Below are 169,400 nucleotides of genomic sequence, written 5' to 3'. Positions count from 1 at the left end.
GTATTACATGCCAGTGCAGGCTGCGCATGACCGATATCAGGCCGGTAAACTGCATCTGCCCCAACGGCAGCAAAAAGGCCACGGCATTGGCCGCCACCACGACTTCGAGCAGGCGACTGCTGAAATGCGCACGAAAAATATCGGCCAGCGTTATGCTGCCCGTCCTGCGCCCCAACTGCCACAACAGCGGCGCAAGCACGAACCCCACAGGGTAGGACAGCAGGATATACCCCATGAACCACCCGGCAAACGCCGCGCCATGCAGGTACACGCCGGTGGAAAAGCCCAGCACGCTGCCGATGCTATAGGTCTCGCCAATGGTCAGAAAAAAGACCAGCAGCCCCCCGAGCTGCCCGGACGCGACAAAGAAATCACGCGCATTGCCGCTGCCGCACCGCACCCGCGCATACACCGCAAGGGCAATGGAGGCGGCAATGACCATGCCAAAGCTGAGAAATTCCATTTAGCGCACCCGGCCCAGCCACCATGCCACTGCCATGCAACAGGGCACCAGCACCATGCAGGCAAACAGCCACGCCACCGCCAGCGGAAAGCCAAAGACCACGCCATCAACATGCTCAAACAGCAGGAAACCGACAATAACTAACGCATAGGGCAGGCCCATACCCACAACGAGCGTAAGTGGCGTGGTGGCAGGTAGCGACTCACGGGCGTTATCAGGGATGTCTGGCACGCGTATCAGGCCCTGTGGTCAGGGGGAAAGGGGGCAAGCAGGCGAAGCGCCGCTTTCAGCCATTGCCGCGCGGCTTTGTCTTCCTGCGGCCCACAACGGAGAGGCGGGTAGTGACAAGGTCATACCCCATCTCGCGCACGATATTGTCCAGCAGGGCATCGAGCTCGGGGTTTTCGAATTCGATCACCTTGCCGCTATCGGCGTCGATCAGGTGGTAATGATCGCCATGATCGCCATCGGCCACTTCATAACGCGCCCGACCGCCACCGAAGTCACGGCGCTGGAGAATGCCGTTTTCCTCGAACAGGCGCACGGTACGATACACCGTGGCGATGGAAATGCGCGGATCGACTTCCACCGCGCGGCGGTACAGTTCCTCCACATCCGGGTGGTCATCACTGTCCGACAGGACGAAGGCAATCGTCCTGCGCTGGCCCGTCAGTTTCAGGCCGCGTTCACGGCACAGGTCGGCCAGGGGGGAATCGGGAAAAGTCGGCTCTTTCATCACCTCATAGCATAATGCATACAGACCGGCCCGGTCCAGTAGGGATAAGCGGTTCAGGCTGTCGATTTTAATTGCAAATGATAATCTTTCTCATTAATAAGGTCTCACGAACACATTCAGGGAGCGGGTCACGCCATGGCCCGAGCGGATGATGACCAACACCACAGTTTTCATGAATGATCTTTCATCAAGCGAACGCCTGCTGGTCTGGTGCGTGCGCCGCCTGAGCGGGCAGGGTGATGCCACGCGCGCCGCGCCCGGGCTGGCGCTACCGTGCTTCCGGGCTGATTTTGCCGTCGTGATCGAGGCGTTCCACATGGCCATGAACCGCCTGCGTGCCTACCAGCGCGCGCCGGTGGATGTAGCGATCTGCTCGGCCACGCACCTGACCGGCACGGAAAACCGCTTTCTGCTCGCCGCCACCGCCGCACAGGAAGGGCGCGAGGGCGAGGTGCGGCGCATGCTCCGGCCCGTCTTCGTTCACCATCATGTGCTTTCGCCCTTTGCCGCCGCCATTACGCAACTCGGCGCGTGCCTTGCAGGGGCGGGGTACTGGCTGCCCCGGCGGGGCAACATGCTGGCGGCCTCCAACCGGGTGCCCGTAGCAACCCCGCGCCAGATGAAGGCCGTTACGGCGCAACCCACACCCCAGCCCCATGCAGCCCAGGCCCAGCCCGTGGGCGCGGGCTGCCTTGCGGCCATGCGCTGGCACCACGGTGACATGGGGCGCGCACAGGTCATGTGGCCCAGCCCTGCCGCGAGCGTGCAGACGGGCGGGCTATAAAAACACCAAAGGGGCCACACGATCGTGCGGCCCCGGCAGGGCAGGATGACAGGAATGCCACCCATCGTATCGATCCGACAGGCGCGCCGGTTCATGGAAAATGCTTTCCTCGACCTGCTCGACATCCTTGCCTGGCAGGAAGGCGCGCCGCCCGCCACCGGCCATGAGCAGCCGGTGGACCCGCATCGTGGCGGGATTATTCCTGATCGGGGGCAGGGGCGGAGTTGAGCTTGATGTATTGCGGCAGGCCAAGCTGCCTGATGAGGTCGAACTGGCGGTCGAGGAAGTCCTCGTGCTCTTCCTCGTTCACCAGGATGCGCAGCAGCAGGTCGCGCGATACGTAGTCACGCACGCTCTCGCAATAGGCGATGCCTTCACGCAGGTCGCCAATCGCCTTTTCTTCCAGCTTCAGGTCGCATTTGAGGATTTCCTCAACGTCCTGGCCCACGAGAATGGTATTGTAGCGCTGCACGTTGGGCAGGCCACCGAGATAGAGGATACGCTCGATCAGCCAGTCGGCGTGCTTCATCTCCTCGATGGATTCCTCGTATTCCTTCTTGCCCAGCAGGGTCACGCCCCAGTGGCGCAGCGTGCGGGCATGCAGGTAATACTGGTTGATTGCCGTCAGTTCGTTGGTCAGCTGCGTGTTCAGGTGCTCGATAACCTTGGGGTCTTTGATGGGCATGTCCGTCTTCCTGTTCTGCACTATATAATACCCCTCACGGGTTACTGCGTGACAGGCCGCAACGCAATTACAAAAAAGCGTTGCATAACCCCGCCCTGCGCGCGACCCTGCGGCCGGGCCACATACAGGGCACGACCATTACGCAGGGCAGGGGCAAGTCATATGGACCAGACCAGCTACCGCACACTTGATGCAGGCGGCATCCGCGCATTCCTTGCCGGTCTGCCCGCCATTGCCACCCGCCTTGGCGGCCTGGCCGAACAGTGGCAGGTGCGTGAGGTCAGTGACGGCAACCTCAACAACGTGTTTCTCATCACCGGGCCTGCGGGCGAGGTGTGCCTCAAGCAGTCGCTACCCCATGTGCGCGTGGACCCGAGCTGGAAGATGCCGCTCGACCGCACGCATTTCGAGGCTGCATGGCTTTGTGCCATCGGTCCGCTGGTGGGGGGGCTGACCACCGAATACCTGCATTTCGACCCGGTACTTTACGTGCTGGTGGTCGAGAGCCTGTCCGGCCACACCGTGCTGCGCACGGCGCTGATGCAGGGCGCGGACTGGCCGGAGGTGGCGCCGCGCATTGGCATGTTCGTGGCCCGGGCCTGTTTTGGCACCTCGCTGCTCGCCCGCCCGTTCGAGGATGTGTTTGACGCCCGCCGCCTTTTTGCCGCCAACCAGGCCCTGACCCGCATCACGCTCGACTTGGTGTTTGACGACCCGTACCGCGACCACCCGCGCAATCATTGGCATGACTCGGCCCTGAGCCCCATCGTGCTCGACATCCGCACCAGTGCCGCAACGCTCCTGGCGGTTGAAAACCTGCGGCGGCGCTTCCTGTCGCAACCACAGGCGCTGCTGCATGGCGACCTGCATACAGGCTCGATCATGAGCACGGCGGATGATACGCGGGTAATCGATGGCGAGTTCGCGCTATATGGTCCCATCGGGTTTGACTGCGGCATGTTCGTGGGCAACCTCGTGCTGCATTTCTTTGCAACACCCGACCTTGCGGCCCGGCAGGCGGTGCTGCGCGATATTGACGGCTTCTGGCGCAGCTTTCACGCGCAGTTCACGGCGCTGTGGAACGCCGATGACGCCCCGCCGCCCGGCACCCTGCGCCCGCTAGCCTATGGTCCGGCGGCCCATGTGGCGCAGCAGGCTTTCATGGATGAGGTGATGGGCGACACCATCGGCTTTGCCGCCATCGAGATTATCCGCCGCCTCATAGGCTACGCCCATACGGCGGATTTCGACAGCATTACCGATCCCCGCCTGCGCGCCACCTGCCGCGCAGGCGCGCTGGCCTTCGCCTATTACGTGCTCGACCATCTGGCGGACATGCGCACGATTGCGGATTTCCTGTCCTGCCTGGAGGAGAATGAGCGCAAGGGCCTGTCAATCAGGGCATGAGGGCCGCCAGCCGGGCCATGGCGGCGCGCAGATCGGCCTCGATTTCAGGCAGGGCGCGACAGGGCACGGATGTGTCGAAATACCGGGCAAATGAAATGGCGCAGCCAATGGCCGCCCGCGTCGCGTCCAGCCGGGCGGTGGGGTCATGGGGGGCGATCAGGCGGTCAAACCAGTCCTGCGGGTCGGTTTCCATGCTGGTGGTGAACGCCGTGCGGGTGGGTGCGCCCGCGTGATCCGCACAGGTCACGCTCAGGCTGCGATATAAAAATTCCCGCGCCGGTAACTGGCGTGAAAAACCGGCGCGTCGCCCCTGCGGCACGTCCGCTTCGGGGGGCGTAAGACGCCATGAAGCAGGCGCGCCATCCGGGCCGTCGCGCACCTCGAGGTCCAGCACCGCGCCATCAAGGGCTGCCTGCACGACAGCAGCCACTTGGGCCTGCGTCATCTCGCGCCGTTTCTCGCCATGGCTGCGGCTGCATCGCCGCCATAGCGGCACCGCATTGATCAGGCTGACCAGACCGCGGCGGCCAGCAGGCTTGCTGTTATCCAGCACCCACACATAAGTGCCGATGCCGGTATTGATGAACATATCCTGCGGCAGGGCAATGACCGTATCGATCAGGTCATGCTCGACAAGGTAGCGGCGAATGGCGGACTCGCCGCTCTCCACCCCGCCACCATTCAGGGCGGCGCCATGCGTCACCACGCCAATCCGGCTGCCGCCGTGGCGGGGCGCGCGCATCTTGGCCAGCAGGTGTAGCATGAACAGCATCGATCCATCCGACACGCGCGGCAGGCCCGGCCCGAAGCGCCCCCGCGCGCCCAGCGCATGCTCCGCCTGTATGGACGCGCGAATGCCACGCCAGTCCAGCCCGAAGGGCGGATTGGCCAGCATGCGGCCAAAACGCTGCCGGGCATGGCCATCGGCCAGCAGCGTATCGCCCTGCACCACCTGCCGGGGCCTGAACCCGCGCAGCAGCAGGTCGGCACGCGCCAGGGCGCAGGACTGCCGGTTAAGCTCCTGCCCGTACAGATCCGCCATGACCCCGCGTGCGTGCAGCCGGTCAGCCGCGCGACCGAGCAGGGCGCCGGTACCGGCGGCCGGGTCATAAAGCGCGAGAGGAGGGCCAGGCCGATCCGCGGCGCAGACGAGATCGACCATCAGGTCCGTAACCTCCGGCGGCGTGTAATGCGTGCCGGTACCCTGCGTGGTGGTGAAATGGCTCACCAGTACCTCAAACAGCCGGGCCATGGCTTCGCTGCCATACAGGGCAGGCGAGAGGTCTAGGGCTGCGAAATGCGCGGCCAGCGGGCCGAGCATGTCAACCGCCGCCAGCTTGCGCGCCAGCCGCTCGACCTCAAGCTGCGCCATGATGTCGCGCATGGCGGCTGGCAGGCGCGCAAGCTGCCCCGCCAGCACCCTGAGCGGGTCGGCCGCGCAGGCAATGGCCGCAAGGTCGCCCCGCGCGGGCGACCGCGCCTGCTCAAGCCGCCGCAACACGGTAAAGGCCAGTATGGCTGGCCCATATTCAACCGGTTGCAACACGCGACGCAACTGGCCTGCGATGCGCCATATGGCCGTGGCTGACAGCAGGGGCGCGGTCATGGGCCGGTTAACGGGCGCGTTCTTCCGCCGCCGCCGTGCGCCACAGCGACAGGGCAACGGCAATGACCGCAGGCCCGATGAACAGCCCGAGCAGGCCAAACACATGCAGCCCCCCTAAAATGGCCGTCAGCACCGCAAGGAAGGGAATGCTGGTGCTGCCGCTGATCAGCTTGGGGCGCACGAAGTGGTCGCCCGCACCATAGGCAATGGTGCCGATCACACCCACAATCACCGCCTGCATCACGCCATTGGCGGCAAAGGTCATGAGCGTGGTCACGCAGAGCAGGATCGGACCACAGAACGGGATGACACTGACCACTGCCGTCACCAGCGTGAGCAGGGCGGGGTGGGGGGTGCCTGCAATGAAGTAGCCAATGCCCACCAGCACGCCCTGGCCCAGCCCCACCAGCACCAGCCCCGCCACCGTGCCGCGCACCGCGCCCACGGTGTTGCGGATCACGTCACGCGCGCGCTCGCCCAGAAAATGCTGCCCGACCGCGCGGATATCGGCAATGAGCGTCCGTGAGGCATGGAGGTAGAAATAGACCGACAGCGTGGCGATGACGAAGGTTTCGGTCATTTCCATCAGGCGGTGCGGCAGTTCGCGGCCATCGCCGGTCGCCACCATGCGCGACACAACCCCGGTCCAGTGCCGCAGTTCATCAGGGTCGGACAGGTACCGTTGCCACAGCCCGGCCAGCCTCGGGCCAATGCGCGGGATTTCATTGACCTGCGGCGAGACGGGAATGCCATCATGCAATGCGCTGCGCCCCCACGCCATGAGCGAGGGAAGCTCCAGCCCCGCCCGCACGGCCATGGCGATCATGGGCACGGCCAGCAGCGCGAAGATGGCCGTAGCAATCAGCCCTGCCGCCACCCCACAGCCCATGCCACGCCCCACAAGCCGGGTATAGAGCGGAAAGGTGGTGATGGTGAGGATGCCCCCCCACACGAAGGCAAACAGGAATGACTGTTCGATCCATGCGGAAAACAGCAGGACCGCACAGACGAATATGAAGGTGCCGATATACTGGGTCCGGCTCCGGTTTTCTTCCATATGGTGTGCTCTATCCTGCTGGGGTTCATGAAAAGCTGCAATAAAACGCAATGACAGACAAGCCACGCGTCGTGGCAGAGGGCCTGCACCCTTTTGGTCATGGCAGCACAGGGTAAAGGTGTGGTTTACAAAAAGACACCATCCATCTTGCCCACGCAGGCGCAGGCTGGTCCATGACCCGCCCGTTTCCCTTTCCAGCCCGGACGCAGCATGCCCGGGCTACCCGTGGGGCAAGGGGCGGTTCTTGGGTGCCTTCATGCAGGGGAGCGGGAGCCTGCCCCCATCGCCGCCTGCCGAACGGCGATGCGGTATTCATGCAGCAGGCCCCTCAGTCGCACCCGTTCATCAGCCTGTGCCGTAACCTGCTCCAGTTGTGCCCACACCGCCTGCGCCACCCTGCGCTGGCTTGCCAGCGGCGGCAGGACCAGTTCCAGCGAGGCCAGCGTGAGCGTATCCACCTCGGGGAAGACGCTGCCCCCCGCGCGGCGGCGCAGTTCCGGCCCGGCCGCCCATAACGCCAGCGCCGCGTAGCGCTGGTCCACCGCATGCCCGCGCGGCACCAGAGCCTTGCACCCCTGGCTGACGGCAAGCGGACCACACCCCAGCCCCACCCGGCCCACAGGGGCGCGGGTTGACACCACAAGCGCCCCCGAAGGCACCATGATGGCCCGGCATGCCGCCAGTCCCGCCGCCGAGAGGCCGCGCTGCCCGCGCGTGACCCGGTCAGGCGCACCGGAGGGCAGGTCCGCTGGCGTCAGCCACGTTACATCATCGCCCCAGTAGGCAGGCTGGGTCGTGGCGGGCGTGCCACCGCCAATAATGTCAAACACATGCCCTACCAGCCGCCGCGTGCCATATGCTGCCGTGGCCTGCGTGATGATGGCCCGGACCTGCTCGCGCGCCAGTTCATCAAGCCCGTCGAGCACACGCAATTGCCCGTCAATGCGACGCACGCACTCTTCCAGCCGGTTGGCCACAAGGCGCTGGCAGGCAAGGGAAGGGCAGGGAACAGGCAGGCTGTTCATGCGCGCGCGCGTCAGCTTGGCACGGGTGGCGCCTTCCACATGCGGGCCGTAGGACAGGGTATTGAGGGCATGCGCCACGAAGCGGCCATCCACGCCCGCGCGCGGGCGCAGCACATGCACATGGTTGCCCGCCCATAGCGGCCCTTCATGAAAGAACGCGACATCACGCGTGGGGTCGGCAAACGGCGCGCCGTCCTCGCCCAGCAGCACGAGCGCGCCATCAAACAGCGCCTGATCGACATGCCCGGTCACGCCACTGGCCCCATGATAGGGCACCCGCCCCGGACGTTGTGCGCGCTGCGCGCGGTTAAGGGGCACGCGGCGTGCATCAAGGCATTCAACCAGCGCGCCTAGCGGCACCACGGGCCATGACTGAGGCAGGCTGTCATCGCACTTCATGCCCCCTCCTTACTGTTGGCCGTGGCGGGGCCGCCATATAAAAAATACATTACGACAGGCATTTGCGCCTCATGGCTGCTGGCCGTGCGCTATCGGCTCGTATAAACCCCACCCCAAGCACCATACCGCGTGCCGCACACGATCATGCTCTGGCGGGGCCATGGGTGAAGCAGGGGGTTCATGACGCGTCCAACCACATCCTTCGGGGCGGAATTCCGTTCCATCCTTGCCATTGCCGGACCAATGGGCCTGTCACAGTTCGCCCAGATGCTGATGGGGCTGACCGATGACGTGCTGCTCGGCAGCCTTGGGGCGGCAGCCCTGGCCATTGGCGGGCTGGCCACGGGCACGTTCTTCACGCTCAATGCCATCCTTGCCGCCATGATCGAGGCGGGCGGCATCCTGCTCTCGCAGGCGCGCGGGCGGCAGGACCATGCAAGCCTTGGCACCACCATCACCTCCATGCTCGTGGTGGCCATCGCGCTGTGCGGGCCGGAATTGTTCTGCCTGTACCATATCGACCGGCTTCTGGCATGGCTGCACGAGCCCGAGGCCATCCGCGCGCCGGTAACCGGTTTCGTGCATATCCTGATGTGGGCGGTGCCGCCTGCGCTGCTCGGGCAGGGCGTGCTGACCACGGCGCTGCCGGTCATGGGCGCGCAGGGCATTCTCATGCGGGTGATGCCGTGCATTACGGTAGTGAACGGCGTGCTGAACGCAGCGCTCATTCATGGCTGGCTTGGCCTGCCCGCGCTGGGGCTGCATGGCTCGGCAATAGCGACCGTCATCACCCTGTGGTGCATGCCCCTCATCATGCTGGCCTTCATGGCGCGCAGGCCCGAACTGCGCACGGCGCTGCGCCCGCGCATGCATGACTGGAAGCATACGGGCGCCCTGCTGCGCACCGGCCTGCCCATGCTGGCCGCCGCGATGGCGGAGGTCACGCTGTTCCAGGCCAACAGCTTCGAGGCCGCCCGACTGGGCAATGCGGGGCTTGCGGCATTCCAGATCATGCTTGGCATCGGCATGCAGTGCTTCGTGCTGTACCTGGCCATGGCTCAGGCCAGCAACATACGCGTGGGCTACTGGACAGGCCGCAACGACCCCACCATGGTCCGCCGTGCCGCCGGTGCGGGCATGGTACTGGGCATGGGGGTGGCCTGCGTGACCACGCTCATCCTGGCGCTGGGGCGGCAGACCATCATCGGCTTCTATCTGGATGCGGCCCTGCCGGAAAATGCGCAGGCGGTGCATCTGGCACTCACGCTCCTGCTGATCGGCGCGGCCTTTCAGGTGCCTGACGCCCTGCAGGCCATCGCCACGGGCATCCTGCGCGGGCAGGGTGATACCACCATCCCCATGGTGCTGGCCGTTATCGGCTACTGGGGGCTTGGCTTTCCCGCTGGCATATTCCTTGCCTTTGACCAGGGCATGGGCGTGCAGGGCCTGTGGTACGGCATTGGCATCGGACTGGTAGCGGTCTTCGTGCTCCACGGCAGCCGCATCGCGTGGCGCATGAAGCGAGGGGCGCAGACAGGGTAGGAAAAGCGCCATCATGCTCTTACAGGCGCTTGTGCATCTCCTCACGGATGGAATTGCATTTCTTGGTAAACACACCCGCCTGAGAGGCAGTCATGAAGTTGATCAGGAACGCGCCAAGCAGCGAACAGAAGGACAGGATGATCAGCACCTGCCCCATAAGCGAGATCACCCCGCTATAATGCACCGCCGAATACCATAACAGGCCGAGGCTCAGCACGGCGCCGAACACGCCGAGCACGCCGGTGGAGCGGATGAGGGATTCCTCCTCGCGAATGAAGGTGGAGGATTCCTGCCATAACATGAACAGCTTGCGGTCCATTTCCTGCACGGCGGCGGCATAGTCCTCCGCATCATCGGGATGCTGGTGGTCGGTGCCGCTGCGGTGCAGTTCGAGCTCCTGCCGGGCCTTGGCGAAGACGCGCCTGCGTTCCTTTATGGCGGGCAGGCTGATATCGACAAAGCTGAGAATGGCCACGTTCAGCCCAGCCGATAGCTGGATGACCGCTTGGAAATCACCCCAGATCACAGGTTACCCCCTGCGGGTCCACATAACCGTGCACTGTAGCAAACCCTGACAAATACAAAGCCATTCAGCATACAAGGGCTGCATGCCAGTTTCCAACGTGCCATGCAATATGGCGGCACGCCTGCCTTTAGGGTTAGCATGAAGCGTGATGAATATCCATGTTCCCTCCACCTATGAGGTCTACCGTGGCTGGCAGTCCATACAGGGCACCGGGCTGGAGATCGGCTCGACCCTGCTTGTCGGCGCCGTGCTGGTGCTGGCCTGCGGCACGGTGCTGTTCCTGCTGCCCACCTTCATCGCATGCCGCCGCAGGGTGCATAACGCGGCGGTGGTGGCGGTGGTGAACTGCACCCTGGGCATGACCGGAATAGGGTAGGTGATCGCGCTGCTCATGGCCTGCCTGCTCGAGACCGATACCAGCCGCCAGGCGCGCCTGCGCCGGAGCGAACCGGCCACGTTCCTGACCGTGCCATAAGGTTGCCGGGGGAAGAGGCCTGTCCTTGCCTGCCACCATATTGTTCAATGCTGTATATATTCATTTGAACACGGGGCAGGATAATACGATGTCTTCCAACACGCAGGCCGTCATTATTACGCTGAGCAATAATGACCTGCCGCCGGAGGTCTATGAAGAATATGACCTCAGCACCCTTGAAGACGAAATAGAGGACGTGCTTGGCGACGCAGGCGTACTCGACGGCCATGAATTCGGCCCTGAAGCCGCACAGATCTTTCTTTACGGACCCGATGCCGAGGCCATCTTCCGCCTGATCGAGCCGGTGGTGAAGGCTTACCCGCTCTGCGCAAAAGGCAGCGTTGAAATCAGGCCCGGCGATGAGGAAACCAAGAGCCGCCTCGTCCAGCTTCCCTGATCTCATGCCGCCCTTATGAAAAAAGGGAGCCTGCCGTCTGGCATGCTCCCTTCAACCTGCAATTATCAGGGCGTTTCTGGCGGCGCTTTTTTCACAAAGGCGGCACCCGGAAACTTTTATTTTTTGTTTATTTCAAACGCTCTCTTACTGCTGCTTGTACAGCAGGCGGGCGCGCAGCGTGCCCTTGAGTTCGCGCAGGCGGTCAAGGATGCGGTTGTCCTTTTCCACATCGCGCCCGGTATCGGCCTCGACCACCACGTAGCCCAGTTCGCCCGCCGTCTGCAGGTACTGCGCGGTAACGTTGCAGGACTCACGGGAGAAAATCTCGTTGATCTGCAGCATGATGCCCGGCACGTTGCGGTGCACATGCATGAAGCGCGTGCCGTGCGGGTTTTCGGGCAACTGCACGGTAGGGAAGTTCACAGCACCCAGCGTGGAGCCGATATCGGAGTATTCCACCAGCTTACGGGCCACTTCCACGCCAATGCGCTCCTGCGCTTCCGCCGTGGAACCACCGATATGCGGCGTCAGGATCACGTTATCCAGCCCGCGCAGCGGGGTTTCAAGCGGCTCGCCCGCCTGCTTGGGCTCCTTGGGGAACACGTCGATGGCCGCACCAAGCAGGTGGCCATCCTTCAGGGCTGCCGCCAGTGCATCGAGGTCCACCACGTTGCCGCGCGCGTTGTTGATGAGGAAGGAGCCCTTCTTCATCGCGCGGATCTGCGCCTCGCCCATCATGCCAGCGGTCTCGGGGGTCTGGGGCACATGCAGGCTGACCACGTCGCTCTGGGCCAGCAGGGTTTCGAGCGTATCGACCGGCGTTGCGTTGCCATGCACCAGCTTGTCGATCACGTCATAATAGAACACGCGCATGCCAAATGCTTCAGCCAGCACGGAAAGCTGCGAGCCAATCGAGCCATAGCCCACGATGCCCAGCGTCTTGCCGCGCACTTCCCAGCTATTGGTGGCGGACTTTTTCCAGATGCCCGCATTGCATTCCTGCGACTTGGGGAAGATGCGGCGCATCAGCATCACGATCTCGCCCATGACCAGTTCGGCCACCGAGCGGGTGTTGCTGTAAGGCGCGTTGAATACGGGAATGCCAGCCTCACGCGCGGCGTCGAGATCGACCTGGTTGGTGCCGATGCAGAAGCAGCCGATGGCGATCAGGCGGTCGGCCTTCTCGATCACCTCGCGCGTGAGCTGCGTGCGCGAGCGGATGCCCACGATATGCACGCCTTCCAGCGCCTTCTGCAGGGCCTCGCCTTCCAGCGCCGTCTTGAGGCGAGTGACGTTCTCGTATCCGTTTTCCTTCAGCAGGTTGACGGCACTGTCATGAATGCCCTCAAGCAGCAGGATGCGGATCTTGTCCTTGGGAAGGGAAAGGTGGCCGGTGGATGGGCTGGTCATGTCGCGTGCTCCCGCTCTGATACGGTCAAGAAGGTAGGTCGTCCCTATCCGATTGGCCGCGCCATCGCTAGGGGGAAAGATGAATTCGTGCCCTCAGCCCGCATGCGCCCCCGGCACGAGCAGGCCGCTCACATGCGGCAGGAGGCCAGCATCACCCAGTGCAAGCACCGTGCCATCGCCATCGGCGCGCAGGGGCTGGCCCGCCCAGTCGGTCATGGAGCCGCCAGCACCTTGCACAACCGGCACGAGGGCGGCCCAGTCCCATATCTTCATGGTGCATTCGGCAATGATGTCGATCTGCCCGAGTGCGAGCAGGCCGTAGGCGTAGCAGTCGCCGCCCCAGCTTGTGCGCCGGGCTGCCGCCGCCAGTGCGTGAAAACCGGGACGGTGCGGGGCATCAAGGATTTCAGGCGCCGTGCAGGACAGTTCGGCCTGCCTTACATCGGCGCAGGCCCGCGTGCGCGGCGTGCCGGGCAGGGTGGACAGGAAGCGCGTCGCCTCGCCCCGCAGGCCAATCCAGCACTCGCCCGTAACCGGCTGGTCGATGATGCCAAGCACAGGCACATCGTTGTGCAGCAGCGCGATGAGCGTGCCGAAGGTGGGCCGGCCGGTCAGGAAGGCACGGGTACCATCGATCGGGTCGATGACCCAGCGATACGGGCTCTCACCCCCTTCAAGGCCGAATTCCTCGCCCATGATGCCAAAACCGGGCAGGCGCTCGGACAGGACCGCCCGAATCGCGCGCTCCGCCGTGCGGTCGGCAATGGTGACGGGGCTGGCATCGGCCTTGTCATCCGCCATGACCCCACGGCGGAAGAAGGGCAGCACCACGCTGCGGGCCACATCGGCGGCGGCAAGGGCGGCTTCAAGCACCGCATCACGCGGGAACCCGGCGGGCAGGGCGCTCATCAGGGTGTCTCCGGCCTGAGCGAGCGCAGATAGGCGATCACATCCGCGCGGTCGGTTTCCGAGGCGATGCCGGGGAAGGACATCTTGGTGCCTGGTGCGTAATCGGCAGGGCCCTTGAGCCAGGCGGAAAGGGTGGCGTTGGTCCAGGTCTCGTCCTTGTGCGCCTTGAGCGCGTCCGAGAAGTCATAGCCGGGAATATCGCCCACATGCGTGCCGAACACGCCAAACAGGCCCGGCCCGATGATGGAGGGACCATTTGGCGCCATGCTGTGGCACATGGCGCACTGCCTGTCGGCCAGGGCATGGCCCTTTTCCACGCTGGCTTTGGCAACCAGATCATCAATGGAAGTGCCCGGCGCAGGAGCCGCCGGGTGCGGTATGGCCACGCCAGCCTTCACGGGCAGGGGTTCGGGCACGGCCGTGTGGGCAATGCCCCAGCTTGCGCCGAGCACTCCCACGGCAATGAGGCAGGCAACCCCGATCTGGTTAAGGCGTGTACTATCCATGAAGTCGGGCGTCCTTCCCACGGTTGCATGTAAACCGCTCCTTACCTAGACTGCCGCGCGCCCTGTGTGAAGCATGCACGGGCGGCGGGCGGCCCATGCCGCCGCGACAGATTACGGATGGCCCAGACCCAGACCCCATGAACCCTATTGTCCTGATTCCGGCCCGGATGGCCTCGACCCGTCTGCCGGGCAAACCGCTTGCCGATATCGCGGGCCGCCCCATGATCGTGCATGTGCTCAAGCGCGCGCAGGCTGCCTGCATCGGCCCGGTTGCCGTCGCCACCGCCGACCGCGCGATTGCCGATGTGGTGGAACACGCGGGCGGCACCGCCATCCTGACCGACCCGGACCTGCCTTCCGGCTCGGACCGCATCTGGCAGGCGCTCGGCGCGCTTGACCCCACGGGCAGGCATGACACGATCATCAACCTGCAGGGCGACCTGCCGGGCATCGACCCTGACTGCCTGCGCGCCGTGCTGCGCCCGCTAGCTGACAGCGCGGTCGATATCGCAACCCTCGTGGCCCCCGTGCGCGATGAGGCGGAAGCAAAAGCGGCCTCGGTGGTGAAAGTGGCCTGCGCCTTTGGCAGCGACAGGCCGGATGCCGTGGCGCGCGCGCTGTATTTTTCACGCATGCCCATACCATGGGGGCAGGGGCCGCTATGGCACCATGTGGGGCTGTATGCCTATCGTCGCGCGGCACTCGCCCGTTTTGTCAGCCTGCCCGAAAGCGCGCTGGAACAGCGCGAAAAGCTTGAACAGCTCCGCGCGCTCGAGGCTGGCATGACCATTGGCTGCACCCGCGTGCCCGCAGCACCCTTTGGCGTTGACACCCCCGCCGATCTTGAACGCGCGCGCCTAATGCCGGGAGCCGTCACATGAGTGCAGAACGCATCATTGCCTTTCAGGGCCGACCCGGCGCCTATTCCGACCTGGCCTGCCGCACCGCCCGGCCCGGCTGGGCCACGCTGCCGTGCCAGACCTTTGCCCAGACCATTGCCGCCGTACATGACGGGCAGGCCGAACTGGCCATGCTGGCCTGCGAGAACAGCCTTGCGGGCCGCGTGCCCGACATTCACGCCCTGCTGCCGCAGGCGGGGCTGTTCATCGTGGGCGAACATTTCCAGCGCGTGGAGCATTGCCTGCTGGGCATTCCCGGCACGAAGCTGGGCGATGCAAGGCGGCTGCACACCCACCCGGTCGCCATGGCGCAGGTGCGTGGCGTGATAACCGAGCTGGGGCTGGAGCCGGTTGTGGAGTTCGATACCGCCGGTGCGGCCGAGATGGTGCGCGACTGGGGCCGCAGGGAAGACGTGGCCGTGGCATCCGAACTGGCAGCCGAACTCAACGGGCTTGAAATCCTGCGCCGCAACGTGGAGGACGCCGCCCACAACACCACGCGCTTCTACATCGCATCCCGCAGGCCCGAAACGCTGCCGCCACCAGGCCCCGACTTCATGACCACGCTGCTGTTCAGGATCACCAACCAGCCCGGCGCGCTGTACAAGGCGCTGGGCGGGCTGGCCACGACGGGCGTGAACCTGACCCGGCTGGAAAGCTACATGCTGGAGGGCTCGTTCTCGGCCACGCAGTTCCTGATGGATGTGGAGGGCCACCCCGAAGCGCCCCCGCTGGCGGAAGCGCTGCGCGAGCTTTCATTCTTTTCGGAACGCCAGGAAATTCTGGGCGTCTATCCCGCATCTCCCTTCCGGCGGGGAGCGTAAAGGGCAGGGCGGGCATGTTTTGCCCCCCATGCCGCATTGCCTGTATGATACCCCGCCTGCCCGCGCCGGGGCAGGCCGCACGAAAACGATGGTGCCGGACAACCAACCGGCGCACGCATAGCCAAGACACAGGATCCAGGTGGAAACAACCATGTTCAAGGGTTCCATGACCGCCCTTATTACCCCCATGAATACGGATGGGTCGCTTGACCTGCCGTCCATGGGCCGCTTCATCGACTGGCAGATCCAGCAGGGCGCTGCCGCACTCATACCCGTCGGCACCACGGGCGAAAGCCCGACCCTGACGCATGATGAACATGCTGCAGTCGTTGAATTCACCATAAAATCCGCAGCCGGGCGCGTGCCGGTCATTGCAGGCGCCGGCTCCAACAGCACGGCCGAAGCAGTGGAGATGGCCCAGCAGGCGCAAAAGGCCGGGGCCTCGGCCGTGCTGGTGGTCACCCCCTATTACAACAAGCCCACGCAGGAAGGGGTGTACCGCCACTTCATGGCCGTGGCCGATGCCATCAGCATCCCCGTCATCCTGTACAATATTCCGGGCCGCTCGGTCATCGACATCTCGGTCGAGACCATGGCGCGGCTGGCGCTGCACCCCAACATCATCGGGGTCAAGGATTCCACGGGCGACCTGCTACGCCCGCTGCTCGTGCGCCGCGCGGTAAAAAAGCCGTTCAACCAGATCTCGGGTGAGGACGGCACCGCGGTCTCGTTCCTCGCCGCTGGTGGCGATGGCTGCATCAGCGTTACCGCCAATGTCGCCCCGGCACTCTGCGCGCAGGTGCAGCAGAGCTGGAATGATGGCAACGTGATGGATGCAATGGAACTGCAGGACCGGCTGCTGCCGCTGCATGACTCCCTGTTCTGTGAAAGCAACCCCGTGCCGGTCAAGTTCGCCGCAAGCGTATTGGGGCTGATGGGCGAGACCTGCCGCCTGCCTCTGGCGCCGCTGGCCGATGCCAGCCGGGCGAAAGTGAAGGCGGCGCTCGATGCCGTCGGGCTGCTGGACTGAATCATGGCCAGCAAAAACAAGGGCAGCGGCATGATCTCGACCGGGATCGCCGCACAGAACCGCAAGGGCCGCTTCAACTACTCCATCCTTGAAACGGTGGAGGCGGGTCTGGTGCTCAAGGGGCCGGAAGTCAAAAGCCTGCGCATGGGGCGCGCCACCATCAACGAGGCCTATGCCGGTGAGCGCAACGGGGAATTGTGGCTGATCAACAGCTACATTCCAGAATATCAGGGTGGCGTGCTGTCACGTTTCGAGCCACGCGCCCCGCGCAAGCTGCTCCTGCACAAGAAACAGGTGGACAAGCTGCTCGGTGAGACCGCGCGTAACGGCGTGACCCTGGTGCCGCTGGACATTCACTTCAACAGCCGCGGCCTTGCCAAGCTGACGCTGGGCGTGGGCGAGGGCCGCAAGAAGGAAGACAAGCGCCACGCCATAGCCGATCGCGACTGGGCCCGCGACAAGGCCCGCCTGCTGCGCAACAAGGGCCGTGAAGACTAAAAAACGGACTGACAGAAAAATCAGAAGTTTTTGATATGCCCCGCATTGCGCACTGCCTCATCGGCACCAAGGCTGAACACGCCTGACAATGATACAAAAAAACAGGGCCGCCCCTTACGGGATGGCCCTGTTTTTTATTCATTCACCCAACCACGCCAGCCTTAAGCTGGCGTGGGGCAGGGGAAAGTATTCAGTCGACCGACAGGGCCGCGGCTTCGGGGCCTTTCTGGCCTTCAACAACCTGCACGTTTGCCGTCTGGCCTTCCGTCAGGCCGGACAGGCCCGAACGCTCAAGGGCGGAAGCATGGACAAAAATGTCCTTGCCGCCGTTCTCGGGCGTGATGAAGCCGAAGCCCTTGGTCGCGTTGTACCACTTGACCGTGCCGCGCATGTCCTGCGCGTGCGACAGGTCAGGGGCGGGGCGGCCAGAGCGCGAGAAGCCGGCGCGCGCGCCGGGTGCCGCGCCAAAGCCACCGCCACGGGGGCGCTCGGGCTGTGCCGTGCTTTCATCAACGGAAAGGACGCTGGCGACCTGGCGGCCCTTGGGGCCCTGACCGATCTGTACAACCAGCGTGGTGCCCGGCGAAACCGTGGCATGCCCGGTGGGGTTCAGGGCATTGGCGTGCAGAAACACGTCACCCGAACCATCGGACAGCTCAACGAAGCCGAAGCCCTTTTCGCTATTGAACCACTTTACGGTGGCGCTGATCTCTGGCCCGGATGCGACGATCTGGGGACCACCACCTCCACCACCAAAGGAGCGGCGCGGCGGCGGCGCGGGCGCGCGATCACCAAATGAAGGCGACGACATGAAATCATCGTCAAACCCGCCGCGGCGCGGGGAGCGGGAGCTGCGGTCGGTCCTGTTACTTCTCAACGGTCGTAATCCCGAGGTCTAGGTGGCGGATGTTCCGTTGTGGAACACCACCGAATGAAAGCACGTTTGCAGGATGGAGACTGGTCTGCTCTGGCCTTGGGCCGGGGTTTAGGCGGCGGCGGCACAGGAAAACTTTTTCCATCCTACGGTGACCCTAGCATAAATCGCATCGGCATCAACAACACCAAAGCATATTCCCGGCTTTGGTTGCCACACGAATTTTCATCCTGACCCGTTTGTGAGGGGCAGGAATGCAAAAAGGGGGGAACGCAAAGATATAAATTAAATGCACAATTATACTTGATTTCTAGACGCAGTCGCACATTATCGAAGCAGATCAATGATTCACCAGCCCCCCTTGCCGAGATAAGAAAAAACGCCATGCCCGATACATCCCCCCCCCGGCGCGGTCGGGGCCGACCGCCAAAAACCGCCCGCGCACCCGAGGGCACGCGCGCCATGCTGGTCCGCGCAGGCGTTGAATTACTGACGGAAAAAGGCTTTTCCGCCACCTGCGTGGATGACGTGCTGCACGCCACGGGCATCTCGAAGGGGTCTTTCTATTACTGCTTCAGCAGCAAGGAGGATTTCGGGCAGATCCTGATCGAGGACTATGCCAGATCTTTCAACGCCAGGCTGGACCTGTGGCTGCAGGAGCCGGATACGGCCCCGCTGCAGCGCCTGCTCAACTTCGTGCATGACGTGCGCGCGAACATGCATCATCACGGTTTTCGCCGGGGCTGCCTGATCGGCAATCTCGGGCAGGAAATCGACATGCTGCCCGATTCGTTCCACGGCCTCCTGCTCACCATCATGCATGGATGGGAAAAGCGCGTGAACGCCTGCCTGCTCACAGGCTTTGGCACGCGCGCCACCTCCGCGCAGAAGCGCGCCTGCATGCAACTCGCCCGCTATTTCTGGATCGGGTGGGAAGGCGCGGTGCTGCGGGCCCGCATGGAGCATGAGCCCGAACCGCTGGACCTGTTCACCACGTTCTACATGGCGCAGGCGGCAGCGGTCCTGGGCGTCAAGCCACCTGCGTGCCAGCCCCCCGCTATCCCGCGCGTATCGCCCGCACAGCCTGCGCCCGCGCAAACAGCTCAAGCAGCAAACTGACCGCCTGCCTGCGCCCGCGCAGGCCGGGGGACGCCTTATCGGGCGGGGTATCGACCAGCCTGCGGGCATCCTGCGCGGCAAGCCTGAGCAGCATGTCAACATGCAGCGGGCTGGCCAGCCGCAGGTCGGGCAGGCCGGACTGGCGCCTGCCGGTCAGGTCGCCGCCGCCACGCAGGCGGAAATCCTCATCGGCAATCAGAAAGCCATCTTCCGTCTCGCGCAATAGCGCCAGCCTGCGCCGCGCGGTCTGGCCGAGCGCGCTGTCATGCAGCAGAAGGCAGTAGGATTCCGCCTGCCCACGCCCCACGCGCCCACGCAACTGGTGCAGTTGCGCCAGGCCAAAGCGCTCGGCATGCTCGATCACCATCACCGTGGCATCGGGAATATCCACCCCGACCTCGATCACGGTGGTGGCGACGAGGATGCGCGTGTGCCCGGCGGCAAAATCGGCAATGGCCTGCTCGCGCAGCGTAATATCCTGCTGCCCGTGCGCCAGCCCCACGGCATCAGGCCCAAAATGGGCGGCCAGGGCATGGTGGCGGGCCTCGGCTGCGGCAATGTCAACGGTTTCGCTCTCGCTCACCAGCGGGCACACCCAGAAGATTCGCGCCCCGCGCCCCAGCGCCCGTTCCAGCCCCGCCAGCAGGTCATCCATGGCGGAGAGGGCATGCAGCGAGGTGCGCACCGGCTTGCGGCCCGCGGGCTTTACATCCAGCCGGCTGACCAGCATGTCGCCCCACTGGGTCAGCAGCAGCGAGCGGGGGATGGGGGTGGCGGTCATGACCAGCACGTCGGTCTGGCGGCCTTTCTCGCCCAGCATGGCGCGCTGCTCCACGCCAAAACGATGCTGCTCGTCAATCACCGCCAGGGCAAGATCCTCGAACACCACGCTTTCCTGAAACAGGGCATGCGTGCCGATCACCAGCCGGGCCGTGCCATCGGCAATGCTGGCCAGTGCCTCGCGCCGGGCCTTGCCTTTTACGCTGCCGCTGAGGAACGCCACCGGCACGGGTGAAAGTCTGGTGAAGGTGGCCAGATGCTGGCGGGCCAGAATTTCGGTCGGTGCCATAAGGGCCGCCTGATGGCCTGCCTCCACCGCGCCGAGCATGGCCAGCAGCGCCACCAGCGTCTTGCCCGCCCCCACATCGCCCTGCAACAGGCGCGTCATCTGCCGGGGGGCGGCAAGATCGGCATCGATCTCGGCCAGGGTGCGGGTCTGGGCCGTGGTGGGCTCATGGCCAAAGCGCGACAGCGCCACCGCGCGCAGGCTGCCATCACTCACGATGCTGCGCCCCGGCCGCAGGCGGTTGAGCCTGCGCGCCTGCGCCATGGAAACCTGCTGGGCCAGCAGGTCATCACATGCAAGCCGCGCCCGCGCCCGCTCGGATGCCCCGATCAGCGCCTCGCCCTCCATCAGGTCGGGGAAGTCAGATGGCCGGTGCAGCGTGCGCAGCGCCTGCTCGAAGCCGGGCCATTTGCGCTGCGCCAGCACGCTGGCATCCTGCCATTCCGGCAGGGCGGGAAACACATCGAACGCCGCCCGCATGGCGCTGCGCACCTGACTTGGAAACAGCCCCGCCGTCAGCGGCCAGACCGGGTCGAGCAGCGGAATTTCAGCAAGCCTGGCCTGCGGCACCAGATAATCGGGATGCGCCATGCTCAGCCGCTCCCCAAAGCGCTCCAGCGTGCCCGACACGGCAATATCCTGCCCGGCCTCAAGCCTGCGCACCTGATGGGGGGAGAAGAACACCAGTTCCGCCTCCGCCGTGCCATCGCTCACCACCACGCGCCACGGCCGCCTGCCACGCCCGCCGCCCGGCGCTGGCGGCACCACGCGCGTGATCGTGACCAGCAGCGTGCACACCCGCCCGGTTTCCACTTCGCGCAGGGTCGGGCGGTAGCGCCGGTCCACCACCGATTCCGGCAGGTGGAACAGCAGGTCGATCACCCGTCTGCCCCCGGCCACCCGTGCCAGAAGCTTCGCCGTTGCCGGTTTCATGCCCTTCAGGCTTTCAATCCCCGCAAGCAGCGGGGCAAGAAGGGAACTGGCGGGGAGGGCGGTGATATCGGACACGCGGCGGTTCATCCTGCGGGGTGGCATGCTTGTCATGCGGGCTGACATATGCCCGCATGAGGGCTATAGGACACCTGCGTTACGGAACAAAACACAACCATACAGGGGTGGAACGCAATGGAAGCCAGAACGCCTGATCTCTCCCGTCTCGATACACGGCGGCGCAAGATCTATTACCGTGCAACACATCGCGGCACGCATGAAACCGACGTGCTGATTGGCGGGTTCGTCGCCCCCCGGCTCGAGGGCATGACCGAGGCCGAACTCGACGCACTCGAGACGGTAATGGACCTGCCCGACGCCGACCTGGCCGACTGGCTGAGCGGCCGCCGCCCGGTGCCACCCGAACTCAACACGCCCATGATGCAGCAGATCATGGCCGATGCCACCGATCCCGCCCGCCTTGCTGCGATCCGGGGCGGAAAATGAACGATACGGCAGGTTTCTCGCTCGCACCCGGCGCCCCCGTTCCCGTATGGGGCGTGCCGGATGGGTATGACGCCTTTCTGCTCGCCCGCCGCCTGGGCGAGAACAAAGGCCCCGTGCTGCATGTGTGCCGTGATGATGCCTCCATGGCGCGCATTGCAGACCAGTTGGCCTTTGTCGCACCCAAGGCGGAAATCCTCCGCTTTCCGGGCTGGGACTGCCTGCCGTATGACCGCGTATCGCCCAATCCCGCCATCATCGCGGAGCGGGTGGCGACCCTGACCCGCCTGCTGGAAAAGGCGATCACATCCCGCATCGTGCTGACCACGGTGATGGGCGCCATCCAGCGCGTGGCCCCGCGCACGGCCTTTGCCGGGCAGTCGATCACCATAAAGACCGGTGAAAGCCTTGATGCGCCTTTCCTGATGGAACTGCTCATCGCCCATGGCTACAACCGTACCGACACGGTGATGGAGCAGGGCGAGTTCGCAACCCGTGGCGGCATTTTCGATATTTTTCCCGCAGGCGAGGCCGAGCCCGTGCGCCTCGACCTGTTTGGCGACGAGGTGGAAAACATCCGCCGCTTCGACCCCGGCACCCAGCGCTCGACGGCGAAGATCGACAGCCTGACCATGCGCCCGGTGGCTGATTTCAGCCTCGATCCCGCCTCCATTTCGCGTTTTCGCACAAGCTGGCGCGATCTGTTTGGCCCGGCTGCCGCCAATGACCCGCTCTACCAGCACATATCGGATGGCAGGCGGCATGCGGGCATGGAGCACTGGCTGCCCCTGTTCCATGAACAGATGGAAACGCTGGTTGACTACCTGCCCGGCGTCACCATCTCGCTCGCCAACCAGGCCGAGGAGGTGCTGGCCACCCGGCTGGAAATGATTGCCGACCACTACGACGCCCGCAAGCAGCCCACGCGGGAAGGCGAGGTGCCCTACCGCCCGCTACCGCCGCACCTGATGTATCTCGACCGCAAGGGCTGGGATGCGATGATTGCGGGCAAAAAGGCCGTGGTGTTCATGCCCTTCGCCCAGCCCGATGGCGCGCCGGGCATGGATGCAGGCGGCAGGCCGGGCCAGATGTTTGCCAAGACCGTGACCGAGGGGCGCGAGAACGTCTTCCCCATGCTCCATGCGCGGGTTGAGGAATGGGCGCAGACCGGCAGGCGGGCCTATGTCACGGCCTGGACGCGCGGCTCGTGCGAGCGCATTGGCGTGCTGCTGCGCGAATACCGCCTGCCGGTGCAGACCTTTGCCACATGGAAAGAGGCGCAGAAGCTCAAGCCCGGCACGGTGGGGCTGCTGACGCTGGGGCTGGAGCGCGGGTTCGTTGCCGACAACTTCGCCTTCATTTCCGAGCAGGACCTGCTGGGCGAGCGGATCTCGCGCCCGCCCCGGCGGCGCAAGAAGGCGGACCAGTTCATCTCCGAAGCCTCCGAGATCGCGGAAGGCGACCTGATCGTCCATCAGGATTATGGCATTGGCCGCTATGACGGGCTGGAAACCATCGGCGTGGGCACCGCGCCACATGACTGCCTGCGCCTGATCTATGACGGCAACGAGAAGCTGTTCCTGCCGGTCGAGAACATCGAACTGCTCAGCCGCTTCGGCTCCGACCAGGCGCATGTGGCGCTCGACAGGCTTGGTGGCGTGTCGTGGCAGTCGCGCAAGGCGAAGATGAAGCAGCGCATCCGCGACATGGCGGGCGAACTCATCCGCACTGCCGCCGCGCGCGCCCTGCGTGAAGCCCCGGCCCTGACGCCCGAAGAGGGGTTGTGGGATGAATTCTGCGCCCGCTTCCCCTTCATCGAGACCGAGGACCAGTCCCGCGCCATCGCCGACGTGCTCGATGACATGGCATCGGGCAAGCCGATGGACCGGCTGGTGTGTGGCGATGTGGGCTTTGGCAAGACCGAAGTGGCGCTGCGCGCCGCCTTCGTTGCCGCCATGTCAGGCGCGCAGGTGGCCGTGGTGGTGCCGACCACGCTGCTGGCCCGCCAGCACTACCGCACGTTTTCGGCCCGCTTTGCCGGGCTGCCGGTCAATGTGGCGCAGCTTTCGCGCATGGTTACGGCCAAGGAGGCCACTGCCGTGCGCAAGGGCCTGACCGATGGCACGGTCAATATCGTCATCGGCACCCACGCCCTGCTGGCCAAGACGGTGAAATTCGCCGATCTTGGCCTGCTGATCGTGGATGAAGAGCAACATTTTGGCGTGGCCCACAAGGAAAAGCTCAAGGCCCTGCGCGAGGACGTGCATGTGCTCACGCTGTCGGCCACGCCGCTGCCACGCACGCTGCAACTCGCCCTGACCGGCGTGCGCGAGATGAGCCTGATCGCAACCCCGCCAACCGACCGGCTGGCGGTGCGCACCTTCATCATGCCGTTCGACAGCGTGGTGATCCGCGAGGCGATCCAGCGCGAGCGCTTCCGCGGCGGGCAGGTGTTCTGCGTGGTGCCGCGCATCGAGGATCTCGACCGCATGGCCGCCCGCCTGCACGAGATCGTGCCCGACGCCAGGCTGGTGCAGGCCCATGGGCGCCTGACACCAACCGAGCTGGAACGGGTAATGACCGAGTTCAGCGATGGCAAATACGACATCCTGCTCTCCACCAATATCGTGGAAAGCGGGCTGGACATGCCTGCGGTCAACACGCTCATCATCCACCGCGCCGACATGTTTGGCCTGGGCCAGCTCTACCAGCTGCGCGGGCGCGTGGGTCGTGGCAAGCAGCGCGGCTATGCCTACCTGACCTGGCCGCAGACGCATGTGCTCTCGGCCGCCGCCCAGAAGCGGCTGGAAGTCATGCAGACGCTCGATACGCTGGGCGCGGGCTTCACGCTGGCCTCGCACGACCTTGACCTGCGCGGGGCGGGCAACCTGCTGGGCGATGAACAGTCAGGCCATATCCGTGAAGTGGGCATCGAGCTTTACCAGCAGATGCTCGAGGATGCCGTGGCCGACCTGCGCACCGAAAAGGGGCGGCGCAAGCTGCAGGACCGGGACTGGACGCCCAACATCATCCTTGGCCTGCCGGTGCTCATACCCGACAGCTACGTGACCGACCTGCCGGTGCGCCTTGGCCTGTACCGTCGCATCGCCGCCCTGGCCAATGATGCCGAGGTCGAGGCGATGGAAGCCGAACTGGTCGACCGCTTCGGCACGCTGCCCGATGAGGTGCGCAACCTGCTCGACGTGGTGACACTCAAGCGCCTGTGCCGCGAGGCCGGGGTGGAACGGCTCGAAGCAGGCCCCAAGGGCATGGTCATCCAGTTCCGGGGCAACACCTTCGCCAACCCGGCAGGGCTGGTGGCATGGATTGCCCGGCAGAAGGAAGCCAATGTGCGCCTGCGGCCCGACCACAAGCTTGCAATCATACGCGAGATGACCAACGCCCAGCGCATCACACAGGCCCGCAAGGTGCTCGGCGCGCTGGTACGGATGGTGCATGAGGAGGCGGGCGTTTCGGCCTGAGGGCGGGTCTGGATGCTGCCTTTCTTTAAAAAGGCGGCGCGACCAGACTCTTCTTTCAGTCGGTGCCCGTCGTGTTTGTTCACAAAAAAACCTGACAGGCCAATACGGCCTGTCAGGTTGCTGATCCATAGGCCCTTCAGCGAATGGGCAGCGGAATGTGATTGACGGTCATGACGCCACCCTCCCAACTGACATCCCACCCCGTTCCCCCCGAGACCGATTTATGGCCAAACAGCTTGGCTAGGACCAGGGCTGCACTGGCACGGGTCTGGCCCGCGTTGCGCAGGGTATCGATCACGGCATCAAGGTTCTGTACCTGAATATGGCCATTGGCGGATGACGCATCGGTATTGCCCGTCAGGCTGGCGTCGCCATTGCCGGTAATCTGCATGGCGCCGCGCTGGGCGGTGAGTGATGAGACATGCAGCGGCACCATGACAGTCTCGGTCGGGTGGCCGGTAATGGCAGCGGCGAGCGATACGAGCGATGCGCTGGGCACGGAAGCATTGGCCGTGGCCTGCTGCGGCAGGGCATTGACCAGAAGCGTGTTGTGCGAGCCGGTTATGCCAAGGCCCTGCGTATCAAGCGTGATGGTGGCGGGGGCGGTGTCGCCTTTGGCGCCGGCAAGGTGCAGATGCGCGCGGTGGAAGGAGAGCTTCGTCTCCCCGCTGCTCAGCAGCCCGTCCTGCCAGATCAGGTCATAGCTGCGGCCCGCGCGCAGCCCGTCCATGATGGGCGTTGCGGCGGAGACGAAATAATCCTGCGCGCAACCCTGCGAGTGGTGGCCCGTCAGGGTGGCGAGCAGCACGAGGGAGGCCACGTCCTCCATGTCGCGCAGGGCCTGCGGCTCCAGCCCCGTGCCGCTGGCTGCGATATCGCCCGCGTGAAAGGTCTGGCGCACGTTTCCCGCCAGAGCCAGGTCGTAGTTATGGCCTGCAAGCGTATTGCTGCCATGCGGCTGGCTACTGGCAAGCTGTGCGCTGGCGCAGGTGCCGGGCAGGGCTGTCGCCTGCGCCGCACCCATGCACGACAGGGCGGCCAGGACCGTAGTGAGGAATATTTTTTTCATTTGCAGCACAAGGTGGCGTGAATAGGCAGCGGATGCAATCCGGTATAATCTCCGCATCATTCCCATAGCATCAGGCTACCGCCTTCACCATGCTTCGCAGACTTGATTCCTTTCTTGTATGCCTGCTGGCTACCGTTGGCATGGCCAGCGTGCTGCCCTGCCGGGGGATAGGGGTGAGGGTGTTCAATATCCTCGCCATCATCATGATCGCGAACATGTTTTTCCTCCAGGGGGCGCGCCTGTCGCGCCGGGCGGTGGTGGAGGGGGTGACCGGGTGGCGCATCCATCTCGCCATCCTGCTCTGCACGTTCGTCATGTTTCCGCTGCTGGGCATGGGCCTGCATGCGGCCTTTCCACGCCTGCTTGATGGCCCGATGTGGACGGGCATGCTGTTCCTGTGCTGCCTGCCCTCCACCGTGCAGTCCTCCATCGCGTTTACCTCGATTGCGCGCGGCAACGTGGCGGCGGCCATCTGTTCGGCAACGCTGTCCAACATACTGGGCATTTTCATAACACCCGTGCTGGTGGGCATCGTGTTCAGCCGCCATGCCAGCGGGGGCGGCGGGGGGATCATGCCCATCGTGGGGCAACTGCTCGTGCCCTTCATTGCGGGGCAGGGGCTTCAGCCCTGGATCGGGGGCTGGGCGCACCGGCACAAAAAACTGCTTTCCTTCTCCGATCGGGGGTCGATTCTGGTGGTGGTCTATACCGCCTTCAGCGAGGCGGTGACCCAGGGGCTGTGGCACCGCCTGCCAGCAAGCCAGCTTGGCCGCGTGGCGCTGGCCGATGCGGGATTGCTGGCGCTGGTGCTGGGGCTGACCCTGCTGGTGGGGCGCATGGGCGGCTTTGCACGGGCGGACCGGATTGCCATCGTGTTCTGTGGTTCCAAGAAGTCGCTGGCATCAGGCGTGCCGATTGCCAGCGTGCTGTTTGCGCCCACCGAGGTCGGGCTGATCGTGCTGCCGCTCATGATCTACCACCAGATCCAGCTTTTTGCCTGCGCCACGCTGGCGCGGCGTTTTGGCGCGGAGAAGGCGGACTGACCCCATCTTCCCCCTCGCGCATGGCGGCCCGGCCCGGTATGTAGGCAGGCCGACAATGCCCGCCGGGCATGACAACCGCACGAAATGGTGGAGAGAGATGACAGGACTGGACCCGGATAACTGGGATGCGCTGCGGGCCTTGGGCCACCAGATGGTCGATGACATGATGGACCGCCTCTCCACCCTGCGCGAGCGCCCGGTGTGGCAGCCCATGCCGACCGCCCTGCGCGCGCAGTTGCGCACCGGCCTGCCACACGCGCCCACCCCACCGGAAGAACTGTACGCCCGCTTTCGCGAACTGGTTGAACCCTATTCCACCGGCAACGTGCATCCCGGCTTCATGGGCTGGGTGCATGGCGGCGGCACGGCGGTGGGCATGCTGTCGGAACTGCTGGTGGGGGGGCTGAACGCCAATTGCGGCGGCCGCGACCATGCGCCCATCGAGGTCGAGCGCGAGGTGATCCGCTGGGGCGCCGAGATGTGCGGCTTCCCGGCCGAAACCACGGGGCTGCTGGTCACCGGCTCATCAATGGCCAACATGATTGCTGTCATCACCGCCAGTCGCGCCGTGCCCGATGGGCTGAAGATGCGGACCGAGGGCGTGCGCAGCCGCAAACTGGTGGGCTACGCCGCCGCCACCGCGCATGGCTGCATTTCGCGCGCATTCGACCTGACCGGACTGGGCACGGACAGCCTGCGCGTGATCCCGGTGGATGAACACAACCGCATGGTCCTACCCGCACTCGAGCAGGCCATCGCGCGCGACCGCGCGGCGGGGCTTGAGCCGTTTATCGTGATCGGCACGGCTGGCACGGTCGATACCGGCGCGATTGATGACCTGAACACGCTGGCCGACATCGCCGCGCGTGAGGACATCTGGTTTCATGTCGATGGCGCATTCGGCGCGCTGGCCATGCTGTCCGACACGCTGCGGCCAGGGCTGCGCGGGCTGGAGCGCGCCGATAGCGTGGCGTTTGATTTCCATAAATGGGCGCAGGTGCAGTACGATGCAGGCTGCATCCTCGTCCGCCGCCCCGGCGCGCAGGTTGATGCCTTTGCCCAGTCCCGCGCCTATCTGGCGCGTGAGGACCGGGGCCTCGCCACCAATGGCCCGTGGTACTGCGATCTCGGCCCCGACCTGTCACGCGGGTTCAGGGCGCTGAAGGTATGGATGACGCTGGGCACCTATGGCGCCGATGGCATGGGCGACATGATCGCCAACTGCTGCGCCATCGCCCGCCACCTTGCCGCCCGGGTGGAGGCCAACCCCCGGCTGGAACTGCTCGCTCCCGTGACCCTGAACATCGTGTGCTTCCGCATCATCGCCCCCGTGGAGGATCTGGACCACTTCAATGGCGAGGTGGTGAAAGACCTGCATGAAAGCGGGATTGCCGCGCCGTCCACCACCATCATCAACGGCCACAAGGCCGTGCGGGCGGCCATCGTCAACCACCGCACCACCAATGCGGATGTTGACCGCATGCTCGACGCGCTGCTTGAACTCGCCGACCGCAGGCTGGTCGCAGTCTAAAAAAAAGCCCCGCGCCAATGACATGGCGCGGGGCAGGGGAGCGGGAAGCCTTCAGCGGCTGCGTCGCGGCCCCCGCGCTGATTCCTCGCCAAACAGTTCGGACAGCTTTTTCATCATCGTGCCACCAAGTTCCTCGGGGTCGGTAATGGTCACGGCGCGACGGTAATAGCGCGTCACGTCATGCCCGATGCCAATGGCCAGCAGTTCGGTCGTGGTCCGCGTCTCGATATGGGCGATCACCTCGCGCAGGTGGTTCTCGAGGTAGGAACCGGGATTGGCCGACAGCGTGCTGTCATCCACCGGCGCGCCATCGGAGATCACCATCAGGATACGCCTGCCTTCAGGCCGGGCGGCAAGGCGGCGCTGGGCCCAGAGCAGGGCCTCGCCATCAATGTTTTCCTTGAGCAGCCCCTCGCGCAGCATCAGGCCAAGGTTGCGCCGCGCACGCCGCCACGGCATGTCGGCCGCCTTGTAGATGATATGGCGCAGGTCATTCAGCCGACCCGGATTTTCAGGCTTGCCCGCCTGCACCCATTCCTCGCGGCTGCGGCCACCTTTCCAGGCACGGGTGGTAAAGCCGAGCACTTCAACCTTCACCGCGCAGCGTTCGAGCGTACGAGCCAGGATATCGCCGCACATGGCGGCCACCGAGATGGGGCGGCCACGCATGGAGCCCGAATTGTCGATCAGGAGCGTTACCACCGTATCGCGGAAATCCGTATCACGCTCGCGCTTGTAGGACAGCGAGAGCATGGGATTGACCACAATGCGCGAAAGCCGCCCGGCATCGAGCATGCCTTCCTCAAGGTCGAACTCCCACGCACGCGTCTGCTGCGCCATGAGCTTGCGCTGCAGGCGGTTGGCCAGCTTGGACACCACGCCCTGCATGCTGACAAGCTGCTGGTCGAGCGTCTGGCGCAGGCGGAACAGTTCTTCCGCGTCGCACAGGTCCTCGGCCGCAATTTCCTCATCAAAAACGGTGGTGAAGGCATGGTAGCCGCGCTGCGGCTCCGCTTCCTCCGCGTCACCCTCGGCGGGTCCACCGGCTTCTTCCGACCCGCTGGCCGAGCCACCCTGTTCGCCATCATCGGGTTCGTCATCGCTGGCGCCGGTACCCTGCGACATCTGCATGGGCTGGTTGCTGTCATCCTCTTCCGGGCCGTCCTCCTGGGCATCAGGGGTGGTGTCGTCAGAGGGTTCCTCGTCGTCGCTGCTGGCAGCCTCGGCATCGTTCGTGCCGTCATCCGCCTCTTCCTCGGGCGTGGTTTCCTGCTCGAGCAGATCACACGCCATGAGCAGCCTGCGCGCGGCCTGGGCGAATTCCTGCTGGCTGTCCTGCCGTGCCGCCATCTCATCAAGGGCGCGGCGGGCGGCGGGCGGCAGGTCATCGGCCCAGCGCGCCATGAGTGCGCGCATGGATTGCGGCACCGGATGGCCAGACATGTTCTCGCGCGCCAGCAGGCCCAGCGCGAAGGGCGTAGGCAGCTTTGTGTGGCTGGGCAGGCGGTCAAGGCCCATATCGGCGCATTCCTGCGCCAGGCGGGCATCAAGATTTGCGGCCACCCCGGCCATGTGCCGCGCACCCAAGCTTTCCACCCGGGCCTGCTCGAGCATGTCATACACTTCACGCGCCTCACCCGCGGGCGGGCGGGCACTTTCATGCAGGGGCGCGTTGTGGTGGCGCAGGCGCAGGGCGGCGGCATCGGCTGCACCGCGCATGCGGGTCATTTCCGCCTCGGTCATGCGGCGCGAGGGGTGGGGCAGGCGCACATGGGTACCGGTAACCGACACGCCGGAAGGCACGGGACCATTGAGGAACGAGACCTCGGTCTGCGCCTGCCCGCCCACGGCCCGCACGGCGCCAACCGTGGCGCGCTTGAAGCTCTCGGCGCTGCGGGCTTCGTCCTCGGCCTGCGGGGGGGGAGTCTTTTTCCGGTTCTCTTGCATGCGTGCCTGCCCTGTCATCAGCCCCGTGGCGCCAGCGGGCTGGCGTTGAAGCAACGCTGGTAATACTCCGCCACCGTGGGGCGCTCCGCCTCATCGCACTTGTTGAGGAACGTAACGCGGAAGGCGAAGGCAAGATCGTTGAAAATACGGAAGTTTTCTGCCCAGCTTATGACCGTGCGCGGCGACATGACGGTGGAAATGTCACCCGCGATGAAGCCCGAGCGCGTAAGGTCCGCCAGCGCCACCATGCTTTCCACCCGCTTGCGGCTGGCTTCGTCCTTTTGGGGGTCGATGCCCATCTTGGCCAGCACGATGGCGGTTTCCTGCGCGTGGGGCAGGTAATTGAGGGTGGTTACGATGTTCCAGCGGTCCATCTGGCCCTGGTTGATCTGCTGCGTGCCATGATACAGGCCGGTCGTATCGCCCAGGCCCACCGTGTTGGCCGTGGCGAACAGGCGGAAGAAGGGGTGCGGGCGGATCACGCGGTTCTGGTCGAGCAGCGTCAGGTGACCTTCCACCTCCAGCACGCGCTGGATCACGAACATCACGTCGGGCCGACCGGCATCATATTCATCAAACACCAGCGCACAGGGGTGCTGCAGGCCCCACGGCAGCAGCCCCTCGCGGAATTCGGTGATCTGCTGGCCATCCTTCAGCACGATCGCGTCCTTGCCGATCAGGTCGATGCGCGAGATGTGACTGTCGAGGTTGATGCGCACGCTCGGCCAGTTGAGGCGGGCGGCGACCTGCTCGATATGCGATGACTTGCCGGTGCCATGATAGCCCTGCACCATGACGCGGCGGTTGAAGGCAAACCCGGCCAGGATGGCCAGCGTGGTGTCATGGTCGAATTTGTACGACGGGTCGATATCGGGCACATGATCCGTGCGCACCGAGAAGGCGGGCACCTTCATGTCGCTATCGATGCCGAACACATCACGTGCCGAAACCTGCAGGTCAGGCGCATTGACGGCCGAAATGGCGGGGAGTGGCGTGCCGTTGGCATCCACGGCGGCAGTTGTCAGGTCTGCTGGTTCGTTCATCTGCTTTATCTCGTCCGTCACTTCGTCTGTTAAGGCCCACCATGACAGCGCAGGGCGGCATATCGGGCCTCGAGTATAAACATATCTGTAACAGATCGGCCATAAGATGGCGCGGCCCGTTTCAGGCGCTCCGGGCGACATCCTCGCGCCCGCTGGTGGCCACCAGATGGGCGCGCACGGTGGTGTAGGCGATATTGATGCCCTTGAAGCGCTCTTCCGCCTTGCGGTCGCCGCCATTCGCATCTGGGTGATGCTGGCGGGCGAGCAGCTTGTAGCGGGTCTTGAGTTCTTCCATCGACACGGGCCAGCCCAGGTCGAGCACGCCAAGCGGGTAGCGCAGCGCAGGCGGCGCGTCGGCCCGGCGGTCCTCGTCCTGCTGGCGGCGGGTGCGGCTGCGCGCGCGCGCCTTGGCGGCCCCCTTGAGCAGGTCGAGCGGGTCGATCACGTCGTCCTCGCTGAACGCGCGGGCGGCACTGCCCTGGCCCAGCTTCCATGAAGGACGGTCCCATGAGGCATCGGCGCGGATATGCGCCTCGATCTGGCCCGGTGACATGCCGCGATAATAGTCCCACCGTGAATTGTATTCACGCACATGTTCAAGGCAGAACCAGAAATACTTGTTCAGCGCATCACGCGAGCGCGGGGCCCGGTAGCCTGCGGGCTGGTCGCAGCCATGCATGTCGCAGCAGCGGTCCGGCGCATCGGGATCGGGGTCAAAGGCGCGGTGCCGGGTGTTCCTTCTCTTCATCATTCCCGTTATGTGCGCCTGTCCATGCTTCGTGCAAGAGCGAAGCTGTGCAATGAATGATCCCGCTATCATGGAGCCGCCAATGGAACAGCACGCAACCGGCCGGGCCGGACGGATCGACCACATCATACGCCAACACCTCGCCCCGGTGGAACTCACCATCCACGATGACAGTGCACGCCATGCCCACCACGTGCATGTGCGCGACAACGGCGTGCAGGCTGGCGAAAGTCACTATAACGTGCTGATCGTAAGCCCTGCCTTCGAGGGCGTGGGCCGCGTGCAGCGCTCGCGCCTGGTGCATGACCTGCTGGCGGGTGAATTCGCGGGTGGCATGCATGCGCTCTCGCTCGTGCTGCGCACGCCCGCCGAGCAGGCGCGGATGGCCACGGCATGAAACCCGCCTTTCCCTTCGCCACGCGGCGGCTGATGATGGGGGGGCTGCTCACGCTGCTCGCCGCCTGCGCGGGCACGCCTGCCACCACATCGCCCAACCAGGCCGATGATATCGCCCGCGTCGAGACCTATCTCAACACCTCACGCGGGCTACAGGCCAATTTCGTGCAGACATGGCCCGATGGCGGCAAGGGGCAGGGCATCATGCATTACGACCCCGGCCGCCTGCGGCTGGATTATGCAACGCCGGGCTCGATGAAGCTGGTGGCCGCGAACGGGCACCTGCTGTTTGTCGATCACCGGCGCGAATCGGTCACCCGCATGTCGCTTGGCCGCCAGCCGCTCGGCCTGCTGCTCGACCAGCCGGTGCACCTGTCTGGCCAGATTGCGGTGACAGCGGTGCAGCACGGGCAGAACAGCCTGCAGGTCTCGCTGGGGCGGCGCGACAGCGAATCGCAGGGCATCCTGACCCTCGGATTCGCGGATATCGGAGGCAGGCTGTCGCTGCTGGTCATTGAAATGACCGATGTGGAGCGCCAGCACATCCGCCTCGACCTGACCGATACCACGGTCAGCGGCCAGTCCTGGCCTGACACAATGTTTACCCTCAGCGCCAGCAACTGACCGCAGGGCGGCGCGCGGATTTACTCCTGCGCGCCGCGAATCGGGCCGAGACAGGCGGCCCATGTCTCGGCCAGCGCGGCATCCACATCCTCCATGCGCACCTGCCTGCCCAGCTTCGCCAGGCTGGTCACGCCGTATTCGCTGATGCCACAGGGCACGATTCCGCCAAAATCGCTCAGGTCGGGATCAACATTGATCGCAATGCCATGCCAGCTCACCCAGCGTGAGACCCGCACGCCAATCGCCGCGATCTTTTCCTCGCGCCCCGTGGCGGGATCGACCACCCACACGCCAATACGCTCCGCGCGCCGCTCGCCCGTCACCCCAAAGCGGGCAAGGGTGCGGATGATCCATTCCTCCAGCGCATGAACATAGGCCCGCAGGTCGCGCGGGGGCACCATGGCGCGCGGGCGGGTCAGGTCGAGCATGGCATAGGCCACGCGCTGCCCTGGACCATGATAGGTCCACTGCCCGCCACGCCCGGCCGGGTAGGTGGGGTAGCCGCGCGGGTTGAACAGGTCCGAATCCTTCGCCGAGGTTCCGGCGGTGTAGGTGGGGGGATGTTCGAGCAGCCACACGCGCTCGGGGGCGGTACCCGCCCGAATTCCGCGGGCCTGAGCCTCCATCTGAGCCAATGCGGTGGGATAGGGCACCTGTTGTGGCGCTTTATCCCATAAAAATTCATTTTCGGTCATTGCCCGTTCGTCTTTCATCAGCTATACGCCCATTCATCGTCATGACGGTATCGCTCACCCGATGCTCGTTGTCACGTTGCGGCCATGGCGGAATGGTAGACGCGCAAGCTTGAGGTGCTTGTGGGGGCAACCCCGTGGAAGTTCGAGTCTTCTTGGCCGCACCACTGATTTTCTCCTGAAAATTGATGCAAAACAGACACATCACCCCTCCGGGGCAGGTGTGTCTCCGCATGTGCGGAATTTAAATTGCCTGTTCCCTGCAACTCCCTGACGGGAAGGGCGTTCGGGATCATGTCATAAAAAAGTCATGATTATTCCTCATTGAATGCTTCACTCTACCGCAGGATGACACACCCCGCAGAGCAGCAACCCGGACTGGCCAGCATGTTACAAATGATGTCGATTACGCCATCATTGGCGATGAGGCGTGGCCATAGTGATTTAAATCATGTTTGGTCCTGATGAAGCACGCTATATCCTTACTCATCTGGCAACACCCTGATCCCTGTCATCATTATAAAATGGGTGGTCAGCCGGGATTGCCTGTTTCTGCTATGCATCTTGAGGTAAATATTAGTGATTAAGCCCCTTAAAAAAGCCGTATTGCCGGTGGCCGGCCTTGGCACCCGTTTCCTGCCCGCAACCAAGTGCGTGCCCAAGGAAATGCTCACCGTCGTCGATCGCCCGCTGATCCAGTATGCCATCGACGAAGCGCGTGAAGCCGGGATCGAGGAATTCTGCCTCGTGTCCAGCCGGGGCAAGGATTCCCTGATCGACTATTTCGATATTTCCTATGAACTTGAAGACACGCTGAAGGCCCGCAAGAAGACTTCCGCGCTGAAGGCGCTTGAAGCCACGCGCGTGACGCCGGGGTCCATGCTGTCCGTGCGCCAGCAGGAGCCGCTCGGCCTTGGCCATGCCATCTGGTGTGCCCGTGAGTTCATTGGCAACGACCCGTTCGCCATCCTGCTGCCCGATGACGTGGTGCAGAGCGAAAAGTCCTGCATCGGCCAGTTGGTTGAAGTCTACAACAAGACCGGCGGCAACGTGCTGGCCGTGACCGAAGTGCCGCGCGAGCAGACCGGCAGCTACGGCATCCTCGACGTCGGCGCGGATGATGGCAAGACGGTTGAAGTCAAGGGCCTGGTTGAAAAGCCCGACCCCAAGGATGCGCCCTCGACCCTGTCGGTCATTGGTCGCTACGTGCTGACGGCGGACGTGCTCAAGCACCTTGCCAAGCTCGAAAAGGGTGCCGGCGGCGAAGTGCAGCTGACCGACGCCATGGCCAAGACCATTGGCCACGTGCCGTTCCACGGTTACCGCTACGAAGGCAAGCGCTTCGATTGCGGCAGCAAGCCCGGCTTCCTTGAGGCGCAGATCGCCTTCGCCCTCGCACGCGAGGACCTGGCGGGCGACGTGCGGGAATTCCTCAAAAAGTATAAATGAGCTTCAGGCACCATTTCGACCCCACAAGCCTGCGGGAATACGACATCCGCGGGGTTGTGGGCGAAAGCCTGACGCAGGACGACGCCTATGCCATCGGCCGCACCTTCGGCTCCATGGTGGCACGGGCTGGCGGCTCGACCGTCGTTATCGGTTATGACGGACGCCTGTCATCCCCCGCTCTCGAGCATGCGCTCGGGGCGGGGGCCTTGGCATCTGGCATGACTGTACTGCGCATCGGGCGTGGCCCCACGCCGATGCTCTATTTTGCCGCGACCACGCTGGGGGCCGACGGCGCGATTATGGTAACAGGCAGCCATAACCCGCCCGACCATAACGGCTTCAAGATGGTGCTCGGCAACAGGCCATTTTTTGGCGAGCAGATTCGCGAACTCGGGCAACTGGCCGCAAACGGCGATGTCGTGGCCGAGGCTACCGGCACAATGCGCGACGTGAACGTGATCCCTGCCTATGTAGAGCGCCTGCTGCGCGACTGGGACGGCACGGACCGCCCCCTCAATGTGGTGTGGGACAGCGGCAATGGCGCCGCAGGCGAAATCCTGTCGCTACTGGTGAAAAAACTGCCGGGCCGGCACCGCATTCTCAACGCTGAAATTGACGGCACGTTTCCCGCCCATCACCCTGACCCGACCGTTCTGGCCAACCTTGAGCAGCTTATTGCTGCCGTGAGGGAAGAGGGGGCTGATCTGGGCCTGGCCTTTGATGGCGATGCCGACCGCCTTGGCCTGGTGGACAATACCGGCACCGTGCTGTGGGCGGACCAGCTTCTGGTTGTGCTGGCGCGTGACATCCTGCGCGACCATGCGGGAGCCACGGTCATTGCCGATGTCAAGGCAAGCCAGGTGCTGTTTGACGAGATCGATCGCGCTGGCGGCACGCCACTGATGTGGAAGAGCGGACATTCCCCCATCAAGATGAAAATGGCCGAGACCGGCGCGCCGCTGGCAGGCGAAATGTCAGGTCATTTCTTTTTTGCCGATCGCTGGTACGGATTTGATGACGGGCTATACGCAGCACTGCGCCTGCTGGGCATTGTCTCGCGCCTCAGGGGGCCGCTTTCAGATGTGCGGCTGAGCCTGCCCACTGCCGTTTCCACGCCTGAACTGCGTTTTGCCTGCGCCGATACCCGCAAATTCACGGTGATTGTCGAAGTCGCCGCCCGGCTTGAACGCAGTGGGGCATGTGTCTCCACCATTGATGGCGTACGCGTCACCACGCCGGATGGCTGGTGGCTGCTCCGCGCCTCCAACACCCAGGCGGTTCTTGTCGCCCGGGCGGAAGGCACGAGTGCTGCCGGGCTGGAACGGCTGAAGGCCGCGATCACGGCGCAACTGGAAGCATCCGGCCTTCGCGCGCCCGACTTTTCCGGCACGCCCGGGCTACATTAATCAACGCTGCCAGGCGAATTGCTTAAAGACTATTTAAAAAGATAGCCCCGCTAAAACCCTTAAATTATATAAGTTTTTGGTGAAGCTTTTTTCAAAAAGCTTCGAAAGACGTCGCCTTTTTTCAAAAAGGCGACACCTAAAAACTTTTCTTATTTTTTATCAACGATCTGTTTTCAAACAGTCTCTTATTTGCCCAGAAAACGGCGCAGACCCAGACCCTGCGCGCGCTCATGCAGCACGGAAGGCTGGTAGGCGATGGAAATGATGTCATGCGCCTGCTGCCATACCGCCACGTCTTCCGCCCGGTCGGTCTGCACGCTGGTCACGCCACAGCGGAGCAGGAACTCATACTGGTCGGGCAGCGGCGTGCCGGTGGCCCGGATCTCGCCGGTAAAGGACAGATGCTCGCGCAGCGCGCGCGCCTGCGTAAATGCCCGCCCATCGCGAAACGTGGGGAAGTTCACTGCCACCAGCGCCAGCCGGGGCAGGGCAGGGCGCAGCACGGCCACGTCCACATCCGGCCCGATGGCAACGCCAAGCAGCGCATCCTTCGGGCGGGCCAGCCCTTCCTCCAGCCGGTCAAGCGGCACGATCACGGCACCAGCAGGCAGGGCTTCGCCTGCGATGGCCTGCGCCCAGCGGTCTTCGGTCACATGACCATTTTCAAGCAGGGGCATAGACGGCATCCTTGAAGCTGGCGGCGCCAAGGCGCCGGTAGGTATCGATAAACGCCTCGCCTTCGTTGCGAAGCACAAGGTAGGTGTCGATCAACCGGGCTATGGCGTCGACCGTTTCATCCTCCGGCAGGGCCGGACCGATGATCTGGCCAATGGCCACGTCATTTTCCGCCGAGCCGCCCAGGGTAAGCTGGAAGAACTCCTCGCCGCGCTTGTCCACGCCCAGAATGCCGATATGGCCTGCATGGTGATGGCCACAAGCATTGATGCAGCCCGAGATGTTGATGCGCAGGGTGCCGATGTTTTCCTGCAGTTCGGGGTTGGCGAAGCGTGCGCTCAGCTTCTGGGCAATGGGGATGGAGCGCGCATTGGCCAGTGCGCAGTAGTCCAGGCCGGGGCAGGCGATGATATCACCAACCAGACCGATATTGGGCGTGCCCAGCCCGGCACCCTCGAGCCTGAGCCACAGGTCGCGCAGTTGGTCCTTGCGCACATGGCCAAGCACCACATTCTGCATGTGGGTCACGCGGATCTCGCCAAACGAAAAATCATCGGCCAGCGCCGCGATCAGGTCCATCTGGTCGGCGGTTACGTCGCCGGGAATGCCGCCATCAGGCTTGATGGAGACAACTGCGCTGATGAAGCCTTCATGCCGGTGCGCATGGGTGTTGGTGCGCACCCAGCGATCAAAGCGGGCATCGGCCTTGCGGTCGGAATCGAGCCTGTCTGCCGCATTGGCAGGCGCATCCAGAGCAGGGATGCCGAAGCGGGCGCGAATGCCTTCCACAATGGCGGGGTCCAGCCGGTAATCCGCGCGGTTCATCTGGGCGAATTCGGCATCGACCTTTTCACGGAACTGGTCCACGCCCAGCGCCTGCACAAGGATCTTGATCCGCGCCTTGTACATGTTGTCGCGCCGCCCATAGGCGTTGTACACGCGCACCACGGCCTCAAGGTAGGCCAGCAGGTCTTCCTCGGGCAGGTTGTCGCGCAGTTTAACGCCAATGATGGGCGTGCGGCCAAGCCCGCCGCCTACGAACACATCGAACACTGCCCGCCCGTCCGGGCCGGGATGGGCAACCAGCCCGATATCATGAAAACGCGCGGCTACGCGGTCATGCGGACTGCCACTGATGGCGATCTTGAACTTGCGCGGCAGGAAGGAGAATTCCGGGTGCAGCGTTGACCACTGGCGCAAAATCTCGGCGTGGATGCGCGGGTCAAGCAGTTCATCGGCTGCGGCACCGGCAAACTCGTCACACGTCACGTTGCGGATGCAGTTGCCGCTGGTCTGGATGGCATGCATGTTCACGCCCGCCAGCCGCTCGAGGATGTCGGGCGTATCTTCCAGCCGGATCCAGTTGAACTGGATGTTCTGGCGCGTGGTGAAGTGACCGTAATCGCGGTCATAGGTGCGGGCGATATGGGCGAGTTCGCGCATCTGGTCCGAACCCATCATGCCATAAGGCACGGCCACGCGCAGCATGTAGGCATGCAGTTGCAGGTACAGGCCGTTCATCAGGCGCAGGGGCTTGAATTCGTCCTCGGTCAGTTCGCCCGCCACGCGGCGGCCCACCTGCTCGCGAAACTGGGCCACGCGCTGCGACAGGAAGGTGCGATCCACCTCATCATAGGCGTACCGGCCAACCGGCAGGGTTGCGGTGTCAGTGGACATGGGGCGTCTCCACGGGGGCGAAATCGGGGTGCACCGTCGGCCCGAAGGCACGGATGCGCTCGCGCACGGTCAGGGGGGTGATCTGCGTGGCATCAGGGTCAAGCTGCACGCCATAGATGCCCACCACGGTGTTGGCATCTGCCGCGGCCTTCGCCTGCTTTATGGCGTCTTCCACCGCTGCATTGTCAAACACGCGGGCCTGGCCGATCGCCTCCGACCAGCCCTGCGGGGCAAGCCACACGATACGGCCATCAAGCAGCCGGTTGGCGGTAATGACGCTGGCGCCGGTCATGTCCCGGCGGTTGTTCCTGACATCCACTTCTGAACCGATCCCTTTCAGGCAACGGGCATGTAACTGCCTTAAACTGCTGTAAATGGGTGCGCGGGCCAGGCCCGCGCACCCATTTTTTTCACTCCGGTACTGCAATACCGGCATGCCTGCAACAGGGCATGCCGGTTGCAGCATTCAGGATGTCTGGCGCCGTGATGCAGCATCGAGACGGATGGCATCCGTGATGTAAGTCGCAAGCCGGGCGGCTGTCTCATCACGCGTTGCATCGGTGGTACCGACCCGCAGGTCGGGCTTCGCCGGGGCTTCGTAAGGCGCATCCACGCCGGTAAAGCCCTCGATCTTGCCCGCGCGGGCGGCAGCATACAGCCCCTTGGGGTCGCGCTGCTCGCAGGTGGCCTGCGGCGTGTCGATGAAGATTTCATGGAAACCTTCGCCCACGATCTGCCGCGCCAGTTCACGATCCGCCACGGTGGGCGAGATCAGGGCCACGATCACCACCTGCCCGCTCTCGGCCAGGATGCGGGCGACGGCAGCGGCACGGCGCACGTTCTCGCGCCGGTCGGCTTCCGAGAAGCCAAGGTCCGCGCACAGCCCGGCCCGCAGCGTATCACCATCAAGCACCGAGACGTCGATGCCACGGGCAAACAGGCGGTTTTCCGCCTCGCGCGCCAGCGTGCTCTTGCCCGCACCCGGCAGGCCGGTCATCCAGAACACACCACCACGATGCCCCTTGGCCTGCGCGCGGTCCCACAGCGATACGGCGCTGCCGGTGGGGTGGATGGCATTGCGGCCTGCAACGCTCTCGGCCACCCCGATCAGCGGCGCGCCGCCCACGATCTGCTGGTTGCGGTCCACCAGCACGCCACGCCCGTCAGCCGTGCCGGGCACGAACGGGTCGAACAGCATGGTTTCTGACACGGCCAGCGTAATCTCGGCAAAGCCTTCGGGCGGCACTTCCTCGGCGGGGTGCTCGGTCAGGTCTTCAAGCCGCACGACCGAATCAATGGCGGCTACGGTGACCTGATGCTCGGCCGTGGCCAGGCGCAGCTTGAAGCTCTCGCCCACGCGCAGCGGCTCCTGGCGCAGCCAGAACAGGCGCGTGCGGATACGCGCTGCCCGCTGCGGCGCGTGATCGGCAGGGAACAGGAAATCGCCCCGGTCGGGGATCACGTCCGGCTCAAGCGTTACGGCCACGGACTGGCCAGCAACGGCGGCAACCTGCGGGGCGGTGTGCCAGCTTTCAATGCTGGCGATGCGCGCTTTTGCGCCATGCACCCCAATCACCACCTCATCGCCCACGCGGATGCGCCCGCGCTCGATGCGGCCCACTACGATGCGCTTGGTGTCAAAGCGGTAGACATCCTGCACCGGCAGGCGCAGCGGCAGGTCGGCGCGTGACGAGGGGGCCGGGACGGCGGCCAGCGCCTCGGTCAGGGTCGGGCCCTTGTACCATGGCATCTTGTCCGAGCGCGAGGCCATGTTGTCGCCCTCACGCGCGGATGCGGGCACGAACACGGTCGGCTCGATTTCAAGCTGGAGCAGCAGCTTGGTGATGTCGCGCTCGGCGGCCTCGATCTTCTTCTGGTCGTAGTTGAAGATATCGACCTTGTTCATGAACACGATCACATGCCGGATGCCGATCAGGCGCAGCAGCATGGCATGGCGGCGGGTCTGCTCCTGCGCGCCCTCATTGGCGTCAACCACCAGCACGGCGGCCTCGGCATCGGCGGCGCCCGTAATCATGTTGCGCAGGAACTGGCGGTGGCCCGGCGCATCCACGATCACGAACTGGCGGCTGCCCAGCCTGAAGGGAATGCGCGTGGAATCAACCGTCACGCCCTGGTCGCGCTCGATCTGCAGGCTGTCGAGCAAAAAGCTCCATTCAACCGTCAGCCCGCGCTTCTTGCTGGACTCGATGATCTGCGCCACGCGCCCTTCGGGCAGGCTGTCGGTATCATACAGCAGGCGACCGATAAGCGTGGACTTGCCATGATCGACATGGCCCACGATCACGATGGGGGTGGCGGCATCCTGCGGGGCAGGGGTCGGGATTGTATTCATTGTCTGTAACTCCGTCCTGTCCGCTCAGAGATAGCCGGCCACGCGCAGGCGCTCGAAGGCGTCCTCGGATTCATGATCCATCGCACGGCCCGCGCGCTCGGATGTGCGCGAGGTTTCGAGCTCGGCAATCACCTCGGCCACGGTCGAGGCATTGCTCTCGATCGGGCTGGTAATGTCCTGGTCGCCCAGCGAGCGGTAGCGCTTGCCCTCTTTCGAAAAATAGAGGTCGACCAGCGGAATGCCCTCACGCTCGATATAACGCCAGATGTCGATCTCGCGCCATGACAGCAGGGGGTGAACACGCACATGCACGCCCGCCTCGTGCGGGGTGGCGTACTGATCCCAGAATTCGGGGGGCTGGTTACGCACATCCCATTTATGGCCCGAGCCGCGCGGGCTGAACACGCGTTCCTTGGCGCGGGTGGCCTGTTCATCGCGCCGGATGCCCGCGATCACGCCTGCCAGCTTGTATTTGTCGATCATCGCGGCAAGCCCGGCCGTCTTGCGCGCGGCGGAACGGGCAGCGGGCGGCAGGGTGGGATCGATTTCCTCGACCGGCGGGCAATCGCCCAGCAGCAGCTCGAGGTTCCACTTCTTGGTGTATTCATCGCGGAATTTGTACATTTCCGGGAATTTCTTGCCGGTATCGACATGCATGACCGGAAACGGCACGCGCCCGAGGAAGGCCTTGCGCGCCAGCCAGAGCATGACGTTTGAGTCCTTGCCCAGCGACCACAGCATCGCCAGCGGCTTCAGCTTGCGATAGGCTTCACGCAGAATGAAGATGCTCTGGGCCTCGAGTTGGTCGAGATCGTCCATGGAATTACAGACCTTCCGTAACAGGAAAGAAAACGGGAGAAACCGCGCGCCCCGGCGCGGGGGAGGCGGAAAAGGAAATCATGCGCCCTGCCTTGCCGGCTTGCGCATATGTATGCCGCATTCGGTCTTGGCCTTGCCTGCCCAGCGCCCCTCGCGCGGGTCGGCGCCCTCGGCCACGGGGCGCGTGCATGGCGCGCACCCGATGGAAGGATAACCGCGCAGCGTAAGCGGGTGGCGCGGCAGGTTGCGGCGCGTCATCTCGGCATCGAGTTCGCGCGGCGTCCAGGCAATGAGGGGATTCAGCTTGATCTTGCCGCCCGGCGCATCCTCGATCACGGGCAGGCCCTGCCGTGTGGCCGCTTGCGTGCGCTTGCGCCCCGTAATCCACGCATCGAACGGGATCATGGCCTCATCCAGCGGCTCGACCTTGCGCAGGGCACAGCAGGCATCGGGGTCAAAGGCCCAGAGTTCCGCCGTGGGGTCGCGCTTTTCAAGCTGTACGGGGTTGGGGTGCAGGTCGCGCACATCACGCAGGCCCAGCACGCGGGCGAGTTCGTGGCGGTAGGCCAGTGTCTCGGGGAAGTGCTGCCCCGTTTCAAGGAACAGGACCGGAACGGCAGGATCAATTTCAGCCGCAAGGGCCAGCATGACAGCAGATTCCGCCCCGAAGGACGATACCAGCGCGATCCGGCCGCGCAGCCGCGCCAGGGCGACACGCAGCACGTCGGATGCGTTTTCACCCGCCTGCTTCAGTTCAGCCACAACATCCGCATCGATACGCATAATGTTCCCCGCACCCGATTTACACTAGGCCATAGCGTTCTTTTCACGCCACACCTACTCTTGGCGGAGTGTAAAATCAAGGGAAAGGCATAATTTATACGTATCCTGATGCGTATTTCATATATGTCCCTGCGGCATGGCAGCGCCGGGGTGCGAAACCACGGCTAACGGCTCATGAGCACCACGATATCGCTGTTTTCAAGCATATGACGCGTCACCCCGCCCAGGATCATCTGGCGCAGGCGGGAGTGCGAGTATGCCCCCATGACCAGCATGTCGGCATTGAAATCATGAGCGGCGGCGAGCATTTCCTCACCGACGGGACGTGTATCACTCCCGAATTCGTGAATATTGGCCTCAATGCCATGCAGCGAGAGGAAAGAGCGCACATGCCGCGCCTCCGGCCCGGGCCGCTGGTAGGCGGGGCTGTAGAGGATGCATACCGCTTCCGCCCGGCGCAGCAGGGGCAGGGCGTGATGGATGGCCGATGCCGCCTCCGACGTGCCATTCCAGCCGATGCAGATGCGCCGGCCGATGGTGGGGGGCGCTACGGGCGGGGCAATAATGACCCCGCGCCCGCTTTCAAACAGGATGGCGTGCAGGGTCTCGGATGATGAGACATCGCTTTCCGGGTTGGGCTGGCGCAGCACCACGATATCGGACAGCCGCGCCTGAAACGACACCACGCTGCGCGTATGCCCGCTATGGGCGATGAAACTGGCCGAAAGCGCATGCATGTTGCCCGGCGAAAGGGGAGAATCCACCGCCACGACCGGAATGTTCTCACGGCGCGCAAAGGCATCGAACAGGCCGCGCACCTCATGCAGGCGCTCGGAACTTTCCTTCAGCGCGGTGGAGATCATGTCCTGCACCATCACGCCGGACATGCCTTCGCCCACCAGCGGGCCAACTTCCTGCATGTCGGTTCCGACATGCAGCACGGCAAGATGCGCATCGAACATACGCGCAATCGCGCCACCTACATGCAGCGCACTCTGCGCGTGGCTTGCGCCACCGAGCGGCAGCAATATCCTACGCACACACATCTGATGAGCCTCCTGATCCGTTCATTGGGCATCTGCCTGGGTGGCGTTGCAGGCACCCGTTACCGGGCAAAACGGATCAGGCGCCGTTAAGTTCTGCCATCAGGGATAAAGGCGCTCGGTCTGCCACCCGTCGGGCACACGATCCCATACCGCGCGGTCATGCAGGCGGTAGGGGCGATCCTGCCAGAACTCGAAGTGCCGGGGCACGAGGCGGAAGCCGCTCCAGTTGGCGGGGCGGGGAATGATCGCCTCCGGGTCGGGGTAGCGGGCCTCGAGATCCGCCACCGCTTTTTCAAATACGGCACGCTCAGCGAGCGGGTGCGACTGGTTCGAGGCAATCGCGCCAAGCCGCGAGATGCGGCTGCGGCTGGCAAAATAGGCATCGGCCTCGGCAGGGGTAACGGGTTCGACAGGCCCCTCGATGCGGATCTGGCGGCGGATGCTCTTCCAGTGAAACAGCAGGGCGGCGTGCGGGTTGGCCTTCAGTTCGCCCGCCTTGCGGCTGTTGAGATTGGTGTAGAACACGAAGCCCCGCCGGTCGGCGCCCTTGAGCAGGATCATCCGCACCGAGGGTCGCCCTTCGGCTGTGGCGGTGGCCAGCGCCATGGCGTTGGGGTCGTTGGGTTCATGGGCCGTGGCATCCGCCATCCAGGCCGTGAACAGGTCGAACGGGTCGGCGGCGAGGTCGATCAGGGGTGAGGTCATGGGCTCCGGGTTCCGCAGGGCGTTTCGCGCGCGCCGCCCCGGCTGGGCGACGGCATGCGAAACATATGGAAACATAAGGTAAGTTACCGTGTGACAAATATTAGCTACAATTACAGCACTCGGCATCTTGTCCGAAACGGCAGCTTGTGCAACCACGAGGCCGAAAATTTCATCTGTCATTTACCAGTTTAAGGATAGCAGCATGTCAGACGGCGCGCCCAAAATCGCCATCAAGGGTTCATTGATGAAAGGCAAGCGGGGCCTTGTCATGGGTGTTGCGAATGACCGCTCCATTGCCTGGGGCATCGCGCGCGCCGTGGCCGAGCAGGGAGGCGAGCTGGCCTTTACCTATCAGGGCGAGGCGCTGGGCAAGCGCGTGCGCCCGCTGGCCGAGACCGTTGGCTCGACGCTGGTGCTGCCATGCGACGTGACCGATGATGCCGCGATGGACGAAACCTTTGCCGCCATCGAGAAAGAATGGGGCAAGATCGACTTCCTGGTCCACGCCATTGGCTGGGCGGACAAGCAGTTCCTGCGCGGGCGTTATGTCGATACCCCGCGTGACGCCTTCCTCAAGGCGATGGACATTTCGTGCTATTCCTTCACCGCCGTCGCCCGCAGGGCTGCCGCCATCATGAACCCGAACGGCTCGCTGCTTACGCTCACCTATCTGGGCGCCGAGCGCGTGATGCCGCATTACAACGTGATGGGGGTTGCCAAGGCGGCACTCGAGGCTTCGGTGCGCTACATGGCGGTTGACCTTGGCGGCGATGGCATCCGCGTCAACGGCATCTCGGCAGGCCCCGTCATGACGCTGGCCGCCAACGGCATCGGCGATTTCCGCTATATCCTGAAGTGGAACCAGTACAACTCCCCGCTCGAGCGCAATGTGTCGCTTGAGGAAGTGGGCGGTGCGGGGCTTTACATGCTGTCCGACCTGTCGGGCGGTGTTACGGGCGAGATCCATCATGTTGATTCCGGCTACCACATTGTCGGCATGAAGAACCCCACCGCGCCGGACATTACGGTCGCGGGTAACTGATCGCGGGAAGTCTGCCCTCATGTCGTACAACACCTTCGGCCACATGTTTCGCGTCACCACCTGGGGGGAAAGCCATGGCCCCGCCATTGGTTGCGTGATTGATGGCTGCCCGCCGCGCATCCCGCTGGATGTGAGCGACATCCAGCCCTGGCTGGACCGTCGCAGGCCGGGACAGTCAAAATTCACCACCCAGCGCCAGGAGGCCGATCAGGTCGAGATCCTGTCCGGCGTGTTCGAGGGGCAGACAACCGGCACGCCCATCTCGCTGCTGATCCGCAATACCGACCAGCGCTCGCGTGATTATGGCGACATCGCCACCCGCTACCGCCCCGGCCATGCCGATGTGGCGTATGACACCAAATACGGCATCCGTGACTATCGTGGCGGCGGCCGCTCCTCGGCCCGCGAGACGGCCATGCGGGTGGCTGCCGGTGCCGTGGCCCGCAAGGTGCTCGGCGCGGGCGTGCGCATTCGGGGCGCCATGGTGCAGGTTGGCCCGCACGGCATCGACCGCGCGCAGCTGGACTGGGATCTGGTCAATGCCAACCCGCTCTTCTGCCCCGATGCGCAGGCGCTGCCCGTTTGGGAGGATTACCTGGCCGATATCCGCAAAAAGGGGTCTTCCATCGGTGCCGTGATCGAGGTGGTGGCCGAGGGCGTGCCCCCGGGGCTGGGCGCGCCGATCTATGGCAAGCTTGATTCGGACCTTGCCATGGCGCTCATGAGCATCAATGCCGTCAAGGGCGTTGAAATTGGCGAAGGCTTTGCCGCTGCCAGCCTGACGGGCGAGGAAAATGCCGACCCCATGCGCATGGAAGATGGCAGGCTCCGTTTTGCCTCCAATCATGCAGGCGGCGTACTCGGCGGCATTTCAACCGGGCAGCCGCTGGTGGCACGCTTTGCGGTCAAGCCCACAAGTTCAATTCTGACACCCGTGCCGTCCGTCACGCGGGAAGGGGAGAATGTGGACGTGATGACAAAGGGGCGGCATGACCCGTGCGTGGGCATCCGCGCCGTGCCGGTGGGCGAGGCGATGATTGCCTGCGTGCTGGCCGATCACCTGCTGCGCCACCGGGGGCAGGTGGGAAGCTAGGCTCCCCACCACAGGCTGCTCAGCCCTTCAGCTTCGCGTCCAGCGTAATGGTCGCGTTGAACAGCTTGGACACCGGGCAGCCTGCCTTTGCCTTCTCGGCCAGTTCCTTGAACTGGGCTTCGCTCGCACCCGGAATCTCGGCTTCCAGCGTCAGTTTCGCATGGGTGATGGCAAAGCCTTCGCCCTGCTTGTCGAGCACGATCTCGGATTTTGCATCGAGCGACTTCGCCGTAAGGCCTGCGCCGCCAAGAATACCGGACAGCGCCATGGCGAAGCACGCCGCGTGGGCCGCGCCAAGCAGTTCCTCGGGGTTGGTGCCGGGCTTGTCCTCGAAGCGGGTGTTGAAGCCGTAGGGCTGGCTTTTCAGCACGCCGCTCTGGGTCGAGATTTCGCCCTTGCCGTCCTTCAGGCCGCCTGACCAGTGAGCCGTCGCAAATTTCGTAATCGCCATTGTGGTTCAAGTCCTTCATGCAGTTGCATCATGGGCACATCCGGCACCCGGGGGTGACGGTTATCCCTAGCACTGGGCAACCGGCCCGTGACCCCAAAGTTGCATCACGATGCATTCGCCACCGGTTGGGTCTTGCATTATGCGCCCAAAACGGCCATATCCCGCCACGGTCCCGCGTTGGGGCCAATTCGCACGTGAAGCCGAGACCTCTGGTGTCCTTGCAATACAGGGCGTGCTTCACGGAGGATAAACCAGACACAAGGATTTAGCCGACATGGCGATGCCTGAATTCACAATGCGCCAGCTGCTTGAAGCCGGCGTGCATTTCGGTCACCACACCCGCCGCTGGAACCCGCGCATGGCGCCGTACCTGTTTGGCGTGCGCAACCAGGTCCACATCATCGACCTGCAGCAGACCGTTCCCATGCTGGACCGTGCGCTCAAGGCGATCCGTGACACCGTGGCCGGTGGTGGCCGCGTGCTGTTCGTGGGCACCAAGCGCGCCGCTGCCGACCAGGTGGCCGAAGCCGCCAAGCGCTGCGGCCAGTATTACGTCAACCACCGCTGGCTTGGCGGCATGCTGACGAACTGGAAGACCATCACCGGTTCGATCAAGCGCCTGCGCGGCATTGACGAGATGCTGGAAAACGGCACCCAGGGCCTGACCAAGAAGGAAGTCCTGGACATCACCCGCGACCGCGAGAAGCTTGAGCGTTCGCTCGGCGGCATCAAGGAAATGGGCGGCCTGCCCGACATCCTGTTCGTGATCGACACGAACAAGGAAAAGCTGGCGGTCGAGGAAGCCAACAAGCTGGGTATCCCGGTCGTGGCCGTGCTGGACAGCAACTCCGACCCGCGTGGCGTGACCTTCCCGATTCCGGGCAATGACGACGCCATCCGCGCCATCGCACTGTATTGCGAGCTGGTTTCGTCCGCCGTGCTCGATGGCATCTCCGCCGAGCTGGGCGCATCTGGCGAGGACTTCGGTGCATCCGAGGAACTGCCGGTCGACCCCGCCGTGGAAACGGCCGTGACGGAAGCCGCCGCAAGCGCGGAATGAAAACGGGCGCCAGCGTGGCCTAGGCCTGCTGGCACAACTGACACAGCAAGGACACGCCCCGCCCGCTTGCGGGGCGTGCGCCTGTCGTGATGGAGTATCAGTATAATGGCGCAAATTACCGCAGCGCTCGTCAAGGAACTTCGCGAGAAGACCGGCGCGGGCATGATGGACTGCAAGAAGGCCCTTAACGAAGCCGAAGGCGACATCGAGGGCGCGATCGACTGGCTGCGCAAGAAGGGCCTGTCGGCTGCTGCCAAGAAGTCCGGCCGTGTTACCGCCGAGGGCCTGGTTGGCGTGGCGCAGACCGACCTGAAGGCCGCCATGGTCGAGATCAACGCCGAGACCGACTTCGTTGCCCGCAACGAGCATTTCCAGAACTTCGTGTCCGAAGTGGCGCATGCCGCACTGACCGTGGGCGATGATCTGGAAAAGCTCAAGGGCGCCGTGCTGAAAAGCGGTCGCACCGTGGCCGATGAACTGACGCACCTGATCGCCACCATTGGCGAGAACATGTCCATCCGCCGCGCGCGCGTGCTGAGCGTGCCCTCGGGCGTGGTCGCCACCTACGTGCATGGCGCGGTCAGCCCCGGCCTGGGCAAGATTGGCGTTCTGGCCGCTGTTGAAGCGCCGAGCGCCAGCGAAGCGCTCGAAGACCTCGGCCGTCGCATCGGCATGCATGTCGCAGCCACCCGCCCGGCAGCACTCGATGTTGACAGCGTTGACCCGCAGGCGCTCGAGCGTGAGCGCGCGGTGCTGGTGGAGCAGGCCAAGGCTTCGGGCAAGCCCGATGCCATCATCGAGAAGATGGTCGATGGCCGCATCCGCAAGTTCTATGAGGAAGTCGTGCTGCTCGAGCAGATCTGGGTTCATGATGGCGAAAGCCGCGTGCGCAAGATCGTGGAGAAGGCAGGCGCCAAGCTGAAGGGCTTCGAGCGCTTCCATCTTGGCGAAGGCATCGAGAAGGAAGACAACGACTTTGCCGCTGAAGTGGCGAAGGCCGCCGGCAACTGATCAGTTGCCGGTTTCCGGTTTTCTTTTGACGAGGGCGGGGGCTTCCTGATGGAATGGGAGGCACCCGCCCTTGTGCTTTCTGCCGCGCCTTACGGCGAGGGCAGCGCCATCGTGCATGTGCTGACCGGTGAGCATGGCCTCTATCACGGCCTTGCCCGTGGCGGCTCGGCAAGCCGGGGGCGTGCGGTATGGCAGACCGGCAATCTGGTGCGCGCGCGCTGGGTGGCGCGGCTGTCCGAGCAGTTGGGTAATATCTCGGCCGAGGTGGTGCATGCCTCGGCTGCACGCATCCTCGATGACCCGCTGCCACTGGCCATGCTGGCCTCGCTCTGCGCGCTGGCCGATGGCTGCCTGCCCGAGCGCGAGCCACACCCTGCCATTTTTCAGGGGCTGGCCAGCCTGCTGGCGCGGATCAGCCTCGACCCGCACTGGGCGGTGGCCGAGGCCATGCCTGAAATCGTACGCTGGGAACTGATGCTGCTCTCCGATCTGGGCTTTGGCCTCGATCTGGGCTGCTGCGCCCTTGGTGGCCCTGCTGATGATCTGCGCTGGGTCTCGCCCCGCACGGGGCGCGCGGTATCGGATGCACGGGCAGGGGAATGGCGCCAGCGCCTTCTGCCGCTGCCCGGTTTCGTGCTGCACCCCGATGAGACCGGCACCCCGCAGGACTGGTATGATGGCCTGCGCCTGACCGGGCATTTCCTGCAACGCGATGCGTTTGGCCAGCGTCACCGCCCGGTGCCTGAAGCACGCTTCAGGCTGCTCGACCTGATCGCGCGCGAGGCTGATATCACGCCGCCCGGAGCCCCGGCGGAGACGACACCCACCCCGCCGGGCTGATACACCATTGGACAAACCGTAAAGTTTCGCTATCTGTTCACCTGCGGGAGGAAGATTGCATGTCTGTGGACCCAACAGTCGGCCATATTGAAGATACCAAGCTGGCCGATGCGCTGAGCCAGCGCTACCTGGCCTATGCCATGTCGACCATCATGTCGCGCTCGCTGCCCGATGTGCGCGACGGGCTGAAGCCTGTGCACCGGCGCATGATCTATGCCATGCAGCAGCTCAAGCTTGACCCCACGTCGGGGTTCAAGAAATGCGCCCGCGTGGTGGGTGACGTGATCGGTAAATACCACCCGCATGGCGATGCCTCGGTCTATGAGGCGCTGGTGCGGCTGGCGCAGGATTTTGCCGTGCGCTACCCGCTGGTGGAAGGGCAGGGCAATTTCGGCTCGATCGACGGCGATAACGCCGCCGCCATGCGCTACACCGAATCCCGCCTCACCGCCGTGGCCAAGGCCCTGCTTGAAGGCATTGACGAGGACAGCGTCGATTTTCGCCCCACCTATGATGGCGAGGAGCAGGAGCCGGTCGTGCTGCCTGCCGCTTTCCCCAACCTGCTGGCCAACGGGGCGGCTGGCATTGCCGTGGGCATGGCAACCTCCATCCCGCCACATAACGTGGGCGAGATCTGTTCGGCAGCCCTTGCGCTGATCCGCAAGCCCGCCACCACCACGCTTGAGCTGCTCGAACACATGCCGGGCCCGGATTTTCCCACCGGCGGGTCCATTGTGGAGGATCGCGACGCTATTGCCCGCGCGTATGAGACCGGGCGCGGCTCCTTCCGCATCCGCTCGAAGTGGGAAGTGGAACAGGGCCGGTTCGGCACATGGCAGATCGTTGTGACCGAAATCCCGTACCAGGTGCAGAAATCACGCCTGATCGAGCAGGTAGCCGATCTGATGGAGCTTAAAAAGCTCCCGCTTCTGGCCGATATCCGCGATGAAAGCACGACCGATATCCGCCTGGTGCTTGAGCCCAAGTCACGCGGCATCGAACCCGCCGTGCTGATGGAAACGCTGTTCCGCGCCACCCAGTTGGAAAGCCGCTTCGGCCTGAACATGAACGTGCTCGGCGCCGATCAGGTGCCCGGCGTGCGCAGCCTGAAGGACGTGCTGCAGGCATGGCTCGACCACCGCCATGACGTGCTGCTGCGCCGCAGCACCAACCGGCTGCAGGCGGTCAACCGGCGGCTGGAAATTCTTGATGGCTTCCTTGCCGTCTACCTCAACCTTGATGAGGTCATCCGCATCGTGCGCGAGGAGGATGATGCGAAGGCAGCGCTGATGGCCACCTTCAGCCTGACCGAACTGCAGGCTGACTCCGTGCTCAACATGCGCCTGCGCAGCCTGCGCCGGCTGGAAGAAATGGAAATCCGCGCCGAGCACGCCAAGCTGAGCGCGGAAAAGCAGTCCCTGCAGGACCTGCTGGGCCAGGAAGGGCTGCGATGGAAGCGCATTGCGGCTGAAATCAGGGACATCCAGAAGAACTTTGGCAGTGGCGCGCTTGGGGCCCGGCGCAGCACGCTGGCCGAGCCGCCGCCCGAGATCGATGTGGAAGCGGCCCTGCCGGTCGAGCGGGATCCGCTGACGGTCATCCTGTCGCAAAAGGGCTGGATCCGCACCGTACGCGGCCATGGGCAGGATCCGCAGGGCCTCAAGTTCAAGGAAGGCGACGGGCCGGGCATGGCAGTGGAATGCCACAGCAACGACCGGCTGTGCGTCTTCGCCACCGATGGCCGCGCCTTTACGCTGCGCGTGGCCGAACTGCCGCGTGGCCGGGGCGATGGCCAGCCGCTGCGCCTGCTGATCGACCTGTCGAATGATGAAGACATCATCACGATGTTCCCGGTTGATGACAGCGCCAGGCGCCTGCTGGCCTCAAGTGCCGGGCGTGGCCTTGTCGTGGCGGAATCAGCCATGACGGCGGAAAAACGCACCGGCAAGCAGATCCTGAACCTCAAGGAAAACGAAAGCGCGCTGATCTGCGCACCGGCAGACGGCGATCATGTGCTGGTGCTGGGGCAGAACAGGCGCATGCTGGTCTTCCCGCTCGCGCAGTTGCCGGAAATGACCCGTGGCCTTGGCGTAATCTTGCAGAAATACAAGGAAGGCGGCCTGCGTGATGCCATGGTGTTCACCGCGGCAACCGGCCTGGCCTGGCCTGATCCCAACCGCACCCGCCCCTTTGCCGATGTGAAGGAGTATGTGGGCAAGCGTGCCGATACCGGCAAACCGGCCCCCACCTGGGCCACCCGCAAGCCAAAGGGCTGAAACGGGAAAAGTTTTTGGTGAAGCTTTTTTCAAAAAGCTTCAAAGAACGCCGCCTTTGTGAAAACAGGCGGCGTTTTACTTTTTATCCATACCCGGTTGCGGCGGATGGAACAGGTCATCGGGCAGGAAGGCGCTGTCCTGCGGCTGCGCGGCATCGGGCTGGCTCAGGTCAAGGTCATGCCATACGCCGCGCATCATGATCTGGGCGGGGCGGAAGCGGGCCTTGTAGGCCATCTTGTGGCTCTCGCTGATCCAGTAGCCCAGATACAGATAGGGCAGGCCGAGCGTGCGGGTATATTCGATCAGGTGCAGCACCGCGAACGTGCCCAATGAGCGTGAGGGCATGTGGGGGTCAAAAAAATCATAAACGGCGGACAGTCCGTCATCAAGCTGGTCCACCAGCGCCACGCAGACCAGGCGGCCCGCCGTGTCGCGGAACTCGATCATGAAGGTCTCGACCGTCGTATCCTCGATCATGGCGCGGTAATCGGGGAAGGTCATGGAGGCCATGTCGCCCCCGTCATGCCGGGTGGCCTGATAGGCGCTGAACAGGTTGAACTGCTCGGGTGTGGCATGGGGCGGCACGCGCGTGCCCGACAGCGCGTTATTGCGTGCAAGCACGCGGCGCTGCGTGCGGCTGGGCGCAAAGCGGGCCACCGGCACGCGTATGGGCGTGCAGGCGGTGCAGTTGGCGCAGACAGGGGCATAGGCAATGGTGTGGCTGCGCCTGAACCCCGCGCGTGACAGGCGGTTATGGAACGGCACGGCCTCGGGGCCGCCAATTTCGGTCACGACCTTGCGCTCCATGCGGCCCGGCAGGTAGGGGCAGGGCATGGGGGCGGTGGTATAGAACAGCTGTGGATGCCGTGGCGATGTGTAGGTCATGCGCTCTTCACCAGCCGGAAAACGGAAAAGGACAGCCCCGCAAGCCGGAAAGACAGACTGCCCGTATGCTTATACGGTTATCATATCTTCCCGGTTGCAGGCATCAACTATCCGGCGATGACGGATGGGCGCTTTCCGGCCGGATCAGGCGCGCAGCAGGCGGGCTGCGTCGAGCGCGAAATAGGTCAGCACGCCATTGGCGCCCGCGCGGCGAAAGGCCATCAGGCTTTCCAGTATCACGCGGTCACGGTCGAGCCAGCCATTCTGTATGGCGGCCATCAGCATCGCGTATTCACCTGATACCTGATAGGCGAAGGTCGGCACCGCGAATTCCTGCCGCACGCGCGCGATCACGTCCAGATACGGCATGCCAGGCTTGACCATGACCATATCGGCCCCTTCGCGCAGGTCCTGGGCTACTTCACGCAGGGCTTCATCGCTGTTGGCGGGGTCCATCTGGTAGGTTTTCTTGTCACCTGTCAGCAGCCCGCCCGAGCCGAGTGCATCACGGAAGGGACCGTAGAAGGCGCTGGCATACTTGGCGGCGTAGGACATGATGCGGGTATTGACCAGCCCGCTGCCGTCAAGGGCGGCGCGGATGGCGCCGATACGCCCGTCCATCATGTCGGACGGGGCGATGATGTCGATGCCCGCCGCCGCCTGGTTGACCGCCTGGGTTACCAGGATCTCCACCGAGGGGTCATTGACCACGTAGCCATCCTCGATCAGCCCGTCATGGCCGTGGCTGGTATAGGGATCGAGCGCCACATCGCCGATCAGCCCGATTTCTGGGAATTCCTTTTTCAGCAGGCGGGAGGCGCGACACATCAGGTTGTCGGGATTGGTGGCCTCGCTCCCGGCCTCGTCACGCACGTTGGCGGGGGTTATGGGGAACAGGGCGAGGGCAGGGATGTCGAGCTTCGCTGCCGGTTCGACGTGGGCTGCCAGCCTGTCAAGGCTGACACGCTGCACGCCGGGCATGGAGGCCACGTCGGTTACCGCGTTGGTGCCCTCGGTCACGAAGATCGGCCAGATCAGGTTATCGGTCGAGAGCGTGTTTTCAGTAACAAGCCGCCGGGTGAACCGGTCATGCCGGTTACGCCGCAGCCTTACATTGGGAAACTGACCGATGCTCATCCAATCCAACTCCAGTGAGGTAAAGGGAACCCGACTATGATCCGCTGGCCGCGCCCTGCCAAATGATGATGCGGTAACACTTACTCCCGGCCCTGCATGGCAGGCATGTTCTGCCCCAGCCTGCTGTGCCGCATGCCATACAGGCCGTACACCACCAGCCCGATGGCCAGCCACACCACCAGCCGCAGCCATGTCAGTCCATCAAGCGAGACCATGACCGCAAGGCAGCAGACAATGCCGGCAACGGGTACGACCATGCCACCGGGCACGCGGAACACGCGCGGGCGGTCGGCCTCGCGCACGCGCAGCACCATAACCCCCACGCATACGATGACAAAAGCCAGCAGCGTGCCGATCGAGGTCATGTTGGCCAGTTGCGTGATGGGCAGGAAGGCGGCCATGAGTCCGGTCACCACCATAAAGAACAGATGGCAGGCCACAGGCGTGCCCCAGCGTTTATGGGTGCGGCCAAACATGGGGGGCAACAGCCCGTCGCGCGACATGGCGAAGAACACCCGGCTCTGCCCCAGCAGCATGAGCAGCATGACCGACAGGAACCCGCAGATCACCCCCACCTTGACGGCAGCCTTGAGCCAGACAAAGGGGGTCTGGTCGATGGCGGTGGCCACGGGGGCGGCGTCGCCTGCAAGGTCGCGGTAATTGACCAGCCCCGTCAGCACGAACGAGAAACTGATATAGACCAGCGTGCAGATGGCCAGCGTGCCCATCAGCCCAATGGGCATGGCACGGCCGGGGTTGCGTGTTTCCTGCGCTACGGTGGAGATCGCGTCAAACCCCAGATAGGCGAAGAACACCAGCCCCGCCGCCCGCATGATGCCTGACAGCCCGTAATGCCCGAACTCACCGGTGTTGGGGGGGATGAAGGGCGTGTAGTTCGCGGTCTTGATGTAGGGCAGGCCAAAGCCGATCACGGCCGCAATGATGACCAGCTTGACCACCACGATCACGCCATTGAGCCGCGCGGATTCGGAAATGCCGCGCATGAGCAGCACGGAAAGCGCGAAAATGACGAATACGGCAGGCAGGTTGGCCAGACCATGCACGGGCTGGCCATTCGCCATGCCCACCACCTCGAATGGCGAGGCCATGAAGCGGGGATCGATATGAATGCCCCATTCCTCAAGCAGCGAGCGCATGTATCGTGCCCAACTGACCGACACGGCAGACGCGCCGACCGTATATTCGAGCACCAGATCCCAGCCGATGATCCAGCCCGCCAGTTCGCCCAGCGCCGCATAGGCATAGACATAGGCACTGCCTGCCGAGGGGATCATGCCCGCAAGCTCGCCGTAGCACAGCCCGGCAAACGCGCAGGCGATGGCGGCCACGGCAAATGACACGATCACCGCAGGCCCGGCATTGCTGCCCGCAGCGATGCCGGTCAGCGAGAACAGGCCCGCGCCGATGGTGCCCCCCACGCCCAGGGTCAGAAGGCTGCCGATCCCCAATACGCGTTTCAGCCCCGCGTCAGGGGCCGGGGCGCCAACGGGCAGCCTGCGCAGCAGCGCGCGCCTGATGTCCGTGCTCATGAGGCCACGCCTGGCATGCCGTGGCGGAGTGCATGGGGGGGAACAACAGTCAAATCAGCCTCTCTCAGTCATTTTGGCGTTGTCTAAACGCCACGATATGGCGCACATAGCAGGCCTGTCCCCATAGGTGTCATGTCCGTTTGCCCAGCCGGAAATGACAGACGATTAATTGATGGAGAACCATACCGGTGTCGGACCCTATCAGCCAGAGTGACCTCAAGCAGTTTTTCCGCGCCCCCCTGACCGAAGCCGACCCTGATGTCGCCGCCATGATCGATGCGGAACTCGTGCGCCAGCGCGACGGGATCGAACTGATCGCCAGCGAGAACATGGTCTCGGCCGCCGTCATGGCCGCCCAGGGCAGCGTCCTGACCAACAAATACGCCGAAGGCTATCCCGGCCGCCGCTATTATGGCGGTTGCGTGGAAGTGGACAAGGTCGAGACCCTGGCCATCGAACGCGTGAAGAAGATGTTCGGCGCCGAATTCGCCAACGTGCAGCCCCATTCGGGCGCCAACGCCAACCAGGCGGCGTTCATGGCCATGGTCAAGCCGGGCGATACCGTGATGGGCATGAGCCTTGCCGCCGGTGGCCACCTGACGCATGGCGCGGCCCCCAACTACTCGGGCAAGTGGTTCAACGCCGTGCAGTACGGCGTGCGCAAGCAGGACGGCCTGCTCGACTATGAGGAAATGGAACGCCTTGCGCGCGCCGAGAAGCCGAAGCTGATCGTGGCCGGTGGCTCGGCCTATCCGCGCATCATCGACTTCGCCCGCTTCCGCGCCATTGCCGATGAGGTGGGTGCCTACCTGATGGTGGACATGGCGCATTTTGCGGGCCTTGTCGCCGCCGGGCTGTATCCCTCGCCGGTGCCGCATGCGCATGTCGTGACATCGACCACGCACAAGACCCTGCGCGGCCCGCGTGGCGGCCTGATCCTGACCAACGATGCCGACCTGGCCAAGAAGATCAACTCTGCCGTATTCCCCGGCCTGCAGGGCGGCCCGCTCATGCATGTCATCGCGGGCAAGGCCGTGGCGTTTGGCGAGGCGCTGCGCCCCGACTTCAAGACCTATCAGGAAGCCGTGGCCACCAATGCCCGCATCCTGGCCGAGACGCTGGTCAAGGCTGGCTTTGACATCGTGACCGGCGGCACCGACTGCCACCTGATCCTTGTTGACCTGCGCCCCAAGGGCGTTACGGGCCGTGCCGCCGAGCGTGCGCTTGAGCGCGCGGGCATTACCGCCAACAAGAACGCCATTCCCTTCGACCCCGAGAAGCCGGCCATCACCTCGGGCATCCGCCTGGGCAGCCCGGCGGCCACCGCGCGTGGCTTTGGCGCAGCCGAGTTCCATGAAATCGGCCTGATGATCGACGAAGTGCTGACCGCCCTCGCCAAGACACCCGGCGAGGAAGGCTGCGAGAAGACGGAGCAGGCCGTGCATGAGCGCGTCAAGGCGCTGTGTGCCCGCTTCCCCATCTACGCCTGAACATGAGGCACGCCCGCCCCGGTTGATAACGGGGCGGGCCTTTACGCCGGGCTGCTGACGGCCCGGGCAAAGCGCACCGCCGTATGCCCGCGCGCGGGGCGCAGGTTAGGCATGACCAGCATGCACCGGTCATAGGGCGTGCGAATCTCGTCACGTCCGTCATGCGCGACAAGCGTGCCCCGCGCGGGCAGAACCTGCCCGCCACGAAACGGGGCCACGAAACGGAACGCGCCGGTACGCGCCGTCACCACATTCGTCACCACCATATCGCGTTGCGGCACGGGCGCGGCGGTGGCGGGTACAGGCAGGCCGCAGCACGGCCCGATCAGGGACATGACAGCCTGCATGGCGCGGTTTACCGTGCTTTCATGCCAGTGCTGGCCTGCCTCGAGCAGGCAGGCGGCGGCGGGGCCTCCATCGCTGAAGCGGGGATGGTCGATCAGCCTGCATCCGCTCCGGTGCCCCTGATCGGCCACGGCTGTCGTAATACCGCCAATACGCTGCGCCATCTGTCGCCCTGCTGCTGCAAGTCCTGACAGGACCAGCGGATCGCCCGGCCACAGCATGGAATGCAGGTCAAGCAGCCTGTCCGCCGTCAGGATAACGGGCAGCAGCACCCGCGCGCGATCGAGTTCATGCGCGCTGCGGGCACTGTCCAGCGTGGCGGGCGACCAGACGCGGTTCATGTCCTCATCCACGCAGCGTGCCCTTACGGGGTCGCGCGGGTCGAAGAGGTCCATGGCCTCGGGGTTGGCGAATATGAAGGACAGACGGCCCGAGCGCGGGCGGATGCGCGCACGCAGCAGGCGGTCGAGCACGATGGCGCCCGAGAATTCATTGCCGTGAATGAGGCTGACACACACGATATGCGGCCCCGGCCTGCGCCCCTCGTAATGCATGACGCCGGGTATGCCGCAATTCCCCGCCCGCCATGGCGTGATGTCGGGAGGGGTGAGGTCAATACGCCATCGGGGCAGGGGCTGGGCTGGCGGCGGCAGGCGGTCAAGAAACGGCGTGGGTCGCGTCACGCGCACCGGCAGTGGCGTTTCATCCGGCCCGCATGTCATGCCACGGGCTGCCCGCCGGGGCGCAGGCCTGACCCATCACGGTGCAGGCCGGGTGCGTGCATGACATCGTGCTTCATCATGCCAGCAGTTTATCCGGCCCGCCTGCCACGGCAAGGCCACCATGGCACCCGGAACATGACAAATGCATGACGGCGTGCAGGCTTACTCCGGCAGTGTTGCGATACGGATACGCTGGCCGGTCAGGCGTTCAATATCCTTCAGCGCCTGCCGCTCCTCGGGCGCGCACAGGGCCACGGCCATGCCGCGCCGACCCGCGCGCGCCGTGCGGCCGATGCGGTGCACATAGGCTTCGGCGGGGGAGGGAATATCGTGGTTGATGACCAGGGCGATGTCATCAATATCGATTCCACGCGCCATCACGTCGGTCGCCACCAGCACGCCCACGCGCCCCTGCCGGAAATCACGCAGCATGCGCTCGCGCTTGGCCTGCGAATGATCGCCATGGATGGCAACGGCAGGCGTCAGCGCCGAGACCGCGCGGGCAACGGCATCCGCCTCCTGGCGCGTGCGCACGAAAATCATCACGCGCTGCATGCCATACTGCCGCAGGCAGGCCAGCGTGGCCTCCGCCTTGTGGCGCATCGGCACGAAAATGGCATATTGCGCGATGCGGGGCGTGGGGGCCTGTTCGGCTTCCATGCTCACGCGCACGGGCTTGTGCAGCAGGCGGGCGGCGAGTTCGGCCATGGCGGGCGGCATGGTGGCCGAGAACAGCAGGGTCTGGTGGCGTGGCGGCAGGGCGGCTGCCAGGGCCAGCATGTCCTCGGCAAAATTGGGGTCGAGCATGCGGTCCGCCTCATCAAGCACGAACTGCGTGATGGCTGACAGGTCGAGTTCGCCGCCCCGCGCGAGGTCGATCACGCGCCCCGGCGTGCCGACCACGATGGCGATTCCCTCGGCCAGCGTTTTCGCCTGTGCCACGCGCGCCGTGCCGCCGGTGGCCTGCAACGCACGCAGGCCGCTGCCACGGGCGAGACCACGCAGCACGCCCGCCGTCTGGCCTGCAAGCTCGCGGGTGGGCGAGAGCACAAGGCAGCGCACGCGGCTGTTATCGGCGCTGTCATCCGCACCTTCGCCCTGCATCAGCGCGGACAGCAGCGGGGCCGCGAAGGCGATGGTCTTGCCGCTGCCGGTGCTGGCAAGGGCCTCCACGTCCCGGCCCGCCATGATGGGGGGGATGACCGCGTTCTGGATCGCGGAAGGTTGGTGCAGGCCCATGCGGGCCAGTGCTGCCACCACGCGGCCATCAAGCCCCATGCCGGAAAATGTCGGTTCTGTCTCGCTCATTGCTGCCCCATAGCGCGGCTAAGCCCGCGACAAAAGGGGCAGGGCATTGACGGCCCGCCCCATGTCCCGCCAGATGGAGGCATGCAAGCCTCCTTACGCCCCGCAACCGTTATCGCGCCAGACCTTGCGGGCATGCGTTCGCAAACCTTTGGCCTGGCACAGCGCGCGGGCCTTGAGCCCGAACTGCATGCCCTGGCGCCCCGCGGCCTGTGGAGGCACATGCCCGCCGCGTGGTGGCCTGCGCCGCTGCGTGCGATAAAGCCGCTAAACCTGCCTGATACGTATCGCGACAACCCGGTCATCACCATAGGCGGCAGCGGCGGCGCGGTAGGGGCGGCGCTGAAGCGCGAAGGGGCCTGCGTGATACAGGTGCAGAACCCCCGCCTTTCACCCACGCATTTCGATCTGGTCATTGCCAACCACCATGACCGGCTGCGCGGCCCCAATGTCGTGCTCACGCGCACGGCGCTCCATGGCATGACCCCCGCGCTGCTGGCGCAGGCGCGCCAAGAATGGATGCCCCGGCTGGCACATCTGCCACGCCCGCTGGTCGCGGTGCTGGTGGGCGGCGGCAACGGGCGCTTTCGTCTTGGCCCGGCAGAGGGTGCCGCTCTAGCAGGCGAACTGGTGGCCATGATGCGACGCGACCATGTGGGCATTGCGCTCACGCCCTCGCGCCGTACCGATCCTGCCGTGTGCCGTGAACTGCAAAGCGCTCTTGCAGGCCCCGATGCTTGGGTGTGGGACCAAACCGGCCCCAACCCCTATCCCGGCCTGCTGGCCTGTGCCGATGCGATCGTGGTGACGATGGACAGCGTTTCCATGGTATCGGAGGCGGTGGCGACATCGGTGCCCGTGATGGTGGCAACACTGCCGGGCCGCTCGCGCCGCATCGGGCATTTTTTGCGTGAACTCGAACAGGCTGGCCGTATCCGCCCCTTTGCCGGGCGGCTGGAAACATGGGGGGTCAGCCCCCTTGATGATACCGAAGTGGCAGCGCAGGCCGTGCGGCATTACTGTGGCCTGCCACCCCTGGCCTGAATACTCTCCCGCCCGCACCGAAGTGGAACAAGACGGCACCCATGCTTGGCATTCGCACCTTTGACCCGCGCACCGGCGGCAACATGGCCTACCGAGCCCTGACCCATCCGCTGACCGCTGAAAAACTGGCCCTGCTGAACCGCAAACTCGTCGCAGCAGGTCCTGTCGCGATCTATGACCCGCACGGCATGATTGACACCATCCTGCCGCTGCTGCCCGTGCCGCTACAGGTTGCGGGGCTGTACACCCATGATTCGCTCAGGGTGGGGCAGCCCTGCCGCGGGCAGGTCCTGCGCGCGCTGGCCGACCTGCCCGCAAGCACGGCCACGACCGTGTGGGCACTGGATTTTTCATCCGCTGTCATCGAAAACCGTCTGGCGAGCCTCATGCCTGCGGGCGGCACGCTGCATACGCTGGCGTCAATACGCCTGCCGCAGGATATGCTCTCGGTGGGGCATCACTATCTTGACCGGCTCAATTTCGGCACCAATTTCGCTTTCTTTCGTGAAACGGACGCGTTCTCCACCCGTCTGGTCACGGCCAATTACTGGGCCCGCTATGGCGCGCGCAATGTCAGGCTGTGGCTGCGGCTGTTTGATGAAGACGGCTGCGTGCTGCACACGTGGGAGCAACCCGTGCCAAAGGGGGAGCAGGCCATCGTGCTGGATAGCGCCGAGATCCACCAGCGCTTTGGCCTGCCCGCGTTTACCGGCCAGCTTTTCATCCACGCCATCGGCATCGCGGGCCATGATGTGGTGAAATACGCGCTCGAGACGCGGGGCAAGGGAGCCAATGCCAGCCTGTCGGTCACGCACGACGCCAATGCCTGGCCTGCCAACCGCTACGCCAACCTGCCAGCCCCCGCACTGGGCGAGGACGTGGTGCTGTGGGTGCAGAACAGCCACGACCTGACCATTCCCGCTGGCACCATGACGCTAAACCGCATGGGGCGTGACGAACAGGTGCCCATCAGCCAGACGCTGGCCCCATACCAGACTCTGGCGGTGCATCTGCGCGATATGCTGCCCGATCTGGCCTGGCCCGCGCAGGTTGAATTCCGCGCGGGCGGGTATGTCGTGCGCCCGCGTTATGAGGTGATGCGGGGCGCGCGCACCCGCATCGCGCACCTCAACGTGCAGCGCGCCGACCTGCAGCCCGATCCCGGCATTGCGGAACTGGACCCGCGTTTTTTCGGGCGCGGCTATCTGCTGCCATTCCCCGTGCCCGACCCCGCGCGTTACCGCACGCTGGTCGTGCCCGCCCCCATGGCCGAAAGCCTGACAAGCCTGCCCGTGCGCGTGGACAGCTTCGACCGCTCCGGGCAGGCCGGGGCCACGCAGTTCATGGGCAATCTGGGGCGCGACCATGCCAGCGTGCTTGATGCGGGCGCGCTTGCAGGCAGCGCAGGGCATGCCGAACTTGTCTATGACTTCCGCGAAGGCGGGCAGGCCGATGGCTGGCTGCATGCCCTGATCCGCTATGAGGACCGCGTCAGCGGCCATGTAGCCGAGACCAGCTTTGGCGCGCATATCTTCAACACCGCCATGACCTATCGCGGGGAGCCGCAATCCTATGCCGGGCCGCCGCCCGGGCTTTCCACCAGGCTGTTCCTGACGGCAGCACCGCATGAACCCTACAGTTTCTGCATGCTGATCTATCCGGTCTCGGGGCCGTGGCATGCAGTATCCGATACGGGGCTGTCGCTCCATACGGCCGACGGCGCGGTCATGGCGGAGGAACGCCTCGCCATTCCCCAATCCGGCTCGCGCGAAATATGGCCGCATGAAGTATTCGGGCGGTCTGCGCTGGAAATTGCGGGGGAGGGGGCTTATGTCATCATCCGTGACACGACCTGCCGCCTGTTTGGCTATCATGGCCGCAGGAGCGGCGATGGACGGTTTTCAATCGACCATATGTTCGGCTTCTGAACGCACCGTCATGGCGGGTGGCGACGGACGGACAGGCGTGCGGCTGGCGCGCATGGGTGCCCCTGCCTGACCGCTCCGCAGGCAATGAACCGGCCCATGACCGGCATGGAGGAAGACCGACCACACCATGATCGTACAGGACACCAATTTCTTCTGTGACATGCCCGACGACATGAAATACCTGCGCGACCGCAACCCGCCGCAGAATTTTCTTGAGCAGAACATGATCTTTGTCCTGCCCGAGCGGCTGCGCAAATTCCGCCGCAACCTGTTTCATGTCCGGCGCACCCAAGCCGACGCCACCGTCTATGCGCCGCTGTTTCGGGTGCGCTGCATAACCGAACATGAACCGGTGCCCGAAGGCTATGACGGCCCGTTTGATGTCTTTCCGTTCTACACAAACCCCACCCGCAAGCGCCGCCGCACGCTTGATTACTACGTGCTGTTCCTGTTTCAGGACAAATTATCTTACGTGAGATGCCGGGATGCGTTGGGGCAGGTGCCGTAAAGGCTGCGTTTTCAAAGCTTTTAAAAAAAGCCTTACCAAAAACTTTTATTTTCCGGGGCAGGCGGCAAGCCTGTCTGTATGGCAATGCGCTGCGTGTGCCATACCTCATCAGGTGAGGCGTGCAACGCAGTGTTTTATGCTTACATTTTAAGGGATAAGGCCGGATGGTGGGTGCGACAGGGATTGAACCTGTGACCCCCGCCGTGTGAAGGCGATGCTCTACCGCTGAGCTACGCACCCATCCGCTTCGGTGGGGCTTATTTAGTCCAGGCAGGCAGGGCGCGCAAGAGGGAAAAATCGCTTTCAGGTCATTTTCCGCCCGCGCGGCGGAAGCGGTAGGCCAGGGCCTCGGCAATATGGCCACGCTCCACATCGGGCTGCGCGCCCAGATCGGCGATGGTGCGGCCCACGCGGAGCAGGCGGGTGAAACCACGGGCGGAAAGGCGCATTTTTTCAGCGGCCTGCACGGCAAAGTCACGCGCAGGCGTGGTAATGCGGAAATCATCGGTCGAGGCCTCGGCATTGCGGGCCGCACCCTGACGGGCCTGCTGGCGACCCACGGCCGCACGCACACGGGCCGCCACGATGGCACTGGCCTCGCCGCCCCTGAGTTCGGCAATGCGGCTGAGGGGCATCGGTTCGACATTAACGGTCATGTCCAGCCGGTCGAGCAGCGGGCCGGACAGGCGGGCCTGATAATCCTCGCCACAGCGTGGCGCCTTGCGGCATTCCTGCGCAGCACCACCCAGATAGCCGCATTTGCACGGATTCATGGCGGCAATGAGCTGGAAGCGGGCAGGGTAGGTGACATGGGCCGCGGCCCGGGCGATGGAAATGCTGCCGGTTTCCATCGGCTGGCGCAGCACTTCGAGCGCCGAACGCCCGAATTCGGGCATTTCATCCAAAAACAGCACGCCACGATGCGCCAGGCTGACCTCGCCGGGCCGCGCCCGCGCGCCGCCACCGCTCAGGGCAGCAGGGCTGGAGGAATGATGCGGATCGCGGAACGGCGGCCGGCGCACGGGCTGGCCATCCCTGAGCAGGCCGCCAATGCTGTGGATGCGGCTGATCTCCAGCATTTCAACGGGTGTCAGGTCAGGCATGATGCCGGGCAGGCGGGCGGCGAGCATGGATTTGCCAGCACCCGGCGGCCCGACCATGAGCAGCGAATGACGGCCCGCGGCAGCAATCTCCAGCGCGCGGCGCGCGGTTTCCATGCCACGGATGTCAGCGAGGTCGGGCAGGGCGGTCAGGTCTTCTGGCGCGATGGGGGGCAGTTCGACCGGCTCGATCACCTGCTGGCCGCGAAAATGGTTGAGCAGTTCGGGCAGGGAACGGATGGCGAGGATGTCCATGTCCTCACTGGCCCAGCGGGCCTCCACGCCCTGAACTGCGGGGCAGATCAGCCCGAGCGACAGGCTGGCCGCGGTCATGGCGGCAGGCAGCACGCCACAGACCGGGTTGACGCCGCCATCAAGCGACAGTTCGCCCAGGGCCGCGTAACGCTGCGCCATATCGCCCGACAGCAGGCCCATGACCACAAGCAGGGCAAGGGCGATGGGCAGGTCGAAATGCGATCCTTCCTTCATCAGGCTGGCGGGCACCATGTTGACCACGATGCGTTTGGCAGGCAGCGCAAGCCCCATGGCCGACAGGGCCGCGCGCACGCGCTCACGCGATTCATTGATGGCCTTGTCCGGCAGGCCCACGATCAGGAAGGATGGCAGGCCGACGGAAAGCTGGACCTCGACTTTGACAGGAACGGCCTCAATGCCGGAAAATGCAAAACCGCAGATCGATGCGAGCGCCGTATCAGTCATGCATGGATGATGCCGGATTGCGCGCAGCTTGGCCATTATGGAACATGACGGAAAGCAGCATGGCGAAACTGGCCGGATCATGCGCCCCAGCTTCTTTCACTCCTAATTTGTTGGCATAATATTTCTTATAAAACTTCTGGATGCGTGGAGAAGAGGGTGCCTGTGCCTGACCGGCCAACTTTCATCATCCCATTCTGGCTGTGCGGTTTTGTGCACACCCGTGTGCCGCCCAGCCGTGCCGTGCAGTTTGTGGCCCCCATGCCACAGTGATGCGCCGCCCGGACACGACGCATCACTTTCGCCCTTCCCTTAAGCGTCGTGGAACATGTCGAGGTCGCCAAAGCGCGTGAACTCGCCTTCGAAGAACAGGTTCACCGTCCCTGTAGGGCCATGACGCTGCTTTTCCAGAATCAGCTCGGCGCGGTTATGGGCCAGATCCATCTTGCGCTGCCACTCCTCCATCGCGGTCTGGTACTTGTCCATGGAATCGTAGGAGGTTTCCTTGGGCTGGCGCTGCTGGAGGTAGTACTGGTCACGATAGACGAACATCACCGCATCCGCGTCCTGCTCGATCGAGCCGGATTCACGCAGGTCCGACAGCATGGGCCGCTTGTCTTCCCTGCTCTCCACCTGGCGCGAGAGCTGCGACAGCGCAATGACCGGCACCGAGAGTTCCTTGGCCAGCGCCTTGAGCCCCTGCGTGATCATGGAGATTTCAAGCACGCGGTTATCGGCCTTGGTGCCGACCGAGGGCCGCATGAGCTGCAGGTAATCAACCACCACAAGGCTCAGCCCCTTGGTGCGCGCCAGCCTGCGGCAGCGCGTGCGCATGGCCGAGAGCGTGATGGCCGGCGTATCGTCAATATGCAGTGGCAACTGGGCCAGTTCGCGGCTGACCTGCACAAAACGGTCGAATTCCTTCTGCACCAGTTCGCCACGGCGGATTTTCTCGCCCGACACGCTGGACTGCTCGGACAGGATACGGGTGGCCAGCTGCTCGGCCGACATTTCAAGCGAGAAAATGGCCACCGAGCCCTTGGGCTTGGCATCATCCTCGGCATTGCGCGCGGCCAGCATGAGCGAGCGCGCGGCGGAGAACGCAATCTTGGTGGCGAGTGCTGTCTTGCCCATGGCGGGGCGCCCGGCAAGGATCAGCAGATCGGATGGATGCAGGCCGCCGGTTTTCTTGTCTAGGTCGCGCAGGCCCGTGGTCAGGCCCACCACATCGCCGTCGCGGTCAAAGGCATGCTGGGCAATCTTGACCGCATCGGCCAGGGCGCGGTCAAAGGACAGGAAGCCACCATCCTGCCCCTTCTCGGTGGCCAGGCGGAACAGCGCCTCCTCGCTGGCGGCAATCTGGTTGGGGCCATCAAGGTCGGGGCGCGCGCCAAAGGCGTTGTTCACCACATCCTGCCCGATATCGATCAACTGGCGGCGGATCCAGGCATCATGGATCACGCGCCCATAGTCAGCAGCATTGATGATGCCGACCATCGATGTGAGCAGCTTGGCCAGATAGGACGTGCCACCTACGGGATCGAGCACGCCGGTATTCTGGAAATAGATGCGCAGCGTAACCGGGTCGGCCAGCTTGCCTTCCTCGATATGCTGCGAAATCGCATCATAGACCTTCCCGTTGATCTCATCGGCAAAATGCACGCCGGTCAGGAAGTCGGAAACGCGATCATAGGCCTTGTTATTGGTCAGCAACGCGCCGAGCAGCGCCTGCTCGGCCTGCAGGTTGGCAGGCGGCAGGCGCTGCGACACGCCAAGGAGCGAGTCCGGCTGGCGGGACTCAGCGGAGGGAGGATTCTGGATGGTATTCACGCCTTCCTTCTATCCGATCAGGCGGCCGTGCCGGAAGAGATGATTACGCATGGCCGCGCCGGCGGCTGCCCTGTCCTGCGTGGCACGATAAAAAACATGTTTTCCGCCCGGCTCCGGGCCAACGCGCGGGGTAGCGCGATTTTTGCCCATGCCTGGCGCGCCCACAGGTGCCGGGCGCGCAGGGGGGCGGGTTGCCGCATGGGTCTTTTTCTGATTAGGCGTCGAAAAATCCTTTCCGTGGAAATATGGTCATGACCCCACTTAACAAGACATCCCTGCCCCACCTGCCGCCCGAGATCGTGGTGCCTGCCTATGACCGCAGCAAGGTAACGCCCGGCATCGCGCATATCAGCGTTGGCAATTTTCATCGCGCCCACCAGGCGGTCTATATCGACCGCGTTCTGGCGCGCGCGGGCCAGGAAGGCTGGGGCCTGCTGGGCGTGGGCCTGATGGAAACCCCGCACGAGGCGCTCAAGGCGCAGGACATGGCGGCGCAGGACTGCCTGTATTCCCTGACCGAATGCGCGCCCGATGCGCCGAACCTGGTGCGCGTGATCGGCTCCATTACGGAATATATGTACGCCCCCGCCGACCGGGCCGCCACCATTGCCCGCCTGGCCGATCCCACCATTCGCATTGTCAGCCTGACCGTGACCGAGGGCGGCTATTACGTTGATGAAAATGGCGTCTTCCCCCTCGACCACCCCGTCATTGCCGAAGACCTGAAGCGCGATGTGCCGCACACGGTGTTCGGCCTGCTGACCGAGGCACTCCGCCAGCGGCGCGAGAGCGGTGCTGGCCCGTTCACCATCCTGTCATGCGACAACCTGCCCCAGAACGGCCATGTGGCCCGCGCCGCCTTCCTCGGCTGGGCGCGGGCGCGCGACGCGGGGCTGGCACAATGGATGGAGGAGAACGTCACCTTCCCCTGCACCATGGTGGACCGCATCACCCCCGCCGTGCACCCCGAGGACGTCAAACGCCTCGATGCCGAAAGCGGGCTGGATGACCGTATTCCCGTTTTCTGCGAGGATTTCATCCAGTGGGTCGTCGAGGACAAATTCTGCGCGGGCCGCCCGGAACTCGATGCCGTGGGCGTTCAGTTTACCGATAATGTCGAGCCCTATGAGGCGGTGAAGCTGCATATGCTCAATGCCTCCCACTCGCTGCTCGGGCTTTCGGGCGTGCTGTCGGGCTACCGGTTTGTCAGCGAGATCATGCTTGACCTCAACGAGGTGGCCCTCGTCGAGCAGTATCTGGCCTTTGATGCCGAACCCCTGCTGCATGCGCCCCCGGGCATGGCGCTGCGGGAGTATGGCAGGCGCCTGCTGCATCGTTTTCGCAACAAGGCGATCAGCGACCAGTTGCTGCGCATTGCCTTTGACAGCACTTCCAAGCTGTCCATGTTCATCAGGAGCACCGCCATGGGCGTGATCGCCCATGGCCGCCCGGTGGAGCGCATTGCCTTCGTGGTGGCCTGCTATGCGGAATATCTGCGCGGGCGTGATGATAAAGGCACAATCTATGATGTGGTCGAGCCACACCTGACCGATGAAGACCGGCTCAAGGCCGCTTCGGCACACCTTGAAGATGCACTGGACATGACCGCTTTTGCGGGCTGGGACCTGCGGGAAAGTGCGATTTTCGTGCAGCGCTACCTCGCGTTGCGCCAGTCCGTTCGTGACCGGGGAACCCGCGCCACGCTGGCGGAGGTTGTATCCACCGGGGAATAGACGCTCAGGGGGAGATGTAATCCCCTGAAATATTACGACACACGTTTTATTCATAAAGTTGGGCTTGACCTGATGGCGTGTCCTACGTTTTCTCATTGAAAATGTTCGGACTGTATCACGGTAATCAGGAAAACTTATGAATAGCCTCATGCGCTCGGCTCCCCTTCTCGCTGCGGCCATTGCCGTCTGCGCCCTGACGGGTCTCTACCTGCTGGGAGGCGGGCTATGGCTGTGTCTCATCGGCGGCTCCTTTTATTATGTTGTCGCCGGTGTGCTGCTGCTGGTCACGGCCGTGCTGCTGGCGCGGCGGCAGGCCATGGCGCTTACGGTCTATGCCGTGCTCCTGCTCGGCACGATGGTGTGGGCCGTGCAGGAAGCCGGGTTTGATTTCTGGGCGCTCGCACCGCGGGGCGATATTCTGGTGCCCATCGGCATCGTGCTCGCCCTGCCGTGGGTCACACGTCACCTGCAGCCTGCCAGCCCCGCCACCCACCTGCCCCTGTTCGGCGCAATTGGCGCCGCCGTGGTCGTCGTTGGCGCGGCCCTGACGCAGGACCCGCAGGATATCGCGGGCAGCCTGCCCCCAGTCGCGCAGAATGCCCCCGAGCCGGGCGATGCCCACCAGATGCCTGATGAGGACTGGCAGGCCTATGGCCGCACCCAGTTCGGTGACCGGTTCTCCCCGCTCAAGCAGGTCAATGCCAGTAATGTCGGCAAACTGAAGGTGGCCTGGACCTTCCGCACCGGCGACCTGCGCGGCCCCAATGACCCCGGTGAAATCACCGATGAGGTCACCCCCATCAAGATCCGTGATACGCTCTATCTGTGCACCCCCCACCAGATCCTGTTCGCGCTCGATGCGAAGACCGGCCAGCAGCGGTGGAAGTTTGACCCCAAGCTGGCCTACAACCCCACCTTCCAGCACCTGACCTGCCGTGGCGTGTCCTATCATGAGGACAGGGCGGATGACGCGCAGGCAGCCGATGGTGCCGCAGCCCCGGCCGAGTGCGCGCGCCGCATCTTCCTGCCCACCAATGATGGCCAGCTTTTCGCGCTCGATGCCGCAACCGGCGCGCGCTGCGCAAGCTTTGGCAATAATGGCGTGGTGAACCTGCAGGACGGCATGCCGGTCAAGACGCTGGGCTTTTATGAACCGACCTCCCCCCCGGTCGTGACCGATACCACCGTGATCGTGTCCGGCGCCGTGACCGACAACTATTCCACGCATGAGCCTTCGGGGGTTACGCGCGGCTTCGACGTGCATACCGGCGCGCTGAAATGGGCGTTCGACCCCGGCAATCCCGATCCGAACGAGATGCCGTCCGAGCACCACACCTTCGTGCCGAACTCACCCAATTCGTGGATCACGTCGTCCTATGATGCCAAGCTGGACCTGATCTACATCCCCATGGGCGTGCAGACGCCCGATATCTGGGGCGGCAACCGCGGCGCCGATGCCGAGCGCTATGCAAGCTCCATCGTGGCGCTGAACGCCACCACCGGCAGGCTGGTCTGGTCCTACCAGACCGTGCACCACGACCTGTGGGACATGGACATCCCCGCCCAGCCCAGCCTGGTCGATATCCGCAACGAACAGGGCGAGGTCATCCCCACCCTGTATGCCCCGGCCAAGACCGGCAACATCTTCGTGCTTGACCGGCGCAACGGCCAGCCCGTGGTGCCCGCCCCCGAGCACCCGGTGCCGCAGGGCGCAGCCCCTGGCGATCACGTTTCGCCCACGCAGCCTTTCTCGGAGCTGAGCTTCCGCCCCAAGAAGCTGCTGACCGATGCCGATATGTGGGGCGGCACGATGTATGACCAGCTGGTCTGCCGCATCATGTTCCACCGCCTGCGCTACGAAGGCACATTCACGCCGCCTTCGCTGCAGGGCACGCTGGTCTTCCCCGGCAATCTCGGCATGTTCGAATGGGGCGGCCTTGCGGTCGACCCCGTGCGCCAGATCGCGATTGCCAACCCCATCGCCATTCCGTTCGTCTCCAAACTGATCCCGCGCGGCCCGAACAACCCGGCAACGCCTGACAAGTCCCTGCCCTCGGGCTCGGAGAGTGGCGTGCAGCCGCAGTTTGGCGTGCCTTACGGCGTGGACCTGCATCCGTTCCTCTCGCCGTTTGGCCTGCCGTGCAAGCAGCCCGCCTGGGGCTACATGTCGGGCATCGACCTGCGCACCAACAAGATCGTGTGGAAGCACCGCAACGGCACGATCCGTGACAGCGCACCGCTGCCCCTGCCCATCAAGATGGGCGTGCCCAGCCTTGGCGGCCCGCTCACCACGGCGGGTGGCGTGGCCTTCCTCACTTCCACGCTCGATTACTACATCCGCGCCTATGACGTGACGAACGGCCAGGTGCTGTGGCAGGACCGCCTGCCTGCCGGTGGCCAGTCCACGCCCATGACCTATGCGGTCGATGGCAAGCAGTACATCGTCACGGCCGATGGCGGCCACGGGTCGTTCGGCACCAAACTCGGCGACTACATCGTCGCCTACAGCCTGCCTGACGGGAACTGAGGCCCCGCGCCGGGGAAGGATTTTTTCCTTCCCCGGCTTGACATTGCCCGTCACATCTATATTCAACTGTATATAGATGCTGCTCATACAGGCCACCTTGCAAACCATTATCCACGGTTTTGCAGGGATTTTGTGCATTAAGCAGAAAATCAAATAAGTCTTATCATCGCTTTGATCTTACGCGCGCCCGAATGGCTTGATTAGGAAACGGTAATACTAAAGTTTCCGCCGTGGCGCCGATGTTCCCGCACATCCGGCAGTTCCGGTGCTTCGGAGGGGGTGCAATGTTGCGCCGCCTCCTGTGTTTCGCGCCATGACGGCACTGGAACCGGGCGGATGATACGGGGTGATATGATGACTTTCACAACCGCGAGAACATCGTGATTAAACGTATTGCAGCAGCGATTGTGGGGATCGGTGTCGCCGGTGGCGTCGGGTTCCTGGCCTATGCATGGTATCCGGCCATTGCGCCGGTTGCACCGCCTCCTCCCTCCACCTTCACCGCCGCCCAGATCGAGCACGGGCGCGTGCTGGCCGCTGGCGGCTACTGCGCTGAGTGCCATACCCGCACCGATGGCGTGCGTGGCGTCGAGCTTGCAGGTGACTACAAGATGGACACGCCCTTTGGCGCCATCTTCTCCTCCAACATCACGCCCGACCCCGAGACGGGCATCGGCCACTGGTCGGAGGCTGCCTTCAAGCGCGCCATGCGCAAGGGCATCTCGCGTGACGGCACGCAGCTCTTCCCCGCCTTCCCGTTCGATCACTTCACCCACATGACGGATGAGGACATCGATGCGGTCTACGCCTTCCTCATGACACGTGCGCCGGTGCATTCGGTCAAGCGTGACAATACGGTGGGCTTCCCCTTCAACATCCGCCTCGAGCAGGCGGGCTGGAAACTCCTGTTCCTGCATGAAGGGCCGCTCAAGAACAATCCGAAGCAGGATGCCGAGTGGAACCGTGGCGCGTACTTCGCCGAAGGTCTGAGCCACTGCTCGGCGTGCCACACGCCGCGTAACCTGATGGGGGCCGAGAAGGCTGGCTCACCCTATGATGGCGCCCCGGTCGATAACTGGATCGCCCCCCCGCTTAACGAGCATAACCCGACCCCGGTTGTGTGGACCGAGGACGAGTATTTCAAATACCTGCGCTTTGGTTCCGCGCCGCTGCACGGCAGTGCTGCTGGCCCGATGTCGCCGGTGGTGCATGGCGGCCTGAGCGAAATGCCGGAATCGGACGTGCATGCCATCGCGCATTACCTCGCCGAGATCGATCATGCCTCGACCCGCGTCAGCCAGGACCCGAAGGCCCTTGCATGGGCCATGAAGGCGTCGATGAAGGATCTGGTCGGCCCGCAGGTCAACCCGAACGCCAAGCTCTATGCCGGCGCCTGCGCCGCGTGCCATGCCAATGCAGGCCCGCAGCCGGTTGAAGGCCGCCCCGACCTCGCGCTGAACAACGCGCTGTGGCTGGATGAGCCGACCAACCTGTTCCAGGTCATCCTGCGCGGGATTGGCACGACGGAAGGCATTTCCACGGTGTCCATGCCCAGTTTCTACCATTCCCTCTCGGATGCGGATCTGGCCCGACTGGCGACCTACCTGCGCGCAACCCGCACGACCCTGCCGCCGTGGACCGATCTTGAAAAGAAGGCCGCCGACGTGCGCAAGACCCTGCCCACGCCGCCTGTCGCGTCGTCCCATTGAGCTGAAAGACGGAGCTAGAACATGACGACCTTTCGCCTCAATGGACGAGACGTAACCGTTGACGTGCCGGATGATACCCCCCTGCTGTGGGTCATCCGCGACGAAGTTGGCCTGACCGGAACAAAATTCGGTTGTGGCATCGGCATGTGTGGTGCGTGCACCATCCATATCGGTGGCCGGGCCACCCGCTCGTGCGTGACGCCAGTCAGCGCGGCAGAAGGTGCCGACATCACCACGATCGAAGGCATCGACCCCGAGGGTAACCACCCCGTGCAGCAGGCCTGGCGCGAGATCCAGGTGCCGCAATGCGGCTACTGCCAGTCCGGGCAGATCATGCAGGCCGTGAGCCTGCTGAAGGATTACCCCTCTCCCACGGATGAGGAAATCGATGCCGTCATGGCAGGCAGCCTGTGCCGGTGCATGACCTATATTCGCATTCGTGAGGCCATCAAGAAGGCCGCGGCCAACGCACGCGGAGATGCATCAAATGGGTAGATTAAACCGCTTCCGCCTTGGCAAGGACGGACGCCGCGAACAGACCAGCCTGTCGCGTCGTGGCTTTCTTGTCACATCGCTGGGTGCCGGGGTCATGTTCGGCTTCGCGCGCCCGGCCTCGGCCAACCAGATTTTCCCGCTCGACAAGGCGCTGCCCGGCGATGGCGCGTTCGAGCCGACCATCTGGTGCTCGATTGCGCCCGATGGCGAGATCACGGTCAACATCATCCGCGCGGAAATGGGCCAGCATATCGGCACGGCGCTTGCCCGCATCATCGCGGACGAGATGGAAGCCGACTGGAGCAAGGTCCGCATCAACTACGTCGATACCGACCCCAAATGGGGCCTGATGGTGACCGGCGGCAGCTGGTCGGTATGGATGACGTGGGATGTGTTCCGCCAGGCCGGTGCCGCGACCCGCACCGCGCTGGTCGAGGAAGCCGCCCGCCTGCTAGGCACGACGCCCGACAGGTGCACGGTTGCCAATGGCATCGTGACCGCAGGCACCAAGCAGATCAGCTTTGGCGATATCGTGGCCAAGGGCCATCCGTCGCATTCCTTTACGCCTGAGGAAATGGCCAAGCTGCCGCTCAAGCCCGCGAGCGAACGCCGCCTGATCGGCAATGCCGAGATCAAGGCGCTGGACATTCCGGCCAAGACCAACGGCACCGCCATCTACGGCATTGATGTCAAGGTCGAGGGCATGGTCTATGCCCGCCCCAAGATGCCGCCGACCCGCTATGGCTCGAAAGTGCGCTCCGTTGACGATACGGACGCCAGGAAGATCAAGGGCTACGAGCGCTACCTGATCATCGAGGATCCGTCCGAGGTGGTGCAGGGCTGGGTTGTGGTGCTGGCCAAGACGTACAGCGCCGCCATCCGCGCAGCCGATGCGCTGAAGGTGGACTGGACGCCGGGCGAGACCATCCACACATCCGAGGCGGACATCCAGGACCGTGGCCGCGAGCTGATCAAGAACAGGGATGGCGGCGTCTACATCTTCAATGATGATGGCGTGGACCAGGCCTTCAGTGGCGCGCATACGGTCATGGAGCAGGAATATACCTGCGCATCCGTGCTGCACTACCAGCTTGAGCCGACCAATGCCGTCGCCTTCGAGAAGGATGGCGTGTACGAGATCCATGCCGGCAACCAGTGGCAGAGCCTGATCCTGCCCACGCTGGCCAAGGCGCTGCAGGTGCCCGAGAGCAAGGTGATCCTGCGCAGCTACCTGCTTGGTGGCGGCTTTGGCCGCCGCCTCAACGGTGACTACATGATCCCCGCTGCCCTTGCCTCCAAGGCGCTCGGTGGCAAGCCGGTCAAGCTGATCCTGACCCGCTCGGATGACATGCAGTTCGATTCCTTCCGCTCGCCTTCGGTCCAGCGCGTGCGCATGGCGTTTGATGGCAGCGACAAGATTACGGGCATGGACTACCAGGCAGCCGCGGGCTGGCCCACGGGCGTGATGGCGCAGGCCTTCATGGAAAAGGGCGTGGACGGCAAGCCTTATGACCAGTTCGCCATCGCCGGTGGCGATCACTGGTATGAGGTTGGCGCCTTCCGCGTGCGTGCGCTGCGCAATGACCTGGCGGAAAAGACCTTCCGCCCCGGCTGGCTGCGTTCGGTCAGCCCCGGCTGGACCAGCTGGGGTATCGAGTGCTTCCTCGATGAGGTCGCGCATCGCCAGAAAAAAGACCCTGCCCAGTTCCGCCTTGACCTGCTGACCGCACAGGGCCGCAACAAGGGTGAAGCGCCGGATTCCGTGGGTGGCGCACTGCGCCAGGCCGCTGTCGTCCGTCGCCTGATGGAAAAGTCGAACTGGGGCAAGACCACCCTGCCCAAGGATACCGCACTCGGCCTTGCCACCACGGCGGGGCAGGAACGCGGCATGCCGACCTGGATCGGCTGTGTGGCACAGGTGCATGTTGACCGCAGCACCGGCGTTGTCACCTGCCAGAAGCTGAGCATCGTGGTTGATGCAGGCACCGTGGTTGACCCCGATGGCGCCAAGGCCCAGACCGAGGGTGCTGCGCTATGGGGCCTGAGCATGGTCCTGTTCGAGAACACGGAAATCGTGAACGGCATGCCCGTGGACCGGAACCTCAACACCTATACGCCGCTGCGTATTGCCGATACGCCGGAGATGGACATCGAGTTCCTGCCCAGCACCGAGAAGCCTATGGGCCTTGGTGAGCCGGGCACGACGGTGGTGGGGCCAGCCATTGGCAACGCCATCTTCAATGCCGTGGGCGTGCGCCTGCGCCACATGCCGGTGCGCCCGGCCGATGTGCTGCGCGGATTGCAGGGAAGCTGATCTCCAGCAGCCAGATGCACTGAAAAAGCCCGGCATGCGCGTTGCATGCCGGGCTTTTTTCATGGCCTGCGCACGACCCTTCAGCTACCGGGGCGCATGCCCATGCAGGCTGCCAGAATCGCCACGAAGCACAGTTCCGCCACGCAGATGACAAACCACTGCACCGTCATGTAGCCCCGCGGCATGGCGCCTTGCCGCCAGGCCATGCGCTCCACCACGGCTGTTGCAGCAAAGCCCGCAATCAGCGTCATGAGCCCGGCGAGTTCCTGCACGGTGGCGACGCATAGCCCGATCCAGCCAATGAAGGCAGGCAGGCCGCCCAGTGCAAGGCGCAGGTTGGTCAGCCGCTGCGTGCCGCCTGCGGGTATGATGTCAGGCTGCTCCAGCGCCAGGCCCCAATGCACCGCCCCGAGGAACGACAGCATGACCGCGCCATAGCCCACGGCGGCGGTCAGCAGGCGTGGGGTGTGGTCGGGTGAGAGGAACAGGATCGCGCAGGTGCAGCCAATGAGTGGCAGCAGGCTGGCCAGGGCGGTGACGATGGCGAGCAGCGGCAGGCGTTTCACGGCGGGGGTCTCCTAATATCTTATGCTGAGTGCATAGCCTACTCTGGCATGATGCGTTGCATCTGTTATCGTGGGGAAGGATATGCGTGCCGGTGGCATGCGGTATCCCCATAATGTCAAATCTGAGGAAACAGATACCATGAGCGCCATTATCGATATCATCGCCCGTGAAATCCTTGACAGCCGGGGCAATCCCACCATCGAGGTGGATGTTGAACTGGCATCGGGCGCCAAAGGCCGCGCTGCCGTGCCGTCAGGCGCGTCCACCGGCGCGCACGAAGCCGTGGAACTGCGTGATGGCGACCCCAAGCGCTATGGCGGCAAGGGCGTTCTCAAGGCCGCGGCCAATGTCGAAGGTGAAATCCTTGAAGCATTGCAGGGCGTGGAATCGACCGATCAGGTGGCCATTGACGAGGCGATGATCGACCTTGATGGCACCCCCAACAAGGCCCGGCTGGGTGCGAACGCCATTCTCGGCGTGTCGCTCGCGGTCGCCAAGGCCTCGGCGGAAGAACTGCAGGTACCCCTCTACCGCTATGTGGGCGGCGTCTATGCCCGCACCCTGCCCGTGCCGATGATGAACATCATCAATGGCGGCCAGCATGCCGATAACCCGATCGACATCCAGGAGTTCATGATCCAGCCCGTGGGCGCTCCCACGGTCACCGATGCCATCCGCATGGGGTCCGAAATCTTTGCCCAGCTCAAGAAGAGCCTGTCAGGCGCTGGCTACAATACCAACGTCGGTGATGAAGGCGGGTTTGCCCCAGCGCTGAAATCGGCGGATGAAGCCCTTGGCTTCATGATGCGCGCGGTCGAGGCGGCGGGCTACAAGCCGGGTGATGACGTGACGTTCGCCCTCGATTGCGCGGCCACGGAATTCTATAAAAATGGCCGTTACGAACTGGCGGGCGAGGACAGGAGCCTTGATGCGGCTGGCATGATTGCGTATCTGGCCGATCTTTCCGCCCGCTACCCCATCATCTCCATCGAGGATGGCCTTGCGGAAGACGACTGGGAAGGCTGGGCCGAGCTGACCGCCAATCTGGGCCACAAGCTGCAACTGGTGGGCGACGACCTGTTCGTAACCAACCCCGACCGCCTGCGCCGGGGCATCAAGGATGGCGTGGCCAATTCCCTGCTGGTCAAGGTCAACCAGATCGGCACGCTGAGCGAGACGCTGGAAGCCGTGCAGATGGCCCAGCATGCAGGCTATACGGCCGTGATGAGCCACCGCTCGGGCGAGACGGAAGACAGCACCATCGCCGATCTGGCCGTGGCAACGAATTGCGGGCAGATCAAGACCGGCTCGCTGTCACGCTCAGACCGCACGGCAAAATACAACCAACTGATCCGTATCGAGAACGAACTGGCCACGGCGGCACGCTATGCCGGGCGCACGATTCTCAAGAACGGGTGACATGCTGGCCCGGACGGGTTAAGCCCGTCCGGCCTGAAGGAATGCGAAAAAAAGGGGGAAATGGGATGCAGGTAGTCAAGATCGCGAAGCGTGTGATGCGGGCGACCATTCCCCCTGCCCTGTTCATCGCGCTGACAGGCTATTTTGGCTGGAACGTCATGCGCGGCGAGCATGGGCTACATAGCTACGCCACGCAGTTGCACCTGCTTGATGAGGCGCGTTCGGCCCAGCAGGACGCCACCGCCGAGCAGGAAGTGTGGCTGCGCCGCGTGCGTGGCCTCAAGGAAGGCGCGCTCGACACCGACCTGCTCGATGAACGCGCCCGCTCCATGCAGAACCTCGCGCGCCAGGACGAGATTGTCGTGCCTTACGCGGAGCATGACCATCTGTACTGAAGGGGTCCGGCGCTACGGCATGCGGCAGATATAAAAAAACCCCGGCGGAAAACCTGCCGGGGTTTTTTTCATCTCCACAGATCGGGAGATTATTTGATCTTCGCTTCGCGGAAGGCCACGTGCTTGCGCGCGACGGGGTCGTATTTCCGCAGTTCCATCTTGCCGGTCTGGGCGCGGGCATTCTTCTTGGTCACATAGAAGTAGCCCGTGTCCGCCGTGGAGACGAGTTTGATCTGAATGGTGTTGCTCTTGGCCATGATATCCTCAGCACTGCTCCGCCGCTGCTGGAACACTCAGGTGCAGCAGTGGTTCAAGTGGGCGGAAAATGCGCATACACAAGGCTCAGGTCAAGCGCCTTGACCAATATTTCTGCTGGAATCGACCCAGAATGGCAAAAAAAATGGAGTGCCGTGCCCGATGTTGAGTGTAGCGCAAGCCCGTGAGCGGATTCTGGAAGGGGTTTCCCCCCTACCCGCCGAGATCGTGGCCCTGACCGATGCCTGCGGGCGCGTAAGTAGCGCCCCCATCATGGCGGGGCTGTTCAACCCGCCAGCCGATGTCTCGTCCATGGATGGCTACGCCGTGCGCGCTGCTGATCTTTCGGCTGGCGGGGTAACGCTCGCCTGCATGGCCGAGGCCCCTGCGGGCCATCCCTTTACCGGCGCGGTTGGCCCGGGGCAGTGCGTGCGGATCTTTACCGGCAGCCTCATGCCCGCAGGCGCCGACGCCGTGCTGATACAGGAAAATGCGCAGCGTGAGGGCAGCCGCGTGCACACAACGCACACGCTGGCTCCCGGCACCTATGTGCGCCGCAAGGGGCAGGATTTTGCAGCGGGGCAAATGCTTGTGCCCGCAGGCCACAGGCTGTCAGCACGGGATGTGGGGCTGGCGGCGGCGGCCAACAATGCATGGGTGCAGGTCACCCGCCGCCCGCGCGTGGCCATTGCCGCCACTGGCGATGAACTGCTGCTGCCCGGCAGCGCCATTGGCGCGGGCCAGATCGCCAACGCCAATACGCCCATGCTGGCTGCCCTGCTGCGCGCCGTGGGCGCCGAGCCGGTCATGCTGCCGGTGCTGCGTGACGACATGGCCGATGTGGCGATGCTCGAGCGCATGGTCGATGGCGTGGACATGCTGCTGACCGCAGGCGGCGCCAGCGTGGGCAGCCATGACCTGGTGCGGGCTGGACTGGAACAGGTGGGGCTTAAAACCGATTTCTGGAAGATTGCCATGCGACCGGGCCGCCCGCTGATGTCAGGCCATCTGGGCCGCCTGCCCTTTATCGGCCTGCCGGGCAATCCGGTTGCGGCCTTCGTGTGTTCCATCGTGTTCGTGCTGCCTGCCCTGCGGCGCATGGCCGGGCTGGCGCAGGCCATCGAGCCGCCGGCACGGGCCATTCTGGGCTGCGACGTGCCTCAAAACGACCAGCGCATGGACCATCTGCGCGCAACCCTTGCACATGACGGACAGGGCCGCCTAGTGGCAACACCCTTCCCCGTGCAGGATTCGGCCATGCTGCACGTGCTGGCGCAAAGCCAGGCCCTGGTGCTGCGCGCGCCCCATGCGCCTGCCGCGCAGGCAGGCGATGAATGCGCGGTCATCCGTATCGATCATGTCTTTGCATAGGCTGCAATGCCGGTTGACGCGCAAGGGGGAACCAATATAGAACATGGAACAGGTTTTTGATTTGTTCCATGGCGTTCGCGCATTGGCGGCGCTGCTCACGGCAAAAGGACATGTGGCATGCTCACCAGGAAACAACATGAGCTTTTGCTGTTTATCGATGGTCATCTGCGCCGCACCGGCTTTTCACCTTCCTTCGATGAAATGAAGGACGCGCTCGGCCTGCGCTCCAAATCCGGCATTCATCGCCTCATTTCAGCGCTGGAAGAGCGTGGGTTCCTGCATCGCAGGCATCATCGGGCCCGCGCGCTCGAGATCCTGCGCCTGCCCGATATCGATCCGCCGCCGCCCCGCCCCGCCGATTCGCGCCGGCCCATGCCTGATGTGCCCGCCCCTGAACAGATCGCCGCGGTGATGGACGTGCCCTTCGTGGGGCGCATTGCCGCGGGCAATCCCATCGAGGCCATCACCCCCGAGACCACCCGCATCACCGTGCCCGCCGACATGCTGGGCAAGGCCAGCCATTACGCGCTGGAAGTGACAGGCAACTCGATGGAGGAAGCCGGTATTCTTGATGGTGACATGGTCATCATCCGTGAGCAGAACCATGCGAGCGATGGGGAAATCGTGGTGGCGCTGATTGATGGGGATGAAGTCACCCTCAAGCGCATCCGCCATCAGGGCAGCGAAATTGCGCTGATCCCGGCCAATAGCGCGTATGATACCCGGGTTTTTCCGGCAGGGCGTGTGTACATACAGGGCACGCTGGCTGGCCTGATCCGGCGCTATTGAAGAATACGGCTCGCTGCCAGCCCCAAAGTTTCTGAGGGCCGCCTTTCTTTTAAAAAGGCGGCATTCTCATGACTGCATGATGTCACGCCACGGCGGCAGCAGGGTGGCCAGTTGCGCTACCGCTTCCGGCCCCATGGGCGTCATGGGCGGGAACTGCGCCAGAATACGGACCTGCCCGTGGCGCATGATGGCATCGCGCCCCACGGATTCGGGCGGGCCGTTCAGGATCACGCCTGCCACATGCAGGCCGCGCGCACGCAGGGCGGCAAGACTGAGCAGCGTATGGTTGATCGTGCCCAGCGTGCTGCGCGCAACCAGCACCACCGGCAGCGCCAGCCGCGCCATCAGGTCGATCATCAGGTAATCGGGCGCGATTGGCACAAACACGCCCCCTGCCCCTTCAACCACCACCGGGCCTGCGGAAGGGTCGTGATGTGGCAGGGCAATACGGGCCGGGTCGATGCGGGCATGGGCTTGGCGCGCTGCATCCTCGGGCGAGAGCGAGGCCCCGAAACTCGCCGCGGGCGGATAGAGCCGCGTGGCATCAAGACCGGTCAGGTGGCGCAGGCTCGTGCTGTCGGATGGCGCATCATCCGTGCCGCTTTGCAGCGGCTTCCAGTAGGCGGCATTCCACGCCCGCACCAGTGCAGCGGAGGCGACGGTCTTGCCCACATCCGTATCCGTGCCGGTCACGAACACGCCGGGCCATGGCGCACGGTGAAACTGCCCGTACGCCACATGATACGATACGGCAAAAGGCGCATCCCCCGCACCTGCCGCAGCCATTACGCGCCGCAGGCCAGCCGTGTGGGGGCTATCCGTATGAGTTGCGCCGATCGCCCGGAGTTCACGCACGAAGGCCAGTGGCGAAGCAGGCGTATCAATGAGTTCAGCCTCATCCCACAGCCCTGCGCCACAATCGGGCCATTCGGCCTGCAACGTGGCGCAGGGTGGGTAATCGGCCATCGGGCATGTCCTGTCCACGGCCCTGTAGGCCGCCCGCCACTGGCGAAAGCTGCCCGCGCACAGGGTTGCCAGTGCCATGTGCCCCCCCGGCGCCAGCAGGCCGGCCAGCGCGGCAAGGGCTGCCTTGCGGTCGGCAAACCACTGCATGGCCAGGCTGGAGCAGATCAGGTCGAACGGGCCGGTCAGGTCTGGCGCTTCGCCATCCATGCGGCGGAGCACGAGTTGCCCGTCATCGGGCATGCGGTGGGCCAGGCGTTGCAGCATGCCCGGCGCGATATCGGTGGCGGTGATGTGGGCATGCGGGAACAGGCGGCGCAGCTCACGGGTCAGGAATCCGGTGCCACAGCCAATTTCCAGAATGCGGCGCGGGGCATGAAGGCGCATGCCAGCCGCAATGCGCCGGGCCAGCTCGGTGGCGGCAATGCGCTGGATCCGGGCCGCCTGCTCATAATTCCGCGCTGAGTCGAAACCGGCGGCAATGCTGTCCTTGCGCGTCATGATGGCGTTATCCGTCTGGCCATGGTGGTGATGGCATCCGCGCAGGCCGTGGCATGCGTGAGCGGAAGCAGGTGGCCGCCTTCCAGCCATTGAAGGGAGCGGGCAGGAAAACACGCCTCGGTCAGCGCGGGGGGCGCAATGGCATCCTGCGTGCCCGCCATGACATGAATGGGGCATGTCGTACGGTGCAGGTCGTCCCGGCAATCCATGTCCATCAGGGTCTCTAGCCCGGTTTCGAGCCGGTCGCGCGCAATCGGTTCAGGCACTGGCGAATCAATGCCCGCGCGCAGGCGGAAGCTGTGCAGCAATCCCTGTGGTGCGCGCAGCAATCCCTGCCGCATGCGTTCGATCACGCGCCGGGCGATACCAGCCGTAAAATCCGGCCCGGCCCCGAACCGGCTGAAGCCGTTGATCAGGATCAGGCCCCGGCATAGCGGACCGTGGTGACGCAGAAGCCATAACGTGCCCAGTGAGTGCCCGACGCCGATATAGGGCTCCTGCGGCAGTTCCATATGGGCGCGCGGGGCGAAGAAGCCAAAGTCGAGGCAACGCGTGCGCGTCTTGCCAAGGGCCGCACGGGTCGTGGCCCAGAAGGTAGGATCGAAGGCCCAGCCATGCACGAAGGCCAGCGGCAGGGTGGCGCTCATGCTGTGCTCTGTTGCAGGGCCAGCGGAATGGCTGTGGCAAGTTGGTCGATCATGGCATCGGTATGGGCCGCACTCAGCGCCAGACGGATGCGGCTGCCATTGGGCGGCACCGTGGGCGGGCGTATGGCGGCGGCAAGCAGGCCCTGCGCCTCAAGGCTTGCGGCAAAGCGCAGGGCGCGCGCGGCATCACCGAGCATGATGGGCACGATCTGCGTGGTCGAGGGCTCGGGCGACAGGCCGCAACCGCGCACCACGTCGCGGATATGGGCTGCGTTGCGGGCCAGCCGGGCGCGTTCTTCATCCAGTTGGGGCAGGCATTCAATAGCGGCATCCATCGCACCAAGCATGGCAGGTGGCGGGGCGGTGGTGAACACGAAGCCCGAGCAGGCATTGACCAGCCAGTCACACAACGCACGCGAGCCGGTTACGAACGCGCCAAACCCGCCCAGCGCCTTGCTGAACGTGCCCATCACCAGATCGATCTTATGCCCCGCGCACAGGCCGCGCCCCTGCGGACCGAGCACGCCGGTGGCGTGGGCTTCATCCACGTAGGTGAAAGCGCCGTGTTGCCGCGCCAGCGCGCTAAGGCGGGCGATGTCGGTGCGGTCACCGTCCATGCTGAACACGCTTTCCGTCACGATGATCCGCAGGCCCGGATCATCGGCATGGCGCAGCAGCAGGCTTTCCAGATGATCAAGGTCGTTGTGCCGGAAGCGGATCTGCCGCACGCCTGCCGCCATGCAGCCATGGTGCAGGCTGGCATGGTTCAGCCGGTCGGCAAAGACCAGCGGGGGCGCGCCCTGATCGGCCGCCAGCCGCAATATGGCCGCCAGAACCGATGCATTGGCCTGCCACCCGCTGGCCAGCAGTAGTGCTGCTTCCGCCCCCTTGAAGGCCGCAAGGCGCGCTTCCACCGCCATATGCTTCGCACTCGTGCCGGTCACGAGCCGCGAGGCGCCCGCACCTGTTCCGTCCTCATGCAGCCACTGCGCCGCGCGGGCGGCAAGGGCGGGGTGATGTGACAGGCCGAGGTAATCATTGGATGAGAAATTGACCAGCGCGCGCCCGTCGCGGATAACGGTCACCGGCCCGCTATGGCGCACGGGGCGCAGCACGCGGCAGATATGGCGCTGCGCCATGTGGTCGAGCGCGGTCTGGAAAAGGGTGTCGAAACTGGCCATGAAGCGCATTCTCCTGCCGGAGCCTGCCGCCCCGGTCAATCCCGCCAATGCAATATCACGGAGACAGCGCATGAGTGGACCTGAATGGCTGGAGCGAGGCATGCAGCATGTCTGGCTACCCTACGCGCAGATGCAGACCACCCTGCCCCCACTGCCCGCCACCCGCACGCAGGGCTGCACCATCACGCTGGCCGATGGCAGGGAACTGCTGGATGGCATCGCCTCATGGTGGACCGCCTGCCACGGCTACAACCACCCCCATATCCGCGCCGCGATAATGGCCCAGCTCGAGCGCATGCCGCATGTCATGTTTGGTGGCCTGGTCAATGAACCGGCCCTGACGCTGGCAAGCCGGCTTGCCAGCCTGCTGCCCGGTGATCTGGAGCGGGTATTCTTTACGGATTCAGGCTCGGTCGCGGTCGAGGTGGCCATGAAGATGGCCATCCAGTACTGGCTCAACCAGGGCCAGACCGGGCGGACAAAGCTGCTGGCCTTCCGCGGCGGCTATCATGGCGATACAATCGCCACCATGGCCGTGTGCGACCCGGAGGAAGGCATGCACGGCCTCTATAACGGCGCGCTGCCCGAGCATTTCATTGCTGACCTGCCGGTCGATGCCGCCAGCACCGCAGCCCTTGATGCCCTGCTGGCGCAGCACGCAGGCAGCATTGCCGCCATCATCACCGAACCATTGGTTCAGGGCGCGGGCGGCATGCTGTTTCATGCGCCTGAAGTGCTGCGCACCCTGCGCACCCTGGCCGACTGCCACGGCGTGCTGCTGATCCTTGATGAAATCTTTACCGGCTTTGGCCGCACCGGCACGATGTTCGCCTGCGAGCAGGCCGGGATCGTGCCGGACATCATCACGCTTTCAAAGGCATTGACCGGGGGCACGATGGCGCTGGCCGCCACCGTTGCGCGCAGGCATGTATTCGAGGCTTTTTTGTCCGATGATCCGCTGCATGCGCTCATGCATGGGCCGACCTTCATGGCCAATGCCCTGGCCTGCGCCTGCGCCAATGCCTCGCTCGACCTGTTTGCAACCGAACCGCGCCTGCAACAGGTGGCCCGTATTGAAGCACGGATGCGCGCCGAACTCGAACCCTGCCGCACCCTGCCCCATGTGGTTGACGTGCGTGTCATGGGGGCCATTGGCGTGGTGGAACTGGACCGCATACGTGACATGAATGCGCTCAAGACCGCCCTGATTGCACAGGGTGCATGGGTGCGGCCGTTCCGTAATATCGTTTACCTGACGCCTGCATTCACCATCACGCCAGCCGAACTCAGCCGCCTTTGCGCTGCAATCCACACGGTTCTGGCGGGGCTGCGGCCGGATCAGCGCTAGGCCATCAGAGACTGATCTGGTATGGAAGCATATGACTTTTTTTCAGCATAGATCCTGGCGCATGACAAATCATGACAGCAAGCGGCAGATCGTACTGAAGATCCTGTCGGATGGTCAGGCGCGTTCCGTCAAGGAAATTGGCGACCTGTTTCCCGAACTCGGCACCTACCATGCCCGCCTGGCCCTGCAGGCCCTGCGCAATCAGGGGCTGGTTACGGTGGAAGATGCACCGGGCGCAAGCGATGGCCGCAAGCGCAAGGTCTGGCGACTGGTCAAGCCAGCCGCCTGAATGAAATAACCCCCGCAGCAGCGCTGGCGGGGGTCAGTCCGTCTGTCAGGACGGGGTGGATTCCAGTTCTTCCTTCTTGCCCGCGGCGGGCTTGGCGCGGCTGCTGCGGCGCGGGGCGCGGGGTGCACGCGGCGCGGGGGCCGGTGCGGCTTCAGGGGCTGCGTCGATCGTGGGCTGGGGGGCGGTTTCCGCAGGCTCGATCACGGCGGGCTGCTCGGCTGTCGGCTCGGCGGATTCATCCGCAGCATTATCGCTGGGCTGGCGGTTCTCGACAGGGCGCGGCTGCCGGCTGGACATGCGCTCCTGACGTTCCTGCTGGCTTTGCTGGGCCGCCTGCGTCATGGCGTTGAGAATACGGAAATAATGTTCGGCATGCTGGAAATAGGCTTCCGCCATGACGCGGTCGCCACTGCCGCTGGCGTCGCGGCCAAGCTGCAGGTATTTTTCAAACAGTTGCTGTGCCGTGCCCCGCACGCGCAGGTCCGGACCACTGCTGTCGAATACATGGTTGCGGTTCAACGGGATCTGGCCATTATTATGGCGTACGGTTCCACCACTGCTGCCGCCCGAACGATGGTGACGGCTCCGCATGCGTTTCATGTTCATAAGCTGTCGCAGCACTTTCCTGTTGCCGGTCGCTGGCGCTGCCCTGGACCGTGGGGCGGTCTCTGCCCGTCCCGTCTGTTGCCATATTGGTTGTCCGGTACGACACCGGACACGGATCCCTGCGCGTGGCGGAACCTGTCAAGGGTTCGGGTCGCCTGTATTTGTGTTTTGCAATCGGGATCGCCCGCGGGGAATGGAACAGCAATCAACCCGCTTTTCGTTTTCCCTGCGTTCTGGCAATATAACCTGCGCTTTTCTTTCTGCCAAATTATTTTTTCACCACCAGCGCCCGCCCTATTCCGCCAAGATCGGGGCGTATTTCCACAACGCACAGCCCTGCCGCGCGCATGAGCGCGGACACGCTCCGGTCCTGCCCGATGCCCAGTTCCAGCACGCCCAGGCCGCCGGGGGCCAGCAGGTGCGGCAGGATCCGGGCCAGGGCGCGATAGGCGATCAGCCCGTCCGGTCCGCCATCAAGCGCGCGCGCGGGTTCATGCGCCACCACATCGGGCATGAGGGTGGCCAGGTCGCCGTGCGGAATATAGGGCGGATTGCTCAGCACGAGGTCAAACGGCCCCTTCACCCCATCAGCCCAGTTACAGCACAGCATGGTGCCGCGCGTGGCTAGTCCGGTGCGCGTGGCGTTAAGGCGGGCCAGAGCCGCTGCCTGCGGGTTGAGGTCCGTGCCAATGCCATGGGCATGCGGGTATTCCGCAAGGATGGCCAGAAGCAGGCAGCCCGTGCCGGTGCCGATATCAAGCACGCGCAGCAGCGCATTACGGTCAGGCAGATGGTCGAGCACGGCCTCGACAAGGGTTTCGGTATCGGCGCGGGGAATGAGGGTTGCAGGTGACACCGCAAGGTCAAGCGACCAGAACCCGACCTGCCCGGTAATATAGGCCATGGGCTCGTAATGCAGGCGCCGGGACAGCACATGGGCGAACCGAGCCTGGGCGGCGTCATCCAGCGTATCGATGCGCAGCAGCCCGGCAAGATCCGTCCGGGCCGCGTGGGCGGCGAGCAGGCGGGCCTCGCGCAAGGGGGCCTCGATGTTGGCTGCACGCAACTGTTGCGTTGCCTCATGCAACATCTGGCGCAAATTTGTGGGCGCTGGTGTCATGGCATCTTTCATCGCCGCTGCTTTCCGTCATACTGAGGCATTATGTCCCTGCCCGCCCCTTTATCACGCCTTGCGCGCGTGTTCCTGACCGCCCTGCTATGCGCTGGTGCGTCCCCTGCCCTTGCCGGATCGTTCGATGTGAGAGACGACTATGGCAGTGGGGAGATTTCGGAAGCCGAGCGCTTTTATGTTGATGAGCAGCTTGTCGCCACCTTTCGCCTCGACGCGGACCATACCAGCCAGACGGTGCATGTCGATACAGCGATGGGGCGCCTCAACCACAGCTACGCCCTGTGTGGGGAAATTTACATTCGCCGCCCCAGTGGCAAGGTCGAGATCCATCAGGTCAGCGGCGAAGGCGTGCTGTATCATCCCGATGGCCATCATTTTGAAGCCATTGCCTCGCGCAATTTCACCGAATTCTACCTTGTCGATGAAGATGAGCCCGAAAGCGTCGAGCGCCACCCCGGCCATAGCAGCCTGTGTGCCGCGCCCACTTCCTGAACCGGTGCTCCCTCAGCCCTCATCCGCCGCAAGCAGGGCGGCCTGTTCTTCCTGTGTCAGGGCATCGACAAACTCATCGAGTTCGCCCGCCATTACGCGGTCGATCTTGTAGAGCGTGAGGCCGATGCGGTGTTCGGTCACGCGGCCCTGGGGGAAGTTGTAGGTGCGGATGCGCTCGGAGCGGTCGCCCGTGCCCACCTGGGCGCGCCGGTCGGCGGCGCGGGTTTCGTGGGCGGCGGCGCGGTTGCGCTCATACAGGCGCGCACGCAGGATCTTCATGGCCTTGGCACGGTTCTTGTGCTGGCTTTTTTCCTCCTGCATCGCCACCACGATATTGGTGGGCAGATGGGTGATGCGCACGGCGCTCTCGGTCTTGTTGACGTGCTGCCCCCCCGCGCCGGATGCCCGGTAGACATCAATGCGCAGGTCGCCCTCATTGACCTCGACATCCACTTCTTCCGCCTCGGGCAGCACGGCCACGGTAACGGTGGACGTATGGATGCGCCCCTGGCTCTCGGTCGCGGGCACGCGCTGCACGCGGTGCACGCCCGATTCATATTTCAGCCGCGCAAACACACCGCGCCCCGTAACGCTGGCAATACCCTCGCGCAGGCCACCGAGTTCTGACTGGTCATATTCCAGAATTTCGAAGCGCCAGCCGCGCAGGTCGGCATAGCGCTGATAGGCGCCAAACAGTTCGGCGGCGAACAGTCCGGCCTCGTCACCGCCTGCGGCAGGGCGGATTTCAAGGATGGCGCTGCGTTCATCCGCCTCGTCACGCGGCAGCATGGCCAGGCGGATATCATGACGCAGGGTCGGGATCTGCGTGCGCAGTTCGTCGAGTTCGGCCTGGGCGAGTTCGCGCATTTCGGGGTCGGCGAGCATCTGGCTGGCATCGCGCTCGGCTTCTTCCGCCCCGCGCAATGCGTTCACGCGCGTGACAATCGGCTCAAGCTCGGCATACTCGCGCGAGGCCTGCGCGAAGTCGCTGCCCGACAGACCTTCAGCCAGCAGGGCCTGCAATTCCGCGCACCGGCCAACGATCCGGTCCAGGCGTTCGTCGAATTTTGACACGCTCAGCCCCCTGCGGCGCTTCCGGCCTGAAGGGCTGCGGCCACGCCATCAAAGGGTATCTCGGCCTGCTGCCCGCTATCGAGGTTCTTGAGCTGGACCACGCCGCGTGCAATTTCGTCGCTGCCAATCACCACGACATGCGACGCCTTCATGCGGTTGGCGCGTTCCATGCGGCGCTTCATGTTGCCGCGATAGGATGTTTCCGCCCGGATGCCAGCAGCCCGCAGGCCCTGCAACACGGTCAGGGAAGCAGCCTGTGCATCCGCGCCCATCGGCACGACGGCAACCGGGCGCGGCTCGGCCGGAACATCCTCAAGCAGCATGGATAGGCGTTCGATCCCGCCCGCCCAGCCAATGGCGGGCGTGGCGGGGCCACCCATTTCGGCCACGAGGCCATCGTAGCGCCCACCAGCCAGCACGGTACCCTGCGCGCCAAGGCGCTCGGTCACGAACTCAAAGGCGGTATGGCCGTAATAATCCAGCCCCCGCACAATGCGCGGATTTTCCCGAAAGCGCACGCCCATCGTGTCCAGCGTGCTGCGCAGGCCATCCCAGAATGCCTGGGCCTCGGGTGTGAGGAACTGGGCGATGGTGGGCGAATCCGCAACCAGCGCACGATCCTGCGGGGCCTTGCTGTCGAGGATGCGCAGCGGGTTACGCTCCAGCCGGGCCTGGCTGTCAGCGGAGAGTTCGGCGCGTCGTTCGCTGAAATAGGCGATCAGCGCCGTGCGCCAGGCATCACGGCTTGCGCTGTCGCCCAGGGTGTTGAGTTCCAGCACCACTTCATCGCCAATGCCAAGCGCGTGCAGCACGTCGCGGCCCATGGCAATGACCTCAGCATCGGCCAGCGGCTCGGCTGAACCCAGCAGTTCGGCACCGATCTGGTGGAACTGGCGGTAGCGCCCCTTCTGCGGGCGCTCGTAGCGGAACATCGGCCCGGCGTAGAACACCTTCTGCGGCAGGGACTGGGTCAGGCCGTTGGTGACCAGCGCGCGGCAGATGGCTGCCGTGCCCTCGGGCCGCAGGGTCAGGGATTCACCGCCACGGTCCTCGAATGTGTACATCTCTTTCGAGACAACATCCGACGTATCGCCCAGCGAGCGCGAAAAGACCCGCGTATCCTCGAACACGGGGGTCGACCACTCATCAAACCCGTACAGGCCGACAATGCGGCGCGCGGTTTCCACTACATGGTTGAACCGCCTGCGTTCCTCACCAATCAGGTCATGGGTGCCACGAACGGGCTGTAAGCTGCTCACTACGCGATATTCCTGTCTTCACGCCAATGGCCCGCGTGCAGGCCACCGGCCGGGCCGCGCACCCCTTGGCCGGACACGCGGCGTTTGATTCAGTCCGTGGTGGACATGGTGGCCTCGCGGGCCATTTCCTCGGCGGGGGTGTTGTCGGCATCCGCCTTTTCCAGCACGGCCACCTTCTTTTCCACCAGGTCCACGATATGCTCGATCATGTCACCGGCGGGCATGGTGTGATCCTGCTTGCCGGCGGAATAGACCATATGTCGGCCTGAGCCACCACCGGTCACGCCGATATCGGTCATCAGCGCCTCACCGGGGCCATTGACCACGCAACCGATGATCGACAGCGTCATGGGCGTCTTGATATGGGCCAGGCGATCTTCCAGCGTCTGCACGGTCTCGATCACGTTGAAGCCCTGCCGCGCGCAGGACGGGCAGGAAATGATCTTCACGCCACGGTGGCGCAGCCCGAGCGACTTGAGGATATCCCAGCCAACCAGCACTTCCTCTTCCGGCTCCGCCGAGAGCGAGACGCGCATCGTGTCACCCACGCCCGCCCAGAGCAGGTTGCCCAGCCCGATGGAGGACTTGACCGTGCCCGCGCGCTTGCTGCCCGCCTCGGTAATGCCGATATGCAGCGGGTGGTCGCATACATCGGCAAGCTGCTGGTAGGCCGCGACCGCCATGAACACGTCCGATGCCTTCACGCTGATCTTGAACTCATGAAAGTCATGATCTTCAAGAATCCTGGCGTGTTCGAGCGCGCTTTCCACCAGGGCTTCGGGGTTGGGCTCGCCGTATTTTTCCAGAAGGTGCTTCTCCAGCGAACCGGCATTGACGCCGATGCGGATGGAGCAGTTGTGGTCCTTCGCAGCCTTCACCACCTCGCGCACGCGCTCGGCGCTGCCGATGTTGCCGGGGTTGATGCGCAGGCACGCGGCCCCGGCCCGGGCGGCCTCGATGGCACGCTTGTAGTGGAAGTGGATGTCGGCCACGATCGGCACGTTCACTTCGCGCACGATCTCGGCGAGCGCCTTCGTGCTCTCCTCATCGGGGCAGGACACGCGCACGATATCGACGCCTGCAAGCTCGGCGCGGCGGATCTGCGCGATCGTGGCCTCGGCATCGGTGGTCAGCGTGTTGGTCATGGTCTGCACCGAAACCGGGGCATCACCACCGACCGGCACGTTGCCGACATGGATCTGCCGCGACTTGCGGCGTTCGATGTGCTGATAGGGACGATAGCTGCTCATTTCTGTGCCCTCCACATTAAGGCGGCGGTGTGTGCTCCGGCCCGCCGTGGCGGGGCGTGGCACGGCCCGTTGGTCTGTTACATGCCGGTTCCCGGCATGGTGACCACAGTGTGGACCATGCCGTAGGAGACCCTTTTACTCTGGATTGATGTGCTGTGGGAGGGGCGGAGAGAGATTATTGCCGCCCCCTGTGGCGGTTGTGCCGCCTGGCTGCATGGATGAAGGCATTGGCGGGTGGATATTTTCCGCCGGTGCGGCTTGCAGCACCGACCCATCAGCCACGCCCGCCGGGCTGAGCGGAATATTGTGCCGCACTTCGCCATTACGGCCGAGCGGCTGGGTCGTGATCCCGCCTGCCGCAAGTGTCAGCCCGCCAGCGTTGCCCACGGTCAGTTCCAGGCCGGACTGGCCGGGCGGCGTCTGCCATGTATCGCCAGCATGAAGTACGTGCTCATACAGCACCGGGCCGCCGTGCTTGCGCACCTCCACCCAGGTCGTGCCCGATGCGTTCAGGGTTACGCTGTCGGTCGCGGTGGCAGAGGGTACGGATGCTGGCGCGGGCGAAGCCTGCTGGGCCAGCACGTTACGGTCCTCGCCCATTTTCTCGAGCGGCTGCGGGGGAGCGGCAGGTGCTGGCATGGGCGGGAGCACTGCTGCCGGTGGCAGCGTGTCGGGCACCCCGGTCAGCGCATCGCGCTCCTGCGGTGGCAGGGGCTGTGGCGCGGGCCGTTCATCTGTAGGCGGCAGCACGGAGGCCACCTGCGGCGACGCGGTCGTGCCCGATGACAGGCCCGGCAGGGTCAGCTTGGCCGGAAGGTCGTGAATGCCCTGCGAGCCGGTCAGCTTGTACCATCCCGCATAGGCACCCACCAGAATAACGAGGCCGCACAGCAGGAGCACGCCGGTTGGCAGCCCTCGGTCAGGCAGCGGCACGGGAAAGGACAGTTCAGCCCTGCGGGTAAAGGCCCCGCGGCTTTCTATCTTGAAGCGTTCGACAAGCTGTTCGCCTTCCAGCCCCAGCGCATTGGCGTAGCTGCGCAAAAAGCCGATGGCATAGGCCGAGCCGGGAAGTTCGCCGGGGCGTCCCTCCTCAAGGGCCTGCAGGTAAGGCAGGCGGATGCGCAGCCATGCCGCGACATCAGGCAGGTTCCAGCCCAGTTCCTCGCGGCGCGCGCGCAGCATGTCGCCGACCGAGGCTATGGGAGTGGCACCAGGTGCTGACGCGGGCGTGCCCGGCGTTGCCTTGCCGCGGAAAATGCGCTTGCCATCGGTCATCCGTAGCGGGCCCTCTCTTCCTGACGGATCAGGGCATCGATGGCCTGATCGACCAGCTGATTGATAATTTCGCTGACCGGCTGCTCTGCGGTGATCATGCCCACTGACTGCCCGGCCATGACCGATCCGTTCTCCACATCGCCATCAATCACGGCGCGGCGCAGGGCACCCGCCCAGAAATGCTCGATGTCGAGCTGGGCGGCTTCCTTGGTCAGTTCACCATCCTGAAAGCGGCGCAGCGTTTCCGCCTGGTGCTGCATGAAGCACCGTGTGCCGGCATTGTTCAGCCCCCGCACCGGAATGACAGGAAAACGCTCGTCAAGCTGCACCGATGTCACGGCATCACGCGCGTTGGCGCGGATGAAGGCCTTCTTGAAGTTTTCATGCGCGATGCTCTCGCGTGAGGCGGCAAAGCGCGTGCCAAGCTGCGCGCCCGATGCGCCCTGCTCAAGGTAGGACAGGATCGCATCCCCCCGCCCCAGCCCGCCTGCCACGAACACCGGCACGTCATGGATATGGGGCAGGATTTCCTGCGCCAGCACCGTCAGCGACACGGGGCCGACATGACCGCCCGCTTCCGATCCCTCGATCACCAGCGCATCCACGCCCAGGCGCACCAGCCGCTTGGCCAGCACGAAGGCGGGCGCGAACGCGATGACCTTGGCACCCCCATCCTTGATGGCGCGGATGACCGGGCCGGACGGGATGCCCCCTGCCAGCACGACATGGGTAATGCCTGCCCTGATGCAGACCTGCACCAGATCATCAAGCCGGGGATGCATGGTGATCAGGTTCACGCCGAACGGGCGGGTGGTCAGGGCCTGTGTCGCGGCAATTTCCTCGGCCAGGCGGTCGGGTTCCATCGCGCCGCAGGCCAGCACGCCAAAGCCGCCCGCATTGGAAATGGCCGAGACAAGGTTGCGCTCGCTCACCCACGACATGGCCCCGGCCAGCAGCGCGTATTCGCTACCCAGAAAGCGCGTGCCACGCCCCCACAGGTGGTCGAGCCGGGCGCGGGCCTCGGTACGGCGCGCGGGGTCGGTCAGGGCGGACGGGGCATCAGGAATGGCGGACATGGTCGTGCTCACGCCGCATCCAGCCCATAGGCGGTATGGAGCGCGCGCACGGCCAGCTCGGTATATTCGGCGGCGATCAGCACCGAGACCTTGATCTCGCTTGTCGAGATGACCTGCACGTTGATGTTGCGCTCGGCCAGGGTGCGGAACATGGTGCTGGCCACACCGGCATGCGAGCGCATGCCCACGCCCACGACGCTGATCTTGACTACGCTGTCATCGGTCTGCAGTTCGGCGTAGCGGGTGGTGGCGCGCGTGTCTTCCAGCACCGCAATGGCGCGCGCGAGGTCGGTCTTGCCAATGGTGAAGGTCATGTTGGTCATGCCGTCATCGCCGGTGCTCTGCACGATCATGTCCACGTTCACGTTGGCATCGGCCAGCGGGCCGAACACGGCGGCGGCAATACCCGGCCGATCGGGAAGCTGGCGGACGGAAACCTTCGCCTCGTCCCGGGAGTAGGCAATTCCGGCGACCTGTTCCTGTTCCACGATTTCGTCCTCATCCACGACTAATGAACCGGGCAGATGCCCTTCCGATGGTGCTGGCCCGTCATTGAAACTGGAGAGCACCTGCACCCGCACGCGCTTCTTCATGGCCAGTTCCACGCTCCGGGTCTGGAGTACCTTGGCGCCAACCGACGCCAGCTCCAGCATTTCCTCATAGGTGATGCGGTCCAGCTTGCGTGCCTTGGTAACAATACGCGGATCGGTTGTATAGATTCCGTCCACATCCGTGTAGATGTCGCAGCGATCCGCCTTCAGTGCCGCGGCCAGCGCCACGGCCGAGGTGTCGGAGCCGCCACGGCCCAGCGTGGTGATGCGCCCGTCTTCCCCAATGCCCTGAAAACCTGCCACGACCGGCACCTGGCCCGCGCTCATGCTTTCGATCAGGGCCGTGCCGTCGATTGATTCGATGCGGGCCTTGCCGTGGGCGTTATCGGTGCGCAGCGGAATCTGCCAGCCCAGCCAGGAGCGGGCGTTGATGCCCAGCTTCTGCAGCGCGATGGCAAGCAGCCCGCTGGTCACCTGCTCGCCGGTGGAAACGACGGCATCGTATTCGCGTTCATCATGCGTTGCGGAAAGATCGCGGCAGTAACCGACGAGGCGGTTGGTCACACCAGACATGGCGGAAACCACAACGGCAACCTCGCATCCGGCCTCGACCTGTTTCCGGACTTTTTCCGCCACGGCCCGAATCCGGTCAAGATCAGCGACAGAAGTGCCGCCGAATTTCATCACGATCCGCGGTACGGTAGGGGACATCGGAATAATGGCTCCATTATGGCTCGGGCTTCAGCATATCCGGAACGGGGGCCTGTTGGCCAATCCGGGGCATTGCGTTATGCGCAAGCCGCGTCACATACATCTCCCCAGCTTCCGCGTCCAGCGGGAGAAAGCCAATTGAAAGGCGGTGCACCCATGCAACATCACGATTCGACCGTTGTGTCAGCGGATTCCGTCGCCCCGGATGAAATCGCCCATTTCAGCGATCTCGCTGCCCGGTGGTGGGATCCCGCGGGTCCCATGCGCCCGCTCCACGCCATGAACGACCTGCGCACGGGCTGGGCCATGCGCCACCTGCCCGCTCCCGTGGCGGAGGATGGCACCCGGCGCACGCTGCTCGATATCGGCTGCGGCGCGGGGCTGGCCAGCGAGGCCTTTGCCCGCGCGGGCTTTGACGTGACCGGGCTTGATGCCTCCCAGGCGGCGATCACGGCGGGGCGGCTGCACCTGCGCCACCACCCCCTGCCCGCATCCGCAGGCCCGCTGGCTTATCGTTGCGGCAGCGCCGAGGAACTTGTGGCCCATCATGCGCGGTTTGACGCGATTTCCGCCCTCGAGGTCATCGAGCATGTGACCGACCCGGCCGCTTTCCTGTGCATGCTGGGCAGCCTGCTCAAGCCGGGCGGGGTCATGGTCGTCTCGACCATGAACCGCACATGGCGCTCGATGGCCATGGCCAAGATCGGGGCGGAATACGTGCTGCGCCTGCTGCCCGTGGGCACGCATGACTGGAAGAAGTTCATCACGCCCGCCGAGCTGGGCCAGTACGCCGCCCGCGCAGGCCTGCGCGTGACCGATGTGGCGGGCATGGTGCCCGGCCTGGGTGGCTGGCGCGAGAGCCGCGACATGGCGGTAAACTACATCGCGGCCCTCGTGCGCGACTGAGGAAGCTGCGCGCCCGTTGTGGTCAGGCCACTCAGATCGTGTTCATGAACGCGAAGGTGGTCGGGCTGCCCACGGGGGTGAAGTTCCATGTAAAATCGAGCACGCCGGTCTGGGCATTGGCCTTGAACGACGTGACCGAATCACTGCGCTGGTTGGCGCAGAACAGAAAGGTGCCGCTGGGGTCGAACATCATGGCGCGACCATAATCGGCATGCATCCATATTTCTTCCACCAGGTTGAGCGTGCCGTCATCGTTCACGTGGAAACTGGCCAGCGAATCGCCCAGCCGGTTTGACACGTACAGATATCTGCCGTTGGGCGAGAGCAGGATGCCCGCTGCCAGCGTGCTGCCGCGAAAATGCGGGGTCACGGTGCTGACGGTCTGCTGCGGCACGATCTCGCCGGTCTGCGGGTTGAAAGTGGCGGCGACCACTTTCGAATCCTGCTCGCCCAGGATGTAGATCATCGTCCCCTTCTCGTTGAAGGAGAAATGGCGCGGGGCGGAACCCGGCGTCATGGCGATGAAGGGTGTCTTGGCGGGCACGAGGCGGCCGGTATGCAGGTCGAGCGTCCAGACATAGACCCGGTCCAGCCCGGCATCACAGGCCAGAACGTAGCGGCCCGAGGGGTCGGAGGCCACCATGTGCACATGCGACATGGAATGATCGCTGATGGCGAAGTTGCCCGGCGGGTTGTCCGCCGCGCGGTCGGGCATGCGCGGGCCGGTGTTGTGCACGACATCGGTCGGATCGCCAAGGCTGCCATCGGGGTGGATGGGCAGCACGCCAACCGTGCCGCCCATGTAATTGGCCACCAGCACGTATCTGCCCGAGGCATGGATGCTCAGATGCGCGGGCACGGCGCCGCCTGAACGCATGACGTTGAGCTTGGTCAGTTCCCCGCTTGAACGGTTGACCGAGAACGCGGTGACGCAGCCTTCCTTGTTGGCATTGAAATCATCGATCTCGCTCAGGGCGTAGAGATGCCTGAAATCGCCGGACATGGCCATGAAGGACGGGCTGGCGATATCCACATAGGTCATGAGCGGGGAAAGGCTGCTGGTATCGGGGTTCATCTCGAACACCGATATGCCCTGCCCGTTGCCGGCCCCGCCCGGCGGGGCATGCTGGGTGTAGCCACCGATGTAGCAGATGGTGCGCGGCTTGCTCGGCGCGGTCTGGGCCTGCGCCATGGCGCGCCGGGAGAGTGCGGGCACAGTGGCGGCCAGGGCGGTGGCGAAGGTGCGGCGTGAGAGGGTTGTGCTCATGACAGAAGGGGCGATCCTGGTCAGTTGGAACTGTTTTTATTGCTTGCTACGGCAGTTTGCACGCAGGGCCGATATCTCCGGTATAGCGGGTCCATGTTTCGGTTTCACCAAATAAAGGCACCGCCACGAAGCCACGCAGCTTCAGGTCGCCCGATTGCGAGACCCACAGCTTGGCATGGTACACATGCCCCGTATCCGGATCGGTAACGTGGCCATTCCAGTGCCCCTTCGTTTCGGGGTCAGGTGTAAACCCGTTGAGCATGGGCAGGTTGCATTCAGGCTCGCCCCGCTTGTCGCGCGGCATGTCAGTGGTGTAGCGCAGCCCCGCCAGCCTGCCGCACACTTCCTGCCCGCACTGGCTGATCTCGAACACGCCATCATGGTCCTTGGTCATCCACCGGCCAATAATCTCCGCCCCGTCGGCATGGGCGGCGACGGGGGAAGCCAGCCCGACCGCCATGGCACATAACGCGGCCATGCCCGGCAGGGCGAACGCCCGGAGGATGCGGCCACCCTTCTGGCGCAGGGTCGTGTTCCGTTTTGTGTCGTGCATCTTGAATCGTTCCCCCGACATGGCGCGCATTCCGGTCAGTGCCCCGAAGCGCGCTTGCGTCTACCCTCTAGCTGTCAGCGCGCCGGACCCATGGAATGGCGTGGATCTCCACGCCCGCCTCATCAAGTTCGGCATGCTCCTCTTCCGTCATGCTACCATAAATGCCCCGGGCTTCACGCTCGCCACGGTGCATGCCCAGGGCTTCCTCGGCAAAGCCGTCGCCTACGTCGTCGCAATGCGTCTCAACCGTTTCGCGTATTTTCTGTAACAGGGCGAGCATGGTATCAGGCATGGCCTGTGGCGCATGGCCGGGTGGCGTGGGCGCAGGCATGGGCGTGGCGGGCGTTGCGGTTGCTTCGGCCTGCCGCGCGGGCATGCCCGTATGGACGGCGGGCGCCATGAGGGCGCGCGTTACGTCGGGCGCGCCGCAATGCGGGCAGGACAGCAGCCCACCTGCGGCCTGCCGCTCGAACGCGGCGCTGCCGGGAAACCACCCTTCAAACTCATGCCCCGCGCCACAGCGCAACTGATACCGGATCATGCCGTTATGTCAGCCCCTGCCCAGCAGGCCATCGAGCCTGCCCGCGCGTTCAAGCGCCATCAGCTCATCGCAGCCGCCAATGGGCGTGTTGTCGATGAAGATCTGCGGCACGGTGGTGCGCCCGCCCGAGCGGCTGATGGATTCCGCGCGTTCGGGCGTGCCGTAGGGGGCATCGATTTCGTTGAAGGAGACACCCTTCTGCTTCAGCAGCCGCACGGCGCGGATGCAGTAGGGGCAGCCGGGTTGGGTGTAGATATCGATTGCGGGCATTGAACCTTCACTTGGCTTGCGGGTTGATCCGCCACCCATAATCCGGGGCGAATGCGTCTGTCTCGGGTCATCCTATCCTATTGCGGCGCATGCTGGCCACTGGCACGCGCGGCCGCAAGCACATCAACCCGCGTAGCACCCGCCGCAAGCAGCGGAACAGCGCAGGCCGCCAGCGTGGCGCCGGTGGTCATCACATCATCCACCACGATGACATGCCGCCCCGATAGCGCGGGAATCCGCTCCGGCCGCACCGTAATCGCCCCATGCATGAGGTGCTGGCGCTGGCTGCGGCCCAGCCCTTCAAGCGGGCGGGTGGCGTGGATGCGCTCAAGCCCGTCGCAAAGGACCGTAGCCCCCGCAAGGCGCGCCAGCGCGCGGGCCAGAAGCGCTGCCTGGTTGTAGCGGCGGCCAAACAGCCGCAGGCGATGCAGCGGAACCGGCATGAACAGGCTCTCCCCCGTCATGATGTCCCTGCCCGCCTTGGCCATGTAACGTGCCAGCAGCGATACGTTTTCCGTGCTGTCGGCATATTTCAGCGGCAGAATGAGGCTGCGCGCGGTCTCATCATACATCATGGCGGCACGGGCTTCGCGCCACGGCGGCGGGTTCTGCTGGCATGTGGTGCAGGTCATGTCCGGCCCCGCGGCCGCGCGGGAGGAAAACGGCAGGGCGCAGCGCCGGCAGAAAGGCGGCGTAATCAGGTGCATCTGCCCCACGCACGCCCCGCACAGATGCCCGGCCTGCGCCACCTCCGCCCCACAGGCAAGGCAGCGGGGCGGAAACAGCAGGTCAAGCACCGGCGTTGCGGCCTTGCGCCACCATGGGGCGGAACGGGTCATCGGCTCACACGATCGTGGGCTTGGCAGGGTGCGGGCATGGGTTCACACCAAGGGGCATGAGCCCGGATGTGCCGCAGATATTCGACCGCCATGCCGTGAGGCTGCACCGTGACCGCGCGGCACCCGACGTGGCGGCGGTGCGCCCCGTTATGGAGGAAGCCGCCACCCGCCTGCTCGACCGCCTTGATGATGTCACGCGCCCGTTCGCCACGGCGCTGGATATTGGCGGGCGTGGCGTGGTGGCTCCGCGCCTGCGCGCGCGCGGCATCCATACCGTTGCCGCCGATCTCTCGCCCCGCATGGCGGCCCTTGATGCCGGGCCTGCCGTGGCCATGGATGGGGAATGGCTGCCCTTCGCCCCACACAGTTTCAACCTGGTGGTGGCATGTCTTTCGCTGCACTGGATCAATGACCTGCCGGGACTGCTGGCGCAGGTGCGCAATGTTCTGGCGCCGGATGGGCTGTTTCTGGCCTGCATGCCGGTGCTGCCCACGCTGGGCGGCCTGCGCACGGCGCTGATGGAAGCCGAGATGGCGCAGCGCGGCGGTGTCTCGCCACGCGTCTCGCCCTTTCCCGGCCTGCGTGACTGCGCGGCCCTGCTGCAACGCGCGGGGTTTGCCCTGCCGGTGGCCGATGCCGATGTGATCGAACTGAGTTACGCAACGCCCATGGGCCTTCTGGCCGATCTGCGCCACGCAGGCGAGACCAATGCCCTGTGCCAGCGCGCGCGTGGCCTGACATCCCCTGCCCTGCTGGCCGAGGTCCTGGGCCGCCTGCCGCGTGATGCCGATGGCAGTATCGCGCAGTCGCTGCACATCGCGGTCATGACCGGCTGGGCCCCTGCCCCCACGCAACCCCGGCCGCTGCGGCCCGGCCAGTTCAGCGTGAGCCTGGAGGAGGCGCTTCGCGGGCCACCGTAACATTCAGCCGCCCGTAACACTCATGTGGCGCCGCACGCGGGCGGGATCATCCGCATCGCGCCCGATCAGGAAATCATGCCCCTTCGGCTTGCGCAGGATGGCGGCGCGGACATGGTCCATCATCGCCACGTCATCCTCGCCCGCGCGCAGGGGGGCGCGCAGGTCAGTCGAGCCTTCATGGCCAAGGCAGGTGTAAAGCCTGCCGGTGCATGACAGGCGCACGCGATTGCAGCTTTCACAAAAATTATGGGTCATGGGCGTGATGAAGCCGATGCGCTGGCCCGTCTGGCCAATGCGGGCATAACGCGCCGGGCCGCCGGTGCGATAGGCCAGCGGCTGCAACGTCCAGTTCTGCTCAAGCCTGCGGCGCACGGTCGAGAGTGGCAGGTAATGATCGGTGCGGTCCTCGCCCGTCTCGCCCATGGGCATGGTCTCGATCAGGCACAGATCGGCGCCGATCTCGCCGCACCAGGCAATCAGCGTGTCGAATTCATCTTCATTCACGCCCGCCATGGCCACGGTGTTGATGCGCACCGCAAGCCCTGCCTCCCTTGCCGCGCGGATGCCATCAAGCGTGCGGGCAAGGTTGCCGCGCCGGGTGATGCGGGCAAAGCGGGCGGGATCAAGCGAATCAAGGCTGACATTGACGCGGCGCACGCCACAGGCATGCAGGCCATCGGCAAATTCGGCCAGCCTGCTGGCATTGGTGGTGAGCGTGAGTTCATCCAGCCCCGGCTGGCCGGTATCACGGTGCAGCCATTTGCCCATTTCGTGGAAGAAGGACATGACATCGCGCCGCACCAGCGGCTCGCCCCCGGTCACCCGCAGCCTGCGCACACCGTGGCCGATGAAGGCCGCGCACAGGCGCTCGAGTTCGGGCAGCGACAGGATTTCCGCCTTGGGCAGGAAGGTCATGTCCTCGGCCATGCAGTAGATGCAGCGCATGTCGCACCTGTCGGTGACTGACACGCGCAGGTAGGTCAGCAGGCGGCCGTAGGAATCGGGTAGCGGGGCATGGTTCATGCAGTCACAAACCCTGGGAGAGCACGGTCAGCTGCACGACCATGGCATTGACCATCACCTTGCCTGCATGGGGAAACATGACCGTAACGCGTTCGCCAATGGCCGACTGCACCGCGCCATCGCCCCATTCCGGGTGCTCGGGGTGGCGGACTATCTGCCCCGGAACGAGAAAGGACCGGAAAGGTGGAGGGGCCATGATGCTGCGCGGTTCCTGCATGGGGGTCATGACCGGCATATCGGACCGGTGCGGGCCTTATTAAACCCCATTGGCGGGTATTCAACAAAAAAACAGCCTGCCTGCCGCTGCTGCCCCGCCTTTTCCCCCATCACAAGGCATGTTACCGCAAGGACATGCGCACACCCTTTTCCCGGCCGGTACAGGCATGACCCAACGCCCCGCCACAAGGGGTCGCCTGTGCGGAGCCTTGCTCGGGGCGGGATGGCATGGCCTGTCTGCCCTGCTGGCCCCTGTTTTGCGCCTCAACCTGCGCCGCAGGCTGGCGCGCGGCAAGGAAACCCGGGACAGCCTGCCCCAGCGTCGCGGCCTGGCCACCCGGCCCCGCCCCCCGGGATTGCTGGTGTGGCTGCATGCGGCCAGCGTGGGCGAGACGGTTGCCCTCCTCCCGGTCATTGAGCAGTTACTTGATGCTGCCTCCGCGCCGCACGTTCTGGTCACGACCGGCACGGTCACGGGAAATGCCATCCTGCATGACCGCCTGCCTGCCATGGCCGGACAGGAGTGGGTCATTGCGCAGTTCGCGCCGCTGGACGTGCCACGGTGGGGGGCGCGGTTTCTTGATTACTGGCGGCCTGACGTGGGTGCGCTGGTGGAAAGCGAACTCTGGCCCAACCTGATTGCGGCCTGCCACGCGCGTCATATGCCGTTGGCCCTGCTCAACGGCCGCATGTCCGACCGTTCGCTGGCTCACTGGCGCCGGGCCGCCTGCCTGCTGGCCCGCATGCTCTCGGCCTTTACGTGGGTCATGGCCCGCAGCGCGGAAGATGCAGCCCGCCTGCAACAGGGCGGCGCAACCCGGATCGACCTGATTGCCGACCTCAAGGATGCGGCCCCCCCCCTGCCACATGACCCCACGGCGCTGGCCGAACTGCAAGCCATGCTGGCCGGTCGGCCGGTCTGGGTCGCGGCCTCCACCCATGAGGGAGAAGACGCCGCCATCATCGCCGCCAGCGCCCTTGTGCGGCAGATGGTGCCCGATGCCCTGACCATCCTCATCCCCCGCCACCCCGAACGCGGCGCGGATATTGCCGCACATGCCCCCTCCAGCCCTCCGCGCCGCGCATTGGGGCAGGCCCCTACCGCGCAGGACGGACTATGGATCTGTGATACGCTGGGCGAGATGGGCCTGTTCCTTGCCCTTGGCGCACCGGTGCTGATGGGCAACAGCCTGCCGGGCTGCGCGGGCGGTGGCCATAACCCGCTGGAACCCGCGCGGGCCGGTTGCCCTGTGGCCAGCGGCCCACTGATCGGCAATTTCCGCCAGGCTTATGGCCGGATGGCAGATAGCGTGCGGTTTGTCGAAACCCCGGCCGATATTACCCAGTGGCTTATCCCGCTACTCCAGAACCCTGATGCCTGCCACAAGGCAGGCGCATACGCCAAGCAGCACGCCCTACCCGATTCCGCGCTGGTCAGGCGCATAGCCCACGCCCTTCTTGCACTGGACCCGCGCTGATGCAGCCACCCGCCTTCTGGTGGCGGCCAGCCACCAATGCTGGCCTTCCGGCGGCGCTACTTGCCCCCCTTGCCCATATTTATGCTGCCGCAACCGCACGCCGCCTGCGCCGTGCATCATGGCAGGCACCCGTGCCGGTGCTGTGCTGTGGCAATATTGGCGTGGGTGGCGCGGGCAAGACGCCGCTGGTGATGGATCTGGCACAGCGCGCCATAAGCCGCGGACGCAGGCCCGCTTTTCTTTCACGCGGATATGGTGGCCGGGCGCGGGCAGGCACACGGGTTGACCCGAACCGTCACACCGCGCGCGACGTGGGCGACGAACCCCTGCTGCTGGCCTGCATCGCACCATGTTATGTGGGCGCTGACCGCGCTGTATCGGCACGCCGCGCCGTGGCGGATGGCGCGGATTGCCTGCTGATGGATGACGGGTTCCAGAACCCCACCCTGCATCAGGACCTGGCGCTGGTGGTAGTTGATGGCGCGGTCGGTTTTGGCAATGGCCGCGTGCTGCCTGCTGGCCCCCTGCGCGAGCCGGTGGCCACGGCACTCGCCCGCGCCGGTGGCGTCGTCATCATGGGCGGTGACCAGCAGGGCATTGCAACCCGCCTGCCTGATGGACTGCCCCGTTTTGCAGCAACCCTGCAACCCGACACGCAATCGGTACCGCGTAACCGGCCCATCATCGCCTTTGCGGGCATCGGGCGGCCCGCCAAGTTTTTCGAGGGGCTGGCGCAGCGCGGCATTCACCCCGCCCGCTGCCTCGCCTTTCCCGATCATCACGCCTATACCGCAACCGAGCAGGCCCGGCTGCACAGACTTGCGGCACAGGCCGGGGGCTGCCTTGTTACAACACAGAAGGATGCCGTGCGCCTCAATGCCGCCCTGCGGGCGGAGGTGCATACGGTGGGCCTGCAACTGGCATGGACCAACCCCGCCATGCCCGAACGGATACTGGATCTATGGCTGGGCACGACACAGAGATGAAAGCAGAACAGCCCCAGGCACAACACCCCACACGGCAGATGCACCTTGAAGCGGCCCTGGTGCGCGCGCTTGCGGCCCTCTTCCGTCGCCTTGGCCCGGTGCGGGCCTCCAACCTTGGCGGGTGGCTGTGCCGCACGGTGGGGCCGCGCCTGCCCATCTCGAAAATAGCCGATGCCAATCTGCGCATGGCCATGCCCGAACTTGATGGCGGAATGCGCCGCGCCGTCATCCGCGCCATGTGGGACAATATCGGCCGCAACGCTGGCGAGTTCCCCCACCTTGCCACCCTGCCCCGCAACCCGGCGGATGGCGGCCCCGGCTGGGATGTGGTGGGCGAGGAACACCTCGTCGCGCAGGCGGCGAAGGGCGGGCCGACCATTTTCGTATCCGGCCATATTGGCAACTGGGAGATGCTGCCCCCCGCCGTGGCGCGGTACGGACTGCCATTCTCCTCGTTTTACCGCGCGCCGAACAACCCGCTTGTCGATCGTATCCTGCGCGACCTGCGCAATGATGCGATGGGCGCGCCCGTGCCGCTGTTTGCCAAGGGGGCACGTGGCGCGCGCAATGCGCTGGCCCACATACTCAAGGGCGGTCATCTGGGCATGCTGGTGGACCAGAAGATGAATGATGGAGTCGCCGCCCGCTTTTTCGGCCAGCCTGCCATGACGGCGGGCGCCATGGCGGCCATGGCGCTCAGGCTGCGCTGCCCCGTCATACCCGGCTATATCGAGCGCATCGGCCCGGCACGGCTGCGCATGCATGTCTATCCCCCCATCAACCTGCCTGATAGCGGCAACCGTGCTGCGGACCAGATGACTCTGACGCAACAGGTGAATGACTGGATTGAAGGCACGATCCGGCAGCAGCCGGGCAGTTGGCTCTGGATTCATCGCCGATGGAATGGGCAAATGCCTACTGAAGAGCCTAAATAATAGCCATGTATGCTACAAAATATTGCTTTTTTGCCACAGGGTGTTGTTTCTGCCTGTTTGTGCGGCTTTCTGCCTGAAATTCAGTTTGGCAAAGCTGCCATGCAGGAATAGCGTTGTTCCTATCTTGTCACGCCAAGACAGTCAGAGGGCCAACGGAATGCACATGATGACCAGGCAGGCTTCCGCCACCAATGTTGTTTCCCTGCGGCAGGGCTTCCTGCCCCGCCACCGCGAATACCTGATGCGCTGGCTTGAAGCCGGTGCGTGCATGGGCCTGTGTGATGCGGACATCTCCGATCACAACGATGAAAACGAGCCCGATATCGAGCATGTGCTGGTCTGGGTGCGCGAAAATGCCCGGCCTGCCTACATGGTCCGCCCCGAGGGCATGGGCTGGGTACTTGTTGACCAGATCCGCGACCGCCAGCTTGCCACCTACAGCAGCTTTGAAGCCGCCCTTCACGCCATCCGCCCGGTGCTGGCGCATGGGGCAACCGCCGCCGCCTGAAACAGGTCAGCGACGGTTACACCATCCTCCTGCGCTGCCCCTAGTTGGCGCTGCGCCGCAGCCTGCCCGCAGGGGGAATGACGATCCTGCCGCCACCGTTGGGCAGGATCTGGAACACGGCCAGATCACGCCGCGTCCTGCCATTCTCCAGAAAACCAAATGCGCCATCCACCCCGCCAAACCCGTCGGGGCGGGTCAGCGCCTGCACGGAGTAGCCATTGGCGCTTCCGGCGGGGCGGTTCTGGTCCAGCGCCTTCACCAGGGCCGCCGCATCATAGGTCAGGTCGGCCAGAGGGGTCGGCATATGGTGGTAGTTGGCCATGAACTGCTGCACGAATGCCTGCCGGGTGGCTGGATCGGGCGCTGCGTACCACGCCCCCTGCAGCGCGCCGAGCTTGGTGGCGAATGCCGACCACAGCCCCGGCCCCATGATCTGCACATGCGTATTGTCCACATGCGCCAGCGCCAGCGCGTTGATGATCATGCCCAGTTGCAGCCCGGTATCGCCCAGGAGCAGCGCATCAAACGGCGGGGCAGGAAAATCGGGCGTGGCAGCGGGTGCCGTGGCGGTTTCTGGCGCTGGCGTGGGGGCCTGCGGCGCGCCATCGGGATTGGCGGGGTCGATGGTCGCTGAATCGGGCACGGCCTCGGGCGTGGGCGCAACCGGCGACTGGACCACGGGGTCGGGCTGCGGCACGGCGGCGGCGCGACTGTCATAGGCCGACAGGGTTTTCAGGTTGGCGGTAATCGCCTCCTGCGTGCTGTCATGGAACATGATCTGCGGCGATTGCAGGCCATTTTCCGTGCACACCTGCTGCAGCGCCTGCCCAAGCGCATGACCCAGCCGGTTATCGGGCAGGAAAGCCGCGAAATGCTGCCGCCCCTGCTGCCGGGCAGCGAGCACCATGCGGCGCACCTGCTGCTCGGGCGCGATGCCAAGGGTCCAGACACCGGGCTGGGCGACCGACGTATCACTGGTAAAGGCCAGCACAGGCACCCCGGCGGCGGTGGCGACCGGTGCCGTCTGCGCTGTTTCATCCATGGTGAGCGGGCCGAGGATCAGCCCGTCGCCTGCCTTGATGGCCGCCTGTGCCGCAGTAGCGGCGTTGCCACCGGGGGCGGCGGTATCATGCACGTCAAGCGGCGGAGCCGTGGGTGTGTTCATGGCCATGCGCGTGGCGGTCAGCATTTCCTGGCCCAGGCGGGCGTTCGCCCCGCTCAGCGGCAGCAGCACGCCCACGTTGCGCCCGGCATGGGGCGCATGATGGCCACCACCCTCACCGCCGGCACAGGCGGTCAGCACCGACAGCGCCAGCCCTGCCAGCAATAAGCGCTTGCATGCAGGGCGCACAGAGGCAGTATCAGCATCCTGTCCTTGCATCTGGGTTCCGAATGTCTGACGCCTCATCTTCCTCGCCTTCAAAATCTCAACATGCCCCGGAACATCCGGCGGATATAAACCGTGATAATATTCATAGCGGAGAATCCGCCCCCCGTCATGCCGGGAACGCCGATGAAACCGTTCCGGTTGTGCATCAGGGTGGAGAAGTTGTGCTTGTTTCCACACCAATAGGCAACCTTGGCGACATGAGCCGCCGCGCGGTCGAGACGCTGGAGGCCTGCGACCTGATCCTGTGCGAGGACACGCGCACCAGCGCGCGACTGCTGCGCGAATATGGCATCCGCACCCGGACCCGCCCCCTGCATGACCACAACGAAGACAGGCAGATCCCCGCTCTCCTTGAAGCCCTTGCGGCGGGCCAGCGTATTGCCGTGATCTCGGATGCGGGCACGCCGCTGATGTCGGACCCCGGCTACCGGCTGGTGCGCGCCGTCGTGGCGGAGGGCGGCCACGTTACGGCGGTGCCAGGGCCGAATGCCGCAGTGATGGCGCTCACGCTATCGGGCCTGCCGCCACACCCGTTCATGTTCTCGGGCTTCCTGCCGCCACGCGAGGCGGCGCGGCGCGAGGTGCTGGCGCAACTGCACGCCGCCGAATGCGCGGGCCTGTCCGCTACCCTGATCTGGCATGAAGCCCCCCATCGGCTGGCGGAAATGCTGGCTAGCCTTGCCGATGTCATGGGGGGGGACCGCCCCGCCGCAGTCGCACGCGAACTGACCAAGCGGTTTGAGGAAGTGCGCCGTGGCACGGTAGCCGCACTTGCCGCCCATTACAGCGAGCACCCGGCACGGGGCGAGATTACCGTGGTGCTTGGGCCGCCACTGCAGGAAGACAGCACGGCAACTGATCTCGACACCCAGTTGCACGAGGCGCTGCGCACGCTCTCGGTCAAGGATGCGGCAGCACTGGTCGCCGGCATTACCAGCCTGCCCCGCCGCACCGTTTATACCCGCGCGCTGGAACTGGCGCGGGAGAAAAAATAAACCCGCAGGCCCTTACTGCCCCCCGATATCGGTATTGAACAGCGAATCCGCGGGCATGGGGCCGCCGGTGCTGGCATCGAGCAGGTCAACACGGGTGGTTTCCTGCTGGGCATCCTGAATGATCCAGCCGCGCAGCCGCAGCGGGTTGTCATGGAACAAGAGGGTCATGCTGCCATCGCCCGGCGTGTCGGTGCGCACCACGGTAATGTCGAGCGCATTGCTGTCATGCGACAGGCCGGTCACCGTCACATCACCCGAAAGTTGCAGATGGGGGCGCAGCAGCAGGCCAAGCGGGGTCTTTTCCATCGGCATGGTGGTGGTCTGGTCAAGCTGGCTGTCGTTGAACACCACCTGGTCATGGTTGGCCACGAGCAGCAGCGGGCTGGGCGGGTCATACTGAAAGCGCATGCGGCGATTCGTGCGGTCGATCCATGCCGTGCCGGTGCTGACCTTGCCATCAGGCGCGGTCTGGCGGAAACGCGCCTTGAGCAGGCTGATCGCATCAAGGTGGCGCTCGACCCGCTCAAGCAGCGCGTGATCCTGGTCCGAAGCCCCCACGGCCATCTGCTCCTGCGCATGGGCAACAGGCGCAAGGGAACCGCCCAGCAGGCAGGCAACGCCACAGGCGGCAATGACGGGAAGAAATCTCATGATGCGGCGCAATCCGTGCAGATACTCGGTGCACAGTCGTGCCCCATCATGCCCGCAATATCAAGCCAGCCCCTCCGGTGCATCTTCCTACGAACTGCCAATCAGCACGCCCGCCACGAATACCAGCAGCCCGCCAATGACAATCTGCACGATGGCCGAGCCAAACGGCGTGTCCTGATAGCGCCAGCGTATCCATGAAATGGCGAACAGTTCGATCACCACCACGATGATTGCGGCAATCATGGCGGCCGAAAAATCATCGATCAGGAACGGCAGGGTATGCCCGATGCCACCCGCCGTGGTCATGAGCCCGCATACCAGCCCGCGCAGCAGCGGCGCGCCACGCCCCGAAAGCTTGCCATCATCGGACAGGGCCTCGGCAAACCCCATGGAAATCCCCGCCCCCACCGAGGCCGCCATGCCAACGAGAAAGGCGTTCCATGGCTGATGCGTGGCGAAGGCCGCGGCAAAGACCGGCGCGAGTGTCGAGACCGAGCCATCCATCAACCCCACCAGCCCGGGCTGGATGATCTGGAGCACGAAGCGGCGGCGGGCATCCTCATCCTCGCTTTCGCGCTTGCTGGTGGGCAGGCGGTCGAGGGTAATGGCATTGGCGGCCTGCTCGTGCTGGTCCTCGGCATGGGCAAGGTCGCCAAGCAGCCTGCGGGTGGCGGCATCGGTGGTGCGCAGGGCGGCCTGGCGGTAGAAGCGCGCCGCATCCATTTCCATCTGCCGCGCATGGGCGCGCACGGCCTCGATACCCTGTGTCTGCACCTGCCAGGCGGGCTTGCGCACCATGAAGTCAGCAATATCGGTCCTGCGGATCAGCGGGATATGCGGGCCGAAACGGCTGACATACAGGTCGATCAGGTCGCGGCGGTGCTCGTCCTCCTCCATCGACATATCGGTGAATATCCTGGACGTGTCGGGGTATTTCTCGCGCAGGGTATAGGCAAAATCGGAGTAGATACGCCCGTCCTCCTCCTCGTTGGAGATGGCAAGCGCGAGGATTTCCTGATCGGACAGGGAAGAGAATTTACGCATTTCCCAGTCTATGCATAAATTCTCTTAATAGCTCAAGAATATTGTAAAGTTACAAATAATTCTCAATTGAAATGCCAAAGTAAAACGATCGAAAATGATTATGCTTCTCGATTACGTTTCTTGGTAAAAATATCCACGAGCTGCGGCTCACACCACGGACGCCTCGGCAAGGACATGGGTCACGTCGCCCTGCCACCGGCCATGATAGGCGGCAAGAAAGGCTTCGGCCTGCGTGGGGCCGCCCGCGGCGATTTCATGCAGGGGGGCAAGGTAACGGGTCTCATCATGCCCATTGCCATCACGCAGGGCGCGGGCGCGCAGGCCATCGGTGGCAAGGGCGATCATGCGGGCGGCAAGCGGACGCAGCGTGCCCTGCCCCCACGGTGCATCCAGCCCCTGGCGCGGCACGGCGGTGCGCAGGGTGCGGTAATCATCCCACCCATGTTCGCGCACCAGCTTTTCGGCGGCAAGCAGGGTCGCGTCATCATAGAGCAGACCGGTCCAGAGTGCGGACTGGGCCAGCATCATGGCGGGCGAGCCCGCATCGGCGCCGCGCATTTCAAGGAACTGCTTGAGCCGCACATCGGGGAAGGCCGTGGTCAGGTGGTCCTCGAAATCACCGATGGTGGGGCGTTCGCCCTCCAGCCCCGGCGGGCAGCGCCCATCAAGCCAGTCGCGGAAGGAATGCCCCGCCACATTGATCATGCGCTCGCCCCGTGTGACGAAATACATCGGCACATCGAGCAGCCACTGCACATAGACCGCGAAACTGAAGCCATCTTCAAGGAACTGGCGCGGCATGCCCGCGCGCGCGTTGTCGGTATCGGTCCAGACACGCGCACGGTTGGACAGGAAGCCGTTGGGGTGGCCTTCATAGAACGGGGAACTGGCGAACAAAGCGGTCGCCACCGGCTGCAATGCCAGCGAGACCCGCATCTTGCGCGCCATGTCGGCTTCCGAGCCGAAATCGAGGTTCACCTGCACGGTGCAGGTGCGCAGCATCATGTCCAGCCCCAGCGTACCCACGCGCGGCATGTAGTCGCGCATGATGGCGTAGCGGCTCTTGGGCATCCACGGAATGTCGGCGCGCCTGGCCGTGGGGTGAAAGCCCAGCGGGGCGAAGCCCAGGCCAAGCTCGGCACAGGCGGGGCGAATGGCCTCGAAGTGATGCGCCATCTCGGCCGCCGTATCATGCAGCGAGATAAGCGGCGCGCCGGAGAGTTCAAACTGCCCGCCCGGCTCGAGCGAGATGGAACCGCCTTTGGCTGCCCCCTGCCCCTTGAGGCCGATCAGCGCGCCCTGATCGATGATATCCTGCCACTGCGTGCCACCGCCTTCGGCTGAAAGGGCGCGCAGCAGGGCCTCGATTCCGCGCGGGGCATATGGGGGGGCTGACCATGCCGCACGACCAGGGCCTGCGGCATCGGGTTTTACAAACCCGAATTTCTCGTGTTCGGTGCCGATCCGCCACTGTGCGCGTGGACGCGCGCCCGCCGCCAGCACGGCGACCAACTGGTCAGGGGATTCGATTACGTGTGCGTTAAGCGCGCCGGGATTCGACATGGCGGGGGCAATATCCTCATGACAGTCAGGGCAAGGCTGGCAACAGGCCGAAAAAAAGCGGGATGGGTTATTACGAAGTCTTATCACATAAGACGTTGAGGCCCGACCCGACAAGAGCCAGTGCCGCCGCTGCCGCCGTATCCGCCCGCAGCACCAGCGCGCCAAGCCAGAGCGGCCGCACGAAAGCCTGCCTGCACAGCATCTCATGCTCACGGGGCGAAAATCCGCCCTCCGGGCCAATCAGCACACCATCGCCCACATGGGGCGTGGGCGCGGCAACCCCCTGCGGCCTGCGCTCGAGGGCTGCGAAAAGGGCCGTATCATCAGGCCATTGCGACAGCACCGTGGTCAGCGGCGCCAGCGGGTCGATGGCGGGCACGTCAAGGCGCTCGCACTGCTCGGCAGCCTCGATGGCGATGGCGTTCAGGCGGTCGGCATTGATGCGGTGGGTATTGGTGCGCTCGGTCACGACAGGGCGGAAATGGGTGACCCCGAGTTCCGTGCCCATGCGGATGACCGTCTCGGTCGCATCGCGCTTGAGGGGCGCGAAGACGAGGCACAACCCCGGCGTGGCAGCAGGTGCGCGGGTCTGCTCCACCACGCGGATGCGGCAGCGGTCGCGGCGCAGGTGCTCGATCACGCCCTGCCATGCGCCATCACGCGCGTTGAAGACCTCAACCACTGCCCCGGCCTGCTGACGCATGACCGTGCCGAGGTAATGGGCCTGCCCCGGTTCCAGATCAAACAGGGCATCAACCGCCATCGGGGGAAGGCTGGCGGGCGGTATGAACAGGCGCGGACAATCCCTCATGCCGGATGGTCACCTTTCAGTATCAGGACAGCATACAGGGGGCCGGTCTTGACCCCACGGGGCCTTCCGGCCCATCTGTGTGGCCATTAGCAGCCATGGGGCGCGCCGTCATCGGCAAACACGGCCCCACGGTCAGCAGGCAAGCGGCAAGGAGTTGTAGCGTGGACCAGCCCATACCCCATACGGACATCAGGGTGGATGGCTGGATCGGCCGCCTGCCGCCCCGCCTGCGCCCTTATGCCCTGCTGATGCGGCTCGACCGCCCGATTGGCACATGGCTCCTGTTCCTGCCCGGCGTCTGGGGCATCATGCTGCCGGACCATGTACCAACAAGACAGCGGCTTTTCCTGATCGCGCTGTTTGGCATTGGCAGCGTGGTCATGCGCGGCGCGGGCTGCGTGGTCAATGACATGTGGGACCGTGACATCGACCGCCAGGTGGCACGCACGGCAGGCAGGCCGCTGGCCTCGGGCGCGCTGTCCATGCGCGAGGCGGCCCTGTTTCTCGCAGCCCTCCTGCTCATCGGCTTCAACATCCTGACGAACCTCAACGGGCTTTCGCAGATTCTGGGCGCATCCTCGCTCATTCTGGTGGGGCTGTACCCGCTGGCCAAGCGGGTTACGTGGTGGCCGCAGCTTGTCATGGGCTTTACCTTCGGCTTTGGCGCGCCACTGGGCTATGCGGCGGCAGCGGATCATGTCGATGCCGCACTCGCCACGCTCTATGCCGCCACCATCGTGTGGCAGCTTGGCTTCGATACGATCTATGGTTTTCAGGACATGGAGGACGATGCCCGCATTGGCGTGCGCTCCACCTCCCGCCTCATGGCCGGGCATGCGCGGCTGTTCGTGGGCGCGTGCTATGGGCTGACGCTGGCAGGGCTGGCGGGCGCGGGCTACCTGGCCCATGTGGGGCTTGGCTTCTGGCCTGCGCTGGCGCTGCCCGCGGCCCTGCTGGGCTGGCAGGTGTGGCGGCTGGACGAACGTAGCCCCGCCACCTGCCTGCGCCTGTTCCGCTTCAACCGCGAAACCGGGCTTGCCATCGCCCTGGCCGTGCTGGCGGGAACGCTTACGCGCTGAGGTGCAGCGTGCGGGCCAGGAAATCACGCGCCATGCCCATGCACTGAAGGAACAGGGCGGCATCAAAACGGTGTCCCTCATCGCGCAGGAAGGCATGCTGGGCATTGAACTCATGCCACTCGTAGCATGAGCCCGCCTTTTCCATCGCGGCACGGATCATCTGTCGCCCTTCAAAGGGCACATGCGGGTCCTGCCGCCCCCATACCATCAGCGCCTCGCCACGCATCTCGCCCACGCGGGCCAGCGTATCATCGCACCTGCCCTGCCCCTGCGTGGCGGAATGGATATCGGTGGCATAGAAACACACCGCCGCCCGCACCCGCGGGTCAAGGGCGGCACGAAACGCCAGGTGCCCGCCAAGGCACACGCCCATGGTGGCAAGGCTTTGAGTGCAGTGGGGGTTGGCTGCCAGCCAGTCGAGTGCCGCGCGGGCATCATGGTCGTAGCCTGCGACCGGCTTTTCGAATTTGAGGAAATTGCCGCGATCCGTGCCCGGTTTGTCATAGGCCAGCACGGTGCCCGCCGGTTCGTATTCATGATAGACCTCGGGCACGGCCACGACGTAACCCTGCCCCGCCATCATGGCGGCCAGCCTGCGGATGGGGGCCGTAACCTGATAGATTTCGGAAAACAGCACGATTCCGGGAAAGCGCCCTGCAATGGCGGGGCGGAAAACATGCATCCGCATCATGCCCGAAGGCGTTGGGATATCTGCCGTCTCGTCGGAATGGATGATCATGATGAAATTCCTGCCAGTGATGCAAAAGGGCACGATAGCAGCATGCGGGCGGCCAACCGAGAGGGGACGAGCCGATCATGCCTGCAATATCAATTCTTAAAATGTTTTTTGTTCATATATTGCGCAGAACGTGCTTCAAACATTGACTTTCCTTCCCCGCCCCGGCCTGTATGGGGCATGAATCGGTTACAGAAATCATGATGTCATCCCTGTTTGCCCTCTCGCTCGCCATCTGCGCCATCGTGTCCGTCGTGGTGCTGATCGCACGTTTCCGGATCAATCCGTTCATCGTGCTGTTCTCGGTCTCGCTGGCGCTGGCGCTGTGCGCGGGCATGCCGCCACAAAAGGCCATCGCCTCGTTCGAGGCCGGTGCGGGGCGGGTACTGGGGCATGTGGCCACCGTGATCGCGCTGGGCACCATGCTGGGCAAGATGCTGGCGGAATCAGGCGGGGCAGACCGCATTGCCCTGACCATTACCCGCCTTGCGGGGGAAAAGCGCGTCAGTTGGGCGATGATGGTGATCGGGCTGCTGGTGGGGCTGCCGGTTTTCTTTGAAGTCGGATTCGTGCTGCTGATCCCGCTGGCATTTACGCTGGCGCGACGCACCAATACGCCGCTTTTGCGCGTGGCCCTGCCTATGGGAGCGGCCCTTTCGGTCACGCACGCCATGATCCCGCCGCATCCGGCCACACTGCTCGCCCTTTCGGCCTATCATGCCGATATCGGGCGCACGATCCTGTGGGGCATCGTAATCGGAACGCCTGCCGCGGCTTTGGCCGGGCCGGTCTATGCCCGCTTCATTGCCGGGCGCATCGGCCCCGTGCTGCCTTCGGCGCTGGAGGCGCAGTTCGTCAACCACGAAGTGCCTGCCAGCATGCCCGGCTTTGGCATTACGGTCCTGACCATTCTCTCGCCCGTTGTGCTGATGCTGGTGGGTTCGATGGCGGATGCGGTGGCCCCTGCCCACACCACGCTCAACAATGCGCTGCACTTCATTGGCAATACGGATATTGCGCTGGCGCTGGCCACGCTGCTGTCCTTTCAGGTCTTTGGCACGGCGCGTGGCTTCAGCCGCGAGACGATTCTAAAGTTCACCAATGACTGCCTGGCCCCTACCGCGCTGATCATGCTGCTGGTGGGCGCGGGCGGCGGGTTCGGGCAGGAACTGGTCGATAGCGGCGTTTCAACCGCCATTACCGACCTTGCGGTGGGTGCCCATGTGCCGCTGCTGGTGCTGGCCTGGCTGCTGGCGGTGGTGGTGCGGGTGGCCACGGGTTCGGCCACCGTGGCCATGAGCACGGCGGCGGGCATCGTGGGGCCGATCCTTGTGCACACGCATGGGGCCTCGCCTGAACTGATGGTGATCGTGACCGGCGCGGGCTCGGTGGCGCTGGGGCCGCTGAATGATGCAGGCTTCTGGCAGATCAAGGAATATCTTGGCCTGTCGGTGGGCCAGACCATAAAGACCTGGTCGGTGATCGAGACCCTGATTGCCGTGCTGGGGCTGGTCTTTGCGCTGCTGCTGTCGCTGGTGGTGGGGTAGAAGTTATCAGACAGATCTGATCCGGTCGATGATGGCGCGGATGGCATCCCGGTCCAGTTCGAATTCCGGCCCGGCATCCATCACGGCGAGTTCCATCAGGGCATCCGATAATATACTGGATCGGGGGCGGTAATGGCTGTTGTCCATCTCCAGCGCCTTGCCAGCAATGGCCTGCACATATGATTTCCGGGCAAGAAGGGATTCCAGCACGCTGGCGATCTTCCGGGGTGTCAGGCCCCTGTCCATCAGGGCCAGTACATCCACCGCGCGGGTGGTCTCGATCCCCTCACTGACGAGTGCCGCCTCCATAGCAGCGACAGACTCCGCCACGCCGCGGCAGGCATCGGTTAGGACCACGGTGGCAAAACCTGCCCGAACGGCATCGCGCGCGGTCGCTGCCACGCAGTAATCCAGCGCCACCCCCACCACGAATACGCGCTTGATCCCCCTGCCCCGAAGCAGCCCGTCAAGCCCGGTGCGGCTGGCACGCGCATTATCTTCAAAGGCGGAATAGCTGTCAGTATCAGGGTGCATGCCCTTGCGCAGCACCACGCCGATATGAGCCTGCGCCAGATCGGGCGCGAGTTCCGCCCCTTTCGTGCCAGCCACGCAATGCACCGGCCACGGGCCGCCCTGCATGTCAAAGGACACATGAGCCGCCGGGTGCCAGTCCTGCGTTGCGGCAATCAGGCCAAAGGGCAGTTCGCCCAGCCGGTTGATGAGCGGCACGATGCCATCGGCCCCCGCCACGCCCAGCGTGCCGCCGGGCATGAAATCGACCTGCATGTCGATGATCAGCAACGCATCGGCGGGCGTGATGAACAGGCTAACTTCACGCCCGCCAGAACCGGAATGCCCGTTCGCCGTCATGCGGCTCCCTGCCGAGATAATTTAAAAATAAAAGGATAGAAGTCTGTGAGTGCTGCCTTTTTCAAACAGGCAGCACTCTTCGAAGCTTTTTTGAAAAGAGCCTCACCAGAAACTTTTATCTGATACCCTGACCCTTGGCATACGGATTGCTCGAGGCCCGCAGCAGCAGCCTGATGGGCGTGCCGGGCAGGTCGAAGGTCTCGCGCATGCCGTTGACCAGATAGCGCTGATAGTCCTCTGGCAACTGGTCGGTGCGGGTGCCGAACAGGATGAAGGTGGGCGGGCGCGCCTTGGCCTGTGTGATGTAGCGCAGCTTGAGCCTGCGGCCATCAACGAGCGGTGGCGGATGGCGCTCGACCATCATCTCGAACCAGCGGTTGAGCGCGCCGGTGGGCACGCGGCGGTTCCACACTTCATAGGCGCGGCGCACGGTGGGCAGCAGGCGGTTGATGCCGGCCCCGGTCATGGCCGAGAACGACACGACTGGAATGCCGCGCATCTGCGCAAGCGAGGTCTCGATCCGGTCCTTGATGGCCTGACGGGTCACCGCCCGGTCCTCCACCGCATCCCACTTGTTCAGCGCCAGCACGCAGCACCGGCCCTCACGCTCGATCAGGCGGGCGATCTGCAGGTCCTGCTCATGCACGCCCAGCGTTGCATCGAGCACGAGGATCACGACCTCCGCCATCTTCAGCGCCTCGATGGAGGCGGAGACCGACATCTTCTCCAGCGTCTCGTCAATGCGGGCCTTGCGGCGCAGGCCCGCCGTATCGACAAGCTGGATCGGGCCTTCATCGTCATGCAGCATGACGGCAATGGAATCGCGCGTCAGTCCCGGCTCGGGGCCGGTAATCATGCGCTCCTCGCCCAGCAGGCGGTTGAGCAGCGTGGACTTGCCAGCATTCGGGCGGCCCACGATGGCAAGGCGCAGCGGGCCGGGCGGGCGCACATCCTCTTCCTCGCCCTCGGCCAGCGCATCCTCGCGCCGGGAGCGGCGGGTGACTTTTTTCACCGGCGGCAGGTCGGTGGGCGGCAGGCGGTCCACGATCTCGCTCATGAGATCGGCCACGCCCTCGCCATGTTCGGCCGACATGGCCAGCGGCGTGCCCAGCCCCAGCGAGAACGCCTCCATGGCGGCGGCGGCACCCTGCCGCCCCTCCGCCTTGTTGGCGACCAGCAGCACCGGGCGGCCCTGGCGGCGCAGCCAGTTGGCAAAATGCTCATCGGCGGGCGTGATGCCGCTACGTGCATCAATGCAGAACAGCACGAGATCGGCCTCGGCCACGGCGGATTCGGATGAAGCCCGCATGCGGCCGTACAGCGTATCGGGTGCCGCTTCCTCCAGCCCGGCCGTGTCGATGATGCGGATGGCCCGGCCCCGCACGGTGGCCTGACCCTCCTTGCGGTCGCGGGTGACGCCGGGGGTATCGGCCACGAGCGCCTGCCTGCGGCCAACCAGCCGGTTGAAAATGGTCGACTTGCCGACATTCGGCCTGCCTGCGATCACGACAACCGGCAGCGCATCCACTGGCGCGGATGGAAAAGATGAACTCACTGCGGCAACTTTCTTTTTAGGTATAGGCCATAAGGTAGCCGTTATTATCCATGAGCAACAGCGTATTATCGACCACGATGGGCGCTGTCGTCACCTCGGCTGGCAGTTCGTGCAGGGAGTCGATATGCCCCTGCGCGGGATCGATGATGACAACACCGTTCTGCTTGAAGTTCGATATGAACACCAGCTTGCCGCCTGCCAGAATCGGGCCGTTCCACACGATGCCACGCTTCTGCTTGTCGGAATTCTCATACTGCCGCAACTGCGTGATCCAGCGCACATGACCTGAAAGCCGGTCAAGGCAGGCCACCTGCTGGTCCATGGAGATGAGGAAGATCCAGTCCCCAATCACCAGCGGCGTGTTCTGCCCCGAAATGCCGCGCTCCCACAGCCTGCGGCCCGAGCGCATGTCGATGGCGACCAGAACGGCGCCGGTGCTGATGGCATAGGCCGTGCCATCGGCAATGACCGGCATGCCATGCACGCACGAGAAATCGATCAGCGCCTGCTGGCCGTTGGTGCTGCCCAGGGTGTCGGCCCACACCACTTCGCCGCCTTCGGCACGCAGCGCCACCAGATCGCCCGAGCCAAAGCCCGCGAGCACCACGCCATCGGCCACGGCGGGCGCGGGCTGGCCATAAATGATGGTATCGGCTGCTGTTGCGGCATAGGTCCACACCACGTTGCCGTTTTCCGCATCAAGGCAGTACAGGTGTTCGTCAATCGTGCCAAAGAACAACCGTCCATCGGCGATGGTGGGTGCGGAACGGCCCGGTGTCTGGATGTTGACGCGCCATTTCAGCTTGCCGGTGGCCGCATCGACCGCAAGCGCCTGCCCGATGCCATCGACGATGTACAGCGTGCCCTTGTCCACGCTGATGCCACCGCCGAGATTGTTCGACATCATCTTGCGCGGCTTGGGGTTGTATTCCCACAGCTTGTGCATGCCGGGCCAGCGATAGGCGCGGATCACGCCCTGCGCGTCAGCAACGAAGATCCGGCCATCCTGCACGACGGGCGTGGCCTGGATGATACCGCGCCCGCTATCACCAAGCGCCACGTAGGACAGCCATTCCGGCTCGGAATTGCCTGCGCCGATATCATGCGTCCATTCATGGCGCATCTGGCTGGTCCAGGCGATATCGCGGCTCCCATGATCGGGCGTGATGCCCGATTGTGGCCATGCGTTCAGCGCCGTGGGGGCGGGAACGGTCACGGCCTGCGTTTCCTCGGGGTCGACGGTAAGCCCGGCGGCGGTGTGCAGCACATCCGAACGGTGACCGATCAGCAGCGGGGCTTTTTTCTGCTCGCCGGAACAGGCGGCCAGCAGGGCTGCCCCCGTGCCCAGCAACACATGGCGGCGGCTCAGGGCTGATTTCATGGTCTTCCTGTTGGTCGGCGTGGGGGATGCGGGGTCAGGACTAGCCACCAGCGTCATCTCCAAGCGTCTGGAGCATGGCTTCGGCGCGGCTGCGCACGCCATCTGCAATGGTCATGTCCATCGCCAGTCGTTCGAATTTGGCGCGTGCATCTGCGTCCTTGCCTGTTTTCAGGTCAAGCAGGGCTTCCGCCTCGATGGCCTGGCCGCGCCACGGCTGGCCCGCGCCATCAATGACCGCAAGGCGCGAACGCAGGGTGGCGGGGTCGCCGCCATCAATCTGGTGCTGCACCCATAGCAGGCTGGCAAGCGCTGCAATGGTGGGGTCAACCGCGTGTTCCTGGCTCACGCCATCCCACAGGGCCAGGGCCGCGGGCAGGCTGCCACTTTGGGCCAGCAGGGCCGCGCGCTCCATGCGCTCGAGCGCGCGCAGCGGCGGGCGGGCCCGTGCATCCAGTGCTTCAAGCGCCTGCAGGCCCTTTTTCTGCCGTGTGGTCAGGCTGGCATCGACACCCGTGGCATCGGGCGGGCGGGCGACATCCTGCATGGCGGCGAAATAGGCGGCCGAGACGGCGGCATCCGCCTTGTGGGCGCGCGAGACGGAATACTGCCACCCGCCCGCGCCAATGCACACGGCCGCCACCACGACACCGGCCACGACAAGATAGCGCCGCGCCAGTGCCCGGATGCGTTCGGCACGGATTTCCTCATCGACTTCCATGAAGATGTCGTCAGCCACGTTCGTGTCGTTCCCTGCTCGCTTGCGTGGCGCATGGCGCCTTCCGCGTCGTGATCCCTGAGCCAGCATATCCGGCCCGGCGCGGCACGGCAAACCACCCGGCCAGTGCCGCAGCCCATTTCCGCCTGTTCGATCACATAGACCGGCCTGTTTTGCACCGCCAGCGATAAGCGGGCGGAAAATGCAAAAAATCGGCTTTTTTCACCGTTTCGCATGCGCCCGGTCGCGCATGAGCATCTGCGCGGTCTGGACCACCTGCTTCACGTTCAGCCCCTCCATCGGCGCATTGCCCACCGGGCCTGGCGCCATGGCCACCCGCCCCCACGGGCCAGCCGGCGCGTATTCCATCGCCTTGCTACGGCCAAACAGGCCCAGCGTGGGGATCTGGCTGGCAGCAGCCAGATGCATGAGCCCCGAATCATTGCCAATGAACAGCGTGCACCGCGCGAGCAGGGCGGCAACCTGCGTGACTGACAGGCTCCCCCCGGTATCCAGCGCATCGGGCAGGCATTCGATCACCGGCAGGGCGCGGGCGCGCTCCGCCTCGCCGGGGCCATACAGGATGACTGGCCGCAGGCGCGGATCATCGGCCTGCAGGGCCTTGAAGGCCGCGACAAACCGCTCGGGCGGCCAGATCTTGCCATCCCAGTTGGCGGTGGGGCCAAGGGCAATCCAGCGCGTGCCATCATCGGGCAGCATGCGCGCGGCCTCCGTGCGCTCGGCGGCACTTGTCCACGTAACCGGCAGCGGCGCGGGATCGAGTTCGAGCAGGTTGCCGATATGCGTGATCCGCGGCCCCCTGCGGCGCCCGCCCTGCATGACGTGGCGCTCGCCCACGCGCAGGAAATAGCTCACGATCGAACTGCGCAGGTCCACGCACAGATCCCATTTGCGCCCCCTACACTGCCGCCACAGATCGACCCAGTGCATGTTGCGCGGGCGCTTGACCATCTCGATCGTGCGCACGCGGCGCGGCATGTGCGCAAACAGCCCCGCTGCCACCGGCCCGCACGCAATGGTGAAATCGGCCTCGGGGTAGCGCCTGAGCAGCGTATCAAGCAGCCCGGTGGAGAGAATGGCATCACCCAGCCGGGTGGATGTGATGAACAGGATGTGCATTTTTCGGTGCTAGTCAGGTTTTGCGTGCGTGCCAACCTCTCTTTGCCCTTGCCTGCGGGCGCGGGCGTGGCCAGATTGCACCCATGGCCAGAATTGCTCACCTTTCCGACCGCAGCGTGCTCGGCATATCAGGCGCTGATCGCGTCTCCTTCCTGCAGGGTCTTGTGTCCAACGACATGACCACGGTTGCGCCCGGCCGGGCGGCCTGGACCGCGTTCCTGTCGGCCCAGGGCAAATGGCTGGCGGATTTCTTCGTTTTTGCCGACCCCGAAGGCGAACGCCTGCTGCTTGACTGCACGGCCAGCCAGGCCGACATGCTGCGCCAGCGCCTGTCGCGCTACCGCCTGCGCGCGCAGGTTGAACTGGGCGAGACCGGCTACGCCGTGCACGCGGCCTGGGGCGAAGGCTTCACCCCGCCCGAAGGCTACCCCGCCGCCCCCGACCCGCGCGTGGCGCAGGCGGGCTGGCGCTTCCTGCTGGGTCATCCCACGCCTCACCCCACGGCTGATGAAGCGGATTATGACCGCCACCGCCTTGCCCTTGGCCTGCCCGATGGGCCGCGTGACTGCGAAAGCGACAAAACCCTGCTGCTCGAAGCCAATTTCGACCAGCTCAATGGCATTTCATGGACCAAGGGCTGCTACATGGGTCAGGAACTGACCGCGCGCACGCGCTACCGGGGGCTGGTGCGCCGCCATCTCGTGCCCGTATCCGCCCCTGCCGACCTGCCCGTGCCGGGCACGCCCGTCATGGCTGGAGAAAAGACGGTGGGCGAGATGCGCTCCTCCCGCGATGGCGCGGGGCTGGCCATGATCCGCAGCGAGCATCTGCACGATACGGGTCTTGTGGCGGCGGGCCATGGGGTGCAGGTGCATCTGCCGCAGTGGTTCAGCCTGCCGGCAAAGCCGCAATAGGGCGCTGCACCCACCCCTTTATTTCACGTTTCAAGGTCAAGACCCATGCCTTACACGCCACCTGAACCGAGCACGCGCGCCGCCATGATCGAGCGCGTCAAATTCAATGCCGATGGCCTGATTGCCGCCATTGCCCAGCAGCATGACAGCGGCGAGGTGCTGATGCTGGCCTGGATGAATGCCGAGGCACTCGACGAAACCCTGCGCACGGGCCGCGTATGCTACTATTCGCGCAGCCGTAAGGGCCTGTGGCGCAAGGGCGAGACATCAGGCCAGGTGCAGACGCTGGTGGATGCGCGGCTCGATTGCGACCGCGATGCCGTGCTGGTGCTTGTCGACCAGAAAGGCGTTGCCTGCCACACCGGGCGGCGCAGCTGCTTCTATAACGCGCTGCGCCCCGAAGGAATTGTGGAGATTACGCAGCCCGAAATTGCGGCTGAAACACTTTATGGCAAGGGCTGAACGGATCATGCAGGAAAACGAGGAAGAAAGACGCGAACAGATCAGCAAGCTGGTCTGGATCGGCATTACCGTGGTGGGCACGGTTCTCATGGGCTTTTTCATGCTGCGCAACGAAATGCATGCCCTGATCTCGGAAAACGAACCCGCCTCCCCGCCTGCCGCAGCAAGCGCGCCTGCTACGCCGGGCCAGCCTGCGCCGCCTGCCCCGCCTCAAGCAGGTCAATAATTTCGCGGGCCGCCGCATGGGCCGGGTTTTCGCCCGGGCCGTGCAGGACCGTGCGGATATGGGCAAACCCGGTGCGTTGCAGGTCGCGGCTGGCCGGGTCCGCCAGCAGGCGCTCGACGGTGGCGGCCAGCAGTTCGGGCGTGCAGCGCTCCTGCAGCAGTTCGGGCACCAGCCTGTGGCCCGCCAGCAGGTTGACCATGGCCACGTAGGGCACGCGGATCAGCCGCCGCGCGATGGCCGCCGTCAGCGGATTAACGCGGTAGGTCACGGCCATGGGCACGTTGGCCATGGCCAGTTCCAGCGTGGAGGTGCCTGACTTGGTCAGTGCTGCGGAGGCCGCGGCAAACGCATCATGCTTGTCATGCACATCGGTCACGATCAGGGGCCGCACCGGCCACCGGGCCACGCCCGCTCGCACAATATCGGCAATAACGGGCGCGACCGGCACCACGGCCACGATATCGGGCCTGTTACGCTGCACGAGGGCCAGCATACGGCCAAAAGCTGGCAGCAGGCGTGGCGCCTCCGAGCGGCGGCTGCCGGGCATGAGCACGAGAATGGGCGCATCCGGCGCAATTTTGTAACGCGCCCTGAAGGCCGCAGCCGAACCTTCATCAGCCCCCGACTGCACCACCGGATGACCCACAAACCGCGCTTCGATGCCGTGGCGGGCAAAGAATTCCGGCTCGAAGGGCAGCAGGCACAGCATGCGCTCCCACAGGCCGGGGAATTCGCGCACCCTGTGCTCGCGCCACGCCCAGACCTGCGGGGCCACGTAATGCAGGCGGGGAATGGAGAGCGGCGCGATCCGGCGCAGCAGGCGCAGGGTAAAGCCGGGGCTGTCGATGGTAATGACCAGCGCGGGCCTGCGCGCGGTAATATCCGCCACGGCCTGATCGAGCCTGCGCGAGAGGTGGCGGATGCGCGGCAGCACCTCAAGCAGGCCCATCACCGCAAGGTCACGCAGCGGGAAAAGCGATTGCAGTCCCTGTGCGTGCATGCGCTCCCCCCCGATACCCGCAAAATGCAGGTCAGGCCGCAACTGGCGCAGCGCGATCATGAGGCGGCTGCCCAGCACGTCGCCACTGGCTTCCCCCGCCATGATCCATATGGTCGGGCCGGAGGGGGAAACGCCCGCAGGCGCAGGGGGGAATGAAGGCTTGGTCATGCCAGACCGGCTTATCGTGTCGGGACAAAAGGCGCAAATGGCAGTGGCAAAAATATCTGCCGCCCCATGCGTGATCCCTGCCCTGTTTCAGGTCTGAAGCTTTTTGAAAAAAGCTTCACCAAAAACTTCTTTACAGTTTTTTGGCCGCTTACCGGGCCTTGAGCAGGCTCGTTATGCTGGCGCGGATATCATCGGGCAGCGGCACGTAGTTCAGCGTCACCGCCGCCTCGCTGCCATGCGCCATGCTCCAGGTAAAGAATTCCCGCACCGCCCGGCCCTGTGGCGTATCAGCGCGGTCGGTCGGGATCAGCACATAGGTCGCAGCCATGATGGGCCATGCCCCGGTGCCATCGCCATCGAGCACATCGGCGGAATGACTGGCATCGGTTGACCAGTGGGCCGTGGTCACAGCCTGGCGGAAGCTTGCATCATCCGCCGCCACCACCTCACCATGATGATTGCGCAGTTGGGCTATGGGCATGTGATTGCCTGCCGCATAGGCATATTCAAGGTAGCCGATGCTGCCTTCGGTGTTACGCACGGCGGCGGCGATGCCGTCATTGCCCCGCGCGCCCTCGCCCACCGGCCATTCAATCGAGGTGCCACTGCCCTGCTCGTGCGCCCAGTGCTCCGAAACGCGGGCAAGGTAGGACGTGAACACGAAGGTCGTGCCCGACCCGTCCGCCCGGCGCACGGGGGCCACGGGCATGGCGGGCAGGGTCAGGCCGGGGTTTTCCGCCGCAATGCGCGGGTCGTTCCACATGCTGATTTCGCCGCCATAGATATCGGCCAGCAGGGGGCCGGTCAGCCGCAACTGGCTGGCATCAATACCGGGCAGGTTCACCACCGGCACGATGGCGCCGAGCACGGTGGGAAACTGGACCAGCCCGTTCTGCTGAAGCTGGGCTGCGCTCATGGGCGCGTCAGAGGCCCCGAAATCCACCGTGCGGGCCTTGACCTGATTCTGCCCTGCCCCTGAGCCGATGGTCTGGTAATTGAGGCGGATATCGGTGGCCTTTGCGGCCCCAGCCCCCCACGCGCCATAGATCGGCGCGCCAAAGCTGGAGCCTGCGCCGGTTATGTCGGTGGCAAGGGCGGGCGTGCTGGCCACGGCCAGCATTGCTGCCAGCCCCAGCCCCCAGCCGCGCCGCTCAGCCCCGCAGGACGGCATTGCAGCTTTTATGCGCGGCGGCCACCACCCGGTCACACACAGCCTCGATCTCCGCATCGGTCAGGGTTCCGTCCATTGGCTGCAGGGTTATCTCGATGCCAAGCGACTTGTGGCCCGCAGGCACCTTGTCGCCCTCATACACATCAAACAGGCTGACGGCCACGATCAGGTTGCGTTCCGCGCCCTTTACGGCCCTGAGCAGTTTTTCCGCCGACACATCCGCACTCACCACAAACGCAAAATCACGCTTGAGCGGCTGGAAGGATGAGAGCGCGGGCGGCCCCTTGCGCCTGCGCTTGGGCTCGGGCACCGCATCGGGGTACAGCGTGAACGCACAGACCGGCACATCAATGCCGCGCGCGGCCAGCAGGGCGGGATGCAACTGCCCGAAATGGCCCAGCACCAGCTTAGGCCCCTGCCGGATCACGCCCGAGCGGCCCGGATGGTAGTAAGCGGGCGCATCGGCGCTCAGGCTCAGCCCTTCCATCGCAGCCCCCATCACCGAGAGGGCAGCCAGCGCATCGGCCTTGACCTGCCACAGGTCAACCGGCCGGGCGGGCTGGCCGGGCTGGCGGGCCGAATGGCCACTGCGGATACCGGCGGCAACCTGCTTCTGGCCATCGGCATCAAAGCCGGGACCAACCTCGAACAGGCTGATATCAGGGTAGCCCCGTGCTGCATTCGCCTTGATGGCGGCCAGCAGGTTGACCAGCGGAGTGGGGCGCATCTGGTCAAGGTCAGCGGCAATGGGGTTGAGCAGGTGCAGATCAGCAGGCGTTTCACCAAACTGGGCGGCCTGTTCCTGCGCCACGAAGGAGAAACCCACCGTCTCGAGCAATCCGCGCGCGGCAAGCGTGCGGCGCAGGCTGGCAGTGCGGGCCTGCCGCGGCGTCAGGGCTGGCAATGGCACGGCGCTGTGCACCGGCAGCGACACGGCGGGCACGCTATCCAGCCCGCGCAGGCGCAGCACTTCCTCGATCAGGTCCACTTCGGGGTTGATCGCCACAGCCCCTTCCGCCGCGGCCCTGGCGCGGGCCTCGGGCAGGCCGGGCTGCTGGTCAAGCAGCATGGGCGTTGCAATGTCGTTGCGCCATGAGGGCACATCCACCACCACGTGACGGGCATCGCATTCGCGCACTTCGAAGCCCAGCCCCTCAAGCAGGTGCACGGCGTGATCCGGCTCTTCCACCAGGCCGCCAAGGGTTTCAAGACGGGCGAACTCCAGATGCGCCTGCCGCTGCCATGCAGGCTCGCCCCCGGCGGAGACCACGTTATCGGCCACGCCACCACACAGTTCGATGATCATGCGCGTCGCGGCCTCGAGGGCTGCGGGCGGCAGGGCCTGGTCCACGCCACGTTCAAAACGCTGGCGGGCATCGGAGTGCAGGTTGTGCCGCCGCCCGGACAGGGCAATGGCCACGGGGTCGAACAGCGCGCATTCGACGAACACGGTGGTCGTCTCCGCGCTCACGCCACTCTCCGCCCCGCCCATGATACCTGCCAGCGACAGCACGCCGCTGCTATCGGCAATCACGCAGTCATCGGGGGTCATGACGTGTTCGCTGCCATCAAGGGCGGTAAAGGTCTCGCCTGCACCACGGCAGAGGGTCAGTTCACCGCCACGAACCTTGTCCGCATCAAACACATGCAGCGGGCGGCCAAGGTCATGGGTGAAGAAATTGGTGATATCGACCAGCGCCGAGATCGGGCGCAGGCCGATCGATTCCAGCCTGCGGCGCAGCCATGCCGGGCTGGGACCGTTTTTTACGCCACGGATGGTGCGCCCGAGCACCCACGGGCAGGCCTCGGGGTAGGTGATGCGCCAGTTGATGGTGCTCTCGCCCTGCCCTTCCACGGTCTCGACCAGCCAGGGCTTCAGCCTGCCAAGGCCCGCTGCCGCCAGATCACGCGCAACACCACGCACGGCCAGCGCATCGCCCCGGTTGGGGGTGATGGCGATATCGATCACGGGATCATCAAGTTTGGCAAAGAGCGGGTAGGACTGGCCCGGCGCCGTGCCCTCGGGCAGTTCGGCAATGCCGTCATGGTCCTCGCCCAGGCCGAGTTCACGCAGCGAGCACAGCATGCCGCCACTGGCCTCGCCGCGCAGCTTGCCCGCCTTGATGGTGATGCCGGAAGCCGGAATATGCGTGCCCGGAGGCGCGAAGATGACATGCAGCCCCGCCCGGGCATTGGGTGCGCCGCACACGACCTGCACGCGCTCGAAGCCTTCGCCCGCATCAACCTGGCACACGCGCAGGCGGTCGGCGTTGGGGTGCTGCACGGCCTCGATGATGCGGGCGGTGCGGAATGATGCCAGCGCCGCACCGGGGTCTTCCACGCCTTCCACCTCAAGGCCGATGGTGTTCAGGGTAGCGGTGATCTCTTCCAGCGTCGCGGTGGTCTCAAGGTGTTCGCGCAGCCAGGACAGGGAGAACTTCATCGATCACAGACCTTCGTGCAGCAGGGCGGGAGACAGGGGACTGGTGCCGTAATGGCGCAGCCAGCGGACATCACTTTCATAGAACGAGCGCAGATCGGGAATGCCGTGGCGCAGCATGGTCAGCCGCTCGATGCCCATGCCAAAGGCGAAGCCCTGCCACTCCCGCGCATCCAGCCCGCAATTGGCCAGTACGCGGGGGTGGACCATGCCCGCGCCCAGCACTTCCAGCCAGTCATCGCCCGCGCCGATCTGGCCGGTCCTGCGTGACCAGCCGATGTCGATTTCCATCGAGGGTTCGGTGAACGGAAAGTAGGAGGCACGGAAGCGCACCGGCAGGTCCGGCATCTGGAAGAACGCGCGCAGGAAGTCCGACAGGCAGCCCTTGAGGTGGCCGAGCGTGATCCCCTTCTCGATCACCAGCCCCTCGCACTGGTGGAACATGGGCGAATGCGTGGCATCATGGTCAGCGCGGTAGGTGCGGCCGGGGGCAATGATGCGGATGGGCGGCTCCTGGCCCAGCATGGTGCGGATCTGCACGCCCGATGTCTGGGTGCGCAGCACGCGCTCGGGCTGGCCCTCGGCCTCGGGCGGCAGGTAGAACGTATCCTGATCGGTCCGGGCAGGGTGATGGGCGGGGGTGTTGAGCGCCGAGAAGTTGTGCCAGTCGCTTTCGATATCCGGGCCTTCGGCAACCTGGAAACCCATCGCGCCGAAAATGGCGGCCATTTCCTCGATGGTGCGGGTGATGGGGTGCAGCAGGCCGCAGGCTTCTGGCGCGCCGGGCAGCGTTACGTCCACGCGCTCGGCGGCAAGGCGGGCGTTGAGGGCGGCTGCCTCGAGTTCCTGGCCACGCGCCTCGATCAGGCGGGTCAGTTCATCGCGCAGGCGGTTGAGCGCCGCGCCGCGCACGCGCCGCTCATCCGGCGTCATGCGCCCGAGTTCCTTGAGCAGCGCGGTCAGCCTGCCCGACTTGCCCAGCGTGCCCACGCGCACGGCGTCCCACGCGCGCTGGTCGGTCGCGGCAGCGAGTGCCTGAACTGTCTGTTCCCTCAGGGTTTCGAGATCGTCACTCATAGCACCTCGCACAGGCTCTCATATCGGGCGGGCTGGCAGGAGCATCAGTCTGGCCACCAGACCCGGCGCGTGTCTGCGCCCGCAACCGCAAGGGCGCGCGGGCATCGTATAAAACAAAACGGGCCGCCCCTGCGGACGACCCGTTTCGTGGACCTGTCGCCACACGGGCGGGAACAGGAATCAGGCCAGAGCGGCCTGCGCCTTCTTCACGATCTCGGCAAAGGTTGCCGCGTCGTCATAGGCGATGGCGGCGAGAACCTTGCGGTCGATCTCGATGCCAGCCTTGTCCAGGCCGTTGATGAAGCGGCTGTAGGTCAGGCCATGCTCGCGCACGGCCGCGTTGATGCGCTGGATCCACAGGGCGCGGAACTCACGCTTCTTGTTGCGGCGATCGCGGTAGGCGTACTGGAGTGACTTTTCCAGACGTTCCAGCGCGATGCGGTAATTGGTGGAGGAACGACCCCGGAAGCCCTTGGAAGCTGCCAGAACCTTCTTGTGACGGGCGAGCGTTGTTACGCCGCGTTTCACACGTGCCATATCTCAGGTGCTCCTTATGCCAGGCCGTAGGGGGCCCACTGCTTTACAGTGCGGCCATCCATTTCCGTCAGCACCTGCGAACCACGGTTCGTGCGCTTCATTTTCTGCGAGCGGTTGATCAGGCCGTGGCGCTTGTTGCCGGGTCCTGCCAGCACCTTGCCGGTGGCGGTGATCTTGAACCGCTTCTTGACCGATGACTTGGTCTTCATCTTGGGCATTTGCTTCTCCTTAAGGTTAAAGGCTGCGCCCTGCCCTGTTACAGGCAGGAACGCCATTGCGGCCGGGCATGCCCTACAGGCCCGGACGCGCGAACAGGCAGGCTATAGACAACCTGGCATTCCCGATCAACCCCCTTGATGGCCTGCGCCGTCCTTTCCCCTGCCCGCCCCATGCTGTAGGAGGAAAAAGAACCATAATAACCGGGAGGAAAACACAATGACCCAACGCGTAGCCTACATAACCGGCGGCAGCCGCGGCATTGGCGCGGGCATTGCCAAGGCGCTGGCCAAGGACGGGTATGACATTGCCATCTCCTACGCCCGCAACGAGAAGGCCGCCGAGGAAACCGTGGCCGAAATCCGCGCCATGGGCCGCCGCGCCATGGCCATCTGCTGCGATGGCGAAGGCAATGGCAACCGTGCCGCGATCCAGCAGGTGGTGCGCGACCTTGGCCGCATCGATGCGCTGGTGTGCAATGCGGGCGTGTACCCCCACGGCGACGTGAGCGAGATGACCGACGCGCAGGTCGATGCCGTGCTGGGCCTGAACGTGCGCGCCGTGATGATCGAGGCCATCGAGGCCTCGCGCCACATGAGCAGGGGCAGCCGCATCATCCTGATCGGCTCGGCCTTTGCCGATCGCTCCCCCTTCCCCGGCATTTCGCTCTATTCGGCCTCCAAGGCGGCGCTGAACGGATTCGCCCGGGGGGCTGCGCGTGACCTCGGCCCACGCGGCATCACCATCAACGTGGTCCAGCCCGGCCCGATTGATACCGACATGAACCCCGCCACCGGGCCGGCGGCCGACCTGCTGCGCAGCTTCATGTGCCACAAGGAATACGGGCAGGTAAGCGATATCGCCACCGTGGTCTCGTTCCTTGCCAGCCCGCAGGCCAGCTTCATCACCGGCTCGGCGCTGACGACCGATGGCGGCATCACGGCCTGATCATGACCTGACGGCACGGGCGGCGTGATCATGCCGCCCGCTGCACGTGCAGGCTGCCTGAAACCGCAAACCCGGAAAAACAGTCGCCGCCTTTTTTCGAAAAGGGAGAGCGTTCCTCGAAGCTTTTTGAAAAAAGCTTCACCAAGAACTTCCTTATGATTTCGGGATATTTTCCGCGCTGACTTTCAAAACAGTCTCTAAAGACGTGCCGCCTACGTCATGGCCAGCCTGCGCCCTGACGGACCTATCGCTCGACATACCGGCTTAACATGCGCGCCAGAAAAGGGCCGGTAAACAGCACGAGCACGAACCGCACGGTCTGCATCGCCATGACAAAGGGCATGTCCACCCCCGCCGTCGTGGCCGCGATGATGGCCACGGTATCCTCGCCACCCGGGCTGGTGGCCAGATAGGCGGTCAGCAGCGAGACATGCTTGAGCCGGACCAGCACAAGCGCCATCAGCCAGCAGCTTGCAATCATCAGCACGACCGCAATCAGGATATAGGGAAACGCACGGGCGGCATAATGCAGCGTCGCGCGTGTAAAACGCACGCCAATGCCCCAGCCCAGTATCGCGTAGCCCGCAAGCAGCAGCCACGGCGGCAGTTCGATGGACAGCAGCCCCGCATCCTGCAGCACGGTTGCGATGGCAAGCGGAATCATGAGCGCGCCAGCCGACAGGCGCAGCCTGTGCGCCAGCGCCACCCCGGCCACGATCACCATGAGCGTCTCACCCAAAGCGGGCCACGCCACGGGCGCGAACCAGCCCTGCCCCGCGTCAGCCGCGCCCGCGCTGGTCGTGCTGCGCGCCATGACGGTAGCCGCCATGGCCACTGCTGCTGCGCGAAAATACTGCATGAAGGCGACGAGCCGCATATCCGCGCCATAGGCCTGCGACATCAGGGTCATGGCCGTGGCGGCGCCGGGCGATGCGCCCCACAGCGCCGTGCTGCCCGGCAGCACCTTCCAGCGCGCCAGGCAGAAACCGATCAGGGTGCAGACCAGAATGACGCACAGAACCCCACCCAGAAAAAGCGGGCCTTCGCCAATGACCTCGGAAAAGATTGAAAGCTGAAGGCTCCGGGCGATCATGCACCCCACAATGCCCTGCGCCAGCAGGAAACAGGGCGCGGGAATGGGCAGGTCAGCCTCGTGAACGGCCAGGACCACGGCGGCAAACATGGGGCCGATCAGGATCGCGGCAGGCAGATGCATGTAATGCAGGGGAACGGTAAAAATAACCGAAAGGACAATGAGCCAGCACCATTTTACAGGGAGGCCACTGTTCTGGAACGACAGGCGCTTTGCAGTCATTACCGGTCCCGGGGACGGAATTCTGTTGAACATGACAATTCTCGACTAAACGCAATCATGCATGAATGCCATGTTTCCTGCGGCCGGGATATGGGACAGGCTGCACGATCAGGTGCTTGCATGGACCGCGCCTGGCTTCAGCCGGTTATCAGCCCGTATCGGACATCCGCAGGTCAGGACTGGGCATGTTTTTCCTGAATATTTCTTTCAGGAAATAAAATCTTCGGCTGCCTTGAAGGAGCAGGTTCATCCGGCGGGTCACGGTGGCCTTCCCTGCCCCCATCATCATGCAACCCGTTTCCGTCACATGGCGGTGGCGCGGTTAAAAATACTTCAGCCGGTGTCATCGTTACATGTGGCAGGCCAGTAGCCTGCCACATCCTGCCTGTGCCTTTATTCCCACAGCCGCGTGCGGTAACGCGCAAGGCGCTCGATATCCACCTCAACGCCCAGGCCGGGGCTGTTGGGAACCTGTATCTTGCCGTCCACCTCCGGGAAAGGATGGGCAAGAATATCCTCCACAAGGAAGCAGGTTGGCATATAGAACTCACACCCCAATGTCAGGTCGGGAATGACCGACATCATGTGCAGGCCCGCCATATGGGCGATGCCGGTTTCCAGCATGCAGCCCCCATACACGCCGATGCCCGCCGCGCGTGCAATGCCCGCAACTTCCAGCCCGCGCCGGATGCCGCCACTTTTCATGATTTTCAGGCTGAACAGGTCGGCGGCCTACATCTTGACAACCGTCAGCGCATCACGCGGGCCGAACACGGATTCATCGGCCAGGATGGGCGTGTCGATCGCTTGGGTGATGCGGGCCATGGCCTCGATATTGGTGCGCGGCACCGGCTGCTCGATGAAGGTCAGGTCGAAGCGTTCCAGATCCTTGAGCCTGCGGATGGCTTCATAGGCATGCATGCCCTGATTGTAGTCAACACGCAGGTCGATCTCGCTGCCATAAGTATTGCGCAGGTCCTGCAGGCGCATGACATCGAATTCGTGCGAGGCAAACCCTGCCTTGAGCTTGTAGATGCGGATATTGCGCGCGTAGAATTCCTTTACCGTCTCGCGGTCGAGATCATAATTCGGGTTTGCGACCGAAAAACTCAGCGGAATGGCGTCATGGCAGCGCCCGCCAATCAGGTCGCCCACCGAGAGCCCCGACATCTTGCCCATGATGTCGAGCAGGGCCATTTCCACTGCCGCCTTGGCTTCCGTGCAGTTGACGACCATGCGGTCCATGGCGGCAAGATGCTTTTCAACCAGGCAGGGGTCGGCCCCCATCAGGTAAGGCCGCATGAAAACATGCAGGGCCGCGACACTGGCTTCGACCGTGCCGGTGAAGACGGGCCAGGGCGACGCCTCGCCCCATCCGGTAATACCACTGCTGGTTTTCAGTTCAAGTATAACGGTATCAAAGGATGATACATCACCAATACCATGCGCATGCGTGGCTAGTGTTGGCATGCGCAGTACATGAACACGCATGGCGATGATGGGATCAGAAACGCGGGTCATTGAGGTTATCCTAGACAATTTCAGGTTTACGCAATGTCAGATACGGACCAGATCAGAACAGGCCCGAATAATCGCCGCCATCGACAAGCAGGCTCTGCCCCGTCATGAAACCGGCCTGCGCCCCGCACAGGAAAGCCGTGGTGCAGGCAATTTCCTCCGGCGTGCCAAACCGGCCCGCGGGGTTTGCCCGCGCCTTTTCCGCCCAGAGTTCATCGTAGCTGCGTCCCGTCATCGCACTCAGGCCACGGATATGGCTGAACTGCGCCTCGGAGGCGACAATGCCCGGCAGCACGCTGTTGATCGTGACATTATGCTTTACAACCTGCCGCGACAGGCCGGAGGAGAACGCGACAAGCCCCGTCCGCGCCGCAGCCGAAAGACCAAGCACCGCATGCGGGTTCTTGACGCTGCGCGCGGTGATGTTGACAATCCGGCCAAATCCGCGCGCGATCATGCCATCCATCACGCGGCGGATCATGTCGATGGGCGCAAGCATCATCATGTCAAGCGCATGAATCCATTCCGGCCGCGCCCAGTCGCGAAAATCGCCGGGCGGTGCGCCGCCACCGTTATTGATCAGGATATCGGGGCTGGGGCAGCAGGTCATGACATGCGTGCGCCCTTCTTCCGTCATCAGGTCCGCCACCACGATCTGGGGCGCGGGCAGCCCAGCCGCGCTGATCTGGCCTGCTGTTTCGGCCAGCCCTTCACGGGTGCGGGCGACAAGGCTCACCACCACCCCTTCACGGGCCAGTTGCAGCGCGATGGCCTGACCGATGCCCCGGCTGGCGCCACACACGATCGCCCTGCGCCCCTCGATACCAAGTTCCATCCATTTTCCTCCGGTCCTGTTAAGGAGAAGCGTGCCCTGCGCGGCGGTCCGGGCCTATGCCTTCAGGTAACGCTGCGGCACGGGAAAGACGCGCGGGCGAATCCCGCCCACAAACCAGGTCACGAGGGTATAGATGTCATAGACCGGCAGGCCGGTCGCGGCTGCAACGGCGGCCGCATAGGGCGGCATGTTGGTGCATTCCAGCACGATCGCCCCGACATCGGGGTTTTTCTCGATGAGTTCACGCGCGGCAGCCACGACATCGGCTTCGGCTAGGTCGATATCCAGGTCGTCCTTTTCCGCCCGGATCAGAACGCGGAAAAATTCCCTGCCGTTTTCGGTGCCGCATGTGGGCGTATCCTCAGGCGCGCCCACCGCGCGGAAATGGGCCGGTGTCAGCGTCGCGGCCGAAACAGTCACCACCCCGACCCGCTTGCCCGGCGGCAGGGTTGCCTGCACCGAGGGGATCTGCATGAGCGATGATGTCGCGACCGGCACATCAAGCGCTGCCGCAAGTTGTGGCTGCAACAGCGCCAGAAAGCCACAATTGGTGGTAATGGCGCTCACCCCGCGGGCAATCATCTGTCGTGCGGACTCAATGGCCACGGGCAGGTAATCAAGCGGGTTGCCCATGACGACGAGTTCAGGCGTCACATTGGGCATGATGTGCAGTTCCACCGGGAACGGCCATGTCTCGCCATTGCCCATATCACCCGGAATGCGGGGAAAGCGGGCATCGAGCATGAGAACGCCAAGGTTCACACCATAAACAGCCTTGCCGCCATGCGCCACGCGGCTGCCGGATACTACAGGTCGTGTCATCTGTCTGTGCTCACTTTATCATTTCATCAGGCTACAAGCTGGCTGACAGCCGTCGCAAGCCGCGCCATGGCGGTTTTCAGGTCATGGTCCGATGCCGCGTAAGAAATACGGAAGAACCCCGGCAGTGCGAAGCATGAACCCGGCACGATCGCCACCTCATGCGCGTGCAGGAAGTAATGGCACAGCGCGCTATCCGTCGTGATGCCTTTTGCCCGCACCTGCGGCAGGTCAAGCAGCCCCTGGCAACTGGCAAAGGCGTAGAACGCACCCTTGGGCAGCAGGCAGTGAATGCCCTGCATGGCGTTCAGAGCGTCCACCACGATCGAACGGCGGTTGCAGAACACGGCCCGCCGCTCGGCCAGCACGCCCTGCGGGCCGGACAGGGCCTGTGCCGCCGCCGCCTGGCTGATGGAGCACGGGTTGGAGCTGCTCTGGCTCTGCACCACGGCCATGGCGGCGATGATGGGCTGCGGCGCGCCTGCAAACCCGATGCGCCAGCCGGTCATGGAATAGGATTTGGAAACCCCGTTGATCGTAACCGTGCGGTCACGCAGATCCGGGCAGACTGAAGCCATCGTGACGAATCTGGCATCGTCGTAAACAAGATGCTCGTAAATGTCATCGCAGATCACGCCCACATGCGGGTGGCGGCGCAGCACATCCGCCAGCGCTTCCAGCGCCCCACCATCATAAACGGCGCCCGTGGGGTTGGCGGGAGAGTTCAGCAGCAGCCAGCGCGTGCGCGGCGTAATGGCGGCTTCCAGTTTTTCGGGCGTGAGCAGGAAGGCGCTGTCTTCCGCACAGGGGCAGGTCACGGGCACGCCGCCCGCAATGCGGATCATGTCCAGATAGGATGTCCAGCACGGCGTGGTGAGGACGACTTCATCACCCTGGTCCAGCGTTGCCATCAGCACGTTATAAAGCACCTGCTTGGCGCCCGGCCCGACACTGATCTCGTTGAGCGCAAAGGACAGCCCGTTCTCGCGGCGGAACTTTTCCTGTATCGCCGCTTTCAGCGCGGGCGTGCCGTCAAGCGCCGTATAGCGGGTCTGGTTTGACAGGATTGCGTCGATAGCGGCCAGCTTGACATTATCCGGCGTGGGGAAATCAGGCTCGCCCGCGGCCAGAAGAATGACATCACGCCCCTGCCTGCGCAGGGCATTGGCATCGGCAACGATACGGATGATTTCAGATACTTCTATATCCTGTATGCGCCGCGCACGTGAAAAGCCGGAATAGACGTCCATATCACTCTCCTGGACCTGTAAAAAATTCACAAGCGGATAATGGCACCTGTCAGGGCAAGGCTTTGCCCGACAGGTACCATTTCCGTTTTATTTGTTTTTTTCTGTTTTCAGCGATCAGAACTGCAGGGACGCCTTGACATAGTAGAAACCACCCATGAAGCCATAAGGTGAGTTGAACGGATACTTGTAAGACCCGTTCGACGTGCTGACCGATACCGCATGGTTGACCTGGTTGGGGTAGTAGTTGAACAGGTTGTTGGCGCCAGCGACAAGATGCAGGCGGTCAAGAACATCGTAACCGACTTCAAGGTTGGTGATGTAGCCGGGCTTGACCACGGTCCACTGCGAAGTCGGCAGGCTTGGGCTGGCAATATAGGTGACCGTGCCGTAGCGCTCTTCTTCCGCGCGGATTGTCAGGCGCTTCCACTTCCACTGCACGCCCACCATCTCGCGGTTTTTCGGGGCCGTGTGCAGCAGGGTGTTCTGGGCATAACTGTTAAAGAGCTGCTGCGAGACATTGTAATGGGAAATCTCGGTATCAGCGAAGTTGATGCCCATGTTGAAGCGCAGCGTGCCCATCCGCCCGACACGCAGCGTATAGTCGGTCGTCACGTCGCCGCCATAGGTCAGTGTATTGGCCGCATTCATGTAATACTGCCCGTATGTCACGCTCGCCAGGCCGTAGTTCTTCAGGATGTCGCCAATCGGCGTACCATTATAGCTGGTGAACTGCGTCGAGTTCGCCATGCGGTCGTTAATGGCGATGCGGTACAGGTTGGCCGAGAGGTGCCAGTTATCAAGCGGCGTTGCATCGACACCGATGCTGTAGTTGCGTGACGTTTCACCCTTCAGCCCATTGGAACCGAGCGCCTTGGCCGCGGCACCATTCGCTGGCAGCTGCGATGTGGCATAGGTGGGGAAGTCGGTTACGATGAAGTAGTTTTCCTGCCCGAGCGTTGGCGGGCGGTAGCCCACGCCAACACTGGCCCGGATGGCCCAGCGCTTGTTGAAGTTGTAGCGCGTGCCGACCGTGCCGGTTTCCGCTGTCTTGTTGAGATCGGAATAATGCGCGACATGCCCGCCAAGGGTCCATTCCCACTTGGGCGTAACGTACAGGTCAACGTTGGCGTACCCGTCATATACATCACGCGAGCTGTTGCTGGCATCGACCGGAGCCGCACCGGCATGACCACCAGCACCCGGCGTGGCCCCTGCCCGCATGCCACCATCCGACCAGGACTGCAGGTCACCGGCTTCAAGCTGGAACGTATCATGACGATATTCGCCGCCGAACATGAAGTTGATCGGCTTGGGCAGGAACCCGACCTTGAAGTTCCGCGACATCTTGCCACCGGCCACGAGTTCCGTTGCAATGTTGGAGCCATCGTAGAACGAGGTCTGGCTGTTCAGCCCGTAGGTCGCGTTATCCGAATCAAGCGTGCGGTAGTTCTGGTAGTCGCGGCCATACGTTACATATGTGTCCCATGACCATTTATGGAAATCCTTGCCACGGAAGCCGCCATTGACCTGAAAGTCATCTTCCGTCAGGCCCATGACGGGCTGGAACCCGTTGGGGTAGAATTCGGTAATGGTGTTGACGTTTGCAGCCGAACGGATGGTCTGCGGCGTTTCGTAGTCACGATGCGAATAGGTGGCGGTCAGGTAGGCCTTGACATCGGGCGTGATCGGCATTTCGCCGTTTGCCGAGAAAGTCTCGAGCATCTGGCGGCCCATGCCCATCATGCGGTTCAGGTTCTGCCCCGACTGCGGATCCCCCGCCTTTTCATAAATGCCTGAACGGTTGGTGGGCTGGCTGTGCGTCACCTGACCCGCGAGGTCCATGAAGCCGCCGTTATGGCCAAGCGGTATGGCGTAGCTGGCCGAGCCATCAACCGCCTGGCCATCACCCGCGTAATAGCCACTGTTCTGAATATTGAAGACACCACCATGAGTATCTTTTTTCAGGACAATATTGACCGCGCCCGCAATGGCTTCCTGGCCGTACAGCGCGCTTGCGCCATCGGTAATGACCTCGACATGGTCGATTGCCGTAATGGGGATCAGCGAAATGTCAGCCGGTTCGGTGCCGCTGTTCGGCCCGGCATTGGCATTGAAGTTTGCCGTCAGATGCCGCCGCTTGCCATTGACGAGAATAAGGGTCTGGTCAGCCGACAGGTTGCGCAACTGCATGGTGCGCACGAAACCATTGGCGCCAAGACCACTGAAGGACGGCGAACTGAGTGACGGCGTCAACTGCTCGAGCGCGGCCATGACGTTGGTCTCGCCAGTCTGCTTGAGCTGTTCGGCGCTGACGACCTGCACAGCAGTCGTGCTGTGCACCTGCGTTGAATCGGACAGGGCCGAGTTGACCCGCCGCACGCCAGACACGGAAATGGATTCCGGGTGCAGCGCGACATGCGCCGCAGTGGCGGTGGAAGCATGCGCGCGAGGCACCGGTTTCGGCTTGGCATGGCTCGAAGTCATGACAGGCGAGGACGCGGTCTGTGCCCCGGCCCTGAGTGGCGTAAGGGCACTCCCGACCATAAGAACCGCCCCAGCGGAAAACAGACTTTTTTTCCATATAAGTCGTTTCACCACAACATTGCTCTCCAGCTTACGGGTTACAGGCCGACGCGATAACACTTCCAGCGCACTTAAAAGAAAGTCGAACCGCTTGCTGTCACCTTAGCGCCTGCAATTACGTTTCGATTAAGTTACGATAACATATATTGGCCGGGAGGCTAGAAACTAACGCGGAAAAAAATTCACCCAACCATTATTTTTTGTCTTATTTTTAACAATATGTAGCGTTTACAACACGCAATTCATATCGTTTCAAGTCAATAACGTTATTACACGTTACAGGGACGATTTTTTATTTTTGCGAGGCCACCTGAAACAGGCCAGTTCCGAAACAACAGGTACGTTTCTGGTGCAGCCCTGCTCACAACGCTTCGACAAACACCGCTGTTAAAAACAGTCTGGACAGAAAACAGGGGCGGAACATATCCGCCCCTGCCGGGCTTTATGCAAATGAAAACCCGGTATTACGGCTTGACCGCCACAACCATGATTTCCACCAGAATGTCGGGCAATGCTAGCCTGACTTCCCCACAGCATCGCGCGGGCGCACGTCCCTTGACAATCCAGTTGTCATAAACGCCATTCATCGCATCAAAATTCTTCATGTCCGACAGCCAGATCGTAACATTTACAATATGGCCCTTATCCGTACCCGCCTGGGCAAGCACGCCTTCGATCGTTTCAAGGATCTGCGCCGTCTGGCCCGCGGCATCGCGTGAACGGTCAGCCGCCGTGCAGCCCGCAAGGTAAACCGTATTGCCTGCAATGACCGCGCGCGAGCGACGGGCATTCTGATCGATGTATTGTACGTCTGTCATTTTCGTTCCTTTTTATTCATGAAATGCGGTGTTGATCCGGTATTCCGCACTTTCTTTCCTGATCCATTCAATAAACTGCATGATGGATGCGTTATTCTGTTTCTCGGTCGGGATTACAGCATAGTAAGCGCCCTGTCCTTTCAGCAACTCATCTGACAGCACGACGAGCTTGCCCTCGCGCAATTCGCGCTCAACGAAAATATGCGGCACGAGGGCAGCACCAAGCCCACTCAATGCGGCTTCTATGGTTGCATTGAACTGGTCAAATATATTGCCATGCAATGGTTTGCTGGTCTTGATCCCCGCATGTGACAGCCAGTATTCCCACAGTCCCGGGCGGGTGGTGAGTTGTATCAGGTTGATCCGGTTAAAATCTTCGGGTTTGCTGAAACCCGTCTTCTCCCGATAGGCCGGGCTGCACACCGGTATGATGATCTCGTCAAACAGATGATAGAGAATACCATTCGGCCATACGGCCTGACCGTAATGAATGGCGACATCGCAATCCGTGTCATCAAAGGTGAATGCTTCAAAAACAGTGGAAACATTGACATTGAAATCAGGATACTGCGCAAACAGCCGGGCAAAACGTGGAATAAGCCAGCGTGAGGAAAAAGTTGAAAAAACGGAAAGGTTTATATTGTTCGTCTTGTCCGAGGACGAGATGATCTTGTAGGTCGTGCTGCTGATCTGCTCGATGATCGAGGCAATGGAAGGCAGGAGCAAACGTGCCTGGCGGGTCAGGACCAGGCGCTTGCGCCGCCGGTCAAACAGGGAAACCCCAAGCGTCAGTTCCAGACTGCGTATCTGTTTACTTATGGCGCCCTGGGTCAGATACAGTTCTTCCGCCGCCGCGCTAAAGTTTTCATGCCGCGCCACAGCCTCGAAAGCAATCATTTCTGAAATCGATGGTATAACCCGACGTGGTAACAACATGGCCGTCTCCCCTTCCCTCTTGATTTACGACGAAACCATTCTCCCTGCTTGGGGGCGCCGCAGGCGCGAGGCGCTGATGAGTGCCGCGACCCAGGCGGTCGCTGTTGCCCATTCAAGGCAGTGCAGCGCCGGATTGACCCTGACCCGGGCCAGGATGAAGGCCACCCCGATTGCGCCAAAGGTCTGGCCAAGAATACGACTGATGGAAATCATGCCGCTGGCACTTGATGAGCGGCTCGCCGGAGACGCCACAACCATTGAACGGTTATTGGGTGACGTGAACAGGCTGTAGCCCATGCCCGCCACCGCGAAACGCCACATGATGTTGAGATTGCCGGCATCTGGCGGCAGGAGCCTGACCAGCAGGAACCCAACCCCGGTCATGAACAGCCCGATCGAGACCAGACAGCCTGCGGAATACCGGTCCGCCAGACGGCCGACCACCGGGGCCATCAGCACCATGCTACCTGGCCAGGGCATGATGAGCAGCCCCGTTTCAATGGCGGAACGATGAAACAGGCCATTCAGCGTGAAGGGAATGGAGATCATGTAGAAATTCGCGGCCACGTAGGCCAGGAAACACGTCACGAACCCGGTGCGGAAGGCCGGGATGCCCAGCAGGTCAAGCGGCAGCATGGGGGTAGCCATGTTTTTCTGGTGCATGACCAGAACACCCATCGCCACCACGCCTGCCAGCACCAGTCCCGCGCCAATGCCAGCCGCCTCGCCATGCGCCAGCATGTCGGCCCCGATGAGAAAGGCGGTAAACGTGACGATATTCAACCCGATGGCCAGGCCATCCATCCGCCGGGGCTGGCCCTGAATGGGCGGCAGGCACTTCAGCACGAATGCCAGCGTGATCAGGCCACAGGGCAGGTTGAACAGAAACAGCCACCGCCATGACCCCAACATCAGGATCAGTGCCGCGACCGATGGGCTGAGCGCCACCCCCAGCGAAGTGGCCAGCGCCGTCATGGCCAGCCCCTGGCCAATGCGCTGCGGCGGGCAGACAGCACGCACCAGTGCGGCATAGACCGCCATGATGCACGCGCCCCCCACGCCCTGGGTCATGCGCGCCACCGCCATGACCGGCAGGTTCGGCGCCCATGCGCACAGCACGGAACCCGCCATGAGAATGACCAGCCCGATCTGGCACAGCTTTACGGCGCCAATCTTTTCCGACCATGTGGCCAGTGGCAGCATGAGCGCGCAACCCGCCAGTTGGTAGGCATTGACCACCCACACGCCAGCCGAAGGGCTGGCCCCGAGTTCCCGCGTGATGGTGGGCAGGGCGATATTGGCAACCGCATAGTCGAGGACCGACAGCAGCACGGCCATGACAATGGCTGCCATGGCCATGACATGCCCGTATGGTGCCGGGCGCGGAGGGCTTGTTGTCATTTGCTCAGGCACAGGCGCTCCACTCCCCCGCGCGCTTACAGGCGAAAGCGGCAAAAGCGCGCCGGGTCGTAGGGCTTGATGTCGGTGCGCGAAACGCCATCGATCAGGTCCGCCACGATATCGGCCGTATAGGGCGAACTGACCAGCCCAAGATGCCCGTGCCCGCTGGCATAGACGACATTGGATGCATGGGGCGACACCCCGATGACCGGCAGGCAGTCAGGCGTGGAGGGGCGGTTGCCCATCCAGCGCGCCACTTTTTCAAAGCTCTCGATCCGGGCTGACGGAAAGGAGGCACGGATGCATTCGAGAATGATGCGCGCGCGCCGCCAGTCCGGCGCGCGGCCACGGCGGGCGAACTCCACCTGCCCTGCCCCGCGGATCTCGTTGCCCATCGGGGTAATGCCGAATTTGAGATCCGACATCATGGTCGGGACCGGCAGCGCCACATCCTGCGCCGATACCTGCACATGGTAGCCGCGCTCGCTGACCAGCGGCACCGTATCAGACAGCATGCGCGCCAGTTCCGTCGTGCCGATACCGCCTGCAATCACCACGCGGTCACAGGCGATCTCGCCACCGGCATGCTCCACCGCCAGCACCTGCCCGCCACTTTTGCGAAAGCCGCTGACACGCCCGCTCACCTGCGTCACCCCAAGCCCTGCGGCATAGGTTGCCAGCGCGCTGGTATAACCGCCCGGGCTGGTGCAGTAGCCACCATCGGTAATCAGGGCGCCGAACTGATAACGTTCGCTCAGGCCGGGGCACAGCGTGCGAAGTTCTTCGCCTTCAAGCTCACGCCATGCCACGCCATTGTCGCGCCGCATCGACCAGCCAAGCGCATCCGCCCCATAGGCCGCGCGGTCCGGATACACGATCAGCAGGCCGCCGCCCTTGATCATCTCCGGCACACCCGCCTCCCTGGCCAGGGCCTCGTGCCGCTCCAGCGCATCATGCAGGAAGGGCCGCAGGGCCGCCGCTATGGCGCGCGCCCGGCGTGGCGTGCAGCCCGCCGCCATGAAGCGCACCAGCCACGAGGCCAGTTGCGGCACGGCAGACAGGCGCAGCGTGAGCGGACCATTGGCGTTGAGCAGGTATTCGGGCACCTTGCGCCACAGGCCGGGCATGGACAGTGGCACGACCGAACCCGGATTGAGCCAGCCGGCATTGCCGTAGCTGGCCATCTCGCACGAGTCGGGCTGGTCCGCCCCGATAACGCTCACCCGGTGCCCCTTGCGGGCTAGGGCAATCGACACCACGGTGCCGACAATGCCGGACCCGACAACAACAACATGTTGCGACATGACTTTCATCTCCGCACAGGAATTGATGGTTTTCAGTTACGACCGACGTGAAAATGACGAAGGAATTCTTTGGTCCTGTCTTCCTGCGGGTTCTCGATCACGTCATGGGCCGGGCCTTTTTCCACCACGTAGCCACCACTCATGAACACAACCGTATCGGCAACATCACGCGCAAACGCCATTTCATGGGTTACGACAACCATCGTCATGCCAGCCGCCGCAAGGTCGCGCATGACGCCAAGCACCTCACCCACAAGCTGGGGATCGAGTGCGGAGGTCGCCTCGTCAAACAGCATGACCTTGGGCTGCATGGCCAAAGCCCGTGCGATGGCGACACGCTGCTTCTGCCCGCCCGACAGGTTGGAGGGCGAAACATCCGCCTTGTGCGCCATGCCCACGCGATCAAGCAGTTCAAGCGCCTGCGCGCGCGCCGCATCGCGTGGCACATGCTTGACATAAAGCGGCCCGGCCATGACGTTCTCGATCACCGTCATGTTGGGAAACAGGTTGAAGGACTGGAACACCATGCCAGTCTCGGCCCGGAAACCGGCAAGCCTGGCACCGCCGGGGCGCTGGCTGCGCGGCCCGAATTCCATGACCTGGCTGTCAACGCGGATGCTGCCCGCACTTGGCTCTTCAAGCAGGTTGATGCAGCGCAGCAGTGTTGACTTGCCCGACCCGCTCGGCCCGATCAGCGCCACGCTCCCGCCCTGCGGCACATCCAGCGAGATATCATGCAGCACGGTATTCTTGCCGTAGGCCTTGCTGAGATTGGTGATCTGGATCATCGGAGGCTGTTGCGACATTATGAATTCTCCGCCACGGATCGCATCAGGCCCACCGCCGTTCCAGCAGCCGAGACAGCTGGGTCAGGGGGAAGAGGATCAGGAAATAAAGAATGGCAATGGTCGTGTATACTTCCAGCGGGCGATAGGTGGCCGAAGCAACCATCTGCCCCTGATAGACAAGATCCGGCACCGTCACGACGGAAACAAGCGATGTATTCTTGAGCTGCAGCACCGTCTGGCTGACCATCGGCCCCACCATGCGCCGCAGCACCTGCGGCAGGATGACGCGACGCATCATGGTCCATGACGTCATGCCCAGCGCGCGCGCGCCATCCCACTGCCCCGGATCGATCGAACGCAGCCCCGCGCGAAAGATCTCGCCGTAAAACACGCCCCCATAGATCGACAGGGCCAGCAGGGCCGCGGCCATGGGCGAGAGGGTAATGCCCAGCACGATGGGCAGCGCGTAATAGCACCAGATCAGTTGCACCAGCGATGGCGTACATCGGAACACTTCCGACACCATGCCCAGCGGCACGGATATGAACCACATCCGGCTCTGCTGGCACAGGGCGAGGCAGGTGCCGATCACCATGCCGATTACGGAAGTAACAACCGTAAGGCCCAGGGTATATTCAATACCGGTTCCCAATAGTGGTGCGTAATGCCAGACAAGGCCAAAATCCCACTGGTAAGACATTATCGGCTACTTTCGCGCATGTTGACCCCACTCTTCACCACGATGGCAATCAGAAACTGAGGCCCGGCGGCAGGCTCTCGATCTTTACGCCCTGGCTTGTCATGGCCTCGAACATCCACTGGCGGATAATTCCCTCCGAGCGGCTGTAGAGCAGCCAGTTATTGATATAGGTCAGCCAGCGGGGATCGCTTTCAACCGGCACCCCGACACAGGTGGGCTGACCGATCATGGGCTGCGGCACGATCAGGGTGCCCACGTTGGGCGCGCGCGCATGCATCACGGCCGCAATCGCGATGACCTGCACCACGCAGTCGGCACGGCCGGTCTGCAACGCCATGATCGTATCGGTAGGAGACTGCACGGCCACCTTGGTGCACTTCGGCAGTGCACGGTTGACAAAAATATCGTGCGAAGACCCCACATCGAACGCGACCCGGACTTCAGGCCTGTTCAGGTCTTCCCACTTGCTCACCTCAAGGCCATTGCGCACGATGGCGGTAAAGGTGTTGTCGATCATGAGGTTGCTGAACTGCACCACCAGCCCGCGCTGCGGCGTGGGGCTGAGGGCGAACATGACATCGATCTTGTCGCTCTGCAGGTCCATCACCGCCCCGCCCCACTGGGCATCGACGATTTCACACGCAACACCAAGCGACTTTGCAAGATCCTGCGCCATGGAGACGCACGCGCCCGACCAGCCGCCGCCCATGATGTCCTTATGAAAAAACGGCTCCGCCCCCACGACCGCCGCCGTGCGCATCTTGCCTGTGCGACGGATGCGGTCGAGGCGGTTTTCGCCCGCGCTGTCGGCGCGGGCAGGAGCAGCACGCAATGCACCCGCCGCCACCACGGACCCCAAAGCGATTTTGGAAACAAGATCACGGCGCGTTGTCATTTCGTACTCTCCTTGTCCTGCGCGACTATTCCATTATGGCAAGGATAGCCGCGCGACCCATTTCGTTATCAAGTCGATATTAATTGGTATCCGATATAAATCAATCGCTTCGAAGGGTCAGACAATCTGGTTTGTCAACGCAGTGCCATTTTCAAGAGCGCTGATATTCTTCATCAGAATATCAACCACATTCCGCTCATAAAACTGGGTCTCGCCCGCGGCATGCGGCGTAACGATCACGTTGGGCATTTTCCACAGCGGAGAAGATTCAGGCAGCGGCTCCTCCACAAAGGTATCAAGCGCGGCGCCAGCGATCTGGCCTTTCTCGAGCGCCGTGATCAGCGCCTGCTCGTCCACCACCTTGCCGCGCGCGACATTGATCAACTGCGCATCGGGACGCATGGCGGCGAGTGCTTCCACGCCCACCATGCCAAACGTCTCGGGCGTGAGCGGGCAGGTCAGCACGACCATGTCGGCCTGCGGCAGGGTTTCGATAAACTTGTCATTGGTGATCATGCGCACGCCTGCCGGAGCATCCGCCGTGACACGGCGGCGCATGGCGATCACGTTCATGCCAAACGCCTGGCACAGACGCGCGACACGGGCACCGATGCCACCAAAACCCACGATCAGGACGGTCTTGCCGTTAAGCTCCTGCAGGCGGGTCGCCTGGTCGGTGCTGGTCGGGCGCCAGAAGGAATTATGCTGGTCGTCACGCGCTTCGTACAGACGGCGCGACAGGCTGAGCATAAGGGCCAGCGCATGGTCGGATACGGCATTGGCGTTCACGCCCTGCGCACTGCACAGATGGATGCCACGCGCGCGAAATTTGTCGTGATCGTAATGATCGACACCGGCACTGACCGACTGCACCAGTTTGAGCTTGGGGGCAAGGTCAAGGAGATGGTTCTTCCACAGCATGGAAATGACCAGCACTTCCGCCTCACCGATGACCGCCTCAAGATCCTTCAGCGTCTTGACCTGGGTGCATGGCGGCGGGTTGGGCCGCTTTTCCATCTCACCCTTGAGGTCATAATAAGCATGACCCACACAGACCTGCGGCTGGCTACCGGCCCAGATTTTGTTCATTTTTCTTTTCCTGCTGCATAGATCCATACTTTGAAATTACTTTTTTATTTCCATAAACAAGTAAACAAAGCACGGAAATGACTACGTTCAATTTGAGAATATCATATCGTATAAGTAACAATATGGAAGGGAAAACATCTCATCAAACTATTCCTTTACAGAATAGGCACGGATGTTCCCGACCATTCCGCCCTGTCAGCCCTGTGCGTAAACGCGGCCAAAACGGTTGTTGATGAAGGATTCGTATTTGATGTTTTCCTGATATACGAAGCCCGCATCCGCAATCTGCCCTTTGGCAAGCATGTCGAGCACCGTGCAGATCCCGGCTGCCGTCGTGACCTGGATCGCGGTGCGTGGGCGGTCGCCAATGTCCATGCCATGAATGGTGCTGGCATAGCTTTTCTGCATGAACGCGCCATCCTTGTGCCCGGTGGCCGTGACGAAAATGATGATCTTGTCCTGCATGGTGCCTGGCACGGCGTATTCCAGAATGTCCTTCATCACATCGCGGCGCTCGGCAAGCCGCAGGTCGCGCAGGAGGAATTTCATCAGATGGGCATGGCCGGGGTAGCGAATGGTCAGGTAGTTGAGGTTGCGCACCCTGCCTTCGAGCATTTCGCAGATGGAACCAAGGCCGCCAGACGTATTGAACGCCTCATAACGCGTGCCATCCATGGAAAACTCCTGCACGTTTTCCAGCGGCGTGACCTTGCGCATCACGCCATCGACAATCGCGTCACACGGTTCGCAATATTCGTTGATGACCCCATCAGGCGACCATGTGAGGTTATAGTTCAGCATGTTTGACGGATATTCGGGCAGCGCCCCCACGCGCATGCTTACATCGTGCAGGGTGTCGAACTGTGCTGCGAGCCATGATGTCACGATGGTGATGAAACCGGGAGCAAGACCGCATTGCGGGATCAGGGCCGTGCGTGCGCCCTGCGCCAGGGCCCGCACCCGGCCGGTGCTGGCAACATCTTCGGTCAGGTCAAGATAATGCACGCCAGCCTCGACCGCCACCTGCGCAATGCGCGCGGTCAGGTAGAAAGGGGCCGCACTCAGCACGGCGAACTTGCCATGCAGCGCCTGCGCCAGCATGGCGTCATCCGTAATGTCGAGCTGCTGCACCATGACACCGGCAAGCGGCTGCAGGGCAGCGATGATCTGGCTGGAGGCATCAAACAGGGTGACAGTATAATCACCTGTATCCGCAAGCATATCGGCAATAACGGAACCAATCCGCCCAGCCCCGATTACTGCGATCTCTTTCGTCATGCTCAATCCTTAATCCGTCGGTTGGACATGAAAAAGAGTGACATGCATCGTTGCCAGATCGTAGCATAAATCTGACTATAACGACATTTATATCAGGCATAATAATGAGCATATCAGGCAAAACGACGATCAACCCGGCAGAAGAGGAACTGATCAACCTGCTGCGCGAAAACGCCCGCATGCCCGTAGCACTCGTGGCGCGCAGGCTGGGCATTTCGCGCTCAACCGCGCAGAGCCGGCTGGAAAAGCTTGAGCGCCAGGGCGTGATCGAAGGCTATTCCCTGCGGCTGGCCGCAGCCTACGCCGAGAGCTATGTCTGCGCGCATATGCTGGTGACACTCAGCCCCAAATATACCGCCTCCGTACAGACCCTGCTGCGCCGCATCCCCGAGGTGCGCACGATCTATTCGGTCAGTGGCAATTTCGACATGATCGTCATGGTGGAAGCGCGTTCCATCACGCGGCTTGATACCGTGATTGACGAGATTGGCAGCCTTGATGGCGTGGAGCGGACCATGTCCTCCATGATCCTGTCCACACGGCGCCAGCGCTAGGGCGCTCCTGGCGCGTCACGAGCCTCTCCCCCGCAAGCAGTGGAGAGGCCATCGGTTCATTTTCCGTTACGCACCGCAAGCGGATCGGGCACGAAAGACGACCGTGGCGCCTTATGCTCCGAGCGCACAAGATACAGGGCCGAGACCGTGCCCATCGCAATGACCACGGACACGAAGAACGCGGGCGCAATCGCCGCTCCCGTTACATGCAGCAGCCATGTCACAACGAACTGCGACAGCCCGCCGACAACCATGACCGCGATGTTATGCGCAGTCGCCAGTGTCGTTACCCGATGCCTGCCGGTCAGCACGGTGACGATAATCGTGCAATACGTGGCAAGGAACACGGCGGTGGGAATGGCAAGCCCGACCTGCATGACCACCAGCCGCAGCAGCGATGGCCGGGCCACCAGCCATGCATAAAGCGGCCAGATTTCAAGAAAATAGACAAACAGCGCCCAGAAGAGCATGCGCCGCGCGCTGATCCTGTCGGCCAGCCACCCGCTTGCGGGCACGATCAGCATCATGCCCAGTGCCGCAGACAGTTGCACCAGATACGCCCCTTTCATGGGCAGGTGCAGCGTCTGGGTGGCATAGGTTACCGTATAACCAAACAGCACGTACAGCGAGACGGACGTACTTGACACCAGCCCCATGACCGACAGCACGGCGCGCCACTGTGCCGCCATGTCGCGCATGATCCCGGCAAGCGGCAGGCGGGCCGCAACATGATGCCGTGCTGCCTGCCCCTGCCCCATGGTCCTGCGCCGCATGATCAGGACGGCAGGCAGGATAAACAGCCCGATCAGGAACGGAATGCGCCATGCATAGCCCGCAATCTGGCCGGGGGTGAACGCACTGGTAATGACATAGCCAACGGTGCCACCAAGGATCTGGGCAAAAAGCTGGCCCATCATCTGCCACGACCCATAAAAGGCCCGGCGGCCCGGCGGCGCGGCCTCGATCAGGTACGTGGTGGACGTGGCAAACTCACCCCCGGCCGAGAACCCCTGCAACAGACGGCCCGCTACAAGAAAGCACACCCCCACGCTACCCGCCTGCGCATAGGTTGGCGCGAAGGCGATCAGGGCGATGGACAGCGCCATGATCCCCATGCCCAGCACCATGGCCGCTGCGGTGCCATGCCTGTCGGCATATCCCCCGAGCACGATGCCACCGAGTGGACGGGTTACAAACCCGACACCAAAAAGCGCGGTGGAGAGCAGGATGACATGCGCGCCCACATCCGCGCCCGAAAAGAACAACGGCCCGATGAGCGATACCATGTAGGAAAAGACCATGAAATCATACCATTCCATGGCATTTCCGCAGATTGAGCCGACAACGGCCTTCCAGTTGGATATCCGCATGATGAGACGTTCCCCTGCCCTGCGCGCCAAGGCGGCACGGCGATATTGATGTTGTCAGCGAATGTGCAGAACCATTGTTACCGGGCAGGCCCCATACGCCCCCGTGAACCGGCGGCATGCGCGACACCCGCGCATCAGGGCGGAACCCGTTGCGTCATGCCGTTCCCGTCACGCGCCTGAACCCTAAAATGCCTGCGGTGCTCAGGCGGGGTAACAGCAGCCCGGCATGGGCAGGCCCAGGTTTGCGCGTAATGTGGAGCCTGCATAACCCGTGCGCGCCAGACCCCGGCGGCGTAGTTCAGGCAGGATATGATTTGAGAACGAATCAATATCCATCGGCAACAATGCGGGGCACAGATTGAAACCGTCAACAAACCCGGTTTCAAACCATTCCTGCATTTCATCTACGATACTTTCTGGCGTGCCGATCACCACGCGCGAGCCAAAACCGGCGGCAATGAAATTATAAAGCTGGCGGATGGTCATGTTGCGTGACCGCGCCATGGTGATCAGTCCCTGCGCAATACTGCGCACGCGCGGATCGACCGGATCAGGCACCGGGCCATCGAGCGGAAAAGCCGAGAGGTCGCCCAACTGGGCATAAAGATAGGACAACCCGAGTTCCGGCAGGATCAGGGCATTCATAGCATCGTATTTTTCCTGCGCCTCGGCCATGGTCGCGCCAATATAGGGCGTGATGCCCGCCAGGATGCGGATGCCGCGCGGGTCGCGGCCATGCTGCTCGAGCGCGCCGCGCAGGCGGCGGGAATAGCTTTCGGCCATCTGCAAATCATGCGGCAGCGCATAGACCACTTCGGCCTTGCGCGCGGCGAGTTCGATGCCCGCATCGGATGCGCCCGCCTGCACCATGACCGGGTGCCCCTGCGGGCTTGGTGGCACGTCAAGCGGCCCCCGCACGCGAAAATGCGGGCCTTTGTGGTTCAGTACGCGCAGGCGGCTGGTATCAAGGAAAATGCCGGTTTTCTTGTCCGCCACGATGGCGTCCGTGCCCCATGAATGCCACAGCCCTTCGACCACATCGGCGAATTCATAGGCGCGCTCGTAGCGCTCGGCATAGCCCAGATGGGTATCACGTCCGAAATTCCATGCTTCCGCCTCCGACCATGACGTGACGATATTCCACCCGGCACGCCCGCCACTGATCCGGTCAAGCGAGGCGTATTTGCGCGCCACATGAAAAGGCTCGTTATAGGTTGTGGAGGCCGTGGCCACGAGGCCGATATTGGTTGTCACCGCCGACAGGGCAGACAGCAGGGTCAGGGGCTCGAGATCGGCCGTCTGGGCTGTCTGGGCCAGCGCGCCCACCGGGCTGTCAACGGTACGGATGCCAATACCATCCGCGAGGAAGAGCATGTCAAACCCGGCGGCTTCCGCCTTGCGGGCCACTTCAGCAAAATGCGCGAACTGCATGCCGCCACGCGGGTTTGCATCAGGATGACGCCAACTTGCCGCATGATAGCCGAGGTAGCGCATAGACAGACCGAAGCTCATCATCCTGTTCATGCGGAAATCCTGCACAATAAAAAATATGTTTCTTAGCCGAACAGAAAATGTCCGCCGAGACAAGGCCCCTGCCCGCATGAATAGTACAACCGCTGTAGGGACAGGCCACGAATTTCGCAAATCATGTAACAGATGAAATCATTATTTAATAAATATGATTCAATGCGAAAGGGCGCTATAGGCCAGGCCATGCAAGGATTTTCCCACCCCAGGCGCAGGAAAAACCAAATTATGAAAAAAATATTTATCCTATAAATTTATTACTAAAAGGAATGCTTGCATTACTTTTTATATTACAGAAAAACATATGAATTCTGGCCAGCCGTGAATGGCATCAAGCCTTCGGTCATGACACGCATGAGCTGACCCGCACTGGCGATCCTCGACCGGGGACAGCCAGACCCGTTACCTTACTCTATATGATAATGATTTTAGATGCCGCTCGAAAGCAACTCATTGATAAAAAATGATAAAAAGTTCTGGGCACTGCTTTTTTTAAAAAAGCTTCACCAAAAACTTCCCTATGTTTGCTGGATGTTTTCCGGGCCAACTTTGCAGACAGTCTCTTGGAAGGCGTCATCACCAGACAGGTGAGCTGCCTGCTTCGCCATCCTTCGCTGATAGCCCCGCCATTGACGCAACCGATTGCACGGCGGTCCCTGAAACTTTCTGAAAAAAGCCTCGCCAGACCATTTGTCATAATGACAGACCATTCCCTGCACGGACTTTTCAGCCTGCCTGCAGAGAAAAAACTTATCAGTTTTATCAAGAAGAGATCTCTTTGGCTGGGGGACCTGGATTCGAACCAGGGCTGACCGGGTCAGAGCCGGTAGTTCTACCGCTAAACTATCCCCCAGCAAGGAGAGAGCGGCGCGATGCGCTGCGGTGATCAGGCATATACCCGCCCGCTCCGGGGGGTGCAACCCCCTTGCGCGCATTTTTATAAACTTTTCTCTTTTGTCTTGCGTTTTGCGCAGAACACTCAACACAATAGGTAATACCTTGGCCGCCAAACGGGTTTGGGATGAACATGGTCCAGCAGCCGCACAGTGCAAAGATACGCCCGCAGGCAGGGATTGCCCCTTTCCCGCCTGCCGTGCACCGCCGCTTGATGCGCGCGCCGCTTTATGCCGCCATAGACCTTGGCACCCACAACTGCCGCCTGCTCATTGCCCGCGCGGGCGAACACGGCCTTCGCGTGATCGACAGTTTCAGCCGCGCCGTGCGCCTTGGTGAAGGGCTGCACCATTCAGGCCAGCTCGCCGATGCCGCGATGGAGCGCACGCTCGCCGCCCTTCAGGCCTGCGTGGCCCGCATGGGGCTGTATGACCTGCACGGTCACCGCGCCATCGCCACCGAGGCGTGCAGGCGGGCGGCCAATGGCATGGAGTTCATCGGCCGTGTGCTGCGCGAGACCGGGCTCGACATTTCTGTCATTTCCGCGCGGGAGGAAGCAGAGCTTGCCCTTGCGGCCTGCACCTCGCTGCTGCAGGGCGGGCATGCGGGCACCAGCCGCGGGCTATTGTTCGATATTGGCGGCGGCTCGACCGAGATCGCCTGGGCGCGCATCGACCGCGAAGCCGGAAGCCACGACCTTTCGGGCTATGTCAGCCTGCCGGTGGGCATCATGACCCTGGCCGAGCGCCATGGCGCCGACATCTTTACCGATCGGGGCTACCACGGCGTCGTATCCGAAATCAGCGACGTGCTGCGCGGCTTTGATGACGTGCACTGCATCGCGCGTGAAATCGCGCGCCAGAATGTCATGCTGCTGGGCACCAGCGGCACCGTGACCACGCTGGCCAGCCTTGCACTGGGCCAGGGGCGTTACGACCGGGCCAGCATTGATGGCTCCGCCCTGTCCGTGCCCCGCGCCCTGAGCATGATCGACACCCTGCGCACGGGCGGGCTCGAGGGGCTGGTGCGCAACCCCATAATCGGGGCGGAGCGCGCGCGCTACATCCTGCCGGGCTGCGCCATATTCGAGGCCATCGTCACCACATGGCCCATGGCGGACGTGACCGTGGCCGACCGGGGATTGCGCGACGGGCTGCTTTTACGCATGATTGGCAACCGCAGGCGACAGGCGGCCCCAGCCACCGCGCCGCCTTCCTTTTCCCTGTACAATCGTTTGGAGCACCAGGTCAGTCCCTGACCGCGTCCCGTCATGAAGCAGCGTTCCACCACCCGCATTCCGGGCAAGGCCCGTACCAGCAGTCTCACTCCCGGCGGTGACAGCGCCAGTGACGGACAGGCCGCCCAGTCCAACCGCACCAAGACCGTAACCGTAAAGAAAGCCCGCGGGCGCACCACCGCCCAGCACCGCTGGCTGCAACGACAGCTCAACGACCCCTACGTGCAGGCCGCCCAGAAGCAGGGCTGGCGCTCACGCGCGGCCTTCAAGCTGATCGAACTTGATGACCGTTTTCACCTGATCACGCCCGGCACGCGCATCGTCGATCTTGGCGCGGCACCGGGCGGCTGGACGCAGGTCGCGGTCAAGCGCGGCGCGGCCAGGGTGGTGGGCGTGGACCTGCTGCCGGTTGACCCGGTGCCGGGTGCGACCATCATCGAAGGGGATTTCAATGACCCCGACATGCCGGACCGCCTGACGGAACTGCTCGGTGGCCGGGCCGACGTGGTCATGTCCGACATGGCGCCCAACACCACGGGCCATGCGCCGACCGATCACCTGCGCATCATCGGCCTGGCCGAGCTGGCACTGGATTTTGCCACGCGCATTCTCGCCCCCGGCGGCGCGTTCGTGGCCAAGGTGTTCCAGGGCGGGTCGGAAAAGCAGATGCTCGCTGAACTCAAGCGCCTGTTTACCCAGGTGCGCCATGCCAAGCCGCCCGCAAGCCGCAAGGAATCCAGCGAGCTTTACGTGGTGGCCACGGGCTTCCGTGCCCCGGAGGCGGAAGCCGAAGGGGGAGAGGAAGGCTGAAAACAGCCCGCCCCTGCCGGACCTTCATGCCGTGTGGTGATCATCCCACAGCCATGCGGCACCGCGCACGCCCGAACTGTCGCCATGCTTGTTGCGCACGATGGGCGTGGTACAGTTGGGGGTGATGACATAGCGCCGCATGAGGCGGGGCACGCGGTCATAGATCGAATCAAGGTTCGACACGCCACCGCCAAGCACGATGACGTCGGGGTCCATGAAGTTGATGGCCATGGCGCAGGCGCGGGCCATGCGGTCCATGTAGCGGTCAAGCGCGCCGATGGCGGTCAGGTCGCCTGCCTCGGCCTCCTGCTCGATATGGGCGGCGCTGCGGTGGCCGGGGCCTTTCCAGTCCTGCGCCAGCGCCGACCCACTGAGAAAGCGCTCCATACACCCTTCATTGCCGCAGAAACATTTGGGCATGGGAAATTCCTCAATGCGCGGCCAGGGCAGCGGCACATGCCCCCATTCCCCCGCAATGTGGTTATGGCCGATCAGCAGTTTCTGGTCGATCACGATGCCAGCCCCCATGCCGGTGCCGATGATCACGCCAAACACGCTGTGATGGCCTGCCCCCGCGCCATCAATCGCCTCCGACAGCGCAAAGCAGTTCGCATCGTTCTCGATACGCACCGCACGGCCCAACGCCGCCGTCATGTCCACGATCAGGGGCTGGTTGTTGAGCCATGTGGCATTGGCGTTCTTGATCACGCCCGTATCGGGGCTGATGGAGCCGGGAATGCCGATTCCAACCGTGCCGGTACCCCCGAGCTCCTGATCAACACCGCGGATCAGGTCACACATGGCCTCGATGGCCGCGGGGTAATTGCCAGGATTGGCAATGCGGCGGCGCAAAAGCTCGGTGCCATCCATGCCAAGGGCGGTTATTTCGATCTTGGTCCCGCCAAAATCAATTCCAATACGATAGTCGGCCATCCGGAGTCTTTCTTTCATCATGTTTTATCAGTGGCGCATTTGCTTTTATGATCGTACCTGCACGCAACATCAAACCCTGATGCAAGGGCATAGCTGCCAACCACCAAGGAGGCATGGCCACCCATGAGTGAAATCCTGCTAGACGCGCGCGGCCTGACATGTCCCCTGCCCGTGCTCAAGGCCAACCGCATGCTGCGCGGCCTGCCACCAGGCGCGCGGCTGCGCGTGATCGCGACCGACCGGGCCTCGGTCGCGGATTTCCAGGCTTTCTGCCGCGAAACGGGCCACGCCCTCATTGCTTTTGGCGAGGAAGGCGGCACGCTTTCCTTCGTCATCCGCCGCAGGCCCGACGCAACCCCCGCCACTCCCGCGCCAGCGGCCTCGGCATAGACTCCAAAATGCCGTAAAACGCGTTGTCCCCTTGGCAGGAGGGCCTTCAAGGATGTAATGCCTCCGCCAGCCCCGTTATTTCAGGAAGTGCCGCGCCCACATGACCGATGACCTGACCAACCTTTCCTTCGAGGAGGCTCTGGCCGAACTTGAAGCCATCGTGCGCCAGCTTGAGGTCGGCCAGCTACGGCTGGAAGATGCGATCACCGCCTATGAGCGTGGCGCCGCCCTGAGACAGTACTGTCAGAAGAAACTGGACGAGGCCGAGGCCCGCGTTCAGGCGATTGTCCAGCGTGCCGATGGCGCGCTGGAAGCGAAACCAATGGATTGATGCACCAGATGAGCCAAACAACAGCACCCTCGTCCCAAACAGACGGAACGGATCGCATGGTCCGTCTGCGTGCATCCATGTCCGCGCGCGCCACCGCCATCGAGGCGATGATCGACCGCCTGCTCCCGCGCGTGGAAGGTGGCGAGGCCCGCCTGATCGATTCCATGCGCTATGCCACCCTGGGCGGCGGCAAGCGCCTGCGTGGCTACCTGGTGGCCGAAGTGGCCAGCCTGTTCAAGGCCAGCCCTGATGCGGCCGACCGTGTCGCGGCGTCGGTCGAGATGCTGCATGCCTACTCCCTGGTGCATGACGACCTGCCCGCCATGGATGACGACGACCTGCGCCGGGGCCAGCCCTCCACCCACCGCAAGTTCGATGAAGCCACCGCCATCCTTGCCGGTGACGCGCTCCAGACCATGTCGTTCGACATCCTGGCCAATCCGCTGACCCATGCCTCCGCCGAGGTGCGCATCAACCTCGTGCGCGCGCTGGCCGATGCCTCGGGCGCGGCTGGCATGGTGGGCGGCCAGATGATCGACATGGAAGGCGAAGGCCGCGCCCTGTCGCTTGAGGAAGTCGCCCGCCTGCATGCGCTCAAGACCGGTTGCCTGATCCGTTACGCCGCCGAGGCCGGGGCCATCCTTGGCCAGGCCAGCGATGACGTGCGCAAGCGCATCTCGGCCTATGGCCGCGACCTTGGCGCGGCCTTCCAGATTGCCGATGACGTGCTCGACGCCACCGCCAGCGCCGAGGAACTCGGCAAGACCGCAGGCAAGGACGAAGCGGCGGGCAAGTCCACCTATGTCGCCCTGCTCGGCGTTGAAGGGGCCGCGCGCGAGGCGCGGCGCGTGGCCGAGCAGGCCGAATCCCATATCGACATCTTCGGGCCAGAGGCGGATCGCCTGCGTGACCTGGTGCATTACGTGGTCGAGCGCAGGAACTGATCGACATGAGCGAGAGCAACCCGTCCTCCACCATCCCCACCCTTGGGCGCTACGCCCAGCTTGACCGGGTGCAGTGGCCGCACGACATGCGCAACCTCTCGGTCGAGCAGCTCAAGCAGCTTGCGGAGGAACTGCGGTCGGAAACGATCGATACCGTGTCCACCACCGGCGGCCACCTTGGCGCATCCCTGGGCGTGGTTGAGCTCACGGTGGCGCTGCATGCCGTGTTCGACACGCCCGCCGACCGCGTGATCTGGGATGTGGGCCACCAGACCTACCCCCACAAGATCCTGACCGGGCGGCGCGAGCGCATCCGCACCCTGCGCCAGCCGGGCGGGCTTTCGGGCTTCACGCGCCGCAGCGAGAGCGAATACGACCCGTTTGGCGCGGCGCACTCCTCCACCTCCATTTCGGCGGGCCTCGGCATGGCCGTCGCCCACCACCTGCGCGCGGAGGAAGACCCCTCCTACCGCGAGCGCAACGTGATTGCCGTGATCGGCGATGGCTCGATCTCGGCGGGCATGGCGTATGAAGCCATGAACAACGCGTCGCATTGCGGCCCCGGCGCCGAGCGCCTGATCGTGGTGCTCAACGACAACGAGATGTCGATCGCCCCACCCGTGGGCGCCATGTCAAGCTACCTGTCGCGGCTGATGTCCTCGCGCAAGTTCCTGAGCCTGCGCGAACTCGCCGCCAAAATGGCCAAGCGCCTGCCCGGTCGCCTCGAGCGCACGGCCAAGAAGGCCGATGAATACGCGCGTGGCATCATGACCGGCGGCACTTTGTTCGAAGAACTCGGCTTTTATTATGTCGGCCCCGTCAACGGGCATGACATGAACCAGCTTGTCCACATCCTGCGCAACCTGCGCGATGCCGAGGATGTCGGCCCCGTCCTGCTGCATGTCATCACGGAAAAAGGCCACGGCTACAGCCCGGCCGAATCGGCGGGTGACAAGTATCATGCCGTCTCCAAGTTCAATGTGGTCACCGGCGAGCAGAAAAAGGGCCCGTCCGGGCCGCCAAGCTACACCTCGGTGTTTGCCAAGGAACTCGTCCGCCAGGCCGCGACTGACGACAAGATCGTCACGATCACCGCCGCCATGCCGTCGGGCACCGGGCTGGACAAGTTCGCCAAGGCCTATCCCGACCGCTTTTTTGACGTGGGCATTGCCGAGCAGCATGCCGTGACCTTTGCCGCCGGCATGGCCACCGAAGGGCTGCGCCCGTTCTGCGCCATCTATTCCACCTTCCTGCAGCGCGCCTATGACCAGGTGATGCATGACGTGGTGCTGCAGAAGCTGCCGGTGCGCTTCGCCATTGACCGCGCCGGGCTGGTTGGCGCTGATGGCGCGACCCATGCCGGTGCGTTCGACATTGCCTATCTGGGCTGCCTGCCGGGCATTACGCTCATGGCGCCGAGCGACGAGCTTGAGCTGCTGAACATGACCGCCACCGCCATCGCGTTTGACGAAGGCCCGCTCGGCCTGCGCTACCCGCGCGGCGCGGGGCTGGGGCTTGAGTTGCCGCCAGCGGGCCAGATCATCGAGATCGGGCGCGGGCGGATCGTGCGTGAAATGCAGCGCCAGTCCGGCCCCGAGCAGGGTGGCATCGCCATCCTCTCGCTCGGGCCGAGGCTTGCCGATGCGCTGAAGGCTGCCGACATGCTGGCCGCCCAGGGGCTTTCCCCCACCGTGGCCGATGCCCGCTTCGCCAAGCCGCTCGACACCGCGCTGATCGAGCAGCTTGCGCGCAACCATGCCGTGCTGATCACCATCGAGGAAGGTTCGGTAGGCGGATTCGGCTCCTATGTCATGACGCATCTGGCCAAGACCGGCCTGCTCGACCGCGTGCGCTTCCGCCCCATGACCCTGCCCGACCGCTTCATCGACCATAACAGCCAGGAGGCCCAGTACCAGGAGGCCGGGCTGGATGCGCCCGCCATCGTGGCAACGGCGCTTTCCGCCCTTGGCGTGCCGCAGTCACGGCAGATGGCCTGAGCCGCGGACCGGTCGGGGTAGCACCACTCATGGCAAAACGACGTGTTGACCAGATGCTGGTGGACCGGGGACTGGTGGAAAGCCGCACCCGGGCGCAGGCGCTCATCATGGCGGGGCTGGTCTATACGTCCGACCGGCGCATTGCCAAGGCGGGCGACCAGTTGCCCGAGGATGCGCCGCTCATGCTCAAGGGGCAGGACCACCCGTGGGTCTCACGCGGGGGGATCAAGCTGGCGCATGGGCTTGAGCATTTTGGCCTTTCGCCTGCTGGCCTGACCTGCCTTGACGTGGGGGCCTCGACCGGCGGCTTTACCGATGTACTGCTGCATGAAGGGGCCGCGAAGGTCTATGCGGTCGATGTCGGCCACGGCCAGCTTGCGTGGAAGCTGCGCTCGAACACCGGGCAGGTCGTGGTGCTGGAAAAATGCAATGCCCGCGCGCTTGATGCCACCATCATTCCCGACCCCATTGGCGCGCTGGTATGTGATGCAAGCTTCATTGGCCTGCGCACGGTACTCCCCGCGGGGCTTGACCTGTGCGTGCCCGGTGCCTGGGCCATTGCGCTGATCAAGCCGCAGTTCGAGGCCGGGCGCGACGCGGTTGGCCCCAAGGGCGTGGTGCGCGACCCGGCGGTGCATGAGGCCGTGTGCGAAATGATACGCGACTGGTGGGCCGCCCTGCCGGGCTGGAGCGTTCTGGGCATTGATGCCAGCCCCATTACCGGGCCGGAAGGCAACCGCGAATTCCTGATCGCGGCCCGCAAGGACGGCTGATCGGCAGTCGCATCCACGGCCCCGGATGTGATACACAGGCCCCGAGAGAGCGGCATGCAACGCCCCTCCCCTTACGCATGACATGAAAAACAGAGGCAGCACCGGTATGTCCGCAGCCCCCGCAACTTCTCCTTCCCGGTTACGTGACGGGACGGCGGCCTCGCTCCTTGATGATGCGGAGCGCACGCGCATCCGGGCCAAATCCGCCCAGTTCGCACCACCCACCGCTGCCCTGCCCGATGGCAGGCGCGACCTTGTGGGCCTGTCACGCGAGGAACTGACCGAAATCATGGTCGAGATTGGCGAAAAGCCATTCCGCACCAAGCAGTTGTGGCACTGGATCTACCATCAGGGTGCCACCGATTTCTCGCGCATGAGTTCCATCGCCCGCCCCCTGCAGGAAAAACTGGCCGAGCGTTTTGTCATCGGCCGCCCCGGCGTGGTGACGGAACAGACCTCGCAGGATTCCACGCGCAAATTCCTCTTCCGCTTCCGCGATGGGCAGGAGGCGGAAACCGTCTACATCCCCGACCGGCAGGAAGACCGGGGGGCGGTGTGCATTTCCTCGCAGGTGGGCTGCACGCTGTCATGCACCTTCTGCCATACCGGCACGCAGGCGCTGGTGCGCAACCTTGGTGCTGCCGAGATCGTGGGCCAGTTCATGGCGGCACGTGACAGCTATGGCGAATGGCCCAGCCCCAAGGGCGACACGCCGCGCCTGCTGTCCACCATCGTGCTGATGGGCATGGGCGAGCCGCTGTACAATTACGACAACGTGGCCAAGGCCATGCGCATCATCATGGATGGTGAGGGCATTGGCCTGTCACGCCGGCGCATAACACTCTCCACATCCGGCGTGGTGCCGATGATGGACCAGTGTGGCGCCGAGCTTGGCATCAACCTTGCCGTGTCGCTCCATGCCGTGCGCGATGACCTGCGCGACGAGATCGTGCCGCTCAACCGCAAGTATCCGATCAAGGAAGTCATTGCCGCCTGCCGCCGCTACCCCGCCGCCAGCAACGCGCGGCGCATCACATTTGAATACATCATGCTACGCGGCATTAATGACAGCGAGGCCGATGCGCGTGAACTCGTGCGGCTGATCTCGGGCATTCCGGCCAAGGTCAACCTCATTCCGTTCAACCCGTGGCCGGGCAGCAGCTACAAGCCCTCCACGCGCGAGCAGCTTGAAAAGTTTGCGAATATCGTGATGGATGCGGGCTTTGCCTCGCCCATCCGCATGCCGCGCGGGCGCGACATCCTGGCCGCCTGTGGCCAGTTGCGCACCGAAAGCCAGCGCCTGCGCCGCGCCACCCGCCCCGATGATGCGCCCGATCTGGTGGAATGACGTAAAAATCCGCCTTTCGCTTCTGGTCGCCCGCAGCGTGGGGTGCTAGGAGGGCAGGCCGCCGGTTTTCCCGGCAAAGTATTGTCCAAGTTTTGTCGACAGGAGCGTTCTCCCATGGCCGCCAAGGATGTCAAAAAGGTCGTTCTCGCGTATTCGGGCGGTCTTGATACTTCCGTGATTCTGCGCTGGCTGCAGACCACCTATAACTGTGAAGTCGTGACCTTCACCGCCGATCTCGGCCAGGGCGAGGAGCTTGAGCCCGCCCGCCGCAAGGCCGAGATGTTTGGTGTGAAGGAAATCTTTGTCGAGGATCTGCGCGAGACCTTCGTCAAGGATTTCGTCTTCCCCATGTTCCGCGCCAATGCGTTGTATGAGGGGCAGTACCTGCTGGGCACGTCCATCGCCCGCCCGCTGATCGCCCAGCGCCAGATCGAGATTGCCGAGCAGGTCGGCGCCGATGCCGTGGCCCATGGCGCCACCGGCAAGGGCAACGACCAGGTGCGCTTCGAGCTGGCCTATTACGCGCTCAAGCCCGACATCACCGTGATTGCGCCCTGGCGTGAATGGGACCTGACCTCGCGCACGCGCCTGCTTTCCTTTGCCGAAGAGCACCAGATCCCCATCGCCAGGGACAAGCGCGGCGAGGCCCCCTTCTCCGTCGATGCGAACCTGCTGCACTCCTCATCCGAAGGCAAGCTGCTCGAAGACCCGGCGGTCGGCCCCGATGAAATCGTGTTCCAGCGCACCATCTCGCCCGAGGCAGCGCCTGACAAGGCGACCGAGATCACCATCGATTTCGTGTCCGGCGACCCGGTGGCCATCAACGGCGTGGCCATGTCGCCCGCAACGCTGCTCACGCGCCTGAACGAACTCGGCCGCGACAACGGCATCGGCCGCCTCGATCTGGTGGAAAACCGCTTCGTGGGCATGAAGTCGCGCGGCATTTACGAAACGCCGGGCGGCACGATCCTGCTGACCGCGCACCGCAGCATCGAGAGCATCACGCTCGACCGCGAGGCCATGCACCTCAAGGACAGCCTGATGCCGCGCTATGCCGAGGTGATCTATAACGGCCTGTGGTTCTCGCCCGAGCGCCACATGCTGCAGGCGCTGATCGACCGCAGCCAGCACTCCGTCAGTGGTCGCGTGCGGCTCAAGCTGTACAAGGGCAACGTGATCTGCGTGGGCCGTGAAAGCCCCAACAGCCTGTATGACACCCGCGTCGTCACCTTCGAGGATGACCAGGGTGCCTACAACCAGGCCGATGCGCAGGGCTTCATCAAGCTCAACGCGCTGCGCCTGCGGCTTGGCGCCAAGATCGGCCGCCGTGGCGGCGCGCTCTGATCGCCTGCGTTCCCTCCTTCATCCCTTCAACAGCCTGCCGAGGTGTCATGAAACGCTTTTCCCGTGTCATTCCCCTTCTTGCCGCAGCCATGGTGGCCCTGCCACTTGCGGCCTGTGGCGGAAACAAGGATGAACAGCCGGAACTGACCCCGGCGCAGTTCATGGACAACGTGCGCAAGCAGCCCGGTGTCCAGACCCTGCCCGACGGGCTGGCCTACAAGGTGCTCCAGTCCGGTCCGAAGGACGGGGCGCAGCCCACCATCAATGACAGCGTGATGGTGATCTATGAAGGCCGCCTGCCCGATGGTGGCATCTTTGACAGCTCCGACCAGCATGGCCACGGCGCCTATATGCAGATGCCGCTGGAAATGGTGATCAAGGGCTGGCAGGAAGCCGTGCCCAAGATGCATGTGGGCGATACGTGGATGCTGTATGTGCCGCCCGAGCTTGGCTATGGCCACAAGTCAATGGGCATCATCCAGCCGGACAGCCCGCTGATTTTCAAGATCCAGCTGCTTGGCGTCTCGCCCGGCGGTCGTTAAGCCCACAAAGAGCCATTCATCCGCCGGGTGGGTGGCTCTTTTCACATGACGGGACGGGAACCGGACAACCAAAATGGGTATTGCAACCGGGCGCATGGCGTCCGTACTGCGCGGCGGCTGCCTGCTTGCGTGCATGGCACTGCTTGGCGCCTGCACGCGCCACGGGCAGGAAGGCTATGCGCGCTACCGCACCAATTGCGGCATCTGCCACCACGGCGGTGAAGGGCTGAAGGGCGAGATCCCGCCCATAACCGGCCGCGTGGACAGGATCGCCACCTCGCCCGAGGGCAGGCAGTACCTCATGCATGTGCTGTTGAACGGGCTGAATGGACCGCTGAAGATTGATGGCGTGCCTTACAACTTCTTCATGCCGGCTTTCCGCGCCCATCTGTCCGATGAGGAGATCGCCTCCATCCTGAGCTATCTGGCCACGCGCGGCGACACGCACCCCGCCCCGGTCTTTACCGCAGCCGAGGTGGCCCGTGAGCGCACCCATCCCCTGAGCAGCAGCACGGTGGCCGATGAACGCCGCCGCCTTGATGCGATCCACCCCCTGCCCTGACAACCGCGCACCTTGACCGGCGCGGGCAAAAAAACGGAAAATACTTTCATGCAACGCCTGTTTTCCGGCATTCAGCCGACCGGTATCCCGCAGCTTGGCAACTACCTTGGCGCGATACGCAACTGGGTGGCGCTCCAGCGCGACCATGACTGCATTTTCTGCCTGGTGGACATGCACGCCATCACCACATGGCAGGACCCCGCCACCCTGCGCCAGCAGACACTGGCGCAGACCGCCGTGCTGCTGGCCTCGGGCATTGATGCGCACAGGCATATCCTTTTCAACCAGTCCGCTGTCAGCGCGCATGCCCGGCTGGGGTGGATCTTCAACTGCGTGGCCCGCCTGGGCTGGCTCAACCGCATGACCCAGTTCAAGGACAAGGCAGGCAAGGACCGCGAGAAGCATTCCGCCGGGCTGTATGTCTATCCCGACCTGATGGCGGCCGACATCCTGGCCTACAAGGCAACGGCGGTGCCGGTGGGCGAGGACCAGAAACAGCACCTTGAACTGACCAACGACATCGCCCAGAAATTCAACCATGATTACGGGGTGGAATTCTTCCCGCAGGTCGAGGCCCTCATTCCGCCGCAGGGCGCGCGCGTGATGAGCCTGCGCGACGGCACCAAGAAAATGTCCAAATCCGATCCCTCCGCCCAGAGCCGGATCGAGATGACGGATGATGCCGATGCCATTGCAAACAAGATCAAGCGCGCCAAAAGCGATTCCGAGGCCCTGCCATCGGAGGAAGCAGGTCTTGAAAACCGGCCCGAGGCCCGCAATCTGGTTACCATCTACGCCACGCTCGCCGGGCTTACGACGGCGGATGTGCTCAGGCAGTTTGGCGGCCAGGGCTTTGGTCCGTTCAAGGCGGCGCTGACCGAGGTGGTGGTGGGCGCCGTCTGCCCCATCGCGACCGAAACGCAGCGCCTGCTGAAGGAACCCGACTTCCTGCGCGACACGCTGCGCGCGGGCGCGGACCGGGCCCGTGTCATCGCCGATCCCATCGTATCGGAAGCGGAATCGCTGATCGGCTTCCTGAAATAACCCCAAAAGGAACCGCCCCATGCGCCAGGAACTGCACAGCCTTCAGGTGAGCACACAGGGCAAGGGGCTGGTTCCGATTGACCGGCCGGTGCTGGCATGGGTGCGCCAGAGCGGGATTGAAACCGGCCTGCTCACCCTGTGGTGCCGCCACACCTCCGCCTCGCTATGCGTGCAGGAAAATGCCGACCCCACCGTGCGCACGGACATCGAGCGGTATTTCGAGGCGCTGGTGCCCGAACAGCCGGGTCGCTACATCCATGATGATGAAGGCCCGGATGACATGCCCGCCCATCTGCGCGCCATGCTCACCAACGTGCAGCTTTCCATACCGGTGGCTGGTGGCAGGCCGGTTCTGGGCACATGGCAGGGATTATACCTGTTCGAGCACCGCGCCCGCCCCCACCGGCGCGAGATCGTGCTGCACCTGATGGGGGAATGAACGACACGCCCGCCAGCTTCTACGCCAGCAGCAGGTAATCGGAAGGCAGGCGTCCTTTTGAGAGAGACCGCAGCAGCGGCGGCAGGTCCACGCCCCTGCATACCGCCGCTTCAAGCTGTTCGACAAAGGCATGGTCCACAAGCGTGCCATGGCCGAAGGAGGCGGGGAACTGCCTTATGTAGCCCGCATAACCCTTGATCCCGCGATGCCAGTCGAACGTGAAGCCCTCCTTCTTGGGCTGGATGAAGGCAAAGGGCTTGCCCTTCTGGTCCTGCACCGCCTTGGCCCCGGCCCGGTGCATGCGGGTCTCAGGGCGTATTGAGAATGGCGGCATGGTGGTTGATATGATCGGCAATGAAGGACTGGATGAACCAGTAGGAGTGGTCGTAGCCCGCATGCATGCGCAGGTGCAGCCCCTGCCCCGCAGCCCCTGCCGCCGCACGCAGCAGGTCGGGCCGGAGTTGGTTGTGCAGGAACTGGTCCGCCTCGCCCTGGTCGATCAGGATCGACGTGGGGTGGGTATGGCCCGCCTCGAGCAGGAGCGTGGCGTCATGCTGTGCCCAGGCCTTGCGGTCGGGGCCAAGATAGGCGGCAAACACCTTCTCGCCCCACGGCACGATGGCCGGATGGCAGATGGGCGCGAAGGCCGAGACGGACTGCCACGCCTTTGGCGCCGTGAGTGCATGCACCAGCGCGCCATGCCCGCCCATTGAGTGGCCCATGATGCCGCGCCTTGCGCCATCAATGGCAAAATGGTCCTGCACCAGTTGCGGCAGTTCCGTATCGATATAGCTGCCCATGCGGTAATGCGACCGCCATGCGGGGGTGGTGGCATCAAGGTAGAAACCGGCCCCGGTGCCAAGGTCGTATGCGTCATCCTCACCCGGCACGGCAGCACCTCGCGGCGAGGTATCGGGGGCGACCAGCGCAAGTCCGTGCCGGGCGGCAAAGCGCACGGCGTTGGATTTGATGAGGAAGGTCTCGTGCGTGCAGGTCAGGCCCGCGAGCACGAACAGCACCGGCACCTTTTCGCCCGCCAGCGCGCGCTGTGGCAGGAACACGCCAAAACGCGCCTCCAGCCCCAGTGTTGCGGAAGGGTGGCTGTAAAAGCCAACCCGCCCGCCGCAGCCTGCGTGTTCCTCAATCGTTGTGATCTGGCTCATGGATCAGAACTCGACAACCGTGCGGATGCTCTCGCCCTTCGCCATCATGTCAAAGCCTTCATTGATGCGCTCAAGCGGCAGCTTGTGGGTAATCAGGCTGTCGATGTCGATGCGGTTTTCCATGAACCAATCCACGATGCGCGGCACGTCGGTGCGCCCGCGCGCGCCACCAAAGGCCGAGCCGATCCACCGCCGCCCGGTCACGAGCTGGAAGGGGCGCGTGCTGATCTCCTGCCCTGCGCCCGCAACACCGATGACGGTAGACACCCCCCAGCCGCGATGCGCGCATTCCAGTGCCTGGCGCATCAGCGTGGGGTTGCCCACGCATTCGAACGAGTAGTCCACCCCGCCCCCGGTCAGTTCCACGATATGGCCGACAAGGTCGCCATCAGGCCCGAGATCCTTGGGGTTGATGAAGTCGGTCATGCCGAATTTGCGGCCAATGGCCTCGCGCTCGGGGTTGATGTCGATGCCAATGATGCGATCGGCGCCCACCATCTTCGCCCCCTGGATCACGTTCAGCCCGATGCCGCCCAGCCCGAACACGGCCACCGTGGCGCCTGCCTCGACCTTGGCGGTAAACAGCACCGCGCCAATGCCCGTCGTGACGCCGCAACCGATGTAGAACACCTTGTCAAACGGGGCGTCAGGCCGGATCTTGGCGAGTGCTATTTCGGGCAGCACGGTGAAGTTGGCGAAGGTGGAGCAGCCCATGTAGTGATGGATCGGCTGCCCCTTGAATGAAAAGCGCGACGTGCCATCGGGCATAAGCCCCTTGCCCTGTGTCGAGCGGATGGCCGTGCACAGGTTGGTCTTGCGCGAGAGGCAGGATTTACACTCGCGGCACTCCGGCGTGTAGAGCGGGATCACATGATCACCGGGCCTGAGGTGCCGCACGCCGGGGCCGACCTCGCGGACAATGCCTGCCCCTTCATGGCCGAGAATGGCGGGAAACAGCCCCTCCGGGTCGGCGCCCGAGAGGGTGAACTTGTCGGTGTGGCACAGGCCGGTGGCCATGATTTCCACCAGTACCTCGCCCTCACGCGGGCCTTCGAGCTGTACGGTCTCGATTTCAAGTGGTTTGCCAGCCTCGAAGGCAACGGCGGCCCTTACATCCATGACCAGTCTCTCCTTGCATGCGTTGCGGGCCAAGGCCCGTAGCAGTTCGTACCGATTAAGGGCATCAGGGCGGGATGCGTCAATGTTGCCCGGTCAGGAAAGCGTTAAGCTCTCTGAGTAACAAATGATGCCACGCGCCATGCCGCGCTGCCATGGCTGGCGCCGGATGTGATAAGCGCGAAAGCGGGGCTGGCAACGGCGTCCTGCTTTTTTTTAACCGTTCCGGGAACACCATATGGTCATCAATCGCAAAATCGGCTTGTGGATCCTCATGCGCGAGAGCCTGCTTTCGCTCATGCTGCTATGCGCGTGGGATGTGGTCGTGGTCATGATGTTCCAGATCTTCCATCAGGAATGGATGGAGCAGCCCACCCTGCCCATATCGCTCATCGGCTCGGCGCTGGTGCTGTTCATGAGCTTTCGCAACAACACCGCCTATAACCGCTGGTGGGAGGGGCGCACCCTGTGGGGGGCCGTGACCAATAACAGCCGCTCGTTTGCGCGGCAGGCGGGCACCATCCTGCGCGGCTGCCCCGACCTTGCCCGCGCCATGGCCGCCTACCCCTACGCGCTGCGCAGCGCACTCGGCCGGCTTGATGACATGAGTGACGTGCTGCGCCTTTTGCCTGATTCGATGAAGCCCGGCATCGAAGGCCGCGCCAACATTCCCGCCGCCATCCTGTTCCAGATCGGGCTGCGGGTGGATGAGGAATGCCGCTCGATGGGTATTGACGGCGCATTGCAGGGCCAGATCGACCGCATCCTGTCCGACATGAGCAACGCGCAGGGCGGGCTCGAGCGCATCCGCAACACGCCGCTGGCCATCCAGTTCTCGGTGCTGCCCAAGGTGGTGGCCGCCGTGTTCTGTATCATCCTGCCGCTTTCCATGGTGCAGACGCTGGGATGGATCACGCCGCTCGGCTCATCGCTCGTGGGGGTTCTGTTCGTCGCCCTCGACAAGATCGGCAGCGACCTGCAGGACCCCTTTGGCGCAACGCCGCACGGCATGCCGATGCTGACCATATCGCGCACCATCGAGATTGATCTCATGCAGTCCTGCGGGTTGCCCGCCCCGTCGCCGCTCGCACCCGTGCGAGGCATACTGGGCTGAAGCCGCGCCGTGCAAGCGCCTGTTAAGCGGCATGGAAAAGTGACCCCTTCGGAAGGGGGACAGGCAGCTAAAAACGACCCCTTTCTGAGAAACGGGTTCACGATGGCCTTCATGCTGAATGGAGGCCCGGTTTGGGATGCTTGTTGTGGAAACAATTGGAAAGATCCGTCGCGCGCATTTTGTCGAAGGAAAGGCGATCAAGGCGATCTGCCGGGACCTTGGGATATCGCGGCAGACGGTACGCAAGGTGATCCGGTCGGGACAGACGTCTTTTGACTATCACCGAGAACGACAGCCTCTTCCCCGGATTGGTCCATGGGAGGGAAGATTGTGCGCTCTTCTTGAGGAGAACGTGGCGCGTCCGGCCCGCGAACGGCTGAGCCTCATCCGTCTGTTCGAACTGCTGCGTGAGGAAGGATATGAAGGAAGCTATGATGCCGTAAGGCGATATGGCCGACGGTGGGAAGACCGCCATGAGATGGGGCGGCGGGCCGCCTATGTTCCGCTGAGTTTTGCACCTGGAGAGGCTTACCAGTTTGACTGGAGCCATGAGGTTGTCGTTCTGGGTGGTGTGGCGGTAAAGGTGAAGGTCGCGCATATGCGTCTGTGCCACAGCCGGATGATGTTCATTCGTGCCTATCCGCGCGAGGCGCAGGAAATGGTGTTTGACGCGCATGACCGGGGCTTTGCGTTCTTCAGGGGTGCATGCCAGCGGGGCATTTACGATAATATGAAGACTGCGGTGGAAACGGTTTTTGTTGGCCGGGCGCGGGACTATAACCGGCGTTTTTTACAGATGTGCGCCCATTATCTGGTTGAACCACAGGCCTGCACGCCGGCGGCAGGATGGGAGAAAGGCCAGGTTGAAAGCCAGGTGAAATATGCGCGTGGACGCGTGTTCTCCCCGCGTCTGAAGTTCCGTGACTACGAGGAACTCAA

The 169,400-nt window shown here is 63.9% G+C and carries 164 protein-coding genes, 3 tRNA genes and 1 pseudogene; 71 read left to right on the top strand and 97 right to left on the bottom strand.

The genetic code is table 11. The features are described from left to right. From GXY01S_RS02445 to GXY01S_RS02440, 3 genes are all read right to left on the bottom strand, one after another. Positions 1-463: sodium:solute symporter family transporter (locus GXY01S_RS02445; protein WP_408884311.1), on the bottom strand; the 463-nt coding region annotated here is incomplete at its 3' end. Continuing rightward, positions 464-694, bottom strand: a complete 231-nt coding sequence (locus tag GXY01S_RS17885) for a hypothetical protein (protein WP_129551259.1) — start codon at positions 692-694, stop codon at positions 464-466. 55 nt (positions 695-749) lie between these two features. Further along, positions 750-1,199 (bottom strand): Fur family transcriptional regulator, encoded by a 450-nt coding sequence (locus tag GXY01S_RS02440; protein WP_061271794.1) that lies wholly within the window; start codon positions 1,197-1,199, stop codon positions 750-752. A 148-nt stretch (positions 1,200-1,347) separates the two neighbouring features. Here GXY01S_RS02440 and GXY01S_RS02435 point away from each other — a divergent pair, with 148 nt between their 5' ends. Together GXY01S_RS02435 and GXY01S_RS17880 are read left to right on the top strand one after the other, a co-directional pair. Continuing rightward, complete coding sequence (locus GXY01S_RS02435; protein WP_061271793.1) at positions 1,348-1,983, top strand: hypothetical protein; 636 nt, start codon at positions 1,348-1,350, stop codon at positions 1,981-1,983. A gap of 54 nt (positions 1,984-2,037) precedes the next feature. Further along, positions 2,038-2,211, top strand: coding sequence for a hypothetical protein (locus GXY01S_RS17880; protein WP_156470283.1), 174 nt, complete (start codon positions 2,038-2,040; stop codon positions 2,209-2,211). On the opposite strand, the gene bfr is transcribed toward GXY01S_RS17880, so the two are convergent. Further along, a complete protein-coding gene (gene bfr, locus GXY01S_RS02425) occupies positions 2,180-2,668 on the bottom strand; it encodes a bacterioferritin (RefSeq protein WP_061271791.1) in 489 nt (162 codons plus the stop codon). The genes GXY01S_RS17880 and bfr overlap by 32 nt on opposite strands. A 162-nt stretch (positions 2,669-2,830) precedes the next feature. On the opposite strand from bfr, the gene mtnK reads away from it, so the two are divergent. Next, positions 2,831-4,075 carry an S-methyl-5-thioribose kinase gene (gene mtnK / locus GXY01S_RS02420; protein ID WP_061271790.1) on the top strand — a complete coding sequence of 415 codons (1,245 nt, stop codon included), beginning with the start codon at positions 2,831-2,833 and terminating at the stop codon, positions 4,073-4,075. Here the strand turns inward: mtnK and GXY01S_RS02415 are convergent. The 3 genes from GXY01S_RS02415 to GXY01S_RS02405 all read right to left on the bottom strand — a co-directional run bounded on the left by GXY01S_RS02415 (position 4,065) and on the right by GXY01S_RS02405 (position 8,162). Then, complete coding sequence (locus GXY01S_RS02415) at positions 4,065-5,681, bottom strand: class I SAM-dependent DNA methyltransferase (RefSeq protein WP_061271789.1); 1,617 nt, start codon at positions 5,679-5,681, stop codon at positions 4,065-4,067. The two genes, mtnK and GXY01S_RS02415, sit on opposite strands and share 11 nt — an antisense overlap. 7 nt (positions 5,682-5,688) lie before the next feature. Next, entirely contained in the window at positions 5,689-6,738 is a 1,050-nt protein-coding gene (locus GXY01S_RS02410) for an AI-2E family transporter (protein ID WP_061271788.1), read from the bottom strand. Between the two features lie 254 nt (positions 6,739-6,992). After that, the gene (locus GXY01S_RS02405; protein WP_061271787.1) at positions 6,993-8,162 is read right to left on the bottom strand and encodes a restriction endonuclease subunit S; all 1,170 of its coding nucleotides are present in this window, start codon (positions 8,160-8,162) and stop codon (positions 6,993-6,995) included. A gap of 180 nt (positions 8,163-8,342) precedes the next feature. On the opposite strand from GXY01S_RS02405, the gene GXY01S_RS02400 reads away from it, so the two are divergent. Continuing rightward, a complete protein-coding gene (locus GXY01S_RS02400) occupies positions 8,343-9,704 on the top strand; it encodes an MATE family efflux transporter (protein WP_061271786.1) in 1,362 nt (453 codons plus the stop codon). Between the two features lie 19 nt (positions 9,705-9,723). Here GXY01S_RS02400 and GXY01S_RS02395 read toward each other — a convergent pair whose 3' ends face one another. Then, the gene (locus GXY01S_RS02395) at positions 9,724-10,230 is read right to left on the bottom strand and encodes a hypothetical protein (RefSeq protein WP_061271785.1); all 507 of its coding nucleotides are present in this window, start codon (positions 10,228-10,230) and stop codon (positions 9,724-9,726) included. 148 nt (positions 10,231-10,378) lie between these two features. On the opposite strand from GXY01S_RS02395, the gene GXY01S_RS02390 reads away from it, so the two are divergent. Next, a complete protein-coding gene (locus GXY01S_RS02390; RefSeq protein WP_255210343.1) occupies positions 10,379-10,606 on the top strand; it encodes a superinfection immunity protein in 228 nt (75 codons plus the stop codon). 187 nt (positions 10,607-10,793) lie between these two features. Continuing rightward, a complete protein-coding gene (locus GXY01S_RS02385) occupies positions 10,794-11,102 on the top strand; it encodes a hypothetical protein (RefSeq protein ID WP_061271784.1) in 309 nt (102 codons plus the stop codon). 144 nt (positions 11,103-11,246) lie between these two features. Here GXY01S_RS02385 and serA read toward each other — a convergent pair whose 3' ends face one another. The 3 genes from serA to GXY01S_RS02370 form a co-directional block, all read right to left on the bottom strand. Then, entirely contained in the window at positions 11,247-12,512 is a 1,266-nt protein-coding gene (serA, locus tag GXY01S_RS02380; RefSeq protein WP_061271783.1) for a phosphoglycerate dehydrogenase, read from the bottom strand. A gap of 93 nt (positions 12,513-12,605) precedes the next feature. Continuing rightward, entirely contained in the window at positions 12,606-13,421 is an 816-nt protein-coding gene (locus GXY01S_RS02375) for an inositol monophosphatase family protein (RefSeq protein ID WP_061271782.1), read from the bottom strand. After that, positions 13,421-13,927 (bottom strand): c-type cytochrome, encoded by a 507-nt coding sequence (locus GXY01S_RS02370; RefSeq protein ID WP_061271781.1) that lies wholly within the window; start codon positions 13,925-13,927, stop codon positions 13,421-13,423. Before GXY01S_RS02370 ends, GXY01S_RS02375 begins: the two co-directional genes overlap by 1 nt. A 137-nt stretch (positions 13,928-14,064) precedes the next feature. Between GXY01S_RS02370 and GXY01S_RS02365 the strand changes: the two genes are divergently transcribed. The 4 genes from GXY01S_RS02365 to smpB all read left to right on the top strand — a co-directional run bounded on the left by GXY01S_RS02365 (position 14,065) and on the right by smpB (position 17,178). Next, positions 14,065-14,808: a 3-deoxy-manno-octulosonate cytidylyltransferase gene (locus GXY01S_RS02365; RefSeq protein ID WP_061271780.1), complete on the top strand. Its 744-nt coding sequence runs from the start codon at positions 14,065-14,067 to the stop codon at positions 14,806-14,808. Further along, complete coding sequence (locus GXY01S_RS02360) at positions 14,805-15,650, top strand: prephenate dehydratase (protein ID WP_061271779.1); 846 nt, start codon at positions 14,805-14,807, stop codon at positions 15,648-15,650. Before GXY01S_RS02365 ends, GXY01S_RS02360 begins: the two co-directional genes overlap by 4 nt. 151 nt (positions 15,651-15,801) lie before the next feature. Then, entirely contained in the window at positions 15,802-16,680 is an 879-nt protein-coding gene (dapA, locus tag GXY01S_RS02355; protein ID WP_061271778.1) for a 4-hydroxy-tetrahydrodipicolinate synthase, read from the top strand. A 3-nt stretch (positions 16,681-16,683) separates the two neighbouring features. Beyond that, a complete protein-coding gene (smpB, locus tag GXY01S_RS02350) occupies positions 16,684-17,178 on the top strand; it encodes an SsrA-binding protein SmpB (protein ID WP_061271777.1) in 495 nt (164 codons plus the stop codon). Positions 17,179-17,368: 190 nt separating this feature from the next. Here smpB and GXY01S_RS19150 read toward each other — a convergent pair whose 3' ends face one another. Next, complete coding sequence (locus tag GXY01S_RS19150) at positions 17,369-18,055, bottom strand: cold-shock protein (protein ID WP_082770677.1); 687 nt, start codon at positions 18,053-18,055, stop codon at positions 17,369-17,371. A gap of 381 nt (positions 18,056-18,436) precedes the next feature. Between GXY01S_RS19150 and acuR the strand changes: the two genes are divergently transcribed. Beyond that, entirely contained in the window at positions 18,437-19,171 is a 735-nt protein-coding gene (gene acuR, locus GXY01S_RS02340; protein ID WP_242501321.1) for an acrylate utilization transcriptional regulator AcuR, read from the top strand. Here acuR and recG read toward each other — a convergent pair. Continuing rightward, positions 19,110-21,257, bottom strand: coding sequence for an ATP-dependent DNA helicase RecG (gene recG / locus GXY01S_RS02335; RefSeq protein ID WP_061271775.1), 2,148 nt, complete (start codon positions 21,255-21,257; stop codon positions 19,110-19,112). The genes acuR and recG overlap by 62 nt on opposite strands. 105 nt (positions 21,258-21,362) lie before the next feature. Here recG and GXY01S_RS02330 point away from each other — a divergent pair, with 105 nt between their 5' ends. Further along, positions 21,363-21,674: a succinate dehydrogenase assembly factor 2 gene (locus GXY01S_RS02330; RefSeq protein WP_061271774.1), complete on the top strand. Its 312-nt coding sequence runs from the start codon at positions 21,363-21,365 to the stop codon at positions 21,672-21,674. Continuing rightward, positions 21,671-25,153 (top strand): transcription-repair coupling factor, encoded by a 3,483-nt coding sequence (mfd, locus tag GXY01S_RS02325; RefSeq protein ID WP_061271773.1) that lies wholly within the window; start codon positions 21,671-21,673, stop codon positions 25,151-25,153. The genes GXY01S_RS02330 and mfd overlap by 4 nt, the downstream gene beginning before the upstream one ends. Before the next feature lie 136 nt (positions 25,154-25,289). On the opposite strand, the gene GXY01S_RS02320 is transcribed toward mfd, so the two are convergent. Continuing rightward, positions 25,290-26,282 (bottom strand): hypothetical protein, encoded by a 993-nt coding sequence (locus GXY01S_RS02320; RefSeq protein ID WP_242501322.1) that lies wholly within the window; start codon positions 26,280-26,282, stop codon positions 25,290-25,292. A 29-nt stretch (positions 26,283-26,311) separates the two neighbouring features. On the opposite strand from GXY01S_RS02320, the gene GXY01S_RS02315 reads away from it, so the two are divergent. Both GXY01S_RS02315 and GXY01S_RS02310 read left to right on the top strand, forming a co-directional pair. After that, the gene (locus GXY01S_RS02315) at positions 26,312-27,265 is read left to right on the top strand and encodes a bile acid:sodium symporter family protein (protein WP_061271772.1); all 954 of its coding nucleotides are present in this window, start codon (positions 26,312-26,314) and stop codon (positions 27,263-27,265) included. A gap of 97 nt (positions 27,266-27,362) precedes the next feature. Continuing rightward, positions 27,363-28,796, top strand: a complete 1,434-nt coding sequence (locus GXY01S_RS02310; RefSeq protein WP_061271771.1) for a pyridoxal phosphate-dependent decarboxylase family protein — start codon at positions 27,363-27,365, stop codon at positions 28,794-28,796. A 51-nt stretch (positions 28,797-28,847) separates the two neighbouring features. Here the strand turns inward: GXY01S_RS02310 and cobT are convergent, their stop codons facing one another. From cobT to GXY01S_RS02295, 3 genes are all read right to left on the bottom strand, one after another. Then, complete coding sequence (gene cobT / locus GXY01S_RS02305) at positions 28,848-30,743, bottom strand: cobaltochelatase subunit CobT (protein ID WP_061271770.1); 1,896 nt, start codon at positions 30,741-30,743, stop codon at positions 28,848-28,850. 17 nt (positions 30,744-30,760) lie between these two features. Beyond that, positions 30,761-31,786 carry a cobaltochelatase subunit CobS gene (cobS, locus tag GXY01S_RS02300; RefSeq protein WP_061271769.1) on the bottom strand — a complete coding sequence of 342 codons (1,026 nt, stop codon included), beginning with the start codon at positions 31,784-31,786 and terminating at the stop codon, positions 30,761-30,763. Positions 31,787-31,907: 121 nt separating this feature from the next. After that, complete coding sequence (locus GXY01S_RS02295; RefSeq protein WP_061271768.1) at positions 31,908-32,537, bottom strand: J domain-containing protein; 630 nt, start codon at positions 32,535-32,537, stop codon at positions 31,908-31,910. 79 nt (positions 32,538-32,616) lie between these two features. On the opposite strand from GXY01S_RS02295, the gene GXY01S_RS02290 reads away from it, so the two are divergent. Together GXY01S_RS02290 and GXY01S_RS02285 are read left to right on the top strand one after the other, a co-directional pair. After that, positions 32,617-32,931, top strand: coding sequence for a BolA family protein (locus GXY01S_RS02290; protein WP_061271767.1), 315 nt, complete (start codon positions 32,617-32,619; stop codon positions 32,929-32,931). Further along, positions 32,928-33,554 carry a LolA family protein gene (locus GXY01S_RS02285; RefSeq protein WP_061271766.1) on the top strand — a complete coding sequence of 209 codons (627 nt, stop codon included), beginning with the start codon at positions 32,928-32,930 and terminating at the stop codon, positions 33,552-33,554. Before GXY01S_RS02290 ends, GXY01S_RS02285 begins: the two co-directional genes overlap by 4 nt. 20 nt (positions 33,555-33,574) lie before the next feature. On the opposite strand, the gene lipB is transcribed toward GXY01S_RS02285, so the two are convergent. Beyond that, the gene (lipB, locus tag GXY01S_RS02280) at positions 33,575-34,267 is read right to left on the bottom strand and encodes a lipoyl(octanoyl) transferase LipB (protein ID WP_061271765.1); all 693 of its coding nucleotides are present in this window, start codon (positions 34,265-34,267) and stop codon (positions 33,575-33,577) included. 60 nt (positions 34,268-34,327) lie between these two features. Between lipB and GXY01S_RS02275 the strand changes: the two genes are divergently transcribed. The 3 genes from GXY01S_RS02275 (at position 34,328) to pgmG (ending at position 37,101) form a co-directional block, all read left to right on the top strand. Further along, positions 34,328-34,413: transfer RNA gene (locus GXY01S_RS02275), tRNA-Leu, on the top strand. A gap of 412 nt (positions 34,414-34,825) precedes the next feature. Next, on the top strand, positions 34,826-35,695 hold the full coding sequence (gene galU / locus GXY01S_RS02270) for a UTP--glucose-1-phosphate uridylyltransferase GalU (protein WP_061271764.1): 870 nt from the start codon (positions 34,826-34,828) through the stop codon (positions 35,693-35,695). Then, complete coding sequence (gene pgmG, locus GXY01S_RS02265) at positions 35,692-37,101, top strand: phosphoglucomutase/phosphomannomutase PgmG (protein WP_061271763.1); 1,410 nt, start codon at positions 35,692-35,694, stop codon at positions 37,099-37,101. Before galU ends, pgmG begins: the two co-directional genes overlap by 4 nt. A gap of 185 nt (positions 37,102-37,286) precedes the next feature. On the opposite strand, the gene GXY01S_RS02260 is transcribed toward pgmG, so the two are convergent. The 8 genes from GXY01S_RS02260 to pdxH form a co-directional block, all read right to left on the bottom strand. Then, positions 37,287-37,778, bottom strand: a complete 492-nt coding sequence (locus GXY01S_RS02260) for a DUF934 domain-containing protein (RefSeq protein ID WP_061271762.1) — start codon at positions 37,776-37,778, stop codon at positions 37,287-37,289. After that, the gene (locus GXY01S_RS02255; protein ID WP_061271761.1) at positions 37,765-39,453 is read right to left on the bottom strand and encodes a nitrite/sulfite reductase; all 1,689 of its coding nucleotides are present in this window, start codon (positions 39,451-39,453) and stop codon (positions 37,765-37,767) included. Before GXY01S_RS02255 ends, GXY01S_RS02260 begins: the two co-directional genes overlap by 14 nt. Beyond that, a complete protein-coding gene (locus tag GXY01S_RS02250) occupies positions 39,443-39,772 on the bottom strand; it encodes a DUF2849 domain-containing protein (RefSeq protein WP_061271760.1) in 330 nt (109 codons plus the stop codon). Before GXY01S_RS02250 ends, GXY01S_RS02255 begins: the two co-directional genes overlap by 11 nt. A gap of 147 nt (positions 39,773-39,919) precedes the next feature. After that, positions 39,920-41,806 carry an adenylyl-sulfate kinase gene (cysC, locus tag GXY01S_RS02245; RefSeq protein ID WP_061271759.1) on the bottom strand — a complete coding sequence of 629 codons (1,887 nt, stop codon included), beginning with the start codon at positions 41,804-41,806 and terminating at the stop codon, positions 39,920-39,922. Positions 41,807-41,830: 24 nt separating this feature from the next. Then, on the bottom strand, positions 41,831-42,625 hold the full coding sequence (cysD, locus tag GXY01S_RS02240; RefSeq protein ID WP_061271758.1) for a sulfate adenylyltransferase subunit CysD: 795 nt from the start codon (positions 42,623-42,625) through the stop codon (positions 41,831-41,833). 78 nt (positions 42,626-42,703) lie between these two features. Then, a complete protein-coding gene (locus tag GXY01S_RS02235) occupies positions 42,704-43,408 on the bottom strand; it encodes a phosphoadenylyl-sulfate reductase (RefSeq protein ID WP_061271757.1) in 705 nt (234 codons plus the stop codon). 164 nt (positions 43,409-43,572) lie between these two features. Next, on the bottom strand, positions 43,573-44,454 hold the full coding sequence (locus tag GXY01S_RS02230) for a universal stress protein (RefSeq protein WP_061271756.1): 882 nt from the start codon (positions 44,452-44,454) through the stop codon (positions 43,573-43,575). 99 nt (positions 44,455-44,553) lie between these two features. After that, complete coding sequence (gene pdxH, locus GXY01S_RS02225; protein WP_061271806.1) at positions 44,554-45,159, bottom strand: pyridoxamine 5'-phosphate oxidase; 606 nt, start codon at positions 45,157-45,159, stop codon at positions 44,554-44,556. A gap of 202 nt (positions 45,160-45,361) precedes the next feature. Here pdxH and fabI point away from each other — a divergent pair, with 202 nt between their 5' ends. Both fabI and aroC read left to right on the top strand, forming a co-directional pair. Then, positions 45,362-46,201, top strand: a complete 840-nt coding sequence (gene fabI / locus GXY01S_RS02220; RefSeq protein WP_061271755.1) for an enoyl-ACP reductase FabI — start codon at positions 45,362-45,364, stop codon at positions 46,199-46,201. Positions 46,202-46,220: 19 nt separating this feature from the next. Beyond that, complete coding sequence (gene aroC / locus GXY01S_RS02215) at positions 46,221-47,294, top strand: chorismate synthase (RefSeq protein WP_061271754.1); 1,074 nt, start codon at positions 46,221-46,223, stop codon at positions 47,292-47,294. 19 nt (positions 47,295-47,313) lie between these two features. Here the strand turns inward: aroC and GXY01S_RS02210 are convergent, their stop codons facing one another. Next, a complete protein-coding gene (locus GXY01S_RS02210) occupies positions 47,314-47,745 on the bottom strand; it encodes an OsmC family protein (protein WP_061271753.1) in 432 nt (143 codons plus the stop codon). Positions 47,746-48,019: 274 nt separating this feature from the next. Here GXY01S_RS02210 and rpsB point away from each other — a divergent pair, with 274 nt between their 5' ends. The 4 genes from rpsB (at position 48,020) to parC (ending at position 52,932) form a co-directional block, all read left to right on the top strand. Then, positions 48,020-48,805, top strand: coding sequence for a 30S ribosomal protein S2 (gene rpsB / locus GXY01S_RS02205; RefSeq protein WP_061271752.1), 786 nt, complete (start codon positions 48,020-48,022; stop codon positions 48,803-48,805). 105 nt (positions 48,806-48,910) lie between these two features. Continuing rightward, a complete protein-coding gene (tsf, locus tag GXY01S_RS02200) occupies positions 48,911-49,816 on the top strand; it encodes a translation elongation factor Ts (RefSeq protein ID WP_061271751.1) in 906 nt (301 codons plus the stop codon). 48 nt (positions 49,817-49,864) lie between these two features. After that, a complete protein-coding gene (gene recO / locus GXY01S_RS02195) occupies positions 49,865-50,656 on the top strand; it encodes a DNA repair protein RecO (protein WP_061271750.1) in 792 nt (263 codons plus the stop codon). Between the two features lie 59 nt (positions 50,657-50,715). Beyond that, complete coding sequence (gene parC, locus GXY01S_RS02190) at positions 50,716-52,932, top strand: DNA topoisomerase IV subunit A (RefSeq protein ID WP_061271749.1); 2,217 nt, start codon at positions 50,716-50,718, stop codon at positions 52,930-52,932. 75 nt (positions 52,933-53,007) lie between these two features. Here the strand turns inward: parC and GXY01S_RS02185 are convergent, their stop codons facing one another. From GXY01S_RS02185 to GXY01S_RS02175, 3 genes are all read right to left on the bottom strand, one after another. Further along, on the bottom strand, positions 53,008-53,817 hold the full coding sequence (locus GXY01S_RS02185) for an arginyltransferase (protein WP_061271748.1): 810 nt from the start codon (positions 53,815-53,817) through the stop codon (positions 53,008-53,010). A 144-nt stretch (positions 53,818-53,961) separates the two neighbouring features. Continuing rightward, positions 53,962-54,954 (bottom strand): porphobilinogen synthase, encoded by a 993-nt coding sequence (hemB, locus tag GXY01S_RS02180; RefSeq protein WP_061271747.1) that lies wholly within the window; start codon positions 54,952-54,954, stop codon positions 53,962-53,964. 80 nt (positions 54,955-55,034) lie between these two features. Further along, on the bottom strand, positions 55,035-56,504 hold the full coding sequence (locus tag GXY01S_RS02175; RefSeq protein ID WP_061271746.1) for an amino acid permease: 1,470 nt from the start codon (positions 56,502-56,504) through the stop codon (positions 55,035-55,037). 200 nt (positions 56,505-56,704) lie between these two features. Here GXY01S_RS02175 and glyA point away from each other — a divergent pair, with 200 nt between their 5' ends. Further along, positions 56,705-57,994 (top strand): serine hydroxymethyltransferase, encoded by a 1,290-nt coding sequence (gene glyA / locus GXY01S_RS02170; RefSeq protein WP_174520895.1) that lies wholly within the window; start codon positions 56,705-56,707, stop codon positions 57,992-57,994. Between the two features lie 41 nt (positions 57,995-58,035). On the opposite strand, the gene GXY01S_RS02165 is transcribed toward glyA, so the two are convergent. Together GXY01S_RS02165 and GXY01S_RS02160 are read right to left on the bottom strand one after the other, a co-directional pair. Beyond that, positions 58,036-59,061: a M14 family metallopeptidase gene (locus GXY01S_RS02165; RefSeq protein WP_061271744.1), complete on the bottom strand. Its 1,026-nt coding sequence runs from the start codon at positions 59,059-59,061 to the stop codon at positions 58,036-58,038. A 162-nt stretch (positions 59,062-59,223) separates the two neighbouring features. Beyond that, the gene (locus GXY01S_RS02160) at positions 59,224-60,369 is read right to left on the bottom strand and encodes a DEAD/DEAH box helicase (RefSeq protein ID WP_242501323.1); all 1,146 of its coding nucleotides are present in this window, start codon (positions 60,367-60,369) and stop codon (positions 59,224-59,226) included. Positions 60,370-60,450: 81 nt separating this feature from the next. On the opposite strand from GXY01S_RS02160, the gene GXY01S_RS02155 reads away from it, so the two are divergent. The 3 genes from GXY01S_RS02155 (at position 60,451) to GXY01S_RS02145 (ending at position 63,846) form a co-directional block, all read left to right on the top strand. Beyond that, positions 60,451-61,410, top strand: a complete 960-nt coding sequence (locus tag GXY01S_RS02155) for a mitochondrial fission ELM1 family protein (RefSeq protein WP_061271742.1) — start codon at positions 60,451-60,453, stop codon at positions 61,408-61,410. A gap of 41 nt (positions 61,411-61,451) precedes the next feature. After that, a complete protein-coding gene (locus GXY01S_RS02150; protein ID WP_061271741.1) occupies positions 61,452-63,338 on the top strand; it encodes a hypothetical protein in 1,887 nt (628 codons plus the stop codon). Between the two features lie 127 nt (positions 63,339-63,465). After that, positions 63,466-63,846 (top strand): hypothetical protein, encoded by a 381-nt coding sequence (locus tag GXY01S_RS02145; protein WP_061271740.1) that lies wholly within the window; start codon positions 63,466-63,468, stop codon positions 63,844-63,846. Positions 63,847-64,011: 165 nt separating this feature from the next. On the opposite strand, the gene GXY01S_RS02140 is transcribed toward GXY01S_RS02145, so the two are convergent. The 4 genes from GXY01S_RS02140 to GXY01S_RS02130 all read right to left on the bottom strand — a co-directional run bounded on the left by GXY01S_RS02140 (position 64,012) and on the right by GXY01S_RS02130 (position 67,493). Beyond that, positions 64,012-64,086 (bottom strand) — tRNA-Val (locus tag GXY01S_RS02140). 68 nt (positions 64,087-64,154) lie between these two features. Next, positions 64,155-65,666 (bottom strand): YifB family Mg chelatase-like AAA ATPase, encoded by a 1,512-nt coding sequence (locus tag GXY01S_RS02135; RefSeq protein WP_061271805.1) that lies wholly within the window; start codon positions 65,664-65,666, stop codon positions 64,155-64,157. Further along, positions 65,659-65,844, bottom strand: coding sequence for a hypothetical protein (locus GXY01S_RS17875; RefSeq protein ID WP_129551267.1), 186 nt, complete (start codon positions 65,842-65,844; stop codon positions 65,659-65,661). The genes GXY01S_RS02135 and GXY01S_RS17875 overlap by 8 nt, the downstream gene beginning before the upstream one ends. A gap of 131 nt (positions 65,845-65,975) precedes the next feature. Beyond that, positions 65,976-67,493, bottom strand: coding sequence for a replicative DNA helicase (locus tag GXY01S_RS02130; protein WP_061271739.1), 1,518 nt, complete (start codon positions 67,491-67,493; stop codon positions 65,976-65,978). Positions 67,494-67,744: 251 nt separating this feature from the next. On the opposite strand from GXY01S_RS02130, the gene GXY01S_RS02125 reads away from it, so the two are divergent. The 5 genes from GXY01S_RS02125 (at position 67,745) to GXY01S_RS02105 (ending at position 76,271) form a co-directional block, all read left to right on the top strand. After that, the gene (locus GXY01S_RS02125) at positions 67,745-69,226 is read left to right on the top strand and encodes a mannitol dehydrogenase family protein (protein WP_082770678.1); all 1,482 of its coding nucleotides are present in this window, start codon (positions 67,745-67,747) and stop codon (positions 69,224-69,226) included. 136 nt (positions 69,227-69,362) lie between these two features. After that, entirely contained in the window at positions 69,363-71,753 is a 2,391-nt protein-coding gene (locus tag GXY01S_RS02120; protein WP_061271737.1) for a glucose/quinate/shikimate family membrane-bound PQQ-dependent dehydrogenase, read from the top strand. Between the two features lie 380 nt (positions 71,754-72,133). After that, positions 72,134-73,462 carry a cytochrome c gene (locus tag GXY01S_RS02115; protein WP_061271736.1) on the top strand — a complete coding sequence of 443 codons (1,329 nt, stop codon included), beginning with the start codon at positions 72,134-72,136 and terminating at the stop codon, positions 73,460-73,462. Between the two features lie 21 nt (positions 73,463-73,483). Then, entirely contained in the window at positions 73,484-73,957 is a 474-nt protein-coding gene (locus tag GXY01S_RS02110) for a (2Fe-2S)-binding protein (RefSeq protein WP_061271735.1), read from the top strand. Continuing rightward, positions 73,950-76,271: a xanthine dehydrogenase family protein molybdopterin-binding subunit gene (locus tag GXY01S_RS02105; RefSeq protein ID WP_061271734.1), complete on the top strand. Its 2,322-nt coding sequence runs from the start codon at positions 73,950-73,952 to the stop codon at positions 76,269-76,271. The genes GXY01S_RS02110 and GXY01S_RS02105 overlap by 8 nt, the downstream gene beginning before the upstream one ends. 80 nt (positions 76,272-76,351) lie before the next feature. On the opposite strand, the gene GXY01S_RS02100 is transcribed toward GXY01S_RS02105, so the two are convergent. Beyond that, complete coding sequence (locus tag GXY01S_RS02100) at positions 76,352-76,837, bottom strand: DUF3429 domain-containing protein (RefSeq protein WP_061271733.1); 486 nt, start codon at positions 76,835-76,837, stop codon at positions 76,352-76,354. Positions 76,838-76,976: 139 nt separating this feature from the next. Here GXY01S_RS02100 and eno point away from each other — a divergent pair, with 139 nt between their 5' ends. Next, a complete protein-coding gene (gene eno / locus GXY01S_RS02095; protein ID WP_061271804.1) occupies positions 76,977-78,257 on the top strand; it encodes a phosphopyruvate hydratase in 1,281 nt (426 codons plus the stop codon). Between the two features lie 65 nt (positions 78,258-78,322). Next, positions 78,323-78,652 carry an FtsB family cell division protein gene (locus tag GXY01S_RS02090; RefSeq protein ID WP_061271732.1) on the top strand — a complete coding sequence of 110 codons (330 nt, stop codon included), beginning with the start codon at positions 78,323-78,325 and terminating at the stop codon, positions 78,650-78,652. 89 nt (positions 78,653-78,741) lie between these two features. Here the strand turns inward: GXY01S_RS02090 and rpmG are convergent, their stop codons facing one another. Then, positions 78,742-78,909 carry a 50S ribosomal protein L33 gene (gene rpmG / locus GXY01S_RS02085; RefSeq protein WP_007400522.1) on the bottom strand — a complete coding sequence of 56 codons (168 nt, stop codon included), beginning with the start codon at positions 78,907-78,909 and terminating at the stop codon, positions 78,742-78,744. Between the two features lie 160 nt (positions 78,910-79,069). On the opposite strand from rpmG, the gene GXY01S_RS02080 reads away from it, so the two are divergent. Continuing rightward, positions 79,070-80,278, top strand: coding sequence for a molybdopterin molybdotransferase MoeA (locus GXY01S_RS02080; RefSeq protein ID WP_061271731.1), 1,209 nt, complete (start codon positions 79,070-79,072; stop codon positions 80,276-80,278). A 117-nt stretch (positions 80,279-80,395) separates the two neighbouring features. Continuing rightward, positions 80,396-81,067: a transcriptional repressor LexA gene (lexA, locus tag GXY01S_RS02075; RefSeq protein WP_061271730.1), complete on the top strand. Its 672-nt coding sequence runs from the start codon at positions 80,396-80,398 to the stop codon at positions 81,065-81,067. Positions 81,068-81,133: 66 nt separating this feature from the next. Here the strand turns inward: lexA and bioD are convergent, their stop codons facing one another. From bioD to GXY01S_RS02060, 3 genes are read right to left on the bottom strand one after another with little or no spacing between them, the layout of a single operon-like run. Beyond that, positions 81,134-82,531, bottom strand: a complete 1,398-nt coding sequence (bioD, locus tag GXY01S_RS02070) for a dethiobiotin synthase (protein WP_061271729.1) — start codon at positions 82,529-82,531, stop codon at positions 81,134-81,136. After that, the gene (locus GXY01S_RS02065; protein WP_061271728.1) at positions 82,528-83,178 is read right to left on the bottom strand and encodes an alpha/beta fold hydrolase; all 651 of its coding nucleotides are present in this window, start codon (positions 83,176-83,178) and stop codon (positions 82,528-82,530) included. Before GXY01S_RS02065 ends, bioD begins: the two co-directional genes overlap by 4 nt. Further along, positions 83,175-84,368 (bottom strand): aminotransferase class I/II-fold pyridoxal phosphate-dependent enzyme, encoded by a 1,194-nt coding sequence (locus GXY01S_RS02060; protein WP_061271727.1) that lies wholly within the window; start codon positions 84,366-84,368, stop codon positions 83,175-83,177. Before GXY01S_RS02060 ends, GXY01S_RS02065 begins: the two co-directional genes overlap by 4 nt. Positions 84,369-84,429: 61 nt before the next feature. Between GXY01S_RS02060 and GXY01S_RS02055 the strand changes: the two genes are divergently transcribed. Together GXY01S_RS02055 and GXY01S_RS02050 are read left to right on the top strand one after the other, a co-directional pair. Continuing rightward, a complete protein-coding gene (locus GXY01S_RS02055) occupies positions 84,430-85,707 on the top strand; it encodes an adenosylmethionine--8-amino-7-oxononanoate transaminase (RefSeq protein ID WP_061271803.1) in 1,278 nt (425 codons plus the stop codon). Positions 85,708-85,738: 31 nt separating this feature from the next. Further along, positions 85,739-85,996, top strand: a complete 258-nt coding sequence (locus tag GXY01S_RS02050; protein WP_061271726.1) for a hypothetical protein — start codon at positions 85,739-85,741, stop codon at positions 85,994-85,996. 45 nt (positions 85,997-86,041) lie between these two features. Here GXY01S_RS02050 and GXY01S_RS02045 read toward each other — a convergent pair whose 3' ends face one another. Continuing rightward, the gene (locus GXY01S_RS02045) at positions 86,042-86,596 is read right to left on the bottom strand and encodes a DUF4167 domain-containing protein (protein ID WP_255210342.1); all 555 of its coding nucleotides are present in this window, start codon (positions 86,594-86,596) and stop codon (positions 86,042-86,044) included. Positions 86,597-86,870: 274 nt separating this feature from the next. After that, complete coding sequence (gene prmC / locus GXY01S_RS02040) at positions 86,871-87,734, bottom strand: peptide chain release factor N(5)-glutamine methyltransferase (protein WP_061271724.1); 864 nt, start codon at positions 87,732-87,734, stop codon at positions 86,871-86,873. A 30-nt stretch (positions 87,735-87,764) separates the two neighbouring features. Between prmC and GXY01S_RS02035 the strand changes: the two genes are divergently transcribed. After that, complete coding sequence (locus tag GXY01S_RS02035; RefSeq protein ID WP_061271723.1) at positions 87,765-88,226, top strand: hypothetical protein; 462 nt, start codon at positions 87,765-87,767, stop codon at positions 88,224-88,226. A gap of 12 nt (positions 88,227-88,238) precedes the next feature. Here GXY01S_RS02035 and prfA read toward each other — a convergent pair whose 3' ends face one another. From prfA to GXY01S_RS02005, 6 genes are all read right to left on the bottom strand, one after another. Continuing rightward, complete coding sequence (gene prfA, locus GXY01S_RS02030; protein ID WP_061271722.1) at positions 88,239-89,300, bottom strand: peptide chain release factor 1; 1,062 nt, start codon at positions 89,298-89,300, stop codon at positions 88,239-88,241. A 2-nt stretch (positions 89,301-89,302) separates the two neighbouring features. Beyond that, positions 89,303-90,559 carry a histidine--tRNA ligase gene (gene hisS, locus GXY01S_RS02025; protein ID WP_061271721.1) on the bottom strand — a complete coding sequence of 419 codons (1,257 nt, stop codon included), beginning with the start codon at positions 90,557-90,559 and terminating at the stop codon, positions 89,303-89,305. An 89-nt stretch (positions 90,560-90,648) separates the two neighbouring features. Beyond that, positions 90,649-91,809, bottom strand: a complete 1,161-nt coding sequence (gene ispG, locus GXY01S_RS02020) for a flavodoxin-dependent (E)-4-hydroxy-3-methylbut-2-enyl-diphosphate synthase (protein ID WP_061271720.1) — start codon at positions 91,807-91,809, stop codon at positions 90,649-90,651. Positions 91,810-91,944: 135 nt separating this feature from the next. Continuing rightward, positions 91,945-93,084, bottom strand: coding sequence for a helix-turn-helix domain-containing protein (locus GXY01S_RS02015; protein ID WP_061271719.1), 1,140 nt, complete (start codon positions 93,082-93,084; stop codon positions 91,945-91,947). Then, positions 93,081-94,160, bottom strand: a complete 1,080-nt coding sequence (locus GXY01S_RS02010) for an NAD(P)H-dependent flavin oxidoreductase (RefSeq protein WP_061271802.1) — start codon at positions 94,158-94,160, stop codon at positions 93,081-93,083. Before GXY01S_RS02010 ends, GXY01S_RS02015 begins: the two co-directional genes overlap by 4 nt. A gap of 8 nt (positions 94,161-94,168) precedes the next feature. Beyond that, the gene (locus tag GXY01S_RS02005; RefSeq protein ID WP_061271718.1) at positions 94,169-95,422 is read right to left on the bottom strand and encodes an aspartate kinase; all 1,254 of its coding nucleotides are present in this window, start codon (positions 95,420-95,422) and stop codon (positions 94,169-94,171) included. A gap of 156 nt (positions 95,423-95,578) precedes the next feature. On the opposite strand from GXY01S_RS02005, the gene ubiG reads away from it, so the two are divergent. Beyond that, a complete protein-coding gene (gene ubiG / locus GXY01S_RS02000) occupies positions 95,579-96,328 on the top strand; it encodes a bifunctional 2-polyprenyl-6-hydroxyphenol methylase/3-demethylubiquinol 3-O-methyltransferase UbiG (protein ID WP_061271717.1) in 750 nt (249 codons plus the stop codon). A 31-nt stretch (positions 96,329-96,359) separates the two neighbouring features. Here ubiG and GXY01S_RS01995 read toward each other — a convergent pair whose 3' ends face one another. From GXY01S_RS01995 to GXY01S_RS01975, 5 genes are all read right to left on the bottom strand, one after another. After that, positions 96,360-97,595 carry a lactonase family protein gene (locus GXY01S_RS01995; RefSeq protein ID WP_061271716.1) on the bottom strand — a complete coding sequence of 412 codons (1,236 nt, stop codon included), beginning with the start codon at positions 97,593-97,595 and terminating at the stop codon, positions 96,360-96,362. A gap of 46 nt (positions 97,596-97,641) precedes the next feature. Next, positions 97,642-98,169 carry a DUF2147 domain-containing protein gene (locus tag GXY01S_RS01990; RefSeq protein WP_370664418.1) on the bottom strand — a complete coding sequence of 176 codons (528 nt, stop codon included), beginning with the start codon at positions 98,167-98,169 and terminating at the stop codon, positions 97,642-97,644. Positions 98,170-98,215: 46 nt separating this feature from the next. Next, positions 98,216-98,689, bottom strand: coding sequence for a DUF1178 family protein (locus GXY01S_RS01985; RefSeq protein ID WP_061271715.1), 474 nt, complete (start codon positions 98,687-98,689; stop codon positions 98,216-98,218). Between the two features lie 9 nt (positions 98,690-98,698). Further along, positions 98,699-98,959, bottom strand: a complete 261-nt coding sequence (grxC, locus tag GXY01S_RS01980; protein ID WP_061271714.1) for a glutaredoxin 3 — start codon at positions 98,957-98,959, stop codon at positions 98,699-98,701. Positions 98,960-99,036: 77 nt separating this feature from the next. Then, positions 99,037-99,798 carry a ComF family protein gene (locus GXY01S_RS01975; protein ID WP_061271713.1) on the bottom strand — a complete coding sequence of 254 codons (762 nt, stop codon included), beginning with the start codon at positions 99,796-99,798 and terminating at the stop codon, positions 99,037-99,039. 56 nt (positions 99,799-99,854) lie between these two features. On the opposite strand from GXY01S_RS01975, the gene GXY01S_RS01970 reads away from it, so the two are divergent. Continuing rightward, a complete protein-coding gene (locus GXY01S_RS01970; RefSeq protein ID WP_061271712.1) occupies positions 99,855-100,718 on the top strand; it encodes a class I SAM-dependent methyltransferase in 864 nt (287 codons plus the stop codon). A 3-nt stretch (positions 100,719-100,721) separates the two neighbouring features. Here the strand turns inward: GXY01S_RS01970 and moaA are convergent, their stop codons facing one another. Both moaA and GXY01S_RS01960 read right to left on the bottom strand, forming a co-directional pair. Next, positions 100,722-101,741 (bottom strand): GTP 3',8-cyclase MoaA, encoded by a 1,020-nt coding sequence (gene moaA, locus GXY01S_RS01965; protein WP_061271711.1) that lies wholly within the window; start codon positions 101,739-101,741, stop codon positions 100,722-100,724. A 4-nt stretch (positions 101,742-101,745) separates the two neighbouring features. After that, entirely contained in the window at positions 101,746-101,976 is a 231-nt protein-coding gene (locus GXY01S_RS01960) for a DUF3553 domain-containing protein (RefSeq protein WP_061271710.1), read from the bottom strand. A 148-nt stretch (positions 101,977-102,124) separates the two neighbouring features. On the opposite strand from GXY01S_RS01960, the gene GXY01S_RS01955 reads away from it, so the two are divergent. From GXY01S_RS01955 to GXY01S_RS01940, 4 genes are all read left to right on the top strand, one after another. After that, complete coding sequence (locus GXY01S_RS01955; RefSeq protein ID WP_061271709.1) at positions 102,125-103,435, top strand: 3-deoxy-D-manno-octulosonic acid transferase; 1,311 nt, start codon at positions 102,125-102,127, stop codon at positions 103,433-103,435. Further along, positions 103,435-104,421, top strand: coding sequence for a tetraacyldisaccharide 4'-kinase (lpxK, locus tag GXY01S_RS01950; RefSeq protein ID WP_061271708.1), 987 nt, complete (start codon positions 103,435-103,437; stop codon positions 104,419-104,421). Before GXY01S_RS01955 ends, lpxK begins: the two co-directional genes overlap by 1 nt. After that, positions 104,418-105,356, top strand: coding sequence for an LpxL/LpxP family acyltransferase (locus GXY01S_RS01945; protein WP_082770676.1), 939 nt, complete (start codon positions 104,418-104,420; stop codon positions 105,354-105,356). The genes lpxK and GXY01S_RS01945 overlap by 4 nt, the downstream gene beginning before the upstream one ends. A 163-nt stretch (positions 105,357-105,519) precedes the next feature. Beyond that, positions 105,520-105,864: a hypothetical protein gene (locus GXY01S_RS01940; RefSeq protein ID WP_061271707.1), complete on the top strand. Its 345-nt coding sequence runs from the start codon at positions 105,520-105,522 to the stop codon at positions 105,862-105,864. A 40-nt stretch (positions 105,865-105,904) separates the two neighbouring features. On the opposite strand, the gene GXY01S_RS01935 is transcribed toward GXY01S_RS01940, so the two are convergent. After that, complete coding sequence (locus tag GXY01S_RS01935) at positions 105,905-107,245, bottom strand: penicillin-binding protein activator (RefSeq protein ID WP_061271706.1); 1,341 nt, start codon at positions 107,243-107,245, stop codon at positions 105,905-105,907. An 11-nt stretch (positions 107,246-107,256) separates the two neighbouring features. Here GXY01S_RS01935 and rsmI point away from each other — a divergent pair, with 11 nt between their 5' ends. Further along, complete coding sequence (rsmI, locus tag GXY01S_RS01930; RefSeq protein ID WP_165165622.1) at positions 107,257-108,249, top strand: 16S rRNA (cytidine(1402)-2'-O)-methyltransferase; 993 nt, start codon at positions 107,257-107,259, stop codon at positions 108,247-108,249. A gap of 12 nt (positions 108,250-108,261) precedes the next feature. On the opposite strand, the gene GXY01S_RS01925 is transcribed toward rsmI, so the two are convergent. The 4 genes from GXY01S_RS01925 to GXY01S_RS01910 form a co-directional block, all read right to left on the bottom strand. Next, positions 108,262-108,900, bottom strand: a complete 639-nt coding sequence (locus GXY01S_RS01925) for a LolA family protein (protein WP_061271799.1) — start codon at positions 108,898-108,900, stop codon at positions 108,262-108,264. Positions 108,901-108,987: 87 nt separating this feature from the next. Then, positions 108,988-109,944 carry an iron exporter MbfA gene (mbfA, locus tag GXY01S_RS01920; RefSeq protein ID WP_061271704.1) on the bottom strand — a complete coding sequence of 319 codons (957 nt, stop codon included), beginning with the start codon at positions 109,942-109,944 and terminating at the stop codon, positions 108,988-108,990. Between the two features lie 147 nt (positions 109,945-110,091). After that, a complete protein-coding gene (locus GXY01S_RS01915; protein ID WP_061271703.1) occupies positions 110,092-111,507 on the bottom strand; it encodes a glutamate--cysteine ligase in 1,416 nt (471 codons plus the stop codon). Between the two features lie 70 nt (positions 111,508-111,577). Continuing rightward, a complete protein-coding gene (locus GXY01S_RS01910) occupies positions 111,578-112,318 on the bottom strand; it encodes a 16S rRNA (uracil(1498)-N(3))-methyltransferase (RefSeq protein WP_061271702.1) in 741 nt (246 codons plus the stop codon). A 161-nt stretch (positions 112,319-112,479) separates the two neighbouring features. Here GXY01S_RS01910 and ubiA point away from each other — a divergent pair, with 161 nt between their 5' ends. Then, positions 112,480-113,397 (top strand): 4-hydroxybenzoate octaprenyltransferase, encoded by a 918-nt coding sequence (ubiA, locus tag GXY01S_RS01905; protein WP_061271701.1) that lies wholly within the window; start codon positions 112,480-112,482, stop codon positions 113,395-113,397. Here ubiA and GXY01S_RS01900 read toward each other — a convergent pair. Continuing rightward, complete coding sequence (locus tag GXY01S_RS01900) at positions 113,387-114,136, bottom strand: dienelactone hydrolase family protein (protein WP_061271700.1); 750 nt, start codon at positions 114,134-114,136, stop codon at positions 113,387-113,389. The genes ubiA and GXY01S_RS01900 overlap by 11 nt on opposite strands. Before the next feature lie 200 nt (positions 114,137-114,336). On the opposite strand from GXY01S_RS01900, the gene GXY01S_RS01895 reads away from it, so the two are divergent. After that, a complete protein-coding gene (locus GXY01S_RS01895) occupies positions 114,337-115,680 on the top strand; it encodes a GntT/GntP/DsdX family permease (RefSeq protein WP_061271798.1) in 1,344 nt (447 codons plus the stop codon). Positions 115,681-115,686: 6 nt separating this feature from the next. Here GXY01S_RS01895 and GXY01S_RS01890 read toward each other — a convergent pair whose 3' ends face one another. The 5 genes from GXY01S_RS01890 to GXY01S_RS01870 all read right to left on the bottom strand — a co-directional run bounded on the left by GXY01S_RS01890 (position 115,687) and on the right by GXY01S_RS01870 (position 121,341). Further along, positions 115,687-116,550, bottom strand: coding sequence for a nicotinamidase (locus GXY01S_RS01890; protein ID WP_082770674.1), 864 nt, complete (start codon positions 116,548-116,550; stop codon positions 115,687-115,689). Between the two features lie 115 nt (positions 116,551-116,665). Beyond that, positions 116,666-118,105 carry a ribosome biogenesis GTPase Der gene (gene der / locus GXY01S_RS01885; RefSeq protein ID WP_061271699.1) on the bottom strand — a complete coding sequence of 480 codons (1,440 nt, stop codon included), beginning with the start codon at positions 118,103-118,105 and terminating at the stop codon, positions 116,666-116,668. Between the two features lie 16 nt (positions 118,106-118,121). Continuing rightward, on the bottom strand, positions 118,122-119,486 hold the full coding sequence (locus tag GXY01S_RS01880) for an outer membrane protein assembly factor BamB family protein (protein WP_061271698.1): 1,365 nt from the start codon (positions 119,484-119,486) through the stop codon (positions 118,122-118,124). A gap of 40 nt (positions 119,487-119,526) precedes the next feature. Next, positions 119,527-120,222, bottom strand: a complete 696-nt coding sequence (locus GXY01S_RS01875; protein ID WP_061271697.1) for a hypothetical protein — start codon at positions 120,220-120,222, stop codon at positions 119,527-119,529. 201 nt (positions 120,223-120,423) lie between these two features. Continuing rightward, on the bottom strand, positions 120,424-121,341 hold the full coding sequence (locus GXY01S_RS01870) for a glycosyltransferase family 9 protein (protein ID WP_061271696.1): 918 nt from the start codon (positions 121,339-121,341) through the stop codon (positions 120,424-120,426). Positions 121,342-121,424: 83 nt separating this feature from the next. Here GXY01S_RS01870 and ygfZ point away from each other — a divergent pair, with 83 nt between their 5' ends. From ygfZ to GXY01S_RS01855, 3 genes are read left to right on the top strand one after another with little or no spacing between them, the layout of a single operon-like run. Beyond that, positions 121,425-122,255 (top strand): CAF17-like 4Fe-4S cluster assembly/insertion protein YgfZ, encoded by an 831-nt coding sequence (gene ygfZ / locus GXY01S_RS01865; protein WP_061271695.1) that lies wholly within the window; start codon positions 121,425-121,427, stop codon positions 122,253-122,255. A 45-nt stretch (positions 122,256-122,300) separates the two neighbouring features. Next, positions 122,301-122,717, top strand: coding sequence for a phosphoribosyl-AMP cyclohydrolase (hisI, locus tag GXY01S_RS01860; protein WP_061271694.1), 417 nt, complete (start codon positions 122,301-122,303; stop codon positions 122,715-122,717). Continuing rightward, positions 122,704-122,943, top strand: a complete 240-nt coding sequence (locus GXY01S_RS01855; protein WP_061271693.1) for a hypothetical protein — start codon at positions 122,704-122,706, stop codon at positions 122,941-122,943. Before hisI ends, GXY01S_RS01855 begins: the two co-directional genes overlap by 14 nt. Here the strand turns inward: GXY01S_RS01855 and lpxB are convergent. The 6 genes from lpxB to rpmI all read right to left on the bottom strand — a co-directional run bounded on the left by lpxB (position 122,894) and on the right by rpmI (position 129,554). Next, on the bottom strand, positions 122,894-124,111 hold the full coding sequence (gene lpxB, locus GXY01S_RS01850) for a lipid-A-disaccharide synthase (protein ID WP_061271692.1): 1,218 nt from the start codon (positions 124,109-124,111) through the stop codon (positions 122,894-122,896). The two genes, GXY01S_RS01855 and lpxB, sit on opposite strands and share 50 nt — an antisense overlap. A 148-nt stretch (positions 124,112-124,259) precedes the next feature. After that, a complete protein-coding gene (gene pstS, locus GXY01S_RS01845) occupies positions 124,260-125,282 on the bottom strand; it encodes a phosphate ABC transporter substrate-binding protein PstS (RefSeq protein ID WP_061271691.1) in 1,023 nt (340 codons plus the stop codon). Beyond that, on the bottom strand, positions 125,263-127,725 hold the full coding sequence (gene pheT / locus GXY01S_RS01840) for a phenylalanine--tRNA ligase subunit beta (RefSeq protein WP_061271690.1): 2,463 nt from the start codon (positions 127,723-127,725) through the stop codon (positions 125,263-125,265). Before pheT ends, pstS begins: the two co-directional genes overlap by 20 nt. Positions 127,726-127,728: 3 nt before the next feature. Next, positions 127,729-128,799, bottom strand: coding sequence for a phenylalanine--tRNA ligase subunit alpha (gene pheS / locus GXY01S_RS01835; RefSeq protein WP_061271689.1), 1,071 nt, complete (start codon positions 128,797-128,799; stop codon positions 127,729-127,731). Positions 128,800-128,979: 180 nt separating this feature from the next. Next, entirely contained in the window at positions 128,980-129,336 is a 357-nt protein-coding gene (gene rplT, locus GXY01S_RS01830) for a 50S ribosomal protein L20 (protein ID WP_014104634.1), read from the bottom strand. Between the two features lie 14 nt (positions 129,337-129,350). Beyond that, positions 129,351-129,554, bottom strand: a complete 204-nt coding sequence (gene rpmI, locus GXY01S_RS01825) for a 50S ribosomal protein L35 (protein ID WP_007400447.1) — start codon at positions 129,552-129,554, stop codon at positions 129,351-129,353. Positions 129,555-129,771: 217 nt separating this feature from the next. On the opposite strand from rpmI, the gene GXY01S_RS01820 reads away from it, so the two are divergent. Further along, positions 129,772-130,500, top strand: coding sequence for an SDR family NAD(P)-dependent oxidoreductase (locus tag GXY01S_RS01820; protein ID WP_061271688.1), 729 nt, complete (start codon positions 129,772-129,774; stop codon positions 130,498-130,500). 244 nt (positions 130,501-130,744) lie between these two features. Here GXY01S_RS01820 and GXY01S_RS01815 read toward each other — a convergent pair whose 3' ends face one another. From GXY01S_RS01815 to GXY01S_RS01745, 16 genes and pseudogenes are all read right to left on the bottom strand, one after another. Then, the gene (locus GXY01S_RS01815; RefSeq protein ID WP_082770673.1) at positions 130,745-131,815 is read right to left on the bottom strand and encodes an AbrB family transcriptional regulator; all 1,071 of its coding nucleotides are present in this window, start codon (positions 131,813-131,815) and stop codon (positions 130,745-130,747) included. 148 nt (positions 131,816-131,963) lie between these two features. Next, positions 131,964-132,104 carry a hypothetical protein gene (locus tag GXY01S_RS17870; protein ID WP_156470282.1) on the bottom strand — a complete coding sequence of 47 codons (141 nt, stop codon included), beginning with the start codon at positions 132,102-132,104 and terminating at the stop codon, positions 131,964-131,966. Positions 132,105-132,208: 104 nt separating this feature from the next. Beyond that, a pseudogene (locus GXY01S_RS01810) lies at positions 132,209-133,285 on the bottom strand (enolase C-terminal domain-like protein). A gap of 103 nt (positions 133,286-133,388) precedes the next feature. After that, positions 133,389-134,168 (bottom strand): SDR family oxidoreductase, encoded by a 780-nt coding sequence (locus GXY01S_RS01805; RefSeq protein WP_061271686.1) that lies wholly within the window; start codon positions 134,166-134,168, stop codon positions 133,389-133,391. Positions 134,169-134,222: 54 nt separating this feature from the next. Continuing rightward, positions 134,223-134,990, bottom strand: coding sequence for an aspartate/glutamate racemase family protein (locus GXY01S_RS01800; protein ID WP_061271685.1), 768 nt, complete (start codon positions 134,988-134,990; stop codon positions 134,223-134,225). Positions 134,991-135,016: 26 nt separating this feature from the next. Then, positions 135,017-136,237, bottom strand: coding sequence for a pyridoxal phosphate-dependent aminotransferase (locus GXY01S_RS01795; RefSeq protein ID WP_061271684.1), 1,221 nt, complete (start codon positions 136,235-136,237; stop codon positions 135,017-135,019). A 114-nt stretch (positions 136,238-136,351) separates the two neighbouring features. Beyond that, positions 136,352-138,691, bottom strand: a complete 2,340-nt coding sequence (locus GXY01S_RS01790) for a TonB-dependent receptor plug domain-containing protein (protein ID WP_255210340.1) — start codon at positions 138,689-138,691, stop codon at positions 136,352-136,354. Positions 138,692-139,284: 593 nt separating this feature from the next. Continuing rightward, positions 139,285-139,638 (bottom strand): RidA family protein, encoded by a 354-nt coding sequence (locus GXY01S_RS01785; protein WP_061271683.1) that lies wholly within the window; start codon positions 139,636-139,638, stop codon positions 139,285-139,287. A 12-nt stretch (positions 139,639-139,650) separates the two neighbouring features. Next, positions 139,651-140,574 carry a LysR substrate-binding domain-containing protein gene (locus tag GXY01S_RS01780; protein WP_082770671.1) on the bottom strand — a complete coding sequence of 308 codons (924 nt, stop codon included), beginning with the start codon at positions 140,572-140,574 and terminating at the stop codon, positions 139,651-139,653. A 24-nt stretch (positions 140,575-140,598) separates the two neighbouring features. Next, on the bottom strand, positions 140,599-141,975 hold the full coding sequence (locus tag GXY01S_RS01775; protein ID WP_082770670.1) for an MFS transporter: 1,377 nt from the start codon (positions 141,973-141,975) through the stop codon (positions 140,599-140,601). Positions 141,976-142,010: 35 nt separating this feature from the next. Then, the gene (locus tag GXY01S_RS01770; protein WP_169797724.1) at positions 142,011-143,279 is read right to left on the bottom strand and encodes an NAD(P)/FAD-dependent oxidoreductase; all 1,269 of its coding nucleotides are present in this window, start codon (positions 143,277-143,279) and stop codon (positions 142,011-142,013) included. Between the two features lie 32 nt (positions 143,280-143,311). Further along, positions 143,312-144,085, bottom strand: coding sequence for an amino acid ABC transporter ATP-binding protein (locus GXY01S_RS01765; RefSeq protein ID WP_061271679.1), 774 nt, complete (start codon positions 144,083-144,085; stop codon positions 143,312-143,314). A gap of 25 nt (positions 144,086-144,110) precedes the next feature. Beyond that, a complete protein-coding gene (locus GXY01S_RS01760; RefSeq protein ID WP_061271678.1) occupies positions 144,111-144,767 on the bottom strand; it encodes an amino acid ABC transporter permease in 657 nt (218 codons plus the stop codon). Between the two features lie 49 nt (positions 144,768-144,816). Next, positions 144,817-145,662: a transporter substrate-binding domain-containing protein gene (locus GXY01S_RS01755; RefSeq protein ID WP_061271677.1), complete on the bottom strand. Its 846-nt coding sequence runs from the start codon at positions 145,660-145,662 to the stop codon at positions 144,817-144,819. Positions 145,663-145,779: 117 nt separating this feature from the next. Then, the gene (locus tag GXY01S_RS01750) at positions 145,780-146,751 is read right to left on the bottom strand and encodes a D-2-hydroxyacid dehydrogenase (protein ID WP_061271676.1); all 972 of its coding nucleotides are present in this window, start codon (positions 146,749-146,751) and stop codon (positions 145,780-145,782) included. Positions 146,752-146,946: 195 nt separating this feature from the next. Beyond that, entirely contained in the window at positions 146,947-148,029 is a 1,083-nt protein-coding gene (locus GXY01S_RS01745; protein WP_061271675.1) for a saccharopine dehydrogenase family protein, read from the bottom strand. A 104-nt stretch (positions 148,030-148,133) separates the two neighbouring features. Between GXY01S_RS01745 and GXY01S_RS01740 the strand changes: the two genes are divergently transcribed. Next, a complete protein-coding gene (locus tag GXY01S_RS01740) occupies positions 148,134-148,583 on the top strand; it encodes an Lrp/AsnC family transcriptional regulator (RefSeq protein WP_061271674.1) in 450 nt (149 codons plus the stop codon). 56 nt (positions 148,584-148,639) lie between these two features. Here the strand turns inward: GXY01S_RS01740 and GXY01S_RS01735 are convergent, their stop codons facing one another. The 4 genes from GXY01S_RS01735 to GXY01S_RS01725 form a co-directional block, all read right to left on the bottom strand. After that, positions 148,640-149,953 (bottom strand): MFS transporter, encoded by a 1,314-nt coding sequence (locus GXY01S_RS01735; protein WP_061271673.1) that lies wholly within the window; start codon positions 149,951-149,953, stop codon positions 148,640-148,642. A gap of 201 nt (positions 149,954-150,154) precedes the next feature. Next, positions 150,155-151,477 (bottom strand): LLM class flavin-dependent oxidoreductase, encoded by a 1,323-nt coding sequence (locus GXY01S_RS01730; RefSeq protein WP_061271672.1) that lies wholly within the window; start codon positions 151,475-151,477, stop codon positions 150,155-150,157. 415 nt (positions 151,478-151,892) lie between these two features. After that, positions 151,893-152,177, bottom strand: coding sequence for a hypothetical protein (locus GXY01S_RS17865; RefSeq protein WP_156470281.1), 285 nt, complete (start codon positions 152,175-152,177; stop codon positions 151,893-151,895). 82 nt (positions 152,178-152,259) lie between these two features. Further along, positions 152,260-152,333 (bottom strand) — tRNA-Gln (locus GXY01S_RS01725). A 168-nt stretch (positions 152,334-152,501) separates the two neighbouring features. On the opposite strand from GXY01S_RS01725, the gene GXY01S_RS01720 reads away from it, so the two are divergent. Then, complete coding sequence (locus GXY01S_RS01720) at positions 152,502-153,632, top strand: Ppx/GppA phosphatase family protein (protein WP_061271671.1); 1,131 nt, start codon at positions 152,502-152,504, stop codon at positions 153,630-153,632. A gap of 12 nt (positions 153,633-153,644) precedes the next feature. Further along, positions 153,645-154,421 carry an RlmE family RNA methyltransferase gene (locus tag GXY01S_RS01715; RefSeq protein WP_061271670.1) on the top strand — a complete coding sequence of 259 codons (777 nt, stop codon included), beginning with the start codon at positions 153,645-153,647 and terminating at the stop codon, positions 154,419-154,421. A gap of 24 nt (positions 154,422-154,445) precedes the next feature. Here the strand turns inward: GXY01S_RS01715 and GXY01S_RS01710 are convergent, their stop codons facing one another. Next, positions 154,446-155,354: an ROK family protein gene (locus GXY01S_RS01710; protein WP_061271669.1), complete on the bottom strand. Its 909-nt coding sequence runs from the start codon at positions 155,352-155,354 to the stop codon at positions 154,446-154,448. Between the two features lie 123 nt (positions 155,355-155,477). Here GXY01S_RS01710 and GXY01S_RS01705 point away from each other — a divergent pair, with 123 nt between their 5' ends. From GXY01S_RS01705 to GXY01S_RS01655, 11 genes are all read left to right on the top strand, one after another. Then, positions 155,478-155,744, top strand: coding sequence for a sulfurtransferase TusA family protein (locus tag GXY01S_RS01705; protein ID WP_061271668.1), 267 nt, complete (start codon positions 155,478-155,480; stop codon positions 155,742-155,744). Positions 155,745-155,844: 100 nt separating this feature from the next. Next, positions 155,845-156,075 (top strand): exodeoxyribonuclease VII small subunit, encoded by a 231-nt coding sequence (locus GXY01S_RS01700; protein ID WP_061271667.1) that lies wholly within the window; start codon positions 155,845-155,847, stop codon positions 156,073-156,075. A gap of 56 nt (positions 156,076-156,131) precedes the next feature. Continuing rightward, on the top strand, positions 156,132-157,019 hold the full coding sequence (locus tag GXY01S_RS01695; RefSeq protein WP_082770669.1) for a polyprenyl synthetase family protein: 888 nt from the start codon (positions 156,132-156,134) through the stop codon (positions 157,017-157,019). Between the two features lie 5 nt (positions 157,020-157,024). Beyond that, on the top strand, positions 157,025-159,016 hold the full coding sequence (gene dxs / locus GXY01S_RS01690) for a 1-deoxy-D-xylulose-5-phosphate synthase (RefSeq protein WP_061271666.1): 1,992 nt from the start codon (positions 157,025-157,027) through the stop codon (positions 159,014-159,016). A 29-nt stretch (positions 159,017-159,045) separates the two neighbouring features. Continuing rightward, on the top strand, positions 159,046-159,789 hold the full coding sequence (locus GXY01S_RS01685; protein WP_061271665.1) for a TlyA family RNA methyltransferase: 744 nt from the start codon (positions 159,046-159,048) through the stop codon (positions 159,787-159,789). 106 nt (positions 159,790-159,895) lie between these two features. Then, the gene (gene rlmN / locus GXY01S_RS01680) at positions 159,896-161,137 is read left to right on the top strand and encodes a 23S rRNA (adenine(2503)-C(2))-methyltransferase RlmN (protein WP_061271664.1); all 1,242 of its coding nucleotides are present in this window, start codon (positions 159,896-159,898) and stop codon (positions 161,135-161,137) included. 114 nt (positions 161,138-161,251) lie between these two features. Then, positions 161,252-162,481 (top strand): argininosuccinate synthase, encoded by a 1,230-nt coding sequence (locus GXY01S_RS01675; protein ID WP_061271663.1) that lies wholly within the window; start codon positions 161,252-161,254, stop codon positions 162,479-162,481. A 47-nt stretch (positions 162,482-162,528) separates the two neighbouring features. Beyond that, complete coding sequence (locus GXY01S_RS01670) at positions 162,529-163,023, top strand: FKBP-type peptidyl-prolyl cis-trans isomerase (protein WP_061271662.1); 495 nt, start codon at positions 162,529-162,531, stop codon at positions 163,021-163,023. A 73-nt stretch (positions 163,024-163,096) separates the two neighbouring features. Then, positions 163,097-163,585: a c-type cytochrome gene (locus GXY01S_RS01665; protein WP_061271661.1), complete on the top strand. Its 489-nt coding sequence runs from the start codon at positions 163,097-163,099 to the stop codon at positions 163,583-163,585. A 48-nt stretch (positions 163,586-163,633) separates the two neighbouring features. Then, positions 163,634-164,629, top strand: coding sequence for a tryptophan--tRNA ligase (gene trpS / locus GXY01S_RS01660; protein WP_061271795.1), 996 nt, complete (start codon positions 163,634-163,636; stop codon positions 164,627-164,629). A 19-nt stretch (positions 164,630-164,648) separates the two neighbouring features. After that, positions 164,649-165,068, top strand: coding sequence for a secondary thiamine-phosphate synthase enzyme YjbQ (locus GXY01S_RS01655; protein ID WP_061271660.1), 420 nt, complete (start codon positions 164,649-164,651; stop codon positions 165,066-165,068). 19 nt (positions 165,069-165,087) lie between these two features. Here GXY01S_RS01655 and GXY01S_RS01650 read toward each other — a convergent pair whose 3' ends face one another. Genes GXY01S_RS01650 through GXY01S_RS01640 form a run of 3 tightly spaced genes read right to left on the bottom strand, consistent with a single transcriptional unit; the run spans position 165,088 to position 167,350 of the window. Further along, positions 165,088-165,369, bottom strand: a complete 282-nt coding sequence (locus tag GXY01S_RS01650) for a hypothetical protein (protein ID WP_061271659.1) — start codon at positions 165,367-165,369, stop codon at positions 165,088-165,090. A 7-nt stretch (positions 165,370-165,376) separates the two neighbouring features. Then, positions 165,377-166,231 (bottom strand): S-formylglutathione hydrolase, encoded by an 855-nt coding sequence (gene fghA, locus GXY01S_RS01645; protein WP_061271658.1) that lies wholly within the window; start codon positions 166,229-166,231, stop codon positions 165,377-165,379. 3 nt (positions 166,232-166,234) lie between these two features. After that, positions 166,235-167,350, bottom strand: coding sequence for an S-(hydroxymethyl)glutathione dehydrogenase/class III alcohol dehydrogenase (locus GXY01S_RS01640; protein WP_061271657.1), 1,116 nt, complete (start codon positions 167,348-167,350; stop codon positions 166,235-166,237). A 235-nt stretch (positions 167,351-167,585) separates the two neighbouring features. On the opposite strand from GXY01S_RS01640, the gene GXY01S_RS01635 reads away from it, so the two are divergent. Together GXY01S_RS01635 and istA are read left to right on the top strand one after the other, a co-directional pair. Beyond that, on the top strand, positions 167,586-168,461 hold the full coding sequence (locus tag GXY01S_RS01635; protein ID WP_061271656.1) for a bestrophin family protein: 876 nt from the start codon (positions 167,586-167,588) through the stop codon (positions 168,459-168,461). A gap of 136 nt (positions 168,462-168,597) precedes the next feature. Next, positions 168,598-169,400, top strand: an 803-nt coding sequence (istA, locus tag GXY01S_RS01630) for an IS21 family transposase (RefSeq protein WP_110570504.1), incomplete at its 3' end; no start/stop codon positions are given.

It is taken from the genome of Komagataeibacter xylinus NBRC 15237 (genome assembly GCF_001571345.1).
In the GTDB taxonomy this organism is placed as follows: Bacteria; Pseudomonadota; Alphaproteobacteria; order Acetobacterales; family Acetobacteraceae; genus Komagataeibacter; species Komagataeibacter xylinus.
This window is presented reverse-complemented; position numbering and strand designations above follow the sequence as displayed.

Bases quoted from the DNA above. Each gene is read 5' to 3' on its own strand.
- GXY01S_RS02440 (WP_061271794.1), bottom strand. From the start codon at position 1,199: ATGAAAGAGCCGACTTTTCCCGATTCCCCCCTGGCCGACCTGTGCCGT.
- GXY01S_RS02435 (WP_061271793.1), top strand. From the start codon at position 1,348: ATGATGACCAACACCACAGTTTTCATGAATGATCTTTCATCAAGCGAA.
- GXY01S_RS17880 (WP_156470283.1), top strand. From the start codon at position 2,038: ATGCCACCCATCGTATCGATCCGACAGGCGCGCCGGTTCATGGAAAAT.
- bfr (WP_061271791.1), bottom strand. From the start codon at position 2,668: ATGCCCATCAAAGACCCCAAGGTTATCGAGCACCTGAACACGCAGCTG.
- mtnK (WP_061271790.1), top strand. From the start codon at position 2,831: ATGGACCAGACCAGCTACCGCACACTTGATGCAGGCGGCATCCGCGCA.
- GXY01S_RS02415 (WP_061271789.1), bottom strand. From the start codon at position 5,681: ATGACCGCGCCCCTGCTGTCAGCCACGGCCATATGGCGCATCGCAGGC.
- GXY01S_RS02410 (WP_061271788.1), bottom strand. From the start codon at position 6,738: ATGGAAGAAAACCGGAGCCGGACCCAGTATATCGGCACCTTCATATTC.
- GXY01S_RS02405 (WP_061271787.1), bottom strand. From the start codon at position 8,162: ATGAAGTGCGATGACAGCCTGCCTCAGTCATGGCCCGTGGTGCCGCTA.
- GXY01S_RS02400 (WP_061271786.1), top strand. From the start codon at position 8,343: ATGACGCGTCCAACCACATCCTTCGGGGCGGAATTCCGTTCCATCCTT.
- GXY01S_RS02390 (WP_255210343.1), top strand. From the start codon at position 10,379: ATGAATATCCATGTTCCCTCCACCTATGAGGTCTACCGTGGCTGGCAG.
- GXY01S_RS02385 (WP_061271784.1), top strand. From the start codon at position 10,794: ATGTCTTCCAACACGCAGGCCGTCATTATTACGCTGAGCAATAATGAC.
- serA (WP_061271783.1), bottom strand. From the start codon at position 12,512: ATGACCAGCCCATCCACCGGCCACCTTTCCCTTCCCAAGGACAAGATC.
- GXY01S_RS02375 (WP_061271782.1), bottom strand. From the start codon at position 13,421: ATGAGCGCCCTGCCCGCCGGGTTCCCGCGTGATGCGGTGCTTGAAGCC.
- GXY01S_RS02370 (WP_061271781.1), bottom strand. From the start codon at position 13,927: ATGGATAGTACACGCCTTAACCAGATCGGGGTTGCCTGCCTCATTGCC.
- GXY01S_RS02365 (WP_061271780.1), top strand. From the start codon at position 14,065: ATGAACCCTATTGTCCTGATTCCGGCCCGGATGGCCTCGACCCGTCTG.
- GXY01S_RS02360 (WP_061271779.1), top strand. From the start codon at position 14,805: ATGAGTGCAGAACGCATCATTGCCTTTCAGGGCCGACCCGGCGCCTAT.
- dapA (WP_061271778.1), top strand. From the start codon at position 15,802: ATGTTCAAGGGTTCCATGACCGCCCTTATTACCCCCATGAATACGGAT.
- smpB (WP_061271777.1), top strand. From the start codon at position 16,684: ATGGCCAGCAAAAACAAGGGCAGCGGCATGATCTCGACCGGGATCGCC.
- acuR (WP_242501321.1), top strand. From the start codon at position 18,437: ATGCCCGATACATCCCCCCCCCGGCGCGGTCGGGGCCGACCGCCAAAA.
- recG (WP_061271775.1), bottom strand. From the start codon at position 21,257: ATGAACCGCCGCGTGTCCGATATCACCGCCCTCCCCGCCAGTTCCCTT.
- GXY01S_RS02330 (WP_061271774.1), top strand. From the start codon at position 21,363: ATGGAAGCCAGAACGCCTGATCTCTCCCGTCTCGATACACGGCGGCGC.
- mfd (WP_061271773.1), top strand. From the start codon at position 21,671: ATGAACGATACGGCAGGTTTCTCGCTCGCACCCGGCGCCCCCGTTCCC.
- GXY01S_RS02320 (WP_242501322.1), bottom strand. From the start codon at position 26,282: ATGATGCGGAGATTATACCGGATTGCATCCGCTGCCTATTCACGCCAC.
- GXY01S_RS02315 (WP_061271772.1), top strand. From the start codon at position 26,312: ATGCTTCGCAGACTTGATTCCTTTCTTGTATGCCTGCTGGCTACCGTT.
- GXY01S_RS02310 (WP_061271771.1), top strand. From the start codon at position 27,363: ATGACAGGACTGGACCCGGATAACTGGGATGCGCTGCGGGCCTTGGGC.
- cobT (WP_061271770.1), bottom strand. From the start codon at position 30,743: ATGCAAGAGAACCGGAAAAAGACTCCCCCCCCGCAGGCCGAGGACGAA.
- cobS (WP_061271769.1), bottom strand. From the start codon at position 31,786: ATGAACGAACCAGCAGACCTGACAACTGCCGCCGTGGATGCCAACGGC.
- GXY01S_RS02295 (WP_061271768.1), bottom strand. From the start codon at position 32,537: ATGATGAAGAGAAGGAACACCCGGCACCGCGCCTTTGACCCCGATCCC.
- GXY01S_RS02290 (WP_061271767.1), top strand. From the start codon at position 32,617: ATGGAACAGCACGCAACCGGCCGGGCCGGACGGATCGACCACATCATA.
- GXY01S_RS02285 (WP_061271766.1), top strand. From the start codon at position 32,928: ATGAAACCCGCCTTTCCCTTCGCCACGCGGCGGCTGATGATGGGGGGG.
- lipB (WP_061271765.1), bottom strand. From the start codon at position 34,267: ATGAAAGACGAACGGGCAATGACCGAAAATGAATTTTTATGGGATAAA.
- pgmG (WP_061271763.1), top strand. From the start codon at position 35,692: ATGAGCTTCAGGCACCATTTCGACCCCACAAGCCTGCGGGAATACGAC.
- GXY01S_RS02260 (WP_061271762.1), bottom strand. From the start codon at position 37,778: ATGCCCCTGCTTGAAAATGGTCATGTGACCGAAGACCGCTGGGCGCAG.
- GXY01S_RS02255 (WP_061271761.1), bottom strand. From the start codon at position 39,453: ATGTCCACTGACACCGCAACCCTGCCGGTTGGCCGGTACGCCTATGAT.
- cysC (WP_061271759.1), bottom strand. From the start codon at position 41,806: ATGAATACAATCCCGACCCCTGCCCCGCAGGATGCCGCCACCCCCATC.
- cysD (WP_061271758.1), bottom strand. From the start codon at position 42,625: ATGGACGATCTCGACCAACTCGAGGCCCAGAGCATCTTCATTCTGCGT.
- GXY01S_RS02235 (WP_061271757.1), bottom strand. From the start codon at position 43,408: ATGCGTATCGATGCGGATGTTGTGGCTGAACTGAAGCAGGCGGGTGAA.
- GXY01S_RS02230 (WP_061271756.1), bottom strand. From the start codon at position 44,454: ATGTGTGTGCGTAGGATATTGCTGCCGCTCGGTGGCGCAAGCCACGCG.
- pdxH (WP_061271806.1), bottom strand. From the start codon at position 45,159: ATGACCTCACCCCTGATCGACCTCGCCGCCGACCCGTTCGACCTGTTC.
- fabI (WP_061271755.1), top strand. From the start codon at position 45,362: ATGTCAGACGGCGCGCCCAAAATCGCCATCAAGGGTTCATTGATGAAA.
- aroC (WP_061271754.1), top strand. From the start codon at position 46,221: ATGTCGTACAACACCTTCGGCCACATGTTTCGCGTCACCACCTGGGGG.
- GXY01S_RS02210 (WP_061271753.1), bottom strand. From the start codon at position 47,745: ATGGCGATTACGAAATTTGCGACGGCTCACTGGTCAGGCGGCCTGAAG.
- rpsB (WP_061271752.1), top strand. From the start codon at position 48,020: ATGGCGATGCCTGAATTCACAATGCGCCAGCTGCTTGAAGCCGGCGTG.
- tsf (WP_061271751.1), top strand. From the start codon at position 48,911: ATGGCGCAAATTACCGCAGCGCTCGTCAAGGAACTTCGCGAGAAGACC.
- recO (WP_061271750.1), top strand. From the start codon at position 49,865: ATGGAATGGGAGGCACCCGCCCTTGTGCTTTCTGCCGCGCCTTACGGC.
- parC (WP_061271749.1), top strand. From the start codon at position 50,716: ATGTCTGTGGACCCAACAGTCGGCCATATTGAAGATACCAAGCTGGCC.
- GXY01S_RS02185 (WP_061271748.1), bottom strand. From the start codon at position 53,817: ATGACCTACACATCGCCACGGCATCCACAGCTGTTCTATACCACCGCC.
- hemB (WP_061271747.1), bottom strand. From the start codon at position 54,954: ATGAGCATCGGTCAGTTTCCCAATGTAAGGCTGCGGCGTAACCGGCAT.
- GXY01S_RS02175 (WP_061271746.1), bottom strand. From the start codon at position 56,504: ATGAGCACGGACATCAGGCGCGCGCTGCTGCGCAGGCTGCCCGTTGGC.
- GXY01S_RS02165 (WP_061271744.1), bottom strand. From the start codon at position 59,061: ATGACATGCGGGCCGGATGAAACGCCACTGCCGGTGCGCGTGACGCGA.
- GXY01S_RS02160 (WP_242501323.1), bottom strand. From the start codon at position 60,369: ATGAGCGAGACAGAACCGACATTTTCCGGCATGGGGCTTGATGGCCGC.
- GXY01S_RS02155 (WP_061271742.1), top strand. From the start codon at position 60,451: ATGCAAGCCTCCTTACGCCCCGCAACCGTTATCGCGCCAGACCTTGCG.
- GXY01S_RS02150 (WP_061271741.1), top strand. From the start codon at position 61,452: ATGCTTGGCATTCGCACCTTTGACCCGCGCACCGGCGGCAACATGGCC.
- GXY01S_RS02145 (WP_061271740.1), top strand. From the start codon at position 63,466: ATGATCGTACAGGACACCAATTTCTTCTGTGACATGCCCGACGACATG.
- GXY01S_RS02135 (WP_061271805.1), bottom strand. From the start codon at position 65,666: ATGACTGATACGGCGCTCGCATCGATCTGCGGTTTTGCATTTTCCGGC.
- GXY01S_RS02125 (WP_082770678.1), top strand. From the start codon at position 67,745: ATGACCCCACTTAACAAGACATCCCTGCCCCACCTGCCGCCCGAGATC.
- GXY01S_RS02120 (WP_061271737.1), top strand. From the start codon at position 69,363: ATGAATAGCCTCATGCGCTCGGCTCCCCTTCTCGCTGCGGCCATTGCC.
- GXY01S_RS02110 (WP_061271735.1), top strand. From the start codon at position 73,484: ATGACGACCTTTCGCCTCAATGGACGAGACGTAACCGTTGACGTGCCG.
- GXY01S_RS02105 (WP_061271734.1), top strand. From the start codon at position 73,950: ATGGGTAGATTAAACCGCTTCCGCCTTGGCAAGGACGGACGCCGCGAA.
- eno (WP_061271804.1), top strand. From the start codon at position 76,977: ATGAGCGCCATTATCGATATCATCGCCCGTGAAATCCTTGACAGCCGG.
- GXY01S_RS02090 (WP_061271732.1), top strand. From the start codon at position 78,323: ATGCAGGTAGTCAAGATCGCGAAGCGTGTGATGCGGGCGACCATTCCC.
- rpmG (WP_007400522.1), bottom strand. From the start codon at position 78,909: ATGGCCAAGAGCAACACCATTCAGATCAAACTCGTCTCCACGGCGGAC.
- GXY01S_RS02080 (WP_061271731.1), top strand. From the start codon at position 79,070: ATGTTGAGTGTAGCGCAAGCCCGTGAGCGGATTCTGGAAGGGGTTTCC.
- lexA (WP_061271730.1), top strand. From the start codon at position 80,396: ATGCTCACCAGGAAACAACATGAGCTTTTGCTGTTTATCGATGGTCAT.
- bioD (WP_061271729.1), bottom strand. From the start codon at position 82,531: ATGACGCGCAAGGACAGCATTGCCGCCGGTTTCGACTCAGCGCGGAAT.
- GXY01S_RS02065 (WP_061271728.1), bottom strand. From the start codon at position 83,178: ATGAGCGCCACCCTGCCGCTGGCCTTCGTGCATGGCTGGGCCTTCGAT.
- GXY01S_RS02060 (WP_061271727.1), bottom strand. From the start codon at position 84,368: ATGCGCTTCATGGCCAGTTTCGACACCCTTTTCCAGACCGCGCTCGAC.
- GXY01S_RS02055 (WP_061271803.1), top strand. From the start codon at position 84,430: ATGAGTGGACCTGAATGGCTGGAGCGAGGCATGCAGCATGTCTGGCTA.
- GXY01S_RS02050 (WP_061271726.1), top strand. From the start codon at position 85,739: ATGACTTTTTTTCAGCATAGATCCTGGCGCATGACAAATCATGACAGC.
- GXY01S_RS02045 (WP_255210342.1), bottom strand. From the start codon at position 86,596: ATGAAACGCATGCGGAGCCGTCACCATCGTTCGGGCGGCAGCAGTGGT.
- prmC (WP_061271724.1), bottom strand. From the start codon at position 87,734: ATGAAAGATGCCATGACACCAGCGCCCACAAATTTGCGCCAGATGTTG.
- GXY01S_RS02035 (WP_061271723.1), top strand. From the start codon at position 87,765: ATGTCCCTGCCCGCCCCTTTATCACGCCTTGCGCGCGTGTTCCTGACC.
- ispG (WP_061271720.1), bottom strand. From the start codon at position 91,809: ATGAGCAGCTATCGTCCCTATCAGCACATCGAACGCCGCAAGTCGCGG.
- GXY01S_RS02015 (WP_061271719.1), bottom strand. From the start codon at position 93,084: ATGACCGATGGCAAGCGCATTTTCCGCGGCAAGGCAACGCCGGGCACG.
- GXY01S_RS02010 (WP_061271802.1), bottom strand. From the start codon at position 94,160: ATGTCCGCCATTCCTGATGCCCCGTCCGCCCTGACCGACCCCGCGCGC.
- GXY01S_RS02005 (WP_061271718.1), bottom strand. From the start codon at position 95,422: ATGTCCCCTACCGTACCGCGGATCGTGATGAAATTCGGCGGCACTTCT.
- ubiG (WP_061271717.1), top strand. From the start codon at position 95,579: ATGCAACATCACGATTCGACCGTTGTGTCAGCGGATTCCGTCGCCCCG.
- GXY01S_RS01995 (WP_061271716.1), bottom strand. From the start codon at position 97,595: ATGAGCACAACCCTCTCACGCCGCACCTTCGCCACCGCCCTGGCCGCC.
- GXY01S_RS01990 (WP_370664418.1), bottom strand. From the start codon at position 98,169: ATGTCGGGGGAACGATTCAAGATGCACGACACAAAACGGAACACGACC.
- GXY01S_RS01985 (WP_061271715.1), bottom strand. From the start codon at position 98,689: ATGATCCGGTATCAGTTGCGCTGTGGCGCGGGGCATGAGTTTGAAGGG.
- grxC (WP_061271714.1), bottom strand. From the start codon at position 98,959: ATGCCCGCAATCGATATCTACACCCAACCCGGCTGCCCCTACTGCATC.
- GXY01S_RS01975 (WP_061271713.1), bottom strand. From the start codon at position 99,798: ATGACCCGTTCCGCCCCATGGTGGCGCAAGGCCGCAACGCCGGTGCTT.
- GXY01S_RS01970 (WP_061271712.1), top strand. From the start codon at position 99,855: ATGAGCCCGGATGTGCCGCAGATATTCGACCGCCATGCCGTGAGGCTG.
- moaA (WP_061271711.1), bottom strand. From the start codon at position 101,741: ATGAACCATGCCCCGCTACCCGATTCCTACGGCCGCCTGCTGACCTAC.
- GXY01S_RS01960 (WP_061271710.1), bottom strand. From the start codon at position 101,976: ATGCCGGTCATGACCCCCATGCAGGAACCGCGCAGCATCATGGCCCCT.
- GXY01S_RS01955 (WP_061271709.1), top strand. From the start codon at position 102,125: ATGACCCAACGCCCCGCCACAAGGGGTCGCCTGTGCGGAGCCTTGCTC.
- lpxK (WP_061271708.1), top strand. From the start codon at position 103,435: ATGCAGCCACCCGCCTTCTGGTGGCGGCCAGCCACCAATGCTGGCCTT.
- GXY01S_RS01945 (WP_082770676.1), top strand. From the start codon at position 104,418: ATGAAAGCAGAACAGCCCCAGGCACAACACCCCACACGGCAGATGCAC.
- GXY01S_RS01940 (WP_061271707.1), top strand. From the start codon at position 105,520: ATGATGACCAGGCAGGCTTCCGCCACCAATGTTGTTTCCCTGCGGCAG.
- GXY01S_RS01935 (WP_061271706.1), bottom strand. From the start codon at position 107,245: ATGCAAGGACAGGATGCTGATACTGCCTCTGTGCGCCCTGCATGCAAG.
- rsmI (WP_165165622.1), top strand. From the start codon at position 107,257: ATGTCTGACGCCTCATCTTCCTCGCCTTCAAAATCTCAACATGCCCCG.
- GXY01S_RS01925 (WP_061271799.1), bottom strand. From the start codon at position 108,900: ATGAGATTTCTTCCCGTCATTGCCGCCTGTGGCGTTGCCTGCCTGCTG.
- mbfA (WP_061271704.1), bottom strand. From the start codon at position 109,944: ATGCGTAAATTCTCTTCCCTGTCCGATCAGGAAATCCTCGCGCTTGCC.
- GXY01S_RS01915 (WP_061271703.1), bottom strand. From the start codon at position 111,507: ATGTCGAATCCCGGCGCGCTTAACGCACACGTAATCGAATCCCCTGAC.
- GXY01S_RS01910 (WP_061271702.1), bottom strand. From the start codon at position 112,318: ATGAGGGATTGTCCGCGCCTGTTCATACCGCCCGCCAGCCTTCCCCCG.
- GXY01S_RS01900 (WP_061271700.1), bottom strand. From the start codon at position 114,136: ATGATCATCCATTCCGACGAGACGGCAGATATCCCAACGCCTTCGGGC.
- GXY01S_RS01895 (WP_061271798.1), top strand. From the start codon at position 114,337: ATGTCATCCCTGTTTGCCCTCTCGCTCGCCATCTGCGCCATCGTGTCC.
- GXY01S_RS01890 (WP_082770674.1), bottom strand. From the start codon at position 116,550: ATGACGGCGAACGGGCATTCCGGTTCTGGCGGGCGTGAAGTTAGCCTG.
- GXY01S_RS01880 (WP_061271698.1), bottom strand. From the start codon at position 119,486: ATGAAATCAGCCCTGAGCCGCCGCCATGTGTTGCTGGGCACGGGGGCA.
- GXY01S_RS01870 (WP_061271696.1), bottom strand. From the start codon at position 121,341: ATGCACATCCTGTTCATCACATCCACCCGGCTGGGTGATGCCATTCTC.
- ygfZ (WP_061271695.1), top strand. From the start codon at position 121,425: ATGGCCAGAATTGCTCACCTTTCCGACCGCAGCGTGCTCGGCATATCA.
- hisI (WP_061271694.1), top strand. From the start codon at position 122,301: ATGCCTTACACGCCACCTGAACCGAGCACGCGCGCCGCCATGATCGAG.
- GXY01S_RS01855 (WP_061271693.1), top strand. From the start codon at position 122,704: ATGGCAAGGGCTGAACGGATCATGCAGGAAAACGAGGAAGAAAGACGC.
- lpxB (WP_061271692.1), bottom strand. From the start codon at position 124,111: ATGACCAAGCCTTCATTCCCCCCTGCGCCTGCGGGCGTTTCCCCCTCC.
- pstS (WP_061271691.1), bottom strand. From the start codon at position 125,282: ATGCCGTCCTGCGGGGCTGAGCGGCGCGGCTGGGGGCTGGGGCTGGCA.
- pheT (WP_061271690.1), bottom strand. From the start codon at position 127,725: ATGAAGTTCTCCCTGTCCTGGCTGCGCGAACACCTTGAGACCACCGCG.
- pheS (WP_061271689.1), bottom strand. From the start codon at position 128,799: ATGAGTGACGATCTCGAAACCCTGAGGGAACAGACAGTTCAGGCACTC.
- rplT (WP_014104634.1), bottom strand. From the start codon at position 129,336: ATGGCACGTGTGAAACGCGGCGTAACAACGCTCGCCCGTCACAAGAAG.
- rpmI (WP_007400447.1), bottom strand. From the start codon at position 129,554: ATGCCCAAGATGAAGACCAAGTCATCGGTCAAGAAGCGGTTCAAGATC.
- GXY01S_RS01820 (WP_061271688.1), top strand. From the start codon at position 129,772: ATGACCCAACGCGTAGCCTACATAACCGGCGGCAGCCGCGGCATTGGC.
- GXY01S_RS01815 (WP_082770673.1), bottom strand. From the start codon at position 131,815: ATGACTGCAAAGCGCCTGTCGTTCCAGAACAGTGGCCTCCCTGTAAAA.
- GXY01S_RS17870 (WP_156470282.1), bottom strand. From the start codon at position 132,104: ATGATGATGGGGGCAGGGAAGGCCACCGTGACCCGCCGGATGAACCTG.
- GXY01S_RS01805 (WP_061271686.1), bottom strand. From the start codon at position 134,168: ATGGAACTTGGTATCGAGGGGCGCAGGGCGATCGTGTGTGGCGCCAGC.
- GXY01S_RS01800 (WP_061271685.1), bottom strand. From the start codon at position 134,990: ATGACACGACCTGTAGTATCCGGCAGCCGCGTGGCGCATGGCGGCAAG.
- GXY01S_RS01795 (WP_061271684.1), bottom strand. From the start codon at position 136,237: ATGGACGTCTATTCCGGCTTTTCACGTGCGCGGCGCATACAGGATATA.
- GXY01S_RS01785 (WP_061271683.1), bottom strand. From the start codon at position 139,638: ATGACAGACGTACAATACATCGATCAGAATGCCCGTCGCTCGCGCGCG.
- GXY01S_RS01780 (WP_082770671.1), bottom strand. From the start codon at position 140,574: ATGTTGTTACCACGTCGGGTTATACCATCGATTTCAGAAATGATTGCT.
- GXY01S_RS01775 (WP_082770670.1), bottom strand. From the start codon at position 141,975: ATGACAACAAGCCCTCCGCGCCCGGCACCATACGGGCATGTCATGGCC.
- GXY01S_RS01770 (WP_169797724.1), bottom strand. From the start codon at position 143,279: ATGTCGCAACATGTTGTTGTTGTCGGGTCCGGCATTGTCGGCACCGTG.
- GXY01S_RS01765 (WP_061271679.1), bottom strand. From the start codon at position 144,085: ATGTCGCAACAGCCTCCGATGATCCAGATCACCAATCTCAGCAAGGCC.
- GXY01S_RS01760 (WP_061271678.1), bottom strand. From the start codon at position 144,767: ATGTCTTACCAGTGGGATTTTGGCCTTGTCTGGCATTACGCACCACTA.
- GXY01S_RS01755 (WP_061271677.1), bottom strand. From the start codon at position 145,662: ATGACAACGCGCCGTGATCTTGTTTCCAAAATCGCTTTGGGGTCCGTG.
- GXY01S_RS01750 (WP_061271676.1), bottom strand. From the start codon at position 146,751: ATGAACAAAATCTGGGCCGGTAGCCAGCCGCAGGTCTGTGTGGGTCAT.
- GXY01S_RS01745 (WP_061271675.1), bottom strand. From the start codon at position 148,029: ATGACGAAAGAGATCGCAGTAATCGGGGCTGGGCGGATTGGTTCCGTT.
- GXY01S_RS01740 (WP_061271674.1), top strand. From the start codon at position 148,134: ATGAGCATATCAGGCAAAACGACGATCAACCCGGCAGAAGAGGAACTG.
- GXY01S_RS01735 (WP_061271673.1), bottom strand. From the start codon at position 149,953: ATGCGGATATCCAACTGGAAGGCCGTTGTCGGCTCAATCTGCGGAAAT.
- GXY01S_RS01730 (WP_061271672.1), bottom strand. From the start codon at position 151,477: ATGAACAGGATGATGAGCTTCGGTCTGTCTATGCGCTACCTCGGCTAT.
- GXY01S_RS17865 (WP_156470281.1), bottom strand. From the start codon at position 152,177: ATGACAAATGGTCTGGCGAGGCTTTTTTCAGAAAGTTTCAGGGACCGC.
- GXY01S_RS01720 (WP_061271671.1), top strand. From the start codon at position 152,502: ATGAACATGGTCCAGCAGCCGCACAGTGCAAAGATACGCCCGCAGGCA.
- GXY01S_RS01715 (WP_061271670.1), top strand. From the start codon at position 153,645: ATGAAGCAGCGTTCCACCACCCGCATTCCGGGCAAGGCCCGTACCAGC.
- GXY01S_RS01710 (WP_061271669.1), bottom strand. From the start codon at position 155,354: ATGGCCGACTATCGTATTGGAATTGATTTTGGCGGGACCAAGATCGAA.
- GXY01S_RS01705 (WP_061271668.1), top strand. From the start codon at position 155,478: ATGAGTGAAATCCTGCTAGACGCGCGCGGCCTGACATGTCCCCTGCCC.
- GXY01S_RS01700 (WP_061271667.1), top strand. From the start codon at position 155,845: ATGACCGATGACCTGACCAACCTTTCCTTCGAGGAGGCTCTGGCCGAA.
- GXY01S_RS01695 (WP_082770669.1), top strand. From the start codon at position 156,132: ATGGTCCGTCTGCGTGCATCCATGTCCGCGCGCGCCACCGCCATCGAG.
- dxs (WP_061271666.1), top strand. From the start codon at position 157,025: ATGAGCGAGAGCAACCCGTCCTCCACCATCCCCACCCTTGGGCGCTAC.
- GXY01S_RS01685 (WP_061271665.1), top strand. From the start codon at position 159,046: ATGGCAAAACGACGTGTTGACCAGATGCTGGTGGACCGGGGACTGGTG.
- rlmN (WP_061271664.1), top strand. From the start codon at position 159,896: ATGTCCGCAGCCCCCGCAACTTCTCCTTCCCGGTTACGTGACGGGACG.
- GXY01S_RS01675 (WP_061271663.1), top strand. From the start codon at position 161,252: ATGGCCGCCAAGGATGTCAAAAAGGTCGTTCTCGCGTATTCGGGCGGT.
- GXY01S_RS01670 (WP_061271662.1), top strand. From the start codon at position 162,529: ATGAAACGCTTTTCCCGTGTCATTCCCCTTCTTGCCGCAGCCATGGTG.
- GXY01S_RS01665 (WP_061271661.1), top strand. From the start codon at position 163,097: ATGGGTATTGCAACCGGGCGCATGGCGTCCGTACTGCGCGGCGGCTGC.
- trpS (WP_061271795.1), top strand. From the start codon at position 163,634: ATGCAACGCCTGTTTTCCGGCATTCAGCCGACCGGTATCCCGCAGCTT.
- GXY01S_RS01655 (WP_061271660.1), top strand. From the start codon at position 164,649: ATGCGCCAGGAACTGCACAGCCTTCAGGTGAGCACACAGGGCAAGGGG.
- GXY01S_RS01650 (WP_061271659.1), bottom strand. From the start codon at position 165,369: ATGCACCGGGCCGGGGCCAAGGCGGTGCAGGACCAGAAGGGCAAGCCC.
- fghA (WP_061271658.1), bottom strand. From the start codon at position 166,231: ATGAGCCAGATCACAACGATTGAGGAACACGCAGGCTGCGGCGGGCGG.
- GXY01S_RS01640 (WP_061271657.1), bottom strand. From the start codon at position 167,350: ATGGATGTAAGGGCCGCCGTTGCCTTCGAGGCTGGCAAACCACTTGAA.
- GXY01S_RS01635 (WP_061271656.1), top strand. From the start codon at position 167,586: ATGGTCATCAATCGCAAAATCGGCTTGTGGATCCTCATGCGCGAGAGC.